Genomic DNA, 225,286 nt, shown 5'->3' with positions numbered 1-225,286 from the left:
AGCGAGGGCTTGAGTTCCTTCAGCCGGCCGAGCAGACCGTTCACGAACGAGGGCGACTCGTCCGTGGAGAACTCCTTCGCCAGCTGCACCATCTCGTCGAGGACGACGGCGTCCGGCGTCGCATCGACCCAGATCAGCTCGTAGGCGCCGAGCCGCAGGATGTTGCGGTCGACGACGGGCATCCGGTCGAGTGTCCAGCCGACGGAGTACTGGGCGATCAGCTCGTCGATACGCTTCGCGTGCTCCGCGTAGCCCTCGACCAGCTCCATCGTGTACTCGCTGACCGGCGGCTGCCGGGTGTCCGCCCGGGAGAGCCGGATCCAGTCCGCGAGGACGGTCAGCACCTCGGCACCGCGCTGGTCCCCCTCGAAGAGGATCTGGAAGGCGCGCTTACGGGCCGTGTTGCGGGCAGCCACGGTTAGCTGTTCACCCGGCCGAGGTAGTCGCTGGTGCGGGTGTCGACCTTGATCTTCTCACCGGTGGTGATGAAGAGGGGCACGTTGATCTGGTGACCGGTCTCCAGGATGGCGGGCTTGGTGCCACCGGTGGAGCGGTCGCCCTGGACGCCCGGCTCGGTCTCCTGGATGACGAGCTCGACGGCGGCGGGCAGCTCGACGAAGAGCACCTCGCCCTCGTGCTGCGCGACGGTGGCGGTGAAGCCCTCGATCAGGAAGTTCGCGGCGTCGCCGACGGCCTTGCGGTCGACGTGCAGCTGGTCGTAGGTCTCCATGTCCATGAAGACGAAGTACTCGCCGTCCATGTAGGAGAACTGCATGTCGCGCTTGTCGACGGTGGCCGTTTCGACCTTGACGCCGGCGTTGAAGGTCTTGTCGACGACCTTGCCGGAGAGCACGTTCTTGAGCTTGGTGCGCACGAAGGCCGGGCCCTTGCCGGGCTTGACGTGCTGGAACTCGACGACGGACCAGAGCTGGCCGCCTTCGAGCTTGAGCACCATGCCGTTCTTGAGGTCGTTCGTGGAAGCCACGGTTGCGGAATCTCCTGGACTGACGTACGACCCCGGTGCACGCACCTGCCTACCTACAGGGCGAGCAGCTCCTTGGTCGTGATGGTGAGTAGCTCGGGTCCGCCGTCCGCCTCGGGGCGGACGACGAGCGTGTCATCGATCCGGACACCGCCCCGGCCCGGGAGGTGGACCCCCGGTTCGACGGTGACCGGCACGCAAGCGTCCAGTTTACCCATGGCCGCGGGACTCAATTGAGGGTCCTCGTCGATTTCGAGCCCGACACCGTGTCCGGTCTGGATCGTGAGGCCTTCCGTGTACCCCGCGGAGTCCAGGACCTGGCGGGCGGCGCGGTCGACGTCCCGGCAGGCGGCGCCGGGTACCAGGCTCTCACGCCCGGCTCGCTGGGCGGCGAAGACCAGGTCGTAGAGCTCGACCTGCCAGTCCGCGGGAGCGGTGCCGATGACGAAGGTGCGGCCGATCTCGCAGCGGTATCCGCGGTAGGTCGCGCCGAGGCAGACGGAGAGGAAGTCGCCCTCCTCGACGCGGCGGTCGCTGGGCCGGTGGCCGGGGCGGCCGGCGTTCGGGCCGGTGGCGACGGACGTCGGGAAGGCCGGCCCGTCCGCTCCGTGATCGACGAGCCGTCTTTCGAGTTCGAGCGCGAGATGGCGTTCGGTACGGCCGACGAGAATCGACTCCAGCAGTTCGCCGAGGGCCTGGTCGGCGATCTCGGCGCCGATACGCAGACAGGAGATCTCCTCCTCGTCCTTGACGACCCTGAGCTGCTCGACGGCGCTGCCGAGGTTGGTCAGGCGCAGCCGGGGGGCGACCGAGCCGAGGGCTCGGTGCCGGGTCACGGTGAGGTGGTGCTCCTCCACGGCGAGGGAGTCGGCTCCCTGGCCTGCGGCGAGGCCGGCGGCCGCGACGGCCGGGTCACCGCCGCCGATTCCGGGCAGTGCCTGTACGCGCAGGGCTTCGTCGGGACGCTCCTGCGCGGGGCGGTCGGCCGTGGGGCCGGCACACACCAGGAGGTCCTGTTCCCCGGTCCTGCCCAGCAGGAGAACGGCACCGGGCGGGGCCGCGCCCGCGAGATAGCGCACATTGGCGGGGCGGGAGACCAGCGCCGCCGCGCTGCCGCCCGCGTTGCAGTATTCCCTCAGACGCGTCCGGCGGGCCGCGTACACCTCTGACATGACCCGAGCGTATGAGCTCCGCGGGTTCGGCGCCGGTTGAGGGCGTCTGAGTGGGCGGTGCCCGGTGTGTCCGGGTGGGCGGGGGTGCTGTTTCGGGAGGGGTCGTGCCGCGCGGGGTCGTGTGCCGTCCGCGGCTGTGTGGGGGCTGGTCGCGCAGTTCCCCGCGCCCCTAGGGGGCGCTCACCACTGGGGTGGGCTGGCGATCGACCTGGCCAGGACGTCGTCCAGGACCCTCGCCGTCTCCGGTACGTCCAGCTGGGAGTTGTCGATGATCGGCAGGCCCGACCCGTACCACCCGGCCATGCGGCCGTGGATGCGGGCGACCTCCTCGTCCGACAGCCGCCGGTTCCCCGAGCGCTCCGCGTTGCGTTCCAGGACGATGTCCAGCCCGGGCAGGAGGACGACCGGCAGCAGGCCGGGGCCCACGTGACGCTTCCATCCGCCGAGGCCGACGACCGGACGGTCGGGGAAGACCGCGTCGTCGAGGATGCACGAGATGCCGTTGGCCAGGAAGTTCCGCGCGGCGAAGCCGCAGGTGCGGCGGGCCAGGCGGTACTGGGCCTCGGAGTTGTCGTTCCACCCGGACTGCGGGTCGGCGAAGCCGGAGCGGACCCACTCGCGTACGTCGTCGAGGCTGATGTGGGCCGTGGGGACCCGGCGATGGTCCGCCCAGAACTTGGCGACGCTGGTCTTGCCCGCGCCCGCGGGGCCGATGAGCAGCACCGCGAGCGTCGTGGCGGCGGGGTCGGCGATCGCCGCGGCGGGCGGGGCCATCGGCATGGCGACCGGGCCGCCGGGCGGCAGCGGCACATGGCCGGTGGTCTCCGGTGTGGGCGGGCCGGAAGCGGGGGGCATGGCCGCGGCCGGTCCGGGCGGGGGCGCCGGATATCCCGGCGCCGGGGGCGGTGGGGGCACGGGCACGGAGCCCTGGTGCGCGCCCGGGTTCGGCGGAACCGGGTGATGTGCGGCCGGCGACCAGCCGGTGGCCGGTCCGTGCCCCGGCTGATGGGGCGGCGGCAGCGGAGAACCCACTGCGTGCTGCATCCGGTGCCACTCCGTCTCGTACAGGCGATGGGCGCTGACAGCGGGGCGGAACCCGCTCTCCCCCACAGCCTAAAGGGCGTGGGGGGACCCCCACCCGAACGGTACCGCCCCCGGTCGTCGTTGTGTGAACGGCCGGGGACGGCCCGAAGTGCCCGGCCCGTAAGGCGATTTCGGGCGGATGGCGCGCCGGGGGACTTACTGACCCACTTCGCCGTACGCGGCGAGCAGCACGGCCGGGTCGGGCCCCTCCAGGACCGTGGGCTTGGCCAGACCGTCGAGGACGATGAAGCGCAGCAGGTCGCCGCGGGACTTCTTGTCGACCTTCATGGTCTCCAGCAGCTTGGGCCACTGGTCGTGCCGGTAGTGCAGGGGCAGTCCGACCGCTTCGAGGATCGTGCGGTGACGGTCGGCCGTCGCGTCGTCCAGCCGGCCCGCGAGGCGGCCGAGTTCGGCGGCGAAGTGCATGCCGACCGAGACCGCCGCGCCGTGACGCCACTTGTAGCGCTCGTTCTTCTCGATGGCGTGGCCGAGCGTGTGGCCGTAGTTGAGGATCTCCCGCAGTCCCGACTCCTTCAGGTCCGACGACACCACGTCGGCCTTGACCCGGATGGAGCGCTCGATGAGCTCGGCGGTGTGCGGGCCGGCCGGGGTGCGGGCCGCCTCGGGGTCGGACTCGACGAGGTCCAGGATCACCGGGTCGGCGATGAAGCCGGCCTTGATGACCTCGGCGAGCCCGGAGACGTAGTCGTTGACCGGCAGGGAGTCCAGCGCGGCCAGGTCGCAGAGCACACCGGCGGGCGGGTGGAAGGCACCGACGAGGTTCTTGCCCTCGGCGGTGTTGATGCCGGTCTTGCCGCCGACGGCCGCGTCGACCATGGCGAGCACGGTGGTCGGGACGGCGATCCAGCGCACGCCGCGCAGCCAGGTGGCGGCCACGAACCCGGCGAGGTCCGTGGTCGCGCCGCCGCCGACGCCGACGATGACGTCCGTGCGGGTGAAGCCCGACTGGCCGAGTGCCTTCCAGCAGTAGGCGGCGACCTCGGCGGTCTTGGCCTCCTCCGCGTTGGGCACCTGGATGGCGACCGCCTCGTAGCCCTGCCCGGCCAGGTCGGCACGCAGCGCGTCACCGGTCTCGGCCAGCGCCTCGGGGTGGAGGATCGCGACCCGCTTGGCCTTGCCGCCGATCAACCCGGCGAGTTCGCCGAGCAGTTGGCGACCCACCAGGACCTCGTACGGCTCGGTGCCCGCCGTGCCGGCGACCTGGATCCGCGTCACTGCCTCGCTCATGCTTCCTTCAACTCCAGTGCGTCCAGGGCGGCTTCGGTGACCTCTTCAGGGGTCCGGCCGTCGGTGGCGACCACGGCTGTGGCCACCTCCTCGTACAGGTGGCGGCGGGCCTCCATCAGCTCGCGCCACTGCTTGCGCGGGTTGACCGCGAGCAGCGGCCGGGCCGTGTTGAGGCCGGTGCGCTTGACCGCCTCCTCGACGTCCATCGACAGGTACGCCACCCGCTGCCCGGCGAGCAGCGCCCGCGTGTCGGCGTCGAGGATCGCGCCGCCTCCCAGGGCCAGGATCCCGGTGTGCTCGGCGACTGCCCGGCGCACGGCCGCCTTCTCGATCGCCCGGAAGGCGGACTCGCCGTCGTCGACGAAGATCTCGGCGATGGGCCGGTCCTGCTCGGCGACGATGTCGTCGTCGGTGTCCCGATAGGAAACGCCGAGCCGCTCGGCCAGCAGCTGCCCGACGGTGGACTTGCCCACGCCCATCGGGCCGATCAGGACGACCAGCGGGCCGCTCATCGGATGGCGAGGTTGTCGAGGTACGATGTGACGTTGCGGCGGGTCTCGGCCACCGAGTCGCCACCGAACTTCTCCGCCACGGCGTCCGCGAGGACCAAGGCCACCATGGCCTCGGCGACGATGCCGGCGGCCGGGACGGCGGACACGTCGGAGCGCTGGTGGTGGGCCTGCGTCGCCTCCCCGGTGGTGACGTCCACGGTCTGCAGGGCGCGCGGCACGGTCGCGATGGGCTTCATCGCGGCGCGGACCCGCAGCAGCTCGCCGGTAGTCAGGCCGCCCTCGGTGCCGCCCGAGCGGCCGGAAGTACGGCGGATGCCCTCGTCGGTCTTCACGATCTCGTCGTGCGCCTTGGAGCCGGGCACCCGTGCCAGCTCGAAACCGTCGCCGATCTCGACGCCCTTGATCGCCTGGATGCCCATGAGCGCACCGGCGAGCCGGGCGTCCAGCTTGCGGTCCCAGTGCACATGCGAGCCGAGTCCCACCGGCACGCCGTACGCCAGGATCTCGACCACGCCGCCGAGGGTGTCACCGTCCTTGTGGGCCTGGTCGATCTCGGCGACCATCGCCTTCGACGCGTCCGCGTCCAGGCAGCGCACCGGGTCGGCGTCCAGCTTCTCGACGTCGGCCGGGGTCGGGTACACGCCCCGCGGCGCCTTCGCGGCGGCCAGCTCGACGACGTGGCTGACGATCTCGACGCCGGTCGTCTCCTTCAGGTACGACCGGGCGACCGCGCCCAGCGCGACGCGGGCGGCGGTCTCCCGCGCGGAGGCGCGCTCCAGGATCGGCCGGGCCTCGTCGAAGCCGTACTTCTGCATGCCCGCGAGGTCGGCGTGGCCGGGGCGCGGCCGGGTCAGCGGGGCGTTGCGGGCGAGCCCGGCGAGGATCTCGGGGTCGACCGGGTCGGCGGCCATGACCTGTTCCCACTTCGGCCACTCGGTGTTGCCCACCATGATCGCGACCGGGGAGCCGAGGGTGAGACCGTGCCGGACGCCGCCGAGGAAGGTGACCTCGTCACGCTCGAACTTCATCCGGGCACCGCGCCCATAGCCCAGGCGCCGCCTCGCGAGATGGTCCGCCACCATGTCCGTGGTGATCGGCACGCCGGCGGGAAGACCCTCCAGCGTCGCCACGAGTGCGGGACCGTGGGACTCCCCCGCGGTCAGCCAGCGCAACCTGCTCAACGGTGCTCCTCAGTGCTCGCGCTCTGGTACTGCCCTGCGTACGCGCCTCGTCGCGTACGGCGACGGCGCGACCGGGTGCGCGGCCCGGTCCGCCATCTCCGATCCTCCCACGCCGGGGCCCTGTGCCCTGCGGCCGGTCCATCAAGCGGACGCGTTCGCGGACGGGGCGTCGGCCTGCCGCTGCTGCGGCGCGTACGCCCCCAGGAAGTCGGCACCGCTCGGCTGCGGCTCGGGCCGGGCCTGCTGCGGGGCGTACGTCCCCAGGTGGTCGGCACCGCTGCCCTGCTGCCGGGTCGGCTGCGTCTGCTGCGGCGCGTACTGCCCCAGGTAGTCCACACCGCGCCCCTGTCCGTACTGGGCGGCGGCATGGACCGGCTGCCCGGTGCGGACGGCACGCCGGTAGGCGATCTTGCGCTTGATCTTGACGACCCAGGACGCCACGACGGCGAGCACGATCAGGGTCAGGACCGTGATCTGCACCCAGGCGGGCAGGAATCCGAGCAGGGACTCGAATATCTGAGATTTGACGGACGCCTGAGGCAGGCCTGTGGACATGACGGACGTTCCCCTCCCCTGTTCCGCCCCCTGCGGAACCGAGAGCGGATCTTATCGGCCGGCGAGAGCCCGCTCGCCCGCTTTTCTCATGGCATCCAGGGGTGCGGGGGCCCGCCCCGTCATCTGCTCGACCTGGAGCACCGCCTGGTGCACCAGCAGGTCGAGGCCGCTGACCACGGCACCGCCGTACGCCGACCAGCGGGCGGCGAGGTCGGTGGGCCAGGGGTGGTACAGGACGTCGAAGAGGGCCGCCGGTCGTTCCGGTACGGACCGCGCGAGGGCGTCGGTGACACCGGCCGGGGTGGTGCTGATCACCAGCGGGGCACGCAGGGCCTGCTCGGCGTCCGCCCAGTCGGCGATGCGGACGGCGACGTCGAGCCGCTCGGCCCACTGGCGCATCTCGGCGGCCCGGGCCTCGCTGCGCACGTAGACGGCGATCTCGCCCGGGCAGATCCGGGACAGCGCGGCCAGCGCGGAGGAGGCGGTGGCGCCGGCGCCGAGCACGGCGGCGGCGGCGACCTTGTCGATGCCGTGCTCACGCAGGGCGGCGACCATGCCGGGGATGTCGGTGTTGTCGCCGATGCTGCGGCCGTCCTCGGTGCGGACGACGGTGTTGACCGCGTCGACCGAGGCGGCGGTGTCGCTGATCTCGTCGAGCAGCGGGATCACGGCCCGCTTCAACGGCATGGTCAGCGAGAGCCCGGCCCACTCGGGTCCGAGCGCCTCGAAGAACCCGGGCAGCCCGCTCTCGTCGACCTCGAACCTGTCGTAGGTCCAGCCTTCCAGGCCCAGCTCCTGGTAGGCGGTGCGGTGCAGGACCGGGGACAGGGAGTGGGCGATGGGGCTGCCGAGCACCGCGGCGCGGCGGGCGCGGGCGCCAGTTGCCCGTGCTGGCATGAATTCCGTCCTTAGCCTCGCGCGGTCTGGGTCCGCAACCGGGTTCTTACCTTGCCGCACCCGCGGGAAGCAGCGAGCGCAATGAGCGAGGAGTAGAACCCGAATCGCGGCTGCCGGGATCCTATCGCGCTCGCAGACTCGATACTGCCATGCGGTTAACGCAATACCCAGGCGGGCAGCCCACGTCTATGCGCGGTCGGACCTAATGGGGCCACAGGTGTCTTTGAAGATCGTGTAGCCCTTGCCCAGGCAGGCCTGGATACGGACAGTAGCACCCTCACGTATCCAGCTTCTGGGCGTATAGACGCAATCGCCAACCCCACCCGTCGCCCAGTCTGATCCCTGGTCTTCGACCTCCTCGCCTACGACCCAGATCCGAGTAACCGCAGCATAGCCGTCCTTCTTTTCGTCGCATGTGACGGTCTTGTCTCCGTCCGCCACCCAGTGAGCGGACGCCCCTCCGCTAGCCGAATAGGTGACCCCGTCTGCATAAGCCGGAACCGCCGCAAATCCAATAGCAGCTACCCCCATAGCTGCAACAGACCCAAAACGAGCCATCTTCATATGCTTCTCCCATATGTGCGTAGAAAACAACAGGTCACCACGGACCGCGATCATCATGATGAGGCTAGCGACCTTAGCACATACGAACGACGCCGAAAGTCGTTTCAATGCTACCCATCAATGGCACGACAGGGGCGCATCGACTCAAGCGCGACCATAATGGGCGGGCAGCCTCACATTCGAGCCCAGTGGGCGCAAATTTGATCCCCCTTTCCATGCAGCAGGAGGAGGGCTACTACTGGGCTTGAATGCCTGATTTCGTCATGGTGGCTGGCGTAGGTCGCAGTGGATGGCACTCTCCAGCTCTCGTTGTCGACGGCACGCCTGAGCCGTTGTGCATCGCATACGGAAAGCATCAGTGGCCTGAAGCGGGTGGAAGTTGGCCGAGAGCAACGCAATCCACCCAACAAATTACTGCTCGGTCGTCCGGGTCAGGCCGCGGTTGTTTTCGCAGAAGCCTTTGCGGGCCAGCGGGGTGCGGCCTGGGCAGGACCAGGTGCGGGTGGTCGACGGCATCATCGAGAATCGAGCGCTTCTCGCAGAGGAGCCAAGCGCCACGCGCACTCTCGTCCCTGCACCTTTGGCCGGGTCTCCTGCCACCAGCCGACCACCAAGTCCTCATCCCGCTTAGGCGCCCACCGGTAGGCGCTTGACAGCTCACCCTTCAGCATGGCGAATGATCCTCGGTGAGCAGCGGCAGCGGGGCTGGTCCATCCGAATCCTGAGCTTCGCCTGAACGCTCGACCGACGACTACTAGAAATTTACCTCGGTGACAGCAGTACACCGAGCGGGTCGGCTTTCCTGAATGCACACGTCCTCCGCCGATCCAGACACTGGAGCTGCGCCTGGCGGCGGTGGGAAATGGCATCCGTTAGCTAATCACCATTTCGTGAGGCGTTGAACTGGTCGACCAGCTTCTGGTGTTCGACGTTCGTCTTCGTGAACTTGCTGGTCTTGCCGTCGAGCGAGATGAAGTAGTACCAGCCGTCGTCCGTCGGGTTGAGGGCGCCCTTGATGGCGTCCTCGCCCGGGTTGTCGATCGGACCGGGCGGCAGACCCTTGTGGAAGTACGTGTTGTACGGGTTGTCGTACGTCCGCAGCTCCTGCAGAGTCAGGTCGATCTTGCTCTGATTCTTGATGTAGTTGTAGGTGGAGTCGAACTCCAGCATGCCGTTGGTCTGTGGGTTCCCGGGCTTCATCCGGTTGTAGACGACCTCTGCCATCTTGCGGAAGTCGTCGTGGCTGGTGCCCTCGGCCTGGACCAGGCTGGCGATGGTGATCAGTTGCCACGGGTCTTCGAGTCCAAGGCTCGCGGCCTTCTTCTCGACCCCGAGCTTCTCGTACGTCGCGGTGGCCCGCTTGACCATCTGCTCCAGGACGGCCTCGGGCTTCTGCCCCTCGCTCACGCCATAGCTGGAGGGGTAGAGGAAGCCCTCCAACGGGTCCTTGACGTCGGCGTGGTTCTGCGCCCAGGTGGGCAGACCGAGCTTCTTGTAGTCCTTCTTGGCCACGGCGGCGGTGGTGCCTTGCTTGACCTTGAGCCGCTTGTCGATGAGCCGGTAGATGTCGGCGTTGCGCTTGCCCTCGGCGATGATCAGGTTGTCGCGGCTTTTCGGACTGAGCATCAGTTCGACCGCACTCTTGGCCGACATTTGCTTCTGCAGCGTGTAGACGCCGTCCTGGATGCCCTTGCCGTTCCGGTTCTCCTGCTGGGCCGCGACGAACGCCTCGACGCTCTTGACGACCCCCGCGCTCTTCAGCACCTGGCCGATCTTGTACCCGAGTGCTCCCTCGGGAATCTCGACGGACACCGGCTGCCCGTTGCCGTCGCCCGCGAAGTCCGGGGCGTCGCCGAAACGATCCTGGTAGAACTGGTAGCCGAAGTAGCCGACACCGCCCAGAACGCCGCCGAGGGCCACGACGACCAGCAGGCAGGCCGTGCCGCTGCGACGCTTCTTCGGTTTGCCGGCGCCCCGCCCCCGCTTGTCCTCGCGGCCGCGGCGCTCCCTCGGCTCGTCGCCGTCGTCATCGTCGTCCCCGCCCGCGAAGAAGGCGTCTTCACCCTGGTCAGGGCCGGGGTCCCAGTCCGTCTCCGGTTCCGGCGCGGGTTCGTGCTCGGGCTCGGCCCCCCGCCGGCCGGGCGGCTCGGAAGGCGGATACGCGTCAGGCGTACCGTAGTAGTCCTGCTGGCCCCCGCCGTACGTACCGGCCTGCTGCCCGTACGGATCCTGGGGATCGCCGGGGTACGAGGCCTGCTGGTGCGGGTCGTTCGCCCAGCCGCTGTTGTCGTACTGCTGCTGGTGGTAACCCTGGCCCTGCTGTTGTCCGTGGTCCTGCTGGCCGGGGTACTGCTGGTGGCCTTGGGCCTGTGCCGCGTACTGCTGGTCGTACGGGTACTGCTGCTGCGCCTGACCGTATCCGGCCTGGTCACCGGTGCCCCAGTCGCCGTACTGCGGCTGCTGCGGCTGCTGCGGGTAGTGCTGCGGCTGGCCGCCGTAAGGGGACTGCTGGCCCTGCTGGGCCTGCTGTCCATCCCATCCGCCGTCCCCGTACAACGGGTCCTCCGGATGCCACGGTTCGGAGCCTTGGCCCCGGCCATACTCAGTCATCGATCCCCTAGAGCCGCGAAGCGGCGGTCGCGCGGCTTCCGGCCCGGCTTCCGTTCCGCCTCTTGCTGTGCGGCGGCTGTTCGAACGCCGCCGCATCGCGCGGAACGTTACCGTATCGCGATCAGATGACCACTTCGACGCCTTCGCCGGGTGCTTTACCTGACACTCGTTCGGATTCGAGGGCCTGTTGCAGGATGATCACGGCCGCTGCCTGGTCGATGACGGACCGGCCCTTCTTGGATTTCACGCCCGAGGCGCGCAGTCCTTGACTGGCCGTCACCGTGGTCATGCGTTCATCGACGAGTCTCACCGGAACCGGCGAGATCATGCCGGCCAGTTCCTGGGCGAAGCCCCGGACCTTGACCGCGGCCGGGCCCTCGCCCCCCTTGAGGGAGCGCGGGAGACCGACCACCACCTCGATGGGCTCGTACTCCTCGACCAGTTGCCTCAACCGCCGCTGAGCTGCCGGGATGTCGCGCCCCGGGACCGTCTCCACCGGAGTGGCGAGGATCCCGTCGGGGTCGCACGAGGCGACCCCGATGCGGGCGTCCCCGACGTCGATCGCGAGCCGACGTCCTCTGCGCATGCTTTTCCGACCCGTCTCTTACTTGGCGGTCTCGGTGACCAGGCGCTCCACGGCGGCCACGGCGTCCCCGATGGCGCCCGGGTTCTGGCCACCGCCCTGGGCGACGTCCGGCTTGCCGCCACCGCCGCCACCGAGGGTCTTGGCAGCCGTACGCACCAGGTCGCCGGCCTTCAGTCCCCGCTCGCGGGCGGCCTCGTTGGTGGCGATGACCGTCAGCGGCTTGCCGTTCGCCACCGTGAAGAGGGCGACGACGGCGGCCCGTCCGCCCTGGATCCGTCCGCGCACGTCAAGGACCAGCTTGCGCAAGTCGTCGGCGGTCGTGCCGTCCGGGACCTGACCGGTCACGACAGCAATGCCTCGGATGTCCTTGGCGGACTCGGCGAGACCGCCGGCGGCCTGGAGGACCTTCTCGGCGCGGAACTTCTCGATCTCCTTCTCGGCGTCCTTCAGCTTGCCGAGCATGGCGGAGACCTTCTCGGGAAGCTCCTCCGGACGCCCCTTGATCAGCTCCTGGAGCTGGGCGACGACCGTGTGCTCACGGGCGAGGAAGTTGTAGGCGTCCACACCAACCAGGGCCTCGATCCGGCGGACACCGGAGCCGATGGAGGACTCGCCGAGCAGCTTCACCAGTCCGAGCTGGGCGGTGTTGTGCACGTGCGTGCCGCCGCACAGCTCCTTGGAGAAGTCGCCGATGGTCACGACGCGCACGCGCTCGCCGTACTTCTCGCCGAACTCGGCGATGGCGCCCTGCTTCTTGGCCTCGTCGATGCCCATGACGTCGGCGCGGACGTCGAGGTCGCGGGCGAGCACCTCGTTGATCTTCTGCTCGACGTCGGTCATCACGGCCGTCGGAACGGCGGACGGGGAACCGAAGTCGAAGCGGAAGCGGCCGGGCTGGTTCTCTGAACCGGCCTGGGCGGCCGTCGGGCCGAGGGCGTCGCGCAGGGCCTGGTGGGTCAGGTGCGTGGCCGAGTGGGCACGGGCGATGGCCTTGCGGCGGCGGTCGTCGATCGAGGCGTGGGCCTTGGCACCGACGGTCACCTCACCGACCTGGACGACGCCCTTGTGGACATAGACCCCAGGGACCGGCTTCTGGCAGTCGCGGATCTCGATGACGGCACCGGTGTCGACCTTGATGCGGCCGGTGTCGCCGATCTGGCCACCACCCTCGGCGTAGAACGGGGTGCGGTCCAGGACGATCTCGACCTCGTCGCCCTCGGTGGCGGCCGGGGAGGAGGCGCCGTCGACGAGGATGCCGACGATCGTGGACTCGCTCTCGGTGTCGGTGTAACCGACGAAGTCGGTAGCACCGGCCTGGTCGGCGATCTCGCGGTAGGCGCCGGCGCCGGCGTGCCCGGTCTTCTTGGCCTGGGCGTCGGCCTTGGCGCGCTCCCGCTGCTCCTTCATCAGGCGCCGGAAGCCGTCCTCGTCCACGGACAGGCCCTGCTCGGCGGCCATCTCCAGGGTGAGGTCGATCGGGAAGCCCCAGGTGTCGTGGAGCAGGAAGGCCTTGTCGCCGGGCAGGACGGTGCCGCCGGCGGCCTTGGTGTCGGTGACGGCCGTGTCGAGGATGTTGGTGCCGGCCTTCAGCGTCTTGAGGAAGGCGTTCTCCTCGGCGACGGCGACCTTCTCGATGCGCTCGCGGTCGGTGATGAGCTCGGGGTACTGCTGGCCCATCATCTCGATCACGGTGTCGATCAGGTCCTTCACGACCGGACCGGTGGCGCCGAGCAGGCGCATGTTGCGGATGGCGCGGCGCATGATGCGGCGCAGCACGTAGCCGCGGCCCTCGTTGCCGGGGGTGACGCCGTCGCCGATGAGCATCACGGAGGTGCGCATGTGGTCGGTGACCACGCGCAGGGAGACGTCCGAGGCGTGGGCGTCGCCGTAGCGGACGCCGGTCAGCTCGGTGGCCTTGTTGATGACGGCCATCGAGGTGTCGATCTCGTACATGTTCTGCACGCCCTGCAGAATCATGGCGAGGCGCTCGAGGCCGAGGCCGGTGTCGATGTTCTTGCTGGGCAGGTCGCCGAGGATCTCGAAGTTGTCCTTGCCGATGCCCTCGCCCCGCTCGTACTGCATGAAGACGAGGTTCCAGATCTCCACGTACCGCTCGTCGTTGACGGCGGGGCCGCCCTCGGCGCCGAACTCGGGGCCGCGGTCGTAGTTGATCTCGGAACACGGGCCGCAGGGGCCGGGGACGCCCATGGACCAGTAGTTGTCCTTCATGCCGAGGCGCTGGATGCGCTCCTTCGGCACACCGACGACCTCGTGCCAGATGCGCTCGGCCTCGTCGTCGTCCTTGTAGACGGTGATCCACAGGCGCTCGGGGTCGAGGCCGTAACCGCCCTTGTCCTGGGGGCCGGTGAGCAGCTCCCAGGCGAGCTTGATGGCGCCTTCCTTGAAGTAGTCGCCGAAGGAGAAGTTGCCGCACATCTGGAAGAACGTGCCGTGGCGCGTGGTCTTGCCGACCTCTTCGATGTCCGGGGTGCGCACGCACTTCTGGACACTGGTGGCGCGACTGAAGGGCGGCTTGACCTCACCCAGGAAGTAGGGCTTGAACGGCACCATGCCGGCCGGGACGAGGAGCAGAGTCGGGTCGTCCGCGATGAGCGACGCCGAAGGGACGACGGTGTGACCGCGCTCCTCGAAGAAGCTCAACCAGCGGCGGCGAATCTCAGCCGACTCCATCAGTGGTCCTCATTCCGGTTGTACGGGTGCGTCTGGTACGCCGAACCCTCGACGTACTTCGGGTGGTTGCGGTTCTCGATGGCGGCGTGCCGTCGGGGGCCGGGGAGTTCGGGGTTCTCGTTGATCCCGAGGGCGTCACCCAGCTCGGCCTCCCGCACGGCCATGTTGTCCCGGACGTCGAGCGCGAAGCCCACGGCACGGTCCTTGATGCGGTGACCGGCCTCGATCGCCTTGTTGCCCGCGGTTCTGGCGAGGCTCTCGGGGGTCAGCTGCTTCAGCTTGCGATTGACCTTGGTGGTGGCCCAGACACCGGCGGCGACACCCGTGCTGAACCAGAAGGTACGGCGGAACATCGCTGGCTCTCAGTCCCTCTTTCCTCGGGCGCTGCGCCGGGTGACCGTGCGGCCCACGATCACGGTACGCCTGGGCGCCTTGGCGGGCACGTCCTCCTTGCGGCCGCCGAGGGCCCGGCGCACGCCGTACCCGAAGGCCGCGACCTTGACCAGGGGGCCGCCGAAGGTGGAGGCGACGGTGGTCGACAGCGCCGAGGCGTTCGACGTGACCTCCTGGACGTCGGAGGCGATCGAGTCGACCCGGTCGATCTGGGTCTGCGCGGAGCGCACCGCCGCGGAGGCGTCGGCCAGCAGCGGGACGGCCTGATCGGTCACGTCCGCCACGAGCTTGGTGGTCGCCTTGAGCGTCTGGGCCACCCTCGCCAGCGCGACGGCGAGGAAGGAGACCAGGATCGCCCAGAAGACGGCCACCAGGATCCCGGCAACCTCTCCACCGGACACTTGTGCACCCGCTCCCTGAAACGTGCCTGAACATCGAAAAAGTCGTGCGACGAGCCTATCGCGCCGGGGGTGGCGCTCCGTACCGGATTACCCGCCGGGAGCTGGCCGATCGCGAAAGCCCGCCGCCTCGCCCGCCCACAGGGGCGGGGAGACGACGGGCCGAAGTACCGCGTGCCTGCCGAGGATCAGCGGGCGTAGTACTCGACGACGAGCTGCTCGTCGCAGATCACCGGGATCTCCTTGCGGTTCGGCTCGCGGTCCAGGCGGAACGCCAGGGCCTTGAGGTTCACCTGGAGGTAGCGCGGGGTCTCACCGTCGGGGGCGAAGCCACCCTCACGAGCGATCGTGAAGAGGGTCTTCTCCTTGGAGCGCTCGCGGACCTGCACGACGTCGTCCGGACGGACACGGAAGGAGGGCTTGTCGACCTTCTTGCCGTTGACGGCGATGTGGCCGTGCACGACCATCTGGCGGGCCTGGTAGATCGTGCGGGCGATGCCCGAACGCAGAACCAGGGCGTCGAGACGGCGCTCCAGCTCGATGATCAGGGCCTCACCGGTCTTGCCCTGGACCTTGGAGGCACGCTCGTAGGCGCGGACGAGCTGACGCTCGGACACGTCGTACTGCGCGCGCAGACGCTGCTTCTCGAGCAGACGGACCTTGTAGTCCGAGTTCTGCTTGCGGCCACGGCCGTGCTCGCCCGGCGGGTAGGGGCGGGCCTCGAAGTACTTGACGGCCTTCGGGGTCAGCGCGATGCCGAGGGCACGCGACTTCTTGACCTTGGGGCGGGACTGGTTCGCCACTGTTTTTCGCTTTCCTTGTATCGGCTTGTCAGGGTTGAGGGAGGTCGCATCCGCAGCCGGGGAAACCCGCCCAGGTCCTGGTGGACCTCGGTGGGCAGCCGCTCCCCTGGTCTGGGCACATACGTGCAGCACGCGAGTGGCCCACCGACCGGTCCCGTCCTGCGACGGGTGGTGGTGGGCTGCCCGCGACACCGTTCGACGGTGCGCGACGCTCCTGGAGCCGAACCCGGAGGATCGGGACTCCGGCCGACTGCCCCGTTCTGACTGCACGGGACGCGGCACTCCGATCGAGTTTACAGGGTGCTCAGGACCGCTTACGACCGAGGTTCTTCCGGGTCCACTCCACCGCGTCCGCGTAGCGGGCCTCCGCGCCGTGCCGGGTCGGCTCGTAGTACGCGCGGTCCTTCAGCTCGTCCGGGGCGTACTGCTGGGCCGCGATGCCCTCGGGCAGGTCGTGCGGGTAGACGTAGCCCTGGCCGTGCCCCAGCTTGGTCGCGCCCTTGTAGTGGCTGTCGCGCAGGTGGGCCGGCACGGGTCCGGCCAGTCCCTTGCGGACGTCCTCCAGGGCGGCGCCGATCGCGGTGGTCGCGGCGTTGGACTTGGGCGCCAGGGCGAGGGCGATCGTGGCGTGGCTGAGGGTGAGGGCGGCCTCGGGGAAGCCGATCATGGCGACGGCCTGGGCGGCGGCGACCGCCGTCTGCAGAGCGGTCGGGTCGGCCAGGCCGATGTCCTCGCTGGCGGAGATCATCAGGCGCCGGGCGATGAAGCGGGGGTCCTCGCCGGCCTCGATCATCCGTGCCAGGTAGTGCAGGGCGGCGTCGACGTCGGAGCCCCGGATGGACTTGATCAGGGCGCTGGCCACGTCGTAGTGCTGGTCGCCGTCGCGGTCGTACTTCACGGCCGCCCGGTCGACCGTCTCCTCCAGGGTCGTCAGGCCGATCTCGGCCTCGCCCTTGTCGAGGGCGGCCCCGGCTGCCGCCTCCAGGGCGGTGAGGGCGCGGCGGGCGTCACCGCCGGCGATGCGCAGGAGGTGGGCCTCGGTCTCGTCGGGCAGGGTGACGGCGCTCTTGAGGCCGCGCTCGTCGGTCAGGGCGCGGCGGATGAGACTCCTGATGTCCTCGTCCGTGAGCGGTTCGAGGGTGAGCAGCAGGGAGCGGGACAGCAGGGGCGAGATGACCGAGAAGTACGGGTTCTCCGTGGTCGCCGCGATGAGCGTCACCCAGCGGTTCTCGACGGCGGGGAGCAGGGAGTCCTGCTGGGCCTTGCTGAAGCGGTGGATCTCGTCGAGGAAGAGGACGGTCTCCTTGCCGTACCCGCCGGCGGCGCGACGGGCGCCGTCGATGACCGCGCGGACCTCCTTGACGCCGGCCGTGATCGCCGACAGCTCCACGAAGCGGGCGTCGGTCGCCTTGGAGACGACGTACGCCAGGGTGGTCTTGCCGGTGCCGGGTGGGCCCCACAGGAGCACGGAGGAGGGTCCGGCCGGGCCGGAGGCCTCCCCGACCAGTCTGCGCAGGGGTGAGCCCGGCTTCAGAAGATGCTGCTGGCCCACGACCTCGTCGAGGGTGCGCGGGCGCATCCGCACGGCCAGGGGGCTGCTGGACGGCTCCTTCTCCTGGCGTTCTTCGGCTGCGGCGGTGAACAGGTCGGGCTCCACGTCCCAAACCCTAAGTCACGGCACCGACAATCCGGCCGGACCCCTGAATCCCGGGCTCAGGCGGTCCAGAAGTCCCACCAGCGGGTCAGGATCAGCATGCCGATGATGCCGATGTGCAGCACCGGCATGACCCAGGTGAACTCGCCGAAGAAGCCCTTGAGCCAGCTCGGGGCGGGCAGGAAGCCCTTGCGGATGTTGAACGACGTCACGTACCAGAACATCAGGATCGTGGCGACCCAGGCCAGGCTGCACCACAGGCAGAGCGCGTTGATCCGGTACAGGGACTGGAACATCAGCCAGGCGCAGAAGCTCACGCCGAAGAGGCAGCCGGCGTTGAAGGTGAGCCAGTACCAGCGCGGGAAGCGGGCGCCGGCGAGCAGGCTCACGCCGACGCCGATGACGATGCCGTAGGCGACGAGGCCGAGCATCGGGTTCGGGAAGCCGAAGACCGCGGCCTGCTTGCTCTCCATGACGCTGCCGCAGGAGACGACGGGGTTGAAGCTGCAGCCGGGCGTGAACGTCGTGCCCGAGACCTTCGCTTCGAGGATCTTGAACTTGTCGATCGTGATGACCCACGCGGCGAGCAGCCCGGCCGCGCCGGTGATCACCAGCAGCAGGGCGAGGGCACGGCTGCCGCCCTCCGCGCGGGGCGCGATCTCGGCGCGCTCCGGCTCGGACTCGGTGGAGACGTCCTTGACTGTCGTCTTGCTCATCACGCCGATTCCGTCACTTGAGACCTGAACATCTTCGGGCAGGACCATTGTGCCGCACGGGCGCCGGTGTCCACCGTTCAGTGGACAAAAGGATGGCCACCCGGTCGTCCCCGAGGAGTGTGTTCCGGCCGACGCTCGTCGCATGACAGCACAGGGGTACGAATTCGCCGTGGCGGTGCGGGGGCTGCCCAAGCGCTACGGGGGTGTGACCGCCCAAGACGGCATCGATCTCGGCATCCGGCGGGGAGTGGTGTTCGGCCTGCTCGTGCCCAACGGCGCGGGCAAGAGCACCACGGTGGAGATCCTCCGGGGCAACCGGGACAGAGACGCGGGCGAGGTGTCCGTGCTCGGGTCGGATCCGGCGTCCGGCACGCGCGCATGGCGTTCACGTGTCGGAATCGTCCGGCAGGACGAATCGGCGCCCGCCGAGTTGACGGTCCGGGAGACGGTGCGGCACTTCGTCCGCTCCTCCCCCCGGCCGCGCGACCCGGAGGAGGTCATCGCCCTGGTCGGCCTGGAGGCGAAGGCGGACAGCCGGAGCAAGGCGCTGTCCGGGGCCGGCGCCGGCGGCTGGACGTGGCGCTCGGCGTCATCGGGAGCCCCGACCTGCTGCTCCTGGACGAGCCGACGACCGGGTTCGACCCCGCGGCGCGGCGGCAGTTCCGGTCGCGATCCGCGCCCTGGCCGACGACGGCACGACCATCCTGCTGACCACGCACTACCTGGAGGGGGCGGAGGCCCTCGTGCACAGGCTCGCCGCCGTCGCCGAGGCCGGATCGTCGCCGAGGGCGAACCCGAAACCCTGCGGAAGCGCTACGGCACCGAGGCCACCGTCGCCTGGACCGAGCCGGACGGCACCGCGCGCGGTGCGCACCGGTACACCGACCCGGACCGTCGCCGGGCTCACGCACCGTTTCGGCGGCGAGATCCCGGGCTGACGGTGAGCCGCCCCACGCTGGAGGACGCCTGCCTCCGGCTGACCGGACAGTCCGAGGAGGAGGCACGGTGAGCACGACCGTCGTACGGGAGCGCGGTGAGGTGGGCGTCGGACGGCTGCCCGGCGCGTGAGGGCTCGGGCTGCGGCGGGGCGCCCTGGAGATCGGGCAGTTCTTCCGCCGGCGCGACCAGGTGGTGTTCACGTTCGCCTTCCCGGTCGTCCTGCTGTTCCTGTTCGCCTCGATCTTCCGGGACGACGTGGAGGGCGCGGGCGTCACCGCCTCGCAGCTGTACGTGCCGGCGATGATGGCCACCGGGATCATGTCGACGAGCTTCCAGGCACTCGGCATCTCGATCGCCATCGAGCGGGAGGACAAGGTGCTGCGCCGGCTCCGGGGCACGCCGATGCCGCCGACGGCCTCCTTCCTCGGCAAGATCTGGCTGGTTCTCTTCACCGGTCTGCTGCTGTCCGTTTGGTGACCGGGGACCTGTCCGACTCTCGCCGCGCTCCCCGTAGCAGCAACTGCCTACCGCCGCTCTTTCGGTTCCGGCTTCACCGGCGTGTGAGCACGCGGAACTCGTTGCCGTCGGGGTCGGCCAGGAGCACCGGGCCGTCCCCGCCGTGAGCGGAGTCGAGACGCTTCGCCCCGAGGGAGAGCAGGCGCTCGACCTCTGCTTGTTGATCGTCGTCCGGGACGAGATCCAAGTGCAGGTCCTTGCCGGGGTCCGGCATGAGCGGCGGACCGCCCCACGTGATCTTCGTACCGCCGTTCGGTGACTGTATGGCGGTCTCCTCGTCCTGGTCCCAGACCAGTGGCCAGCCCAGCGCCTCGCTCCAGAAGTAGCCCACGGCCTGCGAGCCGTCGCAGGCGAGGGCTCCGATGAAGCCGCAGTCGGCGAGGAAATTGTTGCCCGGCTCGAGGACACAGAACTCGTTGCCCTCGGGGTCGGCGAGCACCACATGGGACACGTCCGGTCCCTGGCCGATGTCGGCGTTCTGCGCACCCAGGTCGAGCGCCCTGGCCACTATCTCCTGCTGGTTCTCCAGGGAGGAGCTGGTCAGGTCGAAGTGCAGCCGGTTCTGGGCGACCTTGTGCGCCTGGGAGGGACGGAAGCCGAGGCGGTAGCCAGCGTCATTCCCGGACAGCAGGGCGACGCTGTCGTAAGAATCATCGGCTCTCTCCAGGCCCAGAACGCCGGACCAGAAATGCGCTAGGCGCTCGGGCTGGTGTGCGTCGAAGGAGATTGCGAAGAGTCGGCTGCTCATTGCGCCACGCATCCTCGGTCTGTTGAGTGCCAACCGTCGGCAGGGCGCCATGCCAGCGCCTCGAACGAGGATCCTATGGGCGGGCCGGCCTCAGTTGCAGCCGAGTATTTTGCGGCCGAGGAGCCGGAGCCACGCCTTTCGGGGTCGGGCTGCGAGTTGGTGGCCGAGGGGCGGTGAGTCTGCTGGTCCGGGGCGTGCAGGGTGGTTGGCTGGGGTTCCAGTGGGCGTCAAGGCGGATGACGTTGACAGCGGTGGCGGAGAAGGCGTGCGGGAGGCGGACCTCGGCCAGTCGGCGGTAGCGGACCCGGCGGAGGCCGGTGACGTCGAGGGCCTGGTTGATGGTGCCCTCGATACCGGTGCGGTCCCGCACCCGCATCGCCAACGTCCCCTGAGGGAACGCCGCCCGCGCGACCGCCACGGTCTGTGCCTGGCTCTCTCGCAGCCCCTTCAGCTGTAACGACATGGACTCCACCCCCTGTCGCCCACGACGCGATCATGCCGCACCCTCGACGCTCACCCTGCCGAGTTACGCAGCAGAGTCCGCATCCCCCGCGAAGACACCGGCATGACCGGGCGGTTCATGAGTGGCCGACCGGACCGCCGCCGTTGCGAGCGCGATGCGGTGCGGGCTGCTGGAGCCGTGAGGAAGGCGCCGGACGACCGGCGCCTTCCCGGTGTGCGGGGGTGCTCAGCCGAGCCGGGCTTCCAGCTCTGCCACGATCTCGTTCACGCCCACCGCCGTCTGCTCGCCCGACTCCATGTCCTTCAGCTGGACGACGCCTTCGGCGAGGTCGCGTTCGCCGGCCACGACCGTGTAGCGGGCGCCGCTGCGGTTGGCGTTCTTCATGGCGCCCTTGAGGCCCTTGCCGCCGTAGGAGAAGTCGGCCGCGATGCCGTTCTTGCGCAGTTCGGTGACCTTGGCGAACAGGACCCGGCGGGCCTCCTCGCCGAGCGGGACGGCGAACACGCTGGTGGTGGGCGGCAGTTCCAGCTCGACGCCCTCCGCCTCCAGCGCGAGGACCGTGCGGTCGACGCCGAGGGCCCAGCCGACGGACGGCAGCGCGGGGCCGCCGATCATCTCGGACAGACCGTCGTAGCGGCCTCCGCCGCCCACCGCGGACTGCGAGCCGAGGCCGTCGTGGACGAACTCGAAGGTGGTGCGGGTGTAGTAGTCCAGGCCACGGACCAGCTTCGGGTCGTCCTCGAAGGCGACGCCCGCCGCCGTGATCAACTCGCGGACCTCCTCGTGGTACGCCTTGCACGCGTCGCACAGGTAGTCACGCAGCAGCGGCGCGTCCCCCAGCTGCTTCTGGACGGCCTCGCGCTTGTCGTCCAGGACGCGCAGCGGGTTGATCTCCGCACGGCGCAGGGTGTCCTCGTCCAGGTCCAGGCCGCGCAGGAACTCCTGAAGCGCCGACCGGTAGACGGGGCGGCACTCCTGGTCGCCCAGGCTGTTCAGCAGGATCCGGAAGTCCCTCAGGCCCAGCGACCGGTACGCCTGGTCGGCCAGGATGATCAGCTCGGCGTCCAGCGCCGGGTCCTCCGCGCCGATTGCCTCGGCACCGACCTGGGAGAAGTGGCGGTAGCGGCCCTTCTGTGGACGCTCGTAGCGGTAGTACGAGCCGGAGTACCAGACCTTGACCGGGAGGTTGCCGGCCTTGTGCAGGTTGGCCTCCAGCGCCGCGCGCAGGACGGAGGCCGTACCTTCGGGGCGCAGGGCGAGCTTGTCGCCGCCCTTGGTCTCGAAGGCGTACATCTCCTTGGTCACGATGTCGGTGGACTCACCGACCCCGCGCGCGAAGAGCTCGACGTTCTCGAAGCCGGGCGTCTCGATGTAGCCGTAGCCGGAGTTGCGCAACGGCGCGGCGATGGCCTCGCGGACCGCGAGGTACTTGGCGCTGTCCGGCGGGATCAGGTCGTACGTGCCCTTGGGGGCCTTGAAGGTGCTCACGGAAGGTCTCGTCACATTCCTCGTCGGGGAGCCTCGAAGGCTCCCTGGCCGGCCGCCACCTGCCGCAGATACGGGTTGGCGGCGCGCTCCTGGCCGATGGTCGTCTGGGGGCCGTGGCCGGACAGCACCACGGTCGAGTCGTCGAGCGGCAGGCACACGCGGGCCAGCGAGTCGAGTATCTCGGCCATGTCACCGCCGGGCAGGTCGGTGCGTCCGATGGAGCCGGCGAACAGCAGGTCGCCCGAGAAGAGGATCGGCGGGATGTCCGCCGCCTCGGGCAGGCCGAAGGTCACCGACCCCTTGGTATGGCCGGGCGCGTGCGCGACGGACAGCTCCAGGCCCGCCAGCTCCAGCTTCACCCCGTCGGCCAGTTCCTTGACGTCATCGGGCTCCCCCACGGTCAGCTCCCCCATCAGCGGCATCCCGATGGAACGGCCGAGCGCCTTCTCGGGGTCGCTCATCATGTACCGGTCGTCGGGGTGGATCCAGGCCGGCACGTCGTGGGCGCCGCACACCGGGACGACCGAGGCCACATGGTCGAGGTGGCCGTGGGTGAGGACGACGGCGACCGGCTTGAGCCGATGCTTGGCGATCGCTTCCGCGACGCCGTCTGCGGCCTGATGGCCGGGGTCGATGATCACGCACTCCTCACCGGCGGCGGGGGCGACGAGGTAGCAGTTCGTCCCCCAGGCCCCGGCGGGGAACCCGGCAATGAGCACGATCGTCCTTCGTTGTGTCGATACGGGCGGCTACGGCTGCTCACAGAGCCTACCGGCGCTGCCGATTCCTCAGCGAACCCATATACGGTACGGGGCACACGCAGGCGCTCGGCACACAGGACGCACGCGTACCGGTCGACGTTCGAGACCCATGAGGAGAGAACCCGGTGGTCAGCCAGGAACAGCGGCGGCGTCAGCTCGCCCGGGAGAAGTTCTTGCGGCAGCAGCAGCGACGCACGGACGCGCGACGCAAGGCCCGTATCCGCAACTCCGTGATCGCTTCGACTCTCGGCGTGATCGTGGTGCTCTCGGTGACGGTCTTCCTGACCAAGCCGTTCGAGGACGACGGCAAGACGGAGAACGCGGGCGCGGACGTCACGCCCAGCGCCACGCCCAGCAAGGCCCCGGACCCGTGCGAGAAGCCGGCCCCGGGCAAGGTCAAGTCGGAGACCTGGAAGAAGGAACCGGCGCTGACCATCGACAAGTCGGCGAAGTACACGATGAAGCTGGACACGACCTGCGGTGAGATTGACGTCGCGCTGAAGGCGTCGGCCGCGCCGCACACCGTCAACTCGTTCAACTTCCTCCTCGGCAAGGGCTACTTGGACCACAGCAAGTGCCACCGGCTCACGAACCAGGGCATCTACGTCCTGCAGTGCGGCGACCCGCAGGGCACCGGCATGGGCGGACCGGGCTACACCATCCCGGACGAGAACCTCAAGGACAAGAGCCTCAAGGGCGGGGTGTACCCGGCGGGTACGGTCGCGATGGCGAACCAGTACAACGCGCAGACGAAGCAGGGCCGCAACAGCGGCGGCAGCCAGTTCTTCCTCGTCTACCAGGACAGTCAGCTGCCGCCCGACTACACACCGTTCGGAACGGTGTCGGAAGCGGGCATGAAGGTCCTGAAGAAAATCGCCAAGGCCGGGGCGCAGGCTCCCGACCCTCAGACGGGCAACACCGCGCCCAACGCGACGGTCGTGATCAACAAGGCCACGATCACGGAATCCTGAGCCCCAACTGCGAAATTTCGGTCGCGCGGGATGCGGACAGGCCCCCCGCCGGTCGCCTATGTTGGCCGTGACGAAACTGTGGACGATGCCCGGGGGAGCTACAGGCCCCTCGCAGGCATCATGTGGAGGAGGCGCTGTGAGCAGCGACCCGTGGGGCCGCGTCGACGAGACGGGGACCGTGTACGTGCGTACGGCCGACGGCGAGCAGGTCGTCGGTTCCTGGCAGGCAGGCTCCCCCGAGGAGGCGCTGGCCTACTTCGAGCGCAAGTACGAGGGCCTGGTTGTCGAGATCGGCCTCCTCGAGAAGCGAGTGAAGACCACCGACCTGTCGGCGAAGGACGCCCAGGCCGCCATCGACCACATCCGGGAGCAGGTCGACGCGCATCACGCGGTGGGCGACCTGGACGCGCTGCGGGTCCGGCTGGACAAGCTCGTGGAACTGGTGGAGGCGCGCCGCGAGGAGCGCAAGGCGCAGCGGGCGAAGCAGTCCGACGAGGCCCGCCACGCCAAGGAGGCGCTGGTCGCCGAGGCGGAGGAGCTGGCGCAGTCCGACCAGTGGCGGGCGGCCGGTGAGCGGCTGCGGGCCCTGGTGGACACCTGGAAGGGTCTGCCGCGGCTTGACCGCAAGTCCGACGACGAGCTGTGGCACCGGTTCTCGCACGCTCGCTCGGCGTTCTCCAAGCGGCGCAAGCAGCACTTCGCGCAGCTGGACGCGCAGCGCGAGGAGGCCCGCAAGACCAAGGAGCGGCTGGTCGCCGAGGCCGAGGCGCTGTCGAACTCGACGGACTGGGGCGTGACGGCGGCGCGTTACCGCGAGCTGATGTCCGAGTGGAAGGCCGCGGGCCGTGCCCAGCGCGAGCACGAGGACGACCTGTGGAACCGCTTCCGCGGCGCCCAGGACGTCTTCTTCGCGGCCCGCGGCTCGGTCTTCGCGGAGCGGGACGCGGAGCAGACGGAGAACCTCAAGCTCAAGGAGGAGCTGGCCGAGGAGGCCGAGAAGCTCCTGCCGATCACGGACCTGAAGGCGGCCCGCGCCGCGTTCCGGAACGTGAACGAGCGCTGGGAGGCCATCGGCCATGTGCCGCGCGACGCCCGGCCCAAGGTCGAGGGCCGGATGCACGCCGTCGAGCGGGCCATCCAGGAGGCCGAGGAGGCCGAGTGGCGCCGGACCAACCCGGAGGCACGTGCGCGTGCCGAGGGTCTGACCGGTCAGCTCCAGGCCGCCGTGGACAAGCTGCGGGGCCAGATCGAGCAGGCCCGGGCGCAGGGCAACAACGCCAAGGCAGACAAGCTCCAGCGTGAGCTCGACGGCCGCCAGGCGCTGCTGGACCAGGCGCTGAAGGGCCTCCAGGAGTTCGGCGGCTGAGCAGTCGGCCGAAAAAGGGGCTCCCGTACACCGTGTACGGGAGCCCCTTTCGTGTGGTCCTGCGGCGACCGGTTACGACCTGCTGCGCGCCGACGTCACCCGGTACACGTCGTAGACGCCTTCCACGCCCCGGACCGCCTTCAGGACGTGCCCGAGGTGCTTCGGGTCACCCATCTCGAAGGTGAAGCGGGAGGTGGCGACGCGGTCCCGGGAGGTCTGGACGGCCGCGGACAGGATGTTGACGTGCTGGTCGGACAGCACGCGGGTGACGTCCGACAGGAGCCGGGAGCGGTCCAGGGCCTCGACCTGGATGGCGACCAGGAAAACCGAGGACTGGGTGGGCGCCCACTCGACGTCGAGGATGCGCTCGGGCTCCCGGGACAGCGAGTCGACGTTCACACAGTCGCTGCGGTGAACCGATACGCCGCTGCCGCGGGTGACGAAGCCGATGATCGGGTCGCCCGGGACGGGTGTGCAACAGCGGGCCAGCTTGACCCACACGTCGTCGACGCCCTTGACGACGACGCCCGGGTCGGCGCTGGAGCGGCGCTTGCGCCCGCGTCCGTGGGCCGGCGGGACCGACTCGTCGATCTCCTCGGTGGCGGCCTCCTCGCCGCCCAGGGCCTGGACCAGCTTCTGCACGATGTTCTGCGCGGAGACATGGCCCTCGCCGATCGCCGCGTACAGCGCGGAGATGTCGGCGTAGCGCATCTCGTGCGCGAGGGTCACCAGGGAGTCGCCGGTCAGGATGCGCTGGATCGGCAGGTTCTGCTTGCGCATGGCGCGGACGATGGCGTCCTTGCCCTGCTCGATCGCCTCGTCGCGGCGCTCCTTGGAGAACCAGGCGCGGATCTTGTTGCGGGCCCGCGGTGACTTGACGAAGCCGAGCCAGTCGCGGGAGGGGCCGGCGCCGGCCGCCTTGGAGGTGAAGACCTCCACCAGGTCGCCGTTGTCGAGGGTGGACTCCAGCGGCACCAGCCGGCCGTTGACCCGGGCGCCTATCGTGCGGTGGCCGACCTCGGTGTGCACGGCGTAGGCGAAGTCGACCGGGGTGGCACCGGCCGGGAGCGCTATGACGTCGCCCTTGGGGGTGAAGACGAAGACCTCGTTGCGCGAGAGGTCGAAACGCAGGGACTCAAGGAACTCGCCCGGGTCCTCGGTCTCCTTCTGCCAGTCCAGGAGCTGGCGCAGCCAGGCCATGTCGTTGAGGTGGTCGTCCTTGCCCTTGCCGGACGACTTGGGGGCGTCGCTGCGCACCTTGGAGGCGCCGGCGACGGCCTCCTGCTTGTACTTCCAGTGCGCGGCGATGCCGTACTCGGCGCGGCGGTGCATGTCGAACGTGCGGATCTGCAGCTCGACCGGCTTGCCGCCGGGGCCGATGACCGTCGTGTGCAGCGACTGGTACATGTTGAATTTGGGCATCGCGATGTAGTCCTTGAACCGGCCGGGGACCGGGTTCCATCGCGCGTGCACCGTGCCGAGGGCCGCGTAGCAGTCGCGGACGGTGTCCACGAGGACGCGAATGCCCACCAGGTCGTAGATCTCCGCGAAGTCACGTCCGCGGACGATCATCTTCTGGTAGACGCTGTAGTAGTGCTTCGGGCGGCCGGTGACCGTCGCCTTGATGCGGGCCGCGCGCAGGTCCTGCTGCACCTCGTCGGTGACGATGGCCAGGTACTCGTCGCGCTTCGGCGCCCGCTCGGCCACCAGCCGGACGATCTCGTCGTACATCTTGGGGTAGAGGATCGCGAAGGCGAGGTCCTCCAGCTCCCACTTGATGGTGTTCATGCCGAGGCGGTGGGCGAGCGGCGCGTAGATCTCCAGGGTCTCGCGCGCCTTCTTCTCCTGCTTCTCGCGCTTGAGGTAGCGCATGGTGCGCATGTTGTGCAGGCGGTCGGCGAGCTTGATGACCAGGACGCGCGGGTCCTTGGCCATGGCGACGACCATCTTGCGCACGGTCTCCGCCTGCGCGGCCTCGCCGAACTTGACCTTGTCCAGCTTGGTGACGCCGTCGACGAGCAGGGTGACGACGTCGCCGAAGTCGCGGCGCAGGTCCTCCAGGCCGTACTCGGTGTCCTCGACCGTGTCGTGCAGCAGGCCCGCCATCAGCGTGGCCGGATCCATGCCCAGCTCGGCGAGGATGGTGGTGACGGCGAGGGGGTGCGTGATGTACGGGTCGCCGCTCTTGCGCTTCTGGCCGCGGTGCCAGCGCTCGGCGACCTGGTAGGCGCGCTCGATCTGGCGGAGGGTGGCCGTCTCGATCTTCGGGTCGTTGCTGCGCACTATCCGCAGCAGCGGCTCCAGCACCGGGTTGTAGGGGTTGGCGCGCTGCACACCGAGCCGGGCCAGACGGGCGCGGACGCGGTTGGAGGAGCCGGAGCGGGCCGGCTGTCCGGCGGCCTGGCGCACCGGGGGCGACGGGGTGGGCTTGGGCCGCGACTGCTCGTCCGGCTTGTCGACCGGCGCCGCCTGGGCATGCTCGACCGGCCCGCGGGGGTCGTTCTTCGCGTGGGGCGCGTTCGGCGCGGGCTTCGCCGCGGCCGCCGAGGCGGACTCGGGCTTGGCGGCGGTCAGGTGCTGGGCCTCGTCTGGCAAGAGGACTCCTCGTGCGCGATCCGGGTCCCCCGGTCAGGCTCCGGACCCCCATGGTAGCGATCCTGAGCCCCAGGATCGCCTTCAGGCCAATGTGAGGACCGTCTACCCCGGAAACGCACGAGGCGGGCACCGGATTCCTCCGGGCCCGCCCGCGCGGTGTGGCATTCGGTCGCTAGACCGTGAGCAGCGCCTCCAGCGGGGCGCCGTTGAGCGCCGGCTCCAGGCGGGCGCGGCCGCTCAGGAAGCCGAGCTCCATGAGGACGGCGACACCGGCCACCTCGGCGCCGGCCCGGTGGATGAGCTGGACCGAGGCCTCGGCGGTGCCGCCGGTGGCGAGGACGTCGTCGACGATCAGGACGCGATCGCCGGCGGTGAGGTCCTCGGCGTGCACCTCGATCTCCGCCGAGCCGTACTCCAGGTCGTAGGCCTGGGCGAGGGTGGCTCCGGGGAGCTTGCCCGCCTTGCGTACGGGGATGAAGCCGAGGCCTGCGCGGACGGCGACCGGGGCGCCGAGGATGAAGCCCCGTGCTTCCAGGCCGACGACCTTGGTGGCGCCGGTGCGCTCGGCGATCTCGGCGAGGGCGTCGGTCAGCGCGGTGAACGCCGACGGGTCTGCCAGGAGCGGGGTGATGTCCTTGAACATCACGCCCGGCTCCGGGTAATCGGCCACGTCGCGGATGCGGCTGAGCAGCAGCTCTCTGATGTCGGTCATCGACGCTTCCCCGAGGGACGGCCACGGCCGCGGTTGCGGGTGGCGGGCTGGTTGCGGGGCCCTACGACCGCGGGTGCGGCGTCCTCGGGCTCGTCGGCGTAACTCTCCTCGTCGCCCTGCGCGTCGGGCGCCTCGCCCTTGGCGGCGGACTGGGCCCGCTTGGCCAGGACGCGCTTCTTCAGGGCCTTCATCGCCGGCTCGCGCTCCTTGAGGTCGGCGACGAGCGGCGTGGCGATGAAGATCGAGGAGTAGGCACCGGCGGCGAGGCCGACGAACAGCGACAGCGAGATGTCGTTCAGCATGCCGGCGCCGAGGACACCGCCACCGATGAACAGCAGGCCCGCCACCGGCAGCAGCGCGACCACGGTGGTGTTGATGGAACGGACCAGGGTGCTGTTGATCGACCGGTTGGCGACGTCGCTGTAGGTCCAGCGGGTCTGCTTGGTGAGGTCCCTCGTCTGTTCCTTGAGGCTGTCGAAGACCACGACCGTGTCGTAGAGCGAGTAGCCGAGGATGGTCAGCAGACCGATCACCGTGCCCGGGGTGACCTCGAAGCCGACGAGGGCGTAGATGCCGACCGTGATGGTGATGTCGTGGATCAGTGCGACGAACGCGGCCAGGGCCATGCGCCACTCGAAGGCGATCGCCAGGTAGATCACCACCAGGACCAGGAAGATCCCGAGGCCCTGCCATGCCTTGTTCGCGATCTGCTCACCCCAGCTGGGGCCGACCAGTTCGGCGTTGATCTGCTCCGAGTCCATCTTGAGGTCGTCGGCGAGGGTGTTCTTGATCTGGTTCGCCGTACCGGTGTCGATGCCGGCGACCTGGATGCGCAGGCTGCCGTCGCCGAGCTTCTGGACGATCGCGTCGTGGCCGGAGGCCTCTTCCGCGTACTCCTCCGCCTGGGACACCGAAGCGCTGGTGCTCTTCGGGGTGTTGAAGACGGCGCCACCCTGGAACTCGATGCCCATGTTCAGGCCTCGGACCGCCAGGCCGACGATGGCCGTGATGGTGATCAGGATGGAGAGGCCGTACCAGATCTTGCGGTTCTTGACGAAGTCGTAGCCGATCTCACCGCGGTGCAGCCGGGCGCCGAGGGTGCCGAGTTTCGACATCTCACGCCTCCTTCGTCTCGATAGGGGCGGAGGGACGGCGGGTGCGGCGCAGCGGCGGTTGGGCACCCAGGCTCTTCGGGTCGAGGCCGGACCACTTGTGGCCGTTCGCGAAGAACGGGCGGCGGGCCATCAGGGTCAGCAGCGGCTTGGTGAAGAGGAACACCACGACCACGTCGAGCAGGGTGGTCAGGCCGAGCGTGAACGCGAAGCCCTGGACCTTGCCGACGGTGACGATGAAGAGCACCGCGGCGGCGAGGAACGACACGAAGTCGGAGACCAGGATGGTGCGCCGGGCGCGCGGCCAGGCCCTCTCCACGGCGGGGCGCAGGGTGCGGCCCTCGCGGATCTCGTCGCGGACGCGTTCGAAGTACACGATGAACGAGTCCGCGGTGATGCCGATCGCGACGATGGCGCCGCACACGGCCGGCAGGTTCAGCGCGAAGCCGATGGCCGGGCCGAGGAGAGCCATGAGCGTGTAGGTGAGGGCGGCCGAGACCAGCAGCGAGAGGATCGCGATGAACGACAGGCCGCGGTAGTAGGCCAGCAGGTAGATGACGACCAGCGCGAGACCGATGGCACCGGCGATCAGGCCGGCCTTCAGCTGGTCACCGCCCAGCGCGGCGGTCACGGTCGTCATGCTGTCCACCTTGAAGGTCAGCGGCAGCGCGCCGTACGACAGCATGTTGGACAGGTCCTGGGCGGACTGCTGGGTGAAGTTGCCGGAGATCTCGGCGTTGCCACCGGTCAGGGCCTGCTTGACGTACGGGTCGGAGACGACCTCGCCGTCCAGGACGATGGCGAACTGGTTCTGCGGGGACTGGTTCTGGGCCAGCTTGCCGGTGATGTTCGCGAACTTCTTGGCGCCGGAGTCCGTGAAGTCCATCGTGACCACCCAGCCCGCGCCGGTCTGCGTGTTCAGGACGGCCTGGGCCTTGTCGACGTCCGTGCCGTCGACCTCAGCGGGGCCGAGGATGTACTTCTGCCACTGGCCCTGCGAGTTCTTGCCGCACGCCAGCGTCGGGGCGGAGGCCTTGATGCCGTCGCCCACGGTGGAGCGGGTCTTCTCGTCGGTGCAGTCGAGCTTGGCGTACTTGGCCTGCAGCGCGCTCGCGTCGCCTTCGGCGGTGCCGCCGCTCGTCGACGGGGAGGGGCTGGCCTTGGCCTTGTCCGAGGCGCTCGCGGACGGCGTGGCGTCGGCCTTCAGCCCGTCCGTGACCGCACGGCCCTGCGTGGTGGCGGAGGCGGACGGGGACGCGGACCCCTTGTCGGTGGCCTCGGGCTTGTCGGTGGCCTCGCCGGACGGCTTGTCCGTGGGGCTGCCGGTGGGGCTCGGGGAGGGACTGGCCGGGGCCTTGCCGCCGGAGATCTCGGTGGCGAGAACCGGGCGGAAGTAGAGCTTGGCGGTGGTGCCGACCTGCTTGCGGGCCTGCTCCGAGTTGGTGCCCTTGGGAATGTTGACGATGATGTTTTCCCGGCCCTGCGTCTGGACCTCGGACTCGGAGACGCCCAGACCATTGACACGGCGCTCCATGATGGAGACGGCCGTGTCCATGTTGGTCTTGTTGATCGCCGCCTCGTTGCCGGCCTCGGGGACCGCGCGGAGCGTGATGCTCGTACCGCCGGCAAGGTCGATGCCGAGACGGGGCTTCGTGTGCCCCGAGGCGAACATCCCCCCGGTGAGCGCCGCGATGGCGATCAGGATCAGGGCCAGCGAGCGCCCCGGCTTGCTCTGGGCGCTCGCGTTCCTGCCCTTTTTAGGTGTGGCCACCTTCTCGTACTCCCTCTCGGGCCACCTCGCTCCGGATCGGCGGACGGGCGGCCATGACATGGTGTCGGGATTCCGTGCGAGCTGGGCGTGTGCCCGGGGGGGGGGGGGGGGGGGGCCCCCCCCCCCCGCCCCCCCCCCCCCCCCCGGGGGGGCGGCGGGGGGGGGGGGGCCCCGGCCGCGGGGGGGGGGGGGCGGGGGGGGGGGGGGGGGGCGGGGGGGGGGGGGCGCCCCCCCCCCCCCCCCGGGCCCACGACTACTTCGCCTCGGTGTCGCCGTCGGTCTTCTTCGGCTCTGCGTCCGTCTTCGCCTCGGCCGCGTCGTCGGCCGGCTCCTCGGCCGCGTCCTTCTTGCCGAGGTCGACAGCCTTGTCGTCAGCGGGTGCGTCGGCGGCGGAGTCGCCGGTCCCGGTCAGGGAGGAGGCGTCGTCCGGGACGATGTCGGCGTCGGACTTCAGGTCGTGCTCGACGCCGTGGACGATGCGGTTGTACTCGTCGTCGGTGAGGACGGCGCCGATGGCGTTCTTGGCGAAGAGGAGCTCGACGCCGGGTCCGGCGTCGACGAGGACGGTGTCCTCATTGACCTCCTTCACCGTGGCGTACATGCCCCCGATGGTGCGAATACCGCTGCCGGGCTGCATCTGGTTCCGCATCTCGGCGGCCTGCTGCTGCTTCTTCTTGGCCGACCGGGTCATCAGGAACATGGCCCCGATGAGCACGATGAACGGGAGGAGGGTCAGGAGACTCACGGGTCGGTACTTCCTTCACACGACCGCGCTGTGAGCGGCCAGCTGGTTGGGGGTGTGTACACCGCCGGCAAAGGCGGCATCGGCGGAGTCTAAGCGAGTCCGCGCGCAGGGAACAACGCTCAGCATGGCACCGGGGTTCCTGCTCCGGCCACTGACCTCGCCGCCGAGGAGCCGTAACGGCGCCGTCACGCCCCGAACAGGTCCTGTTGTCCGTTTCCGGCAGTCTGGGAGCGTGGTGGGGTGAGGCCGAGATGCGCCCATGCGGCGGGGGTGGCGACCCGGCCGCGCGGGGTGCGGGCCAGCAGGCCCTCGCGTACGAGGAAGGGCTCGGCGACCTCTTCCACGGTCTCACGTTCCTCCCCCACCGCGACAGCGAGCGTGGACAGACCGACCGGACCACCGCCGAACAGCTTGAGCAGGGCTTCCAGCACGCCCCGGTCGAGGCGGTCGAGGCCGCGCTCGTCCACCTCGTACACCGCGAGCGCGGCCGCCGCGATGTCCCGGGTGATCAGCCCGTCGGCCTTGACCTGCGCATAGTCCCGGACGCGGCGCAGCAGGCGGTTGGCGATACGGGGCGTGCCGCGGGAGCGGCCGGCGATCTCGGCGGCACCCTGCGGCTCGACCTCGACCTCCAGGAGGTTCGCCGAGCGGTGGATGACCCGCTCCAGCTCGGCCGGTTCGTAGAACTCCATGTGGGCGGTGAAGCCGAAGCGGTCGCGCAGCGGGGGCGGCAGCAGGCCAGCGCGGGTGGTGGCGCCGACCAGGGTGAACGGTGGCAGCTCCAGGGGGATGGCCGTGGCGCCGGGGCCCTTGCCGACGATGACGTCGACGCGGAAGTCCTCCATCGCCATGTACAGCATCTCCTCGGCGGGCCGGGACATGCGGTGGATCTCGTCGAGGAAGAGGACCTCGCCCTCCTGGAGCGAGGAGAGGATCGCGGCGAGGTCGCCGGCGTGCTGGATGGCGGGGCCCGAGGTGATGCGGATGGGGGCGCCCATCTCGGCCGCGATGATCATCGACAGGGTGGTCTTGCCGAGGCCGGGGGCGCCCGAGAGCAGCACGTGGTCGGCGGTCGCCCCCCGCGCGCGTGCGGCGCGCAGGACGAGGTCGAGCTGTTCGCGGACCTTCTCCTGGCCGATGAACTCGTCCAGGTCCTTGGGGCGCAGGGCGGCCTCGACGGCTTGGTCCTCGCGGTCGGCGACGGAGTCCACCAGCCGCTCCGCGGTGGGCCCCGCGGCATCGGCGTCGGTCGTGTCGTCCCAGTTCATGGAGTGTGCCTCGGAATCTCGGTACGGACTATCGGGCGCGGTTCAGGGTCTGCAAGGCCGCCTTCAGCAGCTGGCCCACCTGGGGCGTGCCCTCGGCGGCCTCGGCCTGCGGGGCCACGGCGGACACCGCCTCGTCGGCCTCCCGGGTGGCGTACCCGAGGCCGATCAGCGCCGCGTGCAGCTGGTCGCGCCAGCCGGTGCTGACCGCCGCGCCCACGGCGGGGGCGCCGACGGGCGCGCCGAGCCGGTCCTTCAACTCCAGGAGGAGCTTCTGCGCGCCCTTCTTGCCGATCCCGGGGACGGCGGTGAGGGCCTTCTCGTCGGCGGATGCGACGGCCCGGCGCAGCGCGTCCGGGCTGTGCACGGCGAGCATGGCCTGGGCCAGCCGGGGGCCGACACCGCTGGCCGTCTGGAGCAGCTCGAAGACCTGTCGCTCGTCGTCGTCCGCGAACCCGTAGAGGGTCAGGGAGTCCTCGCGCACGACGAGGGAGGTGTGCAGTTTGGCGGGCCGGCCCATGCGGAGCGTGGACAGCGTGTCGGGCGTGCACTGGACGGCCATGCCGACGCCGCCGACCTCGACGACCGCGGCATCGGGGGCGAGCGCGGCGACCGTGCCGCTGACGAAGGCGATCATGCCGTCCGGCCTTTCGGGGTGTGCAGGGCTACGGCCTGCTGGAGTCGGTTCTGTGCGGGGGCGCGCCAGATGTGGCAGATGGCGAGCGCGAGGGCGTCGGCCGCGTCGGCGGGCTTGGGCGGTGCGCCGAGCCGCAGCAGGCGGGTGACCATCGCGCCCACCTGTGCCTTGTCGGCCCGGCCGCTGCCGGTGACGGCTGCCTTGACCTCGCTCGGGGTGTGCAGCGCGACCGGGATTCCCCGGCGGGCGGCACAGAGCATGGCGACCGCGCTGGCCTGGGCCGTGCCCATCACCGTGCGGACGTTGTGCTGGCTGAAGACGCGCTCCACGGCGACGTATTCCGGCCGGTGCTCGTCGAGCCACTGCTCGATGCCCTGCTCGACGGCGACGAGGCGGTGGCCGAGGTCGGCGTCCGCGGGCGTGCGCACGACGCCGACGCCGAGCATCGTCAGCGGCCGGCCCGCGACCCCCTCGACGACGCCGACACCGCACCGCGTCAGTCCGGGGTCCACCCCGAGTACGCGCACCCGCCCCTCCTTCAATCGCCTGTTCGTGCAGGCTATCGGGTACCGCTGACAACGCGACGGGCCGACGGGTGTGTCCCGTCGGCCCGTTGAGCCCGTTGAGCCCGTGCGGCTCACGGCGGCGTCAGGCGTCGACCTTCTCCATGACCTCGTCGCTGACGTCGAAGTTCGCGAAGACGTTCTGCACGTCGTCGCTGTCCTCCAGCGCGTCGATCAGCTTGAAGATCTTCTTGGCGCCTTCCTCGTCCAGCTCGACCTGCATGGTCGGGACGAAGTTGGCGTCGGCGGAGTCGTAGTCGATGCCGGCGTCCTGGAGGGCGGTGCGCACCGCGACCAGGTCGGTGGCCTCGCTCAGGACCTCGAAGCTCTCTCCGAGGTCGTTGACCTCCTCGGCGCCCGCGTCGAGCACGGCGGTCAGCACGTCGTCCTCGGTCAGCTCGCCCTTGGGGACGATCACGACGCCCTTGCGGTTGAACAGGTACGACACCGAGCCCGGGTCGGCCATGGAGCCGCCGTTGCGGGTCATGGCGACGCGGACCTCGGAGGCGGCGCGGTTGCGGTTGTCGGTGAGGCACTCGATCAGCACCGCGACACCGTTCGGGCCGTAACCCTCGTACATGATCGTCTCGTAGTCGGCGCCGCCGGCCTCCAGGCCCGCGCCACGCTTGACCGCCGAGTCGATGTTCTTGTTGGGGACCGACGACTTCTTCGCCTTCTGGATGGCGTCGTAGAGCGTCGGATTGCCCTCGGGGTCGGCGCCGCCCATCCGCGCCGCGACCTCGATGTTCTTGATCAGCTTCGCGAAGAGCTTGCCGCGCTTGGCATCGATGACGGCCTTCTTGTGCTTCGTCGTGGCCCATTTAGAGTGGCCGGACATCTGCCTGTCTCCTTCGCGTAACCCATCTCAGCAACGAACGCAGGAATCCTACAAGGACTCGGCTGTCCGGTTCGCCCGCACCATGTCGACGAACAGGGCGTGGACGCGGTGGTCGCCGGTCAGTTCCGGGTGGAACGACGTGGCCAGCGCGGTGCCCTGGCGGACCGCGACGATGTGACCGCCGTGCTCGGCGAGCACCTCGGCCCGGGCACCGACGGACTCCACCCAGGGGGCGCGGATGAAGACGCCCTCCACCGGATCGCCCTCGACGCCCTTGACCTGTACTGCCGCCTCGAAGGACTCGTTCTGCCGGCCGAAGGCGTTGCGGCGCACGATCATGTCGATGCCGCCGATGGTCTCCTGACCCGAGCGCGGGTCGAGGATCTTGTCGGCGAGCATGATCATGCCCGCGCAGGTGCCGTAGACGGGCATGCCGTCCCGCACGCGCGCGCGGAGGGGCTCCATCAGGCCGAACAGGACGGCCAGCTTGGAGATGGTGGTCGATTCGCCGCCGGGGATGACGAGACCGTCCACCTCGGCGAGTTCCCCGGGGCGCCGCACCGGCCTGGCCACGGCGTCGGCCGCGGCCAGGGCCACGAGGTGCTCCCGGACATCGCCCTGGAGGGCCAGGACGCCTATGACGGGGGTGTCGCTCATGGATTTATGTGCCTTACCAGCCGCGGTTGGCGTAGCGCTCGGCCTCGGGGAGGGTGTCGCAGTTGATGCCCACCATGGCCTCACCCAGGTTGCGGGAGGCGTCCGCGATGATCTTCGGGTCGTCGTAGAAGGTGGTGGCCTTCACGATGGCGGCGGCGCGCTTGGCCGGGTCGCCGGACTTGAAGATGCCGGAGCCGACGAAGACGCCCTCGGCGCCGAGCTGGCGCATCAGGGCGGCGTCGGCCGGGGTCGCGACACCGCCGGCGGAGAACAGCACCACGGGGAGCTTGCCGAGCTCGGAGACTTCCTTGACGAGCTCGTAGGGGGCGCGCAGCTCCTTGGCGGCGGCGTACAGCTCGTTGTTGTCGTAGCCGCGCAGACGGGCGATCTCGTTCTTGATCTGGCGCAGGTGGCGGACGGCCTCGACGACGTTGCCGGTACCGGCCTCGCCCTTGGAGCGGATCATCGCGGCGCCCTCGGCGATGCGGCGCAGGGCCTCGCCCAGATTGGTCGCGCCACAGACGAACGGCGTGGTGAAGGCCCACTTGTCGGAGTGGTTGACCTCGTCGGCCGGGGTGAGGACCTCGGACTCGTCGATGTAGTCGACGCCGAGGGACTGCAGGACCTGGGCCTCGACGAAGTGGCCGATGCGGGACTTGGCCATGACCGGGATCGAGACGGCGTCGATGATGCCCTCGATCATGTCCGGGTCGGACATGCGGGCCACGCCGCCGTCCTTGCGGATATCGGCCGGGACCCGCTCCAGGGCCATGACGGCCACGGCGCCCGCGTCCTCGGCGATCTTCGCCTGCTCCGGCGTGACGACGTCCATGATCACGCCGCCCTTGAGCTGCTCGGCCATGCCGCGCTTCACTCGGGCGGTGCCGGTCTCGGGAGCCTGGTTTTCGGAGATGGACACGGGTGACCTCGCTGAGGGGAAAGAGGATTTCTGCAGCACTGAGGAAACGCGAGAGAACCAGGCCACAGCAAGGGCCAATGGGAAGTCCGTGGACTCTTTTGCGACGGACGGCCGGAAGACACCCGTGCGAAGGGGTCAGGTGGCCCGGTCCACCAGGGCCACCGGAGGCTCGTCGTCCATTTCGAAGGCCAGGGGAAAGGGCGCGTGACCGGCCAGGCGGAACCAGCGCACCTTGCGGTGGCGGCGCAGGGCGCGGGCCGCGCGCACGGCGTCGTTGTGGAAGCGCCGGGCCATCGGCACCCTGCGGATCGCCTCGGTGAGTTCCCGGGTCGCTTCCTCTCCCCCGGGCGCCTCCCGTACCGCCTCCACCTGCGGAGCCTCCCCGAAGACGGCCCGCAGCGCCTGGCTCAGGTCGCTCTCGGCCACCTCCCGCTGCTCCTCCTCGGCCTGCCGGGCGGCGTGCGCGGCCTCGTAGAGCACGATCGAGGCGGCCGGATCCAGGACCCCCGAGGTCGCCAGTTCCTGTGCCACCGAGGCCCGGCGCAGCAGCTGCGCGTCCAGGGCGGCCCGGGCGGCGTCGATCCGGGCGTGGAGACGGTCGAGCCGGCCCGCGGTCCAGCTCAGGTAGAGCCCGATCGCGACCAGGGCGACGGCGATCCAGATGAGAGTGGTGGTCACGGGCGGCAAGGCTAGCGGCACGACACGGCCGCCGGTTCACCCCGCCCCGCCCGCCATGCCGGTTGTGGGGGGGTGGACGGTGTGCGGGGCCGAAGCGGACCCGCCGTCCCAGGTGTCAGTCCCGGGCGAACCCCAGCCGCCCCCACAGCCCGGTCGTGCGCTCGTCCTCGGCGACCGCCGCCGCACCGGCCGTCACCGTCTCGTACACGGACAGGATGTCCGCGCCGACGGTCGACCAGTCGAAGCGCCGCACATGGGCACTGCCCCGCTCGCGCAGCTCCGCTCGTCGCTCCGGGTCCTCCAGGAGGCGCACGGCCGCGTCGGCCAGGGCGTCCGCGTCCTCGTTGGGAAACAGTTCGCCGGCCGCTCCCCGGTCCAGGACCTGGGCGAAGGCGTCCAGGTCGGAGGCGAGGACGGGGGCTCCGGCGGACATGGCCTCGACGAGGATGATGCCGAAGCTCTCGCCGCCGGTGTTGGGCGCGACGTACAGGTCGACACTGCGCAGGAAGCGGGCCTTGTCCTCGTCGCTGACCATGCCGAGGAACTCGACGCGGGAGCGCAGCCCGGCGGGCAGGGACTCCACGGCCTCCTTCTCGTCGCCGCGTCCGGCCACCAGCAGCCGGGCCCCGGGACGCGCGGCGAGGATCTTCGGCAGGGCCTTCATGAGCACGGGGAGTCCCTTGCGGGGCTCGTCGATGCGCCCTATGAAGCCGATGGTGTCGCCCTGCCACTCGGCCTTGGGCTCTGCCGTGGCGAAGAAGTCGACGTCGACGCCGTTCGGGATCACGACGGCGTCCCCGCCGAGGTGCTCGACCAGGGTGCGGCGGGCGTACTCGCTCACGGCGATCCGGGCGCTGATCTTCTCCAGCGCGGCCTGCAGGATCGAGTACGCGGCGATCATCGCGCGGGAGCGCGGGTTGGAGGTGTGGAACGTGGCCACGATCGGCCCCTGGGCGGCCCAGCAGGTCAGCAGGCCCAGCGACGGCGAGGTCGGCTCGTGGATGTGGATCACGTCGAAGGCGCCGTCGTGCAGCCAGCGGCGTACCCGGGCGGCGCTCAGGAAACCGAAGTTCAGCCGGGCCACCGAGCCGTTGTACGGCACCGGCACCGCGCGCCCGGCCGAGACCACGTACGGCGGCAGCGGGGTGTCGTCGTCGGCCGGGGCGAGGACGGACACCTCGTGGCCGAGGCGGAGGAAGTACTCGGCGAGGTCGCGGATGTGGAACTGGACGCCTCCCGGCACGTCCCAGGAGTACGGGCAGACGATGCCGATCCTCACGTGGATCCCTTCGCTGGATCGAGGTCCGCGAGCCACAGGCGCTGCAGCATGTGCCAGTCCTCGGGATGGTCGGCGATCCCGGCGGCGAAGGCGTCGGCCAGCGCCTGTGTCATGACGGACGTCTTCTCGGCGCGCGTGCCGGACCCGGGAACCTCGACGGGCGGGTGGACGCGGCCCCGCATCACCGGCGAGTCGTCGTACCAGAGGGTGACGGGCAGCAGCAGGGCGCCGGTCTGCTGGGCGAGCAGGGCGGGTCCGGCCGGCATCCGGGCGGTGTCGCCGAAGAAGTCCACCTCGACGCCGGAGGCCGACAGGTCGCGGTCGGCGACCAGGCAGACCAGGCCGCCGTCGCGCAGCCGCCGGGCCAGGGTGCCGAAGGCGGTGCCGCCGCTGTGCGGCAGGACCTCCATGCCGAGGCCCTCGCGGTAGGCGACGAACCGGTCGTACAGCGTCTCCGGCTTCAGGCGCTCGGCGACCGTCGTGAAGGGGATGCCCAGCTTGGTGGTGGCCCAGGCGCCGGCGAGGTCCCAGTTGGCCAGGTGGGGCAGGGCGAGGATGACGCCCTTGCCCGCCGCCATGCCCTCGTGCAGGTAGTGCAGGTCCTTGACGTCGACGCCCGCCTTGATGCGCTCGGGGCTCCAGGCGGGGAGCCGGAACGACTCCATCCAGTAGCGCAGGTAGGAGCGCATGCCCGCGCGGGACAGCTCGGCGAGGCGCTCGGGGCTCGCGCCGGGCACCACGCGCGCGTAGTTGCTCTCCAGGCGCTGTACGCCCTTGCCGCGCTGTTTCCAGGCCAGGTCGGCGATGGTCCGGCCGAGCCGTACGGCGACCGGCTCGGGGAGCTTCCTGACCGTGCTCCAGCCGAGGCCGTACAGCGCGTCCGTCAGCCGGTCCTGAGTGCTCACGTGGCCGCCTCGCTCCCGTGAGAGGCGTTCTGCTGCGCGTCCCCATTTTTCTGGGTGCCCTGGGTGCCCTGGGTGTCCTGGGTGTCGTGACCGTCCTGCGCCGCCGCCGCGGCCTCGGCCTCCGCGGACTCCCGGCGGACGGTGACGACCCGCTGGATCAGTGTGACGAGACTGCCCACGGCCACGATCCACAGGGCGACGGGCAGCAGGTACTGGATGCCCGGCACACCGAAGGCGTGCAGGCCCGCCAGCCCGGCGGCGACCAGTGAGATCACCAGCCGCTCGGCCCGCTCGACGAGCCCGTTGACCGCGACCGGCAGGCCGATCGACTCGCCCCGGGCCTTGGTGTAGGACACCACCTGGCCGCTGGCCAGGCAGAAGATCGAGACGGCGCACAGGACGAGGTCGTCGCCCCCGCCGGCGTACCAGAGGATGAAGCCGCCGAAGATCGCTCCGTCGGCGACCCGGTCGAGCGTGGAGTCCAGGAAGGCGCCCCAGCGACTGGAGCGGCCGAGCTGGCGGGCCATGTTGCCGTCGACGAGGTCGGAGAACACGAAGAGCGTGATCACGACCGTGCCCCAGAAGAACTCGCCCCTGGGGTAGAAGACCAGCGCGCCCGCGACCACACCGGCGGTGCCGATGAGCGTGACGGTGTCGGGGCTGACGCCCCGGCGGATCAGAAACGCGGCGAACGGTGTGAGGACACGCGTGAAGAATGCACGCGCGTACTTGTTCAGCATGGCCTTCCCGAGGGTCGGTGTCGCCGCATGGCCCCTGCTGGCCACCGGCTGGCCCATCGTAGCCACGCGCGCGCGTGGGCGAGGGGCGGGCACCGGGACCCCTTCCGTGGAACCGGCGCGTCGCTGGTGGGAGGCGGGATCGCGTCGTTCGTATGGACGCACCGTGACCGGAGTGGAAAGCTCGAAGAACCGCGGGCGCCGCCGGAGCCGCCACCGTATGCGGGCGGCATGTCCGCGCCCACAGTGACCTCACCGTGCACGGGAGGCAGGATCATGGGCGACAAGGCACAGACACACCCTGGGGCCGCCGGCAGGGCACGAGCGGCCGACCACCCTCAGTCCGTACGGAATGTGGTGCTGGTCGGCCACTCCGGATCGGGCAAGACCACATTGGTGGAGGCCCTCGCTCTCACGGCGGGGGCGGTGAACCGGGCGGGCCGCGTGGAGGACGGCGGCACCGTCTCCGACTACGACGACATCGAGCACCGGCAACAACGCTCGGTACAGCTGTCCCTGGTGCCGGTCGAGTGGGACGGCATCAAGGTCAATCTTCTCGACACTCCCGGATACGCCGACTTCGTCGGGGAGCTCAGGGCCGGTCTGCGCGCGGCGGACGCGGCCCTCTTCGTCGTCTCGGCCTCGGACGGCGTGGACGGCTCGACCCGCATGGTGTGGGAGGAGTGCGCGGCGGTGGGCATGCCCCGGGCCATCGTCGTCACGCACCTGGAGTCGGCGCGTTCCGACTTCGAGGAGATGACACGGAACTGCGCGGAGGCCTTCGGCGCGGACGACCCGGACGCGGTGCTGCCGCTCTACCTGCCGCTGCACGGCCCCCAGACACCCGACGGGCACGCACCCGTGACCGGTCTGACCGGGCTGCTGTCGCAGAAGCTGTTCGACTACTCGGCCGGCGAGCGCAAGGAGTCCGAGCCGGGCGAGGACCAGCTGCCGCTGATCGAGGAGGCCCGCAACCGGCTCATCGAGGGAATCATCGCCGAGAGCGAGGACGAGACCCTCATGGACCGCTACCTCGGCGGGGAGCCGATCGACGTCAAGACGCTCGTCGAGGACCTGGAGCGGGCCGTCGCACGCGGGGTCTTCTTCCCCGTGCTGGCCGCCGCCCCCGCGGGCGAGGGCGCCCGGCAGGGGCTGGGCACGGTGGAGCTGCTGGAGCTGATCACGCGGGGCTTCCCGACGCCGCTGGAGCACGAGACGGTACGGGTCACGACGATCGACGGCGAGCCGCGCGAGCTGAAGCCGTGCGATCCGGACGCGCCACTGGTCGCGGAGGTCGTGAAGACGTCCTCCGACCCGTACGTGGGCCGGCTGTCGCTGATCCGCGTCTTCTCCGGCACCCTGCGCGCCGACCAGACGGTGCACGTCTCCGGGCACGGGCTGGCCGACCGGGGCCACGAGGACCATGACGTCGACGAGCGGATCGGCGCCCTGTCGACGCCGTTCGGCAAGCAGCAGCGCCCGGTGTCGCACGTCATCGCCGGTGATCTGGCGTGCGTGGCCAAGCTCAGCCGCGCCGAGACCGGCGACACTCTGTCCGCCAAGGACGACCCGCTGCTGATGGAGCCGTGGCAGATGCCCGACCCGCTGCTGCCGCTGGCCATCCAGGCACACAGCAAACCGGACGAGGACAAGCTGTCCCAGGGTCTGGCCCGGCTGGTGGCCGAGGACCCGACGATGCGGCTCGAGCAGAACCAGGACACCCACCAGGTGGTCCTGTGGTGCCTGGGCGAGGCGCACGCCGACGTCGCCCTGGAGCGGCTGCGCAGCCGGTACGGCGTCCAGGTCGACGTCGTCCCCCACCGGGTGTCGCTGCGCGAGACGTTCGCGACCAAGTCGGCCGGCCGGGGCAGGCATGTCAAACAGTCCGGCGGGCACGGGCAGTTCGCCATCTGCGAGATCGAGGTCGAGCCGCTGCCCGGCGGCTCCGGCATCGAGTTCGTCGACAAGGTCGTGGGCGGCGCGGTGCCCCGGCAGTTCATCCCGTCGGTGGAGAAGGGCGTACGGGCCCAGGCGGCCAGGGGAGTCGCGGCCGGGTACCCGCTCATCGACGTACGGGTGACCCTCCTGGACGGCAAGGCGCACTCGGTGGACTCTTCCGACGCCGCGTTCCAGACGGCCGGGGCGCTCGCCCTGCGGGAGGCCGCCGCCGACGCGAAGATCCATCTGCTGGAGCCGGTGGCCGAGGTGTCGGTGCTGGTCGGCGACGACTTCGTGGGCGCCGTGATGAGCGATCTGTCGGGGCGGCGCGGCCGGGTGCTCGGTACCGAGCAGACACCCGGCGGACGCACCCTGATTCGGGCTGAGGTACCCGAGATCGAGATCGGCCGGTACGCGATCGACCTCAGGTCGATGGCGCACGGCACCGCGCAGTTCAGCCGCCGGTACGCGCGGCACGAACCGATGCCGCAGCAGGTCGCGGACCGGGTGCGTGAAGAGGAGCGCAAGGCCTCGTAGTTGGCGCCGGGCGCCACGAAGTGCCCTTGTGGGGGCTTCCCTGCGCGGGGGCGGGCGGCTTGACGTGCCGTCCGCCCCCGCGTGACGGCGTGGACGGATACGCTGATGACCTGATCAACAGGTGTGCGGAGCGCGGAAGTCGGGAAGGCCGCAGATGCGGATGCGGCAGCGATGGGGGCGGCAGTGACGGACGGATTCGACTTCAGCCCGGGGGCCCAGGTGCCTCTGGCGGGTGCGAGCGGCCAGACGGCGGCGACCTACGCGCTGGCCGCGGCGGCGTACCGGGACGACGAGGTCACCAAGATCCTGAACGCCGACAACGAGTGGCACCAGTCCAAGGTGACCCCACCGCGCTCCTGGGCGAAGATCTTCCGCCCCAGGTTCGGCGAGGCCTTCTCCCGCGCGGTGATCGACCGCATGCTGGGCGCCGGGCGCAAGCCGGTCATCCAGTCCTTCGGCATCGAGCCCCAGGTCGTCGTGGAGCACTGTCTGGCGGCCCACCGCATCCGCCGCGACCGCGACAACTGGCTCTCGGCGATCACGGTGATCTGCGGAGTGCTCTTCCTGCCGGGCTTCCTCGTGTGGCTGCTGGTCTTCACGCTGCGTTCCACGATGACCAAGCGCGAGGACAAGCGGGCCGGCGCCCTCGCCACCACGCTGCTGCTCGCCGTGGGCGCGCTGGCCGTGCTGTTCCTGATCCGCATGCCGTTCACGGGCTTCTGGGCCCTGTACGGACGCGCGGCGGTGATCATGCCGGTCGTCGGCTGGTTCTGGGCCAAGCAGATCTGCGAGCGGACCGCGCGTGACCTTCGGGATCGCTGGTCGAGCCTGCTGTCCGGCGGTGGCGTGGGCGCCAAGATCCCCGAGGCCGTCCCCGGCAACCCCGGTGACGCGGCCGAGCAGGTCCGCAAGGAACTGGCCCGCCTCGCCGCCGAGCAGCGGTCCAACTCGGTCTTCTACGCGGGCCCCAAGGGCATACTCGGCATGGGCACGCGGTGGGGCAGCTGGCAGCTGGCCGAGGAGCTGGTCTCCGCCGAGCCGGGCAAGGAGTTCCACCCCTTCCGCAGTTGGGACGTCATCGTGGCGATCCAGGGCGGCCTCGGCATGCTGGAGCGCACGTCCATCAACACCGGCGGCTTCCCCAAGCCGTCCATCACGCACTGGGTGGTCACGCCGATCGGCGAAAAGGCGACGGAGGTGTCCCGGCCGAGCGGCACGGACGTCGACGCCTACACGGTGCGGACGCACGCCGTCCAGGACATCTGCAACAAGCAGCAGTTCGGCAGCGGTGACCGGCACTACCTGGGCGTGCAGTGGACCCTGTGGGACGGCCACCTGGTGATCACGATGCTGATCACGGTGACCGTGCTGCACGACACGCTGCGCATCGAGGTCACCGGGCACGCGCTGGGGCCGGTCAACTCGCTGTTCAACGAGAAGCCGGCGGCCAAGGAGAAGACGGTCCAGAAGGCCTTCCGCTTCTGGGAGACGCGCACGGTGAAGATGCCCCTGATCGACGCCGACGAGGTGGTCCGGCTCGCCGCGCGCGCCCCGCTGACCTGGTATCCGCCGCTGCTGAACTGGCTCGGGGGCAGTCTGACGCTGCCGGAACCGTTCGGTCTGCGGCACGCGTGGGCCGACCAGCCGTGGCGGCATCGCTTCATGGCCGACGACGCGCTGCGCGCGGCCACGCCCGTGCTGCGTGTGGTGCATGCGGCGGCGCTGAAGGTGCTGCGGGAGAACGGGGTGGACGTGGAGAAGTTCGGGTCGAGGTCCGCGGCGCTCAGCGGGGCGGTTCAGGAGGCTGCGCCGAAGAAGGCCGACGTCTACGACGCGTAGCTCCCGGGGGCCGCGCCCGCCCCCGGGACCCCGTCGGCCTGGACGGCCTCGCCCGCGGATGCCGGCGAGGCCGGACATCAGCTGGTCGGCCAGGCCTTGGCCAGCATCTTCCTCGTGTCGGCCAGGAGCTGCGGCAGCACCCGGGTGTGACCCACCACCGGCATGAAGTTCGTGTCGCCGCCCCAGCGGGGCACGATGTGCTGGTGCAGGTGCGCGGCGATGCCCGCGCCGGCGACCGAGCCCTGGTTCATGCCGATGTTGAAGCCGTGTGCCCCGGAGGCCGTGCGCAGGGCCGTCATGGCCTGCTTGGTGAGTTCGCCGAGCTCGGCGGTCTCCCCCGCCGTCAGGTCCGTGTAGTCGGCGACGTGCCGGTAGGGCACGGTCATGAGGTGCCCGCCGTTGTACGGGTAGAGGTTGAGCACCGCGTAGACCTGCTCGCCACGGCGGACGACGAGTCCGTCCTCGTCGGACTTGGCCGGGATGGAGCAGAAGGGGCAGCCGTCGCCGGCGCCCGGGCCGGTCGGCTTGTTCTCGCCCTGGATGTAGGCCATCCGATGGGGCGTCCACAGACGCTGGAACGCGTCCTGCGTCCCCACTCCCAGCTGCTGCTCCGGCTCACTCGTCATGCTGTGCAGCATATGGCGTCGAGCTGGGGGGACGGCAAAGGCCCCCGGGATCTCCCCGGGGGCCCGTAGGCCGTGGGATCAGACCTGAGCGCGCTCTTCGACAACCTTCTGGATCTTCGCGATGGCCTCGTCGAAGGGGATGCCGTTCTCCTGCGAGCCGTCGCGGTAGCGGAAGGACACGGACTCGTGGGACATGTCCTCGTCGCCCGCGATGACCATGAAGGGCACCTTCTGCTTCTGGGCGTTGCGGATCTTCTTCTGCATGCGGTCGGAGGAGGAGTCGACCTCGACGCGCAGGCCCTTCTTCCTGGCTGCTGCGGCGAACTTCTCCAGATAGTCGACGTGCGCGTCGCCGATCGGGATGCCGACCGCCTGGACGGGGGCCAGCCACGCCGGGAAGGCGCCCGCGTAGTGCTCCAGGAGCACCGCGAAGAAGCGCTCGATCGAGCCGAACAGTGCGCGGTGGATCATGACGGGGCGCTGCTTGGAGCCGTCGGGACCCGTGTACTCCAGGTCGAAGCGCTCCGGCAGGTTGAAGTCGAGCTGGATGGTCGACATCTGCCAGGTGCGGCCGATGGCGTCCTTGGTCTGGACGGAGATCTTCGGGCCGTAGAAGGCGGCGCCGCCCGGGTCGGGCACCAAGGGCAGGCCCTGCTTCTCGGCGACCTGGCGCAGCGTCTCGGTCGCCTCTTCCCAGACCTCGTCGGAGCCGACGAACTTCTCCGGGTCCTTGGTGGACAGCTCCAGGTAGAAGTCGGTCAGGCCGTAGTCGCGCAGCAGGCCGAGGACGAAGGTGAGCGTCTTGTCGAGCTCCTCCGACATCTGCTCACGGGTGCAGTAGATGTGCGCGTCGTCCTGGGTGAAGCCGCGGGCCCGGGTCAGGCCGTGCACGACGCCCGACTTCTCGTACCGGTACACCGTCCCGAACTCGAAGAGGCGCAGCGGCAGTTCACGGTAGGAACGCCCGCGCGCGTCGAAGATCAGGTTGTGCATCGGGCAGTTCATGGGCTTGAGGTAGTAGTCCACGCCCTCGTCGAGCTGCATGGGCGGGTACATGCCGTCGGCGTACCAGTCCAGGTGGCCCGAGGTCTCGAAGAGCTTCCCCTTGGTGGCGTGCGGGGTGTAGACGAACTCGTAGCCCTCTTCCTCGTGGCGGCGGCGCGAGTAGTCCTCCATGACCCGGCGGATGATGCCGCCCTTGGGGTGGAAGACGGCGAGGCCGGAGCCGATCTGCTCCGGGACGGAGAACAGGTCGAGCTCGCTGCCGAGCTTGCGGTGGTCGCGCTTCTCGGCCTCGGCGAGGAACTCCAGGTGCGCCTTCAGCTCGTCCTTGGTGGGCCAGGCGGTGCCGTAGATGCGCTGGAGCATGGGGTTCTTCTCGCTACCCCGCCAGTAGGCAGCCGCGTTGCGCATCAGCTTGAACGCCGGGATGGCACGGGTCGACGGCAGGTGGGGGCCTCGGCAGAGGTCCTTCCAGCACAGGTCGCCGGTCTTGGCGTCCAGGTTGTCGTAGATCGTCAGCTCACCGGCGCCGACCTCGACGTCCGCGCCGTCGTCGGACGAGGCGGAGCCCTTGAGGCCGATCAGCTCCAGCTTGTAGGGCTCGTCGGCCAGCTCCTCGCGGGCGGCCTCGTCGGTGACGACGCGGCGGGAGAACCTCTGCCCGCGCTTCTGGATCTCCTGCATCTTCTTCTCGATGGCCTTGAGATCCTCGGGCGTGAACGGCTTGGCGACGTCGAAGTCGTAGTAGAAGCCGTCCTTGACGGGCGGGCCGATGCCGAGCTTGGCCTCGGGGAAGAGCTCCTGCACGGCCTGCGCCATGACGTGCGCGGTGGAGTGGCGCAGGATGTTCAGGCCGTCCTCGGAGGAGATCTCGACGCCCTCGACCTCGTCGCCCTCGGACAGGGCGTACGACAGGTCCCTGAGCTCGCCGGCCACGCGGGCGGCGATGATCGAGCGCTCGCCGGCGAAGAGCTCGGCGGCCGTAGTGCCCGTCGTCACCACGCGTTCTTCCCGCTCGGAATCGCGCTGGATGATCACACGGACGTCTGACACCGGTCTCTCCTGACTGAAGGGGGCTGCGGGCGCCGTACCGGAGCGCGCGCACGAGTAAGGATCGTACCGACCCGGGACCACCCTTCGCGAAATCAATCCCCGCAGTCCCCTCCGCAGGCCTCCTCGAAGAAGTCGAGGTTCTCGTGGAGCTCCTTCATCAGCCGGTCCCGCTCCGCGTCGTCGACCTGGACGGGGACGACGCCGTGGGCGCCGGTGAGGCGGCGGAAACCGCCCCGGCTCTCCAGGCGCCCCTGCACCCGCACGGGGAGCCCGACGAGGTGGGCGTGCCCGGCGATCCGGTACGCCTCCTCGTCGAGGGTGATGCGGACGTTCGGCACGTCGGCCCCGGCGAGCACCCGCAGCCGTACGGTGCCGTCGCCGCGCGGCCCGGACCGGCGCAGCCGGACCACGGCTCCCGTGATCCGCACCGGTACGGCTGGTTCCTCGCGCAGGTAGCGGGCGCCCGCCTCGCGCAGCACGGCCAGGTCGCCGGGTGAGAACTCGACGGGTTCGGACAAGGGCGCGCAGCCCTCGGGCGCCCCGGCCGCCGGGGCCCACTCGACGGCGATCCGTGCGCCCTCGGTACCCCGGACGAGGGCGACGAGGGCCTCGGTGAGTTCGTGGCTCACCCCGGCCTCGACCGCCGCGTCGAAGGCGTCCATACCGCCGGTGGCGCGCTGGTAGTCGATGGCCTCGCGGGCGGCGAAGAGGGCCTGGTGGAGACGGACGGCGAGGGGGCGGCCGGCGGCGACCGGCACGAAGGCGGTGAGCCGGCCGTCGGTGGCGGAGCCGACGAGGACGTGCCGCAGGGCCGCGGCGGCGGAGCGGCGGTGGCGTGCGCCGTGGTAGCCGGCCCGGGCGCGGGTGGCGAGGGCCGCGGCGAGCAGCATCCGGCGGGCGGCGCCGCGCAGCCGGTCCTCGACGGTCCAGGACGCGCTGCCGGCGGGTCCGGCGGGGACGTCGTGCCACCAGCGGATCTCGTCGCTGGGCACGGCGAGGGAGACGAGGACCTCGCGGGCGGACGGCGTGCCGCTGCCAGACAGCGCGAGCAGGGCCTCGCCGAGCAGGTCGTCGCTGTCGGGGAAGGCCCGGCTCTCGGGAACCAGGAGGCTGGTGCCGCTGCCACCGGGGCCGGGCGGCGTCCAGCGGCCGTAGCGTCCCGGGGCGCCGCCGCGTCGCTGCCAGCCGTGCCGCCGCAGCAGAGCGCTGAGCACGGCCGGGTCGACGTCGGCGGGCTCGGGCGGAGAGCCGCTCCAGGGGGTGTCCACGGGGTGGGGCCGCACGGGCCTCAGTGGCTCCTCGGTCGGGCGGTGCGTCACGGTTTCCCTCCCGTCCCGACCCGCGTCATGATCTCGCACAGGGCCCGGTCGTCGAAGATGCGCGCGGTCGGTATGCGCACGGTGGTGCGGCGGCGGCCGGTGATGGGCTGTCCGGCGAGGTTGGTCCAGTAGCAGCAGTGCCTGAGGTCGAGCCGGTCGTGGCCGGCGCGCAGCCAGTCGTCCTGGGTGCGCGGCACCAGCATCACGACGAGGATCTTGTGCACCGACACGGGTGTGCGGGCGAGCTTCGCCAGGTGGTCGTTGTCGAGCGTGAAGGAGAAGGTGCGGCCCGGGGGGTTGGGCGGCACCTGGTAGGTGGCCTTGAGCTGCACCTTGATGGTGACCTCGTCGTCGACCGTGTGCCCGGGTGCGCTGTGGCTGACGTGCCAGTCGATGCCGTTGTCGGGGAAGGGCTGGGACAGCGAGCAGCCGGCGGCTGCCGCGACGGCGTGCAGATAGCCGACCTGCAGAGTCTCCATGCAGGCGGTGGTGGCGAGTGTGCCGCGAGAGGGAGCCGTGCGCTCGGGCAGCAGCCCGCCCCGTTCGGGCTGCGCTATGGCCATGGCCAAACAGCCTTCCAGAACAAGTCTTTCCCGCTGCGGGCCGCTGAACTGCGTCGACCCGTACTCCTGTTGTCTCCTTCCGGCGTACGGCGCAAACAGCCCGGGTATCACCGGATCGGGCAGCGGACGGGACGTCAACTGCCGAGGGTGAACGAGGGGTTGTGTGGCTATGACGACGTGCTGGTACGAGGGGCCGCTGGCCGCCTTCGACACGGAGACGACGGGCGTGGACGTCGAGACCGACCGGATCGTGTCGGCCGCCGTCGTCGTCCAGGATGCGCCGGGCATCCGGCCACGGGTGAGCCGCTGGCTGGTGAACCCGGGGGTGCCGGTGCCCGCCGAGGCGACGGCGGTGCACGGGCTGACGGAGGAACACCTGCAGCGCAACGGCCGGTGGCCGGCGCCGGTGATGTACGAGATAGCGCAGGCGCTGGCCGAGCAGGCGCACGCGGGGCGGCCGGTCGTGGTGATGAACGCGCCGTTCGATCTGACCCTGCTGGACCGGGAGTTGCGCCGTCACCGCGCCTCGGCGCTCAGCCGCTGGTTCGAGTCGGCGCCGCTGTCCGTGCTCGACCCGCGGGTCCTGGACAAGCATCTGGACCGTTACCGCAAGGGCCGCCGCACCCTGACCGACCTGTGCGCGCACTACGGCGTCGCCCTGGAGGGCGCGCACGACGCGGCGGCGGACGCCGTGGCGGCGCTGGAGGTCACCCGGGCGGTGGGCCGCCGGTTCGCGTCCCGGCTGGAGCGACTCGGCCCGGGTGAGCTGCACACCCTCCAGGCGGTGTGGCACGCGGCCCAGGCACGGGGTCTGCAGGCGTGGTTCGCGCGCAGCGGTGTGGACGAGGCGGTCGACCCGGCGTGGCCGCTGCGTCCGGACCTGCCTGCGGCGGCCTGAGCACCTGGTACGGACCCCGCGAGGGCATGAAAAAACCGGTCCGTCTGAGACGGACCGGCTGTTTCCGGTGGGCGATACTGGGTTCGAACCAGTGACCTCTTCGGTGTGAACGAAGCGCTCTCCCACTGAGCTAATCGCCCGGGAACGCACTGAACCATACAGGTCCGGGCACGCTTCCTTCAAACCGCTCGGAGGTGCCTGCGGAGTCCGCGCCGCCCGGACCGCATCATCAGCGCGTGGTTGGCTCTGAAGAGGGGCCGCCCCGGTACGGCGAACCGCCGCAGCAGCGCCTTGCGCACGCTGACGACCTGGTCGTACCGCGCGAGGCTGCCCGTTCCCTGCGGCGTGACCGTCCAGCGCGCCCAGCCCTCGAGGTCTCCGGTCAGGGCGGTCTCCAGCAGCCCGGCCGCGGGGTCGCGCCGCACCTCTCGCGCCGTGAAGGTCATGTCGTACGGCAGGACGGAGCGGACGCGGATCACCCCGGTGGTGTCGTCGAGCCGGATCACCTCCCGCACCTGCCGCCACCAGCGCGGGTAGTCCTCGGGGCGTTCCAGCACGTCGAACACGGTGGCCGGGGGTGCGGGAAGAGACCAGAGGCTGCGGAAGCGGTAATGGTTCCAGTCCATGCCGGCAGTCTGCCCACTCACGGCGTGGAACGACTGAGTACGCGCCTGAGTATCAGCACTCATGCCGTGCGAGGTGACGCGTACCACACTGCCGTACATGACCCACCTTCCGCCGCCGGCCGAGGAATTGCGGCTCCTCGACGCCGAGCTCTGGCAACTGGACGCCCGGCGTGCCCAGTTGCTGACCCGTCGCGCCTGGCTGGTCGCGGCCCTGCACCAGACGCAGCAGCCGCGGGCCCAGGCCTCGGCGCGTCCGCCGGTCGCCGTACCGCCCCGTCCGGAGACGGCCGCGCCCAGTGTGCAGAACGCGCTGCTGGTCCTCGGCGGTGTCCTGCTCACGCTCGCGGCCGCGGTGTTCACGCTGGTCAGCTGGGGGCACATGGGGATCGCCGGGCGGGCCCTGGTCCTCGGCGCGGTCACCCTGGCCACGCTCGCCGCACCCGTGGCGCTGCTGAAGCGGGGACTGCGGTCGACGGCCGAGTCGGTGGCGGGCCTCGGGCTGGCCCTGACCGTCCTGGACGCCTACGCGCTGCACGCGGCGGCCCTCTCCGGGACGGACGGCACCGGGTACGCGGCCACCGCGTCGGCGGTCCTGGCGGCGGTCTGGGCGGCGTACGGCCTGCTGCCGGCCACGGCCGCGCTGCGCCTGCCGCTGCCCTGTGCCCTGGCGGCGGCCCAGCTCCCGTTGCTGCTGGGGGCTCTGACCGCCGGTGCGAGCGCGTACGTGATCACGGCCGCGCTGCTGGTGACGGCCGGGCTCGACGCGGTGGCGGTGGTGCGGTTGCCGGCCGGTGCCGTGCGGATCACCGCCGCCGTCGGCGCGTACGGCATGGGCGGCTGGGGCGTACTGGGTGCCGGCTGGCTGTCCTTGACGGCCGGTGGCCCGGGCGCGGCCTCCCGCGCCGGGGCGCTGCTGCTTCTCGCCGGGGCGATCGCCCTGGCTGCGGCCTGGCGGGGGCCGGGCACGCGGCACGCTCTCGGTCTCGCGATGACGTCCGGGCTGCTCGTCGTGGCCGCGCTCGGTGGGGTGGCACGTTCCGGGGTGCCGTCGCAGTGGGCGGTGCCGGCTCATCTGGTCGTCGGCATCGGCCTGTTGGCGGCGGTGCGCGGGGAACGGCTGCCGGTCGCCGTGCGGCGGGGCTTCGTCTGGGCCTCCGGTGCCGTACAGACGCTGGCCGTGCTGTGGGCGCTGCCCGTCGTCGTCGTGGTGCTGCTGGGCCCGGCCGGCCGGCTGGGCCGGGTGTGGAGCGGTGCTCCCGCCGACGCCCGTGCGGCGGTGACCGTGGAGGTGCCCTGGCCGTCCGGCGCGACCGTCGCTCCCCTCGTGCTGATGGCGGTCGCCGCGGTGCTCGCCCTGGCGGTGCGTGCGGTGCCGTGGCGCGGGCGGGCCCTGCTCGGTTCCCTGGGGCTGCTGTGGGCGACGGCTCTGACCCTTCCGGCGGTTTTCGAGGTTCCCTACCCGGTGGGGATGCTGGTCCTGGGCGTCCTGACGGCGGCCGCGCTGTCCGCGTGCCGGATCACGGCGTCGGCCGCACGGGTCACGGCCCTCGTCCTGGCCCTGGTCACGGCCGCCGGCCTCACCCTGGTCTCCCTCGCCTCCCAGTCCGCGACCCTCATCGCGCTGTCCGTGCTGACGGCGCTGTTCGCCGCGGCCTCGTGGCGGACGGGAGTCGCGCCCTTCACGGCCCCGGCGGCTCTCGTGTACGGCGCCGGGCTGGCCTCGGCGTCCGGTGCCGCCGCGGACTGGCCGCCTGCCCGCGCCGCCCTGCTGGTCCTGGTGGTTCCCGCCGCTGCATCCCTGCTGGCGCCGCGGCTCGGCGCGGCCCGGGCGACGGTGCCCGTCGAGGCCGTGGGAGCCGCCCTCGGGCTGTTCGCCGTGACTCTCGCCGTCACCGATCCGCCGATGCTCGCCCTGGTGCTGGCCCTGTGCGGGGTGATCGCCGCGGGCACGGCCCTGCGCGCCGAGCGCCGTCCCGTGGGCTACGCGGCCGCGGCCCTGTTCGTGCTGGCCGCCTGGGTGCGCCTGGCCGTCTGGGACGTCACCGCGCCCGAGGCGTACACACTCCCGGTGACCGTCCCGGCGCTGCTCGTCGGAGCGCTGCGCCGGCGCCGGGATCCGCAGGCGTCCTCCTGGACGGCGTACGGCCCCGGGCTCGCGGCCACACTCCTGCCGAGCCTGGTCGCGGCCTGGGCCGATCCGCACTGGACGCGGCCCCTCCTGCTCGGCGGCGCGGCACTGCTGGTCACCCTGCTGGGTGCCCGGCACCACCTCCAGGCACCGCTGGCGCTCGGCGGCTCGGTGCTGGCCCTGGTCACCCTGCACGAGCTCGCCCCCTACGTCGTGCAGGTGACGGGAGCCCTGCCCCGCTGGGCGCCTCCCGCCCTCGCCGGACTCCTGCTGCTCGCGCTCGGGGCGACGTACGAGCAGCGGATCCGGGACGTCCGGCGGGTCAGGGAGGTGCTGGGGAGGATGAACTAGCCACCGCCGGCGCGTCGTTGGACCCTTTCGTGTGCCGTCCGGGCCTCTCGACCGCGGACAAATCCCGTGATGTCATACGTTCTCCGATGGCCGCCGGCGGCACGGTCGGGCGGGGGGACGGGGAGGCATGTTGACGGACCTGGGGCAAGCACCGGGCGGGGGCACGGGCGCCGAGGACCACGGGACCCTGGAGCGCCTGCTCTCGGTGGTGGGTGCGGGAGCCGTGGAGCTGCACACGGCCCCGCAGGGACTGCGGACGAGCGTCACCGGTGTCCATGTGCTGGACGCGCTGGAACCCGTGATCAGACCGCGGGAGTTACTGCTCGCCGTCGGTGTCGACCCGCGCTCGGCGCACGCGGTCGACGTGGTGCGCCTGGCCGGTGAGGCCGGTGCGGCGGGTGTGGTGTTCGGCCCGGGGCGGCCGGAGCCCACGGCGCGGGCGTTGCAGACAGCCGCGGAGGAGAGCGGCACGGCGGTGCTCTTCCGCACCGCCTGGTGCACCTGGGCACAGCTCGTGGGGGTGCTGAGGGCGGGGCTGGCGGCGGCGGGTGTCCACCCGGTGCCGGCGACCGGCGGCGTGCGTCTGGGCGATCTGGACTCGCTGGCCGACGCGGTGGCCGCTCTGGTGGGAGGCTCGGTGACCATCGAGGACACGGAGTCGCGGGTGCTGGCGTACTCCTCCACCGAGGAGAACGTGGACGAGATGCGCCGGCTGACCATCCTCGGCCGTCGTGTGCCGCCCTGGCGGGTGGCGGCCATGCGGGAGGCGGGGTTCTTCCAGGCCCTGTGGGGCGCGGGCGATGTGCTGCACCGGCCCGCCCACGGCCAGGATCCGGAGCGTCTGGTCGGCGCCGTGCGGGCGGGCGGAGAGGCGCTGGGGTCCCTCTGGGTGGCGGCGGTCGCCGGCCGCCCGCTCGCACCGAACGCGGCGGAGACGCTGCGCGCCGCCGCCCGGGCCGCGGCCGCCCACCTGCTCCATCACCGCACCCACAGCTCGGACGACCGCCTGGTGGAGGATGCGGCCCGGGCGCTGCTGGAGGACCGTGGATCCGTCGAGGTGCTCGCGGAGCGGGCCTCGCTGCCGCCCCGGCAGCCCTGTGCCGTCCTGGCGGTCGGAACCGGCTCCGGCCGCCTCGGGGACGACGGCCCGTCCGGGCTGTACGGGCTGCTCACCCTGCACTGCGCGGCGCTGGGCCACCGAGTCGTGGTCGTCCCGGCGGGCGGCAGGACCCTGGTGCTGCTGACCGGGCTGGAGCACGACCCGGGGCGGGCGGACGGCCAGGTGCGGCGGCTCGGGCAGGCACTGGCCGATCAGCTGTCGGCGACGATCGGCCCGGCGGTGAAGGTGGGGCTGGGCGACGTGGTCCCGGGCCTGGCAGGGGCGCCCGCGTCACGCCGGTCGGCCGAGCGGACCCTGCGGGCGCTGATCGCGGCCGCCGGGCCACGCACGGTCGCGCGGAGCGAGGACGTCGCCGACACCGTGGGAATCCTCCAAGTCGTCGACGCCCTGCGAGAAGTGGCACTGCCACCGCGGACCTCGGTGGCGCGGCTGAGGGAGTTCGACGCCGATCACAGCGGCAGCTGCCTGGTGGAGACCCTGCGCGCCTACCTCGACCACTTCGGGGACGTGTCGGCCGCCTCGCGGGCGCTGGGCGTGCATTCCAACAGCCTGCGCTACCGGTTGCGCCGGATCACGCAGGTGTCGGGGCTGGACCTGGGCAGTCCCGACGCCCGGCTGCTCGCCCAGGTGCAGTTGCGTCTGGGCCAGGACGCCGACGGCGCACGCCCCTGAACGACCGGCACGAGGCAACCGCGTGCGCGCGCCGCCTTGGCCGCGGCCACCATCGAAGGGCCGCTCCTTCGTCGTACCGCACAACGCCCCGGCCGGGCAGGGGGGTTGTCGCGCCCGGGCGCCGTGGGCGAGGTCCGCGTCTTTGACGACGCGACGAAGACGCCCTCCCGGCGCGGGCAGCAGCCTGGTACTCCACCCCGGGGCGGTCCCGGGCGTTGCGTGTACGACACCGGAAGGCTCGCCATGACCGGACTGACCCCCGCCGCCGAGCGGCGCGAACGGATCCTCCAGGAAGCGGTGCGACAGGGACTGCTCGACGCCGGGCAGTCCCAGCTGGCCGCCTTCGTCGACCTCGACGGCGTCGCCGCGACCGTCGCGTCCCTGCACCGCGCCTTTCCCGCTTCGCCGCGTGTGCTGCACGCGTTCGCCGCCAAGGCGAACTGCCTGGTGCCGGTGCTGGCGGAGCTGCGGCGGCTCGGCATGGGCTGCGAGGTGGCCACCGCGGGTGAACTGGCCCGGGCGCTGGCCGCCGGGTTCGCGCCGGATCGGATCGTCTTCGACTCTCCGGCCAAGACGGAGGCCGAACTGCGGCACGCCCTCGGCCTGGGTGTGACCGTCAACGCCGACAACTACCAGGAACTGGCCAGGATCGACCGGGTGCTGGGCGGGCGCGTGCCGGTGTCGCGGATCGGGGTGCGCGTCAACTCCCAGCTCGGCGGCGGCAGCATCGCCGCGATGAGCACGGCGACGAGCACCTCGAAGTTCGGCGTCCCCCTGGCGGACCCGGGAAGCCGACGGCGTTTGCTGCGCGCCTACCACGACCACCCGTGGCTGACCTGGGTGCACACCCACGCCGGTTCGCAGGGCTGCCCGCTCGACCTCATGGCCGGCGCCGTCGCGCAGGCCGTGGCGTTCGCCGAGGAGGTCAACGCCTCCCTCGGCCGACGTCAGGTCGTCGGCATCGACATCGGCGGCGGACTGCCCGTCAACTTCGCCGACGACGAGACCACGCCCACCTTCGGCACGTACGTCCGGCAACTGCGCGCCCAGGCGCCGGCACTGTTCTCCGGCGGGTACGAGATCGTCACCGAGTTCGGGCGTTCCGTCCTGGCGAAGAACGGGTTCACCGCCGCGTACGTCGAGTACACGAAGAGCATGGGCGGCCGGCCGATCGCGGTCACCCACGCCGGGGTGCAGGTGGCCACCCGGACGGTGTTCAACCCTGACGCGTGGCCCCTGCGGATCGAGGCGCACGACAAGAGCGGCACGGCCAAGCGGGGCGCCTCGGTCCGCCAGGACATCGCCGGGCCCGCCTGCTTCGCCGGGGACCTGCTGGCGCGTGACCGCGCGTTGCCGCTCCTGGAGCCCGGCGACATCATCGCCGTCCCGGACACCGGCGCCTACTACTTCTCGACGCCCTTCCACTACAACAGCCTGCCCGAACCCGCCGTGCACGGGGTCCGGACGAGCGGTGACGGCAGCGTCCGCTTCGAACTCCTGCGTCCCGCGCAGGATCCGTGGGACGTGCCGGGCCCGGGCGGCCACGGCACTCCCCCGCGGCGACGAGCGCACGAGACCGTCCACGGCGTCCTCGGATAAGGAGCACCGAGTGGCACAGGCCGACCGTCGGGGACCCGGCCGGGACGGACCGCTCCTCAGTCAGCGCGCCGCGATCGTCTTCCTGCTGGCAGCCCTGGTCGGCATCGGTGCCACTGTCCTGGCGGCACTGGCCGGCAACGGGTGGCCGGTCGCGGTGAGCGTCGGAGGCGGGGTGGTGGCCCCGGCCGTCCTGTTCTTCCACCAGATCATCGACTAGGACCAGCGGTTCCCGCTTCGGCGTCGCCACGGGAACCGCTCATCCGGCTTCCCGCTACGGCATCCTGTCCCCCAGCAGCGCCAGGTTCTCGATGGCGGCGAGGCCGTACAGCGCGGTGTCGTTCGTGGACACCCAGGTGGCCTCGCTGCCCGGCACCAGTGCGGCCGGACCGCTCAGCTTCTCCGTCCGCCAGGGCGCGGACTCCTTGTAGCCGTCGGAGTTGTAGAACTTCTCCCAGGCCCGCTTGGCGAGCTTCTCGTCGCCGGTCTTTACGGCCGCGTACGCGTCGAGGCGCGAGTGGCCCTGGAACAGCAGCAGGCTGCCGAAGTCGGAGCCGTAGCGGGCCTTCTGCTCGGCCTTGGTGGCGTTGAAGTAGCGGCAGTAGTCGAAGTACGCCTCGTTGAACTTCGGCATGTCGACGAGGTCGATGAGCTCGGCGCACAGTTCGTTGAGGCCGAAGACGGCCGACAGGTGCGAGACCTCCACCTTGGGGGCCCCGGCGACGGCGAACCTGCCGGTGTCCAGGTCGTACAGGCCGCTGCCCTGGACGAAGCCGTTGGGCTGGGCGGCGATGGTCTCCATGGTGGACAGCACACGTGCCTTGGCCTTCTCCCACTTGGGGCCCTTGCGCTCCCACTCGGTCAGCCAGGCCGAGACCAGGCCGCTCCAGTCCGTGCCGAAGCCGACCGACAGGGCGTGCCGGTCGGGGGTGTACGGCTCGGTGCGGATCTTGCGGAGCGGGTCGAGGGCGAGGAACGTCTCGTCGGAGTCGACGTTGGCGTGCATGAGGTCGCCGACGCGTTCGTCCGCCGTGAGGAAGTAGTAGTAGCGCCGGTAGGTGGTGTTGGCGATGCGCTGCTGTTTGGCGCTGTCGGCGAAGTGCTGCACGCCGTGCCGGGTGCCGAGGCCGGCCCATGTGCCGAGGTGGTAAACGTCGACCTCGCCGGTGTGCCGGGTCATCGCCTCGGCGAAGCGGAAGATGTCGGCGCGGCCGGAGCGCAGGTAGGCGAACCAGAGCCACAGGTCCGGCGACAGCTCGGAGTTGTCCCAGGCGTAGCCGCCGATGTCGTACCGCCACTGGTGCCGGAAGGTGTCGTAGGTGTGCATGATGTCGCCGTAGTCCCAGAAGCCGTACCAGCGGCGCTGCTCCACCTGGTCCTTGTAGTAGGTGAAGAGGAAGTCGAGGTGGTCCTCGATCTTCGCCTTGGCCGGGGTGGAGCGATCGGGCTCGGAGTACAGACCCGGCCCGAAGACCTTGGCCTTGATGAGCTGCACGGGCGGGGCGGCGAGCTGCGGCAGCACGCGGACGGCTTCGACCTGCTCGGCGAGCCGGTCCGGGCTCGGGGTCGACTCGTTCGCCCAGAAGAGGAGTTCGGAGGTGCGGGCGATGCCGTACGGGGTGCCGAACTCCGGCTCGTAGTCCTCGTAGGTGATGTTGAGGCCTTCGATCTGTTCGGGGTAGGTGTCCTGGCCCATGCCGTCGTGGTAGAAGCGCATGTCCATGGGCTGCGCCTCGGGCGACCAGAGCCAGAGGGTGACCTCGGCCTCGTCGGTGTGGGCGTCCCGGATGTCGAGCTGGGCGGGGAACTTCTCCCAGAAGTCGCGCAGCCCGAAGGAGAACCCGCCGCTCGCCCCGCCGACGTAACCGAAGCCGGAGGCGCGCCGGCCACCGCCCGCGGCGACCCAGCCGTGGCCCTTCTTGGTGCGCTTGCGCAGCGTGAAGCCGTCGGCGGAGAGTTGGGAGAGGGTGTAGTCGCCCCATTCGGGGATGTATTGCAGCCGGGTCGTCACCCGCTGGTCCCAGGTGGCGGGATCGGGCAGCTTCTTGCCCTCGAACTGAGCCGCCTGCACGGCCGCGCCGGGGTCCCGGCGCAGTCCGGTGATGCCCTTGACGGCCTCGCGGAGCATTCCGGTGCCGTCTCCGCCGATGCGGATGTGGCGGTCGTACGACTCGTCGCGCAGGGGCACGGTGAAGCGGACTCCGAGGCCGCGGATGAAGTCGCCACTGGCCTTGCCCGGCTCCTGCTTGCCGTCGTAGGTGATGGTGTGCACCATGCGGAAGGAGTCGGCGCCCGCGTAGAAGTAGAGCCTGATCGAGAAGGGCAGCCAGCTGCGGCCGCCCTTGCGGTGCTTGCCGTCGATGCGGACGACCGCGCGCACCGGGCCGGCCTGCTCGACCTCGACCTTGGAGACGGCGCCGTCGAAGCGCTCGGTCCTGACCGCGCCCTGGTCCTCGTCCTCGATCTCGGGCTGACGGATCAGCACGAGCCGGCCGTTCTTCACGATCTCGGTGGAGCCCCGGGTGACGGACTTGACGATCGTGGAGCCGGAGGTGCCGATCTTCGCGGTGATGACGCCGGTCGAGATGCCGATGGTGCCGCCGCGCTTCTCGACGGTCACCTTCTTCTCAAGTGCGGCGGGTGTCCCGGCGGTGAGGGTGAGCTTTCCGTCCCCCGACGCGACGGCGTGCGCGGTCCACTTGAGGGATCCGTCGGGCCAGTAGGCGATCGGCCAGGACTGCACGGGTACGGCCTTGCCGCCGGCGTCCGTCAGCGCGAAGGTCTGGTCCTTCTGGTACGCGCCCTTGGGCCAGGGCACGCCGACGGTGGAGCCGGGGGCGGCGCCGAGGCCGCCGTCCTCCAGCCAGTCCAGGGTCACCGGGTCGGCGTCGGCGGGTTCGGCTCCGGGCGCGGCCTGGGCGTCCCGGGCTCCCAGCGCCCAGCTGAACTGGGCGGCGGCTCCGGTGACGGCGGCCGCCTTGAGGAGGGACCTGCGGGGGATGGGAGACATGGCGATGCTGCCTTTCCTTGTCCGTGCGGGAAGCGAATCCGTGCGCTGGTCAGGGGCATGACAGAGGAGGTGCGGCGCCGAGGCACCGGCCTGAAAGGGGCACCGCCGTTCAGCGGTGCCGGTACCGCTCCTCCACGGCGACGGCCGCCGCCGCGACAGCCCCGAGGACGGGGGCCGCCAGCGGCGCGGAGAACCAGGCGGACACGGCCACCACGGCCAGCCCGCCGATGATCAGGAAGGACCCGGCCGGATCGAGCACGGTCCGGCGCCCGGCCTCGGCCAGCAGCGTCCGCCAGCGCGTACCCGGCGCCCAGACCGCGGCCGCACGCAGCCCGGCGACGACGAGCCCGATCAGCGCCACGACGCCGAGGGCCCCGACGAGCGGCCCGCCGGGAATCCCCGCCCGGGCCGCCCGCACGTCCACCCAGACCGCGGCCATCGCCGCCCACCCGGCGAGTCCGGCGAGCCACCCGCCGCGCAGGGCCGCGCGGAAGTCGGCGGCGAACTCCCGCCATCCGCCGCTCTCGTGGGCGGTATGGCGCCGCAGATGCCGCGCCCCGGCGGCGAACGCGGCAGGGTAGGTGACGATGCCCAGCGAGGCGACCGCGATCCACACACCGGTCAGCAGAGACTCGGCGAACACCGCGAACCTTCCCCAAGCTCTCGACTCCGCGCGAGCAGGGGACGTAGGGATGGCGAGCGCCGACTCGCCCCGTGTCTTCACCCGCGTCCCGGCCATGCCCGCCTCAGCCCTTCAGACCGGACGTGGCCATGCCGTCGATCAGATAGCGCTGGAAGGCGAGGAAGAAGGCGAGGACCGGCAGCAGCGCGACCAGCGACATGGCGATCATGCCGCCGTAGTTGGCCAGTCCCTCCTGGTCGACGAACATCTTCAGGCCGAGCGAGACCGTGTACTTGTCGGGCTCGTTGAGGTAGATCAGCGGGCCCATGAAGTCGTTCCAGGAGTTGATGAAGGTGAAGATCGCGCTGGTGATCAGGGCCGGCCGGCTCAGCGGCAGCACGATCGACCAGTAGATCCGGAAGTGCCCGCAGCCGTCGAGGCGGGCCGCCTCGTCGAGCTCCTTGGGCATGTTGCGCATGAACTGCACCATCAGGAAGACGAAGAACGCCTCGGTGGCCAGGTACTTGCCGAGCAGCAGCGGCGTGTAGGTGTTGATCATCTCCATGTTGCGGAACAGCACGTACTGCGGGATCAGCAGCACGTGGTACGGCAGCAGGAGCGTGCCGATCATCAGCGTGAAGAGCAGATTGCGGCCGGCGAAGCGGATCCTCGCGAAGGCGTAGGCCGTCAGCGAGCAGGACACCAGGATCCCGATCACGGAACCGACCGCGAGGAAGAGCGAGTTGAAGAAGAACGTGGAGATCGAGATGTCGGCGATGCCGTCTGCGAGGCTCCTGTAGTTGGCGAGGACCGGGTCGGCCGGGAGAAGGTCCAGGCTGCCGACGATGTCCTCGCTCTTCTTGAGGGACCCGCCGATGACCCAGATCACCGGGTAGAGGATCACCGCGAGGATCAGCAGCGACCCGATGTGCCAGGCGAGGGAGCCGGGCAGCCTGCGCCGGAACGCCCCGGGGCCGGACGGCTTGATGCCGGTGGCCGATGGGGGTGGCCCCTGCGGAGCCGAGAGATGGGGGGAACTCATCGGGCGCCCTCCTCGTAGTGCACCCAGCGCTTCTGGGACCAGAACAGCACCGCCGTCACCAGAGCCACCGCGACGAGCAGCAGCCAGGCCATCGCGGAGGCCAGGCCCATCCGGCTGTTCTCGAAACCCTGGACGTAGAGGTAGCAGGTGTAGACCATCGAGCCGTCGGCGGGACCACAGGCGTTGCTTCCGGCGCCGCCGCCGACGATGTACGCCGAGCTGAAGATCTGGAAGGAGTGGATCGTCTCCAGCAGGACGTTGAAGAAGAGCACAGGCGAGATCATCGGCAGCGTGATGTTCCAGAACCGCCGCAGCGTGCCCGCCCCGTCGACCTCGGCCGCCTCGTACAGCTCACGCGGGACCTGCTTGAGGCCGGCCAGGAAGATGACCATGGGGGCGCCGAACTGCCAGACGGTGAGCGCCACGAGGCTGTAGATGATCATGTCCGGGTCGCCGGTCCAGCCGCCGACGTCGATGCCGAAGATCTTCTGGGTACGGTCGACGATCGCGTCGTCCGAGAAGATCGCCTTCCAGACGATCGCGACGGAGACGCTCGCGCCGATGAGCGACGGCGCGTAGAAGGCGGCGCGGTAGAAGGCCTGCCCGCGCCGGCTCTGGGCGAGCAGCAGCGCCACGCCGAGGGCCGCGAGCAGCTTCAGCGGCGTACCGACGGCGACGTACCAGAGCGTCACCCGCACCGAGTGACGCCAGCGCGGATCGCCGAACATCTCCGAGAAGTTGTCCAGGCCGATCCACCGGGGCGCGTCGAACAGGTTGTAGTCGGTGAAGGCGAAGTAGAGCGAGGCGATCATCGGGCCCGCGGTCAGCAGCAGGAACCCGGCGATCCAGGGGGACATGAAGAGATAGCCGGCCAGGTTCTCCCGGCGCCGCCGCCGCTTGAGGGCGGCGGGGCGCGCGGGCTTCACCGGACCGTGCCGCGGCTCGGAGTCCTGGGACAGGCCCTCCATCGCAGGGGCGTGTGTCACGGTGGTTCCCATCAGGTGCCGAGAGCCGTCTTCGACTCGGTGAAGAACTGCTTGACGGCCTCCGCCACCGACCTCTTGCCGAGGCCCATCTCCTCGGCGATACGCAGGAACGCCGACTCGCAGATGTCCGCGCCGTTCGGGTGCGGGGTGATGGGCTCGAGGACTCCGGCCTTCACGAGAGACTCCTCGTAGGCGGCGATCGCCTGGTTGACCGGGTCGGTCGGCTTGTACGCGTCGAACTGGGCCTGCGTCGCGGGCACACCCCGGTCGTAACCCATGATCTTGGCGACCTCGGGCTCGTGCACCATGAAGTCGATGAACTGGGCGACTTCCTTGGGGTGCTGGGTGCGCCTGGAGGCGCTCAGCATGAGGGAGCCGAGGTACTGGCCGGTCTTCTTGCCGTCCGTCGTCGGGATCGGGGCCAGGCCGTACTCGCTCTTGCCCTCGGAGGTGTAGCGGACGGTGAAGTTGTCCCAGGTGAACTCGCTGCCGGAGAGCTCCGCGGCGAGCGCCGACTTGGGCTTGATCTGGGCGACCTTCTTGGGGTCGGAGAAGAGCCCCTCCTCGACGCCCTTCCTGGCCTTCGTCCACCAGTCGGTCAGGTCGGCCTCGGTGAAGCCCAGTCCGTCCTCGGTGAAGAACGCCTTGCCGTTCTGGCGCAGGTAGAGGTCGTAGAGGTACATGGTGCCGTACATGCCGCTGTCACCGGCGCGGCCCGTCTTGTCGCGGATCTTCTTCATCGCCGCGTCGAAGTCGTCCCAGGTCCAGCCCTGCTCCGGCTTGACGCCGGCGCGGGTGTAGACGGGCTTGTCGATGACGAGGGCCATCGAGTTGGAACCGACCGGAACGCCGAGGAGTTTGCCGTCGATCTCGCCGAACTTCTCCAGACCCGCGCGGAATCCCTCCATCCGGAGGTTGCCGGCCTCGGCCTGCTCACTGAGATCGAGCAGCACGTTCTTCGCGTCGTATTTGCGGAGGAAGCCGACCGCATTCTGGAACACGTCCGGTGGATTTCCGCCCGAGGCCTGGGTGTTGAACTTCTTCCAGAAGTCGACATAAGGCTGGAAGTCCGTTTTCACCTTGATCTTCGGGTACTTCTTGTGGAAGAGCTCGATCGTCTTGTTGATTCTCTCGGCGCGGTCCTCCGCACCCCACCACGCGTAACGGATCGTCACCGTCCCGTCCGCGGAGGTCCCTCCGTCACCGCCGCAACCGGTCGTCGCGGCCAGCCCCAGCGTGGCCGCCGTAGCCCCGGCCGCCTTCAGGATCGTACGTCTCTCAACATTCCTGCCGTTCACCACGGTTGGACCTCCCCGCACGTCGTCCCGCTCGCATGAATCGTTTCAAGTAAGCGCTTGCTGGCACAAGTTACGGAGGGGCTGAGAGTGCGTCAATGATTCGGACAAGATTTTCTTACCGAGGGGACGGGCGACGGACCGGGCGCAGGAGGCGAGGTGGACACGGGGCTTGGCCGACATCCCTGGTGACGGCGGTGCGGTCTGAAGCACCGGACGGCGCGGGCCGGTCGTGCGGGTTTCTTGCCCGAGTGCAGGGCGACCGTGGGCGGAGGAGGCGTACCGGGGACGGGGAGGCCGGTTCGGGCCGCGCGGCGTCGGGGCGGAAGAGTGCCCGGGATGTGAACAGGAGCGCTTGGAAGCCTCGGAGGTCGGTGGGTGAGGTGGGGCTTTGGCGTGCAGGACACGGCGGCGGTGCGCCCACCGCGGGGCCGGCCGGTGTGGCGCCACGACGGCCGGCCCCGGGAGCCCGCCAGGCAGGGGTTCGGCCCGGCCCGGGAGGTCGTGCCTTGCCGTCCCGACGGCGGGACCTTTGCGGCGCCAGAGGTCTGCAAGGCAGGGGCCCGGGGGGCCGCACCGTCACGTCGTCCGCCCGGAGGGCGGGCCCGGCGGCATCCGGTGCGTGCTTTCGGCGTGCCGGGCGGGCGCCTGCGTACTGGTCGCGCTCGAGGGTTCACCCGGTGTGGCCGAGCGGGAGGGAATGGTCCTTGCCTTCAGCTGCGGAGCCCGGCAGCGCACCGGGCGTCATGGGACGGGCGGGCCTTGCGGACCTGCCCTGGCCCCCGCCCCCTGGCAGCAGCCCGGTCCGAGGAGGATCCGGGTGCGAGCTGGTCAGCCGGGGCGATCTCGACGGCGCGGGGACTGCTTCACGGCCCGCTCACCCCGTGGAGGATCCCGGCGCGGGCCGATCCCACGGGAGCGCTCCCCGCACCGCAGGCGGCGCCGCCTGCGGGTGTGACCGCGGGCCCGCCGGCATGCGCCGGCCGCCGCACCGGGTTTTCTGCCGCAGCCCGCCCACCGGCGGAACCGACAGCGCGCGCGGTCCGGCGGACGGAGTCGGCAGCGGCGGGAGCGGCTCGGCGGTGGGGTTTTCGGCCCACGCCGCCGAGCGGGCGAAGCCGACGGCGAGTCACCCTCTGATCCCTCGCCCGAGCGAGGCGATGCCCTGCAGATGGAGGTGAAACGACGGCGGCCCACCTGCTGATCACAGGTGGGCCGCCGGTCCGGGTGGGCGATACTGGGTTCGAACCAGTGACCTCTTCGGTGTGAACGAAGCGCTCTCCCACTGAGCTAATCGCCCGGACGCAGGAAGAACATTACCCCATGTCAGGGGGTGCCTGTGACGCTCACTGGTCCTTGATCTTCCAAGGCATCACGATGCCGAACTTCCACAGGTAGATGCCGACGAGCACGCCCACGATCACCAGCCCGATCGACGTCAGGATGATGTTGCGGCGCCGCACCTTGGGATCGAGGGCGCGCTGGGCCGCCTCGGTGACCTTCCGCTTGGTCCAGCGGAGCACCAGCTGGGCCCACACGAACTCCGTCGCCCAGATCGCCATGCCGCCGAAGATCACGACCCAGCCCGGCCCCGGCAAGGGCAGCATGATGATGCCGGCCACGACCACCGCGAGGCCGATGATGAACACGCCGACCTGCCAGCTCACGTGCAGCGCACGGCGGGCCTTGATGAATTCCGGTGCCCGGGAGCCGAGGCCCCGGTGCGGCTCGCCGTGCACTTCGTTCGTCCCCGTCTCGTCCGACGCCACGGCCACCTCGCCCGGCTCGTTACTCCCCGTATTCATACGGCCGAACACTACCCGAGCGAAACCAGTCACCGGAATGGACGCACGACGCGAACGATCTCTCGGCCGGAAGAGTTACGTAAAGGCACGCAAAACACTCAGAGGGGTTTACAACGGCACCGTAGGTGGCATGTCGATTTCGCCGACGTGCGAATCCCCGAGCGCACACTGAGCGAAAGGCCCTGGCGCTTATGAACACCACGGTCAGCTGCGAGCTGCACCTGCGCCTCGTTGTGTCGAGCGAGTCCTCCCTGCCTGTCCCCGCAGGCCTGCGGTACGACACGGCCGACCCCTACGCCGTGCACGCCACCTTCCACACCGGAGCCGAGGAAACCGTCGAGTGGGTGTTCGCCCGTGACCTGCTCGCCGAGGGACTTCATCGCCCTACGGGCACCGGCGACGTCCGCGTCTGGCCGTCGCGCAGTCACGGTCAGGGGGTCGTGTGCATCGCCCTGAGCTCTCCGGAGGGCGAGGCCCTGCTGGAGGCCCCGGCACGGGCCCTGGAGTCCTTCCTGAAGCGGACCGACGCCGCCGTGCCGCCCGGCACGGAACACCGGCACTTCGACCTCGATCAGGAGCTCTCGCACATCCTGGCGGAAAGCTAGGGCGAGGCGCTCACCAAGCCGCCCGGCGCCGTCGACTCGGGGAGACGGCTCGGGCTCGGACAACCGCAGAGGGGATGACACCGGCGCCGGTGCCGCTACGCGGCTCGGCGCCGGTTCGCGTGCCGGGGCACGCCGCCACTGCCGTCGCGACCGCCCCCCGCTGCCCGCTCCTTGCTCTGCGGCCCCTCGGGAACCCCGGGGGGCCCGGCGACGTTCTATTCGAAGCCATGTGCGGGCATGAGGGCGGTCCGGCGGTGGTTGAGCCGTTACCATCGGCCAGCATCGGCGGGCGCCCGCCCGACCCTCAGGCCAGGGAGCGAATCGTGCTGATCACCCACGACACCCGGTGCGCCCTCGACACCGTGGTCGATCTGGTGAACACCGCACCGGAGGACGAAACGGCGTCGGACGGGCTGCCGGATGTGGCGACCCTCGCGGAATTCGTGCGCAACCACGAGATCAGCGACGTCGGGGTGCTCTCGGAGTCCGACCTCCGCGCGGTGCACAAGATCCGCGGACGCTTCGCCGCCGTCTTCGCCGCCCCCGACGCCCGGGCCGCCGCCGGCCAGATCAACGAGCTGGTCGCGGCCGCCGGCACCACGCCCAGGCTCACGGACCACGACGGCTACGACTGGCATGTGCACTATTTCGCCCCCGGCGCCTCCGTCGCCGACCATCTGGCCGCCGACTGCGGGATGGCCCTGGCGTTCTTCGTGGTCGCCGGGGAGCAGGAGCGGCTGCGGCGGTGCGAGGCGCCCGACTGCCGGCGTGCCTTCGTCGATCTGTCCCGCAACCGCTCGCGGCGCTATTGCGACAGCCGCACCTGCGGAAACCGCCTGCATGTGGCCGCCTACCGGGCGCGCCGCAAGGAGGCGGCGGGCTGACGGCGTCGCCGGGCCGCCGGGCTCCGGAAGACGTCGACGCGGGCCCCGGCGGGTGACGCCGGGTACCGCGGGTCAGGCTCACAGCAACAGCAGATCGTGCAACGAGGCCATGAGCAGCAGACTCCCGATCACCGCCAGGAAGATCATCAGCGGTGGCTGGGATAGGGCGAAGAGGCAACCGCGCGGCTCGTCCTGCCGGGGACGTGGCTCGTCCCGCGGGGAACGTGGCCCGTCCTGCGGCGTTGCGGGGTCGCTCTGTTCCGTCGTGTCCAGCATCTCGGGGCGATGATGACTCAATCGCCCCGCCGGGCGCGATCAGCGTCCTCGTTGCGTGCGGGAGTGCACCGATTGCGTGAGGTCCGGTTCGGGTTGTGATCACTTCCGCGCACCGGCGGACCCACTGTGACGATTGGCCCCGGCGCGTGGTGTTTCAGCCGCGGGCGCGCGGCCCGGTCATATGCCGTGCTTCTTGAGAATGGCCTCGATGTCGCTGAAGTCGTCCTCGCCCCGGGACGCGGGGGCGGGCCGGCTCGCCGGACGGGAACCCTGGCCCAGGCTGGGCGCCGAGGCCGCCGCCGGAGCGGCCGCCTCCGGCCGGTCCGCCGCGCGGGCCGCCGCCCTGCGCTCCTTGCGGGTCCCGCCACGGCGGCGCTCCACGGCCCGGGTGGTCATGAAGAGCACCCACGCGACGCCGAGGACCCCGAACCCGGCCCAGGCCGTCGGGCTGAACGCGGTGTCGGCCAGCCACTCGACGACCCCCGTCATCACCAGGCCGATCGGAACGAGCGCGTAGGCCGCGATACGGACCGCGGTGAGATAACGCTTGCGGTACGCCGTGATCACCGCAATGCCCAGGCCTGCCGCGGACACGGCGGAGCAGACGGTCTCGGCAATCATCCGGTCCTCCAGGCGGCGCGGTCGGGTCGGGGCACTTCGCTCCTTCCATCCTGCACCCGCCGATCCCCGGCGGGCCATGCTCCGGCCCGACATCGGGGAGATCTCCGGGTCGTCTCCTCCGCAGGTGCCGGTGCGGGCTGCGTCCCCGGTCCCGGCTGCTGGGAGAATGTGCGCATGAGCGACTCCTCCCCCGACCGTTCCGCCGCCCTCGTCCTCGAGATCTGGTGCGATCTCCAGTGCCCGGACTGCCGCACCGCGCTGGACGATCTCCGTGCGCTGCGTGCCCGCTACGGCGACCGTCTGGAACTGCGGCTGCGGCACTTCCCGCTGGAGAAGAACAAGCACGCCTTCGCGGCCGCCCAGGCCGCGGAGGAGGCGTGGGAGCAGGGCCGGGGGTGGCCGTATGTCGAGGCTCTGCTGGGGCGGGTCGAGGAGCTGGCCCGTGCGGGAGAACCCTTCCTGGTCGAGGTGGCCCGCGAACTGGGCCTGGACGCCGAGGAGTTCGACACTGCGCTGGTCGACGGCCGGCACATCCTGATCGTGGACGCCGACCAGGCCGAGGGCGAGGCGATCGGCGTGACCGGCACCCCGACGTACGTCATCGGCGGTGAGCGGCTCGACGGCGGCAAGAGCCAGGAGGGGCTGCGCCGGCGGATCGAGGAGATCGCGGACCGGCTGCTGGCCGGGCAGGAGCACTGACCGCTCTCGCCCGGCTCCCGGCCGCGGGTCGCTACAGCGGCTTGTACACGGCGTACCGCGTCGTCTCGTAGCCGAGCGACGCGTAGAGCCGTTCGGCCGGGGTGTTGCCGGCGAAGACGTTGAGGCCGAGGGTGCGCCTGCCCTCGGCGATCGTCTGTGCTTCCGCCAGGAGCATGAGGGTGCGGCCGTGTCCCTTCCCCCGGTGGGCGGCGTCGGCCTCCACGTCGAAGACGAAGGCGTTGTTCTCGCGCACCGCCAGCCACAGCGTGCCCACCGGTGCGCCCAGGTGCTCGACGACGCTGATGAGCATGCCGGGGGTGGCGAGCCCGTCGGGCAGGAGAGTGGCGTGGTCGCGCTCCGACTTCGCCCGGGCCTCGGCCTCCGGGACGCCCCGCTCGATCCAGCTGCGCGCGTAGTCCTCCTTGCCCTTCTCCAGCCACGGGCCGAACTCCGCCTGGGTCATGGGCCGGCCACGGCTGCCCTCCGGCAGGTCCGGAGGGGTGTCGCCGAGCGGCTTCTCCATGCCGCGGTTGCGGACGACGTAGCCGAGCGTCGTGGCGAGCCGGAGCCCCGCCGCGGACTCGGCGGGTACCGTCGCCTCGATGCGGCGGCCCCCCCAGCCGCGCGCCACCTCCTCCGCGGCGAGGGCGGCCACCGTGCCCCGGCCCCGCCTGCGGTCCGGTTCGTCGATGCGCAGCTTCATGATCCGGGCCACCGCGTCACCGAACACGGGATGCGTGCCGAGGTGGATCGCCCCCACGGGACGGCTGTTCACGCACACCTGGTAGCGGCGTGAACGTGTCCCGTCGGCGTTCTGCTGAAGCGGCTCGGTCGGCCGCAGGGTCGTGGTCATCAGGGGTGTTCTACCCGCAACCACGACCCTGGTCAGCCCCATATCCGCGGCTGTCAGGGGTCGAGGTCGTTGCCGGACCGCTCCTCGAAGATCCGCATCGCCTTGGCGGTCACCGGGCCCGGCGCGCCGGGCAGCTCACGGCCGTCGACACGGTGCACGGCCTGGACGTCCCGCAGGGTGGACGTCAGGAAGATCTCGTCGGCCCGTTCCAGGACGTCCAGCGGCAGGTCGGTCTCCGCGGCGCCGGTCCATTCGACCGTCAGCGCGCGCGTGATGCCCGCGAGGCAGCCGGAGGCGAGCGGCGGCGTGTGGATCTCGCCGTCGAGGACGACGAACACGTTGGAGCCGGTGCCCTCGCACAGCCGCCCCACCGTGTTGCCGAACAGGGCCTCGGAGGCGTCCTGTTCGCGGGCGCGGGCCAGGGCGACGACGTTCTCGGCGTACGAGGTGGTCTTCAGGCCGGTGAGCGCGCCGCGCTCGTTGCGGGTCCAGGGGACCGTGACGACGGCGGTGGAGTCGGGGCGGCGGGTCGTCTCGCCGAGGGCGACGACGAGGGTCGGGCCGTGCTCGCCGCGGTCGGAGCCGAGCGGCCCGTGACCGCCGGTGTAGGTGATGCGCAGGCGGCCGAGCGGGACGTGGTTGGTTTCCAGGACGGCGGCGCAGGCGCGGCGCACCTCGTCGTGGTCCGGGTCGGGCAGGCCGAGGCCGCGCGCGGAGCGGGTGAGCCGGTCGAGGTGCCGGGTGAGCGCGAACGCCCGGCCGTCCACCGCCTTGACCGTCTCGAAGATGCCGTCGCCCACGGTCAGCCCGTGATCGAAGACGGAGACGCGGGCGGACTCGATGTCCTGCAGCCCGCCGTCGAGCCAGATCTTCACGTCAGGTCCTCTCCACTCACCTCGTACGCTCCCGACGCTATCGCGAGCAGCCGGGCCGCCTTCAGCTCGGTCTCCCGCCACTCCCCCTCCGGATCGGAGCCCCAGGTGATGCCGGCGCCGGTGCCGAACCGCAGCACGCCGTCGGACCGGTCGATCCAGAAGGTACGGATGCCGACGGCCAGCTCACCCGTCCCGCTGTCGGCGTCGACCCAGCCGACCCCGCCGCAGTACGGCCCTCTGGGCGCCCTCTCCAAAGCGTCGATGATCCGCAGCGCGCTGGACTTGGGCGCGCCGGTGACCGAGCCGGGGGGGAAGGCGGCGCCGAGCAGCTCGGCCCAGCCCACCCCGTCCGCCAGCTCGCCGCGGACCGTCGAGACGAGGTGGACCAGCCCGGGGTGCTTCTCGACGGCACACAGGTCGGGCACCGTCACGCTGCCCGTGGCGCACACCCGTCCGATGTCGTTGCGGACGAGGTCCACGATCATCACGTTCTCGGCGTAGTCCTTCTCCAGCAGGTCTGCCTCGGTCCTGCCGGTGCCCTTGATCGGCCCGGACGCGACGATCCGGCCCTCGCGCCGCAGGAAGAGTTCCGGGGAGGCAGTGGCGATCTCCACGCCGTGCCCGGGTAGGCGGATCGTTCCTGCGTACGGGGCCGGGTTGCCGCGGGCCAGCAGTGCGGTGAGGGCGTCCACGTCGGCGCCGGGCGGTACGGGCGCGGACAGCACCCGGCACAGGTTCGCCTGGTAGACCTCGCCGGCCGCGATGTGGTCACGGATCCGCCGCACCGCGGCCGTGTACGCGGCGCGGTCGAGCGAGGACGTCCAGTCACCGGCGGCCGGTCCGCGCCATGCGCCTGGTACGGCAGCGGGCACGCCCGCCGTCCGGACTTCCGCGAAGCGGGCGCAGGTCAGACGGCCCTCGAAGTCGGCGCAGACGGCCCAGAAGCCGCTGGACTCCAGGGCCTCGGGGTCGTCGGTGACGTCGAGGAGCCCGGTGGCGACACGGTCACCGAAACGGGCGAGAGGAGGGAGGTCGAGCACGCAGTCGAGTCTATGGCGGGTATCCCTCGCGTGACCGGGGGATGTCTCCCCCGGCGACTCTGTGACCTCCCTGAGCAGGGGAAGCGCAGCACGCTGCGCAAACGCGTTTTTGTCCTGGCACCGGAATCCGCTAGAGTTCAACACGTCGCCGGGCCGCGAGAGCGGGCCGAAACGACAGGCGGACGTAGCTCAGTTGGTAGAGCGCAACCTTGCCAAGGTTGAGGTCGCGAGTTCGAACCTCGTCGTCCGCTCGAAGGAAGAGGGGGCTTCCCGGCCCCCTACACTCCTGGTGGAGTGGCCGAGAGGCGAGGCAACGGCCTGCAAAGCCGTCTACACGGGTTCAAATCCCGTCTCCACCTCCAAGGACGATTAGCTCAGCGGGAGAGCGCTTCCCTGACACGGAAGAGGTCACTGGTTCAATCCCAGTATCGTCCACTGGATCTCTCAAGGATCCCGACCCGCGCGATTAGCTCAGCGGGAGAGCGCTTCCCTGACACGGAAGAGGTCACTGGTTCAATCCCAGTATCGCGCACGCAGTGCCCATGATCCGCTGCTCTCAGTGGTCATGGTCCCGCGGACGATTAGCTCAGCGGGAGAGCGCTTCCCTGACACGGAAGAGGTCACTGGTTCAATCCCAGTATCGTCCACACCACACGGGAGCCCCCGGCCGTTCACGGCCGGGGGCTCCTGTGATGTCACGGCTCAGGACGAGAACAGCATGTGCCCGAAGCTCTTGTTGCGGTGGTGACCGTGATGGCCGTGATGGCCGTGCGGGGCGCCCCACGCGGGGGCCGGCGGGGGCGGGTAGGCCTGCGGGGGCGGCGGGGCGGCCTGGGACCACTGGGCCTCCAGACGGGTCAGCGACTCCAGCTCGCCGTAGTCGAGAAAGATCCCGCGGCAGCCGCTGCACTGCTCGATCTGGACACCGTTGCGGTTGTACGTGTGCATCGGCGCACGGCACTTCGGACACTGCATGGTCGTTCAACTCCTCGCCGGTCGGTCCTGCTTCACATCTCGCCAGGGCGGACTCTGTCCTGCTGTGGTCGGTTGCACCCTACTTCGCGTGCTCCTGCGCCAACTGCGGCGGGACGGTAGCCATTCGGTCACAAGCATCCACGACCGACTGCTCCACCTCGTCCAACGGCCGGCCGGCCGTGATCGCCTTGGCGACGGCCCGGGCCGCGGTCTGGGCGGTGAGGGCACGGGCCGGGACGTCCAGGGCGGGCCAGGGATCGCCCTCGGCCGGGACGGCGGGGCCGCCCGCCTCCCGGTAGGCGGCGAGGAAGCGGGCCCAGGTCTCGGGCGGGAGCAGGCCGCAGGCGTACCAGGCGGCGGGACGGGCGAGGTCCCAGGCGGGGACGCCGACGCCGAGGTCGTCCACGTCGATCAGCAGCCAGGGGCCCGCCGGGGCGGGGTGACGTACGAGCTGGCCGAGGTGGAGGTCGCCGTGGCAGAGGGTGCCGGTCCGCGGCATCGGCGCCTCGGCCCGGGCCCAGGGCGGGAGGGTGGCCCAGGCGCGCAGGACGGAGGCGGCTGCGGGGTGCGGGCCGGCCCCGCGGAGCCGGGCGACGGCCTGGGCCGCCTTGGCCGGGCCGCGCATCGCGGTCAGGTCCCGCGGCGCCGGGGTGCGGTGCAGGCGGGCGAGGAGTGCGGCGGCGGCTTCCCAGGGTGCGGCGCCGGGGTCCTCGGGGTCCACCGGGGTGCCGTACGGCCAGAACGTCACCACGCGGCCGTGCAGGGCGACCGGGGCCGGGTCCAGCGGGGGCAGGAGGATGCCGGGGTGGTGGGTGGCGAGGGTGAGACGGCCGGCGAGTTCGGCCGGGTCGGTCCCCGGGGGGTGGGCCTTCGCAACGGTGTCCGCGTGCCGCACCACCAGGCCGTCGGGGCGGTCGGCGAGCGTCGCCGCGCCGCAGGGGCAGGCAGATGAGCGTGCGTGGGCGGTGGCCCGGACCGTGGCGGTGAGGTCGGCCAGGAGCGGGCCGGGGACGGAGTTCACCGGGTGAGAGTACGTGCGAACAGGGGCCCGGTCGCAGGGAACCGCCTGTTCCGGGTGCCCGGCGCCTGCCGGACAAAAGCAATGCCGGCGCAGCTCCCCAGCTGCGCCGGCATTTTTGCCGTCCGCCGCACCCCCGTCCCCACGGGGTTTCATGGGTGGGATGTCCCCGCCCGGACCGCTCTTCCGGGCCTGGGGTCGCCGCTCAGCGCCCCAGCATCTCGCCCACGGACGACGCCTGTGTGGCCACTGTCTCCCACCCGTCGAAGACGAGGAGGAGCAGGACCGCCAAGGGAAGGGCCATCAGCGTCGCCACCACCGGGTGGCGACGGCCCTGCCGGCGGCGGAACGCGGCGGCGTACACCTTGCGTCCCTCTTCGCGGAGCAGCGTCCGCGGAGCCGTCTGGGCCATGGTCCTCTCCTGACCGTTCTCAGTTGTCGTTTGCAGCGGCGGGCATCTGACCTCGGGGGACGAGTGCTGCACCCGCCGCTTGACCTAAATCTAGGCGTCCGGCCCTTCCCGGGCGTCATGCCCTCGTACCGATTGCCGGGCCTCCCGGAGGATGAGGCACCACCTGCGATGTACTCCCCTGGGTGGAGACGGGGACGCGGGTCTCAGGGTCTTCCCCGACGGGACGCCCGGCTCATTCCGCTTTGTCCGGGCTTTCCTCCCGCGGAATCGGCTGTTCCACCAGGGCCAGCACCCGATTCGCCATGAAGCGGGCAGTACGCACGACCGTCCCGCTACGGGTGATTTCGCTCACTTCCACGACACCTCGGCGTACCGCCGTCTCCACCCTGCGGCCCGCCCTGCTCGCCACCACCTCGTACGTGCGCGTCGTGTCCCCCGCATCCACGACTATCTCCACACGATCACCCTTCACAGGACCAATCCCCCTTCTGGGACGGGTGGTTGGGAGCACCGACTGCTCGAAGTCCGCCTCTTCGCGCCCTCCCTGACCACCTTTCAAGTCTCCCACCCACCACTGACAATCCATCACCCTGAGAGGGCGCGGCCTCTGCGCACCGGCGGCCGTGGAAACGTAAGCTGTGGCTCGTCACAGGACCGGGCAGCGGGGATGAACATGGCGATGATGCGCCTGAGGCGCGAGGACCCGCGCGTCGTCGGCTCGTTCAGGCTTCACAGACGGCTCGGCGCGGGCGGGATGGGCGTGGTCTACCTGGGCTCCGACAAGAAGGGGCAACGGGTCGCGCTCAAGGTCATCCGGCCCGACCTGGCCGAGGATCAGGAGTTCCGCTCCCGGTTCGCACGCGAGGTCTCGGCGGCCCGGCGGATCCGTGGCGGCTGCACCGCCCGGCTGGTGGCCGCCGACCTCGACGCGGACCGCCCTTGGTTCGCCACGCAGTACGTGCCCGGACCTTCCCTGCACGACAAGGTGGCGGCCGAGGGACCACTCGGTGCCGCCGATGTAGCGGCCGTCGGTGCGGCCCTGTCAGAGGGCCTGGTGGCCGTGCACGAGGCCGGGGTGGTGCACCGGGACCTGAAGCCGTCCAACATCCTGCTGTCCCCGAAGGGGCCGCGGATTATCGACTTCGGCATCGCCTGGGCCACCGGCGCCTCGACGCTCACCCACGTCGGCACGGCCGTCGGCTCGCCGGGCTTCCTCGCGCCGGAACAGGTGCGAGGGGCCACCGTCACTCCGGCCACGGACGTGTTCTCGCTCGGCGCCACGCTCGCGTACGCCTCGATGGGCGACTCGCCGTTCGGCCACGGCAGTTCCGAGGTGATGCTGTACCGCGTCGTGCACGAGGAGCCGCAACTGCACGGCGTGCCCGACGCGCTGGCTCCGCTCGTCCGGGCGTGTCTGGCGAAGGACCCCGAGGAGCGGCCCAGCACACTGCAACTGTCGCTGCGGCTCAAGGAGATCGCAGCCCGGGAGTCGCAGGACCTCGCCGGGGTCCGGCCGGCCGCGCCACGCGGCGCCGAGACCGAGCGGCCCACCGACACCTACCCCGAGCGGACCCGCCGCCCGCAGGGGCAGCAGGGCGCGGGCGCGTCCGGGGCGCAGCGGGGCCGGGGCACCCCCCCGCCGCGGGGTTCCTCGCCGTCCCGGGACGGCCATGCGTCGACGGACGGAACGCCCTCCCAGGGCGGGGCCGGTACGCGGGGCGGGAACCGGTCGACGGGGGGCGGGAGCCGTGGCAGGGCCCCCATGCGGGGGCCCAGCGCCTCGCGCGGCGGCGGTCCATCGCGGTCCGGATCGCGGCCGACGCCCACCGGGCGCGACGGCACGCGGTCGGCCGGCGGCAGCCGTCCCGCTCCGCACAGCGGCACCGGTCGTCAGGGGCCGAGGAACACGGGGACCGGGCTACGGCCCGCCAATCCGCGGCTGCTGCGGCAGCGGCTGTTCGTGTTCGTCGTGGTGACGCTGCTGGTGGCGGTCGGTATCGCCCTGGTGCAGGGCTGTCAGGGCCCGGCCCGGGGGCTGGGCGACGATGGGGGCGTCGTACGGCAGGAGCACGTCCGGCAGGACGACGGCCCGCAGGACTTCAGACCACAGGGCTTCGTGCCGCAGGGTCTCAGACCGTAGGGCTCCGTGCAGCGGGCCTCACACCTCAGGACTCCGTGCCGAGGACTTCAGACCTCAGGGTCTCAGACCGCAGGGCTCCGTGCCGCGGGCCTCACACCTCAGGAGTCCGTGCCGAGGACTTCAGACCTCAGGGTCTCAGACCATGGGGCTCCGTGCCGCGGGCTCTTGCGTAGGACGAGGGCCGGCTGGTCAGCCGGGCGTCACAGCTGCGGCAGGATCCGTTCGAAGAACGCGCGATCGCCCTCGAAGACCGGGTTCAGGGCCAGGAACTCCCGGGGGGTGACCCAGCGGGTCTCGGCGACCTCGCGCGGGTCGGGGACCACCTCGCCGGTGTCCGCGCGGGCGGTCCACCAGTGGAGGCGGAAACGGCGGTCGTCGGTTTCCGACTCCCAGACCTTCGCCTCCGGCACGACGGTGAGGCCGACCTCCTCGCGCACCTCCCGGACGACCGCCTGCTCCTGCGTCTCCCCCGGCTCGACCTTGCCACTGACGGGCTGCCAGTAGCCGGGGCGCACGACCGCCGGCCCGCGCCGCACGGCGAGGAGGCGGTCACCCCGCAGGAGGACGGCGACGACGGCCTCGTGCTGCTCCACGCGGGGCCCCTAGACCCGGGGCCGGCCGGTGGCAACGGCGTAGAAGGCCACGGCCGCCGCCGCGCCCACGTTGAGGGAGTCGACGCCGTGGGACATGGGGATGCGAACCCACTCGTCGGCGGCGACCAGGGCCTGGGTGGACAGGCCGTCACCCTCGGCGCCGAGCATGAGTGCCACGCGGTCCATGGTGTGCGGCGCGGCCTCGTCGAGCGACCGGGCCTTCTCGTCGGGGGTGAGTGCGAGCAGCGTGAAGCCCGCCTCGCGGACCGACTCCAGGCCCTTGGGCCAGGTGTCCAGACGGGCGTACGGCACGGAGAAGACCGCGCCCATGGAGACCTTCACACTGCGGCGGTACAAGGGGTCGGCGCAGTCCGGCGAGAGCAGGACGGCGTCCATGCCGAGGGCGGCGGCCGAGCGGAAGATCGCGCCGATGTTGGTGTGGTCGTTGACCGACTCCATGATGACGACGCGGCGGGCGCCCCCGAGGAGACCGGCGGCCGTGGGCAGGGGTTTGCGCTGCATGGAGGCGAGCGCGCCACGGTGCACGTGGTAGCCGGTGACCTGCTCGGCGAGCTCCGGGCTGACGGCGTAGACCGGGGCCGGGAGTTCGTCGATGACGTCACGCATGACGTCGACCCACTTGGCCGAGAGCAGCATGGAGCGCATCTCGTAGCCGGCTTCCTTGGCCCTTCTGATGACCTTCTCGCCCTCGGCGATGAACAGGCCCTCAGCGGGTTCGCGCTTGCGGCGCAGTTCCACGTCGGTCAGGCCGGTGTAGTCGCGCAGACGCGGGTCGTCGGGATCCTCGACGGTGATGAGATCGGCCACAGGGTGATACTGCCTTGTCCTGGGTGCGGTGCCAACGGCTGGGTAGAGGTTGTGTTACCCGGAGTTACTTGCGGGGGGCGGGTGTCTCGGGGCCGACCTTCACGACGTCACCGATGACGATGACCGCCGGGGGCTTCACATCCTCGCTCCGCACGGTCTCCGCGACCGTCGCGAGGGTGGCGTCGACGCGGCGCTGGCCGGCCGTCGTGCCTTCCTGGACCAGGGCGACCGGTGCGTCCGGGGACTTGCCGTGCGCGATGAGCGTCTCGGCGACCTTGCCGATCGTGCTGACGCCCATGAGGATCACCAGCGTGCCGGTCAGCTTGGCCAGGGACGGCCAGTCCACCAGGGAGCGCTCGTCGTCGGGGGCGATGTGGCCGCTGACCACGGTGAACTCGTGGGCGACGCCCCGGTGGGTGACCGGGATGCCGGCGGCGCCCGGGACGGAGATGGAGCTGGAGATGCCGGGCACGACCGTGCACGGGATGCCGGCCTCGGCCAGCGCCTGGACCTCCTCCATGCCGCGCCCGTAGACGAAGGGATCGCCACCCTTGAGCCGGACGACCGACTTGCCCTTGCGCGCGTGCTCGATCAGGGCGTCGTTGATCGCTTCCTGAGCCATGAACCTGCCGAAGGGCAGCTTCGCCGCGTCGATCACCTCGACGCCCGGGGACAGTTCGGCGAGCAGGTCGCGCGGGCCGAGGTGGTCGGTGATGACCACGTCGGCCTCCGCGAGCAGCCGGCGGCCGCGCACGGTGATCAGGTCCGGGTCGCCGGGGCCGCCGCCGACCAGGGCCACGCCGGGAGTGCGGGTGCGGTGGTGCGGGGCGACGAGGGTGCCGTCGCGCAGGCCCTCGACGACCGCGTCGCGGATGGCGGCGGTGTGGCGGGGGTCGCGGCCCTTGGCGTCGGTGGTGAGGACGGCGACCGTGACGCCCTCGCTGTGACCGGTGGCCGGGGTCCAGGCCGTCGCCCGGTCGGCGTCGTCGGAGCGGACACACCAGACGCGGTGGCGCTCCGCCTCGGCCGAGGCCGCGGCGTTGGCCTCGGCATCGCTGGTGGCGATCAGGGCGTACCAGGCGTCCGCGAGGTCGCCCTCCGCGTACGGGCGCCGCTCCCAGGTGATCTCGCCTGCGTCCGCCATGGCCTCGACGGAGGGGGTGGCCTCGGGAGACACGAGGAGGACGTCCGCGCCCGCGGCGATCAGGGCCGGAAGGCGGCGCTGAGCGACCTGGCCGCCGCCGAGGACGACCACGCGGCGGCCGGTGAGGCGGAGGCCTACGGGGTAGGCGGGGTGTTCGGCCATGAGGTGCGGCTCCTGTTGCGGCGGTGTTCAGTGCCCTGACGTGCGGATTTTAATGGGGCAGGGGTGAGGGCGGCTCGGGTGGTCCGCCGGCTGGGCACCGGGACCCCCCTGCCGGTGGGCGGTCGGCGGGCGGGCACCCCGTCCTGCGGAACGCCCGCCCGCCGGCCCACGAGGACGACGGGAGCCCTACTTCTCCGTCACTCCCGCCGAATCGAACGTCGCCACCTCGTGCATCGCCCGGGCCGTGCTCTGCACCAATGGGAGGGCGAGCAGGGCGCCGGTGCCCTCGCCGAGGCGGAGGTCGAGATCGACCAGGGGCCGCAGGCCCAGCTTGTTGAGGGCGGCGACATGGCCCGGCTCGGCGCTGCGGTGGCCCGCGATGCACGCGGCCAGGACCTCCGGGGCGATCGCGCGGGCGACCAGGGCGGCGGCCCCGGCGCTCACGCCGTCCAGGATGACCGGCGTCCGCAGGGAGGCGCCGCCGAGGAGGAGGCCGACGATGGCCGCGTGCTCGAAGCCGCCGATCGCGGCGAGCACGCCGATCGGGTCGGCCGGGTCCGGCTGGTGGAGTTCCAGGGCCCGGCGCACGACCTCGGTCTTGCGGGCGAGGGTCTCGTCGTTGATGCCGGTGCCCCGGCCCGTGACCTCGGCCGGGTCCGCACCCGTGAAGACGGAGATCAGGGCGGCGGACGCGGTGGTGTTCGCGATACCCATCTCACCGGTCAGCAGGGCCTTGTTGCCGGCGGCGACCAGGTCGCGGGCGGTTTCGATGCCGATTTCGATGGCCTGTCCGGCCTCCTCGCGGGTCATCGCGGGCCCGGTCGTCATGTCGGACGTACCGCCACGGATCTTGCGCGGCAGCAGGCCCGGGGTGGTCGGCAGGTCGGCGGCGACGCCCACGTCCACGATGCAGACCTCGGCGCCGACCTGGGTGGCGAAGGCGTTGCAGACGGCACCACCGCCGAGGAAGTTGGCCACCATCTGGGCCGTGACCTCCTGCGGCCAGGGGGTGACGCCCTGTGCGTGCACACCGTGGTCGCCCGCGAAGACGGCGACGGCGGCGGGCTCCGGGATGGGCGGCGGGCACTGGCGGGACAGGCCGGACAGCTGCGCGGAGATGATCTCCAGCATGCCCAGCGCACCGGCCGGCTTGGTCATACGCTTCTGGCGCTCCCACGCCTCGCCGAGCGCCTTGGCGTCCAGCGGGCGGATCTGCGCGACGGTCTCGGCGAGCAGGTCGTGGGGTTCCTCTCCGGGCAGGGCACGGCGGCCGTATGTCTCTTCGTGCACGACCCAGGACAGCGGGCGGCGCTTGGACCAGCCGGCCTGCAACAGCTCGGGCTCGTCCGGGAATTCGTCGACGTAGCCGACGCACAGGTAGGCGATGATCTCGAGGTGCTCGGGCAGGCCGAGGGCGCGGACCATCTCGCGCTCGTCGAAGAAGCTGACCCAGCCGACGCCGAGGCCTTCGGCGCGGGCGGCGAGCCAGAGGTTCTCCACGGCCAGGGCGGCCGAGTACGGAGCCATCTGGGGTTGGGTGTGGCGGCCGAGGGTGTGGCGGCCGCCGCGGGTCGGGTCGGCGGTGACGACGATGTTCACCGGCGTGTCGAGGATGGCCTCGATCTTCAGTTCCTTGAACTGCTTCGCCCGGCCCTTGGGGAGGGACTTCGCGTAGGCCTCACGCTGGCGCATGGCCAGTTCGTGCATCGCCCGCCGGGTGTCGGCGGAGCGGATGACGACGAAGTCCCACGGCTGCGAGTGGCCGACGGAGGGCGCGTGGTGGGCGGCCTCCAGGACACGCAGGAGCACATCGTGCGGGATCGGGTCGCTGCGGAAGCCGTTGCGGATGTCGCGGCGTTCACGCATGACCTTCAGCACGGCCTCGCGCTCGGCGGGGTCGTAGCCGGGGGCGGCGGGGCCGGTGGACTGTCGGGCTTCTGCCACTGCGGCCGCGCTCTCTTCTCGGCGTTCCTGGTCGGCCAGGTCTTCGTGTTCGGCGGCCCGGGTGTCCAGGTCGTCGGCGTTCTGTGCGAGTTCGGCGTCGACGTCGCGGGGTGCCGGGACGGTGGTCATGGGTGCGGGAGGCTCCAGCGTCTCGGGCGGTGCCGGCAGGGACTGCTGCGGGCCTTGCACGGGCTGCCCGGCCGACTCGTCCACGACCGGGGCAGCGGCGGGGGCCGGAAGTACGACGGTGACGTCCTCGGTGGGTGCCGGGGTGCCGGGGGCCGGGTCGGGCGTCACGGTTCCGGCAGCGGGGGCGACCGCGACCGCCTCGGGGGCGCCGACCGGGACCGCTGCGTCGGCGGCGGGATCGGTCACGGGCGCCTCCGGTGCCTGAGGGGGTACGGGGGCCGCGACCTCGCCGGGGGCCGTGGCCGCGGAGGGCCGAGCCGGGGAGGGCCGAGCCGGGGAGGGTGTTTCCGGGGCGGCTTCCTGCGCGGTCTCGGGCGCGGCGGGAGCGGGTGCGTCGGCGGGCAGGGCGGTTTCGGCGACCGGGGTCGGGGCCGGGGTGGCTGCCTCGACGGAGAAAGCGGCCGTTTCCCGGCCGTCCGACTGCGGCTCGGGGGCCGGAGCGGCGGCGACCTGGGGTGTTTCGACGCCGGGAGCAGGGGTCTGGGGGGCCGTCGCCCCGGGCTGCCGGGCGGTCGACACGCCGTCGGATGCCGCCGGGGGCTGGGGTGCGGCCTCTTCTGCGGGGAGGACCTGCTCCGGTGCGGCAGCTTCGGGGGCGACGGAGACGGTGGCGTGAGCGATCGGCGCGCCCGCCTCGGGAGCGGTCACGGCCGGGGCCGGTACGGGGGCCTCCGGGGCGGCGGCACGCGGAACCTGTGCGGCAGCCTCGGGGGCGACGGCGGTGGCGTCCGGGGCCGGTGTGGCAGCCTCCGCAGCGACGGCGGTGGCGTCCAGGGCCGGTGCGGCAGCCTCCACAGCGACGGCGGTGGCGTCCAGGGCCGGTGCGGCAGCCTCCACAGCGACGGCGGTGGCGTCCAGGGCCGGTGCGGCAGCCTCCGCAGCGACGGCGGTGGCGTCCAGGGCCGGTGCGACGGCCTCGGGGGCGACAGCGGTGGCGTCCGGGGCCGGTGCGACGGCCTCGGCGGTCGCCTCCGGAACCGGTGCAGCGGCCACGGGAACGGTGGCGTCAGGAACCGGTCCGGCAGCTTCGGGGACAGCGTCCGCTGCCGGCGTATGCGCAACGGCCTGGGGGGCCGCTACCGGCGGGTGAGCGACGGCGTCCGAAGTCGCCCCGTCCGGTACCGGGGCGCTGACCTGTGCACCGGCGGCCTCGGACGGGGTCACGACGGCATGCTCCGGACCGGAGGCGGCCTCCGGGAACGGGACCGCTTCGGGAACCTGGCCGGCTTCCGGGGCGGGGGCGGGGGCCGGGGCCACGGCCTGCTCGGCTGCGGCCGTCGGGGCCTGTGCGCCTGCGGCCACCGGTCCCGCCGACGGGGCCTGTGCGCCTGCGGCCGCCGGCCCGGAAGTCCCAGCGCTCTGGGAGGGTGCCTCCGCCGTCGGCGCCGACTCCGCAGTCGGCGGCACCTCGACTCCCGGAGCGGCTACGGCTCCGGCCTCGGCCGCGGCCACCTGGGCGGCGTCCGGACCAGCCGTGGCACCGGCGGGGTCACCCGCGACGACCGTGTCCTGCTCGGGAACGGCGTGTTCGGCCCCGGACGCCCGGACGGCTTCGGCGGCGGCCACCCGGTGCTCGTCCGGGACGGCACCCGTGTCCGCGGGGTCCGCTGTCCGAGCGGGCACAACGTGCTCGGCAGTGGCCGTCCGGCCCGCGTCCGGACCGGTACTCGCACCGGCGGAGTCACCCGCGACGGCCGGTTCGGCCGCAGGGAGGTGCCCGGCCTCGGACGCGGCGGCCCCGCCTTGCGCCGCTCCCCCGCCCGTCCCCACCGGGTCGCCCGCGACCGCCGCGGGAGCAGCCTGACCGTCCTCGGCAGTGGCCCTCCCCCGCTCTTCCGGGTCGAGGCCCGCGCCGGCGGGGTCTTCCCCGAGGGCCATGCCCTCCGCTGGCACGGCATGGGCGGCCTCGGCCGGCGCCGGCGGTGTGGGGTGGTTCGTCTCCGTCGTCGCGGGGGCCGCGACCGCCTGGGCGGTGCCCATCGGTTCCGTCGCCGGAACAACCGTTTCCGCAGGCGCCGCCCCGGCACTCACCTGAGCCGCATGCGTGACCTGGGCGCCCCAGGGCGCAGCGGGCGCGGCGGGCGCCGAGGGTGTCTCGGGAGCGCGGGGACCGTCGAGGTACTCGGGACCCGCCGAGGAGGGCGCCGGCTGTCGTACGGGCGCGTCGGCGGGGCCGCGGTCGGCGAGGGAGCGGACCGGGCTGGCGGAGCTGTCGGGCAGCGGCGGGCCGAGGTGCAGCGGCCGGCGCGGAGTGATGGGCGGGATAGGCGGCGGATCGGGCAGGCGGACGCCTCCGAGGTCGACCGATCCGCTGTCGCGGCCGGAGATCTCGTGCGGGCCCGGCTGGTGCACGGTCTCGAGGACCGGCTCCGGCGCGGGCGGAGGGACCTCGTTGCCCCAGGCGCCCTGGGCGCCCGGCAGAAGCAGCAGGTCTTCGTCCTCGGCGGTGGTTTCGGAGAGGTAGGTGTACGCACCGTGCGCGGGGGCGCCCGGCTGCTCCACCATGCCTGCGCTCTCCGGCAGTCCCTCGCCCGGGACCTGGCCGGTGTCGGTCATGCGTACCCCTCGCCCATCGGTTAGTGCTCCTACGACCAGCTCGCCCGGAACGGCGCACCGACCGCCCCGCAGTGAAGAACGAGCGTGCGTCCCCAGCGGCACGAACGGTCCGCCCGGAAAAGGCGACAAAGCCATTCACTGGCATTGTCGCGGTCGAACCACCCCCACGGCAGCTTGATCCGCGACGGTTCCGCTGTGGACTGCGCCACGTTGCGCGTCCTTCGGTTCTGCCGTACCACACACCTCCCAAAACGGGCGGGTTTTCCGGACATTGACCGACGAAGCGCCGGGCGTCCTTGTGCGGTGCAGCGATCGGCCAGCCTACCGCGCGCGGTACGACAACCCGATCACGGGGACGGCGGCGGGGTCAGGCACCGCGGGGCGGGAGCACGCCGCTGAGCAGGAACGCGACGCTCCGTTCCTTTTCCGTCCAGGCCCGGGTGTCGAGTTCGACGGATTGCAGCAGGGCGCACTCGACGCCGTAGCCGTGCTCGGTCAGGTCGCGGCCGATGAGTTCGGCGGCGTCGCGGGTGGCGGCGTGCGTGACGATGCGCTGTGGACGGCGGTCGGCGACCGCCAGGACGACGGCCGCTCCCCCACCGCCGACGCGGACGACGTCCGGTTCGGGGAGGTTCTCCAGGATGTGCGGGGCGGTGCCGTGCACGATCTGGAGCTGCACGCCGAGCCGGCGGGCCGCGGCGTCGGTGCGGGCGCAGGCGGCCCGGTCGCTGTCGACGGCGAGGACGGCGGCACCGGCGCGGGCCGCCTCGATGGCGAAGGCGCCGCTGCCGCAGCCGATGTCCCACACCAGGTCGCCGATGCGGGGCCCCAGGTGGGCCAGTTGGGAGGCGCGCAGCAGCTGGGTCTCGCCCTCGCCGAGGTCCGCCCCGTAGGCGTCGGCGGGCAGGGTCCAGCCGCGCGGTCCGGCGGACGGATCGCGGCCGGAGATCCAGCCGCCGGTCTCCCCGGTGGTGCCGGGCCGGGCCGGGCCGCCGAGGACGATGACGACGTTGGGGTCGCGCCAGGTGTGGTCGGCGGCCTTGTCGGAGGTGACGACGGAGACGCGTTCGCGCGCGGTGCCGAGTTCCTCGCAGATGACGAAGGAGCGGTGGACTCCTCCGAGAAGCAGGCCGAGTTCGGCCGGACCGGCGCCGGGTGAGGTGAGGACCGCCACCTTGGTGTGGGCACGGCATACGTTCACCGCGCGGCGCAGGGTGCGGGGGTGTGCGACGACCACCTGTGCGTCGTCCCAGGGCATGCCCGCGCGGGCGAAGGCGGCAGCGACGGAGGAGACGGCGGGCACGACCTCCACTTCGAGGCCGAACTCCGGGGCGCGCAGGGTGCGTACCACGCCGAAGAAGCCGGGGTCGCCGTCGGCGAGCACGACGGCCGTGCCGCGGTGGCCGGCGATGCGGCGGGCGGCGAGGGCGACACTGCCGAGGCGGATGCGCTCGGCGCCGGCGGGAACCTCGGGGAGCGCCAGGTGGTGGGGGGCACCGGCCACGAGCGTGGCGGCACCCAGGGCGGCACTCGCCGCGGCGGTCAGCGGCGAACCGTCCCATCCGATCACCGTGACCCGGTCGGCCATCGTCGTCAGTCTCCAGGGGTTTTCGCAGGTCGTCTGTGCAACGTCAGGGGAAGCAGCCCGCGAGCGGGCTCCGTGAGGGTACCCGGTGGAGGTGTCAAGGGGAGCGCTGGTGCGCTCGTCACCGTCGTCCTCCGGGCGGTTTCGGCCTAGTTCCAGTCGCCGAAGGACGTGAAGCCGTCGCGGAGCTGGTCGCCCACGCCTTCCAGGTCCTCGGGGAGCAGGCTCCAGACGATGTAGTCGGTGCGTACGTCGGTCCATGTGCCGTCCTCGGCACGGGCCCGGGCTATACAGGCGTTGCGCAGCACGCCCTCGCTGATACAGCCGATCTTCTGGGCGACCTGCTGGGAGGCGGTGTTGTCGGCCGCCGTGCGCAGTTCGATGCGCTCGAACTTCTGGTCCCCCAGAAGCCACTGGGCGGTGGCCAGGGCGGCCTCGGAGGCGTAGCCCTCACCGCGGGCCCAGGGGGCGATGATGTACGACAGTTCGGTGGAGCGCACGTGCCAGTTGGTCTTGCCGAGCTGGATGACGCCCACCAGGCGCTGGGTGAGGAACTCGGTGACGGCGAAGTCGATTCCGTGTCCCCCGGTGCGCTGCGCGGGGGCGTACTCGGTGATCCAGGTGCGGGCGCCGCTTTCGGTGAACGGCTGGGGGACGGAGGTCCAGGCCGCCACCTGTTCGTCGTTCATCATCGCGGCCAGGGCGACGACGTCGTCTTCGTCGAGGGGACGCAGCACCAACCGCTCCGTGCTGATGGAGATGTTGGGGAAGGTGCTCGTCATCCGCCGCTCCGTAACCTTCGGTGAACCTTCAGGGCATGCTGAACTGCCCAGCATGCAGCATGAAAGCACTGATCCGCATCATGGGGCCCTCCCCCCACCGGACGAGGGAGGACCCCGGGTGCGCGGGTGCCGGACGTGGGCTCAGAAGGAGGCGAGCACGGAGCCGGCGTACTTGTCCTGGATGAACTTCTTCACCTCGGGCGAGGTGAGGAGCTTGGCGAGCTTCTTCACGCGCGGGTCGTCCTCGTTGCCCTTCTTCACGGCGAGGAAGTTGCCGTAGGGGTTGTTCTTCGGGGACTCCAGGACGAGGGCGTCCTTGGACGGCTCGAGGTCGGACTCGATGGCGTAGTTGCCGTTGATCACGGCGGCGTCCACGTCGTCGAGGGAGCGCGGGGTCTGGGCCGCCTCCAGCTCCTTGAACTTCAGGTTCTTGGGGTTCTTGGTGATGTCGGAGGGGGTCGCCTCGTTGCCGACGCCCGCTTTGAGGGTGATGAGTCCGTCGGCCGCGAGGAGCTTGAGGGCGCGGGCCTCGTTGACCGTGTCGTTCGGGATGGCGACGGTCGCACCGCTCTTCAGGTCGTCGGCCTTCTTGACCTTGTGGGAGTAGAGGCCGAGCGGCTCCAGGTGGACCGTGACGACGGGCACGATGTCGGTGCCGTTCTTCTTGTTGAAGTCGTCGAGGTACGGCTTGTTCTGGAAGTAGTTGGCGCCGACGGAGCCGTCCTGCGTCGCCGTGTTCGGCGTGACGTAGTCGGTGAACTCCTTGACCTGCAGGTCGAGGCCCTCCTTCTTCGCCAGGTTGTCCTTGACGTAGTTGAGGATCTCGGCGTGCGGGACGGGGCTGGCGGCGACGATCAGGGGCCCGTCGGTGTCGGAGCTGTCCGCGCCGCAGGCGCTGAGCCCGAGGGTGAGGGCTCCGGCTGCGAGCACGGCAGTGGTGATCTTGGCGGTGTTACGCACGAAAAGTGCCTTTCCTTATGACCTTGTGGTGGTGCGGCCCCGTCGTGGGTGAACGGGGAGTTCAGGAGGCGGCTTTGAGCAGCCGCAGTTTGGGGGCGGGGCCCGCGTGGGCGCCGCGGCGGTGCAGGGTGCGGGCCGCGTAGTCGCCGGCGAACTGGATGACCGAGATGACGACGGCGAGGATCGCGACGGTGATCCACATCAGCTGGGTCTCGAAGCGCTGGTAGCCGTAGCGGATGGCGATGTCTCCGAGGCCTCCGGCGCCGACGGTGCCCGCCATGGCGGAGTAGCCGATGAGGGCGACGATCGTGGTGGTGGTGCTCGAGATCAGCGAGGGCAGCGACTCGGGGACGAGGACCTTGCGGACGATGGTCCAGGTGTTGCCGCCCATGGACTGCACGGCTTCGACGAGCCCGTGGTCCACTTCGCGGACGGCCGTCTCGACCAGGCGCGCGAAGAACGGGATGGCGCCGACGGCGAGCGGCACGATGGCGGCCTGGACGCCGATGGTCGTCCCGGTGATCGAGCGGGTGAAGCCCATCAGCGCGACCATCAGGATGATGAACGGCAGGGAGCGGGCGATGTTCACGATCTGCCCGATGACCTTGTTGGCGGCGACGTTCTGCAGGAGGCCGCCGCGGTCGGTCAGCACGAGCAGGACGCCGAGCGGCAGTCCGCCGACGACGGCGATGAGCGTGGACCAGCCGACCATGTAGAGGGTGTCCCAACACGCCTGCCCCAGCAGGGGCTGCATCTCGGACCAGGTCACTTGGCACTCTCCTTCACCGGTTCGCACTCGTGGCCCAGGACGTCGATCTGGAGGCCCTGTTCGCGCAGGAAGCCGATCGGCACGACGTTGTCCTCGTAGCGGCCGGGCAGTTCGATGCGCATCCGGCCGACCTGGAGGCCGCCGACGGTGTCGATGGCGGCACCGAGGATCGATATGTCGATGTTGTAGGTGCGGGCGAGCTGCGAGATGACGGGCTGGGTGGCGCTCTCGCCCTGGAAGGTGACGTCGACGACGGTGCGGTCCTCGCCGGTGGCCTCGCCACCCAGCGGGAACAGCGCGTCGGCCAGTTCGGAACCGGGGGTCGCGAGGAGCTCGGTGACCGTGCCCGACTCGACGATGCGCCCGTTCTCCATCAGCGCGGCCGAGTCGCAGACCGACTTCACGACGTCCATCTCGTGGGTGATGAGCAGGACGGTCAGGCCGAGCTGCCGGTTCAGGTCGCGCAGCAGCGCCAGGATGGAGCGGGTGGTCTCCGGGTCGAGGGCGCTGGTGGCCTCGTCGGACAGCAGCACCTTCGGGTCTCCGGCGAGGGCGCGGGCGATGCCGACGCGCTGCTTCTGACCGCCGGAGAGCTGCGCGGGGTAGGACGTGGCCTTGTCGGCGAGGCCGACCAGGTCGAGCAGTTCCAGCGCCTTGCGCGAGCGTTCCTGCCCGGACTTCCCGAGGATCTCCAGCGGCAGCTCGACGTTGTCCTGGACGGTCCGGGAGGACAGCAGGTTGAAGTGCTGGAAGACCATGCCGATACGGCTGCGCGCCCGGCGCAGTTCCTTTCCGGCGCGCGGGCCGCGGCCGGCCAGGGCGGTGAGGTCCTGCCCGGCGACGGTCACGGTGCCGGAGGTGGGGCGTTCCAGCAGGTTGACGCAGCGGATGAGCGAGGACTTGCCGGCGCCGGACTGGCCGATGACGCCGTACACCTCGCCTTCACGGACGTGCAGGTCGACGCCGTCAAGGGCGGTGACCTCGCGGCCGCGTGCACGGTAGACCTTGGTCAGGCCCGAGGTGGTGATCACTGGGATTCCGTCACTGTCGAGTGCGCGGGCATGGGTGTGCCCGGGCACGGGGCGTTCGGTCAGGGACGCGACACGGTTCTCGCTTCAGAGTGGAACCGGGGAGAACATGTGCGCGGGGCGGCTTCGGGTCCCGCGGCGCTCAGGGCGCGCGGACGGGCCGCGTCTCGCTTCGGGGCGCGAGCTCAGGGGGTGGTGCGGGGGCCCTCTAGAAGGCGCACATTCGACACATACAACGAGCACCGGGCGTCATGGTCGCCTCGGTCGCGGGGATGCGGTCGCTCGTCGTGGTCATGTCGTCAGTAAAGCATGCGTACGGTCCTGACCGGCCCTCCGCCGTCCGGATGCTGGACAGCGGTGGACAGAGCCGGTGCGTCCTCAGCCGCGCGGGGAGATCTCCACGCCCAGCTCGGTGACCAGCACGGACAGGGCCGACAGGTTCTCGACGACCAGATCGGCGTGGAGTTCGCGGGCCGGGTGGGTTGTGGTCAACGCCACGGTGGTCATGCCGGCGGCGCGGCCGGCCGTGAGGCCCGCGGGGGCGTCCTCGAAGACGACGCACTGCGCCGGGTCGACGCCGAGCGCGCGGGCGGCGAGCAGGTAGGGCTCGGGGTCGGGCTTGCCGCGCGTGATGTCGTCGGCGGCCACGAGGGTCTTGGGCAGGATGCCGACGGCGTCGAGGCGGGCTTCGGCGAGCCGGCGGGTCGCGGAGGTGACGACAGCCCAGCGGTCGGCCGGCAGGGAGTCGAGGAGGTCGCGGGTGCCCGGCAGCAGCTGCACACCGCCGTTCGGCACGTCGTCCACCTCCAGGTCCTCGATCCGCGCGACGGCCTGCGGCACGACGCCGGCGGGCAGCAGATCGGCGGCTATCTCGGCGGCCGGCCGGCCGTGCAGCTCGACGCGCGCGAACTCCTCGGCCGTGATCCCGTACTCCCCGGCCCACCGCCTCCAGCAGCGGTCCACCGAGGCGAGGGAGGAGACGAGGGTTCCGTCGTTGTCGAACAGCAGGGCCTGGGCGTGGATCGTCATGTCCTCGACCCTACGGTGCAGGCCAGGGCCAAAAGCATCGGGCCTTTTCGGCCGTAATAAGGTCGCAGCATGCTTGATGCCCTGACGCTGGTGACCGGCGTCGCCGCGCTGCTGCTCGCCGCCTGGTGCGGCTGGGCGGCCTACCGTGACCAGCCCACGAAGGACTGGCATTTCATCGGGATGGCCGTGGTCACGCTGCTGTCGCTGATCCAGCTGGTGGTGGGGATCGTGCTGCTGGCGCGGGGTCAGAAGCCGGAGCAGGGCACGACGATCTTCGTGGTGTATCTGCTGGGGGCGTTCGCGTGCGTCCCGGCGGCGGGGTTGATGTCGCTGGCCGAGCGGACCCGGTGGGGTTCGGTGACGGTGGCCGCCGGCGGTGTCGTGCTGGCGGTGCTGGAGGTGCGTCTCTATGACATCTGGGGAGGCTGAGGTGGCCCGGCGGCGGCTGACCAGCGGGCCGGGCACGCTGCTGGTGTGGCTGTACGGCGTGATGGTCGTGGGGGCGGTGTCCCGGTCCGCGTATCAGATCGCGACGCAGTTCGACCGGGCTCCGCTGGCGTACTCGCTGTCGGCAGTGGCCGGTGTCGTGTACGGGTTCATCACGTACACGCTGGTCCGGGGTGGAGAGACGGCCCGGCGGGCGGCGCTGGTGTGCTGTGGCGCGGAACTGGTGGGCGTGCTGACGGTGGGGACCTGGACCCTGGCCGAGCCGTCCGCCTTCCCGGACGCGACCGTGTGGTCCGACTTCGGGATGGGGTACCTCTTCATTCCCGTGCTCTTGCCCCTGTCCGCCATCTACTGGTTGCGCAAAGGCGTGCCTCAGGAGGATGCCGCCTGAGACGCGTCAGGCGGCCGCGGACCCGTGTTGGCTGATCTCACGGTTTCCCCGCTACCCCTGGAGGGGCGTTGATCAAGCCGTCGCCGCGTAAGAGCCGGCCGGCTTCTCGAGGACGATCATCGGTACGCCGTCGGCGCCCTGGGACGTGCCCACCGTGACGTAGCCGACCTTGCGGTAGAGGCGGAGGTTGCCCTCGCTGCGGTGGCCGGTGTGGAGGCGGAAGCGGGTGGTGCCGTGCCGGTCGGTGAGGGCCGCTTCGGCCGCTCGCAGGAGACGGGCGCCGATGCCGTGGCCCTGGAGACGGGGGTGGACGCAGAGCTTGCCGATCGCCGCGGCGCCGTCCTCGGTGACCGAGCCGCGAACCGAGCCGACGACCTCGTCGCCGAGCCGTGCCACGAAGACGCAGTCGCGGGTGACCTCCTCGCGGACCGAGTCGAGGGTTTGGACGAGCGGGTCGATGCGGTAGTTCCCGTACAGCGCCGCCTCCGTCTGGAAGCACAGGTACTGCAACCTGAAAATCTGCTCCGCGTCCTGCTCGGTCGCCGCAGAGATGGTCACGCTCATGCCCATGTGCGCACGCCTCCCGCTCATCTGATCACCTGTCGTCCCCCACTCCTATCCCCGTCCTCAACGGGCCGCAACCTCCGGCGCGAGCAATCTCCTCAGACATCCCAGACATCTGGAACGTTCCGGGCCAAGACTCCCCTGTGACATACCCAACTCCCCTGCGATTTCCCGGTATGTCAGGTCCGCAGGCGAGAGCAGCGCCTCCAGCAGCCGGGGGCAACGGCCGGGGAGGCGGCGCACTGCCTCGCGCAGGGCCCGACCACGGGCGGCGGCGAGGGCGAGCTGTTCGGGGTCATGGCCGCCGTCGTCGACCGGATCACCGGCATACGGCCGTTCGAGACGGCTGGTACGGCGAGTGCGGCGCGCCTCCGAACGGACGGCGCGGCGAAGCCATTCCTCGGGGTCCAGCGGCGGGCCCTTGGCGTCGAGGCGTTCCAGCAGGCGGAGCCAGACCGCCTGCTCCAGGTCGCCCGGCTCGGTTCCGGCGGAATACGACTCCGCGGAGGCCTCGGCGGTGAGCAGCGGGCGCAGGGCGGTGACCAGGTCGTGCGTCATATGCGGAGCGACGCGGCCGCCCGGGCATCGGGTTGCCCGGACGACCGAAGCTCACTCGACCGGGGGGTGCGAGCTCAGGTGTTGACGCCCTCAGCCGTTGAAGTCCGCGCGGGCCAGCAGGCCTGTGTCGGGCTGATCGGTGAAGACGCCGTCGATGCCGGTCGCGAAGTACGTGCGGTACGCGGCGAAGACGTCACCGTAGGCGTCCGCCTCCGCGCCCGTGCGGAAGTTCGCGGGCAGGAAGGGGTTCTCGTTGCGCATGGTGTACGGGTGCAGGATCAGGCCCACCCGGTGCGCGTCGGAGACCAGCGTCGTCGGCTGGGTGAGGTTGCCCTGGGCATCGCGCGGGATGACCAGGTCCAGGGTCGGGCCGATGCCCTGCGCGTAGGAGGCGATCTCCCGCAGGCCGGCCGGCTTGACCAGGTCGGCGACCGTGCGCGGGTCGCCGGTTTCGACGAAGTCCCAGGGGCGGGAGCCGGCCGAGGACAGCAGGACGACCAGCGGGTTGTCGACGAGCTTGTGCAGGCGCTGGACGCTGGTCGGCTCGAAGGACTGGAGGATGACCGGGGAGGTGCGCCGGTCCTTGCGGTACTTGCCCAGCAGCTTGGCGACGCGCTCCTCCAGCGGCAGGCCCTGCTTGCGGAAGTAGGTGGGGTGCTTGAGCTCGGGGTAGATCCACACCTGCCTGCCGCGCTTGCGGGTCTGCTCGTCCTGCCACCTGAGGACCTCCTCGAAGGTGGGGATCTCCCAGCGGCCGTTGTAGAGGGCCGTCCTTCGTCGGCACCAGGTCGCCCGCCTCGACGATGTCGGCACCCATGTCGAGGGCCAGCTGGTACGAACCGAAGGTGTGCTCCGGGCGGTAGCCGCTGGCCCCGCGGTGGCCGATGATCGTCGGCTTGGGCAGGCTCCGCACGCCGCCGCCGTGCCGGGCGCCGTCGGCTCGTGCTGTGCCGGCCATGCCGAGGACCGCGCCGCCGGCACCGAGTACCGCCGCGCCGAGCAGGGCCCGCCGTCCGGTACCGCTCGTTTCTTCGTTCGACTCCCGCGTTCCCATGAGCGCCCTCCCTGCCGTTCGGCTCGTCAGTGCGCGCTGATCGTAGGGGCGCGTGCATGACCGGTGGGAGACCCCGGGCGGAACACGCGGGTGATGTCGGGTGTCGTAGTGGCTGGTGGGGAGGACGAGTTGACGGTTCGTCGCGTCCGCTCGATTCGGCCCGTCCGTTCTGGGAACGCGTCCGGTGTGCCCGGGGCGATGTGCGTCACATCGTGTCGGCCGCGTTACACCTCGTCGGCGGCGCGCCACCGCAGGTAAACACGCGTCAACAGTGCGTAAGGCCTCGGTGAAGTCGCCGTGCCCGATGTGCGCGATCCCCGGGGCCACGAGTATCGTCCTCACCTGCACAGACTCATACAGAAACCCCTTGACACCGGAGGGTCCGTTGTCCCGCTTCGCGCTCATCAAGGCAGTGCTCGGCCCGATCATGCGCCTGATGTTCCGCCCACAGGTGGAGGGTGCGCAGCACATTCCCGGCACTGGCCCGGTCATCCTGGCCGGCAACCACCTGACGTTCATCGACTCGATGATCCTGCCGCTGGTCTGCGACCGTCAGGTCGTGTTCATCGGCAAGGACGAGTACGTGACCGGAAAGGGCCTCAAGGGCCGGCTGATGGGCTGGTTCTTCACCGGCGTCGGCATGATCCCGGTGGATCGCGACGGTGGCCGGGGTGGTGTCGCCGCACTGATGACCGGCCGTCGCGTACTGGAGGAGGGCCGCATGTTCGGGATCTACCCGGAGGGGACCCGGTCGCCCGACGGGCGCCTGTACCGGGGGCGGACGGGCATCGCCCGGCTGACCCTGATGACGGGTGCGCCCGTGGTGCCCTTCGCCATGATCGGCACCGACAAGCTGCAGCCGGGTGGTGCGGGACTCCCCCGGCCCGGCAAGGTCACCGTGCGGTTCGGCGAGGCCATGGAGTTCTCCCGGTACGAGGGGATGGACCGGGACCGCTATGTACTGCGGGCGGTGACCGACTCGGTGATGACCGAGGTCATGCGGCTGTCCGGTCAGGAATACGTGGACATGTACGCGAGCAAGGCGAAGGAAGCCGCGTAGTTCCCTCGGACGCGGGCGGGCCCCGCGTGGGTGCGGACGCGCGGGGCGGCCTGGGACCGTGAGCGGCTGCGGGTGAGTGGGGGCTTGCCGTGGGTCTCCCGCGCCCCTGAGGGCAGGGCCTCAGGGGCGTCCGGCGGGCGGGGTCACGCGTGGTTCCTTCCGCTCTCCAGCTTCTGACCCCCGAGCAGGAACCACGCCGCCACCGCCGCTGCCAGCAGGACCGCCGCACCCACGCCCGCCGCGAGCGCCAGGCCGTCGACGAAGGACGTCCGGGCCGCGTCCAGCATCGTCGCGGCGCTGTGGGCGGGCATGCCCCCGGCCGCCTCGACGGCACCGCCCAGCGACTCGTGCGCCGCGGCCGGTGTACCCGCGGGGCCGGTGAAGTCCCGGTAGACGCCGGTCACGATCGAACCGAGCGCGGCGATACCGAGCGCGGCACCGAGTTCGTACGCCGTCTCGGAGACGGCGGACGCGGAGCCCGCCTGCTCCTTGGGCACGCTGGAGAGGATCACGTCGGCGGTCACCGTGAACGAGAATCCGGCGCCGACGCCGACCACCAGCAGCGCGGCCCCGAGCAGCGGGTAGCCGGTGGACTGGCCGAGCACCGTGAGCGCGGCGAGCGCGAGGCCGATGGCCGCCAGGCCCCCGGAGACGACGGCCCGCACCGAGAAGCGCCGGGCCGCACGCCCCGCGAGCAGTCCGGCCACCACCGCGCCGACCGCCGCGGGCAGTTCCGCCAGACCGGCCTCGAGCGGACGCCTGCCCTGCACGAGTTGCAGGTACTGGGACAGGAAGAACACCAGCCCGGACAGGCCGAGGATGGTCAGCAGGTCGGCCAGCACCGCCCCGCTGAACCCGCGGTTGCGGAACAGCCGCATGTCCAGCAGCGGGATCGGCAGCCTGAGCTGACGGCGGACGAACCCGTGAAGCGCGGCCGCGCCCAGCAAACCCGCGGCCAGGGTGCTCCAGGCGAAACCGTGGGTGGCGGCCTCCTTGATCGCGTACACCAGGCCGATCATGCCGACCAGCGACAGCACGACGCTGACCAGGTCCCAGGGGCCGGGGTTCGCGGTGCGCGACTCGGGCAGCAGCTTGATCCCGACGAGGACCAGCACGGCCATCACGGGCAGGTTGATGAGGAAGACCGAGCCCCACCAGAAGTGCTCCAGCAGGAACCCGCCGACGATCGGGCCGACGGCCGTACCGGCGGAGGCGGTGGCGCCCCAGATGCCGACGGCCAGACTGCGTTCGCGCGGGTCGTTGAAGAGGTTGCGGATCAGGGCGAGCGTGGCCGGCATCAGGGTGGCGCCCGCGACGCCGAGCAGCGCCCGCGCCACGATCATCGTCTCGGGGCTCGTGGCGTAGGCGTTGAACACGGATATCGCGCCGAACGCCGTGGCACCGGCCAGCAGGATCCGCTTGCGGCCGATCCGGTCGCCGAGGCTGCCCATGGAGACCAGCAGGCCGGCGATGACGAACGAGTAGACGTCGCCGATCCACAGCAACTGGGTGCCGGAGGGCTTGAGGTCCTCGCTGATGTAGGGGGTCGCGAGACCGAGGACGGTCGCGTCGACGGCCACCAGCAGCACGGCGAGCACGAGTACGCCGAGCGCGAGCCAGCGGCCCGGGCGCTCCACCGCATCGGTGCGGTCCGCCGGCTGCAAGGTGCTGGTCATGAGTCCTCTCTCCTGACGGCGCCGCCGAGCAGCAGCTCGACGATCATGTGCTGGAAGTCCTTGGGCGCGCCCTTGCCGCTGTGCACCATCCAGGCACCGGAGGCCATCAGGCCGTACAGCGCCTCGGTGAGCCAGGCGGGCGTGAGGTCGATGCGGAACTCTCCGCTTTGCTGGCCGCGCCGGAACAGGGCGGAGATCCGGTCGTCGATCCGGGTCCAGCCCGCGTTCTGCTCCCCGCCCTCGAAGAGCTGGTTCTCGGTGTACAGGAACGCGAGCAGCCCGGCGGCGGGCTCGATGGCGCCGACCAGCCGGCGTACGGCCTCGCTCGCGGTGCCCTCGCCGAGCCGGGCCTCATCCAGGGCGGCCTCGCACTCCGCGATGCCGAGCTCCTCCAGCGCCCGGACGAGGGCGTCACGTCCGGCGAAGTGCCGGTGCAGCGTGGCCCTGCTGATTCCGGCGGCCTTGGCGACCTCGTCCATCGTCGCGGTGGATTTGCGGGTCAGCAGGGCGGCGGCGGCGCGCAGCATGTGCTCAGGATCGACAGCCATGAGACAACCATAAGGCATATGAGACAGTGATGTCTCATTCCGGGCATGAGTGCCTCGCGGCTGCCGTACTGCCGCACTGCCGTGCGGAAAGGGGTGATCAGTGCCAGGGCAGCTGCCCGCGCCGTTCCCAGTAGGTGTGCGGCTCCTCCACCAGCGCGGCGAGGCGGGCCAGCTGGTCGTCGTCGAGATCGACCACCGCGGCGTGCAGGTTCGAGGCGAGCTGGGTCGTGGTGGCCGCGCCGGAGAGGACGACACCGGCCCAGGGCTGCCGGAGGATCACGGCCAGGGCGACCGCGTCGCAGCCCAGCCCGGTCCGCTCGGCGATCTCCTTGAGGGCGTCCGGGGCGTGCGGCCCGGCGAGGCGGCCGTTGGCCATGCCCTCCTTGACGATCACGGTGAGTCCGGCGTCGTGCGCCTCGGCGAGGGCGGGACCGGCGGAGGTCTCCAGCGCGTTGTACGTGGACTGCACGGTACGGAAGAGGGGTTCGCCGTCGACCGTCACGGCCAGGGCCGCGCGGATCGCCTCCGCCTGGGCGGGGCCGCTGGTGGAGAAGCCGACGGTGAGGCCCCGCGCGGCGGCCTCGGCGAGCTTCGCGTGCAGTTCCTCGTCGGTGAGGGCGGGGCTGTCCGGGGTCACCGAGTGGATCTGGTAGAGGTCGAGGCGGTCGCCGAGCAGGGCGTCGCTCTCCGCCCACTGCCGTTCGTAGGCGGCGAGGCTGTGGTCCTTGACCTCGTGCTTCTCGGCGTCGGTGGACCAGTCGGCGGTGTAGGTGTAACCCCACTTGCTGCCCACCACGATGTCGTCGAGGCCGGGCCTGCCCTTCAGCCAGTCGGCGAGGAACTCCTCGGAGAGGCCGTAGGAGCGGGCGGCGTCGAAGTAGCGGACACCTTGGGCGTAGGCGGCGTCGAGGAGTTCGTGGGTGCGTTCCCGCAGGGCATCGACCGTGCGCTCCGCGGGAAGGTCTTCGTCCCGGCCCAGGGTGATGTAGCCGGGGCGTCCGACGGCGGCGAGGCCGAGGCCGATGTGACAGGTGGGGGTCGTCGCTGCGGCCAGGCGGGCGAAGGGCATCGTCGGCTCCGTTCGGTCGGCTCCGGTGGCTTCCGGACAACGTAACCTGCGATGACCTTCGCCCCGGGACCCGGCCGCCGCGGTGTTTCGGCGCGTGCGGTTCGCTTCACCTGAGCGCGCGGTGCCCCGCGCCCCCGATCAAGCCTGCTGACGGGCCGTCGCCCAGGCGTGCTGGGCCGCCACGTCCGCCTTCACCTCTCCCAGCTGGATCGCCACCGCGCTCGGGGCCGTGCCACCCCTGCCGTTGCGGGAGGCCAGGGCGCCGGGGACGTTGAGGACCGTACGGACCTCGGGGGTGAGGTGGGCGGAGATCTTGGCGAACTGCTCGTCCGTGAGCTCGTCCAGTTCCTTGCCCTCGGCCTCGGCAACCTTCACGCACTCGCCGGCGACCTCGTGGGCCACGCGGAACGGGACGCCCTGCTTGACCAGCCACTCGGCGATGTCCGTGGCGAGGGAAAAGCCGGCCGGGGCCAGTTCCTCCATGCGCTCGCGGTGGACGGTGAGGGTGGCCATCATGCCGGTGAAGGCCGGGAGCAGGACCTCCAGCTGGTCGATGGAGTCGAAGACCGGCTCCTTGTCCTCCTGGAGGTCGCGGTTGTACGCGAGCGGGAGGGCCTTGAGGGTGGCCATCAGACCCGTCAGATTGCCGATGAGGCGGCCGCTCTTGCCGCGGGCCAGCTCCGCGATGTCCGGGTTCTTCTTCTGAGGCATGATCGACGAGCCCGTCGAGAACGCGTCGTGCAGGGTCACGAAGGAGAACTCCTTCGTGTTCCAGAGGATGACCTCCTCGGCGATCCGGGAGAGGTTGACCCCCATCATCGCCGTGATGAAGGCGAACTCGGCGACGAAATCGCGGGAAGCCGTGCCGTCGATCGAGTTGCCGACGCTGCCGTGCTCGAAGCCGAGGTCCTTCGCCACCGCCTCCGGGTCCAGTCCGAGGGAGGAACCCGCCAGGGCGCCCGAGCCGTAGGGCGAGACCGCCGTGCGCGCGTCCCACTGGCGCAGCCGCTCGGCGTCCCGGGAGAGGGACTGGACGTGGGCCAGGACGTGGTGCGCGAAGAGGACGGGCTGGGCGTGCTGGAGGTGGGTGCGGCCGGGCATGGCCACGTCCGGGTGGGCCTCGGCGAGGCCGATCAGCGCGTCCTGCAGCTCGGCGATCAGACCGCCGACGATCCGGGCGTGGTCGCGCAGGTACATCCGGAAGAGGGTGGCGACCTGGTCGTTGCGGGAGCGGCCCGCGCGCAGCTTGCCGCCGAGGTCGGGGCCGAGGCGCTCCAGGAGGCCGCGCTCCAGGGCGGTGTGGACGTCCTCGTCGGCGATCGTGCCCACGAAGGAACCGTCGGCGACGTCGCCCTCCAGCTGGTCCAGCCCGGCGATCATGCGGGTCAGCTCGTCGTCCGTGAGCAGACCCGCCTTGTGCAGCACACGCGCGTGGGCGCGCGAACCGGCGATGTCGTACGGCGCGAGCCGCCAGTCGAAGTGGACGGACGCGGACAGCTTCGCCAGAGCCTCGGCGGGACCGTCGGCGAAACGACCGCCCCAGAGCCGGACGTCACCGCTGTTGCTGCTCACCTGCTGCGCTCCTCTGTGGATGTTGATGTGCCACCGCTTCCCCGCACCGGGGAGGCGGTCGTCACGCTACTGCTTGCGCGAGGTCCCGCCGGGCCGCGATCGACATGCATGAGTATGCAGAGTTCTGCATGATTCGTCAATCGACCCCGGCATGGGGCCGGAATCCGGACGGCGCGAGAAGAATTTGAAGATCCGTTGAACACGGGAAACCGCTTACCCGTACCTCTCGCCGAACGCAGGCGCCGCGTTTCGACCGACGAACCCCCCGACCCCCTAGTGAGGCATCCGCATGTCCAGGGCTCTTCCGAAGTACAACAAGCGTCGCGTCACCTTCATCGGCGGCGCCGCCGCAGTGGCGCTGTCCGGCACGGTGATCGCCGGATTCGCCCTCGCCGGGGAGACCTCCAAGAGCAACGGGGCCGGCGCCCGGACACTCGCGAGTCCCGGCACGATCACGTGCCCGGACGTCAGGTCGAAGCTCCCGGCGGTCCCCGCCTCCGCCAAGGCCGAGGTCGACCGCAACCTGACCCTGCTCAACACGCAGATCCAGGAAGCCAACAAGCGCCTGGCCGACACCGTCGGCCAGGGCGGCCCGAACTTCGTCCAGAACGCCATCCTCGGCCCGCTCAAGGACAAGCGCGTGGCGACCGTCAACCGCATCGCCACCGCCATCGGCCGCACCGCCGCCAAGCCGCAGGGCCTGGACTCCCTCGCCGCCTGCGCACTCAACGGCGCGGGCACGAACGCGGGCGGCGGCGCGGCCGGCAAGCCGCAGGCGGGCGGCAATGCCGGTAACGCCGGTAACGCCGGTAACGCCGGTAACGCCGGTAACGCGGGCAACGCCGGCAACGCCGCCGCCGGCACGATCACGTGCCCGGACGTCAGGTCGAAGCTCCCGGCGGTCCCCGCCTCCGCCAAGGCCGAGGTCGACCGCAACCTGACCCTGCTCAACACGCAGATCCAGGAAGCCAACAAGCGCCTGGTCGACACCGTCGGCCAGGGCGGCCCGAACTTCGTCCAGAACGCCATCCTCGGCCCGCTCAAGGACAAGCGCGTGGCGACCGTCAACCGCATCGCCACCGCCATCGGCCGCACCGCCGCCAAGCCGCAGGGCCTGGACTCCCTGGCCGCCTGCACACTCACCAAGTGAGGTGACAGGCGCTGTGGCCGCCCCGTGGGAGCGCCGGCCGGGGCGGCCGCATCGACGCCCGCATGCGGGATCCGGCAGAGGTGACCGGATCCCGCAATTCTTTAGACAGTCGAAACACCCGCGCTCATAATCTCGGACATGGGAAAGACTCATGAGCGCATAGACGGCCGGCTCCGCACCTTCATCGAGGCGCAGCCGGTCTTCTTCACCGCGACCGCCCCACTGGCGGCCGACGGCACGGTCAACCTCTCCCCCAAGGGACTGAGGGGCTCTTTCGTCGTGCTCGACGAACTCACCGTGGCCTACCTCGACTTCGCCGGTTCCAACGCCGAGACCATCGCCCATTTGCGGGAGAACGGGCGGATCACCCTGATGTGGTGCGCCTTCCAGGGCCCGCCGAACATCGTCCGGGTGCACGGCAGGGGCGAACCGGTCTTCCGCGACGACCCCCGTTTCGCCGAACTGCTCACGCACTTCCCCGACATCGACCCGAAGCCGCACGGCCTGCGCGCGATCATCGTCGTCACCGCCGAACACGTCCGTGACACCTGTGGCTACGGCGTGCCCTTCATGGCCTACGAGACGGACCGCGATCTGCACGGCAAGCGGTTCGCCCGTGAGGACGACGCCTCGCTGAACGCCTACTTCACCAAGAAGGAGTACATCGCCACCAGCCTGGACGGACTCCCCGGGCTGCCGTTGCCGCTGCCCCCCTCTACCGTCTGAGGCATGCGCCCCGGTGCCGTCGCCCTCGCCGTCTCCTTGCTCGTGGTGCTCGGCGCCGGGCCGCCCACCCCCGTGCCACCGTTGCCGGCCCGGATGGCGGACACCGGTGGCGGCAGCCAGCTGATCACAGCGGTGGCTCCGCAGCGCGCCTCGACGACGGGCACCGTCACCTGGTGGGACCGCGACGGAGGCGGGCGCTGGGTGAAGAGGGGCTCCGCGCCCGCACGCTTCGGGGCGAAGGGGCTCGTCGAGGGCGCCTCCCGCAAGCAGGGCACGAACACCACCCCCACCGGCCTCTACGGCCTGCCGTACGCGTTCGGCATCGAGGCCGCGCCGCGCGGGACGGCGTACGGGTACCGCCGGGTGCGCCAGGAGTCCTGGTGGTGCCAGGACAACGACTCCCGCTCCTACAACCGCTGGACCGAGCCACGTGCGGCGGACTGCCGGGCCGCCGAGTCCGAGCACCTGATCACGTATCGCACGCAGTACGCGCACGCGCTCGTCATCGGATTCAACTACGAGCGTCCCGTGCGCGGGCGGGGCGCGGGCATCTTCCTCCACGTCGACGGGCGGGGCGCGACGGCCGGTTGTGTCTCCGTGTCCGAGGACGCGATGCGGCGCATCCTCGTCTGGGCCGACCCCGCGCGGCGTCCGCACATCGCCGTGGGGACGCTCAGCGGAAGCACGGCCGTCACGCGCCTCTGAGAGTCCGTCGGCCCGCGCGCGAGTGTTACCAACGGTCACTCCTGTTCGCACACGACTCGGCACCCGGCTGAACACTCCCGTGTCACCGCACGTATCTGTGGGCCAAGGGTCAAGTCCCCACGGAGGAACCGTGACCACCACGCTCGCAGGCGGACGTGCCGCCCGCCGCCAGACGATGCGCCGCATCCGCCCGCGCCGCTCCCCGGCCGTCCCGCTGCTGATCGCCCTGTGGGCCGGTGCGGCGGCCGTGCTGTGGCTGTGGTGGGACAACACACCGTCCCTCGCGGACACCTCGGCCAAAATCTTGGCCGCGGGCCGCATCACCGGCCTGCTCGCCGGGTACCTCATGGCGCTGGTGGTGCTCCAGATGGCCCGGGTGCCCGCGCTGGAGCGCCGGGTGGGCACCGACCGGGTCGCGCGCTGGCACGCCATGACCGGTCGCTACACACTCTGCCTGGTCCTCGCCCATGTCTTCCTGATCATGTGGGGCTACGCCCTGCAGGCGGGCAAGGGGCTCGGCGACATCGTCCAGCAGACGACCGACTCCATCAACCAGCTGCCGGACATGGGCAAGGCCGCCATCGGCACGGGGCTGCTGTTCCTCATCGGGATCCTGTCGATCGGCGGGGTGCGCCGCCTGATCGGCTACGACACCTGGTACCACGTGCACCTGCTCACCTACGCGGCGGTGTACCTGACGTTCTGGCACCAGATCACGACCGGCAACGAGTTCGCCGTCGAGCCCGCGGCCAAGACCTTCTGGTACGGGCTGTACGGCGTGGTGACCGCGCTGGTCGTCTGGTACCGGATCCTCACGCCGATCCGGCTGAACCTGCGGCACCGCATGCGGGTCGAGGCGGTCATCGAGGAGACCCCGGGCATCGTGTCCGTGCTGATCGGCGGGCGCAAGCTGCACCGGATGGGCGCGGAGGCCGGGCACTTCTTCCGCTGGCGGTTCATGGCGCCGGGCATGCGCTTCAGCTCGCACCCCTACTCCCTGTCGGCGGCGCCCCGCCCGGACATGCTGCGGATCACCGTCAAGGCGATCGGCGACCACACCTCCCGGCTGCGCGAACTGACGCCCGGCACGCGGGTGTGGGCCGAGGGCCCGTACGGGGCGATGACCGCGCAGCGCCGCAGCCGCGGCAAGGTGCTCCTGGTGGCCGGCGGCGTGGGCATCACCCCGATGCGGGCGCTGTTCGAGACGCTGCCGGGCGCGTCCGGTGACATCACGCTCCTGTACCGGGCCAACAGCACCCAGGACCTGGCGCTGTGGGGCGAGCTCGCCAAGATCGCCGACGAGCGTGGCGCGCGGCTGATGTACGCGGTCAACAGCCCCGACGGGGAACGCCCCGACATCTCCGCCGAGTCCCTCCAGCGGAAGATCCCGGACATCGACAACCACGACGTCTTCATGTGCGGGCCGCCCGGCTTCGCGCAGTCCGTCTACGAGGCACTGCGCGGCGCGGGAGTACCCGCCCGCCGTATCCATCACGAGTCGTTCGAGATGTGAGCGACGGGACACCAACGGCCCTTCAGGAGTTTGGGAAACGATGAGGAAGTCTCACCCCGTCCGGCGCGCCGTACTCGCCGGCGCAGCCACCGTCTCCGGGATCGTGCTTCTGCTGTCCCTGAAGCCGGCCTCCGACCCGGGTTCGGCCCAGGCGGCAGGGCAGGCGCCGCCCGCGGCGGCCGGACAGGCACCGCAGGGCGGCGTGAACGGCGCGGTCACCGGTGACGCGGCGCAGACGCAGTACGGCGCGGTGCAGGTCCGCCTGACGATGAACAACGGCAGGATCACCCGGGCCGAGGCGGTGCAGGCGCCCAAGGGCGGGCGCAGCGACCAGATCACCGCGAGCTCGGTGCCCCGCCTCAACCAGGCGGTGGTCGCGGCGCAGAGCGTGGAGATCGACGCGGTCTCGGGCGCCACGTACACCAGCGCCGGCTACAAGAAGTCCCTCCAGTCGGCCCTGGACAAGGCGAAGGCGTCGGCCGGAGCGCAGCAGGGGTCGGGGGACGCGCAGACGCTGACCGGTGATGTCGCGCAGACGCAGTACGGCCCCGTGCAGGTGCGGGTGACCGTCGTCGGCGGGAAGATCACCAAGGCCGAGGCGGTCCAGGCCCCCAAGGGCGGCCGCAGCGACCAGATCACCTCCTCCTCCGTCCCCCGCCTCAACCAGGCGGCCGTAGCGGCCGGAACCGCCGACATCGACGCGGTCTCGGGCGCCACGTACACCAGCGCCGGCTACAAGAAGTCCCTCCAGTCGGCCCTGGACAAGGCTCCGGCCGGGGGCGGTTCCTCGCAGGCCGCGGGGTCGGGGGGCGGTCGGACCGAGACCCAGACCCTCACCGGCAGCGTGGCGCAGACGCAGTACGGCCCGGTGCAGGTGCGGGTGACCGTCGTCGGCGGGAAGATCACCAAGGCCGAGGCGGTCCAGGCCCCCAAGGGCGGCCGCAGCGACCAGATCACCTCCTCCTCCGTCCCCCGCCTCAACCAGGCGGCCGTAGCGGCCGGGAACGCGCAGATAGACGCCGTGTCCGGGGCGACGTACACCAGCGCCGGCTACAAGCAGTCCCTCCAGTCCGCGCTGGACCAGGCCGGTGGCTGACCAGGTGACCGACTCCGCAAAGGCTCCCGCCGCGGTACGTCATGCCGAGGAGACGATGGGGACCGTCTTCTCCTTCGACGTCCGCGGCGGGGAACCGGCCGCCGTGCGCGCGGCCCTGGACGAGGCCGTCGCCGGGCTGCACCGGGTCGACGCGGTGTTCAGCACGTACCGCGAGGACAGCCAGATCTCCCGGCTGCAACGTGGGGAGGTGACCGTCGAGGAATGCGACCCCGAGGTCGCCGAGGTGCTGGAACTGGCCGCCGAGGCGGAGCGGTTGAGCGACGGCTGGTTCAGCACCTCCTACCGGGGCCGCCTCGATCCGACCGGCATCGTCAAGGGCTGGGCCGTCGAACGGGCCGCGCGGCGGCTGGCGGAGGTGCCCGGGGTGTGCGGGGTGAACCTGAACGGCGGCGGGGACGTGCAGCTCCTCGGTACGCCGGGGGCTCAGCGCCCGTGGCGGGTGGGTGTGGCCGACCCACTGCGGCCGGGAGGCCTGGCGGCGGTCATCTCGGCCGCCGGGGCCGACGAGCTGTCCGTGGCCACGTCCGGTACGGCGGAGCGGGGTGCGCACATCGTCGATCCGCGCACGGGCCGTTCGGCCGTGACCGACCTCGTCGCCGTCACGGTGGTGGGGCCCCATCTGACCTGGGCCGACTGCTGGGCGACGGCGGCGTTCGCGATGGGCTCGCGGGAGGGCCTGGCGTGGCTGGAGTCGCTGCCGGATGTCGAGGCGCTGCTCATCACCGCCGGTGACGAGGTGCGGTGTACCGGGGGGCTGGCGGCGAGGATGGGGTGAGGTGTGGCCGGGGGCGTGCGGGTCCGCAGCCCGCCGAAGCGGGGTACCGCTGCGCCCACCCGTGCCGCCTTCAGCGGCACGATGGCCCGCCCCTGGGCCGGCCCAGGGGCGCGGGGAACCGCGCGATCAGCCACGGACAACCCGCATCCGACGACACGACGCTCAGTGCCCGTTCTGCGCCAGCCTCAGCAGATGATCGGCCAGCGCCTGCCCGCCGGTCGGCTCCCTGCTGATCAGCAGCAACGTGTCGTCACCGGCGATCGTCCCCAGGATGTCGTGCAGTTCGGCCTGATCGATGGCCGAGGCCAGGAACTGCGCGGCCCCCGGAGGGGTACGCAGGACCACGAGGTTCGCCGAGGCCTCCGCGGAGATCAGCAGTTCCTGCGACAGCCGCCGCATCCGCTCCTCCTTCGCCGACCCGCCCAGCGGCGCCCGGGGCGTACGGAATCCGCCCTCGCTGGGCACCGCGTAGATCAGGTCGCCGTCGGTGTTGCGGATCTTCACCGCGTTCAGCTCGTCCAGGTCCCGGCTGAGCGTCGCCTGCGTGACGCTCAGCCCGTCGTCGGCGAGCAGCTTCGCCAGCTGGCTCTGCGAGCGGACCGGCTGCCGGTTGAGGATGTCCACGATCCGGCGGTGGCGGGCGGTGCGGGTCTGCGGCACGGCGGGCCCGTTCGCCCCCGGCTGCTCGTGGTCCTGCGCCTGGCTCATCGTCGTCTCATTCCCCGGATCGTCCGTCCCCGTTCACTGCCTGGAGGATGCCGGGCAGCGCCTCGAGGAACGCGTCCGCCTCGTCGTCGCCGAGGTTCAGCGGCGGCATCAGCCGGACGACCTCGGGGGCGGGCACGTTCACCAGGAATCCGGCCTCCTGAGCCGCCTGGCGCAGCTGGGGCGCGAGCGGCTCGGTGAGCACGATACCCAGGAGGAGTCCCGTGCCCCGGACAAAATCGATCAACGGGTGGCCGAGGCCCTCGATTCCCTCCCGCAACCTCTCGCTCTGCCGCTTGACGTTCTCCAGCAACCCCTCGTTCTCGATGGTGTCGAGGACGGCGAGCCCGGCGGCGCAGGCGACCGGGTTGCCGCCGAACGTGGTGCCGTGCTGGCCGGGCCGGAGCAGCTCCGCGGCCCGCCCGAAGGCGACGGTGGCGCCCAGCGGCAGCCCGCCGCCGAGCTGCTTGGCGAGAGTGACGACGTCGGGCAGGACGCCTTCGTGGGCCTGGTACTCGAACCAGTGGCCGGTCCGGCCGATGCCGGTCTGCACCTCGTCGAGGACGAGGAGCGCCCCCGTCGCCGCCGTGATCGCCCGGGCCGCCTTGAGGTAACCGGCCGGCGGGACGACGACGCCGAGCTCGCCCTGGATCGGCTCCAGGATGACGAGGGCGGTCTCCTCGGTGACCGCGGCGGCCAGGGCCTGCGCGTCACCGAAGGGCACGTGGGTGACATCACCGGGCAGGGGCAGGAACGGCTCGCGCTTGCCGGCCTGGCCGGTCATGGCCAGGGCGCCCATGGTCCGCCCGTGGAAGGCGCCCTCGGTGGCGACGACGTGGGTCCGCCCGGTCAGCCGGCCGATCTTGAACGCGGCCTCGTTGGCCTCGGCGCCGGAGTTGCAGAAGAAGACCTTGCCGTCCCGGCCGAACAGGCGCAGCAGCCGCTCGGCGAGGGCGACGGTCGGCTCGGCCATGAAGAAGTTGGAGATGTGGCCGAGGGAGCCGATCTGCCGGGTGACGGCCTCGACGACCGCCGGGTGGGCGTGGCCGAGGGCGTTGGTGGCGATGCCGCCGACGAAGTCGAGGTAGGAACGGCCGTCGGCGTCCCAGACGCGGGTGCCCTCACCGCGTGCCAGGGGCAGCAGCGGGGTGCCGTAGTTGTTCATGAGCGCGCCCTGCCACCGCTCGGCGTACTCCTGATGGACGGTCATACGGCTTCCCCCTCTTGCTCGTCGGGCACGACCATCGTGCCGATGCCCTCGTCGGTGAAGATCTCCAGCAGGATCGAGTGCTGGACCCGGCCGTCGATGACGCGGGCGGTGTTCACGCCGCCCCGCACGGCGTGCAGGCAGCCCTCCATCTTCGGCACCATGCCGGACGACAGGTCCGGCAGCAGCCGCTCCAGCTCTGCGGCGGTGAGGCGGCTGATCACCTCGTCACTGTGCGGCCAGTCCTCGTAGAGGCCCTCGACGTCCGTGAGGACCATGAGGGTTTCGGCGTCCAGTGCAGCAGCGAGTGCCGCAGCCGCCGTATCAGCATTGACGTTGTAGACATGTCCGTCGTCCTGGGAGCGGGCGATCGAGGAGACGACCGGGATGCGGCCGTCGGCGAGCAGGGCCTCGATGGCGCCGGTGTCGATCGCGGTGATCTCGCCGACCCGGCCGATGTCGACCAGTTCGCCGTCGATCTCGGGCTGGTGCTTGGTGGCGGTGATGGTGTGCGCGTCCTCGCCGGTCAGGCCGACGGCGAGCGGCCCGTGCTGGTTGAGCAGCCCGACCAGCTCGCGCTGGACCTGGCCCGCCAGCACCATCCGTACGACGTCCATGGCGTCCTCGGTGGTGACCCTGAGGCCGGCCTTGAACTCGCTGACGATGCCGTGCTGGTCGAGGGCGGCGCTGATCTGCGGGCCGCCGCCGTGCACCACGACGGGCTTGAGGCCGGCGTGGTGCAGGAACACCACGTCCTGGGCGAAGGCGGCCTTGAGGTCCTCGTCGATCATGGCGTTGCCGCCGAACTTGATGACGACCGTCTTGCCGTTGTGCCGGACCAGCCAGGGCAGCGCCTCGATGAGGATCTGCGCCTTGGGCAGCGCGGTGTGCTTGCGCGTGGCTCCACTGCTCATGACGAGTACGCGCTGTTCTCGTGCACGTAGTCGGCGGTGAGGTCGTTGGTCCAGATGGTGGCGGTCTCGGACCCGGCGGCGAGGTCGGCGACGATGTGCACCTCGCGGTAGCGCATGTCGACCTTGTCGCGGTCCTCGCCGACACCGCCGTTCTTGCAGACCCACACGCCGTTGATGGCGACGTTCAGCCGGTCCGGCTCGAAGGCGGCCCGCGTGGTGCCGATCGCGGAGAGGACGCGGCCCCAGTTGGGGTCCTCGCCGTGGAGGGCGCACTTGAGGAGGTTGTTGCGGGCGATGGAGCGGCCCACCTCGACGGCGTCGTCCTCGGTCGCGGCGTTGATCACCTCGACCTTGATGTCCTTGCTGGCGCCCTCGGCGTCCCGGATGAGCTGCTGGCCGAGATCGTCGCAGACCTGCCGTACGGCTTCGGCGAACTCCTCGTAGCCGGGGCTGACCCCGGCCGAGCCGGAGGCGAGCAGCAGCACGGTGTCGTTGGTGGACATGCAGCCGTCGGAGTCGACCCGGTCGAAGGTCGTGCGGGTGGCCGCCCGCAGGGCCTTGTCCAGCACCCCGTCGTCCAGGTCGGCGTCGGTGGTGAGGACGACGAGCATGGTGGCGAGGCCGGGGGCCAGCATGCCCGCGCCCTTGGCCATGCCGCCGACGGTCCAGCCGTCCTTGGTGACGACGGACGTCTTGTGGACGGTGTCGGTGGTCTTGATGGCGATGGCGGCCTTCTCGCCGCCGTGCTCGCTGAGCGCCTCGGCGGCCGTCTCGACGCCCGGGAGCAGTTTGTCCATGGGGAGCAGCACGCCGATGAGGCCGGTGGAGCAGACGGCGACCTCGATGGCGCCCCGGCCGAGGACCTCGGCGGCCTTCTCGGCCGTCGCGTGGGTGTCCTGGAAGCCCTTGGAGCCCGTGCAGGCGTTGGCGCCGCCGGAGTTGAGGACGACGGCGGACACCTGGCCGCTCTTCAGCACCTGCTCGGACCACAGGACCGGCGCGGCCTTCACACGGTTGGAGGTGAAGACGCCGGCGGCGGCGCGGCGGGGCCCGTTGTTGACCACGAGGGCCAGGTCCGGGTTGCCGTTCTCCTTGATCCCGGCGGCGATGCCCGCCGCCGTGAATCCCTTGGCTGCCGTGACGCTCACGGTGCGACTCCGATCGTGGAAAGTCCGGTGGTCTCGTCGAGACCCAGGGCGATGTTCATGCTCTGGACGGCACCGCCCGCGGTGCCCTTGGTGAGGTTGTCGATGGCGCTGATCACGATGATCCGCCCGGCGGCCTCGTCGTATGCGACCTGCACCTGAACGGCGTTCGAACCGTAGACGGACGCCGTGGCGGGCCACTGTCCCTCGGGGAGCAGGTGCACGAACGGCTCGTCGGCGTACGCCTTCTCGTAGGTGGTGCGCAGCGACTCGCCCGTGACGCCGTCGGCGGCCTTGGCGCTGCACGTGGCGAGGATGCCGCGGGGCATGGGCGCGAGGGTCGGCGTGAACGACACGGAGACCGGCTGCCCCGCGGCCGCGCTGAGGTTCTGGGTGATCTCGGGGGTGTGCCGGTGCACGCCGCCGACGCCGTAGGGGGACATCGAGCCCATGACCTCGCTGCCCAGCAGGTGCGGTTTGGGCGCCTTGCCCGCGCCGGACGTGCCGGAGGCGGCGACGATCACGGCCTCGGGCTCGGCCAGGTCCGCCGCGTACGCCGGGACGAGGGCGAGGGAGACGGCGGTCGGGTAGCAGCCGGGCACCGCGATGCGCTTGGACCCCTCCAGCGCGGCGCGGCCACCCGGCAGTTCGGGAAGGCCGTAGGGCCAGGTTCCGGCGTGCGACGAGCCGTAGAACTTCTCCCAGGCGGCGGCGTCCGTCAGCCGGAAGTCGGCGCCCATGTCGACGACGAGTACGTCCGGGCCGAGCTGCTCGGCGACGGCGGCGGACTGCCCGTGCGGCAGCGCGAGGAAGACGACGTCGTGGCCGGCGAGGACCTCCGGGGTGGTCTCCTGGAGTACTCGGCCGGCCAGGGGCAGCAGGTGCGGCTGGAGCGCACCGAGCTTCTGCCCCGCGTTCGAGTTGCCGGTCAGGGCGCCGATCTCGACCTCGGGGTGCGCCAGGAGCAGACGCAGCAGTTCCCCGCCCGCGTACCCACTCGCTCCGGCCACTGCCGCACGTACCGCCATGGATCCTCCTCCTTAGAGGGCATGACTATACGTTTCTCTGCACGTTTATGCAATCCCATTCATGGCGTGCGGTGGCCACTGCCGCGACCGCGAATTTTAGTTGGCGGACGAGCACGCCAGTTGGCGGATCTTGCTTCCGTAACGGTGCGTAGCGATCACAGTCGAAGAATGGCCCCCGCTGCCGGTCGGGCGGTGCTGCTGTTGGCGCGTGAGGCAGCGAGGGCGAAGATTCCGTCGGGCTCAAGTCATCTGGACCAGCTCGTCACGGCCTACGACGCGGCTGCCGGCGTGCGGGATCGGCTGCTGCTCGGGGACGGCGGTTGCGCCGGTGGAGCACGTCGTGGCGTGTGGGTGCCGGCGAGGTCTGCCGGCCGGTCTGGGACATGGCTCACGTGCCGGTGCTGTCGTCCCGGCCGATGCGGGGGTTCACCTGGCGTGCGAAGCAGCGTCATCGCCCTGGGCTTGAGGTGATGACGCCAACGGGCAGGACGCATGACTTCCTGGCCCGCGACTACGAAACCCTGCCCGCCCGCTCCGAAGCCATGATCCAGTTGAGTCCGACCATCCAAGATCCCCGGCAGAGTCAAGTGAGGAACGCAGGAAGCCCCGTCGGGGCAGGGTGACCACATGGGGCCCTGCCCCGACGGGGCTCGGTCGGCCGGACGGCGGGTTACCGGCGCCCGGCAGAGGCCGGTGTCGTGTGCGTGCTTTGCGGCTCAGCCGAAGTTCACGTCGCTGCACCACATGTAGGCCTGGTCCAGGTGCGAGGCCTGCCAGATCACGAACAGGATGTGGTGTCCGGTGTAGCCGGAGGTCTGGACGGGGAACGTGATGTTCTGCGCCGGGGCGAAGCGGCCGGTCTGCGTGATGAAGTCGAGGTTGCTCCAGCCCAGGGTCTGCGTCTTGGGGTTGAAGCCCTGCTTGCTCACGTAGACCTTGAAGTAGTCGGCACCGTGGGACGCCTGGTCGTACAGGTGGACCGAGAAGTTGTTGCCGACGGTGGTGGTCTTCCACGGTCCGGGCTTGTTCAGGCTGGCGTTCCTCGAGAGGTTGTTGCTGCAGAGCGTCCCGTCGGGGGTCCGTGCCTGGAACTGGCCACCGAGGCCGTCGCGGAGCGCGCTCATCCAGTTCCACATGGTGTCGGGGTTGGCCTGGAAGGCCTGCCAACACATGGGGTCTTGGGTCTGCATGGCCGGGTTCGTGTGGTTGTTGCCCCACGTCTTCCAGCACTGGTACGCGCGGGTGGCGGGGCCGACGACGGTGCCGTGAGCCTGGGCGGGGGCCGACCAGGTGAGTGCGCCGACAACCACGGCGAACAGCATGACGAACGCCTGGAGAGGCCGGCGGAGGGGCGACAAACGTCCGGCTAACGGACTCTGTTTGCGCATGTGGGGGGACTCCTTCCAGTTGCAAGGCTGTCATGGGAGCGCTCCCAACGGTAGGTATTCCGAGTGAGATGTCAATAAAACGAACGGAGTTGATTACAGGGATGGGCGGCCGGCAGGGAATCTGCCGTGAGCCGGGAGTCAGAACCGTTCCCCGGACCGGAAAGCGAGGATGCGGCCTGGACTGGTGCGCCTGGCCGGCGATGCCGCCCTCTCCTCTTGAAGGACGTAGTGGGCATCGTTCGTCGTTCCCGACTCGGGCAAGCACCGACCGCTACTCGTGCTCGGACCAGCGGATCTCGCTACTCCGAGGCGTCTGCCAGATCGACGGAGGGCTCTTGTCCACGCTGGAAGGCACGGCCGAAGTGCTGGCCGGAGCTGCCGACGGACAGGAGGTCCGGGCGTTTGGCCACGCGACCGTCTCCGGAGGAACGCCCACGCGCGCGCCTGCCGATCCACGGACCCAGGAATCCGGCGACCCAGCGCACCTCGGCTGACGCGGCACGCAAGAATCGTGCCCGACCAACAGGCAGGACGGGCAACGGGTGCGTCCAGGAGTCGTCAGTGTCCGGCAGGTTGAGCGAGTGAGCGAGCGCCGCGGCGATCCGCTGGTGGCCGAGTGGGCTCGAGTGGAGGCGGTCCTGACTCCACAGACGTGGATCCGTGGCCACCGGATACAGGGTGACGTCGGCGACGACGACACCGTGCCGGTGCGCCGCCGCGCGAACGCGGTGGTTCAGCGCCTCAAGACGCGGCCGGAGCGGACGGGCCAGTGGAGTGACGCGCGCGATGTCGGGAACGGTGAGCGTCGCCACGCGCGCCCCCTGGCTGGTGAGCGCGGCGAACATCGCCTCCAGATGCGCGGCCACCTCATCCGGATCGAAGCGGGGGCGCAGCATGTCGTTGACTCCGGCCACGACCGTCGCGAAGTCCGGCCGTAGCGCAAGCGCCGCGGGCAACTGCTCCGCGTGGACCTGCCCCGCCAGACGGCCCCGTACCGCGAGATTGGCGTACTGGAGCTGCGGGCTGTGGCGAGCCAGGTGCTCGGCGAGCCGGTCGGCCCACCCGCGCAGGCCCGTCAGATCGTCGCCGTCGCCCACCCCCTCGGTGTGACTGTCGCCCAGGGCCACGAAGCGCAGGTAGCGGGTCTCAGTGCCTGACATGAGCGGCTGACTCCTTCTCGCGATCACCGGAAGAGCCACCACTCTACTCACTTTTTTGAGTAACCATCTTGGCGCGCTGGTCGAGCCTGCGCAACGTCATGTCGCCCCACTGGAGGTTCTCCCGCTCGAACGACATCCCGCGCAGCAGAGTGAGGTACGGGCCGATACGCTCGGCCTCGGCGAAGTACGCCTCCTCCGAGCGGCCGCCCAGCAGTCGTTGCCGGATTCTCTCGTAGCGGGCCAGCTTGGCCGTGGCCCATTCCATGCGTTCGACGACGGCGGCGCGCACCGCCTCGACGTCGCCGGCGTCCGCGCACTGCACCTTGACCAGCAGCTCGTCCCTGATGACCGCGGGCCGACCCGGCGGCTCGGCCGTGTATGCGCGCACCGCCTCCCGCCCAGCCTCCGTCAGAGAGAACAGCCGTTTGTTGGGACGACGCCGCTGCTCGACGAGGCGAGCCGTGACCAGCCCCTCGGCCTCCATGCGCTCCAGCTCCCGATAGAGCTGCTGAGGCGTCGCCGCCCAGAAGTTCGCGACCGTCGCGTCGAAGCCCTTCGCGAGGTCGTAACCGGACGCCTCGCCCTCCAGCAGCGCGGCCATCACCGCGTTCCGCAATGCCATGGGAGCACGGTACGGCCCAGCGAGTATTCAATGATGAGCACTCCCGGAGCGCCGCACCCTCGACAAGAATCGGAGTCGCCTCTACCCTCCTCTACACCTATGCAACTCGTTGAGTATAGAGGTCGATCATGCATCCCTTCCGCAAGGCCGTCGAGAACGGTGACCTGGACGCCGTGGCCGCCCTTCTGGCCGACGACGTCGTCTTCACCAGCCCGGTCGCCTTCAAGCCGTACCCGGGCAAGGCGATCACCACCGCGATCCTGCGCGCCGTGACACAGGTCTTCGAGAACTTCACCTACGTCCGGGAGATCGCGAACCCCGACGGCCGCGACCACGCGTTCGTCTTCACCGCGAGCGTCGCCGGAAAGAAGCTCCAGGGCTGCGACTTCCTGCACTTCGACGAGGACGGCAAGATCGACGACTTCACGGTGATGGTGCGCCCGCTGTCGGCCGCCCACGCGCTGTCGGAGGCCATGGGCGCCCAGTTCGAGAAGATCGCCCAAGAGGCCGCCGAACAGTGAGCCCGACGACCGACGCCGTGGTCATCGGCGCGGGAACGCCTGACTGACCGCCGCCACCCTCCAGCATGCGGGACGACGACCTCCTGGTGAGGCGTCACAACATCCCCGGCGGCTGAGCCACGTCCTTCGGCGCGGGCGCTTCGAGCTCGAGACGGCGCTGCACCAGTTGTCCGTCATCGAGCCGTCCTGCACACGCTCACGGCATCGGGGTGGGCCGAAGACCGAGAACGCGGCGCGGCTCCCGTCGCGGACGCCGTGCGGCAAGGATGACGGGTCATGACGATCGTGTTCCGGGTCCCTGCCGACGGTGCGGAGCGGGTGGGGTTCGCCTACTCGCCGACGATGGAAGCCGTGCCGAGTCTCCATGGGCTGGTGGAGCCCAAGCACCACCCCGTCCAGCACGGGTGGGTGCGTTCGTGACTCGAGGAACTCCGCGCAGCAGACGAAGACGAGCTCGCCGAACTCCGCGCCGACCGCGCAGCCCTCATCCACGTCGTCCACCAGATGCCCCTGGAAACCGGCAACTCCGCCGGCAGCGCACGGCCCCTGCCCCTGCCCCTGCCCCTGCAGCAGCACAGGACCGCACAGCGCAACTGGTGTGCTGCTGTCGCTGGTTCGGTGGTGGGCTGAGTCGGTATGCACAGGGATTGGCGGCCCTCGGTGCACCTTTCGGCGACGAACAGGGCTTACGGGTGGAAGCCTGCGAAGACTATGCGTTCTGCTGGATCCGTGAGCGGTCCAGGCCGGGTGGGGCGTGGAGGCGTCCCACCCGGCCGGGTGTTATCGGATGTGCTTCGCCGGCTTGGTGGCGGCGTTGAGCAGGTACTCCAGGGGGCCGCGGCGGAAGAAGCGGGACCAGACAGTGGCGAACACGATCGCCCCGAGGACGTACATGATCAGCGGCAACCACGACTGCTGAGTGCTGGTTTCGGCGGGCGTGGACAGCACGGACTGTGCGACGAAGTGGCCGACGTAGGCGGTCAGGGACATGGTGCCCACGGCGATGACCGGTTTCGCCAGACGGCGCAGTCGCGGCAGGCGGTCCATCAGCACCGTCGCGCCCACGATCACGAGGATCGCGACTCCGACGCTGCCGATGATGTCGAACGTGGTGCCGCTGTGCGGCCCGGCCGACAGGAGCGACGACGCCGGCATATCGGGGAACGACCCGCCGTCGGGGGGCATCGAACCGCTGCCGGGGGGCATCGAACCGGAGCCGCCGGACGACGACCCGTCTTCCGCCGTGCTCCTCAGCGCGTTCTTGCCGGCGAGCAGCAAGGACATGCCGTACGCGGCCACGGTGAGGGAGGCACCGACTGCGGCCAGGCGCCGCCGGACAGTGCTGGAGGACAGGTCGAGGCGGCCCAGCGCCATGCCTGCGATCACGAACGACATCCAGGTGAGCGCCGGATAGAAGCCGGTGAGCAGCAGATCGAGCACTCCCACCTCGCTGAGGCGGCGGAGCGGGTCGTAGGCGTTGATGCTCTCCTGGACCGACGGAGTCAGCAGCGAGTTCAGGGCGAACGCCAGCTGCGGTGTGACGAGGGCGAAAGCGGCCGCGATGATCGCGAGCGTCTTGGCGCTCAGTCGCACCAGGGGCAGGGCGAGGAGGAAGTAGACACCGTAGAAGCCGAGGATGATCACTCCCCCGTACTCCATCGCCATTGCGGTGCCCAGCGCCAGCAGGACCACGGCGCGGATCGCGATCCTGGCCTTCGCCTGCCGGCCGGCCAGGCCGGTCTTGGGCTCGCGGCGGCCGGCGAGCAGCATCAGTGAGAACCCGGCGAGGGTGGCGAACAGGACCGAGGAGTGGCCGTCCGCTATGTAGCGGATCCAGCTGGCGACGCCGGTCGTGGCGGACAGCGGGGGGCCGATGTGCACGATGTACATGCCGAACACCGCCAGCGCACGGGCCAGGTCCACCCCGACGAGTCGTCCCATCGAGGGACCGGCCGAGGCCGGCGCAGCGGGCTCGAGGGAGGTCCGGGGCCGCGGAGGCGAGTTCTCCTGCGGGGCTGACGTGCCCTGCGATGTCGTTGGTGTCTGTGGCATGTGGAGACTCTCGCGTCGCCGCCGGGCGGGAGGCCATCCGGCAGGCTTCGGTAACGGCCCCGCCGGTCGGCGGGTGCCGCCCCGCCGACCGGCGGAGTCTTACTTCCGACCTGTCCGGTGCGAACCGGTGCGACTCGCCGACGATCTTCTTCAGCCACTCGGCGGGGGTGGACCCGACGGTTGCCGGATGGGCGCACGGAGGCCGGGATTCCAGGCTGGAGGCATGACACACCGTGCGCGACACGAGGAGCCCGACGCCCTTCTCGCGTCACGGGCCGACGTGCCGGGCCGTGACGCCGTCCAGAGGGGCGGGTTTGCGGAGTTCCTCGGCCTGCTGCCGGCGGCGGGCGCCCTCGTCCTGCTCGTCGTGCGTCCTGAGGTCCCCGAAGCGTTGGTGCGCGCCTTCGCCACGAGCACAGTCGGACTCGTCCGCTGAGCCGGCACACGATCACGCCCGGTCCGGCCGGCGCCGCCGACGCGGTGCCGGGCGGAGGGCAGAAGAAAGGAATTTCGTGAACACCGCATCCGCCCCGACGACGGATGAGCCCCATGAGACGTCTCTATCCGCCCGGGAGACGGCCAGGGCGCTGTACGCGTATGTGCGGCCGCACCGGTGGGCCGTCGTCCTCGGTCTGCTGTGTGCCCTGGTCGGGGCCGCAGGGGGACTGCTCCAACCGCTGGCCACGAAGATGCTGGTGGACCGGCTCGCCTCGGGTGAGACCATCGCCGGGATCCTGATCGCGCTCACCGTGCTGGTGGTGGCGGGCACGGCGGTCGAGGCGTTCGGCGCGTATGTGCTGGAGCGGACGGCGGAGTCGGTGGTCCTGGCCGCGCGGCGCACCCTGGTGGGGCGGTTGCTACGGCTGCGGATCGCGGAGTTCGAGCGGATCCCGCCGGGCGATCTGATGTCCCGGATCACTTCCGACACGACGCTGCTGCGGGCGGTCAGTACCCAGGCGGTCGTCTCCGCGGCCTCTGGCGCGGTGGCCTTCGTCGCGGCGATCGTCATGATGGCGTTCCTGGACCTCGTGCTGCTGGGTGTGACGCTCGGGGTGGTCGTGCTGATCGGCGGGGCCGTCGCGCTGGTGATGCCGAAGATCGCGCGGGCCACGGAGCGGGCACAGGAGGCGGTCGGGGAGGTCTCCGTCGCGCTGGAGCGGGCTCTGGGGGCGTTTCGCACGGTCAAGGCGTCCGGCGCCGAGGAGCGGGAGACCGACCGGGTGGAGGCGGCGGCGCGGCGAGCGTGGCGGCACGGCGTGAAGAGCGCGAAGTGGGAGGCCGCGGCGGGCTCGGCCGACGAACTCGCCGTCCAGCTGGCCTTCCTCGCGGTGCTCGCGGTCGGCGGGGCGCGGGTGGCGTCCGGGGAGATCCCCGTGTCCACCCTCATCGCCTTCCTGCTGTACCTCTTCTACCTGATCGAGCCGGTGTCCACGCTGATCGAAGCCGGGTCCTCCTATCAGGAGGGGGCGGCCGCGCTGTCCCGGATCGCGCAGGTGGAACGCCTGGCGACGGAGTCGCCCGACCGTCGGACGGGCGCCCTGCCCAGGCAGGGGGCACCGGTCCCGGGTCCGGCGTCGGTCCGCTTCGAGGACGTGTCCTTCCGCTATCGACCTGGCCAGCCGTACGTCCATCAGCAGGTGAGCTTCGAGGTACCGGGCACCGGGATGACGGCCTTCGTGGGCCCTTCCGGTGCGGGCAAGTCGACGGTGTTCGCACTCCTCGAGCGGTTCCACGAGACCACCGGCGGCCGGGTCCTGGTCGACGGCAAGGACGTACGGGACTGGTCCCTGTCCGAGCTACGGTCCGCCATCGGGTACGTGGAGCAGGACGCCCCGGTGCTGGCCGGCACGCTCCGCGAGAACCTCGTCTTCGCGGCGCCCGGCGCGACGGACGACGACATCCGCGACGTCCTGGCCCGCACGAGGCTCGACACCCTCGTCGAGCGCCTGCCCCACGGCCTGGACACCCCGGTCGGACACCGCGGCTCGAAGCTGTCGGGCGGTGAGCGGCAGCGCGTCGCCATCGCCCGCGCCCTGTTGCGCAGGCCACGCCTGCTGTTGCTGGACGAGGCGACCTCGCAGCTCGATGCCGTCAACGAGCTGGCGCTGCGGGACGTCGTCGCGCAGGTGGCTCGCGAGGCCACCGTGCTGGTGGTGGCCCACCGTCTGTCGACGGTGACGGGTGCCGACCGGATTGTCGTCATGGACGGCGGACATGTCCGGGCCGTGGGCACCCATGAGGAACTGGTGGCCCAGGACCGGCTGTACGCGCACCTGGCGGCCACCCAGTTCCTCGCCCCCGCGCGATGACGCACCACACGCAGGGTGTCCGGTCGTCCACTGCCGCGTTCCCGGCCGGGCCACCCCAAGCACCGGCACCCACGCAAACCAAGACCGTGAAAGGCCCTGTATGCGCACCGAGTCCGCCATCCGTTGCAGAGGCGCGGTGTGGGACTGGCTGGCCCAGCCGGCCGCGCTGTTCGGCGGCGTGTACGGGCTCCTGGTGTCGAGTTCGGCCGTCGCCGCGCTCACGCAGTTCGGCGAGACGACTCGAGCGGCACGCATGGACGACGCCCTATGGGTCCTGTTCACCGCCCTCGCCTCGGCCCTGGCCCATGGTTACGCCCACCAGATCGCCCACCGCGACGCGCAGGGTCATCCCGGCGTACGGGGTGTGGTGCGTGCCGTGCTCGCCGAATGGCCACTGGTAGTGGCAGCGTTGCCCACCACGCTGGTGCTGTGGGGGGCGGGCCTTGGCTGGTGGCGCTCCACAGGCATCGAGTACGTCGCCTTCGGAATCAACACCGTCCTGCTGCTGGGCTGGGGCGTGCTCGCCGCCCGGGCCGCGGGCCGGACGTGGGGACGAGCCGTCAGGATCGGCGGTATCGACGCGCTTGTGGGAATGGCCGTCGCCTTGGTCAGCACCCTGCTGAAGTGACGCGGCGATGTCGCGGATGCCGCTGAGGGGCCGATGTCGTCGGCCGCGTATCGGCCCCTGGCCGTCCCCTGTCCGGCCTCCGTCAGGCGCTGAGGCCGGCCAGGGCGTCGGCGAGCGTACGAGATCCACGCGGATCAGCCGACGGACCGAGGACTCGACACCGGTCTGAAGGGGCCCGCGACAGGACACATCCCGCCCCGGGCGGCGGACGAGCGGAACCGCGGTTCGCGGCATGAGGTCTGGACGTGATCGATGGGCTCATCCAGTCACCACCACGGCACAGCATGGGGTGGCGTGCCGTGGCAGGCGGCCGGGCGGCGGCTGTGCGGCCCGGCGGCCTGCTCGGTCAGTCCGTGCTGAGGGGAATGCGCAGCCGCACCCGGTAGCCGCCCTCCGCGGTCGGGCCCGTCTCCAGGGTGCCGTGCAGAATGTCGGCCCGTTCCCGCAGACCGACCAAGCCCTGCTGCGAACCGGGCAGGGGCAGCGAAGGGCGGGTGGGCGGGGTGTTGGTGATGGTCACTCCGATGCCGTCGCCGTCCTGCCACAGCTCGACGCGCGCTCTGGCGCCGGGGGCGTGCTTGCGGACGTTGGTCAGCGCTTCCTGGACCGTACGGTAGAGGGCCCGTTGCGCGGGTGTGCCCACGGTGGGCGGCAGCTCACCCGACACCTCCACGTGAGGGCCGCCTGATTCCACCAGGTTGCGCAGGTCGGCCAGGGTGGGCTGAGGCGTCAGCTCGGTGGCGTCGCCGCCGGAGGCGCGCAGCAGCGTGACCATGGTGCGTAGTTCGTCGAGCGTGGTGACGCTCAGCGAACGGATCGTGCGGGCGGCTTCCTTGGCGTCCGCGTCCTTGGTGGCGACCTGAAGCGCCCCGGCCCGTACGGCGATCAGGCTGACCTGGTGGGAGACGACGTCGTGCATCTCGCGGGCCAGCTGGGCGCGTTCGCGGGCGAGCACTGCCTGGGCATGCAGGGCCCGCTCATGCTCCCTGGCCTCCTCGATCTCGGCCAGCCGCCGCGCCAGGTCCCGTTGCGCCTGGAGAAGCTGGCCGAAGAGGACCGGGGCCGCGGCGGTCGCCAGGCCGTACACGAAGAAGACCAGTGTCATGGTCCGGTCGACCTCGGCCAGGGGCCACGGAGTACTGCTCGCGACGGCGGCCAAGGCGACGCACATGGCGAGGAGACGGCGATTTCGGGAGCGTTCGGCCAGGGTGAACAGCGCCGCGAGCACAGCGACGGCGACATCCTGCATCAGCGCGACGGGCAGGGTCAGCAGGAACACGCCGAGCGGGAAGCGGCGCCTGAAGGCCAGCGCGGTGCAGCCGACAGCGGCCAGCGCGAGCACGAGGGGCGTGTGCTCCACCATGTTGAGCCACACATCCACGGCCGCCACCGCCACCAGGGCGAGGTCGGTGACCGGCGTGGGAAGCCGCCGCCACATGGTGCGTGGGCGGCTCATCGGCCTGCCTCCCGCGCGTGCTCGTCGAGCAGTCCGGCCCGCTGTGCCAGCAGCGCGGCCTGCACCCGGCTCGACACCCGGAGCTTGGTGAGGATGGCGCTGACATGGTCCTTGACCGTGCCGGCACCCAGGTGGATGCGCGCGCCGATGTCGGCGTTCGACAGTCCCTCCGCCACCAGGACGAGGACGTCGCGTTCACGTGCGGTGAGCAGCCGGACCCGTGCCGCGTCCTCGTCGACGGCCGCCTCGGTGCCGGGGTGGCTGTGCAACAGGCTCCGTGACGCCTTGGGGGAGAGCACGACGCCGCCCGCGGCCAGGGTGCGCACCAGGTGGGCGAGCTGCTCCGGCTCGGTGTCCTTGAGGAGGAAGCCGGCCGCGCCGGAGTGCAGCGCGGTCAGGATGTACTCGTCGGCGTCGAAGGTGGTCAGCATCGCCACGACCGGAGCGTCCGGCGCCTTCCGCAGCTCGCGCAGGACGGTGAGCCCGTCGACGTCCGGCATCCGTATGTCCAGCAGCACCACGTCGGGCCGCTCCCGGCGGATAGTCCCGACGGCTTCGCCGCCGCTCGCGGTCGCGACGACCTCGATGTCCTCGGACGCGTTCAGAATGAGTTCGAAGCCCGAGCGGACCAGTGCCTCGTCGTCGACCACCACTACCCGGATCACGTGCTCCGCCTCACCTTCATTCATGCCGTCCGGCCCATGCCGACTCGACCCTAAAGCCCCGATCGGTCCCGGTGGCCCGTCGAGCGGCAGCTCCAGCCACACGGCGGGGTAGCACCCACCAGTCGGCAGGGACACGGCGGCCTTCTGCCGGATGGTCCATGATCGGCCGGCCTCCAGCCTGAGGGTCATGACCCATCCCCCGGACTCCGCGCTGCTCCCGGCCGACGCCGCGTCCCCTGGCCGTGAGCGTGGTGAGACCTCGACCGGTGCGCCCGGGGTGGGCCGGCTGATCGGGCTGGACCCGGCCCGTGGCCTGGCCGTCTGTCGGCATGTACGCGGTCCATGTCGGCACCGCCCAGGATCAGGGCGGTGTCATCGGCATCCTGATCTAGCTGGCGCAGGCCGCTCCTCCGCCCTGTTCGCCGTCCTGGCCGGCATCGCGGTCCCTCATCACCGGGCGCCGCACGCCGAGACCGGTACGGCCGGCCGCCAGGCCGTCGCCAAGGTCGTCATCCGAGCCGTGATCCTGCTGACCCTGGGCACCCCCCTGACCATGACCGGCACCCCGGTCGTGCCGATCCTCGCCGCTGTAGCGGAAGAACGGCTGGACGCTGGCGGAGGAGGCCGGGCACACGGGTCCCGATCGCATCCAGCGGTTGCTGAATCGGATCGAGTGGGACGCTGACGCGGTTCTGAACAACGTTCGTGACTACGTCGTGGAACACCTCGGTGACCGGGATGCCGTCCTGATCGTCGACGACACCGGGTTTCTGAAGAAGGGCAGCCGTTCGGCCGGCGTCCAGCGGCAGTATTCCGGCACCGCCGGGCGCACCGAGAACTGCCAGGTCGGGGTGTTCCTCGCCTACGCCACCGGCCGCGGCCGCACGCTGATCGACCGGCGGTTGTATCTGCCCACGTCCTGGACGGACGACCGGGACCGCTGCCGGCGAGCCGGCATCGACGACGCCATCGGCTTCGAGACGAAGGTGGCCATGGCCAAGGCGATGGTCCGCCGGGCCATCGCCGACAAGATCCCGTTCAGCTGGGTCACGGCGGACGCCGCATACGGCTACAGCAAGGGCTGGCGGTTCGAGTTGGAGCAGGCGGACGTCTTCCACGTCATGGCCACCACCCGGCACGACACCGTCGTCACCCGCTGGTTCATCGACCATCCCATGCCCGAGCTGTTTCCCGGCCTGCCGCGGCAGAAATGGAAACGCCGGTCCTGCGGTGAAGGAGCCCATGGCCGACGGATCTTGGACTGGGCCCCTGGCGACGACGACGCCGGCACCAGGCCCTCATCAGCCACTACAAACGACACGGACACAGCCCCTGAAAACCGCCCAGCACTCAGAACAAGCACCGTTGCGGTACTAGGCCTTCTTCCGGCTCGTGACTTTTCCGGCTCGTGAATTCCGTGAGAAGTATTGACGCCGGTGGCCGGATCTTTATTATCCACTTGCTCGATACTTCGATCTGCGTTCGAAATTGCGAACAAATGCGAAGTCGTGCCGCACCGACATTCGCACAGCCTCCGAGGGGCCGGCAGAGCCGCGCACTCAGAAAAACGAGGTCCCCATGCACAGACTCAGCTTCAGCCGCAGACGTCCGTCCGCGGTGCTCGCCGCCACGACCGCGACCCTGGTCTCGCTGGCGGCGCTGCTGGTCGCCACTCCGACCGCCCAGGCGGCCAGCAGTGGCGCCCTGCGCGGCGTCGGCTCCAACCGGTGTCTCGACGTGCCGGGCGCCAGTCAGACCAATGGCACCAGCACCCAGATCTGGGACTGCTGGGGCGGGAACAACCAGCAGTGGACGCTGACGGACAGCAACCAGCTGACTGTGTACGGCAACAAGTGTCTGGACGTCCCTGGTCACGCCACCACGTCCGGAACCCGGCCGGTGATCTGGGACTGCAACGGCGGTACGAACCAGCAGTGGCGGGTGAACGCCGACGGCACGGTCGTCGGCGTGGAGTCAGGGCTGTGCCTGAGCGTCGCGGGTTCCGGTACCGCCAACGGCACTGCGGTGGAGATCGCGACGTGCAACGGCGGCAGCAACCAGAAGTGGTCCGGCCTGTCCGCGTCGGGCACCACGTGTTCTCTGCCGTCGACGTACCGGTGGACCTCGACCGGCGCTCTGGCGCAGCCGGCGAACGGGTGGCCCGCGCTGAAGGACTTCACCACCGTGACGCACAACGGCAAGCACCTGGTCTACGGGACGTACTCCGACGGCAGCAACTGGCGCTCGATGGGCTTCGGTGCCTTCACGAACTGGTCGGACATGGCGACGGCCCCCCAGACCGCCATGAGCCAGGGCGCGGTGGCGCCCACGCTGTTCTACTTCGCGCCCAAGAACATCTGGGTGATGGCCTCCCAGTGGGCCGGCGGCTGGCCCTTCAACTACCGCACGTCGACCGACCCCACCAACCCCAACAGCTGGTCCGCGCCGCAGCCGCTGTTCACCGGCACCCTGCCCAGCACCGACAACTCCCCCACCGGCCCGATCGACCAGACCCTGATCGCCGACGACAAGGAGATGCACCTGTTCTTCGCCGGTGACAACGGCAAGATCTACAAGGCGAGCATGCCGATCGGGAACTTCCCCGGTAACTTCGGCTCGTCGTACACGACGGTCCTGAGCGACACCGAGGCCAGGCTGTTCGAGGCTCCGGAGGTCTACAAGGTCCAGGGCCAGAACCAGTACCTCATGATCGTCGAGGCGAAGGGCGCGAACGGGCGCTACTTCCGGTCGTTCACCGCCTCCAGCCTGAACGGTCCGTGGACCGTGCAGGCCGGCAGCGAGAGCAGCCCCTTCGCGGGTAAGGCCAACAGCGGTGCCACCTGGACCAACGACATCAGCCACGGTGACCTGGTCCGCAACAACCCCGACCAGACCAAGACCATCGACCCCTGCAACCTGCAGTTCCTCTACCAGGGCAGGGGCGCCACCGCGAGCGGCACCGACTACTTGAAGTGGCCGTACCGGCCGGGTCTCCTCACCCTGCAGCGCTGACCCGCCCGACACGCACAACCCAGTGGAACCCCAGCCGCACGTCGGCTGGGGTTCCTCCCCTTTGGCGGGCGGCGGGCCCCGGGGGTCGTCCCGCCGTTCCGGCGATCTCCTTCGGTCGCGCGGGTTCGGCCCGGTCCGCGCCGTCGCCGTACCGGGAGCGCAGCTCCGACAGCACGCCGAACGCCGGCCTCGGCCGGCAGTCGGTCGCCCAGGACCTCACGCATCGTGTCGTTGATGCTGAGCACCGCAGCAGGGTTCCTACCGCAGGTAGCCGGCACGCGGTGGAGTGGCAGACCGTGTGCGCCCTCGTGGAAAGCGGACTGGGCGTCTCCCTGCCCCCGGCGAGCATCCGGCGGATCCGCCTCAAGGGCGTCACCTTCCACAGGATCGACCCCAGCACCGCCCTCACACGAGTGGCCGTCGCCTGGCGCGAGAACGACCCCGATCCCCTGGTCACACGCCTGCTGGCGACCATCGGCCAAGATGCGCCGGACGGACCCTGGCGACGCCGACCACCTCGGCCGCTCACCCGCCGCTTGAAGCGCTCAGTCACAGCAGCGACGGCCGGAAACCGGTTTTGTCCTGACCATGACCACAAGTTAAGGTCCCCGGGCACATGTCAGGGGATCACGGCGGGTGGGGGACATGGCCGGGGAGATGGACGCGCCCATGAGCAGCGCGAACGCATGGGGGCAGGCGCTCGCGGCGGTGGCTCTGGTGGGGGTGCTGGGCGCGGGCTTCTGGGGACTCGCTCGGACGTCTGCCGCGGAGAGCGAGCCGAAGCCGGCCACCTGCTCCGACGGGGAGACCCCGGGCCCGAAGGGCAAGCACCTCTCCGGCGCGCAATTGTGCGAGGCGCTGAACCGGTCCGACCTGGCCGCGCTGCTGGGCACGCCGACCGAGATCGCGAAGACCGCCCAGGGCAGCGACAGCTCCATCGGGACCGCCGGCGGCAAGGACATCGCCACCCCGCAGGCACAGGTCGAGTTCGAGACGTACACCGTGACACTCTCGGCGACCTACGACGGTCTGCCGGTGACCGGGTCGGAAGCACTGCTCGGGAGCGACGCCCGCCGGAAGAAGGTGCTGGGCCGCCCGGGGGTCCTCTACTCGACCCGCACCATCAGCATCAGCTTCCGGCTCGACGGCGGCGACGCCGACAGCGGTCCCGGCGTTCCGGCCCGGGCCCTCACCGTGGCCCAGGGCCCGAAGGACCGCGGCGGCTCCCTCGACGTCACCCTGTGGCGCGCGGACGGAGTGGTGCCGGACGACGCGGTGCTCCTGCGCGTCGCGGAGAAGGTGCTGCCGACGGTCCCGGGGTGGACGGCCCGCGGCTGACCCCGCCCGCCGCCGCGCCCGGGCCCGTCGCGCCAGGAAGAGCACGCGCCGCGCCGCTCGGCGGGCGTCACGGCTCGGCGGCATGAGGTACACCGGCGACGGGCTCCGCTCGCGATGAGGCGCGCGGTGCGGACCGTTGCCCGGGGGACAGCGGCCCGCACCGGCGGCCCTACCTCTGCTTGATCCTCAGAAACGTGACGGAGTTCGCCGGGAAGGTGTACGTGAACTTCTTCGCCACGCCCCGGAAGGTCGACGTCACCGGCGTCACCGGGGTGTCCGTCTCGGTGTTCACGGCGTCCTCGTCGGCGGCCAGGGTGGTCACCCGGGCCGTGGAGGAGACCTTGGCGCCACCGAGGTCGACGGCCGTACGGGCCTCGGCCGACTGGGCGTTGACGACCTTGACGATCAGGTCACCGGTCCCGGCGTCCTCGGTGACGACCTGGCGGAACGGCTCGGCGGGCTTGTCGTCCTTGAAGCTGCCCCACTCCTTGCCGTCGAGGAAGAGGGTGACCTGGCGGCCGCGCACCTTGATGTCGATGTCGTAGGCCCGGCCCGTCTCGATCGATCCGGGCTTGGTCATCAGGGTGCCCTTGCCGCCGTCCACGGCCTGCTCGATCGCGGACTGGGTGTTGTTCCAGCCGCCGAGGTTCCACCAGTAGTAGTTGCCGGTGTCCTTGACGCCGAAGGCGACGAGGAAGCCCTCCTTGCCGGACTTCTTGGTGGCCTTCACATGCAGGTCGTAGTCCTTCCAGGCCGGGTCGCCCGCCGTGACCAGGGTGTTCTCGGCGGCGGTGTCGGTCTGGACGTACGCCCCGTCCTGAATGCTCCAGCTGCCCGCGCCGGAGTGCCTCCACTTCGAGGCGTCACCGGAGAAGTCGTCGCTCAGCAGGGTCGAGCCGTCCGCCGAGGTGACCTTGACGTCGTCGTACGCGGCGCTGGTCGCCCACGTCGACAGGCCGACGGCACCGGTGACGGGGCCGCTGACGTCCGGCGTCGTGGTGGCCTCCGAGGGGACCACACGGTCGCCGACGTTGTTCATGAACAGCTTCTGGACCTCGTAGTTGGCCGAGTTCCAGGAGGCCCGGTTGTTGAACCAGATCATGTCGGGCCGCCACTGCACGTAGTCCTCGTTGGCGAGCAGCGGGGCGTACGAGGCGAGCTTGACGACGTCCGCGTTGCGCTCCAGGCCTGTCATGAAGGCGGCTTCGGACAGGCCGTTCTTCCAGGCGTTGCCCTGGGAGGCGTACTCGCCGAGGAAGACCTTGGGGCCGTTCCTGTCGTAGGAGTCGTAGCGGTCGTTGTTCTGGAGGAACCAGTTCGGGCTGTTGTAGTAGTGCTCGTCGACCATGTCGACCTTGCCCTCGCGGTTGAGCTGCCAGGCGGTGTCGAAGGTCGTGCCGGCGTCGTCCGGGCCCGAGTTGGAGATGACGGTGATGTCCGGGTGCTTCGCCTTGATCGCGGCCCGGAACTGCTGGAAGCGGGCGAAGAACTCCTTGGGGAGGTTCTCCTCGTTGCCGACTCCGAGGTGGGTCAGGTGGAAGGGCCTGGGGTGACCCATCTGCGCGCGGACCTTGCCCCAGGTGGAGGTCGCCGGGCCGTTGGCGAACTCGATGAGGTCGAGGGTGTCCTGGATGTGCCGCTTGAGCAGCGCCTCGTCGTCGGTGGCCTTGTTCTGGCCGCAGCCGGTCACCAGGGCGGGGACGACGGGCAGCGGCATGGCTCCGATGTCCTCGGAGAAGCGGAAGTACTCGTAGTAGCCGAGGCCGTAGCTCTGGTTGTAGCCCCAGAAGTTGGCGTTGGTGGCGCGCTCCTCGACCGGTCCGACCGTGTCCTTCCACTGGTAGCTGCGCTTGCGCTGCCAGTTCGAGGCCTCGCTGTAGTCCTCCATGGAGCCGGTGTTGACGAGGCAGCCGCCGGGGAAGCGCACGAAGCCCGGTTTCAGGGCGGCGATCTTCTCGGCGAGGTCCTTGCGCAGGCCGTTCGGCTGGTTCTTGTACGTCTCGCGCGGGAAGAGCGATATCTCGTCGAGCGCGGCGGCGTGCGACGAGGTGACGGCGAGGCGCCCGCGGTTGCTGGTGCGGGTCGCGGTGAAGGTGCCCTTGTACTTGGCCCAGCCGCCCTTCACGGCGACTTGGCGGGCGGTGGCGAGAGTCCCGGCGGCGTCCTTCAGCGCGACGGTGAGGGTGCTGCCGCTCTCGGCGCGGGCCCACACCGAGAAGTCGTACTTCTTGCCCTGCTCGACCCTGATGCCGGTGTTGTAGCCGGCGTTCGTGACGGATGAGCCGGCGCCCAGGGAAAGGTAGTTGCGGTTGCGGGCGTTGAGCCGGCCCGCGTCGTTCACGACCTGGGCCGCGCCACCGGCCGTCCAGGAGGTCAGGGGCGTGTAAGAGCCGTTGTCGGCGGTGGAGTACTCGAAGGAGCGGTTCTGCACGAGTTCGGCGTACAGACCCCCGTCGGCGGCCCGGTTGATGTCCTCGAAGAAGACGCCGTACATCGTGTCGTCGATTTTCGCGCCCTGGGCGGACGGGTGGACCGTGATCGCGTAGTCGGTGACGTCCTCGGCGTGCGCGGGGGCCGGTACGAGGGCTGTTGCCGTCAGGAGGGCGGTGGTCGTGAGACCGAGTCTCCATCGGGTGCGGGCGGCGGTGCTTGGCATGGATACTCCGCGGCTCTCTGGTAGAGGAGTGTTCGAAATATCAGACACTGGTCAGCACTTCGAACGGCAAGATAGGGAGGGGGCGGATGCGCGTCAATGGGTCGCGCAGCAACGGCTGGGACGGAGAGCGGGGCAGGATGAGCGAGTTCTGGCCGGTTCCGGACGTACTGGCGTATCTGGCCGGGCGCTGGCGGGTGTCACGGTCGGTACGGGATCTCGCGAGCGGCGCGGAGGGGGAGTTCACCGGTGTCACAGAGTTCACCGATGTCACGGAGTTCGGCCCGCTGCCGGAGGACGGCACCGGGTGCTCCGCGCAGGTGACGGGCGGGCTGCTGCACCACGAGTCCGGCACCTTCGTCTGGCAGGGCGTCGCCCGGCCCGCCGAGCGGACGCTGCGCTTCCTGCCGGGTCCGCTCGGCACGGCGCACGTGCGGTTCGCCGACGGACGGCCGTTCCACGACCTGGACCTGACGTCCGGCCGGCATGTCACCGGCCATCCCTGTGCGGCCGACATCTACCGCGGGGAGTTCACGGTCCGCGACGCGGACCACTGGCGGACGGTGTGGCGGGTCCGCGGCCCCGCCAAGGACCTGGTCCTGACGACCGGCTACGCGCGCGAGAGGTGAGCCGACGCCCCGTCGAAACGCAGGTTCCAGCGGCCCGCCCGGCCCGTCACGCAGGTCGTCGACAGCGGGCGGACGTCGATGTTCCAGTACGTCGAGGGCGGCGCCTTGAGCACATAGACCAGGGCGGCCCGGATCACGGACGGCTCGGCCACCGCCACGACCCGGCAGCCGTCCTCGACGGGCCGGGTGTCGAGCCAGCCGCCGACACGGGTGATGAAGTCGGCCAGGGACTCGCCGCCGTGCGGAGTGGCGCGCGGGTCGGCGAGCCAGGCGTCCACGGCCTCCGGCTCCCGGGCCATGGCCTCGCCGAGCGTCAGCCCGCGCCACCGGCCCATGTCGCAGTCACGCAGGCCGAGTTGCACCAGCGGCGCATACCCCAGCCCCTCGCCCGTCGACCGGCTGCGCGGGGTCGGCGAACAGTAGCGCAGCTCCGCCGCGGCGAGCGGCAGCAGTTCCCGGGCGGCACGCTCCACCTCACCCCAGCCGGCCTGGTCCAGCGGCCGGTCGTCCTCGAAACGCTCGGCGAACGGCGCGGAGCTGCGTGCGGCGGCGACGAACGTGACCCTCAGTGGCATGCGGCGATCGTGAGGTCCACAAGTGCGCAGGTCAAGGGGTGTTACCTACGAGTTACCCAGGGTGTGCCGACCTTCACTGGCCGAAGACGAGCGCCATCCAGCGCTCGGGCCGCTCCAGCGCCGCGAACCCGAACTTCTCGTACACCCCGTGCGCGTCCTGGGTGGCGAGCAGCACCCGCCGCACCCCGTACGACCGCGTCTCGTCCCGTACGGCACCCACGAGCGCGCTTCCGATCCCCTTGCCGCGGACCGACGGATCGACGTACACGTCACACAGCCACGCGAAGGTCGCCCGGTCGGTGATCACCCGGGCGTACGCGACCTGTTGCCCCGACACCCTGTCGTACACGCCGAAGTTGAGCGACTCCTCGATCGCCCGGGCCTGCTTCTCCCTGGACCGGCCCAGCGCCCAGTAGGCGTCGGTGGACAGCCAGTGGTGCACCCGTCCGGCGTCGATACGGGTCGGGTCGGTGGAGATCTCGTAAGCCTCGGGCAGGCTCGGCGTGCCGGTCATGTCCGCGATGCTGGCAGGCCACCCGGACGCGCGTCGAGTGGTTATGCCGGCACCTCGTCACATGCCGTGCGCAGTCGCCGTACGCCCTCGGCGATCTCCCCGGTCCCGGCGACCGCGGCGAAGCTCAGGCGGATATGGGAGGCCGGTGGTTCGGCGCTGAAGTACGGGCGGCCGGGCGTGAGGGCGACTCCGGCGCGCAGGGCCGCGGAGGTCAGGGCCGCCTCGTCCGTGCCGTCGGGCAGGCGGGGCCACAGGTGGTAGCCGCCGGACGGGACACGGGGCAGGGAGAACTCCGGCAGGTGCAGGGCGAGTGCGCCCGTCATCGCGTCCCGGCGGGCCTTCAGCTCGGCGGAGACGGCCCGCAGGTGGCGCGGCCAGGCGGGCGAGCCGACGAGTTCGAGCGCGGCCTCCTGGAGGGGGCGCGGCACGAAGAACGTGTCGACGACCTGGATGGCGCGCAGCCGTTCCAGGACCGGTCCGCGAGCGGCCAGGGCACTCACCCGGAAACTGGGCGAGGTCGCCTTGGTCAGGGAGGAGACGTGGACGACGACGCCGTCGGGGTCGTCGGCGGCCAGCGGGCGCGGCAGCGGCCCCGCGTCCTCATGGACGAGCCGCCGCGCGAAGTCGTCCTCGATCACGAAGGCGCCCGCCTCCCGGGCGATGCGCAGCACCTCGGCGCGCCGTCCGGGCGCGAGCACGGCGCCGGTGGGGTTCTGGAAGAGCGGCTGGCAGACGAAGGCCGGGGCGCCGGTGGCGCGGAAGGCGTCCGCGAGCAGCTCCGGCCGCACACCGTCGGCGTCCACCGGGACGGGCACCGGACGCAGGCCGGCCGCCCGGGCGATGGCGAGCATGCCGGGGTACGTCGGCGACTCGACCAGGACGGGGGCGCCGGGCGGGGCGAGGGCGCGCAGGGCGGTGGTGAGCGCGGACTGGCCGCCCGCGGTGACCAGCACCTCGGCGGCCGTGACCGAGCCTGCGATGCTCCGCGCGAACCATTCGCGCAGCTCGGGCAGCCCCTCCATGGGGGGCCGCCCCCAGGCCCCGGGACGGCGCCCGGCGCGCGAGAGAGCGGCGGCCATCGCCCGCTCGGGCTGCAACGACGGGTGCAGATAGCCGACGTTGAACTCGATCACGCCGGGCGGCGGCGCGGCCAGCGACACCAGCACACCGGAGGCGTCCACCGAGCGTGGCACGAGGTCGGCGGCACCGTCGGCGCTGAGGGCGACCTCCTGCCAAGAGGTGTCCCCGGCGGGGGCCGGTGCCGTCCGGGTCTGCGCGCGGAACGCGCCGGCGCCGGGCCGGGTGACGACCAGGCCCTCGGCTGCCAGCTGCGCCAGGGCCCGTGACACCGTCACGGGACTCACCCGGAACCGTTCGACGAGCGCCCGGCTCGACGGCAGCTTCCCACCGGGTGAGTAGCGGTCGAGCTCCCGCCGCAGCTGTTCCGCGAGGTCACCTACGCTGCTACGCTCTTGCATGAGAGTAGAGAGTAGCGCTACTGACGCACCTTCGATAGCAGTCGCCGCCTCGGCACCCAAGCGTCCCGGCTTCGGCACCCTCCAGGCCGCGCTCGGCGTCGTGGCCTTCTCCCTCACGTTCCCCGCCACCGCGTGGGGACTGGAGGGCTTCGGGCCCTGGTCGCTGGTCGCCGTCCGGAGCGTCCTGGCCGCGATGATCGCGGGCGGCTGTCTGCTGGCACTGCGCGTGCCGCTGCCCGCCCGGCGGCACCGGCCGGGACTCGCGGTCGTCGGGGCCGGTGTCGTCCTCGGCTTCCCGCTGCTGACCACGCTGGCGCTTCAGACCTCCACCACCGCGCACGCCGCCGTCGTGGTCGGCCTGCTCCCGCTGACGACGGCGCTCTTCTCCGCGCTGCGCGTCGGCACCCGCCCCTCGCGCACGTTCTGGGTCGCCGCCCTCGCGGGCGCGGCGGCGGTGCTGGCCTTCACGGCGCAGCAGAGCGGCGGCGCCCTGACCACCGCCGACCTGTGCCTCTTGGCCGCGCTGCTGGTCTGCGCGGCCGGTTACACCGAGGGCGGGAGGCTGGCCCGGGTCATGCCGGGCTGGCAGGTGATCGGCTGGGCGCTGGTGCTGTGCCTTCCGCTGACCGTGCCCGTCGCCGCGCTCGCCCTGGCGCACGAACCCGTGCGGCTCACCGCGCACAGCGTCACCGGACTGCTGTGGGTCGCGGCGGGCTCACAGTTCGTCGGACTGGTCGTCTGGTACCGCGGCATGGCGGCCGTCGGCATCCCCAAGGCCAGCCAGTTGCAGCTCGCCCAGCCGCTGCTCACACTGGTGTGGTCGGTGCTGCTGCTGGGCGAGCACCTCACGGTCGCCGCCCCGCTGACGGCCGCGGCGGTGCTGGTCTGCATCGCCGTCACACAGCGATCACGCGGCTGAGCGGAACGGCGCACGGCCCCCGTCGGCAGGCGCCTGACGGCCTGGGCCCCAGGCCATGGACCGCTGCTCCGCACTTCGTGAGGAGGCCCCAGATGCGCGCAACCGTGGGCGACCAGCTTGTCCAGCACGGCAGGGTGGTCGGTCAGCACGACAAGGTCGGCGAGATCGTCGAAGTGCTCGGCCAGGAGGGCAACCCGCCGTACCGGGTCCGGTTCGAGGACGGGCACGAGGGCGTGTGCTCCCCGGGGCCCGACACGGAGATCCGGCACAGGGAGACCACCACCGGGCCGTGAGTCAGCGCGGGGGCGACGCCGGCTCTCCGTAGTGGTCGGCGACCACCCGCGCCATCGCCCCGATCCGGTCGGCCGCCACGTCCCTGGCGGCGAAGTAGACGTGCCCGCGCACCTCCGGATACCGCCCCGCCAGCGTCAGGTGCCGGGACAGCTCGTCCGTCCGCTGCCACGCGGCGGGCTGCGCCGGGTCGCCGGCCTTGTACAGCGCCTCCCCCACGTAGAGCTGCGTCGAGCTGCCGCGCGCGACCTGTGCCCACCAGGGCACCAGCTTCGCGTAGTCGGCGGCGGCGAAGCCGATGCTCCAGTACAGCTGCGGGACGATGTAGTCGATCCAGCCCTCGCGCACCCACGTCCGCGTGTCCGCGTGCAGGTCGTCGTACGTCTCCACGCCCGCCTGCGTGTCCGAACCGAGCGGGTCGCTCGCGGCGTTGCGCCACACTCCGAAGGGGCTGATGCCGAAACGGGCGCTCGGCCGGATCTCCTTGACGCGGTCCGCCGTCTCCCGCACCAGCCGGTCGATGTTGTCCCGCCGCCAGGCGGCCCGGTCGGGGAAGTCGCCGCCGTACTCCTCGTAGGCGTCGTCGTCGCCGAAGCTCTGCCCGGCCACGGGGTACGGGTAGAAGTAGTCGTCGAAGTGGACGCCGTCCACGGGATACTTCGCCACCGCGTCGAGCATCGCGTCCTCGACGAAGGCACGGACCTCGGGCAGCCCCGGGTTGTAGAAGAGCTTCCCGCCGTACGTCACCACCCATCCCGGGTTCTGCCGGGCCGGGTGGGAGGCGGCGAGCCGGGCCGGGTCGGCGTGGGCGGCGATCCGGTACGGGTTGAACCAGGCGTGCAGGTGCAGGCCCCGGGCGTGGGCCTCCTCGACGGCCGTGCCCAGCGGGTCCCAGCCGGGGTCCTTGCCCTGGGTGCCGGTGAGGTACTGCGACCACGGCTCGTACGGCGAGGGCCACATCGCGTCCGCCGTGGGCCGGACCTGGAAGAACACGGTGTTGAGCCGGTTACGGACCGCGGTGTCGAGGTGGGTGAGCAGCTCGGCGCGCTGCTGCGACGCGGTCAGCCCGGTCTTCGACGGCCAGTCGCGGTTGGCCACGGAAGCCAGCCAGACGCCCCTCATCTCGGAGTCCGGCGCCCCGCTCCGGCGTCCGGTCGCGGCCGACGCCCGAGGCATCATCGTGAAAGCCGACAGCGCCGCCACCGCGAACGCCCTGCGTGACACTCGTCCCATCCGCATGCCCCAAAAGCCGCGGATCCGCCCGGTCGCGGATCACTCCGCAGCCAGCATGCCCGAATCGCACCCGCCCCCCGTGATCGATCATCGATACTTGGCGGTAACGTGCACGAACGGAGCAGGCGCCGGGACCCGGCCCGCCTGCCCGGTCGTGGATCAGCAGCGAAAGGGTCGATGTGACGGACACCCCAGCGGGAGACATTGCACGCGTCGGAGTCGTGGGCTGCGGTCAGATGGGCGCGGGGATCGCCGAGGTGTGCGCCCGGGCCGGCCTGGACGTCATGGTCGCCGAGACCACCGGCGAAGCCCTGGAGATCGGCCGCACCCGGCTGTTCACCTCCCTGGCCAAGGCGGCCGAACGCGGCAAGATCACCGAGGAGGAGCAGGAGGCCACGCTGGCCCGCCTGAGCTTCACCACGGACCTCGGCGAGTTCGCCGACCGTGACCTCGTGATCGAGGCCGTCGTGGAGAACGAGCAGGTCAAGACCGAGATCTTCCAGGTACTGGACCAGGTCGTGACCCGGCCGGACGCCATCTTGGCCTCCAACACCTCCTCCATCCCGCTGGTGAAGCTGGCCGTGGCGACCTCGCGGCCCGACCAGGTCATCGGCATCCACTTCTTCAACCCGGCCCCGGTGCAGAAGCTCGTCGAGCTCATCCCGGCGCTCACCACGTCCGAGGGCACGATCAGCCGCGCCCAGCTCTTCACCGAGAAGCTGCTCGGCAAGCACGCGATCCGTGCCCAGGACCGCTCCGGCTTCGTGGTGAACGCGCTGCTGATCCCGTATCTGCTCTCCGCGATCCGGATGTTCGAGACGGGCATCGCCAGCCGCGAGGACATCGACAACGGCATGGAGATGGGCTGCGCCCACCCGATGGGCCCCCTGAAGCTGTCCGACCTGATCGGCCTGGACACGGTCGCCTCGGTCGCGCAGTCGATGTACGAGGAGTACAAGGAGCCCCTGTACGCCGCTCCCCCGCTCCTGCAGCGCATGGTCGACGCGGGCCGGCTGGGCCGCAAGACGGGCTCGGGCTTCTACACGTACGCCTGACCGTCCGGCTGCCGCAGTCACCTCAACGCCGCCGCTCCTCCGGCCACGGCCGGACCCGGCGGCGTCCCCATTCCTGCGCCTGCTCGCTCATACGCCGGCGCAGCCAGCCCATCCAGAAGGCGAGCGGGGTGAGGGCGAGCGCGATCAGCAGCGCACTGCCCCACCCCTCCCCGGAGGAGAACCGGAGCATCACGACCACCAGCGCGTAGAGCGCGAGCGTGTACGCCGCGTTCTTCTGCCACTTCGTCATGTCTCCCCGGATACCCTCCGAGGCCGGTTACGGACGGTCAGATTTCGGCCAGGCGGCGGGCCCGGCACCTGAATTGGTGCCGGGCCCGCGGCATTCACACACCGTGTGCGCGCCGGGCTCGCATATGCCTTTCGCACACTCTCCCCAGGCGCCCACCAGGCGAGTTGACTCCTCATGCGCATGCAAGGGATGTGAAACGACTACGGAAAGGAGCGGACTCGTGACCGCCGATCCCGAGCATCCCGTCGTCCATGGAGAACTCGCAGAGTTACGACGCCGCCTCGATGTGGCCTACGCCCGCGTCGAGGGCGGGCTGGCGCTGCTCAGTCACCGCACCGAGGAGACCGCCAAGGAACTCGACGAGCTCAACACCCGGATCCACACACTCGAACACGCGCGCTGGCCGCTGCCCGCGGTCGCCGCCCTCACCGCCGTGGGTGCCCTCGTCGTGGCGATCTGGCAGGCGCTGGGGCATTAGCTCAGGGCAATGTGTCCTGACCCAGCCTGAGATGGTGCAGCAGAAGTAACGCGGCCGCCATGTTGGCGGCCGGGACCTCACCGCGGGCGACCATGTCGGGGACGAGTTTGAGAGGCACCCATTCCCGGCGGTCCGACTCGAAGTCGTCCACGGGGTGCCCGACGTACTCGCCGTCGTCGGCCCAGTACACATGGTGCCGGGCGTCGGTGAGCCCGTTGGACGGCTCCACGCTCATGAGGTGGTGCAGGGGTCCCGGCCGCCAGCCGGTCTCCTCCTCCAGTTCCCTGGCGGCCGCGCGGGCGATGTCCTCGCCGTCCTCGACCACCCCGGCCGCGAGTTCCCACCCCCAGCTGTCGGTGATGAAACGGTGCCGCCAGAGCAGGAGCACCTCGTTGGCCTCGTTCACGACCGTGGCCACCGCGACGGGCCTCAGCCGTATGAGGAAGTGGTCCAGATGCCGGCCGTCCGGCAGTTCGACATCCGCGAGATTGACGCTGAACCAGCGGTTTGAGTACACAGTTTGCTCGTTGTGTTTCGTCCACTGCACGGTTCTGCCACCTTCCGTCGAGTAAGTGGCAATATCGCAGCAGGGACGGAAGGACAGCAGGCGCACAGGAAGCGCCTCGGAGCGACACGGGCACCACCGCCCGGATCTACAACGGTACGCGCAGGGCTCCGTCGATGAGTTCGGCGGCCTCGGTCGTGCCGGCGCAACCACTGCGCACCAGGTGCTCCCGCACCGCGCGCAGCCGGTCGCGCAGCCGCTGGGACTCCATACCCCGGGCCTGCTCGGCCATCTGCACGGCGATGGCCACCGCCTTGTCGGCGTTGCCCTGCCGCAGTTCGATGGTGCTGAGCATGGCCAGCCGGTGCACCCGGCCGCGGTCGTGCGCCGGGTTGTCCACGGCGGCCGCGGCATGCTCCCCGGCGGCCGCGATCTCCCCGAGGCTGAGCAGCGCCTCCGCCACCTGCACGTTGACGAGCCCCGGCTGGACATAGCCGGTCTCGTCGGGCTCGTAACCGCGCCGGATCCGCTCGGCCGACCGCTCGGCCCGCCGGATGCAGGACAGGGCGCTGCCGCCGTCCCCGAGATGCGCGTACGCCTTGGCCTGCATGGCGTACAGGTCGGAGGCGAGCGCCGGGGTGATGTGCTTGCCGGCGGCCCGCAGCGCGGCCTCCGCGAAGGCGACGGACTGCCGGTACTCCCGCATGAACAGCGACTGGTTGACCAGCAGGGCGATCACATACGCCCCGAGTCCCCGGTCCCCGCTGGCCTTCGCGAGCCGCAGCGCCTGGTGGAAGTAGCGCTGGGCGAGTCCGTGCGCGTCGGAGTCGTACGCGCAGATGCCGGCGACGGCCACCAACCCGCCGGTGGCGCGGTGCAGTTGCCGGCCGGTCTCGTCGGTGTAGCCGCCGCGCAGCAGCGGGGCGGCCTCGGCGTTCAGGAAGCCGACGATACGGGCCCGTGTCGCGATGCCCCCGGCCTTGCGGTACATCTGCTCGTAGTGCGTACGGGCGGCCCGCAGCATCTCCAGGTCGCCCGAGGTGACCCGGTGCCGGCCACCGCGGGAGACGTCCACGTCCTCGGGCGGGTTCTCCCACTCCCACACCGGCATCACGGCGGGCGTGCCGGTGAGGGCGGGTGCGCCGAGGATGTGGGGGCGCTGCTGCTGGTCGGATCGCCACAGGGCGGTGGCCCGTTCGACGAACCCGGACAGGGAGCCGGTGTGCGGGGCGGACGGCTCGCCGGGCACACCGAGGCCGATGTCGTCGAGGGTGACCTGCCGTCGCAGCCGCCCCGCGAGCACCTCACAGATCAGGTCGGGCACCTGGCCCCGGGGCCGCTGCCCCTTCAACCACCGGGCGACGGCGGTGTGTTCGTATCTCAGGGACAGGCCACGTGCCCGTCCCGCCTGATTGACGTGTGCGGCCAGCCCCGCGTGCGAGATCCCCGCCTCGTCCAGGATCGCGTCGAGCAGAGTGTTGGGCTGCATGTGGGCCCCCCGGGTGGCTCGGTGCGGCCAGATTAGTGGTTCCGCCTTCACACGGGGTGTGAACGGAGTGCTCGAACCCGCACGGTGTGCGCACTGTCGCTGAGAGTCGCCGGCCGGTTGACTGAACTGCCTCGAAAGAGGCCGGCCGGGCCGCCGGCTCCCCCTCGTACAGTGCGGCGGCCCGCTGCCGCCGTCCGCCCGGCTGCCTGCCCGACACTCCGTGGCGGGGCGGACGGCATCGCCGGCGGCGCGAGCTCCCGCCGTGGTGTCAGAGGTGTGTGCTCTGCTGCGGGTGGGTGGTTGTTCGCGCCCCTGACGGCGCCCTCCCGCTGTTCGTGAGCACCAGCAGGGCGATGTCGTCCGGTGGGGTGCCCCGGGTGTGGTGGAGGAGGGCCGTGGAGATCCGGCCGACGACACCCCGCGAGGAGAGCGGGCCGTCCCGCGCGACGCTCGTCAACGCGGTCGCCAGCGGAAAGAACCGGCCGCGGGCGTCCCGCGCGTCCTGGGCGCCGTCCGTGAAGAGGAACAGCGCTTCATCGGCTTGGAGATACCCCAGATCCACGGTCGGCAGCACGGCCGACAGGGGGAACAGCCCCAGGGGCGGATGCGGATCGCCGGGAGCCAGCTGTTCCGCCTCGATGCCGCTCAGCCGGTACGGCCACGGATGCCCGCAGTTCAGCGCGAACATCTCGCCGTCGGCCCGGATCTCCACGAGCAGCAGGGTCACGAACTCCTCGGCGGCGCTCGCGGGATGCTCCTGGCGCAGATGCCGGTCCAGGGCCCGCTCCAGCCGGCGCAGCACCCCGCCGAGGTCCTGCTCGTCGTGCGCGGCCTCGCGGAAACAGCCGAGCACGGCGGCGACGGTCCCGAACGCGCCGATCCCGTGCCCGCGTACGTCCCCCATCACGGCCCGTACGCCGTGCTCGGTGGCGACGACCTCGTACAGGTCGCCCCCGACCGCGGCACCACGCTCCGCCGGCACCTGGGCGGCCGCCACGTCCAGCCCGTCGATCCGGGCGGGCAACGGCCGCAGCAGGGCGCTCTGCGCGGCGCCCGCGACCCGGCGCAGCTGACGCAGTTCACGCATCAGCGACCGCCGCACATGCAGAATCAGCCCGGTCCCCACCGCGAAGAACACCGCGCTGGTGACGATGCGGGCCTGCAGACCGGTCTCCTGGGCGAGCGGGCAGGCCAGTTTGTACGTGACGGCCGCCGCGCCCCATACCGTGGGCAGACCGAGGCTACGCACCCGACCCCTGATGCGGATCATGCCGATGGCCCCCCCAATAGGCCCTGACACAGAATCGGACCGGCCCGAGAAGGCCGGTCCGATTCTTTCGGCAGTCCCTCCGCGAGAGCGGAGAACATCGACGACACCACCCGAACGAGTGAGACCGTCAGGGGCGCGGGGAACTGCGCGAACCATCACGGCGACCCCTCGGCCACCGGCCCACCACAGTTCCCCGCCCCTCGGGCGTTCAGCTCCGCAACTCGGCTCCGACACGCTCGCCCGCGAGAGCCACCGCGGCGTCCCGGGCCGCGGACGCCTCGTCCACGGTCAGCGTCCGGTCGGAGGCCCGGAACCGCAGCGCGTACGCGAGCGACTTCCGCCCCTCCCCCAACTGCTCGGCGTTCTCGTACACATCGAACAGCCGGATGGACTCCAGCAGTTCCCCGGCCCCGTCCCGCAACGCCGCCTCGACCTCGGCGGCCGGCACGAACGCGTCGACGACCAGGGCGACGTCCTGCGTGGCGACGGGGAACGTGGAGATCCGCGGTGCCGCCGCCGTGGCATCGCCGGCGGCCTCCACCGCGTTCAGGTCGATCTCCATCGCACAGGTGCGCGCGGGCAGCCCGAGGGCCTTCACGACTCGCGGGTGCAACTCCCCCGCGTGCCCCACGACCCGCTCGGCACCGTCGACGGTGAGCACCAGCTCGGCGCACCGTCCCGGGTGCCACGGCCCGTACTGCCCCTTGCGGATGACGAGTTCGGCACCGGCCTCCCGCGCGACGGCCCGGGCGGCCTCGACCGCGTCGGCCCAGTCGGCCGGACGGCCCTTGCCCCACCAGCCGGCCTGTTCGCGCGCACCGGCGAGGACCACGGCGACGTGCCGCGGCTGCTCGGGCAGCGCCGCGTTCAGCTCGGCGAGTTCCTCGTCGGTCGGGCGACGGTCGACGGGCAGCACGGCGGCGATCCGCTGCTCCTCGCGCGGCCGGAAGACCAGACCCGTCTCGAACAGCGCGAGGTCGTGCGAGCCCCGGCCGTCATTGCGCCGCAGGGCGGCGAGCAGACCCGGCAGCAGCGTCGTGCGCAGCGCCGGCTCCTCGTCGCTGAGCGGATTGCTGAGCTTGACGACGCGGCGGACCGGGTCGTCCGCGTCGAGACCGAGCTGGTCGAAGACCTGCTCGCCGATGAACGGGTAGTTCAGCGCCTCGACATACCCGGCACCGGCCAGGGCCCGGCCCACCCGGCGGTGCAGCCGCTGCCGGTCGGTCAGACCGCGGCCGGCCGGCGGCTTGGGCAGCGTGGAGGGCAGGTTCTCGTAGCCCTCCAGCCGGATGACCTCTTCGGCCAGGTCGTTCGGGTCGGTGAGGTCGGGACGCCAGGACGGCACGGTGACGATCAGCTCGTCCTGCCCGTACACGTCGCAGCCGACCTCCTGAAGGCGGCGCACGACGGTCTCGCGGCCGTATGCGACGCCCGCGACCTTGTCCGGGTGGTCGGCCGGGATGGTGATGGTGCGCGGCGCGGACGGGGCGAGGACCTCGGTCACGCCGGCCTCGGCAGTGCCCCCCGCGAGCAGGACCAGCAGATCGACGGTGCGCTGCGCGGCGGCCGCCGCGGCCTGCGGGTCGACGCCGCGCTCGAAGCGCCGGGACGCCTCGGAGGACAGCTTGTGCCGGCGGGCCGTGCGCGCGATCGACACCGCGTCGAAGTGCGCGGCCTCGATGACGACGTCCGCCGTGGCGTTCTGCACGTCGTCGTGGTCGGCGATCTCCGTGTTGGCGCCGCCCATGACACCGGCGAGCCCGATCGGGCCGCGGTCGTCGGTGATCACCAGGTCCTCGGCGTCCAGCGTGCGCTCGACACCGTCGAGGGTGGTCAGCTTCTCGCCGGGCTCGGCGCGGCGCACCCCGATCGTGCCCTGGACCAGGGAGCGGTCGTAGGCGTGCAGCGGCTGGCCGAGCTCCATCATCACGTAGTTGGTGACGTCGACGGCGAGCGAGATCGGGCGCATGCCGACCTTCTGGAGCCGGCGCTGGAGCCAGATCGGGGAGCGGGCCTCGGCACTGAGGCCGGTCACCGTGCGGGCGGTGAAGCGGTCGCAGCCGGTGGGGTCGGAGATCCGCACCGGGTAGCCGTACGCGTTCGGTCCGGGCACGTCGATCAGGGCCGGGTCGCGCAGCGGCAGGCCGTAGGCGGTGGCGGTCTCACGGGCCACACCGCGCAGCGACAGGCAGTAGCCGCGGTCGGGTGTGACCGCGATGTCGAGGACCTCGTCGACCAGCTCGAGCAGCTCGACGGCGTCCTTGCCGATCTCGGTCTCCGGCGGCAGGACGATGATGCCCTTGGTGCCGTCGTCGCCCATGTTCAGCTCGTCGCTGGAGCAGATCATGCCGCGCGACATCCGGCCGTAGGTCTTGCGCTCGGCGATCTGGAAGTCACCGGGCAGGACGGCGCCGGGCAGGGCCACGACGACCTTGTCGCCCACGGCGAAGTTGCGGGCGCCGCAGATGATCTCCTGGGGCTCGCCGGTGCCGTTGGCCTGGCCGACGTCGACGGTGCAGAAGCGGATCGGCTTCTTGAACTCCGTCAGCTCCTCGATCGTCGCCACCTGGCCGACGACCAGCGGGCCCTTGAGGTCGGCGCCGAGCTGCTCGACGGTCTCGACCTCCAGACCGGCCGAAATGAGCTTGGCCTGCACGTCGCGACCGGTCTCCGTCTCCGGCAGGTCGACGTACTCCCGCAGCCAAGAAAGCGGGACCCGCATCAGATCTCCATCCCGAACGGCCGGGTGAACCGGACGTCACCCTCGACCATGTCTCGCATGTCTTCGACGTTGTGGCGGAACATCAGCATCCGCTCGATGCCGAACCCGAAGGCGAACCCGCTGTACTTCTCGGGGTCGACGCCGCAGGCGGTGAGCACCCGCGGGTTGACCATGCCGCAGCCGCCCAGCTCGATCCAGCCCTCGGAGGAGCAGGTGCGGCAGGGGCGGTCGGGGTTGCCGATGGACTCGCCCTTGCAGACGTAGCAGAGCATGTCCATCTCGGCGCTCGGCTCGGTGAAGGGGAAGTAGTTCGGCCGCAGCCGGGTCTTCATGTCCGCGCCGAACAGGGCCTGGACCATGTGGTCCAGGGTGCCCTTGAGGTCCGCCATCGTCAGGCCCTCGTCCACCGCGAGCAGCTCGATCTGGTGGAAGACGGGCGTGTGCGTGGCGTCCAGCTCGTCGGTGCGGAAGACCCGGCCGGGGCAGACGATGTAGACGGGCAGCTCACGGTCGAGCAGCGCGCGGGCCTGCACCGGCGAGGTGTGCGTGCGCAGGACGACGCCGGACCCGGACTCCTCGGTGCCCTCGGGGCCCCGCACGAAGAAGGTGTCCTGCATCTGCCGGGCCGGGTGGTCGGGCAGGAAGTTGAGCGCGTCGAAGTTGAACCACTCCGCCTCGGCCTCCGGTCCTTCGGCGACCTCGTAGCCCATGGCCACGAAGACGTCCGCGACCCGCTCCATCATCGTGGTGAGCGGGTGCCGGGCGCCGGACGGCACGCGGTCGTACGGCAGCGTGACGTCCACCGCCTCCTCGACGAGCACGCGCGCGTCCCGTTCGGCCTCGAGCTCCACCTGGCGGGCGGCGAGGGCCTTGTTCACGGCACCGCGGGCCTGGCCGACGCGCTTGCCCGCCTCGGCCTTGGCGTGCGGGGGCAGGGCGCCGATCTCGCGGTTGGCGAGGGCCAGCGGCGAGGTGGGGCCGGTCTGGGCGACCTTGGCCTCGTGGAGCGCGTCGAGGGAGTCCGCGGCGGCGAAGGCGGCGAGCGCCTCGTCCCGCATGCGCTCGATCTCTTCCGGTTTCAACGTCTCGACCTCGACAGGGTCGTACGACTTATTCGGTGCCGACATCTCTTCCCGTGCTTCCGATTGGCTGGCTGGAGGTCCCCGTCTCCGACTCGGACGGCCGCCTGAAGGGACACAAAGGTGCCAATGGCCGAGTCTAACGGGGTGGAGATATACGAATGCGCCCGCGGGGCTCAGGCGAGATAGGCCGGAGCGCTCACGGGCAACGTAAATCGGAACTCGGCGCCGGCGCCGGGGGCGCGGCCGACCGTGATGGTGCCGCCGTGGGCCTCGACGATGCCCTTGACGATGTAGAGCCCGAGGCCCGTCCCGCCGCGCTTGCTGCCCCGCCAGAAGCGGGTGAAGACGCGGTTCATGGACTCCTCCGGGATGCCGGGCCCCTCGTCGCTCACCGTGACCGACGTACCGGTGTCCTCGCCCTCGCGGGGGGACGCCGTGGCCGTGACGTCGATCGTGACAGTTCCCTCGCCGTGCCGCACGGCATTTTCGAGCAGGTTGCTGAGCACCTGGTCGATCTTGTCGGGGTCGGCCCACAGGTCGGGCAGCGGCTGCTGGACGCGCAGCAGGAACCGGTCGGCCGGCTGCCCGGCGGCGACATAGGCCTGGATGTGCCGTCCGACGGCGGCGCCGATGTCGACGGGCTGGCGCCGCACCTCCAGCCGGCCGGAGTCGATGCGGGAGATGTCGAGCAGCTCGGCGATGAGCCGGGTGACCCGGTCGGCGTCGGCGTCGACGGTCTCCAGCATCAGCCGCTTCTGGTCGTCGGTGAACCGTTCCCACTTGGCCAGCAGCGTGGCGGTGAAGCCCTTGACGGAGGTGAGCGGCGAACGCAGTTCGTGGGCGACGGTGGCGATCAGTTCGGCGTGGCTGCGCTCGGTGCGGCGGCGGGCCTCGGTGTCGCGCAGGGTGACGACCAGACGCCGCACGGGTCCGGTCGGCCGGGCGCGGACGTACCGCGCGCAGACCAGTACCTCACGGCCGCCGGGCAGGAGCAGGTTGCGCTCGGGCTGTCCGGCGCGGATGGCGAGGCCGCCGTACGGATCGGTCAGCTGCCACCAGCGCCGGCCCTCCAGGTCCTCTAACGGCAGGGCCTTTTCCAGCGGCTGTCCGAGGGCGTCCTCGGCGCGGACCGCGGTGATGCGCTCGGCGGCCGTGTTGAAGCAGATGACACGGCCCTGCTCGTCGGCGACGACGAGCCCGTCGGGCAACTGGTCGGGGTCGATGCCCAGGCCGGCCGGATCACCGGGTGGCCGGGACGCGGCGGGCGGGCTCCCGGCGTCCTGGGCTCCCGGTGCGCTGCTCGTGCCGCCACTCATCCCCGTACCCCACCTCCAAGGCTCCGCAGAGGGGTCCCTGAGCTGGTCACCCTACTAGTTCCCGGTGACGGAGCGGCACCCTCCGGAGGCGCGCTGTGCACGCGCCGACGCATAGAGACATACGGCGGCGGCGGTGGCGAGGTTCAGGCTCTCGGCCTTCCCGTGGATCGGAACGCGTACGACGGCGTCCGTGAGGGCCCGGGTCTCCTCCGGCAGGCCCCACGCCTCGTTGCCGAAGACCCAGGCGGTGGGCCCGCCCATGGTGCCCTTGTCGAGCTCGTCGTCGAGGTCGCGGTCGCCCGCCCCGTCGGCGGCGAGGACCCGGACCCCGGCGTCCCGCAGCGCGTCGACGGCCCGCTCCACGGGGACGCCGACGGCGACGGGCAAATGGAACAGGGAGCCGACGGAGGCGCGGACGGCCTTGGGGTTGTACACGTCGACGGAGGCGTCGGTCAGGACGACGGCCTCGGCGCCGGCCGCGTCGGCGCAGCGCAGCACGGTCCCGGCGTTGCCGGGGTCACGGACGTTGGCGAGGAGGGCGACGAGCCGGGGACGGGCCGCGAGGACCTCCTCGAACGGCGCGTCCAGGAACCGGCAGACACCGACGAGCCCTTGCGGGGTGACCGTGGTGGAGATGTCGGCGATGACCTGCTCGGCGGCGAGGTGCACCCGTGCTCCGGCGTCCCGGGCCGCACCGACGATGTCGGCGTAGCGCTCGGCGGCCTCCAGCGTCGTGAACAGCTCCACGAGCGTGGCCGCGCCCCCGGTCCGGTGCCCGGCCGCCTCCCGGACGGCCTGCGGCCCCTCAGCGAGGAACAGCCGCTCCTTTCCCCGGAAGTTCCGCTTGGCCAGCCGCCGCGCGGCCAGGACGCGGGGGGAGCGGGGGGAGATGAGCTCGGGGGTGGCGGGAGACATCCGGTTCGCTTTCTCGGTAGCTGCACAGCAGGACCCGCAGACCGTCCGGCCTGCGGGTCCTTCAGTCACATCGGCTCGAGCCGGTGTCACGCAGCCTTCGGCGCGTTCACGTCGCTCGGCAGCGCCTTCTGGGCGACCTCGACGAGCGCGGCGAACGCACCGGCGTCGTTGACGGCCAGCTCGGCCAGGATCTTGCGGTCGACCTCGACGTTCGCGGCCTTCAGACCCTGGATGAAGCGGTTGTAGGTCATGCCGTTGGCGCGGGCAGCGGCGTTGATGCGCTGGATCCACAGCTGACGGAAGTCGCCCTTGCGCTTCTTGCGGTCGTTGTAGTTGTAGACCAGCGAGTGGGTGACCTGCTCCTTGGCCTTGCGGTACAGGCGCGAGCGCTGACCGCGGTAGCCGGAGGCCTGCTCGAGGATCGCCCGGCGCTTCTTGTGGGCGTTGACTGCCCGCTTGACGCGTGCCACTAGTTAACTCCTTGTAGCGGGGTCGTGGGGGTGCTCACACGACCCGAAATCGATTGGGTCCCGGTCCGGCGTCCGTACGGCGCTCGCGCGCCGGGACGTCACTTGCCGAGAAGCTTCTTGATCTTCGCGGCGTCGCCCGGGGCCATCTCGGCGTTGCCCGTGAGGCGACGCGTCACGCGGGACGACTTGTGCTCGAGCAGGTGGCGCTTGCCGGCGCGCTCGCGCAGCACCTTGCCGGAGCCGGTGATCTTGAAGCGCTTGCTGGCACCGCTGTGCGACTTGTTCTTCGGCATAGCGCCGTTCTCTCCTCGTCGGTGGCGCTCCGGTGCCCGGTCGCGAAACCGGGCACGGTGGAGCGTCGTCTTGTTTCGGTTGCTTCCTGGGACTGGCGTCCCGGGGAGTCACGCCTCGGCGTGCTCCTCGGCGGGCTCCTCAGTCGGCGCCTCGGACTCCGCGGCGTTCTGCGACTTGCCGGGGTTGGCCTTCGCTTCCGCCTTGCGGGCTTCCTGCGCCTGGCGAGCCTCGGCCATCGCCTCGGTCTTCTTCTTGTGCGGACCGAGAACCATGATCATGTTTCGGCCGTCCTGCTTCGGGTTCGACTCAACGAAACCGAGATCGGCCACGTCCTCCGCGAGACGCTGCAGCAGTCGGTAGCCCAGCTCGGGCCGGGACTGCTCGCGACCACGGAACATGATCGTGATCTTGACCTTGTCGCCCTGCTTGAGGAACCGAACGACGTGACCCTTTTTGGTGTCATAGTCGTGCGGGTCGATCTTCGGCCGGAGCTTCATCTCCTTGATGACCGTGTGCGCCTGGTTCTTGCGCGCCTCACGGGCCTTCATGGCCGACTCGTACTTGAACTTCCCGTAGTCCATGAGCTTGCACACAGGCGGACGGGCGGTCGCCGCCACCTCGACCAGGTCCAGGTCGTACTCCTGCGCAAGCTCCAGTGCCTTGGCCAGGGGGACGATGCCCACCTGCTCGCCACTGGGACCGACAAGTCGCACCTCGGGAACGCGAATCCGGTCGTTGATGCGGGGCTCGGCGCTGATGGATCCTCCTCGGTAGCACCACGCGGCAGTCTGGCGGACGGCCGCGTTAACGTCTGTGTTCGATAGACCTAACCGCGCCGGAGCAACAAAAATGCCCCGGACGATCCCAGGCGGGGCTCCTCGAACTACCGGAGCACCGCCGCGGGAAGCCGCGGGGCACACTTTCGGACGGAACGCCGCCACTGGGACGGGACCGCCTGACCGGTGACCCGCCGCCCTGAGGGTGATCGGGTGGGAGTTCGAAAGCCTCCACTTGTGGGCCGGGCTCGCGGGCTGTGAGGCATACGTGTCCGACCGGTCGTTACATGAGGTTACCAGTAATGGCCAGGGACGGCCAATCGGGGCGTACCGGGGTCCCGTGGGGAGGATGCGCTCCCTGCGCCTATCGTGTGGGGCATGAGTGAGACCCCTCCTGAGTCCCCCGACTTCGACGCCATGGCCCGCGACATCGCCGAGGTCCCGGCCGTCGAGGTGATCGTGACGGTCGCCGTCAACCTGATGAGCGCGGCCGCCGTGAAGCTCGGTCTGACCGAGGAGGGCGAGAAGCACAAGGACCTCGACGAGGCCCGAAAGCTGGTGCACGCGCTGGCCGGTCTGCTGGACGCCTCCACGACCGAGATCAGCTCGTTCCACGCGGCTCCGCTGCGCGACGGCCTGAAGTCGCTGCAGCTGGCGTTCCGCGAGGCCTCGCTCCTCCCGGACGAGCCGGGCCAGGGCCCGGGCGAGAAGTACACGGGCCCGGTCTACGGCTAGCCCGGCCTCCTCAGCGCACGAACAGGGGCTCGCCCGGGGGCGTCGCCTCGGCCGGCAGCAGTGCCAGGTCGAGGCCGCGCACCAGGCGGGCCCTCAGTGTTTCGTCGGCGGCCAGGCGCTCGGCGACGGCCCGGGCGGCTTCGGCGGGGGCCGCGGACGGGTCCAGGACCAGGGCGAGGGTGCCGTCGGCCCGCCCCGGTCCGAGATGGGCGCGCAGGACGGCGGGCTCGGCGGCCGCGGCGTTCCGCACGGCCTCGACGACGGCCGGATCGGCGAGGGGGTCCGTGCTCGCGCGGCCTTCTGCCAGGGCGAGCAGGGCGGGGCCCGTCAGCTCGAAGGGCACCGGTCCGGCCAGGTCGAGCACGATCGTGTCCGCCTTCTCGTGCGCGGCGGCCTGGAGCGCCTGGTGCAGCGGTACGGCGACGGGGCGGGCGGCCGGGTCCCAGCGGGCGAGGGAGTCCGTGGAGGTGAAGGCGGGCAGGGCGGTCCGCTTCCCGGCTTTGAGGGTCGGTACGGCCATGTCGCTGGTCTTCTCGCGGCGCAGTCCCCGCTCGTCCTCCTCGACCTCGCCGAGCACGGCCACGACGGGCACGAGCAGCCGGGCGCCCTTGAGGGCGTCGAGGACCGGGCCCAGCGCGCCGCGGTCGGCGGACCAGGCGGCGAGTGCCGCGCTCAGCCGGGGGTCGGCGGAGCCGTCGTCGTCGGAGAAGCCGGGGTCCGGGATGTTCTTGTTCGCCACTCGTCGACCCTATCGGCCCGGGGGCGCCCCACCGGCGGCGGCTCAGACGTCTGCGCGGCCCGTACGGCGGCCCCGCCACAGGACCACCGCCGCGACCAGCAGGACGGCGCCGGCACCGCCCGCGAGGGGGGCGGCCCAGTCGGCGGTGCCGTCGTCGGAGGCGGCGGCGTCCGGGCCGCTGCCGAAGTACTTCGCGCCGTAGGACGCCGAGCGCAGGCCCTCCGGCTTCAGCCGGCCGGCGGCCTCGATGGCGGCGGCCGGGTCGATGAAGCCGAAGCCGCGGGAGTCGTCGCGGCCCCCGACGGGAGCGTTGCGGGCGGTGTCCTCGAGGAGGGATTTGATCTGGGCCGGGGTCAGGTCGGGATGAGCGGCCCTGACCAGGGCGGCGGCCCCGGAGACGAAGGCGGCGGCGGCACTGGTGCCCCAGCCCTCGTAGTACTTGTGGTCGGGGTCGGCGATGACGACGTCGACGCCCGGAGCGCTCACGGTGGCGTACCAGCGGCGGGTGGAGAACGGGGCGCGGGTCCCGGCGCGGTCGACGGCGGTGGCGGCGATCACGCCCGGATAGGCGGCCGGGTAGGAGATGCGGTCGCCCTTCTCCCCGCCGTTGCCGGCGGAGGCGACGACGACCACGCCTTTCTTCAGGGCGTACTGGACGGCCTGGTCCTCGGTGGGTTCGGGGTGCGCGGAGGCGGAGTCGTCGCCGAGGGAGAGGTTGATGACGTCGGCGCCGTGGTCGGCGGCCCAGCGGATGCCCTCGGCTAGGGCGTTGCCGCGGGTGCTGCGGGCCTTGGCGCGGGAGGGGTCGCCGTCCTCCAGGATGACGCGGACCGGGAGGATCTTCGCCTCGGGGGCGATGCCGAGGACGCCGTCGGCGTTGCCCGGGCCGTGTCCGTGGCCGGCGATGATGCCGGCCATGGCGGTGCCGTGCCGGGCCCAGGCACGGTCGCCCGGTTCGGCCCCGAAGCGGACCAGGTCCTTGCCGGGCAGGACGTTGCCGGACAGGTCCGGGTGGTCGGCCTCGACGCCGGTGTCCAGCACGGCGACGGTGACGCCCTCACCCTTCGTGATCTGCCAGGCCCGCTCGGTGTGCATGGCCTCCAGGGCCCACTGCTGGGCGCGGATGCCGTCGGCGTGCGCGGTGGCGGCGGGGAGGAGGACGAGGCCGGCGGTCAGCAGGACGCCGAGGGCGGCGGCCTTGCGGGACGGCCTGCGCGCGGGTTTTCCGGCCCGGGTGTGGTTCACGACGGCTGCTCCGAGGCCGAGCGGACGTTTCTGCGGAAGTCCCGTTCGACGCGGTCCGCGAGGCCCTGCGCCTCGTTGCCGAGGCCGGCCTGGGCGGCGGCGCTGGTGGCACCGGCCTCCATGGCGTCCCCGGCGGGCTGCGGGTCGTCGACGCTGCGGCCGTCGGCCCAGCCGGAGACGGCGTAGACGACGACGGGTGCCTCGGTGAGCACCGAGATGGTCCAGGAGGCGCGCTGCCCGGGGCCGAAGCCGGCGGCCGGCGTGCCCTCGGCGGCGTAGGGCAGGGGCATCAGGTCGCTGCGGCGGTCCAGGCGTTCGTTGCTGAAACGGTTCGCGAGGGCGGTCATGCCGGGGGCGTCGGCCGTGGTGAAGAGCAGGCCCACGGTGGTCACGTAGCTCTCGGTGGCGTCGGTGTAGGTGGCGCGCAGGAGGCGTTCGCAGCCGGCCGGGGCGAGGGCCTTGCGCAGCAGCGGGTCGAAGGCGTCCTTGCAGCCGCTGTCGGGGGCGACGGCGATGCGGGTCCAGGTGCGGTCGGCGCCGCCGGGACCGGCGCCCTTGCCCTGCACCGTCGGCGGGAACAGCTGGTCGACCGGGACGCTGTGCCAGAGGCTCCCCGCCGCGGCGAAGGTGCTGGGCGCGCCGTCCTTGCCGGAGCCTCCCACGAGCCAACTGCCGGTGACCGCGCCCGAGATGAGGCCCAGCCCGAGGACGAGGCAGACGGCGGCCGCGGCGGCCTGGGACGCGCCGCGCCCGCCGAGCGGCCGGGGCCGGGCGTCGCCGTCGTAGCCCTCGGGCTCACCGAACGACACCACAGGACGCGTGGCGCTCCAGGAGAGGGCGGGATCGGGAGAGACCGGGGCGGGGTTCCAGGGCGGTCGGGTGGGAGCCGGAGGCAGGCGCGTGCCGCGTCCGGCGGTCGCGTCGCCAGCGGTGGAGGTGGCGGCCGGCTCGTGTGCCGGGCGCGGCGGGGGGCCGGGGCGTACGGCCGTCGTCCTCTGCGCGGCCGGGTGGAGGGGAGGCCGGGCGGGCTCGTCCGGCGCGGGGGCGGCGGGGATCCGGCGCAGGCCCCCGGTCGTCTCGGACACCTGCTCGCCGGGGGCGCCGGTGCGGCGGGGCGTGGGGAGGCGGAACGGCCGGCCGGCCGTCTCCGGCTGCGCCCCGGCCGGGGCGTCCGTGGGGTCGGGCGAGAGACGGAACGGCCTGCCGGACGTCTGGGTCGTGGGCCCCTCCGGGCTGCCTGAACGCTCCGCCCGGCCGGGCGAGCCCGGGAGGTGGCGCGGCCGCGGAGGGGAGTTTGGTGCTGCGGCGTCGGGGTGCGTCTCGCGGCCGACGCCGGGCGGCGCGTCGGGGAAGCGGGTGGAGGCGCGGGGCGGGGGCGGTGCGACGGACTCGGTGCGCCGGGGTGCGGCGGCAGCGGGGTTCGCGGCCCCGAGGTGCGGGAACCGGGGGCGGCCGTTCGGCCGGTCGGAGGGTTGCGCGCCGCCCGCCCGGGGCGGGGTGGCTTCCGCTCTCGCGATGGGGCCGGAGGCGGTGCCCGGGGTGTCCTGCTCGTCGGGCGCCGGGTCCTCGGGCGCGGCCGGGGGGTGGGGCGGGCGGGGTGGGGTGGTGGGGCGTGGGGGGAAGGAGGCGCGCCGCGCTTGCGTGCTCATGCACCCCCCGTTTCCTCATGCCCGGGCCGCTCGTCTCGCCCGGGCCGGTGTCGCCTGCCCGAGGCCCGGCACGCCGATCGTCCCGGGCACACATACCCGTACGAACGGAGCGTCATCCCGGCGCGGATCCCCGGCCGGCGTCGTCCGCCGTACGTGCGCGTCACTCTACGGCTTGTTCCTGGGCGAACGGGAACCAGTCCGCGAGGCCGGGGCATCTGCCCGGAACATCCCCCTACCCAGCGGTAATCCGGTCTGGCAGGCTGCGTTCATGACTGCGCGCGCCGCCGACCGGGCCCGTTACGACCGGGCCACCGCCCATCTCGACGCCCCTCTCGCGATCGTGGACCTGGAGGCTTTCGACGCCAACGCCGCCGATCTGGTCCGCCGCGCCGGGGGCAAACCCGTCCGGGTCGCCAGCAAGTCCGTGCGCTGCCGGGCGCTGCTGGAGCGGGTCCTGGCCCGGGACGGCTTCGCCGGGATCATGTCGTTCACCCTCGCCGAGTCGCTGTGGCTGGCCCGGTCGGGGTTCGAGGACGTGCTGCTCGCCTACCCGTCCGCCGACCGCGCGGCGTACGCCGAACTCGCCGGTGACCCCAAGCTCGCCGCCGCCGTGACCGTCATGGTCGACGACGTGGCCCAGCTGGATCTGATCGACGCCTCCCGGGGCGGCGGGCGTGAAGTGGTGCGCGTGTGCCTGGAGTTGGACACCTCCCTGAGGCTGTTCGGCGGGCGGGTGCGGGTCGGGGCCCGGCGTTCGCCGCTGCACTCCCCCGCCGAGGTGGCCGACGTGGCGCGGGCGGTGGCCCGGCGCCCCGGCTTCGAGGTCGTGGGGCTCATGGCGTACGAGGGACATGTCGCCGGTGTCGGGGACGCGCCGGCCGGGCGTCCTTTGCGCTCCCGTGCGATCCGGCTGATGCAGGCGGCCGCCAGGCGCGAACTCGCCGAGCGACGCGCGGAGGTGGTGCGTGCGGTGCGCGCCGTCGTGCCGGGTCTGGAGTTCGTCAACGGCGGCGGCACCGGTTCGGTGCAGCACACGGCGGCCGAGGACGCGGTGACGGAGATCGCCGCCGGGTCGGGGCTGTACGTGCCGCGCCTGTTCGACAACTACACGTCGTTCAGCGGCCGTCCGGCGGCCCTCTTCGCCCAGCCCGTGGTGAGGCGGCCGGGGGTCGGGGTCGTGACGGTCCTCGGCGGTGGGTACCCCGCCTCGGGCGCGGCCGGGCCCGACCGGTCGCCGGTGCCGTATCTGCCCGAGGGGCTGCGCTACGACCCGCAGGAGGGTGCCGGTGAGGTGCAGACGCCGCTGCTCGGCTCGCCCGCCGACGACCTGCTGATCGGGGACAAGGTGTGGTTCCGGCACGCCAAGGCCGGTGAGCTGTGCGAGCGGTTCGACCGGCTGCACCTGGTCGAGGGTGACGCGGTGACGGCGACCGTGCCGACCTACCGCGGCGAGGGCCGGACGTTCCTGTAGGCCTGTGGGGCGTCAGTCCGCCGGGCCGATGCTGCTGCCGACGCCGCCGCCCGTGTCCGCGTCGCCGAACGGGCGGATGCCCTTGGTGACGCGGTCCATGTCGGCGAGCGGCGGTCCGTCCTCGCCGGCGTCGAAGACGTAACGGACGAGGACCGGTGACTCGGTGCCGACGCTGGAGGGGAAGACGAGCGACTGGACGTAGCCGCCCGGCCCTTTGGCGGTCGTGACGCGCCAGCGCACGAGGTACCCGGCGCGGCCCGCCACCGCGACCGGCCCGGATCTCACGACCTGGTGGGACGTCATGCCCCCGTAGAGCTCGCGGCCGAGCGTGTCGCGGTCGTAGGCCTCGTCGGCGGCCTCGGAGATGTCCGCCTCGGCGAGGGCCTCGGGGGACTTCTCGTCGTTCTTGGTCACCGTGCGGGAGAAGACCATGCCGTGGCGGCACAGGCCCACGCCGCCGGGGCAGTCGTAGGTGCCGTCGGTCGTCATGACGACGTCGTCCTGGGCGACGTGCTGGGGGCGGACCCAGCCGTCGAGCAGCGGGAACGTGATGCCGTTGAGCTGGTCCTCGACGAGCGCGGGGTCGTCCGCGGACGGCTCGGATGCGGACGCCTCGGGAGTCGGCTCCGGCGAGCCCGAGGTGGGCTCGCCGGCGGGGGTGGGGGCCGTCCTGGTCTCCGCGCCGCCGCCGTCGCCCCCGCCGAGGGCGACGGCTCCGGTGACGATCGCCGCGACCAGGACGACGCCCGTGGCGGTCAGGGCGACCACCTTCGTGCGGCCGGGGCCACCACCTGGCGGCGGGGTGGCGGGGGCCTCGGGCGCTCGGCGGTGCTCGGTCCAGGCCGTGCCGTCCCACCAGCGCTGGAGGTGCGGGGGGTGCGGGTCGGGATACCAGCCGGGCGGAGGCGTCATGCTCATCCCGGCACTGTAGGGCGCGAACCGGACCCGCCGGACACCGGCTTACAGGGGTGTGACGTACGCCCCCGCGATCCCGCCGTCCACCAGGAAGTCGGTGGCGTTGACGAAGGAGGAGTCGTCGCTGGCCAGGAAGGCGACGGCGGCGGCGATCTCCTCGGCCTCGGCGAACCGGCCCAGCGGGATGTGCACCAGGCGGCGCGCGGCCCGCTCGGGGTCCTTGGCGAACAGCTCCTGGAGGAGGGGCGTGTTGACCGGGCCGGGGCACAGGGCGTTCACACGGATGCCCTCCCGGGCGAACTGCACGCCCAGTTCCCGGGACATGGCGAGGACACCGCCCTTGGAGGCCGTGTACGAGATCTGCGAGGTCGCCGCGCCCATCCTGGCGACGAAGGACGCCGTGTTGATGATCGAGCCCTTGCCCTGGCGCCGCATGTAGGGGATGGCGGCCTTGCAGCACAGGTAGACGGAGGTGAGGTTGACCTCCTGGACGCGCTTCCAGGCCTCCAGGCCGGTCTCCAGGATGGAGTCGTCGTCGGGCGGGGAGATTCCGGCGTTGTTGAAGGCGATGTCGACGCTGCCGTAGGTGTCGTAAGCGGTCCTGAAGAGCGCCTCGACCTCGTCGGGATCGGTCACGTCCACCTTCACGAAGGTGCCGCCGGTCTCCTCGGCGGCGGCCTTGCCACGGGCCTCGTCGACGTCGCCGCAGACCACGTGCGCGCCCTCGGAGGCGAGACGGCGGGCGGCGGCCAGGCCGATGCCGCTGCCCGCTCCGGTGACGACGGCGGTACGGCCGACCAGGCGGCGGCAGATGTTTTCCTGGGCAGTCACTGTGCGGGGCCCTCCGTGTTGATGAAGACGTTCTTGGTTTCGGTGAAGGCGGCCAGGGCGTCGGGGCCGAGCTCGCGGCCGACACCGGACTGCTTGTAGCCGCCGAACGGGGTCCAGTAGCGGACGCTGGCGTGGGAGTTGACGGACAGGTTGCCGGCGCGGACGGCCTGGGAGACGCGAAGGGCGCGGCCGACGTCCCGGGTCCAGATGGAGCCGGAGAGGCCGTAGGGGGTGCCGTTGGCCAGCCGGATCGCGTCCTGCTCGTCGGTGAAGGGCAGCAGGACGGCGACCGGGCCGAAGATCTCCTCGCAGGCCGCCGCCGAGTCGGGGCTCTCCCCGGTGAGGACGGTGGGCGGGAACCAGAAGCCCGGGCCTTCGGGTGCGCTGCCGCGCAGGGCCGGGGCGTCGGCGGGTACGAACGCGCGGACGCGGTCCCGTTGCTGCCGGGAGATCAGCGGGCCCATCTGGGTCTTGTCGTCGGCCGGGTCGCCCACCACCACGGCGGCCAGCGCCTCGGCGAGCAGCTCGCGGACCTCGTCGTAGACGGACTCCTGGACCAGGACGCGGGTGCGGGCGCAGCAGTCCTGACCGGAGTTGTCGAGGAAGGAGAAGGGGTCGACGGCGGTCTTGAGGTCGGCGTCGGCGAAGACGATGTTGGGGCTCTTGCCGCCGAGTTCGAGGGTGACGGGCTTGACCTGTTCGGCGCCGAGGGCCGCGACGCGCGTCCCGGTCCGGGTCGAACCGGTGAAGACGATCTTGGCGACTCCGGGGTGCCGGACCAGGGCGTCGCCCGTGATGTCGCCGCGTCCCGGCAGGACCTGGAAGAGGTGCTCGGGGAGCCCGGCCTCCAGGGCGAGTTCGGCGAGGCGCAGCGCGGTGAGCGGCGTGGTCTCGGCGGGCTTGAGGAGGACGGCGTTGCCGGCCGCGAGGGCGGGGGCGGTGCCCCAGGCGGCGATCGGCATGGGGAAGTTCCAGGGCGCGATCACGCCGACGACGCCGAGCGGTTCGAGGATCGTGACGTTCAGGCCGCCGGGCACCGGGATCTGCCGGCCGGTGAGCCGCTCCACTCCCCCGGCCGCGTAGTCCAGCAGGTCGCGGACGTTGCCGGCCTCCCATCGGGCGTTGCCGATGAGGTGGCCGGCCTCGCGGACCTCCAGGCGGGCCAGTTCCTCGAGGTGCTCGTCGACGGTGGTGGCGAAGCGGCGCAGGAGGCGGGCGCGGTCGCCCGGGGCGAGGGAGGCCCAGATCCGCTGTGCCCTGGCGGCGTGGGTGACGGCCGCGTCGACGTCGGCAGGGCTCGCCCCGGCGACGGCGGCGACGACCTCCTCGGTCGCGGGGTTCAGTACTCCCAGAAGGTGCTCGGAAGACAAGAAGGGCCTCACAGACGTTCGAAGGAGCGGCGCAGCTCCCAGTCGGTCACCGCGGCGTCGAAGGCGTCCAGTTCGACGCGCGCCATGTTGCGGTAGTGCGCGACGACCTCGTCGCCGAAGGCGGCCCGGGCGATGGGGCTGTGCTCCCAGAGCTCGGCGGCCTCGCGCAGGGTGGTGGGGACGTGGTCGAGGTCGGCGGCGTAGGCGTTGCCGGGGCAGGGTTCGGGCAGCTCCAGCTTCTGTTCGATGCCGTGCAGTCCGGCCGCGACCAGTCCGGCGACGGCGAGGTAGGGGTTGACGTCGCCGCCGGGCAGTCGGTTCTCGAAGCGCAGGGAGCGGCCGTGGCCGACCACGCGCAGCGCGCAGGTGCGGTTGTCCTGGCCCCAGGCGACGGCGGTCGGCGCGAAGGAGCCGGGCTGGAACCGCTTGTAGGAGTTGATGTTGGGGGCGTAGAGGAGGGAGAAGTCGCGCAGGGCGGCGAGCTGGCCGGCGAGGAAGTGGCGCATGACCTCGGACATGCCGCCTTCGAGGTCGCCGGCCATGGCGTTGGTGCCGTCGGCGTCGGCGAGCGAGAGGTGGATGTGGCAGGAGTTGCCCTCGCGCTCGTTGTACTTGGCCATGAAGGTGATCGACATGCCCTCCTGGGCGGCGATCTCCTTGGCGCCGGTCTTGTAGACGGAGTGCTGGTCGCAGGTGACCAGGGCCTCGTCGTAGCGGAAGGCGATCTCGTGCTGGCCGGGGTTGCACTCGCCCTTGGCGGACTCGACGGTGAGGCCGGCGCCGGCCATCTCGTTGCGGATGCGGCGCAGCAGGGGCTCGATGCGGCCGGTGCCGAGGACCGAGTAGTCGATGTTGTACTGGTTGGCCGGGGTCAGGCCCTTGTAGCCGGCGTCCCAGGCCTGTTCGTAGGTGTCCTTGAAGACGATGAACTCCAGCTCGGTGCCGACCTGGGCGGTGTAACCGAGTTCGGCGAGGCGCTCCAGCTGGCGGCGCAGGATCTGCCGGGGGGCCGCGACGACCGGGGAGCCGTCGCTCCAGGCGAGGTCGGCGTGGAGCATGGCCGTGCCCGCGTTCCAGGGGACGCGGCGCAGGGTGGTGAGGTCGGGGTGCATCGCGAAGTCGCCGTAGCCGCGGTCCCAGGAGGACATCGCGTAGCCGTCGACGGTGTTCATCTCGGTGTCGACGGCGAGCAGGTAGTTGCAGCCCTCGGTGCCGTGCCGCAGGACCTCGTCGAGGAAGAAGCGTGCGGCGAACCGCTTGCCCTGGAGTCGCCCTTGCATGTCGGGGAAGGCCAGGACGACAGTGTCGATCTCACCGCCCGCGACGAGGGTGTGCAGTTCCTCGACGCTCAGCGGGGGTGTGCGGTCTGCCACGGGACGGCCTCCTAGGCTCCTTGGATCCGCTGCCTTGGATCCGCCGGGAGCCATAAGGTATTGCGGAGAACCATTGCTTGGGAAGGGGGTGCGGCCACATGCCGGAGGAAGCTGACGGCGGTTGGGTGGAGCGCGACGGGCTGACGCCGGTGCTGCGACCGGTGCGCGCGGGCAACGGCTTCGAGGAGGCGCTGGAGCAGATCCTGCAGGTCGTGCGGCTGGGCCTGGTGCCGGGGGGCGAGCGGCTGCCGGCCGAGCGGGAGCTGGCGGAGCGGCTGGGGATCAGCCGGGTGACGCTGCGCGAGGTGCTGAAGGTGCTCCAGGACCAAGGGCTCGTCGAGTCGCGGCGCGGGCGGTACGGCGGCACGTTCGTGCTGCCGCGCGCCGACGCCGTCGGCGAGGACGAGCTGCGGCGCCGGATCGCCGAGGTCGACATAGAGGACGTACTGCGGTTCCGGGAGGTGCTGGAGGTGGGCGCGGCCGGCTTGTGCGCGGCGCACGGACTGGAGCGCAAGCAGGCGGACCGGCTGCGCGAGGCCTTGGCGCGCACGCACGACGCGCCGCTCGCCGAGTACCGCCGCCTGGACACGCTGCTGCATCTCACGATCGCCGAGCTGTCCGGCTCCCCCACCCTCACCGCCCAGTACGCGGCGGTCCGCGCGACGGTCAACGACCTGCTCGACTGCATCCCGCTGCTGGTGCGCAACCTGGAGCACTCCCAGCGCCAGCACACCGCCCTGGTGGAGGCCGTGATCGAGGGCGAAGCCGACCAGGCGCGGGAGATCGCGCGCGAGCACTGCGGGGGGACGGCGGCGCTGCTGCGGGGCTTCCTCGGCTGAGCCGGACGGTGTCGCGGCGCGGTGAGGTTTTACGGGCGATTAACGCACGGGTCTTGCCTTCCCCCGGTCGGCACCGCAAAGGTATGGCTCCATTCCATTGAGCCGTAGCACGCTCGTCCCCGTGACCGCCGCCGCCCCGTCGGGAGTCAGCCCATGTCCCAGGAACCCACCGTCACACCCGCCGCCCCGGAGGGCGACGACTATCTGGAACGCAGAGCACTGCGCCGCGGCAGCGCCGGCTGGGTGCTGCTGACCGGCCTCGGCGTCGCCTACGTCGTCTCCGGCGACTACTCGGGCTGGAACTTCGGCCTCGCCGAAGGCGGCTTCGGGGGTCTGGCGATCGCCATGGTGCTGATGGGCGCGATGTACACGTGCATGGTCTTCGCGCTCGCCGAGCTGTCCTCGATCCTGCCCACGGCGGGCGGCGGCTACGGCTTCGCCCGGCGGGCGCTCGGCCCGTGGGGCGGCTTCCTGACCGGCACGGCGATCCTGATCGAGTACGTCCTCGCGCCGGCCGCCATCGTCATCTTCATCGGTGACTACGTCGAGTCGCTCGGCCTGTTCGGCCTGGAGTCCGGCTGGCCGATGTACCTGATCTGCTTCGCGATCTTCGTCGGCATCCACCTGTGGGGCGTCGGCGAGGCGCTGCGCTTCAGCTTCGTCGTGACCGGCATCGCGGTGGTCGCGCTGATCGTGTTCGCGCTGGCGGCGCTGCCCGAGTTCTCCTTCGCGTCGCTGGACGACATCCCGGTGGACTCCTCCGCCGCGGGATCGAGTTCCTGGCTGCCGTTCGGCCTGCTCGGGATCTGGGCGGCGTTCCCCTTCGGCATGTGGTTCTTCCTCGGAGTGGAGGGCGTGCCGCTGGCCGCCGAGGAGACGAGGGAGCCGGCCCGTACGCTGCCGAAGGCGATCCGCTGGTCGATGGGGATCCTGGTGGTGCTGGCGGTGGTCACGTTCTTCGCGGCGGCCGGCGCGCGCGGCTCCGCGGCCGTCCAGGAGGCCGGCAACCCGCTGGTCGAGGCGCTCCAGCCGAACGGCGAGGCGACGACCCTCAGCCGGATCGTGAACTACGCGGGCCTGGCCGGTCTGGTGGCGTCGTTCTTCTCCCTGATCTACGCGGGCTCACGCCAGCTGTTCGCCCTGTCCCGCGCCGGCTATCTGCCCCGCTTCCTGTCGCTGACCAGCCGCCGCAAGGCCCCGTATCTGGGCCTGCTGGTGCCCGGCACGATCGGCTTCCTGCTTGCGGCGGTGTCGGGCAACGGCGCGCGGATGCTGAACATCGCCGTCTTCGGCGCGACCATCTCCTACGCGCTGATGTCCCTGTCGCACATCGTGCTGCGCCGCAGGGAGCCGGAGCTGGAGCGGCCGTACCGCACGCCGGGCGGGGTGCTGACGTCCTCGGTGGCCCTGGTCCTGGCGTGCGCGGCGCTGGTCGCGACGTTCCTGGTGGACGTGACGGCGGCCCTGATCGCGCTGGCGGTGTACGCCGTGGCTGTCGGGTACTTCGGCCTGTACAGCCGCAAGCGGCTGGTGGCGAGCGCGCCGGAGGAGGAGTTCGCGGCGCTGGCGGCGGCCGAGGCAGAGTTGGCACGGGACTGAGGCGTCGAGCGGTGAGGGAGTTGTCGTGGGCAGGCCGTTGATCGGGGTCAGCACCTATCTGGAATCAGGTGCGCGGTGGGGCGTGTGGGAGCTGGAGGCCGCCCTGCTTCCGGTCGGCTACCCCCGGCTGGTGCAGCGGGCGGGCGGCCTGGCCGCCATGCTGCCGCCGGACGACCCGGAGCACGCGGCGGCTGCCGTCGCCCGCCTGGACGGGCTGGTCATCGCGGGCGGGCCGGACGTGGAGCCGGTGCGCTACGGGGCGGAGCGCGAACCGCGGACGGGACCGCCGGCGCCGGAGCGCGACGCGTGGGAGCTGGCGCTGATCCAGGCGGCACTGCGGGCCGGGGTGCCGTTGCTGGGCATCTGCCGGGGGATGCAACTGCTGAACGTCGCTCTCGGGGGGACGCTCGTGCAGCACATCGACGGTCACGCCGAGGTCGTGGGCGTCTTCGGGGGGCATGCCGTGAAGCCGGTGCCGGGGAGCCTGTACGCCGCTGTCGTGCCGGAGGAGACGTTCGTGCCGACGTACCACCATCAGGCGGTGGACCGTCTGGGCGCGGGCCTCGTCCCGTCGGCGTACGCGGCGGACGGGACGGTGGAGGCGGTGGAACTGCCCTCCGCCGACTGGGTCCTGGGTGTGCAGTGGCATCCGGAGATGGGCGAGGACGTACGAGTGATGCGGGCGTTGATGGAAGCGGCTTCCGGCGCCTGACACAGGGGACGGGACGCGCCAGGGGGGTCATCCCCGCGTCAGCGACAGCAGGTCCCGCGCCGGGCCCGTGGGGCGATGCCCCGTGGGCCACACCGCTCTCAGGTCCCGCGCCAGGGCCACCCCCTCCACGGGCACCCGCACCAGCCGCCGCATCGCCAGCTCCTCCCCCACGGCGAGTTCGCTCAGCACCGCCGGCCCCGCCCCGCTGACCGCCGCCGCCTTCACCGCCGTCGTGGAGGACAGCTCGATCAGCGGCCGGGCCAGCCCGCCGAGCGCCGCGTCCAGGACCTGACGCGTTCCCGAGCCCTTCTCGCGGAGGATCAACGGGGTCGTCGCCAGTTCGCCGGCGGCCAGCGGACGCCGCCGCCTCGCCCACGCGTGCGTGGGCGAGGCCACGACTATCAGCCGGTCGTGGGCGATGACCGCCGAGTCGAGACCGGCCGGCACCGACAGCCCCTCCACGAACCCCAGGTCCGCCTCGTCGGAGAGCAGCCGCTCCGCGACCACGGTCGAGTTCCCCGCGTGCAACGACACCGCCGTGTCGGGCCGCTGTGCGCGCAGCGCGAGCAGCCAGCCGGGCAGCAGGTACTCGGCGATGGTCATGCTCGCGGCCACCCGCAGCCGGGAGTCGCGGCGCACGCGCAGTGCCTGCGCCCCCACGTCGAACGCCTCGGCGGCCTCCACGATCCGCCGCGCCCAGTCCGTCACCAGCGCCCCGGCGTCCGTGAGCCGGGACCCCCGCGGTGACCGGTCCACCAGCGCCACGCCGAGCTGCCGCTCCATGGACCGGATCCGGCTGCTGGCCGCGGGCTGGGTGATGCCGATTTCCCGCGCCGCCCCACCGAGGCTGCCGAGCCGCGCCACCGCGAGCAGCAGCTCCAGGGCACCCAGATCCGGCACCCGGTGCGCCAGGGTCCCGGCGGCCGAGGGCCCGGACTGTTCATCCGCGTTGCTCATAAACCCAGCTTATGTCGCCATAGAGGCGGGCTCCCTGGTGGTGCGCCTCACCCGGCCCCACCGTGGAGACATGGTCACCGCAGCCCAGCCCCTCACGTACCCGCTCTCCGTCCGCCACCTCGGACCCAACTGGTACGCCACCGTGATGGGCACCGCCGTCGTCGCCACCGCCGGCGCGGCCCTCCCACCGCACGTCCCGGGGCTGCGGGGCGTGCTCACGGGGGTGTGGGCCCTGTCGTTCCTCCTGCTCCTGGCCCTCCTCGCGGGGCGGGCCGCGCACTGGAGCCGGCACCGGGACCAGGCACGCGCCCACCTCCTCGACCCGGCGACGGCGCCGTTCTACGGCTGCCTCGCCATGGCCCTGCTGGCCGTGGGCGGCGGCGCCCTCACCGTCGGCCGGACTTGGATCGGCCTGCGGGCGGCCGTCGCGCTCGACGCGGTGCTGTTCACCGCCGGTACGGTCCTCGGAGTCGCGGCGGCTGTCGCGGTGCCGTATCTGATGGCCGTACGGCACCGGGTGGAGCCCGGGCAGGCCACTCCGGTCTGGCTGCTGCCGCTCGTCGCGCCCATGGTGTCGGCCGCCGTCGGGCCGCTCCTGGTGCCGCATCTGCCGCCCGGTCAGGCCCGGGAGACGCTGCTCCTGTTCTGCTTCGCGCTGTTCGGGCTCAGCCTGCTCGCGACCCTGGTCATGCTGCCGCTGGTCTTCGCGCGTCTGGTGACCGGCGGGCCGCTGCCCCTCGCCCTCACCCCGACGCTGTTCCTGGTGCTGGGCCCGCTCGGGCAGTCCGCCACGGCCGTCGGCGCCTTCGCGGACGTCGCTCCCGGGGTCGTGCCGGAGCCGTACGGCGAGGGCTTCGGCATCCTGGCCGTGCTCTACGGCGTGCCCGCCATGGGGTTCGCGCTGCTGTGGTTCTTCCTGGCGACCGCCCTGGTGCTGCGTGCGCTGCGGCACGGAATGCGGTTCTCGATGACCTGGTGGTCGTTCACCTTCCCGGTCGGCACCTGTGTCACCGCCGCCGAGGCCCTGGGACGCGACACCGGGCTCATCGCCTACGCGGGTCCGGCGGTCGTGCTGTACGCGGTGCTGGTCGCGGCGTGGGGGACCGCCGTCGCGGGCACCGTACGCGGGCTGTTCAGGGGTGAGCTGCTCGCAGCGCCCGGCCCAGTACCCGCGGCGCCTCGGCCAGTGACGGTCCGTACCACGTCAGGTGCCGTCCGCTGACGAGCGCGCAGGGCAGGCCGGGGAAGGCCTCGGGGCCGTCGCCGGCGGTGAAGCGGTACGGCTCGTCGGGGAGGACCACCAGATCCGGTGCCGAGGCGCGGAGTTCCTCCAGCGCAACGCGGGGGTAGCGGTCGGGATGGGTCGCGTGCACGAGGTCGACGCCGAGGCGGGCGAGGACGTCGCCCGCGAAGGTGTCGCGTCCCAGGACCATCCACGGGCGGCGCCAGATCGGCACGACCGCCCTCCGCCGCGTCCCGGGCTCCGGCAGGGACGACCAGACGGCCTCCGCCTCGTCCAGCCAGCGCGGGCGGGCCGTCACCCCGCAGGCGTCCAGCACCCGGGCCAGTTCCCGGAAGGCCTGCGGCACGTCGCGGATCTCCGTCACCAGGACCTCGGCGCCCGCCGCCCGCAGGGCCTGGAGGTCGGGCGCGCGGTTCTCCTCCTCGTTGGCGATCACCAGGTCGGGCGCGAGGGAGAAGATCCTGCCGGTGTCGGGGTTCTTCGTGCCGCCGACGCGCACGACGTCCAGGTCCGGGGGATGCGTGCACCAGTCGGTGGCACCGGCCAGGGCTCCGGGCGCGGACAGGGCCACGGCCTCGGTCAGCGAGGGGACGAGCGAGACCGCCCTCACCGGCGCGGCCGGTCCCGGACCGCCTCGATGTGCTCCGCCACCGCGACGACGATCACGCGGGTGTCCGACTCCGCCGCCCGCCAGCGGTGCCGTACGCCGCCGGTGAGGTACAGCGTGTCGCCGCGGCCCAGGCGGTAGGCGCGCCCCTCCGCCTCGATCTCCACGGCGCCGTCGGCGACGTACATCAACTGGTCGTTGCGGTACTGGAGTTCACGGCCAGCGTCATGGTCGCCGGTGAATTCGGAGGCGTGCATCTGGTGATGCCCGCGCACGAGGGACCGGGTCCGGGGCAGCGGCTCGGTGCCGTCGGCGCGGACCACGTCCACGCTGCACGCCGGGTCGGCCGCGGCGAGCAGTTCCACCGCCGTGGTGCGCAGGGCGTCGGCGACCTTCTCCAGGGAGCCGGTGCTGGGGCGTGCCCGGTCGTTCTCGATCTGGCTCAGGAACGGGACCGACAGGCCGCTGCGCGCGGCGACGACGGCGAGGGTGAGCTCCAGCGCGCGGCGCCGCCGGCGCACGGCCGCACCCACCCGAAGAGGTTGCTCTTTGTGGTCGCCCATCGCTCCGGCTCCCTCCTTCGCCCGTCGATCCGCTCCCCGTGCGACGGTGTCCCGGCGCACTGCTCCTGTCGAGTTGTCTGCACCCTACGCATGTCCGGCAAACCGTTTCATGCGCCCGTCACATCGACGTCATACGGGATGCCGCACGACCTCACACTTCGCGCCAGGGGATCCGCCGACGACGGGGGCGGGGCAGGTCTTGCGCCTGCCGGAGGATCAGGGCACGAGAGGAGGTTCGGGTGTGACGTGGCGCTCTGTGGTTGTCCGGATCCCGCTCGTGGGACCGGGGGTGGGGCCGGGACGCGGCGTGTCGCGCGTCCCACCCCGGAACCCTACTGCGGTGTCATGCGGTTCACCATGTCCGGGTGCTGCCTGGCGAGGGCAGGGCGCCGGCGGTCGACATGCGCAACCAGCCTCGCTCCGGGATGACGTCACCCGATCCCGCCGTCGAACGAAATGCGGGGCGGCTTACACGCAACGCGCACGGCGCAGCGCGTTGCGCAGCGGCGAGTGGCTGTCGGCGGGGTACGGCATGATGCGTGGCGTGACCGGACGACTGATGCTCCTCGACACCGCTTCCCTGTACTTCCGCGCCTACTTCGGCGTCCCGGACTCGGTCAGGGCCCCGGACGGCACGCCGGTGAACGCCGTGCGCGGACTTCTCGACTTCATCGACCGCCTGGTCAAGGACCACCGGCCGGACCTTCTGGTCGCCTGCATGGACGCCGACTGGCGGCCGCAGTGGCGGGTGGAGCTGATCCCCTCGTACAAGGCCCACCGCGTCGCCGAGGAACACGCGACCGGGCCGGACGAGGAGGAGGTGCCCGACACGCTGTCGCCGCAGGTGCCGGTCATCGAGGCGGTGCTGGACGCGGTGGGCATCGCGCGGGTGGGTGTCGCCGGGTACGAGGCGGACGACGTGATCGGCACCTTCACCGCGCGGGCGAAGGGCCCGGTCGACATCGTCACGGGCGACCGCGACCTGTACCAGCTGGTGGACGACGCCCGCGGGGTGCGGGTGCTGTACCCGCTGAAGGGCGTGGGCACCCTGCAGCACACCGATGAGGCGGTGCTGCGTGAGAAGTATGGGGTGGGCGGCAGCGGGTACGCGGATCTGGCCCTGCTGCGCGGCGACCCCAGCGACGGCCTGCCGGGCGTGCCGGGCATCGGCGAGAAGACGGCCGCCAAGCTGCTGGCGGAGTTCGGGGACCTGGCCGGGATTCTGGCGGCGGTGGAGGACCGGCGGTCGAAACTGACTCCGACGCAGCGCAGGCGGCTGGACGAGGCGCGTCCGTATCTCGCGGTCGCCCCGAAGGTGGTACGAGTAGCGGACGACGTGCCCCTGCCGGACGTCTCGACGGCGCTGCCGCGGGCGCCGCGCGACCCGGAGGCCCTTCAGGCGCTGGCGGCCCGCTGGGGACTGGGTGGGTCACTGGAGCGCCTGTTGACGACGCTCGCACGGTGACTTCCTCGCCACAAGAGGTGTGGAGTGGGGACGAGGTGCTAACTTAGGTTAGCCTAACTATGCGAGACAGGGAGTCCTCATGGCAGAGCGACCGGGACGCCAGCCGCGCCGGATCCACTGCGCGCAGGTCGTCCGCACCGAACGGCTGACCCCGCACATGCAGCGCGTGGTGCTCGGCGGCGAGGGCCTCGCCGGCTTCTCGGCGGACACGTGCACCGACCACTATGTGAAGCTGCTGTTCCCGCCCGTGGGCGTGACCTATCCGGAACCCTTCGACCTGCAGCGCGTCCGGGACGAGCTGCCGCGCGAACAGTGGCCGGTCACCCGGACGTACACGGTGCGCCAGTGGGACGCCGAGCACCGCGAGCTGACCCTGGACTTCGTCATCCATGGCGACGAGGGCCTGGCGGGACCGTGGGCCGTGCGCGTCCGGCCGGGCGAGACGGTGCGCTTCATGGGACCCGGTGGGGCGTACGCGCCCGACCCGGACGCCGACTGGCATCTGCTCGTGGGTGACGAGAGCGCGCTGCCCGCGATCGCCTGCGCCCTGGAGGCGCTGCCGCGCGGCGCCAGGGCCTTCGCCTTCGTGGAGGTCTCCGGCCCCGAGGAGGAACAGAAGATCGACTCGGACGTGGAGGTCGTCTGGCTGCACCGCGGCGCCCGCCCGCGCGGCGAGGCGCTGGTCGAGGCCGTGCGGGGCCTGGCGTTCCCCGAGGGCCGGGTGCACGCCTTCGTCCACGGCGAGGCGCACTTCGTCAAGCAGCTGCGCCATCTGCTCCGCGTGGAGCGCCACGTCCCGCGCGAGGACCTCTCGATCTCCGGCTACTGGCGCCGCGGCCACAACGAGGACGGCTGGCAGGCCTCCAAGCGCGAGTGGAACGCCCGGATCGAGGCGGAGCAGGAGAGCGTGTCCGCGGCCTGAGGGCGGTCAGCCACCGGGCGGCGCGGTGCGCGGGCCCGGCTGATCCCCCCCGGCCCGCACCTGTGCATGCAGATGCATGTCGTGCCATCCGTCCGGCTGCCGGACGGCACTGCGCTTGGTGCCCTCCAGCGCGAAACCGCTCCTGGTCGCGACACGGCATGACGCCTCGTTGCGCACCGCGTGCAGGAGTTCCAGCCGATGGAAACCGGCCTCGTCGAAAGCCCAGTGGGTGAGCGCGGCCGTGGCGCGGGCCGCCACGCCCCGGCCCCGGGCCGCCGGAGCGGTCCAGTACGCCACCTCCGCCGTACCGTCGTCGAGCCGTAGCTCGCGCAGCGCCACCCGGCCCACCAGCGCGCCGGAGTCCGCGCCGGCCACGGCCCAGTGCGCCTCCCGCTCGCCCTCCCACGCCTGGTGCCAGGCGTGGATCCAGCCGGTGACCTCCGCCACGGAGTCCGCGGCGCGGGCGTGCCACTGGTGCATCACCGGGTCCTGGAAGACCTCGTACACCGCGGGCGCGTCCCCGGCCCGCCAGGGCCTCAGGACGAGTCCGCCGTCGGCGGGAAACGTGGGTTGCGGACGGCCTGCGAGTGTCCCGGCGGTCAGGACCGGGCCGATGAGGAACGGCATGCCCGCATCCTGACAAGGACCCGCCGGTGCTCCCAGTGGTTTTTCCCGCGCACCGGCCTCGTACGCTGGGCCGCGATGAGACGCAAGACCCCCACCCCGCCCTCTCCCCTGCCGCAGCGCCACGGCGTGGACCCGGTGCGGGTGCGGCTGCCCGTCGCGGGGCCGTGGCGCACGGTGCGCGAGCATCTGGTGGAGCGGCTCTCCGGGGCGGGCGCCGGAGTCGTCGACGGCATGTTCGACGCGGGCCGGATCGTCGGGGCGGACGGGCGGCCCGTCGCGGCGGAGGCGCCCTATGTGCCCGGGATGTTCGTGTGGTTCCACCGGGACCTGCCCGACGAGGTACCGGTGCCTTTCCCGCTGGAGGTCGTGCACCGGGACGAGCACATCGTCGTCGCCGACAAGCCGCACTTCCTCGCCACCACCCCGCGCGGCGGCCATGTCGCCGAGACCGCGCTGGCCCGGCTCCGCCGCGAACTGGACCTCCCTGCGCTCACCGCCGCGCACCGCCTGGACCGGCTCACCGCGGGACTCGTGCTGTTCACCGTGCGCCCCGAGGAGCGCGGCGCCTACCAGACGCTGTTCCGCGACCGCCGGATCCACAAGGAGTACGAGGCCGTCGCCCCGTACGACCCCGCCCTTCCCCTGCCCCGGACCGTGCGCAGCCGGATCGTGAAGGAGCGCGGGGTGCTCACCGCCCGGGAGGTGCCGGGCGAGCCCAACGCCGTGAGCCGCGTCGAGCTGGTCGAACACCGCGACCCGGGCGGACTCGCCCGGTACCGGCTCACGCCCGCCACCGGGCAGACCCACCAGTTGCGCGTCCACATGTGCGCCCTGGGCGTACCGGTCCTCGGCGACCCCCTCTACCCCGAGGTGACCACCCCCGTGCCGGCCGGTGACTTCCGGCGACCGCTCCAACTGCTGGCGCGGATCCTGGAGTTCACCGACCCGGTCACGGGCGTGGAGCACCGGTTCCGCAGCGGCCGGGCGCTCGCGGCCTGGGCGTCCTACGACCGGTGGGTCGCCGGGACGTACCACGGCCCGCCGGACGGTCAGTAGCCGCGCCACCAGCTCAGGAAGCGCTGCCAGACACCCCCCCGGCCATGCGGTTCCGCGACGGCCGGCTGCGGCGGCACCGGGGCCGGCTGGGGCTGCACCGGTGCGGGCTGCGGCTGGGCGACCGGGGGCCGGGGCTGTGCGGCGGCCGGCTGAGGCTGCGCCCCGGCCGGTACGGCCTGCGGCTGCGCGGTGCCGATCTGCCAGTCCGAGCGCTGCGCGGTGACCGGCTTGTGGTTCGGCACCTCCTGCACGTCCTGCGGCGGCTTGGGCGAGAACTGCACCGGCAGTTCCATCAGGTGCCGGGAGGCGATGGACGCCGTCCAGCGCAGCTCCTCCTCGTCGCAGTCGAGTTCGACGTCCGGCAGCCGCATCAGCAGCGCGTCGACGCCCACGTCGGCGATGGAGCGGCCGATGTCCTGCCCGGGGCACTCGTGCGGGCCGCCGCCGAAGGCGAGGTGGGAGCGGTTGCCCTGCATGCTGGCCTTGAGGTCCGGCCGCACCCGCGGGTCGACGTTGGCGGGAAGCGGCGCGAAGAGCAGCCCGTCGCCCCGGCGGATGCGCTGCCCGCCCAACTCGGTCTCCTGCTTGGCGAAGTAGGCGAAGACCGTGCTGAACGGCGGCTCGTTCCACAGGGACTGTTCCACCGCCTCCGGCACCGTCATCTGACCACCGTTGAGCTGGGCCCGGAAGCGCGGGTCGATCAGGACCGTGAGCAGCACGTTGGACAGCAGGTTGGTGGTGGCCTCGTAGGCGGCGAAGAGCACCAGGCGCAGGTGCTCCCTGACTTCGTCGTCGCTCAGCCGGGACGGGTGGGTGATCAGATAGCTGGCGAGGTCCTCCTCCGGCTGGGCGCGGCGGGCCGCGGTGAGCCGGCTGAGGGCGTCCATGACGTGGGAGTGGCTGGCGATCGCGGTCTCGGTGCCTTTGAGCGCGTCACGGGCGGCCTCGACGAGCCGGTCGTCGTACTCGTCGGGCATGCCGAGGATCTCGCACATCACCGCCATCGGCAGGTGCTCGGTGAACTGGCTGACGAGGTCCGCCTCGCCCGCCTCGCAGAACCGGTTGACGATCGCCTGCGTGCTGCGGTTGATGTAACGGCGCAGACTCCGGAAGTCGATGGTGGAGATGGCGCCCATGACCGCGCCGCGCAGCCGCTTGTGCTCGTCGCCCTCGGCGTGCGAGGCGATGGGCTGCCAGGCGATGTGCGGCATCAGCGGGTGATCGGGCTTGACGAGGCCCTCCCTGAGCGGGGTCCAGATACGGCTGTCCCGGCAGAACTGCGAGGGCGAGCGCACCATGTGCAGGTTCTCGGCGTGGCCGAGGACGATCCACACGGGCACGTCGTCGTGGAGCAGTACGGGCGCCACGGGACCGTGCTGGTCCCGCAGTTGCTCGTACAGCGCTCCCAGGTCCTCCGCCTCGTGCAGCCGGTGCAGTCCCCCGGGCCCGAGGCCGTGCGCGGGGCAGCCGGGGGGCGGGCCGGGCCGGAGGTCGTCCGTACTGGTCGGGGCGTGGGATTCAGGCGTCACAGTGATCGCTCCGAAACTGAAGGGAATCCAGGTGTCTGGGGGGAGGTGTGGGGGTGGGCGCTACGGGTCAGGTGAGCGAGCCCGTCATGGCGAGCGAGTGCAGGAAGCGCATGAGGGTCATCAGGACATCCCGGCTGGAGGCCCGCCGCCGTGCGTCACACTCGATGATCGGGATGTCCGGCGTGAGGTCGAGGGCCGTGCGCAGCTCCTCGACGGCGTAACGCGGGGCGTCCGGGAAGGAGTTGATGGCGACCACGAACGGCACGCCGCGTTCCTCCAGGCGCCCCATGACGTCGAAGCTGACCTCCAGCCGCCGGGTGTCGACCAGTACCACCGCGCCGAGCGCACCCTCGAACAGGCCGTTCCACAGGAACCAGAAGCGCTGCTGGCCGGGTGTGCCGAAGAGGTACAGCACGAGCTGGTCGGTGATGCTGATCCGGCCGAAGTCCATGGCGACGGTGGTGGCCGTCTTGGACGCGGAGCCGAAGTTGTCGTCGACACCGATGCCGGCCTGCGTCATGGTCTCCTCGGTCGTCAGCGGTGTGATCTCGCTGACGGAGCCGACCATGGTCGTCTTGCCGACGCCGAAGCCACCCACGATCACGATCTTGGCCGCGGCCTGTGCCGTGTGGGGCAGCTGGTCCTCGGTCCGGGGGCCCGGGATGGTGTCAGAGCCGTTGAAGTCCATTCATCACCGCTTCGAGGAGGGAACGGTCGGTGCGCGCCTTGCGGACGATCGGGGCGCGCGCCTGCACCAGTTCCGCCGTCAGCAACTCGGTGAGCAGTACGCCCATCGCGCTGAACGGCAGGTGGAGGTAGGCCGACAGCTCGGCCACGGACAGGGGGGCGGCGCAGAGTCGGAGCAGCGCCGCCTGCTCGGGAGAGGCGGAGGGCGGCGGGTCCGTGGCACGTGCCACGATCAACGTCACCAGGTCGAGCTCGGCACGTTCACCGTCCGGGCCGGCCACCACGTACATCCGCTCGGGGTTACCGGGTTTGCCCTCACTCTCCTCGGGCGTGGGCGGTTCCGATGCGACATCGCGCCTCTGGCGTCGGGGAGGAGTCATACGATCTGCCCGTTCCGCCGGGGCGGACTGGTGAGGTGTCCGCCGATCCGGACGACCAGGTCGCGCATCATCGCGCTCATCCGGCCGGGTTCGCACCGCACGTCGGAGAGCACCGCGAGGAAGGCGTTGGCTCCGGCGCTCATCAGGTAGAAGTAGCCGCGGTCGATCTCGATCATGACCAGCTTCATCTCGCCGTCACCGACGGTGAGTTCCTGGCAGATGCTGCCCGCGAGGGACTGCAGGCCGGCGCAGGCCGCGGCGACCCGGTCGGCCGCGTCGGGCTCCCCGCCGTAGCGGGCGATGCGCAGACCGTCGGCCGAGAGCACCACGATCATCTCGATGCCCGGCACGCCGTCGGCGAGCTGCTTGAGCATCCAGTCGAAGTTGCCCCGTTGCTGGATCACTTGAGGTCCCCCTCGTCGTCGGCCTCCATGGGGGCCGGGTCGTTGATCAGGTGCAGGTACTTGGTCGGGTTCCGAATGAAGTCGGTCGGGTGCGTGCCGGGCTCGATGCCCTGCTTGAGCCCCTCCCAGAAGGCTTCGAGGCCCTTGCCGGGGGCATCGGGGGCCGACATGTCGAGCAGGGGCTTCTGCTCGGGCTCCTCGGTGGCCCAGGGGTTGAACTCGCCCCGTTCGGCGGCCTCCCGGTCGGCCTTCTCATTGGCGGCCTGCTGGGCGAGCCGCTCGGCGAGGGGCATCTTCACCCTGCTGCGGCGCTGCGGCAGGCCGTTCGCGGTCCACTCGGTGACCTCGGGGACGTCGTCGTCCTCCAGGGAGACCGTGGCGGGGATCTTCGGGCTGGTGGGGCGGCGCCTCTTCGGCGCGCGCTTCGGGCCCTCGGGAATGCCGACCGTCATGGGGATACCGGTGGCGCCGATGCCGTGGGCGAGTCCGACACCGGGCTCGTGGGTGATCATCTCGCTCGGCACGATGAGGATGGCCCGCACGCCTCCGTACGCGGAGGCGCGCAGCGAGACCTGCATGTTGTACGCCGTGCAGAGGCGGCCCACGACGGCCAGCCCCAGGCGTGGGTGCTCGCCGATGTCCTGGAGGTCGACGCCCGCCTTGGCGGCCTCCAGCATGCCCTCGATCCGGGCGCGGGCCTCCTCGTTGAGGTTGACACCGCCGTCCTCGATCTCGATGCACACGCCGGTCTGCACCTCGGTGGCGGTGACGTGCACCTTGGTCTGGGGCGGCGAGTAGCGCGTGGCGTTGTCGAGGAGTTCGGCGGCGGCGTGGATGACCGGCTCGACGTAGATGCCCTTGACGCTGACCTTGGCGATGGAGGACAGCTGGATGCGCCGGTACTCCAGGATGCGGGACATGGCGCCGCGCAGGGTGCTGTACAGGGACACCGGCTCGGGCCACTGCCGTCCGGGGCGGCCACCGCCGAGGACGGAGACGGAGTCGGCCAGGCGGCCGATCAGGGCGTTGCCGTGGTCGATGCGCAGCAGGTCGTCGAAGACCTCCGGGTTGCGCCCGTGGTCCTCCTCCATCTCCCGGAGTTCCTCGGCCTGCTGGTGGATGATCGCCTGGACGCGGCGGGCGACACTGACGAAGGAGCGCGCGGCGGCGTCACGCATGGTCACTTCGCGGTCGACGATCTTGAGCACCGTCAGCAGTGTCTCGGCTTGCGGCGCGGGGAGGTCACGGAACGCGGGGTTGGCGAAACCGAGTTTGCGAATCACCTCCCTGGGAGGTTCCCCGGTGCGCAGCAGGTCGAGCGCGGCGGGGACGAGTTCCCGCGAGAAGCGGACGAGTGCGCTCTCGTGGGCGGCGATCCGCTGCTCCAGATGCTCGGCGTGCCGGGTGTGCTCCGCACGCTGGTTGCGCAGGTCACGGCCGCGGCGCACCGCCTCGGCCGCCGTGGCGAGCACCAGCGCGGTGGCGATGCCGCCGCACCAGCCGACGGCACCCCGGGCAGGCTCCGCCACCAGGGCGACGGCGGCTCCGGTCGCCGCGGCCATGACTATGGCGGGCAGCAACAGCACGCGCGCGTAGGGGAGTTCACGGCGACCGGGAGGGGATTGAACACTCACCATGTGGGCCTTCTGACAGGAGTCGACTGAGGTTCGGGGGGACTTACAGGGGGTAGGTCAGGAAGATGTCGGGTGCTTCCGCATATTGGGGAACAAGCGCACGAATTCAGCTCAAGCCGGTGCGCTGCGGGCGAGCTTAGTCCGACCGGATCATCGCCATGTCATATTCAGCAACTGCCGGAAACCGGATGCGAAGGGATAGTACGCTCAGTCGTTTGCACGCTACGACACCGTTCGAATACTGCGCGTAGCAGCGAACGAGCGTACGAAAGCCCACTCACCGCGACGGGTGAATGGGCTTCAGTACACCGTTGCTCCCGGGGGTGCGCCTCACCCCACCGACGAGTAGGCGACGACTCCTCGCAGCAGCAGATCAACGGCCTTGCGCGCGTTCTTCACCACGGAAGACCCCTGCGGAGCAGCCGCGGCGATCTGCCCCAGCACATCGATGACCTGCTTGCACCAGCGCACGAAGTCCCCCGCCGGCATCTCCGCCTCGCGCAGCACCTCGTCGAGGCCCTTCCCGGAAGCCCACATGTACGCGGCCCAGGCGAATCCCAGATCGGGCTCACGCTGCCCGACCCCTTCGGTCTGGGTGATCCGGAACTCCTCCTCCAGCGCGTCCAGCCGCCCCCAGATCCGCACCATCTCGCCCAGCGCGGCCTTGGCCTTCCCGGACGGCACCTTCGGCGCCATGGCATCGTCCGCGGCCCGCGCCTCGAACACCAGCGCCGAGACACACCCGGCCAGTTCGGCCGGGCCGAGGTCCTCCCAGACACCGGCACGCAGACACTCGCTGGCGAGCAGGTCCAGCTCGCCGTACAGCCGTGCGAGCCGCTTGCCGTGCTCGGTGACCTCGTCGCCGCGCAGGTAGTCCAGCTCGGTGAGCAGCGCCACGATGCGGTCGAACGTGCGGGCGATGGTGTTCGTACGGCCCTCGATCCGCCGCTCCAGCTGCGAGGTGTCGCGCAGCAGCCGGTGGTACCGCTCGGCCCAACGGGCGTGGTCCTCACGGTCGTTGCAGCCGTGGCAGGGGTGCGCACGCAGCGCGGCGCGCAGCCGGGCGATCTCGCGGTCGTCGGCCGCCTGGGAGCGCCGCTTGCGATGCCGATCGGCCGGGATGTGCCCGGCCTTGGTGCGCAGCGCCGACGCGAGGTCCCGACGCGACTGCGGGGAACGAGGGTTGAAGGACTTCGGGATCCGCATCCGCTCCAGCGGCTCGACCGGCACCGGGAAGTCCATGGACGCCAGCCGCTTCACCTGCCGCTCGGCGGTCAGCACCAGCGGGCGCGGCCCGTCGTGGTGCTCGAAGCCGCGATGGCCGTTCGAACGGCCCGCGGGCAGGCCAGGGTCCAGCACCAGCGCCAGGCCCGCGTACTTGCCGGTGGGCACGTGGATGACGTCACCGGGCTTGAGCTTCTCCAGCGCCACGGCGGCCTCCGCCCGCCGCTCCGCCGCGCCCTGCCGGGCGATCTCGTTCTCCCGGTCCTTCAGCTCCCGGCGCAGCCGCGCGTACTCCTCGAAGTCGCCGAGGTGGCAGGTCATGGAGGCCTTGTAGCCCTCCAGGCCCTCCTCGTTGCGCTGCACCTGCCGGGAGATGCCGACGACCGACTTGTCCGCCTGGAACTGCGCGAACGACGTCTCCAGCAGCTCGCGCGAGCGGTGCCGCCCGAACTGCTCGACCAGGTTGACCGCCATGTTGTACGACGGCTTGAAGCTGGAGCGCAGCGGATACGTGCGCGTCCCGGCCAGACCCGCGAGGTGCTCGGGGCTCATGCCGCGCTGCCACAGCACCACGGCGTGGCCCTCGACATCGATGCCGCGCCGTCCGGCCCGGCCCGTCAGCTGGGTGAACTCGCCCGGGGTGATGTCCGCGTGCTGCTCGCCGTTCCACTTGACAAGCTTCTCCAGCACCACCGACCGGGCGGGCATGTTGATGCCGAGGGCGAGAGTCTCGGTGGCGAACACGGCCTTGACCAGGCCGCGCACGAACAGCTCCTCGACGACCTCCTTGAAGGTCGGCAGCATGCCCGCGTGGTGGGCGGCGATGCCGCGCTCCAGGCCCTCCAGCCACTCGTAGTAGCCGAGGACGTGCAGGTCTTCCGTCGGGATGGACGCCGTGCGCTCCTCGACCAGGGCGCGGACCCGCTCGCGTGCCTCCTCGTCGTTGAGCCGGAGTCCCGCGAACAGGCACTGCTGGACGGCGGCCTCGCAGGCGGCGCGGCTGAAGATGAACGTGATGGCGGGCAGCAGCCCCTCGGCGTCGAGCCGCTCGATGACCTCGGGCCGGCTCGGCGTCCAGATGCGGGAGCGCTGCCGGCGCTCACGCTCGCGGTCGGCCTCGCGCATGGACCGGCCGCGCCGGCGGTCCTGGTACGACGGCCGGCTCGCCTCCATGCGCGCCATGCGCGTGAGGTCGGGGTTGACGGCCTTCTTGTGGCCCTCGCCCTCCTCGAACAGGTCGTACATCCGCCGCCCGGCCAGCACGTGCTGGAACAGCGGCACGGGCCGGTGCTCGGAGACGATCACCTCGGTGTCGCCGCGGACCGTGTCGAGCCAGTCGCCGAACTCCTCGGCGTTCGACACGGTCGCCGAGAGCGAGACCAGCGTGACCGACTCGGGGAGGTGGATGATCACCTCTTCCCATACGGCGCCCCGGAACCGGTCGGAGAGGTAGTGCACCTCGTCCATGACCACGTAGCCGAGGCCCAGGAGGGTCTGGGAACCGGCGTACAGCATGTTCCGCAGCACCTCGGTGGTCATCACGACCACGGGCGCCTCGGAATTGACGCTGTTGTCGCCGGTGAGCAGGCCCACCTTGTCCGTGCCGTAGCGGCGGCACAGGTCGGCGTACTTCTGGTTCGACAGCGCCTTGATGGGTGTCGTGTAGAAGCACTTCCTGCCCTGCTGGAGGGCGAGGTGGACGGCGAACTCGCCGACGATCGTCTTGCCGGAGCCGGTGGGCGCCGCGACGAGCACGCCCTTCCCCGCCTCGAGCGCCTGGCAGGCCTCGATCTGGAAGGGGTCGAGGCCGAAGTCGTACATCTCGCGGAAGGCGGCGAGTGCGGTGGCCTGCTCGACAGCACGCTTGCGGGCTGCCGCGTACCGCTCGGCCGGGGAGAGATCCTCTGTCATCGTGCTGTCGAGCGTACCGGGCCGCACTGACAACAGGACGATCATTATCCGGATCCGTTCCTGTGAAACCTCGGATCCGCGCAGCTCAGGGGCCGACGACCCGCACGCCCCCGCGTACGCAGCGCACGCTCAGCGGCATCGGCCCGAGTGGCTCCCCGTCGGCGTAGCCGGTGACGCCCTCGGCGGCGATCTCCACCCTGGCCGCCCGCACCACGGTCACCTTCGGATGCTCCACGTGCGTCCCCCGGTACACCCTCGGGAACACCCGCAGCAGCGTCCCGCGGCCGCAGTCCCCGACGACGGTGACGTCGAACAGCCCGTCGGTCAGGTCGGCGTCCGGGCAGATCCGCATCCCGCCTCCGTAGGAGGAGCCGTTGCCGACGGCCACCAGGGTCGCCTCGACCTCGCGGACCTCACCGTCGTCGAGCCGTATGCGATAGGGGACGGGCCGCAGCCCCGCGAGTTCGGAGATCATCGCCAGGTCGTACTTGAGGCGGCCGGTGGGCCATCGCATGCGGTTGCCCCGGTCGTTGACACGGGAGTCGAAGCCGGAGGCGAGGACCGTGCCGAACCAGCGTTCGCCGACCCGCCCGAGGTCGATGTCGCGGATCCGGCCGCGCTTGAGGGCGTCGGCGATCATGCGGCCCGCGGCGGCCGGCTCCCGCACGGGCAGGCCGAGGGCACGGGCGAAGTCGTTGCCGGTGCCGACGGCGACCAGGCCGAGCGGGATGCGGGTGCCGGCGACGGCCCGCAGAGCGAGGCTCGCCATGCCGTCGCCGCCGACGGCGATCAGCGCGCCGGTGCCCGCCTCGACGGCCGCACGCGCACGTGCGAGGGCGTCCGCGGCGTCCTCCCCGAGTACCGTACGGACCGAGAAGCCGGCCGCCCGCAACGCGGAAGCGGCCGGCTGCGCCGCGCGGGCGCCCCGGCCGCGGCCCGCGGTGGGGTTGACGAAGAGGGTGATCTCGCTGGTCACGCGACCGACCCTACGATCCGCCGCCTATCTTCAGGTCACGTCGTCATAACCGTTGACCCGCTCCGAGCGGTCCGCGCTCGCCTGCTCGGGCAGGGCGGCCCGGCTGGTGGTGACGGGCTCGATCTCGCCGATGTCGTCCGGGGTGAGGTCCAGCTCGGACGCCTCGTCGTCGGCCGGCCCTGCCGCGTCGCGACGGGCCCGTCGCCTGTCGTTCGCGAGGGCGATCCCGCTCGCTGCGAAGTACAGCACCCAGATGGGGCCTGCCAGGGCAAGCATGGAGATCGGGTCGGTGCTGGGAGTGGCGATCGCGGCGAACAAAGTGATGCCCATGATCATGGCTCGCCACCACCCGGCGATCTTCTTGCCGGAGAGGACACCGCCGAAATTCAGCATGACCAGCAGCAACGGCAACTCGAAGGAGAGCCCGAAGACGATGATCATCCGCATCACCAGCTGCAGAAGATCATCGAGAGGAAGCTGGTTGTCGCTGCCGATGATCGAGAACTCGAGCATCACGGACGCCATCTTGGGCAGCGACCAGTAGGCGAAGTACGCCCCCGTGAGAAACAGCGGGAATCCCGCGGCCACGAAGGCCAGCGAGTACTTCTTTTCGTGCCGGTGAAGGCCTGGCGCAACGAAGGCCCACAACTGGTACAGCCACACCGGAGCCGCGAGGGCCACACCCGAGGACAGCGAGACGGTGAGAGCGAGCGTGAACGGGCTCAGCAGGCCGTTCTGCACGATCCGCGCACACTGGGTGTCCTCGGTGCCCTTCGCCAGTTCGGCGAAGCTGTACTGGCATCCCACCGCATCGAGGATGGGATCCGTGAAGAACTGGATGATGTCCTTGTAGAAGAAGGCGGCGACCACTGTCGTGACGACGATCGCCAGCAGGCTCTTCACGAGCCGGTTGCGGAGCTCGCGAAGGTGCTCCGCGAGGGGCATCCGCCCCTCGGGATCCTTCTCCTGCTTGCGGGCAGACTTCAGCAACCCACGTTCCCATCTCGTGCGGCGGGCCGGAGGTCACCGGCCCTGCGTCAGCGCTTGGTCGTGTCCGTCGGCTCGTTGACCGGGCGCGAGCTGGTCACGTCACCGGGCGCTGCCTGGATGGTGCGCTGCGAGGGCTCGTCGTTGTTGGGCGGGCCGGCGGGGGTCGTGGAGGACTTGTTCTCGTCCTTCATCGCCTTGGCCTCGCTCTTGAGGATGCGGGCCGACTTGCCGAGCGACCGAGCCATGTCCGGAAGCTTCTTCGCGCCGAACAGCAGGATGATGACGACGAGGATGAGAATGATCTCGGGGGCTCCGAGCCTTCCGAACATAAGTCTTTACCTTCTCACCGAGGCGGCTGTGTGGGGTGCTGTCCGACCGGTCGGACACTTGTCCGAACGATCGTGCTGGCAGCGATCGTAACGCTCGGGGGTAAACGTGAGGCAATCCCTCTGCATCCCCTGTGCGTACTCCCGTCCGCGACCAGTGCCTCGTTAACCGGGCCGCGACCAGCAGAGTACCTGTACGAACCGTCGGCGTGACAGGGCGAAGTGTCCCGAAACGCAACTCCCTGCCGCGCCCGCCGGACGTCTCACAGAGCGTCGACGGAACGGGCGGCGCTCTCCGCGGCCCGCTCCAGGTCCTCCGCGGCCCGGTTGATACGGCGCGCCGAGTCCGTGACCTGCCTGCCCAGGCGCTGCGCCTCCACGAACACCCGCACGGCGAACACCCCGAGCACGACCAGACCCACAAAACCCACGGCAACCGCGAACATCGGCCAGAACATGACGCCGAGCCTAGACCTTCCCGACGGGGCGAACGCCCCGACCCACTAGACGGTGGAGTGCAGCCTGAGGGTCCGCACCCCACCGCCGGTGAGCAGTTCCACGATCCGCTCCCCCGCCGGCTTGCGGACGGACGCGCCGCACTCGGGGCAGGTGAAGGAGTAGAAGGTGGTGCGGCTCGTGGCACCGATGGCCAGGCGCAGGGCGCCCGCGGCGAGCTCGAAGCACCCCCGGCAGTCCGGGCAGCCCGCCCTGAAGACCACCGGGGCCACGCTTCTCATCCCGGCGAACGCGGACTCCGCCGTCATGCCCCCGACACCGGACGTCGCCGACTCGCTCAAGCCCTCGCTCCTCTTCCTGGGGTCGTTCGCCTCCGGAGCACCCCGGCCGGCGCCACGACCGGTGCCATGGCCGGCGTCCCGGCCCGGCCGTGCCCGGCCACGGATTCCGGCGGGCACCTGTGGCTCACTCGCGGCCGCCGCCCGGCCCGTCCGGGACCGGCTGCGGCCCGCCCGCATCGGCGGGCTCAGCGGCGCGAGCCGTCTTCACCGGCTCGATCCCGTCGTACGCCGCCAGCGCCTCGCGGGCCGCCAGCCGGGCGCTGTCCGCGAGCTCCGGCGGCGAGACGATCCGGCCGTCCCGGCCGAGCCGCAGCGCCAGACGCCGCAGCGACGCCGGTTCCGGGGTCCGCAGAGTGATACGCAGTCCGCCGTCCGGGAGCTCATCCGCACTGTCGTGCGGGTAGTACTCCGCGACCCAGCGACCACCGGGCCCGACCTCGACCACGACCTCCGGGTCCTCGGCCGCGGGCTGCACCAGCGCCTCCGAGAGGTCACGCAGCTCGATCTCGGGCGGCGCCGACGGCTCGTCCAGGATCTTGATCTCGGCGACCCGGTCGAGCCGGAAGGTGCGGCGCGCCTCGGAGCGGCGGCACCAGGCCTCCACGTACGTGTGCCCGACGCTGACCAGGCGGATGGGGTCGATCTCCCGCTCGGTGACCTCGTCGCGCGCGGGCGAGTAGTAGCGGATCCACAGTCGGCGGCGCTCGGCGATGGCCCGGTCGACGTCCGCGAAGACGCCGCCCTCGGACTCGAAGGTCACCGACAGCCGCGAGCTGGCGCCCGCCGCCTCGCCGGCAGCGGTCTCCACCTTGGCCGTCGCCCGCAGCAGCGCCTGCCGGTCGCCCTCGCGCAGGCCCGGCAGGGTGGAGACCGCCCGGGCGGCCACGAGCAGGGCGGTGGCCTCGTCGGCGGCGAGCCGGAGCGGCTCGGCCGCCTCGGCCGCGAGGGCGGCCGGGTTGTGCCACCAGATGCGCTCGCCGTCGGTGTCGATGTCGAGCAGGTCGCCGCCGCGGAAGCTGGTGCCGCACATGGGCAGGACGTCGAGGTCGGAGACGAGCTCGTCCTCGCTGATACCGAAGGCGCGCGCGACGTCCTCGACCCGGGCTCCGGGACGCTCCCTCAGATACGTCACCAGCGAGAGCATCCGCCGGGTCTGGTCGATGGCGTTCACGGGCCTGACCGGTTTGCCTGCCACTGTCTTTCCGCTCCCCCTCAGCCCTTGGCCACGGCGCGCAGCCGGTCCACCACGTCGGCCCGCAGCTCGGCAGGCTCCAGGACGACCACGTCCGGCCCGAACTCCACCAGCCAGGCGTCCAGCCCGTGGCCGTACGGAATCTCCAACTCGTCCCAGCCGTCCCCGAGTTCCCGAACGGAGGCGGCCTTCGCCCGCAGGGGGTACCCCGCGCCCGCGCGCAACCGGATCCGCGCCGAGCGGTCGGCCATCTCCCCGGCCCAGCTCGCGACGGTCTCCCGGACGGTGACGACGTCCGGCACGGGAGCGGTGTAGCGGCCGCCGCGCGAGCGGACCTTGCCGGTGATCCGGGAGAGCCGGAAGACCCGCTCGGCGCCCCGGTCGCGGTCCCAGCCCGCCAGGTACCAGTGGCCCCGCCAGCACTCCAGCGCCCACGGCTCCACGTGCCGCTGCTCGGGGTGGGCGGCGGTGGCCTTGCGGTAGTCGAAGGCGACGGGCCTGCGGTCCCGGCAGGCCAGCATCAGCGGCTCGAACGCCGCCTCGTGCACGGGGATGCGCGGTTCGAGCGCGCCGTGCGACCCGTACGGGTCGACGTCCTCGGGGAGTCCGGCGGCGCGCAGCTTCTGCAGGGCGCCGCTGGCGGCTGCGGCCAGCCGGGCCTGCTGCCACACCTTGGCGGCGAGACCGAGGGCGGCGGCCTCCTCGGCGTCGAGCGTGATGGGCGGGAGGCGGTTGCTGTCGCGGCGGGCCATGTAGCCGACGTCGCCGTCGAGACTCTCGACGGTCTCGATGACCAACCCGAGTTCCCTCAGGTCGTCCTTGTCACGCTCGAACATGCGGTTGAAGGAATCATCGGAGCCGGTCGCGCTGTTGCCCGGCCCGAAGGCCTCGACGTAGGCCTCGATGGAGTCGCGCAGTTCACGCTTGCTGAGCGGCCGACGCGTCCCGAGCAGACACAGCGCCAGATTCATCAGCCGCTCGGCCTTGGCAATGGCCATCGACGCGCTTCGCCTCCCTATGGTGCTTACGAGCGATGACCGTACCGCCACACGGTGGCACGGCAAAAGCCGAGGGCCCATGCCCGAACAGGCATGGGCCCCACATGATCGAGTCTGTTCGGATCCTGCTCAGACTCCGAGCAGGTCGACCACGAAGATCAGCGTCTCGCCGGGCTTGATCGCCGGGGTCGGGCTCTGATTGCCGTAGGCGAGGTGCGCGGGGATGGTCAGCTGGCGGCGGCCGCCGACCTTCATGCCCTGCACGCCTTGGTCCCAGCCCTTGATGACCCGGCCGCCGCCCAGCGGGAAGCGGAACGGGGTGCCGCGGTTCCAGCTGGCGTCGAACTCCTCACCCGTGCTGAAGGCGACACCGACGTAGTGCACGGTGACCGTCTGGCCGGCCTGCGCGACCGGGCCGTCGCCCTCCCAGATGTCCTTGATCTCGAGGTCCGCCGGGGGCTCGCCGCCCGGGAAGTCGATCTCGGGCTTGTCGATGCTCACTTCATCTCTCCTTGTTACGTGACCTGCGTCGAGGACAGTCTCACAGACCGGCCGGTCAGACCGTGCCGAGGATGTCCACCGTGAAGACCAGGGTGTTCTTGGCCAGCTCACTGCTCGGGCTCGCGCCGTAGCCGAGCGAGGGCGGGATCACCAGCAGCACGCGGTCGCCCACGTGCTTGCCGACGAGGCCCTTGTCCCAGCCTGCCACCACGGAGCCGTTGCCGATCTGGAAGGCGGTGGCGCCGCCGTGGTCCCAGGAGGAGTCGAACTTCTTGCCGTCCTCCCACTTGACCCCGGTGTACTGGGCGATCAGGCCCTGGCCGGCCTCGACCTTCTTGCCGTCGCCCTTGATCAGCACCTGCTCCTTGAGGTCCTTGGGAGCCTTCTCGCCCTTGGGGACGGCGATGTCCGCGGCCTTCTGCGACGGGGACTTCACCTCGGGCATGCCCGCCTCGGAGGGCACCTGCTCGCCCTTGGCCTCGGCCTTGACGTCGACGCTCGCGGCACCGACCGGGTCGACCACCCAGATCAGCACGTCCTTCGCGGCGATCCCGGAGGAGGTGTTCAGGCTCTGGCCGATCAGGTCGCCCGCGGTGCCCTGCACCAGGATCCGGCTGCCGGGCTTCTTGCCCTTCACCGCGTCGAGGACCTTCTCGGGGAGCTGCTGGCTCGGCTTGCCGATCTGCTCGATGGACTGCCGCCGGGGCGCCTTGTCACCCGTCGATCCCGCGGCCCAGGTACCGCCGAGCTCCTGGTCACCGCCCCACTTCTCGACGGTCCAGTCCAGGCGGACGAAATCCGAGCCCTTGATCGGGGTCCCGCTGCCCGCCGCGACCGTCTTGACCACGGTCTTGTCGGACGGCTTGCCGTCCTTGGGCACGGAGATCTCGGGCTTCGCCCCGACCTTCCCCTTGACCTCGGCGACGCCTCCCGCCGTGTCGCCGTTGTTCCCGTCGTCCGATCCGCACGCGGCGGTGAACAACAGGGCGGGAACGGCCAGCAGCGCGGCCACACGTCGTTTCGTGTTGTAGTTCATCAGTCCAACTGGGATCGGTGGTGTGGGGGCAATGGCCGCCACTCTACGGCGTACACGCTCCTCACTGGCCTCATCGCGCGACACCACGGCACCCGGGCGGCTCCCGTGGGGGCGGGTCGGGAACGGAAAGGGCCGATGCCCACAGGTCCGAAAACCTCCGGGCATCGGCTCCCAGGACTGGCCGGAACCGGCTCACATTCCGGCGATCAGCTTCTCCACCCGGTCGTCCACGGAACGGAACGGGTCCTTGCACAGCACCGTCCGCTGGGCCTGGTCGTTGAGCTTGAGGTGCACCCAGTCCACCGTGAAGTCACGGCGCTGTTCCTGGGCCCGCCGGATGAAGTCACCGCGCAGCCGGGCCCGAGTGGTCTGCGGCGGAACGGACTTGCCCTCGAAGATCTTCAAGTCGTTGCAGATGCGGGCCGCCTGGCCCTTCTTCTCGAGCAGGTAGTACAGGCCACGACGGCGGTGGATGTCGTGGTAGGCGAGGTCTATCTGCGCGACCCGTGGGTGCGACATGGTCATGTTGTGCTTGGCGCGGTACCGCTCGATGAGCTTGTACTTCATGACCCAGTCGATCTCGGTGCCGATGCGGTCGAGGTCCTCGGCCTCGATCGCGTCCAGCGTGCGGCCCCACAGCTCCAGGACCTGCTCGACGGTGCCGGTGCGGATGCCCCGGCGCTCGCAGAAGTCCAGGGCCTTCTCGTAGTACTCGCGCTGCACCTCCAGAGCGGAGGCCTCGCGTCCGCTGGCCAGGCGGACCTTGCGGCGGCCGGTGATGTCGTGGCTGACCTCACGGATCGCCCGGATCGGGTTCTCCAGGGTGAGGTCCCGCATCACCGTGCCCGCCTCGATCATGCGCAGTACCAGGTCGGTGGCGCCGACCTTGAGCAGCATGGTCGTCTCGGACATGTTGGAGTCGCCCACGATGACGTGCAGGCGGCGGTAGCGCTCGGCGTCCGCGTGCGGCTCGTCGCGCGTGTTGATGATGGGCCGGGAGCGGGTCGTCGCCGAGGAGACGCCCTCCCAGATGTGCTCGGCCCGCTGACTGACGCAGTACACGGCACCGCGCGGCGTCTGCAGCACCTTGCCGGCGCCGCACAGCAGCTGCCGTGTGACCAGGAACGGAATGAGAATGTCCGCGAGCCGGGAGAACTCCCCGTGCCGGGCGACGAGATAGTTCTCGTGGCAGCCGTAGGAGTTGCCCGCCGAGTCGGTGTTGTTCTTGAAGAGGTAGACGTCGCCCGCGATTCCCTCCTCGTGCAGGCGTCGTTCGGCGTCCACCAGGAGTCCTTCGAGAATGCGCTCGCCTGCTTTGTCGTGGGTGACCAGTTCGGTCACGTTGTCGCATTCCGGTGTCGCGTATTCCGGATGCGATCCCACGTCGAGATAGAGGCGGGCGCCGTTTCGCAGAAAGACATTGCTGCTGCGGCCCCATGACACGACACGGCGGAAGAGGTACCGCGCCACCTCGTCAGGAGACAGGCGGCGCTGTCCCCTGAACGTGCATGTGACGCCGTACTCGTTCTCCAGCCCGAAAATGCGGCGGTCCATGAGGGAACATTACGCCCGATCCCCTGAACTGAAACGGGGTTCGACGGCACGGTTTGGATCATTTTCCGAACCGGCCGCAACAATCGCCTCCTGGCCGGGAGCTGCGACTACCCTTCCTGTGGCGGTCAAAACCAGCAGAGACACGCCACCGGCGACAGCCGGCACGGCGAATCCCCACAGGGCCCCGCCCGTCTCGACCACGGGCCCCGCGACGCCCGTTCCGACCGAGTGGCCCACGGTGAACGTGGTCACCAGCCAGGAGAACGCCTCGGTGACCGTGCCCCGCGGGGCGTGCCGGTCGACCAGGACGAACGCGCAGGCGATGGCGGGCGCGAGGAAGACGCCGGCGAGCGCGGTGAGCGCCACCATGGGCACCGCGTCCGGCATCAGCATCAGCGGCAGATAACACACCACCAGAAGGGCCACCAGCACCCGCAGTCGCCGCGCGGGCTCACCGGCCCACTGGCGGGCCCCGTAGACGGCGCCGCCGACCAGCGCCCCGAAGCCCAGGGCGGCCATCAGCCAGCCGTACACGGCGTCCCCGCCGTGGTCGTCCGCGTAGGGCACCGAGGCGACCGTGATGGACCCGAGCGCCATCCCGACGAACAGGAACGCCGCCAGCAGCGCCAGCAGTCCGGGGGAGCGCAGCGCGCCCAGCCAGTGCGCCTCCCGCGGCGCCGACCGCCAGGCACGCGAGGGCTGCGAGACCACCACGGACAGCGCCCCCAGCACCCCGACCACGTTCAGCACGAGCAGCGCGGCCTGGGCCGACCACAGGGACATGCACAACGTCACGAGCAGCGGCCCGACGGTGAACATCACCTCCTGGGCCACGGCGTCCATGGCGTACGCGGTGTGCACCTGGTCCTCCCGCCGCAGGACGGAGGGCCACAGCGCGCGCAGCCCGCCCTCCAGGGGCGGCGTGAAGAGCCCGGCACCGGCCACGGCGGCATACGCGAGCGGCAGCGTCCCGATGCCCGAGAAGGCGAAGACCGCCATCGCCAGCGCGGAGAGGACGGCCGCCGGAAGCTGCACACGCGGCTGTCCGCGCAGATCCACGATCCGGCCCAGCACGGGCTGCCCGACGGCGTTGGCGACCCCGTAGACGGCCGCCAGCGCCCCCGCCAGGCTGTAGGTGCCGCCCTCCGCCCGGACGAACAGCACGATCGCGATGGCGGCCGTGGCGTTGGGCAGCCGACCGACCAGTGTGCCGACGAGCAGTCGGGCGGCGTGTCGCGCCCGAAGGATCTCCAGGTATCCCGTGGCCATGCCCCCGCCTAGGTTTTACGTATAACGTCGGCTTCCATACGTACCATGTCCGCTGTTCACGAGTCCAGACGAAAGAGCAGGCCGACGGTGGCACGAGGCAGCACCCGCCCCACGAGCCGGGACGTCGCCCAGGCCGCCGGCGTCTCCCAGGCGGCCGTCTCCCTGGTCCTCGGCGACAAATGGCGCGGCCGCGTCTCCGAGGCGACCGCAGAGCGCGTCCGCGAAGCCGCCCGCGACCTGGGCTACCGCCCGAACCTGGCCGCCCGCAATCTGCGCCTGGGCCGCACCCGCACGGTCCTCCTGGTCGTCCCGGCCCTCACCACGGAGTTCTTCGCCGGCGTCTACACGGGCGCCGCCCGCGTCGCCGCCGAGCACGGCTTCGGGGTGGTCCTCTACCCCTCCCCCGAGGGCATCGGCCCCGCCCGCGACCCCTTCGCCTCCGCGCAGTCCGCGCTGGACGGCGTCCTCGCCTCCTCCATGGCAGCGGACGCCCTGACCGCGATCCGCGGCGAGGCGCTGCCGCTGGTGATGCTGGACAGCGACCCCGAGGGCAGCCTGGGCGCGGCGACGGTGAACCTGGACATCGCCGACGGAATCCGCCAGGCAGCGGCTCACCTGCTCTCCCTGGGACACCGCCGCTTCCTCCATCTGGCGGCGGACGTCCCCTCCTGGACCTTCGACGTACGCGCCCGGGAACTGGCCGCGCGGCTGGACGAGGTACCGGGCACCTCGGTGCGCACGGCCCGCTCCCCCATCTCCATCGAGGCAGCGGTCACCGCCGCCGAAGCGGCCCTGACGGCTCCCGGCCCCCGTCCCACCGCCGTGATCTGCGACGACGACCAGCTCGCGGCCGGCACGTACAAGGCGGCCCGTCGGCTGGGCCTGCGCATCCCGGACGACCTGTCGGTCACGGGCGTCGACGACCTGGCCCTGGCCACGGCCATGGACCCGGAACTGACCACGGTCCACCTGAACGCCGAGCTCTTCGGCGAGCGGGGCATGCGGGCCCTGCTGGCCGTCCTGGAGGACCGCACGCCCGAGGGCGGGGACATCCCGGTCCACCTGGTGGTTCGGAGCTCCACGGCACCGCCTCGCTAGCGGTGGGGGCGTTGCCGCGGAGACCGGGTGGCCGCCGCCGGCCGCCCGCAGACAGCGGCGCGCCCCGGCCACAACCCGGCCGGGGCGCGTCGACCACGTCGGGACTACTCGGTGTCCTCCGGCGTCGAGTCCTCCGCACCGCCGCCGTCCGCACCGAGCAGCCGCGACAGCTGAGGGCCGCTGATCCGCTTGAACTTGCGCTTCTGCGGGCGCGTGCGGTCCAGCACCGCCACCTCCAGCCGCTCCGCGGGAATCTCCCGCTCGCTGCCGTTGGTGTCGCGGGACAGCGCCTGGACCGCCAGCTTCAGCGCCTCCGCGAGCGTCATGCCCTCCCGGTGGCGCTGGTCGAGATAGCTGCTGATCTGCTCGGCGTTGCCGCCCACCGCGACCGAGCCGTGCTCGTCCACGATGGAGCCGTCGTGCGGCAGCCGGTAGATCTGGTCACCCTCCGGGGTCTCCCCGACCTCGGCGACGACCAGTTCCACCTCGTACGGCTTCTCGGCGGCGCTGGAGAAGATCGTGCCCAGCGTCTGCGCGTACACGTTCGCCAGGCCCCGGGCCGTCACATCGTCCCGGTCGTAGGTGTAACCCCGCAGGTCGGCGTAGCGCACCCCGCCGATCCGCAGGTTCTCGTACTCGTTGTACTTGCCGGCGGCCGCGAAGCCGATCCGGTCGTAGATCTCGCTGAACTTGTGCAGCGCACGGGACGGGTTCTCGCCGACGAACACGATGCCGTCGGCGAACTGCAGCACGACCAGGCTGCGACCACGGGCGATGCCCTTCCGGGCGTACTCCGCCCGGTCGGCCATGGCCTGCTGGGGTGAGACATAGAACGGCGTCGACACCGGTTATCCGTCCCTCTCTTGAAGATTCCGTCGGTTCACAGGACCACCTTCACGAAGACGACCGCCGCTTACAGCAGCGCGGCCCGCGGCCCGTCGGGCTGCTCCAGCCGCCGCTCGAGAATCGAGCGTGCGATCTCGGACGCCTCGGTCTCGGTGAGCCGGCGGAAGCCGTCGTCGGTGATCACGGTGACGATGGGATAGATCCGGCGGGCGACATCGGGACCGCCGGTCGCCGAGTCGTCGTCTGCCGCGTCGTAGAGTGCCTGGATCACGAGTGTGGTGGCCTCGGACTCGCTGAGGTCGTCCCTGAAGAGCTTCTTCATGGCGCCCCGCGCGAAGATCGACCCGGAGCCGGTGGCCGCGTAGTTCAGTTCCTCGGAGCGGCCGCCGGTGACGTCGTAGGAGAAGATGCGGCCCTTGCCTCGGTCCACGTCGTACCCGGCGAACAGCGGCACCACGGCCAGGCCCTGCATGGCCATGCCGAGGTTGGAACGGATCATCGTCGACAACCGGTTCGCCTTGCCCTCCAGGGACAGCTGCGCACCCTCGACCTTCTCGAAGTGCTCCAGCTCCAGCTGGAACAGCTTCACCATCTCGACGGCCAGGCCCGCCGTGCCGGCGATGCCCACCGCCGAGTACTCGTCGGCCGGGAAAACCTTCTCGATGTCCCGCTGCGCGATGACGTTGCCCATGGTGGCCCGCCGGTCACCGGCGAGGACCACACCCCCGGGGAACGTCACGGCGACGATCGTGGTGCCGTGCGGCGCCTCGATCACGCCCTGCGTGGGAGGCAGTTGCCGGTTGCCGGGCAGGATCTCCGGCTGGTGCTCGGAGAGGAAGTCCATGAAGGAGGAGGACCCTGGCGTCAGGAAGGCAGCTGGTAGACGCCCGGTGCTACGAGTGTTGGCTTCCACGCGATTCCTTCCACGTATGCGACAGCCCGCCCTGTGACGTCGGGCCGATCCTTGGAACAACCCCGGTCCGGTTGCGACCGGGAGCTCGGTATGCCTCGGACCCTACCCGTCCTTCGGCGGTGATCCACATGCCCGGCGGAACCAACTCCGCCGGGGCGACGCCACACTTGCCGGGCGCGCATCCTCGGGCGGGCCGGCGCTGCGGACGCCACCGACGCCCGGAGCGCCGCACACGAGGGCACCACGTCAGGTACTGCCCCGCGCGCAGCGCTCCGCGCTCGGCTCGCCCGTCACTCAGGCACCCCGTTCACCTTCGGAAGGAAGGTCAGGCGCCTTACTGGCCACCCTTTTGCACGAAGGACCGCACGAAATCCTCGGCATTTTCCTCGAGTACGTCGTCGATCTCGTCCAGAACCGAGTCCACGTCGTCGTTCAGCTTCTCCTGACGCTCCTTGAGGTCCTCGGAACCCTGCGCGTCCTGCGCCTGCTCCTCGACCTCCTCGGTGGACCGGGTGGCCTTCTGCTGTCCGCCGCCGGTGTCCTTGGTCGCCATATCCCTCACCCCGCTCGGTTCGCCCGACACAGTTGCTCGGTCAAGATCAGACCCTACTCGCCGGGTCTGACAATGGCCCCGCAGTTGCTCCAACGTACGGGGACCATCTCGATGATTCCCGGACCAGGGCTTTTCCACCCTGTCCGGCCGGTTCCCGACGCGTACCCGTTCAACGCGTTCACCCGCCCGCAAGCACCCTGACCAGGTCTTCCGCGGTGCGGCAGCGGTCCAGGAGCTCCTTGACGTGATTACGCGTTCCGCGAAGCGGTTCCAGGGTTGGGACGCGCTGCAGCGAGTCCCGGCCCGGCAGGTCGAAGATCACCGAGTCCCAGGAGGCCGCCGCCACGTCGTCCGCGTACTGCTCCAGGCAGCGCCCGCGGAAGTACGCACGGGTGTCCTCGGGCGGCACCGTACGGGCCCGCTCGACGTCCGGGTCGGTCAGCAGCCGCTTCATGCGCCCGCGGGCGACCAGACGGTTGTAGAGGCCCTTCTCGGGCCGCACGTCGGCGTACTGGAGGTCGACCAGGTGCAGTCGGGCGGCGTCCCAGTCGAGGCTGTCCCGGCGCCGGTAGCCCTCCATGAGCTCCCGCTTGGCGACCCAGTCCAGCTCACCGGCCAGACTCATCGGGTCGTGCTCCAGACGGGTGAGGGTGTCCTCCCAGCGGGACAGGACGTCCTTGGTCTGGTCGTCGGCGTCGGCGCCGAACCGCTCCTCCACGTACTTGCGCGCCAGCTCGTAGTACTCCATCTGCAGCTGGACCGCCGTGAGCGTACGGCCGCTGCGGAGTGTGACCAGGCGCTTCAGGGACGGGTCGTGCGAGACCTGGTGGAGCGTGCGGACGGGCTGGTCGACGGCCAGGTCGACCGCGATGAAACCGTCCTCGATCATCGACAGCACCAGCGAGGTCGTGCCCAGCTTGAGGTAGGTCGAGATCTCCGACAGGTTCGCGTCGCCGATGATCACATGCAGGCGGCGGTACCTCTCGGCGTCCGCGTGCGGCTCGTCACGGGTGTTGATGATCGGGCGCTTGAGCGTCGTCTCGAGGCCGACCTCGACCTCGAAGTAGTCGGCTCGCTGGCTGAGCTGGAAGCCGTGCTCGTGTCCGTCCTGGCCGATGCCGACGCGGCCCGCTCCGGCGAAGACCTGGCGGGAGACGAAGAACGGGGTCAGGTGGCGCACGATGTCCGAGAAGGGGGTCTCCCGCTTCATCAGATAGTTCTCGTGCGTGCCGTAGGACGCGCCCTTGTTGTCGGTGTTGTTCTTGTACAGGTGGATCGGCTGGGCACCGGGCAGCTGGGCGGCCCGTTCCGCGGCCTCGGCCATGATTCGCTCGCCGGCCTTGTCCCAGAGGACGGCGTCCCGGGGGTTGGTCACCTCGGGGGAGCTGTACTCGGGGTGTGCGTGGTCGACGTAGAGCCGTGCGCCGTTGGTGAGGATCACGTTGGCCAGGCCGATGTCCTCATCAGTGAGCTGGCTGGAGTCGGCGGCCTCACGGGCGAGGTCGAAGCCTCGCGCGTCCCGCAGCGGATTCTCCTCCTCGAAGTCCCAGCGGGCCCGGCGGGCCCGGTGCATCGCCGCCGCGTAGGCGTTCACGATCTGGGACGAGGTGAGCATGGCATTGGCGTTGGGGTGGCCGGGGACGGAGATCCCGTACTCCGTCTCGATGCCCATTACTCGCCGTACGGTCATGCGGCCCTCCTTGCCCGGCGGCACCCTCGGTCGTGGGCGCCGCTCAGATACCGCTGGCGCTCGGTTGCGTGTGCGGTGCCCGTCCCCGCACTGCGCGACGTGGCGGTACGCAAGAGCCTAGAACGCCTTTGCGCTGGTGGGGAGATCATTTGCATCCTCGCGAGCGTTCACCTGGAAAACAGTCGGCTGCGGGTACCCGCCGAGGGCACCCGCAGCCGCCCTGCCTTTTACAGGTACTGACCGGTGTTCGCCACCGTGTCGATGGAGCGTCCGGTGTCCGCGCCCTGCTTTCCGGTGATGAGCGTACGGATGTACACGATCCGTTCGCCCTTCTTTCCGGAGATCCGGGCCCAGTCGTCCGGGTTGGTGGTGTTCGGCAGGTCCTCATTCTCCTTGAACTCGTCCACGCAGGCCTGGAGGAGGTGGGAGACGCGGAGGCCCTTCTGGTTCTTCTCGAGGAAGTCCTTGATCGCCATCTTCTTGGCGCGGCCGACGATGTTCTCGATCATGGCGCCGGAGTTGAAGTCCTTGAAATAGAGGACTTCCTTGTCACCGTTGGCGTAGGTGACTTCCAGGAAGCGGTTCTCCTCGGACTCGGCGTACATGTGTTCCACAGCCGTCTGGATCATGCTCTGGACCGTGGAGGCCTTGGAGCCGCTGTGCTCGGCGAGGTCGTCGCCGTGCAGCGGGAGGCGCTCGGTGAGGTACTTGCCGAAGATGTCCTTGGCCGCCTCGGCGTCCGGACGCTCGATCTTGATCTTCACATCGAGCCGGCCGGGCCGCAGGATGGCCGGGTCGATCATGTCCTCGCGGTTGGAGGCGCCGATCACGACCACGTTCTGCAGGCCCTCCACACCGTCGATCTCGGCGAGCAGCTGCGGGACGATGGTGTTCTCCACGTCCGAGCTGACACCGGAGCCACGGGTACGGAAGAGCGACTCCATCTCGTCGAAGAAGACGATGACGGGGGTGCCCTCGCTGGCCTTCTCACGGGCCCGCTGGAAGACGAGGCGGATCTGCCGCTCCGTCTCACCGACGTACTTGTTCAGGAGCTCGGGGCCCTTGATGTTCAGGAAGAAGCTCTTGCCGGCGGCCTGGCCGGTCACCTCGGCGACCTTCTTGGCCAGTGAGTTGGCCACGGCCTTGGCGATGAGCGTCTTGCCGCATCCGGGGGGCCCGTACAGCAGGACACCCTTCGGCGGCCGCAGTTCGTGCTCCTTGAACAGATCCGGGTAGAGGTACGGCAGCTCGACCGCGTCGCGGATGGCCTCGATCTGGCCGCCGAGACCGCCGATCTGCTCGTAGCCGATGTCGGGGACCTCTTCGAGGACGAGTTCCTCGACCTCGCTCTTCGGAACGATCTCGTAGACGTAGCCCGAGCGGGGTTCGAGCAGCAGGGCGTCACCGGGGCGGATGTTCACGTCCAGCAGCGGCTCGGCGAGCCGTACCACCCGCTCCTCGTCGGTGTGCCCGAGCACGAGGGCCCGCTCGCCGTCCTCGAGGATCTCCTTGAGGGTGACGATGTCACCGACGCGCTCGTACTCCATGGCCTCGACCACGTTGAGCGCTTCGTTGAGCATTACTTCCTGGCCGCGCCGGAGCTCTTCGAGCTCGACGCTGGGGCTGACGTTCACCCTGAGCTTTCGACCGCCGGTGAAGATGTCGGCGGTGCCGTCCTCGTTGGCCGTCAGGAAGACACCGAAACCGGCCGGCGGCTGTGCGAGCCGGTCGACTTCCTCCTTCAGAGCCACAATCTGGTCACGGGCCTCACGGAGCGTGTTGGCGAGTCGCTCGTTCTGCGCGGACACGCCGGCCAGATTGGTCTGCAGCTCGACGATCCGCTCTTCGAGAATCCTCGTGTGTCGCGGAGAGTCGGCGAGCTTGCGTCGCAGGACGGCGATCTCCTGCTCAAGGTAGGCGATCTGCCCGGCCGGGTCGTCGGACCCGCGTCCCGGGCGGATGCCGCGGTTCATGTCGTCGTCGTGGGCTGCCACGGTCCTCACCTCCTCCAAGGGGAGCTGGACGCTTCCAGACCCTACCTGGGCGGGTGTCGATTGAAACCCCTAGATCACAAAGACGGTCGGGGTGTGTCCGATCTTCACCCTTGCGCTCTCCCTCACGCCAGGGGAATACCCAGCGAACATGATTGGAACCCAGCCGAGGGTAGGGTCGAACTGTTCAACACCCGCCGGAGCTGGCCGGATTCCCGACCCGGCTCGGCGGAGAAACGGCAGGAGAGATGAGCGTGCAGCAGGTGGCCGGGGCCGACGGCGAGGAGCTGGAGGTCTGGATCGACCAGGACCTGTGTACCGGCGACGGCATCTGCGCCCAGTACGCGCCCGAGGTGTTCGAGCTGGACATCGACGGTCTGGCCTATGTGAAGAGCGCCGACGACGAGTTGCTCCAGGACAAGGGCGCGACAACGCCCGTTCCGCTCCCGCTCCTCACGGACGTGATCGACTCCGCGAAGGAGTGTCCGGGCGAGTGCATCCACGTACGTCGGGTTTCGGACAGGGCCGAGGTCTTCGGACCGGACGCACAGTGACCACTTCTCTACGTACCGTCACTACTGTCTGATATCTCACACGGGCCGGCTCACACGCCTCACACGCTGCGGGCCCCCGCCTGAGTCGAGCGGACGAACGAGCCGTTCCGCCAACGCCATTTCGCGTCGCTCTTCTCGTCGGGACAGCAACGCGGCACGTCGGCAGACGAGTAGCCGAGCAGTGTGGCCGTGACGGAGCCGGAGCGGACGGCGAAGCCGGTGACGATGGTGCCGTCCTTGGGGTCGAGCAGCGTGGCCACGACCCGCGGCTTGCCGCCGTCGGCGTCGCGCGTGAGGACGTACACGCCGTCCGGCGGGGTGCCCATCGGGGAGTCGCAGTGGACCACGGCGACCGTCTCGGGCCTGTCGTCGCCGTCGAGGTCTCCGAAAGCCCGTTTCTTCACCACGGCCTTCACGGGGCCGCAGTCGACAGGGAACGTCACCGCGTTCGGGTCGGGCGGAGTCGTGTGCGCCGGAGCGCTCCTGGTCTCGGGGGCGGCCGGCTGGGCCGCCGTCGCCGCGCCGGGCTGCAGGACCGAGGAGAAGGCCACGACGCCGGCGACGGCCGTCGCGGTGGCGAGCCAGTGGATGGGGCGGGTGTGGGTGTGGGCGAGCTCCGGGACGGCGGAAGACTGCACTAGGAGTGTCTCCTGAGGCTGTGCCGGTGGGGTGGCCAGCATGGTGCCACACGTCACATCGCGAGGGAACGGCGGGGTGTGCACGTCCGTTGCCGGGGAAGTCGGAAGGGTTACGGTTCCTGCCGCCGTGTCAGCGGACTTGTCCGGTCCCGGCCGCTGCCACGGCGCGACCTCGGCCGGGTCGGTCGCCGCGCCAGGTACACGGCATTGCGCGAGGGTTCACCCGGGCGGCAACGGAAAGGCGCCGTGGCGCAGTTCCGGTACGGATCCGGGAACTGCGCCACGGCGCCTGTGCGTTGAGGCGGTGACGGGCCGGCTCAGCGGGCGGCGCCGCCGTCGGCGTTGGGGCCGGCGTAGTCCTCGCCGTAGGCGCCCTTGGCGGGGCGGCGGCGGCGCATGGGCGGCTCGACGCCGTCGGCGAGGCGCCGGGCGGTGAGCAGGAAGCCGGTGTGGCCGATCATCCGGTGGTCCGGGCGGACGGCCAGACCCTCGATGTGCCAGTTGCGGATCATCGTCTCCCAGGAGGTCGGCTCGTTGAAGCAGCCGATCTCACGGATGGACTCGACGGTCCGGGCGAGCTGGGTGGTGGTCGCCACGTAGCAGCACAGGATGCCGCCGGGCACGAGTGCCTTGGAGACGGCCTCCAGGCACTCCCAGGGGGCCAGCATGTCGAGGATGACGCGGTCGACGTCGGCGTCGGACAGGTTGTCCTGGAGGTCGCCGACGGTGAGCTGCCAGGCGGGGTGCGGGCCGCCGAAGTAGCGCTCCACGTTCGCCTGGGCGATCTCGGCGAAGTCGGCGCGGCGCTCGTAGCTGTGCAGCATGCCCTGGTCGCCGATGGCCCGCAGCAGGAAGCTGCTGAGCGAGCCGGAGCCGACGCCCGCTTCCACGACGCGCGCGCCGGGGAAGATGTCGGCGAAGGCCAGGATCTGCCCCGCGTCCTTGGGGTAGACCACGGCGGCGCCGCGGGGCATGGACAGGACGTAGTCGGGGAGCAGGGGGCGCAGCGCGAGGTAGGCGACGTTTCCGGTGGTGCGGACAACGCTGCCCTCGGGAGCACCGATCAGTTCGTCGTGCGGGAAGGAACCCTTGTGGGTGTGGAAGTTCTTCCCGGCCTCGAGCGTGAACGTGTAGTGGCGGCCCTTGGGGTCGGTCAGCTGAACCTGGTCCCCGACCTTGAAGGGCCCGCGCCTGCGGGCGGCACCGGTCGGTTCGGACATGTGACCAGCCTACCGGCCCCGGAGAGGACCACCGACCACTAGGACGGCCTCGCCATCGCCTTGACGAAGGCACGCTCCACGTCGGCCGCCGACAGGACGCCGTAGATCTCGCCGGTCTCCTCCACCACCAGGTACTCGGTGGCCGGGGTGGCGCGCAGGGCGTCCAGGAGTTCCTCGCCCGACAGTTCCGCCGAGACGCGCATGCTGTCGGTGAGGTCCTGGGCGAGGCCGCTGACGGCGACCCAGGGGCGGCGGTGCTCGGGCACGCCGACGATGGCGGCCTCGCGGACGAGGGAGAGGGGCTGGCCGTCGGCGTCGACGACGACCAGGGCGCGCGCTCCGGCCGCGTTGGCGCGGCGCAGGGCCTCCGAGAGGGGGGTGTCGCTCTCGACGGGGACCGCACGGCGGGTGAGCGCCCGGGCGCGCAGTTCGGGCAGGTGCTCGCGCAGGCGGGCCATGCGCAGGCTGTTGCCGGCGCCGGTCCAGATGATCGCGGCGAGGATGGCGGCGAGCAGGGCGTCGAGGACGGTGTCCATGCCGACGTTGTCGACGGCGTCGGTGCCGAGGGCGCCGGACTGGGTCAGCAGGGGCAGCCCGATGAGCACGCAGACGGCGAGGGCGCGGCCGACCCAGGCGGCGGCGATGGTGCCCTTCATCGGCTTGCCGGTGATCTTCCACACGACGGCGCGGAGCATGCGTCCGCCGTCGAGTGGCAGGCCGGGCAGGAGGTTGAACGCTGCCACGATGAGGTTGGAGATCATCAGGCCCGCGAGCAGGACGCCGGGAACGGTGCCGGGTTCCACGGTCTGCATGGCGGCGTAGAAGACGCCGGCGAGGAGGAGGGAGAGCAGGGGCCCGACGAAGGCGAGCACGAACTCCCGGCCGGGGGTCTCGGCCTCCTTCTCGATCTCGGAGACGCCACCGAAGAACTGGAGCTGGATGCGGCGGACCGGGAGCTTGAAGCGGAGGGCGGCGACCGTGTGCGCCAGTTCGTGGATGAGCACGGAGGCGTAGAAGGCGACCGCGAAGAACAGGGAGACCAGGTAGCGGGCGGCACCGAGCTCGGGCAGCACGCGCTCCAGCTGGCCGCCGAAGACCCAGGTGATCAGCGCGGCGACGAGGAACCAGCTGGGCGCGACGTACACGGGCACGCCGAAGGGCCGCCCCATGAGCAGCCCGCCCCGTGGCTCCGGCCGCTGGGGGGCGGGGCCCTTGCCGTCGGCGGAGTGGGCGAGGGGACGGTCGCCGTGCAGGGGGGCGGGGCCGGAAGGGTCGGGGTCGCCGGAGCCCGGCGCCGGGGCCTTGTGCAGCCGGCCGGTCTCGGGCCGGCCGGTGGCGGGGGCCGAGTGGGGGCCACTGGCGTAGGCGCGGTCGGGGTGCGTGTCGCCCTCCGGCGGGCGACCGTCGTGCTCGCCCGGGGTGGGGGCCGTGTGCGGACCGTCGGCGGAAGCCTCGTGCGGGCTGCCGGTGGGCGCTTGGTGCGGGCCATAGGTGGGCGCTTCGTGCGGGCCGTTCGCGGAAGCTCCGTACGGGCCCTCGGCGGAAGCCGCGTGCGGGCCATCGGTGGACGCTCCGTGCGGGCCGTTCGCGGAAGCTCCGTACGGGCCCTCGGCGGACGCCGCGTGCGGACTACCGGTGGACGCTCCGTGCGGGCCGTTCGCGGAAGCCCCGTGCGGGCCCTCGGCGGAAGCCGCGTGCGGACTACCGGTGGGCGCTTGGTGCGGGCCGTTCGCGGAAGCCCCGTGCGGGCCCTCGGCGGACGCCGCGTGCGGACTACCGGTGGGCGCTTGGTGCGGGCCGTTCGCGGAAGCCCCGTGCGGGCCGTCGGCGGACGCCGCGTGCGGGCTGCCGGTGGGCGCTTGGTGCGGGCCGTCGGCGGACGCCGCATGCGGGCCATCGGTGGACGCTCCGTGCGGGCCGTTCGCGGAAGCCCCGTACGGGCCCTCGGCAGAAGCCGCGTGCGGACTGCCGGTGGACGCTCCGTGCGGGCCGTTCGCGGAAGCCCCGTACGGGCCCTCGGCGGAAGCCGCGTGCGGACTGCCGGTGGACGCTCCGTGCGGGCCGTTCGCGGAAGCCCCGTACGGGCCCTCGGCGGACGCCGCGTGCGGACTGCCGGTGGACGCTCCGTGCGGGCCGTTCGCGGAAGCCCCGTACGGGCCCTCGGCGGAGGCTCCGTGCGGGCCGTCGGCGGAGGCGGCAGGCGGGACATCGGCGGGGGCCGGGTGTTCGTGATCGGCAGGTGCCGGGGGTGGGCCGGTGGTCTCGGCGGGCCCGTCGTGGGAACCGCCGGTGGCGGCGGCACGGTCCGGGGACGGGTCGTCCTCGCGGGCGTCCGGCCGGGTAGCCGGTGTGTTCGTCGCCGGGGCGTCGGCGGGCCCGTCGGGCACGACGGGCTCTGCTCCCGGGGTGGGCGCTGCCGGGGTGGGCTGCTCAGGGGTGAAACGCCGCTCGTCCGTGGGCTGTTCGTCGGCGGGGGCCGGGTCGGCGGCCCGGGCCGGAAGCCCTGCGTGGCGCTCGGCCGACTCGTCGTTGCCGGACTGCGGCCGCCCGTGCCCGCCGCTCTGGTCCACCGGTGTCCCCTCGATCGAAGCGTCTCCCGCGCCTGCCGGACGGGAGGGTCTCGAGTCGATGGTATGCGTCCGTCGAGGCGCGTTCCGCCCCGGCACCCCCGGTGTTTCCCGTACTCACCCTCCCCTCACGGCTTCCGACCTCGTGTACGGCGCGACCGCGACTGGGTCACTGTCAGTGGCGGGCCGTATGGTCTGGGACATGGAGACGAGCACCGAGGGCGCGGCGCAGCCCGACAGCGGCCCGGCCGCGGCGATGGATCCGCCGGTACCGGCCGGGCCCGCGACGGCAGCAGTGGAGACGGTGGAGACGACCGCCCCGACCGGCACCGCCGCCATAGCGCCCGCCTCGCTGTCCCCCTCGCGCGCCAGTGACTTCATGCAGTGCCCGCTGCTCTACCGTTTCCGGGTCATCGACCGGCTGCCGGAGAAGCCGAGCGAGGCGGCGACCCGGGGGACGCTGGTGCACGCGGTCCTGGAGCGGCTCTTCGACGCCCCGGCCGCCGAGCGCACGGCGCCCCGGGCGAAGTCCTTGATCCCCGGCCAGTGGGACCGGCTGCGCGAGACGCGGCCGGAGGTGGTGGAGCTGTTCGCCGACGATCCGCAGGGCGAGCGGCTGGCCCGCTGGCTGGGCGAGGCGGAGCAACTCGTCGAGCGCTGGTTCACCCTGGAGGACCCCAGCCGGCTGGAGCCGGCCGAACGGGAGCTGTTCGTCGAGACCGAGCTGGAGTCGGGCCTGCGGCTGCGCGGCATCATCGACCGGGTCGACGTGGCTCCCACGGGCGAGGTCCGGATCGTCGACTACAAGACGGGCAAGGCGCCCCGGCCCGAGTACTCCGAGGGCGCGCTGTTCCAGATGAAGTTCTACGCCCTGGTGGTGTGGCGGCTGAAGAACGTGATCCCACGGCGGCTCCAGCTGGTCTACCTCGGCAGCGGCCAGGTGCTGACATACGACCCGGTCCTCGCCGATCTGGAGCGGGTGGAGCGCAAGCTGCTGGCGCTGTGGGAGGCGATCCGGCTGGCCACCGAGACGGGTGACTGGCGTCCGCGCCCCACGAAGCTGTGCGGCTGGTGCGACCACCAGACCCACTGCCCGGAGTTCGGCGGCACTCCCCCGCCGTATCCGCTGCCGGTGCGCGCGGCGGAGCTGCCGGTGCAGGGGGCCGGCCGGGACGGGCCCGGCGCCGGCCCCGATGGTGACGCGGTCGTCGCCTGTGAGGGCGGCTGAGTCCGGCGGGCCCGCGCAGGGCAGAATGGGGCCGGACTAGCGAAGGAGACTTACGTGGCCATCCGCGTCCTACTGGTCGACGACCAGCCGCTGCTCCGTACCGGCTTCCGGATGATCCTGGAGGCCGAGCAGGACCTCGCGGTCGTCGGCGAGGCCGGAGACGGCCTCCAGGCGCTCGACCAAGTGCGGGTCCTGCAGCCCGACGTGGTCCTGATGGACATCCGCATGCCGCGGATGGACGGTGTGGAGGCGACCCGGCAGATCACCGGGCCCGGGCGGGACGGCCCGGCCAAGGTGCTGGTGCTGACCACCTTCGACCTCGATGAGTACGTGGTGGAGGCGCTGCGCGCCGGGGCGAGCGGGTTCCTGCTCAAGGACGCGCCCGCCGATGAGTTGGTGCAGGCCATCCGGGTCGTGGCCGCGGGTGAGGCGATGCTCGCGCCGAGCATCACGCGCCGGCTGCTCGACAAGTACGCCACGCATCTGCCGTCGGGAGACGAGCCGGTGCCGGACACGCTGCACACGCTCACCGACCGTGAAGTCGAGGTCCTGAAGCTGGTGGCGCGCGGGCTGTCCAACGCGGAGATCGCCGCGGACCTGTTCGTCAGCGAGACGACCGTCAAGACGCACGTCGGGCACGTGCTGACCAAGCTGGGCCTGCGCGACCGTGTGCAGGCCGCGGTGTACGCGTACGAGAGCGGGCTGGTGCGCCCCGGCGCGCAGTAGCGCCCGGCCGGCTGATACACGACAGGGCGCCCCCCGCCGCGCGGGGGGCGCCCTTCTTCACACCTGTGCGTCGGGCCCCTGTGCGTCAGGTGCCCATGCGTCAGGCGTCCTTGCTGAGCTCCCAGAAGCGGAACACCGTCGACGCGTCGAGGCAGTACTCCAGGCCGTAGACGCCGTCACGGACGACCGCGTACTGCTTGGCCTGCCACACCGGCAGGATGGGGAGTTCGTCGGCGACGATGTCCTGCAGCTCGCCGAACTCCTTGTCCGTGGCGGCCCGGTTGGTCAGGGCGGCGGTGCGTGGGATGAGCGAACCGGTGATCGTGCCGTTGGTGTAGTTGTTGCTCAGCACGTTGCCCTTGCCGAAGAACGGGGCCGTGAAGTTGTCGGCGTCCGGGTAGTCCGGCACCCAGCCCTTCACGTACACGCCGTACTTGCCGGCGGCGATGCCCTTCTCGTACTGGCCGAACGGGACGGACTTGACGCTCGCGTCGAACAGGCCGCTGGCGTTGAGCTGGCCGGCGATGGCGTTCAGCTCCTGGTCGGTCGCGGGGCCGTAGCGGGACGGGGTCGACCAGAGGGTCAGCTTCACCTTGCCGGTGATGCCGTCCTCGCGCAGCGCGGCCTGGGCCTTGGACCGGGAGGGGCGGGCGCCGTAGGTGTCGAAGAAGGCCGTGTTGTGGCCCGCGATGCCCGCCGGGATGATCGAGTACAGCGGGGTCGCGGTGCCCTGGTAGACGTCCTTGATGAGGGCCTCGCGGTCGAGCAGGTGGGCGATGGCCTTGCGGACGCCGAGCTTTCCGGCGACCGGGTCGTCCATGTTGAACACCAGGTGCTGGACCTCGGCGCTGCTGCCCTCGACGACCTCGACGCCGGTGCCGTCGTCGGCCTTCTCGGTCTCCGCGATGTCGCCGGCGGTGAGACCGCGGTAGGCGATGTCGACGTCGCCGTTCTGGATGGCCTGCTTCAGGGCCGTCTGGTCACCGTCGAAGAACTTGAGCGTCACGCCGGTGTTGTTCACCTCGGCGGTGCCCTTGTAGTTCTCGTTGACGGAGAAGACCGCCTGCCCGTCGTCGAACGAGTCGAGCTTGTAAGGGCCGGAGCCGACCGCCTCGCCGTCCTTGCGCAGCCCGTCCGCGTCGTACTGGCTGTGGTCGACGATGGAGCCGGCGCCGGAGGCGATCTTGCTCGGGAAGGTGGCGTCGGCCGTGTTGAGGCGGAAGACGACCGTCTTCGCGTCCGGCGTCTCGACCTTCTCCAGCATGGGGAACATGATCGCGGGCCCGTCGGGGTCGTTGATCTTCAGCATGCGGTCGAAGGAGAACTTGACGTCCTTCGAGGTGAGCTCGTCACCGTTGCTGAACTTGAGGCCGTCCTTCAGCGTGCACGTGTAGACCGTGGTCTGCGTGTCGGTGAAGGCACAGCTCTCGGCGGCCTCGGGCTGCGGTTCCGTGGCGCCCTTGGGGAAGCTCAGCAGAGACTGGAAGACGTTGTTGAACAACAGCCAGGAGCCGGGGTCGTAGCCGGAGGCCGGGTCCGTGGCCAGGACGTCGTCGGACATCCCCACCACCACGTTGGAGCCGTCCCCCGCGGAGTCTCCGCTCTCCGTGCCACAGCCGGTCAGCAGTCCGGAGGCGAGGCCCGCCACGATGGGCAGGACCGGCCACTGGTTGCGTATCTTCACGTGTGTGCCTTGTCGTCGGTTCTCGAGAACCCCCGGAGCGTGTTCCTGGCTCCGGGGCGCGGCGCCCCGGGGCCGCGGTCAGGGGCCCCGGGGATCCAGCGGGTCCGTCAGCCGCTCACGCCCCGCCCGAGCTCCCACAGCTGGAGCGTCGAGGCGGAGTTGAGGGCGTAGGCGGTACCCGTGATGTCATCGCGCGCGGCGACGTACTGCTTGCCCTGCCACAGGGGCAGAACCGGCACGTCGCCTGCGACGATGTCCTGAATGTCCGTCAGGCTGGTGGAGGCGGACAGCCGGTCCGCCTCGCGGCGGGACTCGGGGATCAGGGTGTTGCGGATCTGCCGGTTGTCGTACGGCGAGCCGAGGGTGTTGTCCGCGTCGAGGAACGGCGCGAGGAAGTTGTCGGCGTCCGGGAAGTCCGGGAACCAGCCCATGCCGTAGACGTCGTACTCGCCCTTCTTCTCGGCCGGGCGGAACGTGTCCCACGGGGTGCCCTTGATGCCGACCTCGAACAGCCCGCTGGAGTTGAGCTGGTCGCGCAGGACCTCGAACTCCTTCTTGGTGGCCGGGCCGTAGTGGTCGGTCGTGTAGTGCAGCGTCAGCTTCACCGGGGTGGTGATGTTCGCCTGGTTGAGCAGGGAACGGGCCTTGGTGACGTTCGGCTCGCCGTACTTGTTGAAGAACGAGTTGGAGTGGCCTGTGACGCTGGCCGGGACGAGCGAGTACAGCGGCTCGGCCTGGGAGCCGTAGACCTTGGAGATCAGGGCGCTGCGGTTGACGATCTGGGCCATCGCCTGGCGCACGGCCTTGGACTTCACCGTCGGGGCGTCGGTGTTGAAGCCCAGGTAGCGGATCTCCAGACCGGGCATCTCGACGAGGTCGATGTCGGGGTCCGCGTCGCCCGACAGCTCGCGGATCTGGTCCGGCGACATGGCGCGGGTCATCAGGTCGATGTCGCCCTTGTCCAGCGCCTCGCCCATGGCGGCGGCGCTCTTGAAGGAGACCATGTCGACCTTGTCGTTGTTCACCTCGATGGTCCCCTCGTACTCGGGGTTCTTGGTGAACTCGGCCTTGACCAGCTCGCCGTTCTCGACGTCGGCCTTGAGGGTGTACGGGCCGGAGCCGTCCAGCTCGAAGCCGTCGCGCAGCTTGTTCTTCGGGTAGTCGTCGGGGTCGACGATGCCCGCCACCGGGGTCGACAGCTTGTACGGGAAGGTCGCGTCGGCGGTCTTGAGGTGGAAGATGACCTCGCGGTCGCCCTGCGTCTCGACGGTGTCGACGGTGGACAGCAGCGCGAACACGCCGCTGTCGGCCTTGAGGGAGCGAGCGCGGTCGATGGAGTACTTCACGTCGGCCGCGGTGACGGAGTCGCCGTTCGCGAACTTCAGGCCGTCGCGCAGGGTGCAGGCGTAGCGCTCGTTGCCGGTGTCGGTGAAGCCGCAGCGCTCGGCGGCCTCCGGTACCGGCTCGCCCTCGCCGCGCGGCTGGATCATCAGGGTCTGCACGGTCTGGCGCAGGATGTTCCAGGTGCCGACATCGTAGGCGTACGCCGGGTCGAGGGGCGCCGGGGCGTCCTTCGAGGCGGTGAACCGGTCCGTGGTGCCGACGACGATCGCGCCGCTGTCGCCGCTCCCGCTGTCGGACCCGCCGCAGGCGGCGAGCACCGGCGCGAGCAGGCCGATCACGGCCGGCAGCACCAAAGTCTTGCGGTTCATGCTCGAGTTTCTCCAGAGCTGTCGACTCCGTGTACCCGGCATGCAGGGGTGGCGCAGCGGATCACGGGGGGTGGGGCGATGTTCTCGCGACGAGATTAGTCGGGGCCGGCAGGGAGGTTCGCAGCCACCGGAGTTGAGTACCCATCACGCTGCGGAACCGGGTGCGGACACACCGAAAACCCGACAGTGGAAGCTTTGGTGCAGCGTTCCATCAATCGGGACACAAGGGCACGCCCGCAGCCCCCCGGAGGGGGTGCGCAGCACATGCCGGAACCGCTGTCGAGCCCGGGTCGCGTGGGGAAGGTCACACGCGTAAACGGGTTCGGAGGTACGGGAATTCGCTCATCCGGAAGGGTTCGAATTCGCCTTCCGAATTGCCGCTCTAACACCGCCGCACGCTGGGTGAACGCCTAGCGCATTTCCGTCATCAGCCCGTGCAGGAATGTCAGGTCCACCTCTTCCAGGGAGGTGACGACCGTACGGCGCAGGGCGGGGGCGATGGGAGCCACGGAGGGCACGGCCACGACGTGGCAGCCCGCGGCCTCGGCGGAGGCGACCCCGGTGGCGGTGTCCTCGACGACGGCGCACCGGGCCGGGTCGGCGCCGAGGCCTGCGGCGGCGGCCAGGTAGGGGTCGGGGTGGGGCTTGGTGCGCGGCACCTCGTCGCCGGCCACCGTGAGGCTGAAGTGGTGGGCACCCAGCGAGGTCAGCACCCGGTCGATGATGCGCCGGTGCGAGGCGGAGACCAGGGCGGTGGGGACCTCGTACTCGTACAGCTCCGCCAGCAGCCGTCCGGCACCCGGCATCAGCGGCAGGGCGCGGCCGATGCGGGCCTCGAAGCCGTCGTTGAGGAGCACCGTGAGTTCGTCGAGGGTGATGTCGGCGCCGGTGGCCTCGATGAGGAAGCCCGCGCTGCGGGTCATGGGGCCGCCCACCACCACGTGCCGCCAGGACTCGTCGAGTCTGTGGCCGAGGGAGGCGAAGACCTCGACCTCGACGTCCCACCAGAAGCCCTCCGTGTCCACCAGGGTGCCGTCCATGTCGAGGAGCACCGCCTGCAGGGCCGACCCCTCGGCCGTACTGATACCGAGCGCGGGGACCGTACTGGTCATCCACCTACCTCCTTGAAGGGACGATCAGGCCGGCTCCCACGAGGGGAGCCGGCCTGCAGTGGACCGACCAGTCTACTTCGTGCACGGGTGAAACGCTCGTTCAACCGGCGAGCCCGGCCCGTGGCTCAGCGGGCGTTGAAGTACTTCGCCTCCGGGTGGTGGATCACGATGGCGTCCGTGGACTGCTCCGGGTGCAACTGGAACTCCTCGGACAGCTGGACACCGATGCGCTCCGGTTCGAGCAGGTCCGCGATCTTGGCCCGGTCCTCCAGGTTGGGGCAGGCGCCGTAGCCGAGGGAGAAGCGGGCGCCGCGGTACTTCAGCTCGAACATGCCCTGCATCCCGTCCGGGTCCTCGCTCGCGAAGCCGAGTTCGGAGCGCACGCGGGCGTGCCAGTACTCGGCGAGTGCCTCGGCCAACTGCACGGACAGTCCGTGCAGTTCGAGGTAGTCGCGGTAGGCGTTGGCCTCGAAGAGCCGCGCGGTCTCCTCGCCGATGCGCGAGCCGACGGTGACGACCTGGAGGCCGACGACGTCGATCTCGCCGGACTCCTCCGGGCGGAAGAAGTCGGCCAGACACAGGCGGCGGCCCCGGCGCTGGCGGGGGAAGGTGAAGCGGGTGCGCTCGTTGCCCTGCTCGTCCAGGATGATCAGGTCGTCGTCCTTGGAGACGCACGGGAAGTAGCCGTAGACCACGGCCGCCTCCAGCAGGTTGTCCGTCTGGAGCCGGTCCAGCAGACCGCGCAGCCGGGGCCGGCCCTCGCTCTCGACGAGTTCCTCGTAGGAGGGGCCCTCGCCGGTGCGGGCCTGCTTGAGGCCCCACTGACCCTTGAACAGGGCGCCCTCGTCGAGCCAGCTCGCGTACTCCTTGAGCTGGATGCCCTTGATCACGCGGGTGCCGCGGAAGGGCGGCTCGGGGACGGGGTTGTCGGTGGCGACGTCGGAGCGGACGTGCCCCTCCTCAGGGCGCTCCTCCACGACGGCCGGGGCCGCGGCCCGCACGCGGCGCTGCTTCAGCTCGGGCAGCTTCGCGCCGGGCACGCCCCGCTTGACGCCGATGAGGGCGTCCATCAGGCGCAGGCCCTCGAAGGCGTCGCGGGCGTAGCGGACCTCGCCCTCGTAGATCTCGTGCAGGTCCTGCTCGACGTAGGCCCGGGTGAGGGCGGCACCGCCGAGGATGACCGGGAAGTTCGCCGCCAGGCCGCGCTGGTTCAGCTCCTCCAGGTTCTCCTTCATGATCACCGTGGACTTGACCAGGAGACCGGACATGCCGATGACGTCGGCCTTGTGCTCCTCGGCTGCGTCCAGAATCGCGGAGACCGGCTGCTTGATGCCCAGGTTGACGACGTTGTAGCCGTTGTTGGTCAGGATGATGTCGACGAGGTTCTTACCGATGTCGTGCACATCACCGCGCACGGTGGCCAGCACGATGGTGCCCTTGCCGGCCTCGTCGCCCTCGACCTTCTCCATGTGCGGTTCGAGGTGGGCGACGGCCGTCTTCATCACCTCGGCGGACTGCAGGACGAACGGCAGCTGCATCTGCCCGGAGCCGAACAGCTCGCCGACGACCTTCATGCCGTCCAGGAGGGTCTCGTTGACGATGTCGAGCGCGGGCCGCTCCTGGAGGGCCTGGTCGAGGTCCGCTTCGAGGCCGTTCTTCTCGCCGTCGATGATGCGCCGCTTCAGGCGCTCGTCCAGCGGCAGGGCGGCCAGCTCCTCGGCCTTGCCGGCCTTGAGGGACTTGGCGGTGGCTCCCTCGAACAGCTGCATGAGCTTTTGCAGCGGGTCGTAGTCCTCGGCGCGGCGGTCGTAGATGAGGTCCAGAGCCGTCCGGACCTCCTCCTCGCTGAAGCGGGCGATCGGCAGGATCTTCGAGGCGTGCACGATCGCCGAGTCCAGGCCCGCCTTGACGCACTCGTCGAGGAAGACGGAGTTCAGCAGGATGCGGGCGGCCGGGTTGAGGCCGAAGGAGATGTTGGACAGACCGAGCGTGGTCTGCACCTTGGGATGGCGCCGCTTGAGCTCGCGGATGCCCTCGATGGTGGCGACGCCGTCCCCCCGGGACTCCTCCTGCCCGGTGCAGATGGTGAAGGTCAGGCAGTCGACGAGGATGTCCTCCTCGTGGATGCCCCAGTTGCCGGTCAGGTCGTCGATGAGCCGTTCGGCGATCTCGACCTTCTTCTCGGCGGTGCGGGCCTGGCCCTCCTCGTCGATGGTGAGCGCGATGAGGGCGGCGCCGTGCTCCTTGGCGAGGGCCGTGACCTTGGCGAAGCGGGACTCGGGGCCGTCGCCGTCCTCGTAGTTCACCGAGTTGATCACCGCGCGGCCGCCGAGCTTCTCCAAGCCGGCGCGGATGACGTCGACCTCGGTGGAGTCCAGCACGATCGGGAGCGTGGAGGCGGTGGCGAAACGGCCGGCCAGCTCCTCCATGTCGGCGACGCCGTCGCGTCCGACGTAGTCCACGCACAGGTCGAGCATGTGCGCGCCCTCGCGGATCTGGTCGCGGGCCATCTCCACACAGTCGTCCCAGCGGCCCTCCAGCATGGCCTCGCGGAACTTCTTCGAACCGTTGGCGTTGGTGCGCTCGCCGATGGCCAGGTAGGAGGTGTCCTGCCGGAACGGCACGGTCTGGTACAGGGAGGCCGCGCCCGGCTCGGGCTGCGGGCTGCGCTCGCTCGGGGTGACGTCCCGGACGCGCTCGACCAGCTGACGCAGGTGCTCGGGGGTCGTGCCGCAGCAGCCGCCCACGAGGGAGAGGCCGTAGTCCCGGACGAAGTTCTGCTGGGCGTCGGCCAGGCCCTCGGGGTCGAGCGGGAAGTGCGCGCCGTCCTTGGTGAGGATCGGCAGGCCGGCGTTCGGCATGCAGAGCAGCGGGATGCGCGAGTGACGGGTCAGGTAGCGCAGGTGCTCGCTCATCTCGGCCGGGCCGGTGGAGCAGTTCAGGCCGATCATGTCGATGCCGAGGGGCTCCAGCGCGGTCAGCGCCGCGCCGATCTCGGAGCCGAGCAGCATGGTGCCCGTGGTCTCGAAGGCCATGGAGCACAGCAGGGGCACCTCGACGCCGACGGCCTCCATGGCCCGGCGGGCGCCCAGGACGGAGGCCTTCGTCTGGAGCAGGTCCTGGGTGGTCTCCACGAGCAGCGCGTCCGCGCCGCCGGCGAGCAGCCCCTCGGCGTTGGCCTGGTAGCCGTCACGGATCGTGCCGTAGCCGACGTGGCCGAGCGTGGGCAGCTTGGTGCCGGGACCGACCGAGCCGAGCACCCACCGCGGCCGGCCGTCCCGGGCGGCGTACTCGTCGGCCACCTCGCGGGCGATCCGGGCACCGGCCTCGGACAGCTCGTGCAAGCGGTCGGCGATCTCGTACTCGGCGGCGGCGGTGTGGTTGGCGCCGAACGTGTTGGTCTCGACGCAGTCCACACCCACCGCGAAGTAGGCGTCATGGACCGAACGGACGATGTCCGGCCGCGTCAGGTTGAGGATCTCGTTGCAGCCCTCGAGATTCTCGAAGTCCTCGAGCGTGGGGTCCTGCGCCTGGAGCATGGTGCCCATGGCTCCGTCGGCCACGACCACTCGGGTGGCCAGGGCTTCTCGGAGCGCGGACACACGGGTCCGGCTGTCTGCGGAAGGGGTCGGCGGCAACGAGGCCATGTAAAGGGCTCCCTCGGATGCGACGGCTGTCGGCTTTGCGGCTTCCCGGACAGCCGGAAGGCTTCCGGGGAAGGGCGCACCGCGCCAGCGTAACCGGGAGTCGGCTTGGATGGGCAGCGCCGTCCACGAGCCGGACTCGAACGGCGCCGGAGACGGCCGCCGGACGACCCGCGGGTCATCAGCGGCGCAACAAAGGGCGGCGCGCCATTAGCGAGAGGTCGGTATCGACCGGTAGTGTTCGACATTGCCGAACGAGGGCTGCGGTGCCGCTTGTCGGCGGTCGAAGGGGACGGAGGCAGTACGGCGATGGCACGGAACATCCAGTCGCTCGAACGGGCGGCCGCGATGCTGCGGCTGCTCGCGGGCGGCGAGCGGCGGCTCGGCCTGTCGGACATCGCCTCGTCGCTGGGCCTGGCCAAAGGCACCGCCCACGGCATCCTGCGCACCCTCCAGCAGGAGGGCTTCGTGGAACAGGACGACGCCTCCGGGCGCTACCAGCTGGGCGCGGAGCTGCTGCGCCTGGGCACCACCTACCTCGATGTGCACGAGCTTCGGGCGCGCGCCCTGGTGTGGACCGACGACCTGGCCCGCTCCAGTGGCGAGAGCGTCTACCTGGGCGTCCTGCACCAGCAGGGGGTGCTGATCGTGCACCACGTCTTCCGGCCCGACGACAGCCGGCAGGTCCTGGAGATCGGGGCCATGCAGCCGCTGCACTCCACGGCCCTGGGCAAGGTGCTGTCGGCCTACGACCCGGTGGCGCACAGCGAGGCCCTGGAGGCCGACCGCAAGGCGTTCACCGACCGGACCGTGTGCGAGCCGGAGGCCTTCGAGCACATCCTCGACGTCACGCGCGCGCGGGGGTACGCGGCCGACGTGGAGGAGACCTGGGAGGGCGTGGCCTCCCTCGCCGCCCCCATCCACGACCGGCGGCGCATGCCGGTCGGCGCGGTCGGCATCACCGGCGCCGTGGAGCGGCTGTGCCGGTCCGACGAGGAGGGCGCACTGCGGCCCGAGCTGATCGCGGCGGTGCGGGACTGCGCCCGCGCGGTCTCGCGGGATCTGGGCGCCGGGCGGTTCTGACCGCACACGAGCGGACCGGGGCGTCGTACGGCGTTCCGGTCCTCGGCATGCCCGCGCTCACCTGCGGCAAAGATCTTTGAGCCCGGGGCGATCAGTAACGATCGTGTTTTCGACAACACAGCTCTTGACGTGCTCGTAACGCCGAAGCAAGACTCCCGTCCATCGGTCGACATTGTCGAACAGCTACCGGCAATACGCGCTAGAGTGTGACAACGCCAGGCCGGTATCGAACTTCCCTGGACGTAGGACAAAGGAGTCGCGGGTGTCCAGCTCCGACATCTTCATCGGCGAGACCATCGGTACCGCCATACTCATCCTCCTCGGCGGTGGCGTCTGCGCCGCCGTCACGCTGAAGGCTTCCAAAGCACGCAACGCCGGCTGGCTCGCCATCACCTTCGGGTGGGGCTTCGCGGTGCTCACGGCCGTCTACACCTCGGCGCCGCTGTCCGGCGCCCATCTGAACCCGGCCGTCACCCTCGCGCTCGCGATCAAGGACGGCGACTGGAAGAACGTCCCGGTCTACTGGGCCGGTCAGATCCTGGGCGCCATGATCGGCGCGGCCCTGGTCTGGATCGCTTACTACGGTCAGTTCCACGCGCACCTCACCGACCGCGAGATAGTCGGCGCTCTGGGCGCGCAGGACACGGCGGCCAAGGCCGTCGAGGCCCGGGAGAAGGGCGCCGGCCCCGTGCTGGGCGTCTTCTCCACCGGCCCCGAGGTCCGCGTCGCCTGGCAGAACGTCGCCACGGAGATCATCGGCACCGTCGTGCTGGTGCTCGCCGTGCTGACCCAGGGCCTGAACGACAAGGGCAACGGCCTGGGCACCCTGGGCGCCCTCGTCACCGCGCTCGTCGTGGTCTCCATCGGCCTGTCCCTCGGCGGTCCGACGGGTTACGCCATCAACCCGGCCCGTGACCTCGGTCCGCGCATCGTGCACGCCCTGCTGCCGCTGCCCAACAAGGGCGGCTCCGACTGGGGCTACGCCTGGGTCCCGGTGGTCGGCCCGCTGATCGGCGGGGCTATCGCCGCAGGCATCTACAACGTCGCGTTCGCCTAGGAGCGGCATTTACCCCCGCTTCGCGAAACTCTCGGCACGCGCCGTACGTAAAGCCCCATAAACACGGAACTTTCCAGGAGACACAGTGACCGACGCGCACACCGCCGGCCCCTTCATCGCCGCCATCGACCAGGGCACCACCTCCAGCCGCTGCATCGTCTTCGACCGGGACGGCCGGATCGTCTCCGTCGACCAGAAGGAGCACGAGCAGATCTTCCCGAAGCCGGGCTGGGTCGAGCACGACGCCACCGAGATCTGGACCAACGTCCAGGATGTCGTCGCCGGGGCCATCGAGAAGGCCGGCATCACCCACGAGGACATCAAGGCCATCGGCATCACCAACCAGCGCGAGACGACCGTGCTGTGGGACAAGAACACCGGTGAGCCCGTCCACAACGCCATCGTCTGGCAGGACACCCGCACCGACGCCCTGTGCCGCGAGCTCGGGCGCAACGTCGGCCAGGACCGCTTCCGCCGCGAGACGGGCCTGCCGCTGGCCTCCTACTTCGCCGGCCCGAAGGCCCGCTGGCTGCTCGACAACGTCGACGGCCTGAAGGAGCGCGCCGAGGCCGGCGACATCCTCTTCGGCACCATGGACAGCTGGGTCATCTGGAACCTGACCGGCGGCACCGACGGCGGCAAGCACGTCACGGACGTCACCAACGCCTCGCGCACCATGCTCATGAACCTGCACACCATGCAGTGGGACGACAAGATCTGCGAGTCCATCGGCGTCCCGAAGCAGATCCTGCCCGAGATCCGCTCCTCCGCGGAGGTCTACGGCGAGATCACCGGCGGCAGGCTGGGCGACCTGCTCGGCGGCATCCCCGTCGCCTCCGCGCTGGGCGACCAGCAGGCGGCCCTGTTCGGCCAGACCTGTTTCGCCGAGGGCGAGACCAAGTCGACCTACGGCACCGGCACCTTCATGGTGATGAACACCGGCGACAAGATCATCAACTCCTACAGCGGCCTGCTGACCACCGTCGGCTACAAGATCGGCGACCAGAAGACGGTCTACGCCCTGGAGGGCTCGATCGCGGTCACCGGTTCGCTGGTGCAGTGGATGCGCGACCAGATGGGCCTGATCTCCACCGCAGCCGAGATCGAGACCCTCGCCCTGTCGGTCGAGGACAACGGCGGCGCCTACTTCGTGCCGGCCTTCTCCGGGCTGTTCGCCCCGTACTGGCGCTCCGACGCCCGCGGTGTGATCGCCGGCCTGACCCGGTACGTCACCAAGGCACACCTGGCGCGTGCCGTCCTGGAGGCGACCGCCTGGCAGACGCGGGAGATCGCCGACGCCATGACCAAGGACTCCGGCGTGGAGCTGGCCGCCCTGAAGGTCGACGGCGGCATGACCTCCAACAACCTGCTGATGCAGACCCTCGCCGACTTCGTGGACGCCCCCGTGGTGCGCCCGATGGTCGCCGAGACCACCTGCCTCGGCGCCGCCTACGCCGCCGGTCTCGCCGTCGGCTTCTGGAACAGCACCGACGACCTGCGCGCCAACTGGCGGCGGGCCGCCGAGTGGACCCCCCGCATGGACGCGGAGACCCGCGCCCGTGAGTACAAGAACTGGCTCAAGGCCGTCGAGCGGACCATGGGCTGGCTCGAGGACGAGGAGTAAGAAACAGCATGACCACCAAGTCCACCCTGCAGTCCGTGCCTGCCCTGGGGACGCACCCGGCCTCCGGCTCGAACCCGAGCCGAGCCGAGACCAGGGAGCAGCTCTCCAAGGCGTCGTACGACCTTCTCGTGATCGGCGGCGGCATCCTGGGCATCTCCACCGCCTGGCACGCCGCGCAGTCCGGCCTCAGGGTGGCTCTGGTGGACGCCGGCGACTTCGCCGGTGCCACGTCCTCCGCCTCCTCCAAGCTCCTCCACGGCGGTCTGCGCTACCTGCAGACCGGCGCGGTGAAGCTGGTGGCGGAGAACCACTTCGAGCGCCGTGCGGTCTCCCGCCAGGTGGCTCCCCACCTGGCGAACCCGCTCACGTTCTACCTCCCCGTGTACAAGGGCGGGCCGCACGGCGCGGCGAAGCTCGGCGCGGGCGTCTTCGCCTACTCCGCGCTCTCCGCGTTCGGTGACGGCGTCGGCCACCTGCTCTCGCCGGCCAAGGCCGCGCAGGACGTGCCCGAGCTGCGCACCGAGAACCTCAAGGCCGTGGCCGTCTACGGCGACGACCAGATGAACGACGCCCGCATGGCGCTGATGACGGTGCGCGGGGCCGTCGAGGCGGGCGCGGTCGTCCTCAACCACGCCGAGGTCACGGGCCTGCGCTTCACCCAGGGCCGCGTCACCGGCGCCGAGCTCAGGGACCGCCTGTCCGGCGACGAGTTCGGCGTCGGCGCCCGGCTGGTGCTGAACGCGACCGGCCCGTGGGTCGACCACCTGCGGAGGATGGAGGACCCGAACGCGGCGCCGTCCATCCGACTGTCGAAGGGCGCGCACCTGGTCCTCAAGCGCACCTCCCCCTGGAAGGCCGCGCTCGCCACCCCGATCGACAAGTACCGCATCACCTTCGCCCTCCCCTGGGAGGACATGCTGCTGCTCGGCACCACCGACGAGGAGTTCGAGGGCGACCCGGCGGACGTGTCGGTCACCGAGCAGGACATATCGCAGATCCTCGACGAGGCCGCCTTCTCGGTGCGCGACCAGCAGCTCAGCCGCGACCTCATCACGTACTCCTTCGCGGGTCTGCGCGTGCTGCCGGGCGGCCCCGGCGACACTGCCAAGGCCAAGCGCGAAACGGTGGTGACCGAGGGCCGGGGCGGCATGCTGTCCGTCGCGGGCGGCAAGTGGACCACCTTCCGCCACATCGGCCGGACGATCATGAAGAAGCTGGAGGCGCTGCCGGGGCACCCGCTGGGCGACGACTTCGAGCCGATCAGCGCGCTGCCGAAGAAGCTGCCGCTGCCCGGCATCGCCAACCCCCGCGCGGTCGCCCACCGGCTGCTCACGGACCGGCCGGCGCCGGGCCCGCGCATGGCGGCCGACACGGCCAGGCACCTGGCCACGCACTACGGCTCGCTGGCCTTCGACATCGCCCGCCTGGCCAACGAGAGCCCCGAGCTCGCCGAGCGCGTCCACCCCGACGCCCCGGAGATCTGGGCGCAGGTCGTCTGGGCCCGGGACCACGAGTGGGCCGAGACGCAGGACGACGTGCTGCGCCGCCGTACGACGCTGACGATCCGGGGTCTCGCCACGGACGACGTCCGCGCCAAGGTGCAGGACCTGCTCGACAAGAAGTAGGCACGGTCCGGGGGACCTCGTGCCGGAAGGGGCGGCTCCACGCCGACGGAGCCGCCCCTTCCGCGTTCCCGACCCCCCATAATGACCTGATACGTCGGAGGTCTTGGGCGACAGGGAGGCCGGCCATGGCAGTGACGGACGAGGCGATCGAGAAGATCAAGGAAATGATCGTCTCCGGCGGGCTGCGTCCGGGCGACCGGCTGCCCAAGGAGAGCGAACTGGCCGCCGGCCTCGGGCTGTCCCGCAACTCCCTGCGGGAGGCCGTGCGTGCCCTGTCGCTGATGCGGATCCTGGACGTCCGGCAGGGCGACGGCACCTACGTCACCAGCCTCGCCCCGCAACTCCTGCTGGAGGCGCTGAGCTTCGTCGTCGACTTCCACCGCGACGACACGGTCCTGGAGTTCCTGGCCGTACGCCGCATCCTGGAGCCGGCCGCGACCGCCATGGCCGCCGTGCGAATCAGCGAGCAGCAGTTGGACGCGCTGACGGCCCAGTTGGACAAGCTCGGCGAGGCCCCGTCCGTGGAGGATCTCGTCGCCTGCGACCTGGAGTTCCACCGGGGCATCGTGCACAGCTCGGGCAACTCCGTGCTCTGTTCGCTGCTCGACGGGCTGTCGGGCCCCACCACCCGGGCCCGGATCTGGCGCGGCCTCACCCAGGAGGACGCCGTCGCCCGCACCCTGCGCGAGCACCGGGCGATCCTCGCCGCGCTGCGCGACCGGGACGCCGAGGCGGCGCGCTCGTGGGCGACCGTGCACATCGCGAGCGTGGAGCAGTGGCTGCGCTCCACGCTGTGACCGGCGCCCCGCGCACCGCTCGGAAGGGTCCGGGGTGTTCGGGGGCGGATCGCGGGGCAGTGATGGGGCACTCCCCCTGCAAGGGGGCTGCGGGCGCCCCCGCGGCACGCCGTAAGGTTGGGTGGTCAAGCGAGGGCACGTCGGAAGGAGGCGCTGGGTGATCGAGCTCGAGGGGGTTCCCGAGCTGGTCGACCCGGTCATGGTGGCCGCGTTCGAGGGCTGGAACGATGCCGGCGACGCCGCCTCCACCGCGGTCGCGCATCTGGACAGGGAATGGAAGGGCGAGGTGTTCGCGGCGCTGGACGCCGAGGACTACTACGACTTCCAGGTGAACCGCCCCACGGTGTTCATGGAGGCGGGCGTCCGGAAGATCACCTGGCCCACGACGAGGCTGTCGGTGGTCCGCGTCGGCGGTGAGAAGCCGCGCGACCTCGTCCTCGTCCGGGGCATCGAACCGTCCATGCGGTGGCGTTCGTTCTGCAACGAACTGCTCGGCTTCGCGCACGAACTGGGGGTGGAGCTGGTGGTCGTCCTGGGGGCCCTGCTGGGCGACACCCCGCACACCCGCCCGGTTCCGATCAGCGGGACGACGTCCGACCCGGACCTGGCCCGCCGCATGGACCTGGAGGAGACCAAGTACGAGGGCCCCACGGGCATCGTCGGTGTCCTCCAGGAGGCCTGCACGCACGCGGGCGTCCCGGCCGTCTCGCTCTGGGCGGCCGTTCCGCACTACGTGTCGCAACCGCCGAACCCGAAGGCCACGCTGGCCCTGCTGAACCGCCTGGAGGACCTGATCGACGTGCGCATCCCGCTGGGCGAGCTGCCCGAGGACGCGCGCGCCTGGCAGGTCGGAGTGGACCAGCTGGCCGCCGAGGACAGCGAGGTCGCCGAGTACGTCCAGTCGCTGGAGGAGGCCCGGGACACCGCCGAGCTGCCGGAGGCGTCGGGCGAGGCGATCGCCCGGGAGTTCGAGCGCTACCTGCGGCGCCGCGACGGCGGCGGACCGCCCGCCACCGGCGGTCACGCCACGGCGGACGGCAGCGACAGCACCTCGTACCTGCGGGACAACCCGGGCGGCCGCACCCGCCCGCCGAAGCCGTCGAAGCCGGGCACGGACGACGACGAGTCGTCGGACGACTGAGGGCACCGCACGAACGCTGAAGGGGCGTCTCCCGGCCGGGAGACGCCCCTTTGCTCGTTCTGTCCGCCGGCCGGCTAGAGCGCCACGCCCAGCAGCGCGTCCACGGCTCGGGAGACCACCCCGGGCGCACCGATGTCCGTGCCGCCGCTCTGCTCCTGGAGCGCGACCCAGCGGTCGACCGCGGTGAGCGCGGCCGGGGCGTCCAGATCGTCGGCGAGGGCCTCGCGGATCTCCTCGACGAGCGCCTCCGCCGGCGGCCCGTCGGGCCGGGACACGGCGGCCCGCCAGCGGCCGAGCCGTGCGACGGCGTCCTGGAGGACCTGGTCGGTCCACTCCCAGTCGGCGCGGTAGTGGTGGGCGAGCAGCGCGAGCCGGATGGCGGCCGGGTCGACACCGTCGTGCCGCAGCCTGGAGACGAAGACCAGGTTGCCCTTGGACTTGGACATCTTCTCGCCGTCGAGGGCGACCATGCCGGCGTGCACGTACGCCTTGGCCATGGGGAACTCGCCGGTCAGGGCCTGGGCGTGCGAGGCGCCCATCTCGTGGTGCGGGAAGGCGAGGTCGGAGCCGCCGCCCTGGATGTCGAAGCCCATGCCGAGGTGGTCCAGGGCGATGGCCACGCACTCGATGTGCCAGCCGGGCCGGCCTCGTCCGAGCGATCCGCCGTCCCAGCTGGGCTCGCCCTCGCGGGCCGCCATCCACAGCATCGGGTCGAGCGGGTTCTTCTTGCCCGGGCGGTCCGGGTCGCCGCCGCGCTCGGCGGACAGCAGCCGCATCGCCGCGGCGTCGAGGTTGGAGACCTTGCCGAAGTGCGGGTCGGACTCGACGGAGAAGTAGACGTCACCGTCGAGTTCATAGGCGGCGCCGGCGTCCCGGAGCCGCTCGACGAGCGGGACGATCCCGGGTATGGCCTCGACGGCGCCTATGTACTGCCGCGGCGGCAGCATCCGCAGGGCCGTCATGTCCTCGCGGAAAAGGGCCGTCTCCTTCTCGGCGAGCGCGGCCCAGTCGATGCCGTCGCGCTGCGCCCGCTCCAGGAGGGGGTCGTCGACGTCGGTGACGTTCTGGACGTAGTGAACCTGCCGCTTGGTGTCGAGCCACACGCGCTGCACGAGGTCGAACGCGTTGTAGGTCGCCGCGTGTCCCAGGTGAGTGGCGTCGTACGGGGTGATGCCGCAGACGTAGATACGGGCGACGGGACCGGGGTCGAGGGTGACGAGGCCGCCGGTCGCGGTGTCGTGGATCCTCAGGTCGCGGCCCTGACCAGGCAGGGCGGGGACCTCGGAAGCGGGCCAGGCATGCATGCCATGAGCCTAACCGGACTGGAGTTCCAGATACGAACGGGAGCGGGCCACACGGCCGAGAAGGCGCTCTTGCGGCGACCCGGCGACTGTGCTGCTACACGGGTGGCCAGGGAATCGCCGGCCACTCGCCGCTCGGTTCCGGGTGGGTCCCCGAGGCGAGCAGCGCGCCGACCCGCGCGCGGGTGGCGTCGATCTCGGCGCGGGTGATCAGCGGTTCGAGCCGCGCGGCCAGCGCCCCGCCCTCCGCCAGGCCCTTCCGGAGGCCTTCGAGGACCTCGACGGCCTCCTGGGGCAGGGGCTCTCCCGCCCAGCCCCACAGCAGGGTCCGCAGCTTGTTCTCGGCGTTGAACGTGACCCCGTGGTCGATCCCGTACAACCGTCCCTCATCGGTGGGCAGCAGGTGGCCGCCCTTGCGGTCGGCGTTGTTGATCACGGCGTCGAGCACGGCGAGCCGCCGCAGCCGCTCGTCGTCGGCGTGCACGAGCAGCGCGGTGCGTCCCTCGCCGACCTCGGCGAAGCCGATCGCCCTCCAGCCCGGCTCCGGTTCCTCGCCGTCGACCAGGGCGAGCAGTTCCGCCTCGGGCGTCACCTCGACCCACAGCTGGCACATGCCCTCTCCGTAGGGCCCGTCGCGCAGCACGGTGGGCGGCACCAGGCCCCAGCCCGTCGCCTCGGAGACCTCGTACGCGGCGACCTCACGCTGGGCCAGCGTCCCGTCGGGGAAGTCCCACAGGGGCCTCTCCCCCGCGACCGGCTTGTAGATGCAGGCCGCGTCCCGGCCGTCGGAGGACACCGTGCAGTACAGGGCCGCGTTGGAGGCCTCCCGGATGCGTCCGCGGACGGTCAGTTCGCCCCGGGCGAGCAGCTCGGCGGCGTCTGGCGGCGGCGTCACACTCCGCGGCGGTATCCGTTCTGGCGCGGACATACGTGTCCTTCCGGGTCGAGCGGGAGGCTGCACAGCGGGCACGGCGGCCGCCCGGCGTTGACGACGTCGAGGGCGCGCTTGGCAAAGGCCCTGGCCTGCGCGCCGGTGAGCCGGACCCGCAGCATCGGGGGCCCGTTCTCCTCGTCCTGGAGCAGCCGCTCCTCGGCCTCGGCGAGGTCCTCCTCGGTCTCCGCGTCGAGCTCCACGAGTGCCTGCGCCTCGACGATCATGAGCTGCTCGTCGCCGTCCCAGGCGAGCGCCATGGTGCCGACCCGGAACTCCTCCTCGATGGGGGTGTCCAGCGGGGCGGTGTCGGTGTCCGAGGGTGCGACGGCGGGGACGTGGGCGCTGCCACCGCTACGGCGTACGACCTCGTCGAGCAGTTCGTCCATGCGTTCGGCGAGCGCGGCGACCTGGGTCTTCTCCAGGGCCACGCTGGTCACGCGGGAGCCGGCGGAGGCCTGGAGGAAGAACGAACGGCGCCCGGGCAGTCCGACCGTGCCGGCCACGAAACGCTCCGGATGGTCGTAGAGGAACACCTGACGGGACACGTCCTGTCTCCATTGGGATCGTGGGAAACGTATGAGCACGGCACTGCTGCGACCGCTTCACCCTACTGCTGCGAACGATCACGGTGCGCCCGCACCACCCCCGACTTCGGCCTCGCCGCCCGGTGGTTCCTCGCGCGGCGCCAGGGACGTGAAGTCTCCGGTGTCACCGAGCCGGACGAGAAACGGCCGCAGTCGTGTGTAACGGATCGCGGTGATGGAACACGGTTCGACGGAAATGCGTTGGAAGAGGTCCAGATGCAGTCCGAGTGCGTCGGCGACGAGCGACTTGATGATGTCGCCGTGCGAACAGACGAGGTAGACGGCGTCGGCGCCATGGTCGCGCTCCACGCGCGCGTTCCACTCGCGGACGGCCTCGGCCGCGCGCGTCTGCATGGCCCGCATGGACTCGCCACCGGGGAACGCCGCCGCGGAGGGGTGCGCCTGCACCACCTCCATCAGGGGTTCGTCCTTGAGTTCGGCGAGCTTGCGTCCGGACCAGTCGCCGTAGTGGCACTCGCCGATGCGCTCGTCGGTGTGCGGGCTCAGGTCCGGCCGGGCGTCGAGCAGCGGCCGGATCGTTTCCTGGCAGCGCTGGAGCGGGCTGGTGACGATTTCGGCGAGGGGCAGTCCGGCCAGCCGCCCGGGAAGCGCGGCGGCCTGCGCGGCGCCGCGCTCGTCGAGGGCGACACCGGGCGTCCAGCCGGCGAGCAGTCCCTCGGTGTTGGCGGTGGAGCGTCCGTGCCTGACCAGGATCAGCGTGGGCATGCGGTCCAGCGTAGGCGCACGCGCGCGTGCGGTGTCGTTCGAGTGACAGGAGACTCGCTTCGTGATCGTCGACTGTGCCATCTACCGCGACGGACAGCGGACGGAAGGGCCCGAAGACCTCTCCGACGCCCTGGGTGAGGCCCGCACGGCGGGCGGATTCGTGTGGATCGGGCTGCACGAGCCGACGGAGGGCGAATTCGACCATGTGACCCGGGAGTTCGGGCTGCACCCGCTGGCCGTCGAGGACGCCCTCAAGGCCCACCAGCGGCCCAAGCTGGAGGTGTACGACGACTCGCTCTTCGTGGTGCTCAAGCCGGTGGCGTACGAGCCGCAGAGCGACACCGTCTCCTCCGGCGAGATCATGATCTTCCTGGGCGACTCGTTCGTGGTGACCGTCCGGCACGGCGAGGGCTCCCCGCTCAAGGCCGTGCGCCGGCGGCTGGAGCAGGAGCAGGAGCTGCTCGTCAAGGGCCCCACGGCCGTGCTCTACGCGGTCGCCGACGCCACCGTCGACCACTACCTGGAGGTGGCGACCGAGTTGCAGACCGACCTTGAGGGCCTGGAGGCGGAGGTGTTCTCGCCGGACGCCGGGGGCACGCGGAACACGGCGTCCCGGATCTACGGCTTCAAGCGGCAGGTCCTGGAGTTCCGCCGGGCGACCGGGCCGCTGGCCCCGCCGATGAGCCGGCTGGCGGGCACGGCGTCGACCGGCGTGGCCGTGCCGTTCGTGGACGACCGGGCCCGGCCGTTCTTCCGCGACGTCAACGACCACCTGACGCGCGTCAACGACTCCGTGGAGAACCTGGACCGGCTGGTGTCGGACATCCTCTCGGCGCACCTGGCGCAGATGAGCGTCCGGCAGAACGACGACATGCGGAAGATCTCCGCGTGGGCGGCCATGGCCGCGATCCCCACGATGGTGGCGGGGATCTACGGCATGAACTTCGATCACATGCCCGAGCTGCGCTGGGTCTGGTCGTATCCGGCCCTGCTCGTCGTGATGGCCGCCCTGGAGGTGATGATCTTCCGGCTTTTCAAGCGCCGCGGGTGGCTGTAACCGGAAGGCCGGCTCAGGCGAACTCCGGTTCCGGGGTCGCGGGGCCGCCGAGGGCGTTACGGCGCTCGGGTGTCTCCAGCGACACCATGCGGCGCCAGCCGCCCAGGCGTTCGTACGCGTACACGGCGTGGATGCCCGCCGCGAGCACGGCAGACTTGGCCCTGGACCAGCCGAGGATGCGGCCCATGTGCGCCATGACGGCGAGGCTGACGTCCCGGTGGATCCGGATCTCGGCGAGCGCGCACTCGCGCAGGGTGCGCTGGATGGCCCGGCCGTGGCCCGCGTAGGCGAAGCGCAGCAGTTCCTCGTGGCAGTAGGCGAGGTGGTTGTCCTCGTCGTGGGAGATCTGCTTGACCGCGCGGCCGATGCCGGGGTGGTCGGCGAAGTGCTTGCGGAGCAGGTCCATCTGCTCGGAGGCCCGCTGCTCGGTGACCCTGCTGTGCGCGAGGTAGGTGACGATGTCCTGGATCGTGAGCCGCTCGTCGCGCTTCAGCCGGTCGTGCGCGAGGCCGATGCCGTTCTTCTCCAGGAGCATGGTGTAGTCGGTCTCCGGCGGGACCGGGACGGGGTCGAGGCCGCGCTTGTTCATCAGGGCGCTGAAGATCCGGCCGTGCTTGTCCTCGTCGGCGCCGTGCCGGCTGATCTTGGGGGCGAGCGCACGCTCGGCCTCCGGCACGAGCGCGGCGATACGGGCGTTCTCCCAGCCGCCCTGGGACTCACCGCTCGCGGCGATGGAGCAGAACAGGGCGAAGGACTCGTCGTTGTCGAGGATCTCCTGGAACAGACTCTTGGCCGAAAGCATCGTGGGCACCTCTCCCGCGCGCGTGGGCGAACTGCGGCATTCCGCAGGTTTCCGCGAAGAACGAGTCAAGTGCGGGGTGGAGAGTGCCGCAACAGGGGTGAGGGATGACTGGGCCGAATGGCGGACACGGGGGCGGGAGTGCCGAGCCGGGCGGGGCGCCGTAACCGGCGGCGGCCCCGCGCGTTGTTCCGCGTGACGGCCGTGGCGGGGAAGACCCCCAAGCCCCCACCACGGCCGCGGAAAACTTCTAGGCGAGCCCGGCGCGCTCCAGCGCCTCGGTGCCGGCCCTCAGGGACGCGAGCCGCTCGTCGAGCGTGAAGCCCGCCGGCGCGAGGGACAGTGTGGTGACCCCGGCCGCGGCGTATGCCTTCATCCGGTCCGCAATGCGGTCCACGGAACCGAGCAGAGTCGTCTTGTCGATCAGGTCGTGCGGCACGGCGGCCGCGGCGCCCTGCTTGTCGCCGGAGAGGTACTTGCTCTGGATCTCGGCGGCTTCCCGCTCGTAGCCCATGCGCTGGGCGAGCTGGTTGTAGAAGTTCTGCTTGGGGCTGCCCATGCCCCCGACGTACAGCGCGGTGTACGGGCGGAAGGTGTCGGCGAGCGCGGCCACGTCCTTGTCGTCGCCGACGGCGAGCGGCAGGGTCGGGCAGACGTCGAACCCGTCGAGGGTCTTGCCGGCCTTCTCACGCCCGGCGCGCAGATACGAGATCGTCGTGTCCTCGAGGTGCTCGGCGGCCGGGAAGATCAGCAGGGCGCCGTCGGCGATCTCGCCGGTCTGCTCCAGGTTCTTGGGGCCGATCGCGGCGATGTACAGGGGGATGTGCTCGCGCTGCGGGTGCACGGTCAGCTTGATCGGCTTGCCGGGGCCGCCGGGCAGGGGCAGGGTCCAGTGCTGTCCCTCGTAGGACAGGCGCTCGCGGGTCATGGCCTTGCGGACGATCTCGACATACTCGCGGGTGCGGGCCAGCGGCTTGTCGAACTTGACGCCGTACCAGCCCTCGGAGACCTGCGGGCCGGAGACGCCGAGGCCGAGACGGAAGCGGCCGCCGGAGAGGGAGTCGAGGGTGGCGGCGGTCATGGCGGTCATCGCGGGCTGGCGGGCCGGGATCTGGAAGATGGCGGAGCCGACGTCGATGCGCTCGGTCTGGGCGGCGACCCAGCTCAGTACGGTGGCGGCGTCGGATCCGTAGGCCTCGGCGGCCCAGCAGACGGCGTAGCCGAGCCGGTCGGCCTCCTGGGCGACGGCCAGGTTGTCCGCGTCCATTCCGGCACCCCAGTAGCCGAGGTTGATACCGAGCTGCATGCCGCATCCCCTTACTGATCAGTAACGTGCCTTGTGCGGGCACCTTAGCGCGGGGACGGGGGCGAGGTACACGGCCGCAGCCCCTCAGTCGTTTAGATGAGTGAACAGGAATCATGGACGCGACCATTGACGCGCTCACAGCAAGTTCGTACGTTCACTGGAAAGCGCTTTCCGTCACCACCGTCCGAAGACGAACGGAGAGGCAAGGATGAAGCGAACACTGCCCCTGAGGCTCCACGCCACGCTGGCCACGATGGCCCTCGCCGCAGCGGCCGGCACTCTCGTGTCGATGCCCGAGGCGTCGGCGGCGACCGGCAACGCCACCGGCTACGCGGCCCAGAACGGCGGAACCACCGGCGGCGCCGGAGGTCAGACAGTCCGGGCGACGACCGGGACGGCGATCCACCAGGCCCTGTGCGGCCGGGCGAGCACCAGCACCCCCATCACCATCGAGGTGACCGGGATCATCAACCACGGCAACACCAAGAAGGTCTCCGGCGCCGGCTGCGACACCGCCGACGGTGTGATCGAGCTCAAGAAGGTCAGCAACGTGACCGTCGTCGGGGTCGGCACCGGCGCCGTCTTCGATCAACTGGGCATCCACATCCGCGAATCGAAGAACATCATCGTCCAGAACGTGACTGTCCGGAACGTCAAGAAGTCCGGCTCTCCCACGTCCAACGGCGGGGACGCCATCGGCATCGAGCGCAACGTCCGCAATGTGTGGATCGATCACACCACCCTGGAGGCGTCGGGCGGTGAGTCGGAGGGCTTCGACGGTCTGTTCGACCTCAAGGACAACACCCAGTACGTGACCCTGTCCTACAGCGTCCTGCGCAACTCCGGCCGCGGGGGCCTCGTCGGCAACAGCGAGAGCGACCGGTCGAACGGCTACATCACCTACCACCACAACCGGTACGAGAACATCGACTCCCGGGCCCCGTTGCTGCGCGGCGGCATCGCGCACATCTACAACAACCACTATGTGCGCCTCAACGAATCCGGCATCAACTCCCGGGCCGGCGCCCGCGCCAAGGTGGACAACAACTACTTCGAGGACTCCAAGGACGTCCTGGGCACCTTCTACACCGACGAGGCCGGCTACTGGCAGGTCGGGGGCAACATCTTCGACAACGTGACCTGGTCCGCTCCCGGCAGCGAGAACCACCCGGCCGGACCCGACCCGAAGTCGAACACCACCGTCGGCATCCCGTACGCGTTCCGTGCGGACGCCGCCGGTTGCGTGCCGGCCGTCGTGAGCCGAACGGCGGGCGCGAACAAGGGCCTTCAGGTGTCGGACGGCGCGTGCTAGACCAGGACACCCGGCGTCGTCGGATCCGGGGACCTCACGGTCCCGCTCCTGGAAATCGGTGGTCCACAGCCACCCACACCGTAGGTTCTGGCCAGTAATCTCGGCGTTCATGGAGCAGAGGCAACTCGGCCGCACCGGCCTTCGTGTGTCCCGGATCGGGCTCGGCACCCTGACCTGGGGGCGGGACACCGACGAGCACGACGCCGCGGACCTCATGAAGACGTTCTGGGAAGCGGGCGGGACCCTCGTCGACACCGCGGACGTGTACGGCGACGGTGAGGCCGAGTACCTGCTCGGAAAGCTCATCGACGGCCTGGTGCCCCGCCGCGACCTCGTCATCTCGACCAAGGCGGGCAGCGTTCCCGACCCCGACCGCCGCTTCGACGGGTCGCGCGGCCATCTGCTCTCCGCGCTGGACGGCTCGCTCGCCCGGCTCGGCACCGACCATGTCGACCTGTGGCACGTCCACGCGTACGACCCGGACACGCCGCTGGAGGAGACCCTCCAGGCTCTCGACCTCGCGGTCTCCAGCGGGCGGGCCCGCTACGGCGCCGTCTCCAACTTCTGCGGCTGGCAGCTGGCCAAGGCCGCGACCTGGCAGCTCTCTTCTCCCGGAAGGACCCGCCTCGCCGGTACGCAGCTGGAGTACTCCCTGCTCCAGCGCGGTGTGGAGCGCGAGGTGCTGCCGGCCGCGCTGGACCTGGGCATAGGCCTGCTGCCGTCCTCGCCGCTCGGGCGCGGGGTGCTGACGGGCAAGTACCGGGGCGACTCGATGCCGCCGGACTCGCGCGGCGCATCGGAACATCTCGCGCCGTTCGTCGCGCCGTACCTCGACGACACGGCGAGCCGCATCGTGGACGCCGTGACCACCGCGGCCGACGGGCTGGCGGTGACGCCGCTCCAGGTGGCCCTGGCGTGGGTCCGCGACCGGCCGGGGGTGGCCGCGCCGATCGTCGGCGCGCGCAACGCGCAGCAGCTCACGGCGGCGTTGTCAGTGGAGACCCTTAGTCTTCCTGACGAGATCTGCCGGGCGCTCGACGATGTGTCGGCGCCCGTGCACCGCTATCCCGATCACGACTGGAGCACGCTGTGAGCACGGAGCCCGAGACCACGGAGGACACCGAGCCGGGGACACCGGGCGCCGAGAGCACACCGGCCGGAGCTGCCGAGACCGACCGGGGTGAGGGCGGCGCCGGGCAGAGGGCCGGCACCGGGAGTTCCGAAGCGGGCGCCGGGCAGCAGTCCGACACCGAGGACTCGAGGGCCGCAGACGGGCAGGAGCCCGCCACCGAGGGCGCGAGGGCCGCAGACGGGCAGGAGTCCGCCGCCGAGGACGCCGAAGCAGGCGCAGGGCACCAGCCCGACACCGAGGACGCAGGGGCCGCAGACGGACAGGAGCCCGCCACCGAAGACGCCGAAACAGGCGCAGGGCAGCAGTCCGCCACCGAGGACGCGAGGGCCGCAGACGGACAGGAGCCCGCCACCGAAGACGCCGAAGCCGCAGACGGGCAGGAGTCCCAGATCGAGGGCGCCGAAGCAGGCGCCGGGCAGATGTCCGAGGCCGAGGCCGAGTTGCGAGCGCAGCAGGCCGAGCGGGAGCGCATCGAACAGCGCAAGGCCGAGAAGAAGACGCCCATCGAGGCCGGCACCAAACTGAGCGGCAAGGCCGCCGACCTGCTCGCGGCCGTACGGGCCGTCGAGAGCGGCGAGAAGCCGGCTGCCACCGTGTTCGAAGAGCCCCGGCCCGCTCCCCGCCGCTCCGCCCCCGAGCCGGAACGGCGGCCTCAGCCGGTGGTGTCCGAGCCCGCCGCCGCCTCGGTGGCTCCCGCGCCGGAGGCGGTCCGGTCCGTGCAGCGGGTGCTCGGCGAGGGCGGGGCACCCGAGGCGCTCGCGCCGCAGCTCGCCGCCGCACTCGGTGAGGGAGCGGACGAACGGCTGCGCGCCGACCCCTGGCAGTTGCTGCGGATCCCCGGCCTGCGCCCCGAGCAGGCCGACGGTTTCGCGCGGGCCCTGCTCGGAGCCGAGTGCGGCCCGGACGACGAGCGGCGGGGCCGGGCCCTCACCGGCTGGCTCCTGGAGCAGGCGGCGCTGGCCGGGCACACCGCCCTGGAGATGTCGGCGCTCCTCGCCGCCCTGGCCCAGCGGGGTGTCCAGGAGCCCGACAGTGCCGTGCAGGACGCGATCGCGGAGGGCGAGGCCCTGGTCTTCCAGGACGCGCTGGAGGAGAAGGCCGCCACCCCGGCCCGGAGCGACGAGGAGGGCGCGGCGGAGGACGAGGAGCGCCCGGTCCGTGTCCTGGTCGGACTGGAGCGGTACGCGCTGGCGGAGGAGAGCCTGGCCGACGGCCTGGCCCGGCTGGTCAACTCGGTGCCCAAGCAGGACGGTTCGGCCGAGGATTGGGAGCGGGCCGCCGCCGCGGCCCAGGGGTCGACGGCGGAGCTGATCCGCGCGGTCGCCGGTCAGGGCCTGGTGCTGCACACCGGCGGCGAGGCGTCTCTGGCCGAGCCCGCGGCGCTGCTGGACACCGCGCGGTCCCTCGGGCTGCGGGCCTGGGCGGCCGCGCACGGCCCGATCGGCCGCAACCGTTTCGCGGCCCTGCTGCGCCGGTCCGGCCAGGCGGCGGACGGCCCCGAGCGGGCGGACGAGACACCCGCCGCTTCCCCCGTGGCCACCGTCGCCGGACTGCTCTCCGGCCTCGAAGGGCCCGGCCGGGACGCGGACGGGACCCTCGATCTCGATCTGCTCGTCGTGCTCGACGCGCCGCAGCTGGATGTCGAGGCGGCGGCTCTGCTGACGGAGTCGCTGCCGGACGGGGCGCGTCTGGTGCTGGCCGGGGATCCGGCGGTGCTGTGGTCCGTCGGACCGGGCCGCGTGTTCGCGGATCTGCTCGCGGCGCGGATCTGCCCCCAGGTGGCCTCGCGGCGGCCGGATGCGGGGCCGCTGGGCGAGCTGGTGTCCGGTATCGGCATCGGTGAGCTGAACCAGGTGGAGGCCCCGGGCAAGGAGGTCGTGATCGTGCCGGTGCGGGACGCGGGCGAGGCCGTGCACCGGACGGTGCAGCTCGTCGTGGACTCGGTGCCGCGGGCGATCGGCGTACCGGCCGACGAGACCCAGGTGATCACGCCGGGGCACGGCGGAGCGGTCGGGACGCGTGTGCTCAACGCGGCGCTGAAGGAGCGGCTCAACCCCGGCCCGGGCCGCTTCGGCGGCTTCGACCCCGGTGACCGGATCGTCTACTCCCCCGTCCCGGGGCGTGCGCTGCCGGGACGGGTGGTGCAGGCCGATGCCGAGGGCCTGCATCTGTCGTGCGCGGGTGAGGCCGTCGTCGTGGCGAAGGAGCGGGTGGAGCAGACCGTGCGGCACGGGTGGGCGCTGACCGCGCACCAGGCCGTGGGGAGCCGGTGGCCAGCGGTGGTCGTGGTGCTGCCCGGCGACGCGGCGCAGGCGCTCAGCCGGCCCTGGGTGTACACGGCGTTCGGGCGGGCCGACCGGCATCTGTCCGTGGTGCACGGCGTGGAACAGGCGCTCCCCCGGGCCGTGGCCGAGGTTCCGGCGAAGCCGCGGACGACCCGGCTTCCGGTGCTGCTCGCACCGCAGATCAGCGGTACGTGACGGGGTGGTGGGGGGGGGGGGGGGGCCGCCGCGGGCCCCCGCCCCCCCGGGGGGGTGCCCCCCCCCCCCCCCGGGCCCCCCCCCCTCCGCCGACGCTTGTAGCCCCAACAAGGCAAACTCCTACTGCGACTA

At 71.2% G+C, this 225,286-nt stretch carries 199 protein-coding genes, 7 tRNA genes and 6 pseudogenes (1 of these 212 cut by a window edge); 65 read left to right on the top strand and 147 right to left on the bottom strand.

Annotated features, from left to right (window positions below; translation table 11 throughout):
• From nusB to ACIQHQ_RS26235, 17 genes are all read right to left on the bottom strand, one after another.
• Positions 1-416 carry the 5' portion of a transcription antitermination factor NusB gene (gene nusB / locus ACIQHQ_RS26315; RefSeq protein WP_283972558.1) on the bottom strand. The gene continues 19 nt to the left of window position 1, outside the view, so only the first 416 of its 435 coding nucleotides appear in the window; the start codon lies at positions 414-416; its stop codon lies beyond the left edge, outside the window.
• A gap of 2 nt (positions 417-418) precedes the next feature.
• On the bottom strand, positions 419-985 hold the full coding sequence (gene efp, locus ACIQHQ_RS26310; RefSeq protein ID WP_031138970.1) for an elongation factor P: 567 nt from the start codon (positions 983-985) through the stop codon (positions 419-421).
• Between the two features lie 53 nt (positions 986-1,038).
• Positions 1,039-2,154 carry an aminopeptidase P family protein gene (locus ACIQHQ_RS26305; RefSeq protein WP_402615811.1) on the bottom strand — a complete coding sequence of 372 codons (1,116 nt, stop codon included), beginning with the start codon at positions 2,152-2,154 and terminating at the stop codon, positions 1,039-1,041.
• Between the two features lie 180 nt (positions 2,155-2,334).
• Positions 2,335-3,198, bottom strand: a complete 864-nt coding sequence (locus tag ACIQHQ_RS26300; protein ID WP_402615808.1) for a Pro-rich N-terminal domain-containing protein — start codon at positions 3,196-3,198, stop codon at positions 2,335-2,337.
• A 195-nt stretch (positions 3,199-3,393) separates the two neighbouring features.
• Entirely contained in the window at positions 3,394-4,485 is a 1,092-nt protein-coding gene (aroB, locus tag ACIQHQ_RS26295; protein WP_402615805.1) for a 3-dehydroquinate synthase, read from the bottom strand.
• Entirely contained in the window at positions 4,482-4,997 is a 516-nt protein-coding gene (locus ACIQHQ_RS26290; protein WP_402615802.1) for a shikimate kinase, read from the bottom strand. Before ACIQHQ_RS26290 ends, aroB begins: the two co-directional genes overlap by 4 nt.
• Complete coding sequence (gene aroC, locus ACIQHQ_RS26285) at positions 4,994-6,178, bottom strand: chorismate synthase (RefSeq protein WP_402615799.1); 1,185 nt, start codon at positions 6,176-6,178, stop codon at positions 4,994-4,996. The genes ACIQHQ_RS26290 and aroC overlap by 4 nt, the downstream gene beginning before the upstream one ends.
• 141 nt (positions 6,179-6,319) lie before the next feature.
• A complete protein-coding gene (locus ACIQHQ_RS26280; protein ID WP_402615796.1) occupies positions 6,320-6,733 on the bottom strand; it encodes a hypothetical protein in 414 nt (137 codons plus the stop codon).
• A gap of 51 nt (positions 6,734-6,784) precedes the next feature.
• A complete protein-coding gene (locus ACIQHQ_RS26275; RefSeq protein WP_402615793.1) occupies positions 6,785-7,630 on the bottom strand; it encodes a shikimate dehydrogenase in 846 nt (281 codons plus the stop codon).
• 1,440 nt (positions 7,631-9,070) lie between these two features.
• Complete coding sequence (gene mltG, locus ACIQHQ_RS26270; protein WP_402615790.1) at positions 9,071-10,804, bottom strand: endolytic transglycosylase MltG; 1,734 nt, start codon at positions 10,802-10,804, stop codon at positions 9,071-9,073.
• A gap of 121 nt (positions 10,805-10,925) precedes the next feature.
• The gene (ruvX, locus tag ACIQHQ_RS26265) at positions 10,926-11,390 is read right to left on the bottom strand and encodes a Holliday junction resolvase RuvX (protein ID WP_402615788.1); all 465 of its coding nucleotides are present in this window, start codon (positions 11,388-11,390) and stop codon (positions 10,926-10,928) included.
• Between the two features lie 18 nt (positions 11,391-11,408).
• On the bottom strand, positions 11,409-14,081 hold the full coding sequence (gene alaS, locus ACIQHQ_RS26260; RefSeq protein ID WP_402615785.1) for an alanine--tRNA ligase: 2,673 nt from the start codon (positions 14,079-14,081) through the stop codon (positions 11,409-11,411).
• Positions 14,081-14,434: a hypothetical protein gene (locus ACIQHQ_RS26255; protein WP_402615782.1), complete on the bottom strand. Its 354-nt coding sequence runs from the start codon at positions 14,432-14,434 to the stop codon at positions 14,081-14,083. The genes alaS and ACIQHQ_RS26255 overlap by 1 nt, the downstream gene beginning before the upstream one ends.
• 9 nt (positions 14,435-14,443) lie before the next feature.
• Positions 14,444-14,875 (bottom strand): DUF948 domain-containing protein, encoded by a 432-nt coding sequence (locus ACIQHQ_RS26250; RefSeq protein WP_402615779.1) that lies wholly within the window; start codon positions 14,873-14,875, stop codon positions 14,444-14,446.
• Between the two features lie 185 nt (positions 14,876-15,060).
• Positions 15,061-15,675: a 30S ribosomal protein S4 gene (gene rpsD / locus ACIQHQ_RS26245; protein ID WP_010046470.1), complete on the bottom strand. Its 615-nt coding sequence runs from the start codon at positions 15,673-15,675 to the stop codon at positions 15,061-15,063.
• A 304-nt stretch (positions 15,676-15,979) separates the two neighbouring features.
• Entirely contained in the window at positions 15,980-17,332 is a 1,353-nt protein-coding gene (locus tag ACIQHQ_RS26240) for a replication-associated recombination protein A (RefSeq protein WP_402615776.1), read from the bottom strand.
• A gap of 56 nt (positions 17,333-17,388) precedes the next feature.
• Positions 17,389-18,045 (bottom strand): vitamin K epoxide reductase family protein, encoded by a 657-nt coding sequence (locus ACIQHQ_RS26235; RefSeq protein WP_402615773.1) that lies wholly within the window; start codon positions 18,043-18,045, stop codon positions 17,389-17,391.
• Between the two features lie 142 nt (positions 18,046-18,187).
• Between ACIQHQ_RS26235 and ACIQHQ_RS26230 the strand changes: the two are divergent.
• Positions 18,188-19,054: pseudogene (locus tag ACIQHQ_RS26230) on the top strand (ABC transporter ATP-binding protein).
• A 68-nt stretch (positions 19,055-19,122) separates the two neighbouring features.
• Positions 19,123-19,446 (top strand): annotated as a pseudogene (locus ACIQHQ_RS26225) (ABC transporter permease); the annotation flags it as partial.
• Positions 19,447-19,534: 88 nt separating this feature from the next.
• Here the strand turns inward: ACIQHQ_RS26225 and ACIQHQ_RS26220 are convergent.
• From ACIQHQ_RS26220 to ACIQHQ_RS26210, 3 genes are all read right to left on the bottom strand, one after another.
• Positions 19,535-20,248 carry a VOC family protein gene (locus ACIQHQ_RS26220; protein ID WP_402615770.1) on the bottom strand — a complete coding sequence of 238 codons (714 nt, stop codon included), beginning with the start codon at positions 20,246-20,248 and terminating at the stop codon, positions 19,535-19,537.
• Positions 20,249-20,936: 688 nt separating this feature from the next.
• The gene (gene hisS, locus ACIQHQ_RS26215) at positions 20,937-22,199 is read right to left on the bottom strand and encodes a histidine--tRNA ligase (RefSeq protein ID WP_402615768.1); all 1,263 of its coding nucleotides are present in this window, start codon (positions 22,197-22,199) and stop codon (positions 20,937-20,939) included.
• Positions 22,200-22,210: 11 nt separating this feature from the next.
• Positions 22,211-22,918: an MBL fold metallo-hydrolase gene (locus ACIQHQ_RS26210; protein WP_402615765.1), complete on the bottom strand. Its 708-nt coding sequence runs from the start codon at positions 22,916-22,918 to the stop codon at positions 22,211-22,213.
• 167 nt (positions 22,919-23,085) lie between these two features.
• On the opposite strand from ACIQHQ_RS26210, the gene ACIQHQ_RS26205 reads away from it, so the two are divergent.
• Complete coding sequence (locus ACIQHQ_RS26205; protein ID WP_402615762.1) at positions 23,086-23,931, top strand: peptidylprolyl isomerase; 846 nt, start codon at positions 23,086-23,088, stop codon at positions 23,929-23,931.
• Between the two features lie 136 nt (positions 23,932-24,067).
• Entirely contained in the window at positions 24,068-25,297 is a 1,230-nt protein-coding gene (locus ACIQHQ_RS26200; protein ID WP_402615759.1) for a DUF349 domain-containing protein, read from the top strand.
• Between the two features lie 72 nt (positions 25,298-25,369).
• Here ACIQHQ_RS26200 and relA read toward each other — a convergent pair whose 3' ends face one another.
• The 15 genes from relA to pgsA form a co-directional block, all read right to left on the bottom strand.
• Positions 25,370-27,892: a GTP pyrophosphokinase gene (relA, locus tag ACIQHQ_RS26195; RefSeq protein WP_402615757.1), complete on the bottom strand. Its 2,523-nt coding sequence runs from the start codon at positions 27,890-27,892 to the stop codon at positions 25,370-25,372.
• A 172-nt stretch (positions 27,893-28,064) separates the two neighbouring features.
• Positions 28,065-28,604: an adenine phosphoribosyltransferase gene (locus ACIQHQ_RS26190; RefSeq protein WP_402615754.1), complete on the bottom strand. Its 540-nt coding sequence runs from the start codon at positions 28,602-28,604 to the stop codon at positions 28,065-28,067.
• Positions 28,601-29,719, bottom strand: a complete 1,119-nt coding sequence (secF, locus tag ACIQHQ_RS26185; protein WP_402615751.1) for a protein translocase subunit SecF — start codon at positions 29,717-29,719, stop codon at positions 28,601-28,603. The genes ACIQHQ_RS26190 and secF overlap by 4 nt, the downstream gene beginning before the upstream one ends.
• 1 nt (position 29,720) lies before the next feature.
• The gene (gene secD / locus ACIQHQ_RS26180; protein ID WP_402615748.1) at positions 29,721-31,487 is read right to left on the bottom strand and encodes a protein translocase subunit SecD; all 1,767 of its coding nucleotides are present in this window, start codon (positions 31,485-31,487) and stop codon (positions 29,721-29,723) included.
• Positions 31,488-31,740: 253 nt separating this feature from the next.
• Complete coding sequence (gene yajC, locus ACIQHQ_RS26175) at positions 31,741-32,232, bottom strand: preprotein translocase subunit YajC (RefSeq protein WP_402615745.1); 492 nt, start codon at positions 32,230-32,232, stop codon at positions 31,741-31,743.
• A 185-nt stretch (positions 32,233-32,417) separates the two neighbouring features.
• A complete protein-coding gene (gene ruvB / locus ACIQHQ_RS26170) occupies positions 32,418-33,500 on the bottom strand; it encodes a Holliday junction branch migration DNA helicase RuvB (RefSeq protein ID WP_402615743.1) in 1,083 nt (360 codons plus the stop codon).
• Positions 33,501-33,528: 28 nt separating this feature from the next.
• Positions 33,529-34,134 (bottom strand): Holliday junction branch migration protein RuvA, encoded by a 606-nt coding sequence (ruvA, locus tag ACIQHQ_RS26165; RefSeq protein ID WP_402615740.1) that lies wholly within the window; start codon positions 34,132-34,134, stop codon positions 33,529-33,531.
• Entirely contained in the window at positions 34,131-34,661 is a 531-nt protein-coding gene (gene ruvC / locus ACIQHQ_RS26160; protein WP_402615737.1) for a crossover junction endodeoxyribonuclease RuvC, read from the bottom strand. The genes ruvA and ruvC overlap by 4 nt, the downstream gene beginning before the upstream one ends.
• Before the next feature lie 121 nt (positions 34,662-34,782).
• The gene (locus tag ACIQHQ_RS26155) at positions 34,783-35,535 is read right to left on the bottom strand and encodes a YebC/PmpR family DNA-binding transcriptional regulator (protein WP_190196877.1); all 753 of its coding nucleotides are present in this window, start codon (positions 35,533-35,535) and stop codon (positions 34,783-34,785) included.
• A 48-nt stretch (positions 35,536-35,583) separates the two neighbouring features.
• Positions 35,584-36,192, bottom strand: coding sequence for a pyridoxal 5'-phosphate synthase glutaminase subunit PdxT (pdxT, locus tag ACIQHQ_RS26150; RefSeq protein ID WP_402615734.1), 609 nt, complete (start codon positions 36,190-36,192; stop codon positions 35,584-35,586).
• Between the two features lie 13 nt (positions 36,193-36,205).
• On the bottom strand, positions 36,206-37,111 hold the full coding sequence (gene pdxS, locus ACIQHQ_RS26145) for a pyridoxal 5'-phosphate synthase lyase subunit PdxS (protein ID WP_126390171.1): 906 nt from the start codon (positions 37,109-37,111) through the stop codon (positions 36,206-36,208).
• Positions 37,112-37,246: 135 nt separating this feature from the next.
• A complete protein-coding gene (locus ACIQHQ_RS26140) occupies positions 37,247-37,789 on the bottom strand; it encodes a hypothetical protein (RefSeq protein WP_402615731.1) in 543 nt (180 codons plus the stop codon).
• 115 nt (positions 37,790-37,904) lie between these two features.
• Positions 37,905-39,068, bottom strand: a complete 1,164-nt coding sequence (locus ACIQHQ_RS26135; RefSeq protein ID WP_402615729.1) for a glycosyltransferase family 4 protein — start codon at positions 39,066-39,068, stop codon at positions 37,905-37,907.
• The gene (locus ACIQHQ_RS26130; RefSeq protein WP_402615726.1) at positions 39,065-39,973 is read right to left on the bottom strand and encodes a phosphatidylinositol mannoside acyltransferase; all 909 of its coding nucleotides are present in this window, start codon (positions 39,971-39,973) and stop codon (positions 39,065-39,067) included. The genes ACIQHQ_RS26135 and ACIQHQ_RS26130 overlap by 4 nt, the downstream gene beginning before the upstream one ends.
• A complete protein-coding gene (gene pgsA, locus ACIQHQ_RS26125; RefSeq protein WP_402615723.1) occupies positions 39,970-40,770 on the bottom strand; it encodes a phosphatidylinositol phosphate synthase in 801 nt (266 codons plus the stop codon). Before pgsA ends, ACIQHQ_RS26130 begins: the two co-directional genes overlap by 4 nt.
• Positions 40,771-40,986: 216 nt before the next feature.
• Here pgsA and ACIQHQ_RS26120 point away from each other — a divergent pair, with 216 nt between their 5' ends.
• Positions 40,987-43,185 (top strand): elongation factor G-like protein EF-G2, encoded by a 2,199-nt coding sequence (locus ACIQHQ_RS26120; RefSeq protein ID WP_402615720.1) that lies wholly within the window; start codon positions 40,987-40,989, stop codon positions 43,183-43,185.
• A gap of 171 nt (positions 43,186-43,356) precedes the next feature.
• Positions 43,357-45,024 carry a hypothetical protein gene (locus ACIQHQ_RS26115; RefSeq protein WP_402615717.1) on the top strand — a complete coding sequence of 556 codons (1,668 nt, stop codon included), beginning with the start codon at positions 43,357-43,359 and terminating at the stop codon, positions 45,022-45,024.
• Positions 45,025-45,101: 77 nt separating this feature from the next.
• Here ACIQHQ_RS26115 and ACIQHQ_RS26110 read toward each other — a convergent pair whose 3' ends face one another.
• The 4 genes from ACIQHQ_RS26110 to ACIQHQ_RS26095 form a co-directional block, all read right to left on the bottom strand.
• Entirely contained in the window at positions 45,102-45,662 is a 561-nt protein-coding gene (locus tag ACIQHQ_RS26110; protein ID WP_402615714.1) for an HIT family protein, read from the bottom strand.
• A gap of 66 nt (positions 45,663-45,728) precedes the next feature.
• Positions 45,729-47,705 carry a threonine--tRNA ligase gene (thrS, locus tag ACIQHQ_RS26105; protein ID WP_402615711.1) on the bottom strand — a complete coding sequence of 659 codons (1,977 nt, stop codon included), beginning with the start codon at positions 47,703-47,705 and terminating at the stop codon, positions 45,729-45,731.
• Between the two features lie 92 nt (positions 47,706-47,797).
• The gene (locus ACIQHQ_RS26100; RefSeq protein ID WP_402615708.1) at positions 47,798-48,988 is read right to left on the bottom strand and encodes a hypothetical protein; all 1,191 of its coding nucleotides are present in this window, start codon (positions 48,986-48,988) and stop codon (positions 47,798-47,800) included.
• Positions 48,989-49,020: 32 nt separating this feature from the next.
• Positions 49,021-49,587 (bottom strand): DUF4365 domain-containing protein, encoded by a 567-nt coding sequence (locus ACIQHQ_RS26095; protein ID WP_402615706.1) that lies wholly within the window; start codon positions 49,585-49,587, stop codon positions 49,021-49,023.
• A gap of 169 nt (positions 49,588-49,756) precedes the next feature.
• On the opposite strand from ACIQHQ_RS26095, the gene ACIQHQ_RS26090 reads away from it, so the two are divergent.
• Positions 49,757-50,485: a 3'-5' exonuclease gene (locus ACIQHQ_RS26090; protein WP_402616057.1), complete on the top strand. Its 729-nt coding sequence runs from the start codon at positions 49,757-49,759 to the stop codon at positions 50,483-50,485.
• 68 nt (positions 50,486-50,553) lie between these two features.
• Here ACIQHQ_RS26090 and ACIQHQ_RS26085 read toward each other — a convergent pair.
• Positions 50,554-50,625: transfer RNA gene (locus ACIQHQ_RS26085), tRNA-Val, on the bottom strand.
• A 39-nt stretch (positions 50,626-50,664) separates the two neighbouring features.
• Entirely contained in the window at positions 50,665-51,111 is a 447-nt protein-coding gene (locus ACIQHQ_RS26080; RefSeq protein ID WP_402615703.1) for an SRPBCC family protein, read from the bottom strand.
• A 97-nt stretch (positions 51,112-51,208) separates the two neighbouring features.
• Between ACIQHQ_RS26080 and ACIQHQ_RS26075 the strand changes: the two genes are divergently transcribed.
• The 4 genes from ACIQHQ_RS26075 (at position 51,209) to ACIQHQ_RS26060 (ending at position 57,198) form a co-directional block, all read left to right on the top strand.
• Positions 51,209-53,590 (top strand): SCO7613 C-terminal domain-containing membrane protein, encoded by a 2,382-nt coding sequence (locus ACIQHQ_RS26075; RefSeq protein ID WP_402615700.1) that lies wholly within the window; start codon positions 51,209-51,211, stop codon positions 53,588-53,590.
• Between the two features lie 127 nt (positions 53,591-53,717).
• Positions 53,718-55,382: a helix-turn-helix domain-containing protein gene (locus ACIQHQ_RS26070; RefSeq protein ID WP_402615697.1), complete on the top strand. Its 1,665-nt coding sequence runs from the start codon at positions 53,718-53,720 to the stop codon at positions 55,380-55,382.
• Positions 55,383-55,625: 243 nt separating this feature from the next.
• Positions 55,626-56,981, top strand: coding sequence for a diaminopimelate decarboxylase (locus ACIQHQ_RS26065; RefSeq protein WP_402615694.1), 1,356 nt, complete (start codon positions 55,626-55,628; stop codon positions 56,979-56,981).
• A gap of 10 nt (positions 56,982-56,991) precedes the next feature.
• Positions 56,992-57,198 (top strand): hypothetical protein, encoded by a 207-nt coding sequence (locus ACIQHQ_RS26060; protein ID WP_402615691.1) that lies wholly within the window; start codon positions 56,992-56,994, stop codon positions 57,196-57,198.
• Between the two features lie 54 nt (positions 57,199-57,252).
• Here the strand turns inward: ACIQHQ_RS26060 and ACIQHQ_RS26055 are convergent, their stop codons facing one another.
• The 7 genes from ACIQHQ_RS26055 to ACIQHQ_RS26025 all read right to left on the bottom strand — a co-directional run bounded on the left by ACIQHQ_RS26055 (position 57,253) and on the right by ACIQHQ_RS26025 (position 65,738).
• A complete protein-coding gene (locus ACIQHQ_RS26055) occupies positions 57,253-59,988 on the bottom strand; it encodes a Tat pathway signal sequence domain protein (RefSeq protein ID WP_402615688.1) in 2,736 nt (911 codons plus the stop codon).
• 109 nt (positions 59,989-60,097) lie between these two features.
• Positions 60,098-60,727: a hypothetical protein gene (locus ACIQHQ_RS26050; RefSeq protein ID WP_402615686.1), complete on the bottom strand. Its 630-nt coding sequence runs from the start codon at positions 60,725-60,727 to the stop codon at positions 60,098-60,100.
• Positions 60,728-60,734: 7 nt separating this feature from the next.
• On the bottom strand, positions 60,735-61,652 hold the full coding sequence (locus ACIQHQ_RS26045; RefSeq protein WP_402615683.1) for a carbohydrate ABC transporter permease: 918 nt from the start codon (positions 61,650-61,652) through the stop codon (positions 60,735-60,737).
• Entirely contained in the window at positions 61,649-62,650 is a 1,002-nt protein-coding gene (locus tag ACIQHQ_RS26040) for a carbohydrate ABC transporter permease (RefSeq protein WP_402615680.1), read from the bottom strand. The genes ACIQHQ_RS26045 and ACIQHQ_RS26040 overlap by 4 nt, the downstream gene beginning before the upstream one ends.
• Positions 62,650-63,939 (bottom strand): ABC transporter substrate-binding protein, encoded by a 1,290-nt coding sequence (locus ACIQHQ_RS26035; protein ID WP_402615678.1) that lies wholly within the window; start codon positions 63,937-63,939, stop codon positions 62,650-62,652. The genes ACIQHQ_RS26040 and ACIQHQ_RS26035 overlap by 1 nt, the downstream gene beginning before the upstream one ends.
• A 1,222-nt stretch (positions 63,940-65,161) precedes the next feature.
• Positions 65,162-65,233, bottom strand: a tRNA-Val gene (locus ACIQHQ_RS26030).
• A gap of 46 nt (positions 65,234-65,279) precedes the next feature.
• Entirely contained in the window at positions 65,280-65,738 is a 459-nt protein-coding gene (locus tag ACIQHQ_RS26025) for a TIGR02611 family protein (protein ID WP_402615675.1), read from the bottom strand.
• Between the two features lie 191 nt (positions 65,739-65,929).
• On the opposite strand from ACIQHQ_RS26025, the gene ACIQHQ_RS26020 reads away from it, so the two are divergent.
• Positions 65,930-66,343, top strand: a complete 414-nt coding sequence (locus ACIQHQ_RS26020; RefSeq protein ID WP_004002642.1) for an SsgA family sporulation/cell division regulator — start codon at positions 65,930-65,932, stop codon at positions 66,341-66,343.
• Positions 66,344-66,666: 323 nt separating this feature from the next.
• The gene (locus tag ACIQHQ_RS26015) at positions 66,667-67,227 is read left to right on the top strand and encodes a CGNR zinc finger domain-containing protein (protein ID WP_402615672.1); all 561 of its coding nucleotides are present in this window, start codon (positions 66,667-66,669) and stop codon (positions 67,225-67,227) included.
• 78 nt (positions 67,228-67,305) lie between these two features.
• Here ACIQHQ_RS26015 and ACIQHQ_RS26010 read toward each other — a convergent pair whose 3' ends face one another.
• Both ACIQHQ_RS26010 and ACIQHQ_RS26005 read right to left on the bottom strand, forming a co-directional pair.
• Complete coding sequence (locus ACIQHQ_RS26010; protein ID WP_402615669.1) at positions 67,306-67,503, bottom strand: hypothetical protein; 198 nt, start codon at positions 67,501-67,503, stop codon at positions 67,306-67,308.
• Between the two features lie 177 nt (positions 67,504-67,680).
• Positions 67,681-68,124: a hypothetical protein gene (locus ACIQHQ_RS26005; RefSeq protein WP_402615666.1), complete on the bottom strand. Its 444-nt coding sequence runs from the start codon at positions 68,122-68,124 to the stop codon at positions 67,681-67,683.
• A 174-nt stretch (positions 68,125-68,298) separates the two neighbouring features.
• On the opposite strand from ACIQHQ_RS26005, the gene ACIQHQ_RS26000 reads away from it, so the two are divergent.
• The gene (locus ACIQHQ_RS26000; RefSeq protein WP_402615663.1) at positions 68,299-68,823 is read left to right on the top strand and encodes a DsbA family protein; all 525 of its coding nucleotides are present in this window, start codon (positions 68,299-68,301) and stop codon (positions 68,821-68,823) included.
• Between the two features lie 31 nt (positions 68,824-68,854).
• Here ACIQHQ_RS26000 and ACIQHQ_RS25995 read toward each other — a convergent pair whose 3' ends face one another.
• Genes ACIQHQ_RS25995 through ACIQHQ_RS25985 form a run of 3 tightly spaced genes read right to left on the bottom strand, consistent with a single transcriptional unit; the run spans position 68,855 to position 71,591 of the window.
• Entirely contained in the window at positions 68,855-69,676 is an 822-nt protein-coding gene (locus ACIQHQ_RS25995) for a GNAT family N-acetyltransferase (RefSeq protein WP_402615660.1), read from the bottom strand.
• A 53-nt stretch (positions 69,677-69,729) separates the two neighbouring features.
• The gene (locus ACIQHQ_RS25990; RefSeq protein WP_402615657.1) at positions 69,730-70,551 is read right to left on the bottom strand and encodes an aminotransferase class IV; all 822 of its coding nucleotides are present in this window, start codon (positions 70,549-70,551) and stop codon (positions 69,730-69,732) included.
• A complete protein-coding gene (locus ACIQHQ_RS25985; RefSeq protein ID WP_402615655.1) occupies positions 70,548-71,591 on the bottom strand; it encodes a chorismate-binding protein in 1,044 nt (347 codons plus the stop codon). Before ACIQHQ_RS25985 ends, ACIQHQ_RS25990 begins: the two co-directional genes overlap by 4 nt.
• 178 nt (positions 71,592-71,769) lie before the next feature.
• Between ACIQHQ_RS25985 and ACIQHQ_RS25980 the strand changes: the two genes are divergently transcribed.
• The 5 genes from ACIQHQ_RS25980 to ACIQHQ_RS25960 all read left to right on the top strand — a co-directional run bounded on the left by ACIQHQ_RS25980 (position 71,770) and on the right by ACIQHQ_RS25960 (position 72,238).
• A tRNA-Gly gene (locus tag ACIQHQ_RS25980) sits at positions 71,770-71,842 on the top strand.
• A 37-nt stretch (positions 71,843-71,879) separates the two neighbouring features.
• Positions 71,880-71,953: transfer RNA gene (locus tag ACIQHQ_RS25975), tRNA-Cys, on the top strand.
• A gap of 1 nt (position 71,954) precedes the next feature.
• Positions 71,955-72,026 (top strand) — tRNA-Val (locus tag ACIQHQ_RS25970).
• Positions 72,027-72,051: 25 nt separating this feature from the next.
• Positions 72,052-72,123 (top strand) — tRNA-Val (locus ACIQHQ_RS25965).
• 43 nt (positions 72,124-72,166) lie between these two features.
• A tRNA-Val gene (locus ACIQHQ_RS25960) sits at positions 72,167-72,238 on the top strand.
• A gap of 55 nt (positions 72,239-72,293) precedes the next feature.
• On the opposite strand, the gene ACIQHQ_RS25955 is transcribed toward ACIQHQ_RS25960, so the two are convergent.
• The 4 genes from ACIQHQ_RS25955 to ACIQHQ_RS25940 form a co-directional block, all read right to left on the bottom strand.
• Positions 72,294-72,566, bottom strand: a complete 273-nt coding sequence (locus ACIQHQ_RS25955; protein ID WP_402615652.1) for a zf-TFIIB domain-containing protein — start codon at positions 72,564-72,566, stop codon at positions 72,294-72,296.
• A 79-nt stretch (positions 72,567-72,645) separates the two neighbouring features.
• Positions 72,646-73,587 carry a phosphotransferase family protein gene (locus ACIQHQ_RS25950; protein WP_402615649.1) on the bottom strand — a complete coding sequence of 314 codons (942 nt, stop codon included), beginning with the start codon at positions 73,585-73,587 and terminating at the stop codon, positions 72,646-72,648.
• Positions 73,588-73,789: 202 nt separating this feature from the next.
• Complete coding sequence (locus ACIQHQ_RS25945; RefSeq protein ID WP_030842984.1) at positions 73,790-73,996, bottom strand: hypothetical protein; 207 nt, start codon at positions 73,994-73,996, stop codon at positions 73,790-73,792.
• Between the two features lie 232 nt (positions 73,997-74,228).
• Complete coding sequence (locus ACIQHQ_RS25940; RefSeq protein WP_402615646.1) at positions 74,229-74,468, bottom strand: hypothetical protein; 240 nt, start codon at positions 74,466-74,468, stop codon at positions 74,229-74,231.
• 195 nt (positions 74,469-74,663) lie between these two features.
• Here ACIQHQ_RS25940 and ACIQHQ_RS25935 point away from each other — a divergent pair, with 195 nt between their 5' ends.
• Positions 74,664-76,136 carry a protein kinase gene (locus ACIQHQ_RS25935; RefSeq protein WP_402615643.1) on the top strand — a complete coding sequence of 491 codons (1,473 nt, stop codon included), beginning with the start codon at positions 74,664-74,666 and terminating at the stop codon, positions 76,134-76,136.
• A gap of 200 nt (positions 76,137-76,336) precedes the next feature.
• On the opposite strand, the gene ACIQHQ_RS25930 is transcribed toward ACIQHQ_RS25935, so the two are convergent.
• The 10 genes from ACIQHQ_RS25930 to ACIQHQ_RS25885 form a co-directional block, all read right to left on the bottom strand.
• Complete coding sequence (locus ACIQHQ_RS25930; RefSeq protein WP_402615641.1) at positions 76,337-76,729, bottom strand: NUDIX domain-containing protein; 393 nt, start codon at positions 76,727-76,729, stop codon at positions 76,337-76,339.
• A 9-nt stretch (positions 76,730-76,738) separates the two neighbouring features.
• On the bottom strand, positions 76,739-77,557 hold the full coding sequence (locus ACIQHQ_RS25925) for a TrmH family RNA methyltransferase (RefSeq protein WP_402615638.1): 819 nt from the start codon (positions 77,555-77,557) through the stop codon (positions 76,739-76,741).
• 64 nt (positions 77,558-77,621) lie between these two features.
• Positions 77,622-78,863 carry a uroporphyrinogen-III C-methyltransferase gene (cobA, locus tag ACIQHQ_RS25920; protein ID WP_402615635.1) on the bottom strand — a complete coding sequence of 414 codons (1,242 nt, stop codon included), beginning with the start codon at positions 78,861-78,863 and terminating at the stop codon, positions 77,622-77,624.
• Positions 78,864-79,049: 186 nt separating this feature from the next.
• Complete coding sequence (gene cobT / locus ACIQHQ_RS25915) at positions 79,050-83,552, bottom strand: nicotinate-nucleotide--dimethylbenzimidazole phosphoribosyltransferase (protein WP_402615632.1); 4,503 nt, start codon at positions 83,550-83,552, stop codon at positions 79,050-79,052.
• Positions 83,553-83,919: 367 nt separating this feature from the next.
• Positions 83,920-85,140, bottom strand: a complete 1,221-nt coding sequence (gene cbiE, locus ACIQHQ_RS25910; protein WP_402615630.1) for a precorrin-6y C5,15-methyltransferase (decarboxylating) subunit CbiE — start codon at positions 85,138-85,140, stop codon at positions 83,920-83,922.
• Positions 85,141-85,286: 146 nt separating this feature from the next.
• Positions 85,287-85,919 (bottom strand): GNAT family N-acetyltransferase, encoded by a 633-nt coding sequence (locus ACIQHQ_RS25905; RefSeq protein WP_402615627.1) that lies wholly within the window; start codon positions 85,917-85,919, stop codon positions 85,287-85,289.
• 141 nt (positions 85,920-86,060) lie between these two features.
• The gene (locus tag ACIQHQ_RS25900; protein WP_402615625.1) at positions 86,061-86,879 is read right to left on the bottom strand and encodes a MetQ/NlpA family ABC transporter substrate-binding protein; all 819 of its coding nucleotides are present in this window, start codon (positions 86,877-86,879) and stop codon (positions 86,061-86,063) included.
• A 61-nt stretch (positions 86,880-86,940) separates the two neighbouring features.
• Positions 86,941-87,648 carry a methionine ABC transporter permease gene (locus ACIQHQ_RS25895; RefSeq protein WP_402615623.1) on the bottom strand — a complete coding sequence of 236 codons (708 nt, stop codon included), beginning with the start codon at positions 87,646-87,648 and terminating at the stop codon, positions 86,941-86,943.
• Positions 87,645-88,679, bottom strand: a complete 1,035-nt coding sequence (locus tag ACIQHQ_RS25890; RefSeq protein ID WP_402615621.1) for a methionine ABC transporter ATP-binding protein — start codon at positions 88,677-88,679, stop codon at positions 87,645-87,647. Before ACIQHQ_RS25890 ends, ACIQHQ_RS25895 begins: the two co-directional genes overlap by 4 nt.
• A gap of 375 nt (positions 88,680-89,054) precedes the next feature.
• On the bottom strand, positions 89,055-89,705 hold the full coding sequence (locus ACIQHQ_RS25885) for an HAD family hydrolase (protein WP_402615617.1): 651 nt from the start codon (positions 89,703-89,705) through the stop codon (positions 89,055-89,057).
• A 69-nt stretch (positions 89,706-89,774) separates the two neighbouring features.
• Here ACIQHQ_RS25885 and ACIQHQ_RS25880 point away from each other — a divergent pair, with 69 nt between their 5' ends.
• Complete coding sequence (locus ACIQHQ_RS25880) at positions 89,775-90,134, top strand: hypothetical protein (RefSeq protein ID WP_402615614.1); 360 nt, start codon at positions 89,775-89,777, stop codon at positions 90,132-90,134.
• Complete coding sequence (locus ACIQHQ_RS25875) at positions 90,115-90,543, top strand: hypothetical protein (RefSeq protein ID WP_402615611.1); 429 nt, start codon at positions 90,115-90,117, stop codon at positions 90,541-90,543. Before ACIQHQ_RS25880 ends, ACIQHQ_RS25875 begins: the two co-directional genes overlap by 20 nt.
• 72 nt (positions 90,544-90,615) lie before the next feature.
• Here ACIQHQ_RS25875 and ACIQHQ_RS25870 read toward each other — a convergent pair whose 3' ends face one another.
• From ACIQHQ_RS25870 to ACIQHQ_RS25860, 3 genes and pseudogenes are all read right to left on the bottom strand, one after another.
• A complete protein-coding gene (locus ACIQHQ_RS25870) occupies positions 90,616-91,113 on the bottom strand; it encodes a GNAT family N-acetyltransferase (protein ID WP_402616054.1) in 498 nt (165 codons plus the stop codon).
• Positions 91,114-91,170: 57 nt separating this feature from the next.
• The gene (locus ACIQHQ_RS25865; RefSeq protein WP_402615609.1) at positions 91,171-91,665 is read right to left on the bottom strand and encodes an RNA polymerase sigma factor; all 495 of its coding nucleotides are present in this window, start codon (positions 91,663-91,665) and stop codon (positions 91,171-91,173) included.
• Positions 91,666-91,755: 90 nt separating this feature from the next.
• A pseudogene (locus ACIQHQ_RS25860) lies at positions 91,756-92,623 on the bottom strand (glycerophosphodiester phosphodiesterase family protein).
• A 481-nt stretch (positions 92,624-93,104) separates the two neighbouring features.
• On the opposite strand from ACIQHQ_RS25860, the gene ACIQHQ_RS25855 reads away from it, so the two are divergent.
• On the top strand, positions 93,105-93,779 hold the full coding sequence (locus ACIQHQ_RS25855) for a lysophospholipid acyltransferase family protein (RefSeq protein WP_402616052.1): 675 nt from the start codon (positions 93,105-93,107) through the stop codon (positions 93,777-93,779).
• Positions 93,780-93,922: 143 nt separating this feature from the next.
• Here ACIQHQ_RS25855 and ACIQHQ_RS25850 read toward each other — a convergent pair whose 3' ends face one another.
• The 4 genes from ACIQHQ_RS25850 to argH form a co-directional block, all read right to left on the bottom strand.
• Positions 93,923-95,455: an MFS transporter gene (locus ACIQHQ_RS25850; protein WP_402615607.1), complete on the bottom strand. Its 1,533-nt coding sequence runs from the start codon at positions 95,453-95,455 to the stop codon at positions 93,923-93,925.
• Positions 95,452-96,003, bottom strand: a complete 552-nt coding sequence (locus ACIQHQ_RS25845; RefSeq protein ID WP_402615604.1) for a TetR/AcrR family transcriptional regulator — start codon at positions 96,001-96,003, stop codon at positions 95,452-95,454. Before ACIQHQ_RS25845 ends, ACIQHQ_RS25850 begins: the two co-directional genes overlap by 4 nt.
• A gap of 97 nt (positions 96,004-96,100) precedes the next feature.
• On the bottom strand, positions 96,101-97,072 hold the full coding sequence (locus tag ACIQHQ_RS25840; protein ID WP_402615602.1) for an aldo/keto reductase: 972 nt from the start codon (positions 97,070-97,072) through the stop codon (positions 96,101-96,103).
• Positions 97,073-97,210: 138 nt separating this feature from the next.
• Positions 97,211-98,644, bottom strand: a complete 1,434-nt coding sequence (gene argH, locus ACIQHQ_RS25835; RefSeq protein WP_402615599.1) for an argininosuccinate lyase — start codon at positions 98,642-98,644, stop codon at positions 97,211-97,213.
• A 289-nt stretch (positions 98,645-98,933) separates the two neighbouring features.
• Here argH and ACIQHQ_RS25830 point away from each other — a divergent pair, with 289 nt between their 5' ends.
• The 6 genes from ACIQHQ_RS25830 (at position 98,934) to ACIQHQ_RS25805 (ending at position 104,630) form a co-directional block, all read left to right on the top strand.
• On the top strand, positions 98,934-99,794 hold the full coding sequence (locus tag ACIQHQ_RS25830) for a hypothetical protein (RefSeq protein WP_402615596.1): 861 nt from the start codon (positions 98,934-98,936) through the stop codon (positions 99,792-99,794).
• A 138-nt stretch (positions 99,795-99,932) separates the two neighbouring features.
• Complete coding sequence (locus tag ACIQHQ_RS25825) at positions 99,933-100,520, top strand: pyridoxamine 5'-phosphate oxidase family protein (protein WP_402615594.1); 588 nt, start codon at positions 99,933-99,935, stop codon at positions 100,518-100,520.
• Between the two features lie 3 nt (positions 100,521-100,523).
• Positions 100,524-101,225 (top strand): L,D-transpeptidase, encoded by a 702-nt coding sequence (locus ACIQHQ_RS25820; protein ID WP_402615591.1) that lies wholly within the window; start codon positions 100,524-100,526, stop codon positions 101,223-101,225.
• A 130-nt stretch (positions 101,226-101,355) separates the two neighbouring features.
• On the top strand, positions 101,356-102,738 hold the full coding sequence (locus ACIQHQ_RS25815; protein WP_390990716.1) for a ferric reductase-like transmembrane domain-containing protein: 1,383 nt from the start codon (positions 101,356-101,358) through the stop codon (positions 102,736-102,738).
• A 40-nt stretch (positions 102,739-102,778) separates the two neighbouring features.
• The gene (locus tag ACIQHQ_RS25810) at positions 102,779-103,834 is read left to right on the top strand and encodes an FMN-binding protein (protein WP_402615589.1); all 1,056 of its coding nucleotides are present in this window, start codon (positions 102,779-102,781) and stop codon (positions 103,832-103,834) included.
• A 55-nt stretch (positions 103,835-103,889) separates the two neighbouring features.
• Positions 103,890-104,630 carry an FAD:protein FMN transferase gene (locus ACIQHQ_RS25805; protein WP_402616049.1) on the top strand — a complete coding sequence of 247 codons (741 nt, stop codon included), beginning with the start codon at positions 103,890-103,892 and terminating at the stop codon, positions 104,628-104,630.
• 162 nt (positions 104,631-104,792) lie between these two features.
• Here ACIQHQ_RS25805 and ACIQHQ_RS25800 read toward each other — a convergent pair whose 3' ends face one another.
• From ACIQHQ_RS25800 to ACIQHQ_RS25765, 8 genes are all read right to left on the bottom strand, one after another.
• On the bottom strand, positions 104,793-105,338 hold the full coding sequence (locus tag ACIQHQ_RS25800; RefSeq protein WP_031114708.1) for an arginine repressor: 546 nt from the start codon (positions 105,336-105,338) through the stop codon (positions 104,793-104,795).
• A 7-nt stretch (positions 105,339-105,345) separates the two neighbouring features.
• On the bottom strand, positions 105,346-106,545 hold the full coding sequence (locus ACIQHQ_RS25795) for an acetylornithine transaminase (protein ID WP_402615586.1): 1,200 nt from the start codon (positions 106,543-106,545) through the stop codon (positions 105,346-105,348).
• Complete coding sequence (argB, locus tag ACIQHQ_RS25790; protein ID WP_402615584.1) at positions 106,542-107,456, bottom strand: acetylglutamate kinase; 915 nt, start codon at positions 107,454-107,456, stop codon at positions 106,542-106,544. The genes ACIQHQ_RS25795 and argB overlap by 4 nt, the downstream gene beginning before the upstream one ends.
• A complete protein-coding gene (gene argJ / locus ACIQHQ_RS25785; protein ID WP_402615582.1) occupies positions 107,453-108,604 on the bottom strand; it encodes a bifunctional glutamate N-acetyltransferase/amino-acid acetyltransferase ArgJ in 1,152 nt (383 codons plus the stop codon). Before argJ ends, argB begins: the two co-directional genes overlap by 4 nt.
• A complete protein-coding gene (gene argC / locus ACIQHQ_RS25780) occupies positions 108,601-109,629 on the bottom strand; it encodes an N-acetyl-gamma-glutamyl-phosphate reductase (RefSeq protein ID WP_402615579.1) in 1,029 nt (342 codons plus the stop codon). The genes argJ and argC overlap by 4 nt, the downstream gene beginning before the upstream one ends.
• Before the next feature lie 716 nt (positions 109,630-110,345).
• Complete coding sequence (locus ACIQHQ_RS25775) at positions 110,346-110,951, bottom strand: lytic polysaccharide monooxygenase (protein ID WP_031143971.1); 606 nt, start codon at positions 110,949-110,951, stop codon at positions 110,346-110,348.
• Between the two features lie 365 nt (positions 110,952-111,316).
• Positions 111,317-112,177 carry an SGNH/GDSL hydrolase family protein gene (locus ACIQHQ_RS25770; protein WP_402615576.1) on the bottom strand — a complete coding sequence of 287 codons (861 nt, stop codon included), beginning with the start codon at positions 112,175-112,177 and terminating at the stop codon, positions 111,317-111,319.
• Positions 112,178-112,220: 43 nt separating this feature from the next.
• The gene (locus ACIQHQ_RS25765) at positions 112,221-112,799 is read right to left on the bottom strand and encodes a PadR family transcriptional regulator (RefSeq protein WP_402615574.1); all 579 of its coding nucleotides are present in this window, start codon (positions 112,797-112,799) and stop codon (positions 112,221-112,223) included.
• 128 nt (positions 112,800-112,927) lie between these two features.
• Between ACIQHQ_RS25765 and ACIQHQ_RS25760 the strand changes: the two genes are divergently transcribed.
• Positions 112,928-113,320, top strand: coding sequence for a nuclear transport factor 2 family protein (locus ACIQHQ_RS25760; protein WP_402615571.1), 393 nt, complete (start codon positions 112,928-112,930; stop codon positions 113,318-113,320).
• A 276-nt stretch (positions 113,321-113,596) separates the two neighbouring features.
• Positions 113,597-113,737: pseudogene (locus tag ACIQHQ_RS25755) on the top strand (DUF5937 family protein); the annotation flags it as partial.
• A gap of 363 nt (positions 113,738-114,100) precedes the next feature.
• On the opposite strand, the gene ACIQHQ_RS25750 reads toward ACIQHQ_RS25755, so the two are convergent.
• Positions 114,101-115,261 (bottom strand): DUF418 domain-containing protein, encoded by a 1,161-nt coding sequence (locus tag ACIQHQ_RS25750; RefSeq protein WP_402615568.1) that lies wholly within the window; start codon positions 115,259-115,261, stop codon positions 114,101-114,103.
• Between the two features lie 334 nt (positions 115,262-115,595).
• On the opposite strand from ACIQHQ_RS25750, the gene ACIQHQ_RS25745 reads away from it, so the two are divergent.
• From ACIQHQ_RS25745 to ACIQHQ_RS25735, 3 genes are all read left to right on the top strand, one after another.
• Positions 115,596-115,808, top strand: a complete 213-nt coding sequence (locus ACIQHQ_RS25745; RefSeq protein WP_402615565.1) for a hypothetical protein — start codon at positions 115,596-115,598, stop codon at positions 115,806-115,808.
• Between the two features lie 76 nt (positions 115,809-115,884).
• Complete coding sequence (locus ACIQHQ_RS25740) at positions 115,885-117,681, top strand: ABC transporter ATP-binding protein (RefSeq protein WP_402615563.1); 1,797 nt, start codon at positions 115,885-115,887, stop codon at positions 117,679-117,681.
• Positions 117,682-117,781: 100 nt separating this feature from the next.
• Entirely contained in the window at positions 117,782-118,309 is a 528-nt protein-coding gene (locus ACIQHQ_RS25735) for a hypothetical protein (protein WP_402615560.1), read from the top strand.
• Between the two features lie 346 nt (positions 118,310-118,655).
• On the opposite strand, the gene ACIQHQ_RS25730 is transcribed toward ACIQHQ_RS25735, so the two are convergent.
• The gene (locus ACIQHQ_RS25730) at positions 118,656-119,765 is read right to left on the bottom strand and encodes a sensor histidine kinase (RefSeq protein WP_402615558.1); all 1,110 of its coding nucleotides are present in this window, start codon (positions 119,763-119,765) and stop codon (positions 118,656-118,658) included.
• Positions 119,762-120,454, bottom strand: coding sequence for a response regulator (locus ACIQHQ_RS25725; protein ID WP_402615555.1), 693 nt, complete (start codon positions 120,452-120,454; stop codon positions 119,762-119,764). Before ACIQHQ_RS25725 ends, ACIQHQ_RS25730 begins: the two co-directional genes overlap by 4 nt.
• A gap of 569 nt (positions 120,455-121,023) precedes the next feature.
• Between ACIQHQ_RS25725 and ACIQHQ_RS25720 the strand changes: the two are divergent.
• From ACIQHQ_RS25720 to ACIQHQ_RS25710, 3 genes and pseudogenes are all read left to right on the top strand, one after another.
• Positions 121,024-121,698, top strand: a pseudogene (locus ACIQHQ_RS25720) (IS701 family transposase); the annotation flags it as partial.
• Positions 121,699-122,008: 310 nt separating this feature from the next.
• On the top strand, positions 122,009-123,442 hold the full coding sequence (locus ACIQHQ_RS25715) for a non-reducing end alpha-L-arabinofuranosidase family hydrolase (protein ID WP_402615553.1): 1,434 nt from the start codon (positions 122,009-122,011) through the stop codon (positions 123,440-123,442).
• 669 nt (positions 123,443-124,111) lie between these two features.
• Entirely contained in the window at positions 124,112-124,780 is a 669-nt protein-coding gene (locus ACIQHQ_RS25710; protein ID WP_402615550.1) for a DUF6215 domain-containing protein, read from the top strand.
• 169 nt (positions 124,781-124,949) lie between these two features.
• On the opposite strand, the gene ACIQHQ_RS25705 is transcribed toward ACIQHQ_RS25710, so the two are convergent.
• The gene (locus ACIQHQ_RS25705; protein WP_402615548.1) at positions 124,950-127,436 is read right to left on the bottom strand and encodes an alpha-L-arabinofuranosidase C-terminal domain-containing protein; all 2,487 of its coding nucleotides are present in this window, start codon (positions 127,434-127,436) and stop codon (positions 124,950-124,952) included.
• 137 nt (positions 127,437-127,573) lie between these two features.
• Between ACIQHQ_RS25705 and ACIQHQ_RS25700 the strand changes: the two genes are divergently transcribed.
• Positions 127,574-128,062, top strand: a complete 489-nt coding sequence (locus ACIQHQ_RS25700; protein WP_402616046.1) for a DUF6314 family protein — start codon at positions 127,574-127,576, stop codon at positions 128,060-128,062.
• On the opposite strand, the gene ACIQHQ_RS25695 is transcribed toward ACIQHQ_RS25700, so the two are convergent.
• From ACIQHQ_RS25695 to ACIQHQ_RS25685, 3 genes are all read right to left on the bottom strand, one after another.
• Positions 128,044-128,637: a histidine phosphatase family protein gene (locus tag ACIQHQ_RS25695; RefSeq protein WP_402615545.1), complete on the bottom strand. Its 594-nt coding sequence runs from the start codon at positions 128,635-128,637 to the stop codon at positions 128,044-128,046. The two genes, ACIQHQ_RS25700 and ACIQHQ_RS25695, sit on opposite strands and share 19 nt — an antisense overlap.
• A 73-nt stretch (positions 128,638-128,710) precedes the next feature.
• Complete coding sequence (locus ACIQHQ_RS25690; protein WP_402615542.1) at positions 128,711-129,151, bottom strand: GNAT family N-acetyltransferase; 441 nt, start codon at positions 129,149-129,151, stop codon at positions 128,711-128,713.
• A gap of 41 nt (positions 129,152-129,192) precedes the next feature.
• On the bottom strand, positions 129,193-130,629 hold the full coding sequence (locus ACIQHQ_RS25685; protein ID WP_402615539.1) for a PLP-dependent aminotransferase family protein: 1,437 nt from the start codon (positions 130,627-130,629) through the stop codon (positions 129,193-129,195).
• Here ACIQHQ_RS25685 and ACIQHQ_RS25680 point away from each other — a divergent pair.
• Both ACIQHQ_RS25680 and ACIQHQ_RS25675 read left to right on the top strand, forming a co-directional pair.
• On the top strand, positions 130,628-131,548 hold the full coding sequence (locus ACIQHQ_RS25680) for a DMT family transporter (protein WP_402615537.1): 921 nt from the start codon (positions 130,628-130,630) through the stop codon (positions 131,546-131,548). The genes ACIQHQ_RS25685 and ACIQHQ_RS25680 overlap by 2 nt on opposite strands.
• A gap of 92 nt (positions 131,549-131,640) precedes the next feature.
• On the top strand, positions 131,641-131,841 hold the full coding sequence (locus ACIQHQ_RS25675; RefSeq protein WP_010045242.1) for a DUF1918 domain-containing protein: 201 nt from the start codon (positions 131,641-131,643) through the stop codon (positions 131,839-131,841).
• A gap of 1 nt (position 131,842) precedes the next feature.
• On the opposite strand, the gene ACIQHQ_RS25670 is transcribed toward ACIQHQ_RS25675, so the two are convergent.
• Positions 131,843-133,072 carry a glycoside hydrolase family 10 protein gene (locus ACIQHQ_RS25670; RefSeq protein ID WP_402615534.1) on the bottom strand — a complete coding sequence of 410 codons (1,230 nt, stop codon included), beginning with the start codon at positions 133,070-133,072 and terminating at the stop codon, positions 131,843-131,845.
• Positions 133,073-133,251: 179 nt separating this feature from the next.
• On the opposite strand from ACIQHQ_RS25670, the gene ACIQHQ_RS25665 reads away from it, so the two are divergent.
• Positions 133,252-134,127: a 3-hydroxybutyryl-CoA dehydrogenase gene (locus tag ACIQHQ_RS25665; protein WP_283971784.1), complete on the top strand. Its 876-nt coding sequence runs from the start codon at positions 133,252-133,254 to the stop codon at positions 134,125-134,127.
• 22 nt (positions 134,128-134,149) lie between these two features.
• On the opposite strand, the gene ACIQHQ_RS25660 is transcribed toward ACIQHQ_RS25665, so the two are convergent.
• The gene (locus ACIQHQ_RS25660; protein WP_402615532.1) at positions 134,150-134,377 is read right to left on the bottom strand and encodes a hypothetical protein; all 228 of its coding nucleotides are present in this window, start codon (positions 134,375-134,377) and stop codon (positions 134,150-134,152) included.
• 220 nt (positions 134,378-134,597) lie between these two features.
• Here ACIQHQ_RS25660 and ACIQHQ_RS25655 point away from each other — a divergent pair, with 220 nt between their 5' ends.
• Entirely contained in the window at positions 134,598-134,855 is a 258-nt protein-coding gene (locus tag ACIQHQ_RS25655; RefSeq protein ID WP_390990759.1) for a hypothetical protein, read from the top strand.
• Between the two features lies 1 nt (position 134,856).
• Here the strand turns inward: ACIQHQ_RS25655 and ACIQHQ_RS25650 are convergent, their stop codons facing one another.
• From ACIQHQ_RS25650 to infC, 10 genes are all read right to left on the bottom strand, one after another.
• A complete protein-coding gene (locus ACIQHQ_RS25650; RefSeq protein ID WP_390990761.1) occupies positions 134,857-135,402 on the bottom strand; it encodes an NUDIX domain-containing protein in 546 nt (181 codons plus the stop codon).
• Positions 135,403-135,508: 106 nt separating this feature from the next.
• A complete protein-coding gene (locus ACIQHQ_RS25645) occupies positions 135,509-136,849 on the bottom strand; it encodes a transcriptional regulator (protein ID WP_402615530.1) in 1,341 nt (446 codons plus the stop codon).
• A 268-nt stretch (positions 136,850-137,117) separates the two neighbouring features.
• Entirely contained in the window at positions 137,118-138,119 is a 1,002-nt protein-coding gene (locus ACIQHQ_RS25640) for a PP2C family protein-serine/threonine phosphatase (protein WP_402615528.1), read from the bottom strand.
• Between the two features lie 208 nt (positions 138,120-138,327).
• On the bottom strand, positions 138,328-140,841 hold the full coding sequence (pheT, locus tag ACIQHQ_RS25635; protein WP_402615526.1) for a phenylalanine--tRNA ligase subunit beta: 2,514 nt from the start codon (positions 140,839-140,841) through the stop codon (positions 138,328-138,330).
• Positions 140,841-141,968, bottom strand: a complete 1,128-nt coding sequence (gene pheS / locus ACIQHQ_RS25630) for a phenylalanine--tRNA ligase subunit alpha (RefSeq protein ID WP_402615524.1) — start codon at positions 141,966-141,968, stop codon at positions 140,841-140,843. Before pheS ends, pheT begins: the two co-directional genes overlap by 1 nt.
• 128 nt (positions 141,969-142,096) lie before the next feature.
• Entirely contained in the window at positions 142,097-143,239 is a 1,143-nt protein-coding gene (locus ACIQHQ_RS25625) for an ATP-binding protein (RefSeq protein WP_402615521.1), read from the bottom strand.
• 54 nt (positions 143,240-143,293) lie between these two features.
• Positions 143,294-144,154 (bottom strand): TrmH family RNA methyltransferase, encoded by an 861-nt coding sequence (locus ACIQHQ_RS25620; protein WP_402615519.1) that lies wholly within the window; start codon positions 144,152-144,154, stop codon positions 143,294-143,296.
• Between the two features lie 86 nt (positions 144,155-144,240).
• Positions 144,241-144,624 carry a 50S ribosomal protein L20 gene (gene rplT, locus ACIQHQ_RS25615; RefSeq protein ID WP_003989074.1) on the bottom strand — a complete coding sequence of 128 codons (384 nt, stop codon included), beginning with the start codon at positions 144,622-144,624 and terminating at the stop codon, positions 144,241-144,243.
• A gap of 98 nt (positions 144,625-144,722) precedes the next feature.
• Complete coding sequence (rpmI, locus tag ACIQHQ_RS25610; RefSeq protein WP_003977225.1) at positions 144,723-144,917, bottom strand: 50S ribosomal protein L35; 195 nt, start codon at positions 144,915-144,917, stop codon at positions 144,723-144,725.
• Positions 144,918-145,025: 108 nt separating this feature from the next.
• Positions 145,026-145,676, bottom strand: coding sequence for a translation initiation factor IF-3 (gene infC / locus ACIQHQ_RS25605; RefSeq protein WP_402616044.1), 651 nt, complete (start codon positions 145,674-145,676; stop codon positions 145,026-145,028).
• A gap of 396 nt (positions 145,677-146,072) precedes the next feature.
• Here infC and ACIQHQ_RS25600 point away from each other — a divergent pair, with 396 nt between their 5' ends.
• Positions 146,073-146,429 carry a DUF1844 domain-containing protein gene (locus tag ACIQHQ_RS25600; RefSeq protein WP_402615515.1) on the top strand — a complete coding sequence of 119 codons (357 nt, stop codon included), beginning with the start codon at positions 146,073-146,075 and terminating at the stop codon, positions 146,427-146,429.
• A gap of 10 nt (positions 146,430-146,439) precedes the next feature.
• Here ACIQHQ_RS25600 and ACIQHQ_RS25595 read toward each other — a convergent pair whose 3' ends face one another.
• The 3 genes from ACIQHQ_RS25595 to ACIQHQ_RS25585 are packed head-to-tail and all read right to left on the bottom strand — an operon-like array spanning position 146,440 to position 150,062.
• Complete coding sequence (locus ACIQHQ_RS25595) at positions 146,440-147,168, bottom strand: SseB family protein (protein ID WP_402615513.1); 729 nt, start codon at positions 147,166-147,168, stop codon at positions 146,440-146,442.
• 42 nt (positions 147,169-147,210) lie between these two features.
• Entirely contained in the window at positions 147,211-148,413 is a 1,203-nt protein-coding gene (mycP, locus tag ACIQHQ_RS25590; protein WP_402615511.1) for a type VII secretion-associated serine protease mycosin, read from the bottom strand.
• A complete protein-coding gene (locus tag ACIQHQ_RS25585) occupies positions 148,410-150,062 on the bottom strand; it encodes a hypothetical protein (protein WP_402615509.1) in 1,653 nt (550 codons plus the stop codon). Before ACIQHQ_RS25585 ends, mycP begins: the two co-directional genes overlap by 4 nt.
• A 268-nt stretch (positions 150,063-150,330) precedes the next feature.
• Here ACIQHQ_RS25585 and ACIQHQ_RS25580 point away from each other — a divergent pair, with 268 nt between their 5' ends.
• Positions 150,331-151,533: an amino acid deaminase/aldolase gene (locus ACIQHQ_RS25580; RefSeq protein WP_402615507.1), complete on the top strand. Its 1,203-nt coding sequence runs from the start codon at positions 150,331-150,333 to the stop codon at positions 151,531-151,533.
• A 12-nt stretch (positions 151,534-151,545) separates the two neighbouring features.
• Here ACIQHQ_RS25580 and ACIQHQ_RS25575 read toward each other — a convergent pair whose 3' ends face one another.
• Genes ACIQHQ_RS25575 through ACIQHQ_RS25560 form a run of 4 tightly spaced genes read right to left on the bottom strand, consistent with a single transcriptional unit; the run spans position 151,546 to position 156,022 of the window.
• Positions 151,546-152,445: a DUF2510 domain-containing protein gene (locus ACIQHQ_RS25575; protein WP_402616041.1), complete on the bottom strand. Its 900-nt coding sequence runs from the start codon at positions 152,443-152,445 to the stop codon at positions 151,546-151,548.
• Between the two features lie 48 nt (positions 152,446-152,493).
• On the bottom strand, positions 152,494-153,279 hold the full coding sequence (locus ACIQHQ_RS25570; RefSeq protein ID WP_402615505.1) for a 3-oxoacyl-ACP reductase: 786 nt from the start codon (positions 153,277-153,279) through the stop codon (positions 152,494-152,496).
• Complete coding sequence (locus ACIQHQ_RS25565) at positions 153,276-154,649, bottom strand: aldehyde dehydrogenase family protein (RefSeq protein WP_402615503.1); 1,374 nt, start codon at positions 154,647-154,649, stop codon at positions 153,276-153,278. Before ACIQHQ_RS25565 ends, ACIQHQ_RS25570 begins: the two co-directional genes overlap by 4 nt.
• Positions 154,650-154,657: 8 nt before the next feature.
• Entirely contained in the window at positions 154,658-156,022 is a 1,365-nt protein-coding gene (locus ACIQHQ_RS25560) for a glutamine synthetase family protein (RefSeq protein ID WP_402615500.1), read from the bottom strand.
• 98 nt (positions 156,023-156,120) lie between these two features.
• On the opposite strand from ACIQHQ_RS25560, the gene ACIQHQ_RS25555 reads away from it, so the two are divergent.
• The 3 genes from ACIQHQ_RS25555 (at position 156,121) to ACIQHQ_RS25545 (ending at position 159,172) form a co-directional block, all read left to right on the top strand.
• Positions 156,121-156,861: a FadR/GntR family transcriptional regulator gene (locus ACIQHQ_RS25555; protein WP_402615498.1), complete on the top strand. Its 741-nt coding sequence runs from the start codon at positions 156,121-156,123 to the stop codon at positions 156,859-156,861.
• A 153-nt stretch (positions 156,862-157,014) separates the two neighbouring features.
• A complete protein-coding gene (gene eat, locus ACIQHQ_RS25550) occupies positions 157,015-158,460 on the top strand; it encodes an ethanolamine permease (RefSeq protein WP_402615495.1) in 1,446 nt (481 codons plus the stop codon).
• Positions 158,461-158,497: 37 nt separating this feature from the next.
• Positions 158,498-159,172, top strand: a complete 675-nt coding sequence (locus ACIQHQ_RS25545) for a gamma-glutamyl-gamma-aminobutyrate hydrolase family protein (RefSeq protein WP_402616038.1) — start codon at positions 158,498-158,500, stop codon at positions 159,170-159,172.
• 27 nt (positions 159,173-159,199) lie between these two features.
• Here ACIQHQ_RS25545 and ACIQHQ_RS25540 read toward each other — a convergent pair whose 3' ends face one another.
• Positions 159,200-160,129: a LysR family transcriptional regulator gene (locus ACIQHQ_RS25540; RefSeq protein ID WP_402615492.1), complete on the bottom strand. Its 930-nt coding sequence runs from the start codon at positions 160,127-160,129 to the stop codon at positions 159,200-159,202.
• Positions 160,130-160,199: 70 nt separating this feature from the next.
• On the opposite strand from ACIQHQ_RS25540, the gene ACIQHQ_RS25535 reads away from it, so the two are divergent.
• Entirely contained in the window at positions 160,200-161,351 is a 1,152-nt protein-coding gene (locus tag ACIQHQ_RS25535) for a TDT family transporter (protein ID WP_402615489.1), read from the top strand.
• On the opposite strand, the gene ACIQHQ_RS25530 is transcribed toward ACIQHQ_RS25535, so the two are convergent.
• Both ACIQHQ_RS25530 and ACIQHQ_RS25525 read right to left on the bottom strand, forming a co-directional pair.
• Complete coding sequence (locus ACIQHQ_RS25530; RefSeq protein ID WP_402615486.1) at positions 161,263-161,982, bottom strand: helical backbone metal receptor; 720 nt, start codon at positions 161,980-161,982, stop codon at positions 161,263-161,265. The two genes, ACIQHQ_RS25535 and ACIQHQ_RS25530, sit on opposite strands and share 89 nt — an antisense overlap.
• Positions 161,979-162,542, bottom strand: coding sequence for a helix-turn-helix domain-containing protein (locus ACIQHQ_RS25525; protein WP_402615484.1), 564 nt, complete (start codon positions 162,540-162,542; stop codon positions 161,979-161,981). Before ACIQHQ_RS25525 ends, ACIQHQ_RS25530 begins: the two co-directional genes overlap by 4 nt.
• A gap of 535 nt (positions 162,543-163,077) precedes the next feature.
• Between ACIQHQ_RS25525 and ACIQHQ_RS25520 the strand changes: the two genes are divergently transcribed.
• Together ACIQHQ_RS25520 and ACIQHQ_RS25515 are read left to right on the top strand one after the other, a co-directional pair.
• A complete protein-coding gene (locus ACIQHQ_RS25520) occupies positions 163,078-164,007 on the top strand; it encodes a 5'-3' exonuclease H3TH domain-containing protein (protein WP_402616035.1) in 930 nt (309 codons plus the stop codon).
• A 79-nt stretch (positions 164,008-164,086) separates the two neighbouring features.
• On the top strand, positions 164,087-164,929 hold the full coding sequence (locus ACIQHQ_RS25515; RefSeq protein ID WP_402615481.1) for a siderophore-interacting protein: 843 nt from the start codon (positions 164,087-164,089) through the stop codon (positions 164,927-164,929).
• Between the two features lie 6 nt (positions 164,930-164,935).
• Here the strand turns inward: ACIQHQ_RS25515 and ACIQHQ_RS25510 are convergent, their stop codons facing one another.
• On the bottom strand, positions 164,936-165,556 hold the full coding sequence (locus ACIQHQ_RS25510; RefSeq protein ID WP_402615478.1) for a GNAT family N-acetyltransferase: 621 nt from the start codon (positions 165,554-165,556) through the stop codon (positions 164,936-164,938).
• A 75-nt stretch (positions 165,557-165,631) separates the two neighbouring features.
• Between ACIQHQ_RS25510 and ACIQHQ_RS25505 the strand changes: the two genes are divergently transcribed.
• Complete coding sequence (locus ACIQHQ_RS25505) at positions 165,632-166,612, top strand: RluA family pseudouridine synthase (RefSeq protein WP_402615475.1); 981 nt, start codon at positions 165,632-165,634, stop codon at positions 166,610-166,612.
• On the opposite strand, the gene ACIQHQ_RS25500 is transcribed toward ACIQHQ_RS25505, so the two are convergent.
• The 17 genes from ACIQHQ_RS25500 to ACIQHQ_RS25420 all read right to left on the bottom strand — a co-directional run bounded on the left by ACIQHQ_RS25500 (position 166,606) and on the right by ACIQHQ_RS25420 (position 184,020).
• Positions 166,606-168,141 carry a cytochrome P450 gene (locus ACIQHQ_RS25500; RefSeq protein ID WP_402615472.1) on the bottom strand — a complete coding sequence of 512 codons (1,536 nt, stop codon included), beginning with the start codon at positions 168,139-168,141 and terminating at the stop codon, positions 166,606-166,608. The genes ACIQHQ_RS25505 and ACIQHQ_RS25500 overlap by 7 nt on opposite strands.
• A 67-nt stretch (positions 168,142-168,208) precedes the next feature.
• Complete coding sequence (locus ACIQHQ_RS25495; protein ID WP_402615469.1) at positions 168,209-168,829, bottom strand: GTP-binding protein; 621 nt, start codon at positions 168,827-168,829, stop codon at positions 168,209-168,211.
• Positions 168,810-169,208, bottom strand: a complete 399-nt coding sequence (locus ACIQHQ_RS25490; RefSeq protein WP_402615466.1) for a DUF742 domain-containing protein — start codon at positions 169,206-169,208, stop codon at positions 168,810-168,812. Before ACIQHQ_RS25490 ends, ACIQHQ_RS25495 begins: the two co-directional genes overlap by 20 nt.
• Positions 169,205-169,612: a roadblock/LC7 domain-containing protein gene (locus ACIQHQ_RS25485; RefSeq protein WP_390990839.1), complete on the bottom strand. Its 408-nt coding sequence runs from the start codon at positions 169,610-169,612 to the stop codon at positions 169,205-169,207. Before ACIQHQ_RS25485 ends, ACIQHQ_RS25490 begins: the two co-directional genes overlap by 4 nt.
• Complete coding sequence (locus ACIQHQ_RS25480; protein ID WP_402615463.1) at positions 169,609-171,249, bottom strand: sensor histidine kinase; 1,641 nt, start codon at positions 171,247-171,249, stop codon at positions 169,609-169,611. Before ACIQHQ_RS25480 ends, ACIQHQ_RS25485 begins: the two co-directional genes overlap by 4 nt.
• Positions 171,250-171,576: 327 nt before the next feature.
• On the bottom strand, positions 171,577-174,426 hold the full coding sequence (locus ACIQHQ_RS25475) for a DEAD/DEAH box helicase (RefSeq protein WP_402615460.1): 2,850 nt from the start codon (positions 174,424-174,426) through the stop codon (positions 171,577-171,579).
• Positions 174,427-174,466: 40 nt separating this feature from the next.
• Positions 174,467-175,357, bottom strand: a complete 891-nt coding sequence (locus ACIQHQ_RS25470) for a diacylglycerol kinase (protein ID WP_402615457.1) — start codon at positions 175,355-175,357, stop codon at positions 174,467-174,469.
• 30 nt (positions 175,358-175,387) lie between these two features.
• On the bottom strand, positions 175,388-176,347 hold the full coding sequence (tatC, locus tag ACIQHQ_RS25465; RefSeq protein ID WP_402615454.1) for a twin-arginine translocase subunit TatC: 960 nt from the start codon (positions 176,345-176,347) through the stop codon (positions 175,388-175,390).
• A 47-nt stretch (positions 176,348-176,394) separates the two neighbouring features.
• Positions 176,395-176,676 carry a Sec-independent protein translocase subunit TatA gene (gene tatA / locus ACIQHQ_RS25460; RefSeq protein WP_033311911.1) on the bottom strand — a complete coding sequence of 94 codons (282 nt, stop codon included), beginning with the start codon at positions 176,674-176,676 and terminating at the stop codon, positions 176,395-176,397.
• A gap of 260 nt (positions 176,677-176,936) precedes the next feature.
• On the bottom strand, positions 176,937-177,131 hold the full coding sequence (locus ACIQHQ_RS25455; protein ID WP_391002545.1) for a hypothetical protein: 195 nt from the start codon (positions 177,129-177,131) through the stop codon (positions 176,937-176,939).
• Between the two features lie 45 nt (positions 177,132-177,176).
• Positions 177,177-177,470 carry a hypothetical protein gene (locus tag ACIQHQ_RS25450; RefSeq protein ID WP_402615450.1) on the bottom strand — a complete coding sequence of 98 codons (294 nt, stop codon included), beginning with the start codon at positions 177,468-177,470 and terminating at the stop codon, positions 177,177-177,179.
• Between the two features lie 124 nt (positions 177,471-177,594).
• On the bottom strand, positions 177,595-178,665 hold the full coding sequence (locus ACIQHQ_RS25445; protein WP_402615447.1) for a helix-turn-helix transcriptional regulator: 1,071 nt from the start codon (positions 178,663-178,665) through the stop codon (positions 177,595-177,597).
• Positions 178,666-178,682: 17 nt separating this feature from the next.
• Positions 178,683-179,660, bottom strand: a complete 978-nt coding sequence (locus tag ACIQHQ_RS25440) for a helix-turn-helix transcriptional regulator (protein ID WP_402615444.1) — start codon at positions 179,658-179,660, stop codon at positions 178,683-178,685.
• 129 nt (positions 179,661-179,789) lie between these two features.
• Positions 179,790-180,161, bottom strand: coding sequence for an FKBP-type peptidyl-prolyl cis-trans isomerase (locus ACIQHQ_RS25435; RefSeq protein ID WP_019754140.1), 372 nt, complete (start codon positions 180,159-180,161; stop codon positions 179,790-179,792).
• 55 nt (positions 180,162-180,216) lie between these two features.
• The gene (locus ACIQHQ_RS25430) at positions 180,217-181,197 is read right to left on the bottom strand and encodes an FKBP-type peptidyl-prolyl cis-trans isomerase (RefSeq protein WP_402615440.1); all 981 of its coding nucleotides are present in this window, start codon (positions 181,195-181,197) and stop codon (positions 180,217-180,219) included.
• 192 nt (positions 181,198-181,389) lie between these two features.
• On the bottom strand, positions 181,390-182,751 hold the full coding sequence (gene pafA / locus ACIQHQ_RS25425) for a Pup--protein ligase (protein WP_031106199.1): 1,362 nt from the start codon (positions 182,749-182,751) through the stop codon (positions 181,390-181,392).
• A gap of 9 nt (positions 182,752-182,760) precedes the next feature.
• Positions 182,761-184,020 (bottom strand): MFS transporter, encoded by a 1,260-nt coding sequence (locus ACIQHQ_RS25420; protein ID WP_402615437.1) that lies wholly within the window; start codon positions 184,018-184,020, stop codon positions 182,761-182,763.
• A gap of 45 nt (positions 184,021-184,065) precedes the next feature.
• Here ACIQHQ_RS25420 and ACIQHQ_RS25415 point away from each other — a divergent pair, with 45 nt between their 5' ends.
• Positions 184,066-185,118, top strand: coding sequence for a LacI family DNA-binding transcriptional regulator (locus tag ACIQHQ_RS25415; protein ID WP_402615435.1), 1,053 nt, complete (start codon positions 184,066-184,068; stop codon positions 185,116-185,118).
• 104 nt (positions 185,119-185,222) lie between these two features.
• On the opposite strand, the gene prcA is transcribed toward ACIQHQ_RS25415, so the two are convergent.
• The 5 genes from prcA to arc form a co-directional block, all read right to left on the bottom strand.
• Positions 185,223-185,963 carry a proteasome subunit alpha gene (gene prcA, locus ACIQHQ_RS25410; RefSeq protein WP_402615433.1) on the bottom strand — a complete coding sequence of 247 codons (741 nt, stop codon included), beginning with the start codon at positions 185,961-185,963 and terminating at the stop codon, positions 185,223-185,225.
• A gap of 68 nt (positions 185,964-186,031) precedes the next feature.
• Positions 186,032-186,877: a proteasome subunit beta gene (prcB, locus tag ACIQHQ_RS25405; protein WP_402615431.1), complete on the bottom strand. Its 846-nt coding sequence runs from the start codon at positions 186,875-186,877 to the stop codon at positions 186,032-186,034.
• Between the two features lie 334 nt (positions 186,878-187,211).
• Positions 187,212-187,430, bottom strand: coding sequence for a ubiquitin-like protein Pup (locus tag ACIQHQ_RS25400; RefSeq protein ID WP_283971741.1), 219 nt, complete (start codon positions 187,428-187,430; stop codon positions 187,212-187,214).
• 178 nt (positions 187,431-187,608) lie between these two features.
• Positions 187,609-189,120 (bottom strand): depupylase/deamidase Dop, encoded by a 1,512-nt coding sequence (gene dop, locus ACIQHQ_RS25395; RefSeq protein WP_402615427.1) that lies wholly within the window; start codon positions 189,118-189,120, stop codon positions 187,609-187,611.
• 227 nt (positions 189,121-189,347) lie between these two features.
• Positions 189,348-191,114, bottom strand: coding sequence for a proteasome ATPase (arc, locus tag ACIQHQ_RS25390; protein ID WP_352118866.1), 1,767 nt, complete (start codon positions 191,112-191,114; stop codon positions 189,348-189,350).
• Positions 191,115-191,359: 245 nt separating this feature from the next.
• Here arc and ACIQHQ_RS25385 point away from each other — a divergent pair, with 245 nt between their 5' ends.
• Complete coding sequence (locus tag ACIQHQ_RS25385) at positions 191,360-191,665, top strand: ferredoxin (protein WP_402615424.1); 306 nt, start codon at positions 191,360-191,362, stop codon at positions 191,663-191,665.
• Between the two features lie 59 nt (positions 191,666-191,724).
• Here ACIQHQ_RS25385 and ACIQHQ_RS25380 read toward each other — a convergent pair whose 3' ends face one another.
• From ACIQHQ_RS25380 to ACIQHQ_RS25370, 3 genes are all read right to left on the bottom strand, one after another.
• Positions 191,725-192,303: a hypothetical protein gene (locus tag ACIQHQ_RS25380; RefSeq protein ID WP_402615422.1), complete on the bottom strand. Its 579-nt coding sequence runs from the start codon at positions 192,301-192,303 to the stop codon at positions 191,725-191,727.
• Positions 192,304-192,620: 317 nt separating this feature from the next.
• Positions 192,621-193,523: a tRNA (adenine-N1)-methyltransferase gene (locus ACIQHQ_RS25375; RefSeq protein ID WP_283971737.1), complete on the bottom strand. Its 903-nt coding sequence runs from the start codon at positions 193,521-193,523 to the stop codon at positions 192,621-192,623.
• Positions 193,524-193,561: 38 nt separating this feature from the next.
• Positions 193,562-196,093: a site-2 protease family protein gene (locus ACIQHQ_RS25370; RefSeq protein WP_402615419.1), complete on the bottom strand. Its 2,532-nt coding sequence runs from the start codon at positions 196,091-196,093 to the stop codon at positions 193,562-193,564.
• Positions 196,094-196,292: 199 nt separating this feature from the next.
• Between ACIQHQ_RS25370 and ACIQHQ_RS25365 the strand changes: the two genes are divergently transcribed.
• Complete coding sequence (locus ACIQHQ_RS25365; RefSeq protein ID WP_402615416.1) at positions 196,293-197,318, top strand: RecB family exonuclease; 1,026 nt, start codon at positions 196,293-196,295, stop codon at positions 197,316-197,318.
• A 54-nt stretch (positions 197,319-197,372) separates the two neighbouring features.
• The gene (locus tag ACIQHQ_RS25360) at positions 197,373-198,044 is read left to right on the top strand and encodes a response regulator (RefSeq protein WP_402615413.1); all 672 of its coding nucleotides are present in this window, start codon (positions 197,373-197,375) and stop codon (positions 198,042-198,044) included.
• 100 nt (positions 198,045-198,144) lie between these two features.
• Here the strand turns inward: ACIQHQ_RS25360 and ACIQHQ_RS25355 are convergent, their stop codons facing one another.
• From ACIQHQ_RS25355 to metH, 4 genes are all read right to left on the bottom strand, one after another.
• Positions 198,145-199,728 carry an ABC transporter substrate-binding protein gene (locus ACIQHQ_RS25355; RefSeq protein WP_402615411.1) on the bottom strand — a complete coding sequence of 528 codons (1,584 nt, stop codon included), beginning with the start codon at positions 199,726-199,728 and terminating at the stop codon, positions 198,145-198,147.
• Positions 199,729-199,835: 107 nt separating this feature from the next.
• Complete coding sequence (locus ACIQHQ_RS25350) at positions 199,836-201,440, bottom strand: ABC transporter substrate-binding protein (protein WP_402615409.1); 1,605 nt, start codon at positions 201,438-201,440, stop codon at positions 199,836-199,838.
• Positions 201,441-201,850: 410 nt separating this feature from the next.
• Positions 201,851-202,552 (bottom strand): HAD family hydrolase, encoded by a 702-nt coding sequence (locus ACIQHQ_RS25345; RefSeq protein WP_402615406.1) that lies wholly within the window; start codon positions 202,550-202,552, stop codon positions 201,851-201,853.
• 125 nt (positions 202,553-202,677) lie between these two features.
• Positions 202,678-206,199, bottom strand: coding sequence for a methionine synthase (gene metH / locus ACIQHQ_RS25340; protein WP_402615403.1), 3,522 nt, complete (start codon positions 206,197-206,199; stop codon positions 202,678-202,680).
• A 306-nt stretch (positions 206,200-206,505) separates the two neighbouring features.
• On the opposite strand from metH, the gene ACIQHQ_RS25335 reads away from it, so the two are divergent.
• The 6 genes from ACIQHQ_RS25335 (at position 206,506) to ACIQHQ_RS25310 (ending at position 213,523) form a co-directional block, all read left to right on the top strand.
• Positions 206,506-207,279 (top strand): IclR family transcriptional regulator, encoded by a 774-nt coding sequence (locus ACIQHQ_RS25335; protein WP_402615400.1) that lies wholly within the window; start codon positions 206,506-206,508, stop codon positions 207,277-207,279.
• Positions 207,280-207,541: 262 nt separating this feature from the next.
• Entirely contained in the window at positions 207,542-208,336 is a 795-nt protein-coding gene (locus ACIQHQ_RS25330; RefSeq protein ID WP_402615398.1) for an MIP/aquaporin family protein, read from the top strand.
• An 85-nt stretch (positions 208,337-208,421) separates the two neighbouring features.
• Positions 208,422-209,960, top strand: a complete 1,539-nt coding sequence (gene glpK / locus ACIQHQ_RS25325; RefSeq protein WP_402615396.1) for a glycerol kinase GlpK — start codon at positions 208,422-208,424, stop codon at positions 209,958-209,960.
• An 8-nt stretch (positions 209,961-209,968) separates the two neighbouring features.
• Positions 209,969-211,585 carry an FAD-dependent oxidoreductase gene (locus ACIQHQ_RS25320; RefSeq protein ID WP_402615393.1) on the top strand — a complete coding sequence of 539 codons (1,617 nt, stop codon included), beginning with the start codon at positions 209,969-209,971 and terminating at the stop codon, positions 211,583-211,585.
• Positions 211,586-211,710: 125 nt separating this feature from the next.
• Positions 211,711-212,382 (top strand): FadR/GntR family transcriptional regulator, encoded by a 672-nt coding sequence (locus tag ACIQHQ_RS25315; protein ID WP_402615391.1) that lies wholly within the window; start codon positions 211,711-211,713, stop codon positions 212,380-212,382.
• Between the two features lie 157 nt (positions 212,383-212,539).
• Complete coding sequence (locus ACIQHQ_RS25310) at positions 212,540-213,523, top strand: PAC2 family protein (RefSeq protein ID WP_402615388.1); 984 nt, start codon at positions 212,540-212,542, stop codon at positions 213,521-213,523.
• A gap of 74 nt (positions 213,524-213,597) precedes the next feature.
• Here ACIQHQ_RS25310 and mshC read toward each other — a convergent pair whose 3' ends face one another.
• The 4 genes from mshC to ACIQHQ_RS25290 all read right to left on the bottom strand — a co-directional run bounded on the left by mshC (position 213,598) and on the right by ACIQHQ_RS25290 (position 217,068).
• Positions 213,598-214,827, bottom strand: a complete 1,230-nt coding sequence (mshC, locus tag ACIQHQ_RS25305) for a cysteine--1-D-myo-inosityl 2-amino-2-deoxy-alpha-D-glucopyranoside ligase (RefSeq protein WP_390992302.1) — start codon at positions 214,825-214,827, stop codon at positions 213,598-213,600.
• A gap of 94 nt (positions 214,828-214,921) precedes the next feature.
• Positions 214,922-215,752: an SCO1664 family protein gene (locus ACIQHQ_RS25300; RefSeq protein WP_402615385.1), complete on the bottom strand. Its 831-nt coding sequence runs from the start codon at positions 215,750-215,752 to the stop codon at positions 214,922-214,924.
• Entirely contained in the window at positions 215,716-216,303 is a 588-nt protein-coding gene (locus ACIQHQ_RS25295; protein WP_402615382.1) for a DUF3090 domain-containing protein, read from the bottom strand. The genes ACIQHQ_RS25300 and ACIQHQ_RS25295 overlap by 37 nt, the downstream gene beginning before the upstream one ends.
• Positions 216,304-216,381: 78 nt before the next feature.
• The gene (locus tag ACIQHQ_RS25290; RefSeq protein WP_402615379.1) at positions 216,382-217,068 is read right to left on the bottom strand and encodes a histidine phosphatase family protein; all 687 of its coding nucleotides are present in this window, start codon (positions 217,066-217,068) and stop codon (positions 216,382-216,384) included.
• A 61-nt stretch (positions 217,069-217,129) separates the two neighbouring features.
• On the opposite strand from ACIQHQ_RS25290, the gene corA reads away from it, so the two are divergent.
• The gene (corA, locus tag ACIQHQ_RS25285; protein ID WP_402615376.1) at positions 217,130-218,125 is read left to right on the top strand and encodes a magnesium/cobalt transporter CorA; all 996 of its coding nucleotides are present in this window, start codon (positions 217,130-217,132) and stop codon (positions 218,123-218,125) included.
• Between the two features lie 13 nt (positions 218,126-218,138).
• Here the strand turns inward: corA and ACIQHQ_RS25280 are convergent, their stop codons facing one another.
• Both ACIQHQ_RS25280 and ACIQHQ_RS25275 read right to left on the bottom strand, forming a co-directional pair.
• Positions 218,139-218,927: a ferritin-like domain-containing protein gene (locus ACIQHQ_RS25280; protein ID WP_402615374.1), complete on the bottom strand. Its 789-nt coding sequence runs from the start codon at positions 218,925-218,927 to the stop codon at positions 218,139-218,141.
• A 247-nt stretch (positions 218,928-219,174) separates the two neighbouring features.
• Positions 219,175-220,230 (bottom strand): LLM class F420-dependent oxidoreductase, encoded by a 1,056-nt coding sequence (locus ACIQHQ_RS25275; protein ID WP_390992286.1) that lies wholly within the window; start codon positions 220,228-220,230, stop codon positions 219,175-219,177.
• A 208-nt stretch (positions 220,231-220,438) separates the two neighbouring features.
• On the opposite strand from ACIQHQ_RS25275, the pseudogene ACIQHQ_RS25270 reads away from it, so the two are divergent.
• From ACIQHQ_RS25270 to ACIQHQ_RS25260, 3 genes and pseudogenes are all read left to right on the top strand, one after another.
• Positions 220,439-221,539: pseudogene (locus ACIQHQ_RS25270) on the top strand (polysaccharide lyase family 1 protein); the annotation flags it as partial.
• A 112-nt stretch (positions 221,540-221,651) separates the two neighbouring features.
• Positions 221,652-222,635: an aldo/keto reductase gene (locus tag ACIQHQ_RS25265; protein ID WP_402615372.1), complete on the top strand. Its 984-nt coding sequence runs from the start codon at positions 221,652-221,654 to the stop codon at positions 222,633-222,635.
• Complete coding sequence (locus ACIQHQ_RS25260; protein ID WP_402615369.1) at positions 222,632-225,154, top strand: helix-hairpin-helix domain-containing protein; 2,523 nt, start codon at positions 222,632-222,634, stop codon at positions 225,152-225,154. The genes ACIQHQ_RS25265 and ACIQHQ_RS25260 overlap by 4 nt, the downstream gene beginning before the upstream one ends.
• The last annotated feature ends 132 nt before the right edge of the window (positions 225,155-225,286 follow it).

It is taken from the genome of Streptomyces sp. NPDC092370 (assembly GCF_044755265.1).
GTDB lineage: Bacteria > Actinomycetota > Actinomycetes > Streptomycetales > Streptomycetaceae > Streptomyces.
This window is presented reverse-complemented; position numbering and strand designations above follow the sequence as displayed.

Excerpts from the sequence above, each read along its gene's own strand:
- ACIQHQ_RS26305 (WP_402615811.1), bottom strand. The coding sequence starts at position 2,154 with ATGTCAGAGGTGTACGCGGCCCGCCGGACGCGTCTGAGGGAATACTGC.
- ACIQHQ_RS26300 (WP_402615808.1), bottom strand. The coding sequence starts at position 3,198 with ATGCAGCACGCAGTGGGTTCTCCGCTGCCGCCGCCCCATCAGCCGGGG.
- aroB (WP_402615805.1), bottom strand. The coding sequence starts at position 4,485 with ATGAGCGAGGCAGTGACGCGGATCCAGGTCGCCGGCACGGCGGGCACC.
- ACIQHQ_RS26290 (WP_402615802.1), bottom strand. The coding sequence starts at position 4,997 with ATGAGCGGCCCGCTGGTCGTCCTGATCGGCCCGATGGGCGTGGGCAAG.
- ACIQHQ_RS26280 (WP_402615796.1), bottom strand. The coding sequence starts at position 6,733 with ATGTCCACAGGCCTGCCTCAGGCGTCCGTCAAATCTCAGATATTCGAG.
- ACIQHQ_RS26275 (WP_402615793.1), bottom strand. The coding sequence starts at position 7,630 with ATGCCAGCACGGGCAACTGGCGCCCGCGCCCGCCGCGCCGCGGTGCTC.
- mltG (WP_402615790.1), bottom strand. The coding sequence starts at position 10,804 with ATGACTGAGTATGGCCGGGGCCAAGGCTCCGAACCGTGGCATCCGGAG.
- ruvX (WP_402615788.1), bottom strand. The coding sequence starts at position 11,390 with ATGCGCAGAGGACGTCGGCTCGCGATCGACGTCGGGGACGCCCGCATC.
- alaS (WP_402615785.1), bottom strand. The coding sequence starts at position 14,081 with ATGGAGTCGGCTGAGATTCGCCGCCGCTGGTTGAGCTTCTTCGAGGAG.
- ACIQHQ_RS26255 (WP_402615782.1), bottom strand. The coding sequence starts at position 14,434 with ATGTTCCGCCGTACCTTCTGGTTCAGCACGGGTGTCGCCGCCGGTGTC.
- ACIQHQ_RS26235 (WP_402615773.1), bottom strand. The coding sequence starts at position 18,045 with ATGAGCAAGACGACAGTCAAGGACGTCTCCACCGAGTCCGAGCCGGAG.
- ACIQHQ_RS26220 (WP_402615770.1), bottom strand. The coding sequence starts at position 20,248 with ATGAGCAGCCGACTCTTCGCAATCTCCTTCGACGCACACCAGCCCGAG.
- ACIQHQ_RS26190 (WP_402615754.1), bottom strand. The coding sequence starts at position 28,604 with ATGACCGACATCAGAGAGCTGCTGCTCAGCCGCATCCGCGACGTGGCC.
- secF (WP_402615751.1), bottom strand. The coding sequence starts at position 29,719 with ATGTCGAAACTCGGCACCCTCGGCGCCCGGCTGCACCGCGGTGAGATC.
- ruvB (WP_402615743.1), bottom strand. The coding sequence starts at position 33,500 with ATGAACTGGGACGACACGACCGACGCCGATGCCGCGGGGCCCACCGCG.
- ruvA (WP_402615740.1), bottom strand. The coding sequence starts at position 34,134 with ATGATCGCCTTCGTCAGCGGCACGGTCGCCGCGCTCGCCCCCGATGCC.
- ACIQHQ_RS26155 (WP_190196877.1), bottom strand. The coding sequence starts at position 35,535 with ATGTCCGGCCACTCTAAATGGGCCACGACGAAGCACAAGAAGGCCGTC.
- pdxT (WP_402615734.1), bottom strand. The coding sequence starts at position 36,192 with ATGAGCGACACCCCCGTCATAGGCGTCCTGGCCCTCCAGGGCGATGTC.
- pgsA (WP_402615723.1), bottom strand. The coding sequence starts at position 40,770 with ATGGGCCAGCCGGTGGCCAGCAGGGGCCATGCGGCGACACCGACCCTC.
- ACIQHQ_RS26120 (WP_402615720.1), top strand. The coding sequence starts at position 40,987 with ATGGGCGACAAGGCACAGACACACCCTGGGGCCGCCGGCAGGGCACGA.
- ACIQHQ_RS26115 (WP_402615717.1), top strand. The coding sequence starts at position 43,357 with ATGGGGGCGGCAGTGACGGACGGATTCGACTTCAGCCCGGGGGCCCAG.
- ACIQHQ_RS26110 (WP_402615714.1), bottom strand. The coding sequence starts at position 45,662 with ATGCTGCACAGCATGACGAGTGAGCCGGAGCAGCAGCTGGGAGTGGGG.
- ACIQHQ_RS26095 (WP_402615706.1), bottom strand. The coding sequence starts at position 49,587 with ATGGCCATAGCGCAGCCCGAACGGGGCGGGCTGCTGCCCGAGCGCACG.
- ACIQHQ_RS26090 (WP_402616057.1), top strand. The coding sequence starts at position 49,757 with ATGACGACGTGCTGGTACGAGGGGCCGCTGGCCGCCTTCGACACGGAG.
- ACIQHQ_RS26080 (WP_402615703.1), bottom strand. The coding sequence starts at position 51,111 with ATGGACTGGAACCATTACCGCTTCCGCAGCCTCTGGTCTCTTCCCGCA.
- ACIQHQ_RS26075 (WP_402615700.1), top strand. The coding sequence starts at position 51,209 with ATGACCCACCTTCCGCCGCCGGCCGAGGAATTGCGGCTCCTCGACGCC.
- ACIQHQ_RS26070 (WP_402615697.1), top strand. The coding sequence starts at position 53,718 with ATGTTGACGGACCTGGGGCAAGCACCGGGCGGGGGCACGGGCGCCGAG.
- ACIQHQ_RS26065 (WP_402615694.1), top strand. The coding sequence starts at position 55,626 with ATGACCGGACTGACCCCCGCCGCCGAGCGGCGCGAACGGATCCTCCAG.
- ACIQHQ_RS26055 (WP_402615688.1), bottom strand. The coding sequence starts at position 59,988 with ATGTCTCCCATCCCCCGCAGGTCCCTCCTCAAGGCGGCCGCCGTCACC.
- ACIQHQ_RS26050 (WP_402615686.1), bottom strand. The coding sequence starts at position 60,727 with ATGGCCGGGACGCGGGTGAAGACACGGGGCGAGTCGGCGCTCGCCATC.
- ACIQHQ_RS26045 (WP_402615683.1), bottom strand. The coding sequence starts at position 61,652 with ATGAGTTCCCCCCATCTCTCGGCTCCGCAGGGGCCACCCCCATCGGCC.
- ACIQHQ_RS26040 (WP_402615680.1), bottom strand. The coding sequence starts at position 62,650 with ATGGGAACCACCGTGACACACGCCCCTGCGATGGAGGGCCTGTCCCAG.
- ACIQHQ_RS26025 (WP_402615675.1), bottom strand. The coding sequence starts at position 65,738 with ATGAATACGGGGAGTAACGAGCCGGGCGAGGTGGCCGTGGCGTCGGAC.
- ACIQHQ_RS26020 (WP_004002642.1), top strand. The coding sequence starts at position 65,930 with ATGAACACCACGGTCAGCTGCGAGCTGCACCTGCGCCTCGTTGTGTCG.
- ACIQHQ_RS26010 (WP_402615669.1), bottom strand. The coding sequence starts at position 67,503 with ATGCTGGACACGACGGAACAGAGCGACCCCGCAACGCCGCAGGACGGG.
- ACIQHQ_RS26005 (WP_402615666.1), bottom strand. The coding sequence starts at position 68,124 with ATGATTGCCGAGACCGTCTGCTCCGCCGTGTCCGCGGCAGGCCTGGGC.
- ACIQHQ_RS26000 (WP_402615663.1), top strand. The coding sequence starts at position 68,299 with ATGAGCGACTCCTCCCCCGACCGTTCCGCCGCCCTCGTCCTCGAGATC.
- ACIQHQ_RS25995 (WP_402615660.1), bottom strand. The coding sequence starts at position 69,676 with ATGACCACGACCCTGCGGCCGACCGAGCCGCTTCAGCAGAACGCCGAC.
- ACIQHQ_RS25955 (WP_402615652.1), bottom strand. The coding sequence starts at position 72,566 with ATGCAGTGTCCGAAGTGCCGTGCGCCGATGCACACGTACAACCGCAAC.
- ACIQHQ_RS25945 (WP_030842984.1), bottom strand. The coding sequence starts at position 73,996 with ATGGCCCAGACGGCTCCGCGGACGCTGCTCCGCGAAGAGGGACGCAAG.
- ACIQHQ_RS25935 (WP_402615643.1), top strand. The coding sequence starts at position 74,664 with ATGAACATGGCGATGATGCGCCTGAGGCGCGAGGACCCGCGCGTCGTC.
- cobA (WP_402615635.1), bottom strand. The coding sequence starts at position 78,863 with ATGGCCGAACACCCCGCCTACCCCGTAGGCCTCCGCCTCACCGGCCGC.
- cobT (WP_402615632.1), bottom strand. The coding sequence starts at position 83,552 with ATGACCGACACCGGCCAGGTCCCGGGCGAGGGACTGCCGGAGAGCGCA.
- cbiE (WP_402615630.1), bottom strand. The coding sequence starts at position 85,140 with ATGGCCGACCGGGTCACGGTGATCGGATGGGACGGTTCGCCGCTGACC.
- ACIQHQ_RS25905 (WP_402615627.1), bottom strand. The coding sequence starts at position 85,919 with ATGACGAGCACCTTCCCCAACATCTCCATCAGCACGGAGCGGTTGGTG.
- ACIQHQ_RS25885 (WP_402615617.1), bottom strand. The coding sequence starts at position 89,705 with ATGACGATCCACGCCCAGGCCCTGCTGTTCGACAACGACGGAACCCTC.
- ACIQHQ_RS25880 (WP_402615614.1), top strand. The coding sequence starts at position 89,775 with ATGCTTGATGCCCTGACGCTGGTGACCGGCGTCGCCGCGCTGCTGCTC.
- ACIQHQ_RS25875 (WP_402615611.1), top strand. The coding sequence starts at position 90,115 with ATGACATCTGGGGAGGCTGAGGTGGCCCGGCGGCGGCTGACCAGCGGG.
- ACIQHQ_RS25870 (WP_402616054.1), bottom strand. The coding sequence starts at position 91,113 with ATGGGCATGAGCGTGACCATCTCTGCGGCGACCGAGCAGGACGCGGAG.
- ACIQHQ_RS25865 (WP_402615609.1), bottom strand. The coding sequence starts at position 91,665 with ATGACGCACGACCTGGTCACCGCCCTGCGCCCGCTGCTCACCGCCGAG.
- ACIQHQ_RS25850 (WP_402615607.1), bottom strand. The coding sequence starts at position 95,455 with ATGACCAGCACCTTGCAGCCGGCGGACCGCACCGATGCGGTGGAGCGC.
- ACIQHQ_RS25845 (WP_402615604.1), bottom strand. The coding sequence starts at position 96,003 with ATGGCTGTCGATCCTGAGCACATGCTGCGCGCCGCCGCCGCCCTGCTG.
- ACIQHQ_RS25840 (WP_402615602.1), bottom strand. The coding sequence starts at position 97,072 with ATGCCCTTCGCCCGCCTGGCCGCAGCGACGACCCCCACCTGTCACATC.
- ACIQHQ_RS25830 (WP_402615596.1), top strand. The coding sequence starts at position 98,934 with ATGTCCAGGGCTCTTCCGAAGTACAACAAGCGTCGCGTCACCTTCATC.
- ACIQHQ_RS25825 (WP_402615594.1), top strand. The coding sequence starts at position 99,933 with ATGGGAAAGACTCATGAGCGCATAGACGGCCGGCTCCGCACCTTCATC.
- ACIQHQ_RS25820 (WP_402615591.1), top strand. The coding sequence starts at position 100,524 with ATGCGCCCCGGTGCCGTCGCCCTCGCCGTCTCCTTGCTCGTGGTGCTC.
- ACIQHQ_RS25810 (WP_402615589.1), top strand. The coding sequence starts at position 102,779 with ATGAGGAAGTCTCACCCCGTCCGGCGCGCCGTACTCGCCGGCGCAGCC.
- ACIQHQ_RS25805 (WP_402616049.1), top strand. The coding sequence starts at position 103,890 with ATGGGGACCGTCTTCTCCTTCGACGTCCGCGGCGGGGAACCGGCCGCC.
- ACIQHQ_RS25800 (WP_031114708.1), bottom strand. The coding sequence starts at position 105,338 with ATGAGCCAGGCGCAGGACCACGAGCAGCCGGGGGCGAACGGGCCCGCC.
- ACIQHQ_RS25795 (WP_402615586.1), bottom strand. The coding sequence starts at position 106,545 with ATGACCGTCCATCAGGAGTACGCCGAGCGGTGGCAGGGCGCGCTCATG.
- argB (WP_402615584.1), bottom strand. The coding sequence starts at position 107,456 with ATGAGCAGTGGAGCCACGCGCAAGCACACCGCGCTGCCCAAGGCGCAG.
- argC (WP_402615579.1), bottom strand. The coding sequence starts at position 109,629 with ATGGCGGTACGTGCGGCAGTGGCCGGAGCGAGTGGGTACGCGGGCGGG.
- ACIQHQ_RS25775 (WP_031143971.1), bottom strand. The coding sequence starts at position 110,951 with ATGCTGTTCGCCGTGGTTGTCGGCGCACTCACCTGGTCGGCCCCCGCC.
- ACIQHQ_RS25770 (WP_402615576.1), bottom strand. The coding sequence starts at position 112,177 with ATGTCAGGCACTGAGACCCGCTACCTGCGCTTCGTGGCCCTGGGCGAC.
- ACIQHQ_RS25765 (WP_402615574.1), bottom strand. The coding sequence starts at position 112,799 with ATGGCATTGCGGAACGCGGTGATGGCCGCGCTGCTGGAGGGCGAGGCG.
- ACIQHQ_RS25760 (WP_402615571.1), top strand. The coding sequence starts at position 112,928 with ATGCATCCCTTCCGCAAGGCCGTCGAGAACGGTGACCTGGACGCCGTG.
- ACIQHQ_RS25750 (WP_402615568.1), bottom strand. The coding sequence starts at position 115,261 with ATGGGACGACTCGTCGGGGTGGACCTGGCCCGTGCGCTGGCGGTGTTC.
- ACIQHQ_RS25745 (WP_402615565.1), top strand. The coding sequence starts at position 115,596 with ATGACACACCGTGCGCGACACGAGGAGCCCGACGCCCTTCTCGCGTCA.
- ACIQHQ_RS25735 (WP_402615560.1), top strand. The coding sequence starts at position 117,782 with ATGCGCACCGAGTCCGCCATCCGTTGCAGAGGCGCGGTGTGGGACTGG.
- ACIQHQ_RS25730 (WP_402615558.1), bottom strand. The coding sequence starts at position 119,765 with ATGAGCCGCCCACGCACCATGTGGCGGCGGCTTCCCACGCCGGTCACC.
- ACIQHQ_RS25725 (WP_402615555.1), bottom strand. The coding sequence starts at position 120,454 with ATGAATGAAGGTGAGGCGGAGCACGTGATCCGGGTAGTGGTGGTCGAC.
- ACIQHQ_RS25715 (WP_402615553.1), top strand. The coding sequence starts at position 122,009 with ATGCACAGACTCAGCTTCAGCCGCAGACGTCCGTCCGCGGTGCTCGCC.
- ACIQHQ_RS25710 (WP_402615550.1), top strand. The coding sequence starts at position 124,112 with ATGAGCAGCGCGAACGCATGGGGGCAGGCGCTCGCGGCGGTGGCTCTG.
- ACIQHQ_RS25705 (WP_402615548.1), bottom strand. The coding sequence starts at position 127,436 with ATGCCAAGCACCGCCGCCCGCACCCGATGGAGACTCGGTCTCACGACC.
- ACIQHQ_RS25700 (WP_402616046.1), top strand. The coding sequence starts at position 127,574 with ATGAGCGAGTTCTGGCCGGTTCCGGACGTACTGGCGTATCTGGCCGGG.
- ACIQHQ_RS25695 (WP_402615545.1), bottom strand. The coding sequence starts at position 128,637 with ATGCCACTGAGGGTCACGTTCGTCGCCGCCGCACGCAGCTCCGCGCCG.
- ACIQHQ_RS25690 (WP_402615542.1), bottom strand. The coding sequence starts at position 129,151 with ATGACCGGCACGCCGAGCCTGCCCGAGGCTTACGAGATCTCCACCGAC.
- ACIQHQ_RS25680 (WP_402615537.1), top strand. The coding sequence starts at position 130,628 with ATGAGAGTAGAGAGTAGCGCTACTGACGCACCTTCGATAGCAGTCGCC.
- ACIQHQ_RS25685 (WP_402615539.1), bottom strand. The coding sequence starts at position 130,629 with ATGCAAGAGCGTAGCAGCGTAGGTGACCTCGCGGAACAGCTGCGGCGG.
- ACIQHQ_RS25675 (WP_010045242.1), top strand. The coding sequence starts at position 131,641 with ATGCGCGCAACCGTGGGCGACCAGCTTGTCCAGCACGGCAGGGTGGTC.
- ACIQHQ_RS25670 (WP_402615534.1), bottom strand. The coding sequence starts at position 133,072 with ATGGGACGAGTGTCACGCAGGGCGTTCGCGGTGGCGGCGCTGTCGGCT.
- ACIQHQ_RS25660 (WP_402615532.1), bottom strand. The coding sequence starts at position 134,377 with ATGACGAAGTGGCAGAAGAACGCGGCGTACACGCTCGCGCTCTACGCG.
- ACIQHQ_RS25645 (WP_402615530.1), bottom strand. The coding sequence starts at position 136,849 with ATGCAGCCCAACACTCTGCTCGACGCGATCCTGGACGAGGCGGGGATC.
- ACIQHQ_RS25640 (WP_402615528.1), bottom strand. The coding sequence starts at position 138,119 with ATGATCCGCATCAGGGGTCGGGTGCGTAGCCTCGGTCTGCCCACGGTA.
- pheT (WP_402615526.1), bottom strand. The coding sequence starts at position 140,841 with ATGCGGGTCCCGCTTTCTTGGCTGCGGGAGTACGTCGACCTGCCGGAG.
- pheS (WP_402615524.1), bottom strand. The coding sequence starts at position 141,968 with ATGTCGGCACCGAATAAGTCGTACGACCCTGTCGAGGTCGAGACGTTG.
- ACIQHQ_RS25625 (WP_402615521.1), bottom strand. The coding sequence starts at position 143,239 with ATGAGTGGCGGCACGAGCAGCGCACCGGGAGCCCAGGACGCCGGGAGC.
- ACIQHQ_RS25620 (WP_402615519.1), bottom strand. The coding sequence starts at position 144,154 with ATGTCTCCCGCCACCCCCGAGCTCATCTCCCCCCGCTCCCCCCGCGTC.
- rpmI (WP_003977225.1), bottom strand. The coding sequence starts at position 144,917 with ATGCCGAAGAACAAGTCGCACAGCGGTGCCAGCAAGCGCTTCAAGATC.
- ACIQHQ_RS25600 (WP_402615515.1), top strand. The coding sequence starts at position 146,073 with ATGAGTGAGACCCCTCCTGAGTCCCCCGACTTCGACGCCATGGCCCGC.
- ACIQHQ_RS25585 (WP_402615509.1), bottom strand. The coding sequence starts at position 150,062 with ATGAGCACGCAAGCGCGGCGCGCCTCCTTCCCCCCACGCCCCACCACC.
- ACIQHQ_RS25580 (WP_402615507.1), top strand. The coding sequence starts at position 150,331 with ATGACTGCGCGCGCCGCCGACCGGGCCCGTTACGACCGGGCCACCGCC.
- ACIQHQ_RS25575 (WP_402616041.1), bottom strand. The coding sequence starts at position 152,445 with ATGACGCCTCCGCCCGGCTGGTATCCCGACCCGCACCCCCCGCACCTC.
- ACIQHQ_RS25555 (WP_402615498.1), top strand. The coding sequence starts at position 156,121 with ATGCCGGAGGAAGCTGACGGCGGTTGGGTGGAGCGCGACGGGCTGACG.
- eat (WP_402615495.1), top strand. The coding sequence starts at position 157,015 with ATGTCCCAGGAACCCACCGTCACACCCGCCGCCCCGGAGGGCGACGAC.
- ACIQHQ_RS25540 (WP_402615492.1), bottom strand. The coding sequence starts at position 160,129 with ATGAGCAACGCGGATGAACAGTCCGGGCCCTCGGCCGCCGGGACCCTG.
- ACIQHQ_RS25535 (WP_402615489.1), top strand. The coding sequence starts at position 160,200 with ATGGTCACCGCAGCCCAGCCCCTCACGTACCCGCTCTCCGTCCGCCAC.
- ACIQHQ_RS25525 (WP_402615484.1), bottom strand. The coding sequence starts at position 162,542 with ATGGGCGACCACAAAGAGCAACCTCTTCGGGTGGGTGCGGCCGTGCGC.
- ACIQHQ_RS25520 (WP_402616035.1), top strand. The coding sequence starts at position 163,078 with ATGCGTGGCGTGACCGGACGACTGATGCTCCTCGACACCGCTTCCCTG.
- ACIQHQ_RS25515 (WP_402615481.1), top strand. The coding sequence starts at position 164,087 with ATGGCAGAGCGACCGGGACGCCAGCCGCGCCGGATCCACTGCGCGCAG.
- ACIQHQ_RS25510 (WP_402615478.1), bottom strand. The coding sequence starts at position 165,556 with ATGCCGTTCCTCATCGGCCCGGTCCTGACCGCCGGGACACTCGCAGGC.
- ACIQHQ_RS25505 (WP_402615475.1), top strand. The coding sequence starts at position 165,632 with ATGAGACGCAAGACCCCCACCCCGCCCTCTCCCCTGCCGCAGCGCCAC.
- ACIQHQ_RS25495 (WP_402615469.1), bottom strand. The coding sequence starts at position 168,829 with ATGGACTTCAACGGCTCTGACACCATCCCGGGCCCCCGGACCGAGGAC.
- ACIQHQ_RS25490 (WP_402615466.1), bottom strand. The coding sequence starts at position 169,208 with ATGACTCCTCCCCGACGCCAGAGGCGCGATGTCGCATCGGAACCGCCC.
- ACIQHQ_RS25480 (WP_402615463.1), bottom strand. The coding sequence starts at position 171,249 with ATGGTGAGTGTTCAATCCCCTCCCGGTCGCCGTGAACTCCCCTACGCG.
- ACIQHQ_RS25475 (WP_402615460.1), bottom strand. The coding sequence starts at position 174,426 with ATGATCGTCCTGTTGTCAGTGCGGCCCGGTACGCTCGACAGCACGATG.
- tatA (WP_033311911.1), bottom strand. The coding sequence starts at position 176,676 with ATGTTCGGAAGGCTCGGAGCCCCCGAGATCATTCTCATCCTCGTCGTC.
- ACIQHQ_RS25455 (WP_391002545.1), bottom strand. The coding sequence starts at position 177,131 with ATGTTCTGGCCGATGTTCGCGGTTGCCGTGGGTTTTGTGGGTCTGGTC.
- ACIQHQ_RS25440 (WP_402615444.1), bottom strand. The coding sequence starts at position 179,660 with ATGGCCATTGCCAAGGCCGAGCGGCTGATGAATCTGGCGCTGTGTCTG.
- ACIQHQ_RS25430 (WP_402615440.1), bottom strand. The coding sequence starts at position 181,197 with ATGAACTACAACACGAAACGACGTGTGGCCGCGCTGCTGGCCGTTCCC.
- pafA (WP_031106199.1), bottom strand. The coding sequence starts at position 182,751 with ATGGACCGCCGCATTTTCGGGCTGGAGAACGAGTACGGCGTCACATGC.
- ACIQHQ_RS25420 (WP_402615437.1), bottom strand. The coding sequence starts at position 184,020 with ATGGCCACGGGATACCTGGAGATCCTTCGGGCGCGACACGCCGCCCGA.
- ACIQHQ_RS25415 (WP_402615435.1), top strand. The coding sequence starts at position 184,066 with ATGTCCGCTGTTCACGAGTCCAGACGAAAGAGCAGGCCGACGGTGGCA.
- ACIQHQ_RS25400 (WP_283971741.1), bottom strand. The coding sequence starts at position 187,430 with ATGGCGACCAAGGACACCGGCGGCGGACAGCAGAAGGCCACCCGGTCC.
- dop (WP_402615427.1), bottom strand. The coding sequence starts at position 189,120 with ATGACCGTACGGCGAGTAATGGGCATCGAGACGGAGTACGGGATCTCC.
- ACIQHQ_RS25385 (WP_402615424.1), top strand. The coding sequence starts at position 191,360 with ATGAGCGTGCAGCAGGTGGCCGGGGCCGACGGCGAGGAGCTGGAGGTC.
- ACIQHQ_RS25375 (WP_283971737.1), bottom strand. The coding sequence starts at position 193,523 with ATGTCCGAACCGACCGGTGCCGCCCGCAGGCGCGGGCCCTTCAAGGTC.
- ACIQHQ_RS25365 (WP_402615416.1), top strand. The coding sequence starts at position 196,293 with ATGGAGACGAGCACCGAGGGCGCGGCGCAGCCCGACAGCGGCCCGGCC.
- ACIQHQ_RS25350 (WP_402615409.1), bottom strand. The coding sequence starts at position 201,440 with ATGAACCGCAAGACTTTGGTGCTGCCGGCCGTGATCGGCCTGCTCGCG.
- ACIQHQ_RS25345 (WP_402615406.1), bottom strand. The coding sequence starts at position 202,552 with ATGACCAGTACGGTCCCCGCGCTCGGTATCAGTACGGCCGAGGGGTCG.
- metH (WP_402615403.1), bottom strand. The coding sequence starts at position 206,199 with ATGGCCTCGTTGCCGCCGACCCCTTCCGCAGACAGCCGGACCCGTGTG.
- ACIQHQ_RS25335 (WP_402615400.1), top strand. The coding sequence starts at position 206,506 with ATGGCACGGAACATCCAGTCGCTCGAACGGGCGGCCGCGATGCTGCGG.
- ACIQHQ_RS25320 (WP_402615393.1), top strand. The coding sequence starts at position 209,969 with ATGACCACCAAGTCCACCCTGCAGTCCGTGCCTGCCCTGGGGACGCAC.
- ACIQHQ_RS25315 (WP_402615391.1), top strand. The coding sequence starts at position 211,711 with ATGGCAGTGACGGACGAGGCGATCGAGAAGATCAAGGAAATGATCGTC.
- mshC (WP_390992302.1), bottom strand. The coding sequence starts at position 214,827 with ATGCATGCCTGGCCCGCTTCCGAGGTCCCCGCCCTGCCTGGTCAGGGC.
- ACIQHQ_RS25300 (WP_402615385.1), bottom strand. The coding sequence starts at position 215,752 with ATGTCCGCGCCAGAACGGATACCGCCGCGGAGTGTGACGCCGCCGCCA.
- ACIQHQ_RS25290 (WP_402615379.1), bottom strand. The coding sequence starts at position 217,068 with ATGCCCACGCTGATCCTGGTCAGGCACGGACGCTCCACCGCCAACACC.
- ACIQHQ_RS25280 (WP_402615374.1), bottom strand. The coding sequence starts at position 218,927 with ATGCTTTCGGCCAAGAGTCTGTTCCAGGAGATCCTCGACAACGACGAG.
- ACIQHQ_RS25275 (WP_390992286.1), bottom strand. The coding sequence starts at position 220,230 with ATGCAGCTCGGTATCAACCTCGGCTACTGGGGTGCCGGAATGGACGCG.
- ACIQHQ_RS25265 (WP_402615372.1), top strand. The coding sequence starts at position 221,652 with ATGGAGCAGAGGCAACTCGGCCGCACCGGCCTTCGTGTGTCCCGGATC.